Raw genomic sequence first — 230686 nt, 5'->3', positions numbered from 1 at the left:
TTTTAAGCCGTCCTGGAGATAGCCCAAAAGTTTAGCATTTTCCTGCTTAAATTGGTCATTGATCCGATAATAAGTCCATTGCGCTTTTTTAAAGCTGTCGAGAATGCCGCACTGTTTCAACGCCGTGAGATGTCTGGACGCGTTCGACTGCGACAGGTTTAGCACCGCTTCGATCTCACAGACGCACATTTCACCTTCCAAAAGAAGGGATAGGATTCTGAGTCTGTTTTCTTCTGACAGGGCCCTAAAAATTTCAACCATTCATTTCACCTTCTTTGCGTACCTACGATGGTTTCTGTAACCGGCGATTATATTATTGAATGCTCATATACGCATATTATATGTTCTCGTTGACCATTTGTTACAAGAACAAAATAACCGATTTATTTCTCTGAATGTATTTTGCAGTAATGCTTATATCCTCCCGAGAGGTTATATACTTTTTGAAATCCGTCGTTGATCAGGATGTTCTGCGCCGCGTTTCCGGTCACGCCCTTATTGCAGTAGGTAACCGTGATAACGTCCCGATCCAGCGCCTCAGCCGTGGCTCTTACTTGGGCATGGGGGACACTTTTCGCGGTTTCGATATGTCCCTGTTCATATTGCGCGGCAGCTCTGGTGTCGATCAACTTATAGGGTTTCCCGGACTGCATCAGGGTATCGAGCTCCTGCGCCGTGATCAGCGGCCTGCCTCTGTGAATGGCGTTGTCCAGAATCATGCCGGTGTACATAACCGGATCCTTTGTGGTGGAAAACGGCGGGGCATAGGCCAGATCGAGATGGAAAAGGTCTTCCGCCTTCGCCTTGAAGGTAATCGCCGTCACAAACACGTCGATTCTCTTGTCCACGCCCTCATATCCGACAATCTGCGCACCCAGGAGCCTGCCGCTCACGCGGTCGGCGATTCCCTTGATGACCATTTCCCGGCCGCCCATGTATTCCGGCCTGTTGGGCTTGATGTTGTGGCAAACCTGGATTTGATAACCCAAAGCAAGCGCTTCATGTTCGGAAAGGCCGGTCTGCGCTACCGTCATATCAAATATTTTGAAGATTCCGGTGCCGAGGATGCCTCTGAATTCCAGATCACCGCCCGTCATGCTGTCGCCTGCGATTCTGCCGGTCTTGTTTGCCGTAGAACCCAGCGGCCGGTAAACCGGTTTCCCTGTCACCGCGTGAAACTGCTCGATACAGTCGCCGCAGGCATAGATGTCCGGCTGGCTGGTTTGCATCTTCGTGTTCACACGGATCGCACCGGAAACGCCAAGCTCAATCTCCGCCGCTTTGGCCAATGCCGTGTTGGGGCGGACCCCGGCGGAGATCAGAACCAGATCCGCAGGAATCTCTTTGCCGTCCGACAAGATGACACCGCTTTCCGTGATCTCCGTAATAGAAACGCCTGTCAGGACAGGGACGCCGTTCTTTTCGATATGGTCCTGCACATAGACCGCCATGTCGCTGTCGAGCCCCGGTGTTACTTGCGGCAGCTTTTCCAGCAGAGTCACTTCCAAACCGAGTTTTTTCAGATTTTCACAGACTTCCAGCCCAATGAAGCCCGTCCCGATGATCGCCGCACGCTTCGGGCTGTTTCCGTCAATATAAGTTTTGATGCGGTTCATGTCGCCGATATTGCGCAGGGTAAAGACGTGCCGTCCGTCCGCGCCCTTGATCGGCGGAACAAACGCCTGCGCGCCGGTTGCGATCACCAGCTTGTCATACGAATCGGGAAACACCTCTCCTGTGGTAAGGTCTTTTACTTCCAAACCCTTTTTTCCGGGGTCAATCGAGAGCACTTCATGGCGGGTCAAAATGTCCACATTGTATTTGCCTTTGAAAAACGCGGGATCGCGTGGGGTGAGTTCATCTGCGTTTTCGACTTCGCCGCCGATGTAATAGGGCATACCACAGCCGGAATAAGAAATAAAGCTGCCCTTGTCATAGACGACGATTTCGGCGCTTTCGCTGTTCCTTCTTGCTTTTGCCGCCGCGGAAGTTCCGGCAGCAACTGCGCCTATAATGATGATTCGCATTTTCCTGCCTCCTCGACAGTATGACAGATACAATCCGGATGCTCCGATGTGATTTCGTCCCAGAATTTTTTTATGGCGGAAACCTTTTTGACGTTGATCGTATACCTCATCCAGGCTCCTTCGCGCCTGCCGTTCACAAGGCCGCAATCCGTCAGAATCTTCATGTGGTAGGAAAGGGTAGGCTGCGTGATCTTGAAGGATTCCAGTATGTCGCAGGCGCACATTTCGCCGCAGGAAAGCATCTCGACGATCTTCAGCCGCGTTTCGTCGGACAGCGCCTTAAACACCGGGGCATATTCCGCGTGGGAATATCTCATTTTCCGTACGCCTCCCAGTTCTACATTAAGATAGACATGCATCGATTTCATTCAAATTCATCTATATTATATACTCATATCGATGAATGTCAATATGCTGTTCTCTGAAATATCGGAACGGAAAATTTTCAGGCAACCGGTTTTTCTGGGACGATATGGACGATATTTCGAGAATGCCTGTCAATCAAAAACCGTGGAAGTCCGCCGGAGAATCCGGATGACGGGGAGGTGCTGCGGGCAGACGCCCTCGCACTGGCCGCATTGCAGGCAGCTTCCCGCGGTATGGCCGTCTTCCGTCAGTGCCCGGTAAGATTCATGCAGCCTCTGCTGATCCCCGTATCTCAGGAAGTCGTTGTATTCCCGAATGATGTCCGGAATCTTGATGTGCTGCGGGCATCCGTCAACGCAGTAGCGGCAAGCCGTACATCCGACGACCGGTACGCTGCGGAGCCGCTCCGCGACTTCCCGGAGACAGGCCCGTTCTTTCTGAGTAAGCGGTTCCGGATCTTTCATCGTGTGAAGGTTTTCCCGCATCTGGCTTTCGGAGGACATGCCGCTTAGCACAACCATCACGCCGTCCAAGGAGGCGCAGAAGCGCAGCGCCCAAGACGGAATAGACCTGCCGGGGGCGACCGACCTCATTTTTTCTTCCAGCCCGGCGGGCAGGGACGCAAGGGCGCCGCCTTTGACCGGTTCCATGACAATGACCGGCTTGCCGTGTTTCCGCGCCACTTCATAGCATTTTCCGGAATTGGCGGAGACGTTGTCCCAGTCGAAATAATTGAGCTGAAGCTGCACGAATTCGGCTTCCGGATGCGCAGTCAGAATTTGGTCCAGCAACTGAGGCGTATCGTGGAAAGAAAAGCCGAAATGCCGAATCAGGCCGTTCCGCTTCATTTTCTGCGCCCATTGCCAGCAGTTCAGCCGGTTGTAGGTTTTCAGGTGCTTCGCCTCGGCATTGTGCAGCAGATAAAAATCGAAATATCCCGCCCCCGTGCGCTTCAGCTGCTCGTCGAACACTTTCTGCACGTCGCTTTCGGATTTCAGAATCCACCCGGGCAGCTTGTCCGCAATCGTGAAACGGTCCCGCGGGTAACGGTCCACCACGGCCGACCGGAAAGCGGTTTCGGATTTTCCGCCGTGATAGACGTAGGCGGTGTCAAAATAAGTAAATCCGTTTTCCAGAAAAATATCTGCCATTTTATTCAACCGCTCGCCGTCGATCCGCTGTTCTTTTCCGGGAGACGCATCAGCCCGAAACCCAGTTTGGGTATTTTTTTCAGTGCCTCATCGGTAATCATGATATCAGAAATTCCTTCCTCTTTTGAGGTGCCACGCCGCAAACCGCCGGCGTTACCGGTAGGATTTTTGCAGAATGGAGATCACGTCGTCATCCGAAAGTCTGATCGGATCGACGGAATAGAGATGCCCCATATTTTCCCTGGAGTTTTTCAAAAGCTCCGGAAATTCCGCCGGGCGGATCCCGTAGTCGCTCATTTTCAAGCCGTCCACACCGCACCGCTTTTGAAGGCCGGTGAGCGCCGCGACGAAATCCGTCGCCTGCTCTGCCCCGGCGTTTCCAAGTGCCCTGGTCATCCGGACCATACGTTCTCCGCACGCTCCCTTTTGGGTGATCAGCGCGTAGTATTCCCGGCTGATCATGATCAGACCGGCGCCGTGCGGCAGATTGGGGTGGAGGGCGCTCATCGCGTGTTCGATCGCGTGCTCCGAGATGCAGCCGGATGTCGATTCCACCATGCCGGCCAGCGTGTTGGCCAGAGCGACGTCGCTTCTCGCCTCTTTGTCGGAACCATGGTTCACTGCGGTCGGAAGGCTTTTTCCGATCAGCTCGATGCTTTTGAGCGCATACAGGTCGCTGATGGGGAAGGCCGTGGTGTTCAGGTAGCCTTCCGTGCTGTGGAACAGCGCGTCGAACCCCTGATAGGCGGTCAGCTTTGCCGGTACGGACATCATCAGTTCCGGGTCGACAACGGAAAGAACCGGGAACGTTTTTTCATAGCCGAAACCGATTTTCTCCCTGGTATCTTCCTTGGTGGTTACCATCCACGGGTCGGCTTCCGTACCGGTCCCCGCGGTTGTCGTGACGGCGACGACCGGAAGCGGGTCGTTCGGGACCGGCTTCCCCTTCCCGGTGCCGCCGGAGACGTAATCCCAGTAGTCCCCATCGTTGACCGCCATGACGGCGATGGCCTTCGCGGAATCAATGCTGCTTCCGCCGCCGAGGCCGATCACGAAATCGCAGCCTTCTTTTCTGGCAAACCGCGCGCCTTCCATCACGGTGCTTTCCACCGGATTCGGCTGAGCCTTGTCAAACAGCGCGTGAGAAACCCCGGCGAGGTCCAGCTCTTTTTCCAGACGGTTCAAGTACCCGTACCGCCGGACCGAACGGCCGGAAGAAATCACGATCAGCGCCTTTTTCCCCGGCAGCCTCTGATTGTGCAGGTTGGAAAGCTGTCCTTGCCCAAACAGGATCTTCGTTGGAATGTAATAGTTGAACTTCATCATTTCATCCTCCCCAGCTTACAAAACACTTGAAATTTAAGCAGATTTTATTTACAATTTATAATATAAACCTTAAAGTTTACATGAAGTCAAGCGCAAACTCAAAATTTTTTGGGAGATGGTTCCTTTGTATTATTCGATGAAACAGGTTTCGGAGAAAATGAAGATTCCGGAGTACACGCTGCGTTATTATGAAAAAGAGGGCCTTCTGCCGGCTATCCGCCGAAGCCGCGGCGGCGTCCGGCGTTTTTCGGAAGAAGACCTGGAGTGGCTTGGTCTGGTTTTTTGCCTGAAAAACACCGGAATGCCAATCAAAAAGATCAGGGAATTCGTCGATCTGAGCCGCAGGGGGGAGCAGACTCTGCCTCAGCGCTGCGAAATTCTAATGGCACATAAAAAGGATGTGGAAAATCGCATCGCTTCGATGAAAAAACAACTGGTCAAAGTGAATCAGAAAATTCAATGTTTCAGTTCCCAGTCCAAGGCTTTCTGTGTCAGCGGTAAAACCCAAAGGCCGTTGGTTTAAATTCTGCCTCCGCAACCAAACAGAAGGGGCTGTTGCAAAATGGCCCCTTTTCCTATGTCCGGGGCAAAGGCGAAAAATTGCTTTTTGCCCCATACCCGGCAAAAAGCGGCCCTTTTGCGGCGATTCTGCCCCACACGCTGGAGCAGTCCGCGAGGGGCCGTTTATTTTAAAAGCGCTACAGCAGTTGCTTTCTCTCATTGAAGAAGGTCCGGTAAGAGAGAAAGCAGGCCATAAATGAGGAAATCGCCGTCGTAGACAGCAGCATGAAGGTTACCATGATCTGGTACCGGATTGCCATGAGCGGGGATGTGCCGGCAAGGATCAGCCCAGACATCATGCCGGGAAGGGAGACGATTCCCAGCGTCTTCGTGGAGTCGATGGTGGGAACCATCCCCGTGCGGATCGAGTCCCGGAGGATATCCATCGAAGCCGGAAGAAGGTCCGCGCCCAGCGAAAGCTTGATTTCCACTTCGTTCCTCCGGCTTTTGAAATCGCCGGTGAGCTGCCGGTAGCACAGGCCGATGGCGACCATGGCGTTGCTGATGATCATGCCGCTGATCGGAATGATCTGATTCGCCTCGTACCGTACCGCGCCGGAGAGGACCAGGACGGAAAGCGTGGCGCCTGCGCCGACTAAAATGGAAAGGAAAGAAATCAGAATTCCGTTTTTGATCCCTTTTCCCCGCTTGGCCGCGTTAAAGGCCGCGTTAAAGGTCATGAAGAGCACAATCAGCGTCGTGACGGCCGGGTTGCGGAGTCTGAAGATAAATTGAAGGACATATCCCACCGCAAAGAGCTGGATGACCGCCCGTATGACGCTGATGAGGGTCTCTTTTTCCAGCCTGAGTTTCTGAAAATAGGAAAACAGCAGAGAGACGAGAACTAACGAAGACGCCATCAGAAGAGAGACGTCGCTGATATTCGCACCGTTCATTTGATTTCCTCCGATGATTGGATCCGGCCGTTTTCCAGAGTCAGCAGCCGGCTGGCGTATTTCCGGCTCTGCGCGGCGTTGTGGGTGACCCACAGGACCGTGACGCCCTTCCGGTTCAGCCGCAGGATTTCTTTTTCAATCAGTTCCGTGTTCTCGGCGTCGAGCGCGGAAGTCACTTCGTCCAGCAGCAGAATCTCCGGTTCGAAAAGCAGCGTGCGGATCAGGGAGATCCGCTGTTTTTCCCCTCCCGACAGCCCTTTGACCTCATGCGAGAGGTAGCTTTCGTCCAGATTGAAGCGGGCGAGCAGCGAAACGATTTTTTCCCGGTCGATCTTCCGGTCCCTGACGCGATAAGGGAATGCGACGTTGTCTTCCACCGTATTCCCCCAGAGGATCGGTTCCTGAAAGCAATAGCTGATTTTTTTCCGCAGTTCGATCGGGTCTTCCTGAAGCATATTCTTCCCATGGAAGAAGATTTTTCCTTCCGTCGGGCTGATCAGATGGCAGCACAGCCGTAAGAAGGTACTCTTCCCGCTTCCGGAAGGGCCTACGACGGAGACAAAGTCGCCGGCTGAAAACTGTGCCGAAACGCCTCTGAGAATCTCTTTTTCGCCCTGCCGATAGGAAACATCCCGGAATGAGAGCTGTTCCAACGCTTTCACCTCAAAATCAAGACTTTCTGCGGCCGCAGCGGCCTTTTTTCCTGAAAATTCATTTCTGCTCCCACTTCAATCCTAACAACTCATCGCTTTCCGCCTTTTCCCGGAGCGGAGGATGACGGCGATCAGCAGCGCGGAGACGATGCCCAGAACGCCTCCGAACCAGAATGGCGCGTCGGGGCCCCAGACATTCCACATCCCGCCGGCGATCATGGAGGAGAGCAGGAGGCCGAAGCCCTGCAGCATGCCGTAGATGCCGAGCACGGTCCCCTTATAGTCCGCCGGCGACGCTTCCGCGATCAGCGCCCGTTCCGCTCCGCTGATAAAGGCGGTGTAAGCGCCGTAGGCGACGAACAGAATCAGCAGGGAGGCTTTCGACGTCAGCAAGGCGAACCCCAGATAGACCAGGCCGTAGATCAGATAGCCGGGGATCAGGATTCGGCTTCTGCCGAACCGGTCCGACAGCCGGCCGGCCGGGATCGCCAGGATGGACGCGGAAACGTTGAAAATCAGATAGAGCAGCATCACCTCGGAGGTGGAAAACCCGCGCGACTGCGCTTTGAGCAGCAGGAAGGCGTTGGAAGAGTTGCCGAGGCAGAAAAGGAAGAGGACGGCGAAATACCATTTCAGCCTCGCGTCCAGTTTCAGGCCCCGAAAGTCCAGCCTCCGCCGGTTTGGGGCGGCCCCCTTTTCCTCCCGGATCAGCGGGATGATCGTCACGGCGACGACGCCCGGAATGACGGACCAGAGGAACGCCGAGCGATATTTCATCCCAAAGGCGATAAACAAAAAAGCAAAAAGGGCTCCGAGGGAGGACCCCGCCATATCGAGCATCTTATGTAAACCGTAGGAACCGCCCAGTTTCCCCTTTTCGCTCGACTGCGCCACCAGGGCGTCGCGCGGGGCGGTCCGGATCCCCTTGCCGGTGCGGTCGATCACCCGCGCCGCCAGCACGCCGCCCCAGGAACCGGCTATCAGAAGGACGAACTTATAGAGCACCGAGGCGGAATACCCGAGGAAAGCCAACCGTTTTTTATTTTGATATCGATCCCCGATGTAGCCGCTCGCCACTTTCAGAAGGGAGGCGACGCTTTCCGCAACGCCTTCGATTACGCCGACAATGGCCGGCGTCGCCCCGAGAACCGCCGTCAGGTAAAGGGGAATGATCGGGTAGATCATTTCCGTACTCATATCCATAAAAAAGCTGACCAACCCGATCAGAAAAATATTGGAAACGATCATCATCTTTTTTTTCGACAAAACAAACGCCCCCCGTATTCATGCCGTGCCCCTCACGCTCAAAAAGCCGACCGCACCGTCACAATCCGCTGTCATGCCGCCGTGAAAACAAAGAATTACAAATTTATCTTATGATAGCGCAAACATTGAATAAAGTCAACACAGAACGGAATATAATCATATGATAAGCGTACTTAGTGCCAACATCAATTACAATAGTGGAAAATTGAAAGAGCAAAGCCGACTTGTCCGCCGAAGATGCCGGAAAGGCGTTGGAAAAGATTAAAAATACCGCCAGATTACCGTTAAGTTCTTTCATAGTGAATTTATTTTCCGCCAGTATTGCTATTTTAAATTGGAAGTATTATAATATTTCCGCAGACGGTTCGGGAGGAGGAACAACATGGACAACGACATCTTAAATCTGAGTCAGGCATCGGAATTTTTGGGAATCAGCGAAAAGACGCTGATCAAGCTGCTCCGGGAGGAGCATATCCCCGCCCGGAAAATCGGCCGCGAATGGCGCTTCAGCCGGGAAGCGCTGGTCCGCTGGCTCGCCGCCGGGGATTCGACGAACTATATCAACCAAAACGAGCGGTACATGGTTTCCGAGGACACGCCCGGCAGGTCCCCCGACCTGCTCGACGGCATCGGAAGCAGGCTGGACTTTCTGCGAAAAAACGGAAACCGGATCCAGGCGCTGCTGCCGGAGCTCGGCAGGGACGTCACGATCCCGCGGGAAGCCACTCTGCGCGTCAGCTATAAGCAGCAGCGGGAGATCGAAAAGCTGGAGTTCAAAATTTTCTGGAGCCTGCGCGAGGAATGCAAACTGGAAGCAAATCAGAAATTCAAAGCGATTCCTCAAAAGAAAGATTGATAATACACCCGCCCGAGCTGCGCAAATAGCTGTCCTGCCGCGACTGCGCCGGCGCCGGCGCCGCCGTATTCCCGCCGGCCGATTCTCTTTGAAACGGCAGACAAACAAAGAGTAAAAACCCGGATTTTTGAAAAGGGAGTCAAAAATGCAGGAATGGGTCATCAATATCATGAATCAGTATGGATACGTGGGGATAGCACTGCTGATTGCAATCGAGAACCTGTTTCCTCCCATTCCTTCCGAGCTGATCCTGACTTTCGGCGGCTTCATGACCACTTACACCAGCATGAACATCTGGATCGTAGCCTTGTCCGCCACCATCGGGTCGGTGGCCGGGGCAATCGTCCTTTACGGTGTCGGACAGCTGCTTCCGGCCGAGAAAATGGACAGGTTCATCGGGAAATGGGGACATGTCCTCGGGCTGAAAAAAGGGGATGTGGAACGGGCGGATAATTGGTTTAATCGGCGCGGTGCCTCCACCGTCTTTTTTTGCCGGTTTATTCCATTAGTCCGAAGCCTCATCTCCATCCCCGCGGGGATGGCGCGGATGCGCAGAGGCAGGTTCCTTTTGTACACTACCCTCGGCTCCGCAATTTGGAATGTGGTTCTGGTGGTGCTGGGCGCTTTTGCCGGAGCCGGCTGGGAACGCGTCAGCCAATCCATGAATCTCTATACCTACATTGCTCTCGCCGTGATGGCGGTCGGAGGGGTCGGTTTTGTTGTTTGGATTTCTAAAAAAAGGAAAAATCAAAAATAGGTTTTCTCTCAGGATCCGCCATAAAATTTATGATAGGAATCTTATGTTTTTGTTTTTAATCACTTGACGTGAGTAAATGAATATGATAGAATATCTTTCATCTCTTTGCGCTGCATTTGATCTACAGTACAAACTGAGCAGGCGATAAACCCGATATGGGTTTATGGGGCTGGGCCTTACGGCAACAGGGAATCGGAACCTGTGGGACAGTATGTTGTCTCACAGGTATTTTTGTACCCTTTTGAGGCTGCAGCTGTATCTTTGCAATGCCATGGAGCTGTCGCATAAATGCTGAGAAGCATGATGGAGGTAACTTTTATGACAGAACGAAAGAACACCACAAATCCAACCGGCCTGACGACGGCGGAAGCCGTGCAACGTCAAAAGCGATTCGGCAGGAACGAATTGATTCCGAAAAAGAAGAAGAATGTTCTTCAAGAGATTTTGAAAGCCTTGTCGGAACCTATGTTTTTGCTGCTCATCGTGACGGCGGTCATCTATTTTTTGCTGGGTGAGCCGCGCGACGGAGTTGTTATGCTGATCTTTGTATCGGGTATGATCAGTATCGATGTGATTCAGGGCTGGAAAACCGACAAGACCCTGAACGCCTTAAAGGACCTTGCGGCGCCGCGCAGTACGGTGCTGCGGGACGGAGCGGAGCGGCGGATCGACAGCGCCGATCTTGTCCCGGGAGATATCATGCTGATTGCCGAAGGCGACAAGATCCCGGCGGACGGGGAGATCCTTCAGGCGAACGATCTGTGCGTCGACGAATCGTCCATGACGGGCGAAGCGGAAGGCGTTTGGAAGGTCGCGCTCGGGACCGCCGATACAGACGGCGGGCACTGGCGGCGCGACCACTGCTACGCGGGGACTCTTGTGACGCAGGGAAGTGCGCTGGTCCGCGTGGATCAAATCGGCAAAGCCACCGAGTTCGGGAAAATCGGCACGAATGTCGCCGGCGCACCGGAAGCCCCGTCGCCGCTTCAGAGGCAGACCCGCGGGCTCGTGAAGCTTTGCGCGGCCATCGCGGCGGTCCTGTTTGTATTGGTGGGATGCTTCACCTGGCTGAATATCCCGGACCACCAATTTACCGACAGGCTGATCGAAAGCATCCTTTCCGGCGTCACGCTCGCCATGGCCATGATACCGGAAGAGTTCCCGGTTATTTTGACGGTCTTCCTTTCCATGGGCGCGTGGCGGCTTGCGAAAAGGCATTCGCTTATGCGCAGGCTGGCTTCCGTGGAAACGCTCGGCGCCGTGTCGGTTCTTTGCGTGGATAAGACCGGCACCATTACGATGAATCAGATGACCGTATGCGATACGTGGACAGAGGAAAACAAAGAGCGGGACCTCTGCGCGGTCATGGGAATGGCCTGCGAACCGGACGCATATGACCCTATGGAAAAGGCCATGATTTCGTATTGCGAAGGCAGGGGCCTGTCCAGGGAGTTCCTTTTCGGCGGCGAACTGATTCGGGAATATTCGTTTACCCATGAAGCGAAAATGATGGGCCATGTCTGGCGGCGCGGCAACCAAATTCTGATCGCCGCGAAAGGCTCGCCGGAAAAGATCCTCGCTTTATGCGATCTCAATTCGGACGAACGGGACAAAGCGCAGGAAAAAGCCGCCGATATGGCGGCGCGCGGGCTCCGCGTGATCGCGGTGGGCAGAATGGACGTCGGTACGTCGGGCGAAGTTCCCGCTTCTTTGGCCCGGTGCCGCCTTCAGTTCTGCGGATTGGTCGGCCTTGCGGATCCTCCGAGGGAATCCGTAAAAGCGGATATCCTCCGCTGCAGGAAGGCAGGCGTCCGCGTTGTGATGATTACCGGCGACAACGGCATCACGGCAGGCGCGGTCGCAAAGCAGATCGGCATGCCATGCGGGGAATCCGTCACCGGCGACGAGATCGACCGGATGACGGATGAGGAACTTCAGAAACGGGTCCGTTCCGTCAGCATTTTTTCCCGCGTCGTCCCGGAGCATAAGATGCGCATCGTGAAGGCTTTCAAGGCAAACGGCGAGATCGTGGCAATGACGGGCGACGGGGTCAACGACGCCCCCGCGCTCAAATATGCCGATATCGGAATCGCGATGGGAAAGCGCGGTTCGGAGGTGTCCCGCGAAGCCGCCGATCTCATCCTGCTTGACGACAATTTTTCGACGATTGTGGATACCATCAGGGACGGCAGGCGGATTTACGACAACATCAAAAAAGCGGTCGGATATGTGTTCACGATTCACATTCCAATCGCGTTTTCCTGTCTGCTGGCGCCTCTTCTGAAAGTAAATCCGGCGAACCTTATGTTACTGCCCATCCATGTCGTCCTTTTGGAACTGATTATCGACCCGACCTGCTCCATCATTTTTGAACGACAGCCCGCGGAACAGAATGTGATGGAACGCGCCCCCCGTGATCCGAAAGAAAAGCTGATGAGAGCGAAAGGTCTTTTCAGAAGCATTCTGCAGGGGCTGACGGTTTTTGCCTCTTCTTTTGGAACCTATTATACGGTTCTTATGGCAGATCCGGCCGTAAACGCTCCGGTTGCCCGTGCAATGGGCCTTTCCATCATTTTTCTAAGCAATATACTTTTGGTTCTGGTCAACAGTTCCCAAACGGATTTTGCATTCCAGTCATTCCACCGTCTGATTAAAGACAAGGTGATGTGGGCGGCCTTTGCGGGAACCATTTCCATGCTTGTCCTGCTCTTATACACTCCGCTTTCAGCCTTTGTGAAGCTGGCTCCGCTGACCGGACCGGAAGCGGTCGCCGTAATCGTGATGTCAGCGGCGTCGGTACTTTGGGTCGAAATCGTAAAACTTGTAAAACATCTGAGAAAGAATTAACAGTAAAATCAGAACGGCCGTGACATCCCCAATGGATTTCACGGCCGTTCAAGTTTGCCGGTTCCCTGAAATGCCCGGAATCAGACCAATTCATCATACGGATCGACGTCATATTTCAGCAACAGTCTGGTAAGATGCTCCGCGTGGCCTTTTTCGTCGTCAATCACGGCCTGCAAGGTGGTGCGGATATCCCGATATGGATATTTTGGAAGCTGCGCTTCATACAGAATCACGGCCTCGAGTTCTCCCTTGATATCGTCCCGGATATCGTTCAGAATGGCCGCACCGCCGGACTGGGAATGGGAGAGCGACACCGGTGTTTGGGGCCCGGGGTTGTCGCCCTTATGAGCTAAAAACTGTTTGTACTGCTCCGGATCATATTTGCGGAGCAGCTTCAGCACCCAGCCGTAATGCTGCTTTTCGTCGAGCATAATACTGTGCCAGGCATCGTTTATTTCAGAAATGTCCGAGTTGGCGATGTGGGTTTGGTAACCGTTAATCGCGATGATTTCACTGATCAGGATTTCCCTGAGTTTATCCGTAAACTTCTGTGCCGTGCCCTGCGGCTGTCCGTTCGGATGCGTATAGCTCATTAATCCTCCGCCTTTCATATAAATCTGCCTTCAGCCGCTGAGAGCCCTCCCTTTTAGCCTCAAAATTGGACAGGCAGGAATAGCGTACAGTAGGCTGATCCTGCCTTAGTCATCTGTTCAAATCTTTTTCTGCATCATTATTCCAATGGGACTTGGGCCCGAATTCAAATACTCTAAAGCGCTTGATGATACCGTTATTTTATGTCCCTGTTGCTATTGCGTCGTCTTTTGTTTTGTGAACGGTTCCCCAGGGATGTTGGGGAGGTGCATAAATCGAATATACTTTTAAAGGTACGGTGCCTACATTGATGACGTTATGCCATGTCCCGGCTGGTATGACAATGGCATCGCTTGGCCCGACTCGCTTTTGAAAATTCATATTGTCTCTCCGGTTTCCGAACTTCGCAAGCCCTTCGCCCTGCTCGATGCGGATAAACTGGTCAACATCAGGGTGCATTTCCAAGCCGATATCATCGTTCACACGAATGCTCATCAGCGTAAGCTGCAGATGATTCCCTGTCCATAAAGCGGTACGGAAGGTATTGTTTTGCTCCGTAACCGCTTCAATATTCACTACGATTGGTATGGGGCCATAGTCTCTTAATTCTTCATCAGGCATATCTTCCGATCCTCTCCCGTTGATTTTAACCCATCATATGAATTATCTGCCGGAAAAGTGCTTTTCAAAACGATATGGGTTTCGAGCGTTGTTCCATGTTATTGCCGCGCGATTGGCTCAGTTCGCTTCAATGCTGGAATCCACTTGGATTGCAGTAACTTTCCCGCCCGAAACTTCGACCGTCACCGTCGTTGTGCCTCCCCGAAATCCGGCGCCAAGTCCATGATAAGTACCGTCCTTATACCGCCCCGACAACTGAGCGGAAAGTGTATGGACATAAAAGAAAGCACAGCATCCGGCCGGCAAAATATACGGCCAGTTGGGCGTGGATTACGCTCCAGTCCTGCCGCCTGCCGGTCAATTTTTTCGTGATGTCCATCATGGTCAGATACAGCATCTTGAGCAGGCTGTCATCCGTCGGATAGACCGATTTCGCCTTCGTCACCTTTCGGAGCTGCCGGTTGAAGCCTTCAATAACGTTGGTGGTGTAGATCAGCCGGCGCACCCCCGCCTCATTTCAGCTAAACTAATACCTGTATCATTATTTTTTGATATGCGTTATACATAGATCAAACATCATTTTAATGTGTGCATCATTCAGTGAATAATAAGCGATTTTCCCGTCACGCCTGTATTTAATTAAGTGGGTTTGCCGTAATGATTTTAGATGATGCGAAATAGCAGGTTTCGACATATTCAGCAAAGCTGAAATATCACACACGCACATTTCAGAAAGCATAAGCGCATTTATAATTTTTAGACGTGTAGGATCGCTGAGTACTTTAAATATACCAGCCATATTATACAAAGTATCATCATCAGTTATTTCTTTTTTCACTTTATCTAATATATCCTGATGAACAATAGTGATATCACACATTGCATTTTCTTGATCTGTCATGTTTTCCTGGTTTTCAGACATTATAGTCACCCTTTCATATAAACAATATAAGATATAACCATAAAAAGATTCATATTTTTTTCGTATTCAGAGCTCTCATTGCGTTAACAACTGCAATCAGAGCAACCCCCATATCTGCAAACACGGCCGCCCACATGGAAGCTAACCCCAATGCTCCTAATACGAGGAATATGGCTTTAACTCCTAATGCAAACACGATATTCTGAGATACAATGTTTCTCGTTCTTTTCGCAATTTTTATCGCGGATGCTACTTTGTGAGGTTCATCAGTCATAATCACTACATCTGCAGCCTCAATCGCAGCGTCCGAGCCCAAGCCTCCCATAGCGATACCGATGTCGGCTCTTGCAAGTACCGGCGCATCGTTAATTCCATCACCAACAAATACAATCTTTCCCTTGTGAGATTTTTGGGCTTCCAGGGATTCAACTTTTTCAACTTTATCGGCGGGTAACAGTTCAGAATAAACCTCGTCTAAACCTAACTCCTTGCCGATATTGTCCGCTACCTTCTTCAAGTCGCCAGTAAGCATAACTGTTTTTCTAACGCCAAGCGCTTTCAACTCTTTAATTGCTTTTGCAGAGTCTTCTTTCACCTCATCTGAAATTATGATACTGCCCGCATACTTTTTGTCTATGGCCACATGTACTACTGTGCCTAACGTATCCACATCAGTGTATTGGATGTTTTCACTGATCATTAATTTCGTATTTCCAGCGAGTACTTCCTTTCCATTGACATTGACCTTAATGCCATGTCCCGCTATTTCCTGATAATTCTCAATTTTATCTTTATCAATTTCAGCATGATAAGCAGCTATAATTGAAAGTGCAATCGGATGATTTGAATAGCTTTCAGCATATGCCGCATATTTGATCAGTTCATCCTCTGTATAACCGTTTTCAGAAATTGCTTTTGTAACCTTGAATACACCCTTGGTTAAAGTCCCCGTCTTATCAAAAACAACTGCTTCAACATTGTTCAACGCTTCAAGGTAGTTGCCGCCTTTTACTAATATTCCTCTTTTTGAAGATCCCCCAATTCCCCCAAGGAATCCTAACGGTATCGAAAGCACTAACGCACAAGGGCAGGAAACCACCAAGAATACTAACCCTCGGTAAATCCAATCAGAGAAGGATGCCCCCGGAATAAGCAAAGGCGGAATAATTGCTAACGCCAATGCTCCAAATACAACAACCGGAGTATAGTAACGCGCAAATTTTGTTATAAATTTTTCAGTTGGCGCTTTTTTACTGCTGGCATTCTGTACTAAATCCAAGACTTTTGAAACTGTAGATTCTCCGAATTCTTTTGTGACTTCAATAGTCAAAACGCCATTCTTGTTTACAAATCCGCTCAAAGCATCACTCCCGGGTTTTAACTCACGTGGAACGGATTCACCGGTCAACGCCGCTGTATCAACCATTGAGGTTCCTTCTATGACCTTGCCATCAAGAGGAATTTTTTCTCCCGGTTTTACTACGATCTTATTACCGATATTTACTTCTTCAGGAGATACTTTTTTGAGCTCTTCGCCAACCTGTAAATTTGCATAATCAGGTCTTATATCCATTAATTCACTGATTGATTTTCTGGAATTATCTACGGCCATATCCTCGAATAATTCCCCAATCAGATAGAACAGCATAACGGCGACGCCTTCCGGATACTCTCCAACAAAGAAGGCACCGATTGTAGCAACGCTCATCAGGAAGTGCTCACTGAATACCTGACCTCGTACGATCCCTTTTATTGCGCTTAAAACAACTTTTCTGCCAACAATGATATAGCTTATTAAGAATATGGTAAGTTCAAGCCAGTTCTGAAACTTAAAAATCAATCCAACAACAAATAAAGTTCCTCCAATCACCAGTTCGACTATCTCTTTCTTATGATCTTCTTCATCGTCGTCATCGTCGTCATCTTTTTCTTCTATTTTAGGCTTAGAAGTGTTCTCCACTAAAGCAATTTTCACATCCGGTTCTATTTTTTTTACGATGCTTTCTATCTTCTCCACTAACATAGGAACATTGGTATTCGACTCAGCTTCCCAAGTAAGTCTCTTAGAAACAAAATCTACTGAAGCGAACTTAATCCCTTCAATATTTTTAATTTCTGTTTCTATTTTTGCGGCACAGTTGGCGCAGTCCAACCCATTAAGCATAAATACCTTCGTCGACATGGATGAGCCCCCTTAATATAACGATTAAACGATTGCTTAATCATTATATTATCATTGACATAGATTATTGTCAATAGAAAAATAAAAAATATCCCGGATCTGTTGGATGCCATGTTTGAGGTTGAAAATCCTGGCCCACCGTTCGTAGCAGATGCCTTTTCCGGCGCGGAGTTTGGCCCGAATGTACACCAGCAGATTGACTCGTTTTCCCGGCGCGGATCTGATGACTTTATTGCGCGGCTTGTGTACCTTTTCCCGGAGAGTACGGCTCGAAGCACTGCTGGCCTGCAACCAACCGGATGGAGAAATCATCGCCGACCCGCGAGTGGTATTTGCTGAACTGGATCCCCCAAAAGAGGCACCAACCACGGGAGCCGTCGTAACAACCCGCTTCGGGAAGCGGGGGTGGAAATACAGAATATGGCATCGGTTTCCACCATCAGCGATGTTCTGCGCACGCTCAAAAGCAAATATCTTCCACCGGATTTGCCGGACATTCAGGGGCAATGAAAACTTAGCGCGACACCAATTGATTCTGTCAAGGTGACGGCGTTTTGACACTTACTTAAAAACAGTTGTTATCCCCGCTGCAATGAATACTGGTGAACCGCTCCGGCTCCGTTCTGGCGGTTTACAAAGAACAGATGCTCGTTTTTGTGGAATCTGCCGCTCATCTCATTACATATGCCAGAGAAAAGAACAAGGAAATTATTCTGATTGACCCGGATACAGCGGAGGTTACTCCCATACCGGTGAAAGAAAGGAAGAAAGAAAAAAAACCTTTCCGCTTGTCTTTTCTCTGATTTAGATCTGCTTAGAGTAGGAGGTTCGCTTTCATGGTTCAACATGAACCGTTCCACGGTTCACCTGTAGACAGACTTTCTCCCTGGCGGAAGTGATGCCTTTTTCAGCGTTATTTGATGTGATACAGGTTGGAGGATTTTCCGCCGTTTTCGCGCCACCTCGGCTCTTTGCAGAGATGGCCGCTTTTTTCAAGGTCGGAAATTGCCCGCTTGACCGTGCTTTTGGACAGCTTCAGTTCCCGTGCGATGGTACCGATCGCCGGGTAGCATTTGCCGTCCTTATCGGCTCGGTCGCGCAGGTACATATACACGGCAACCGCGCGGTGAGGAAGCTCAGAAGCGTAAAGGGATGTAAAATACCCCATGATATATCACTCCTATTCAATGCGAACGGGATCTTTTCTTCGCGGAAAATTGCGTATCTCCTGCGCAGGCGCATGCTCGATCCCACCGTGTGCACTGGGTTCACCTTCAGCTATGTCCGGGTCAACCGTATAAGCCGCATTCCTGCGGATGAGTTCTTCCTCCAGCTCGAACCGGTCGGCGTACTCCACCTTCCGGGCCGACTTTTCCTCAACCTCATAAGGCTTGCCGAAGGTGATACCCCAATCCTTAAACAGCTTGAGCCGGGTGCGCATTGGATAAGCGCCGGTTTTCGTCACAACGAATCTGCCCTTGGGCATGGATTTGAGTTCGTCCGGCGAAAGGAGCGGACGCTCGATCATTTCGAGGTTCTGCGAGCCGTCGCTTTTGCCTCGATTAACGGTCCCGCTCATCACCGTTCGGGTTCCCAGCGATTTGGACAGGGTTTCCGCCGACTCGCTGTTGGGCGCGAAACCTCCGAAAATCGTGTCCTGGCAGTTATCCACGATGATGGCGGCGCCTTCTTTTCCGTAATTTTTCTCCAACTGAGCAAGGCTCTGGATGATGGCTGTTATAGACACCCGCCGGGAGCGACTGGATGAGAACATCATCTCGGCTGACTCTATTTTTGGAATGGTCCCTATCTCATCAAGGTACATCATGACACGGTTGGGCAGCTTGCCGCCGTGCTCATCAGCTACGGCAAGAATTTCCCGGTAGAGCTGCTGGACAATCAGGCTGATAATGAAGTATTTGGTGGAATCCTCTTCAGGCATCACCAAAAATATCGCGGACTTGGTATTACAGAACTTCTCCGCGTCGATCGCAGTGTCAAAACACAGAACCTGCTCCAGTTCGGAATCCAGGAATGCGTTGAGCCTGGAAAGCGCCGTGGAAAGGACGCTCTGCATCGCCATATCCGCGCTGTTGAGCGCCGCGCCCGCGAACCATTTTGTCTTGTGGTCGTCCGGAAGATGCGCCATCAGCAACTGGAACAGAGTCCTGCCCTTCACGCCGCTCGGTGCGAGCAGGTCCTGAATCAGTTTGAAGACGGAGACGATATGACGCTTCTCCGGAGGGCAGAATTCCGCGAGCAGAAGGATGACCGAGGTCAGCAGACCTTCCGCCGCGTCGTAAAAGAAGGCGTTCTGGCCGGCCGTAGCGATATCGAAACCTCCCGACCCGATGATGGTCTTCGCCGTAATCTTAGCATACTTTTCGGCCTTTGCCTTATATGCCAGATTTGCATAGTCCCGCAGATAGGCGTCCATGTACCGGTTGACCAGATGATTCAGGTTGAACCCGTCGCTCCGGGTCGGGTTGCGCAGATCAATTACGGCCACGTCGTAACCGTAACACTCTTTTGCGATCCCCCCATAATTGCGATACAGATCTCCCTTGGTATCGGTCGTAAGAAAGCTCATGCCGGCCGCACATGCGTATTCGAGGTTGGGATATAAAAAATTTGCGGTTTTCCCGACGCCGGCCGCACCGATCATGAGGCAGTGGATATCGTCGTCATCAATCAGCGCGTAGCCGTGGGGAGCCGTCCGGTCAAACAGCGGCGCTTTATGCCAGCCGATAATCAGGCCCTGTGCGGAGGGAAGGTTTTTGCCCTGCCGCCAGAGTTCCGGCTCAAAAGGGACTTCCGAATAGGTGTGCTTGATTTCGGATTTGGTCGCCCAACGGGCCGTACCGTGCTGGCCGTCGCCCACCGTCCGGGATTTGATTCCGTTGAGGGTATAATAATGCGCCAGCAGGGACAGAAGCCCGATGACGGCGAACATCAGAAATCCGGCGATCAGCAGTGTGACAACCGGAGATATTTGCATAGAAAGACCTCCCTTACATGCTCATTCTAAAATTTGGCGCCGCTTCCTCCGGCGCCTGGAGCGGCTGGGACAGTTCCAGCCGGACAAAAAGCTGCGCCTTCACGCAGTCAAGCGCGAGGCGCCTGTAATCCGAAACCAATGCCAGCCGCTCCTGCAGCGTGCGGATGCCGGGTGCGAATAACTGCCGGTCTATATTCACCGCATCCTCGCGAATATCTTCCGCTTTGGTTCGCATCCAGCCCCGGTCCAGGTGGGGCCTGTAGCTGTCCCGCAGGTTTCCGACCAGCTGCCCGAGCGTTTCCGGTCGTTCCATTTGCCGAAGCTCCCGCTGAGCGACCAGCAACGCGCCCGCCGCCATCTTCTGCAGACAGGCTCCCACGATTTCCGGATTCGCGGCAGCGAGCTTTTCGGAATCGACCAGCGGCGTCAGCCTCCGGTGATATTCCCGAATGACAGCGTTCGGATCCGGAACGGCCGATAGGGTTTCACATGCGGAGAACAGATTCTCGCAGATCTCCGGCAGCAGGACGAGCTTCGGATGCTCCCCGGCAGGGATGGGGGTAATGCCGTGTTTTGCCTTGATATCCTCGTTCCAGTCCTTGTACCGGGATTGCAAAACAGGAATGTCCATATAAGCGGGGGCGTAATAATCGTGTTCCGCAAGGATGTCCTTCAGTCTGCCGGTGGCCTCAATCCCGGCCTCGTCGTGATCAAGGCACAGCACAATCTTTTTCAGGTTCGAATGGCTTTTCAGCTGTTGCAGCATCGCGTGCTCAGACACACCGTCCAGCGTGACATAGCTGTGTTTTTGCCAGTCCTTCAGGTGAAGGGAAATAAAAGAGAGCATATCGATCGGCGCTTCGAACACATAAAGGGTGTCGTCCTCGCCAATGTAGTGAAAGCTGTATTTCGGATCGCTTCCCTCGACATTACCCTTGTAAGGCTCGCCCTTGGTATAGGTGCCGCGCTTGTGCGCATGCCGGGCGGCACCATCCTCATCCAGACCAACGAATACGGCGTTATGGTATTCTTTGTCCTCGTAGATCAGGTGTTCGCGCGCGAAATACGACAGCACGCTCGGGTCGATGAACCGCTGTTTGAGAAGATAGGCAAACACCCGGCGCATGTCCGGATTGGCCTCCGGAAGCGCGAAGTTCTTTTTGGGCGGCGGCGCGCTTTTCGCGGTCTGGTTCCATTCCAGGCCGCCTTCGCCTCCGAGCAGAAAGGTGACCGCTCCGGGGAAATCCATGTCGTAAAACCGTTGGACGAAGTCAATCGCGTGGCCTCCTTCCTTGCGGGAATGCCGAAACCACTCGCTGCCGCGGATCGTCACGCTGTCGTGCCGTTTCCAACGCCACTCATGCCCGGAGCGGACGAGCTGCTCGCCCTGCCTCTGCAAAAAATCCACCAGGTCAACCGAGTTGGCCCTTTGCTTTTCTTCCTCTGTGAACGGGATATAGGACATGAAGGATCCTTCCTTTCAGCGTTTGCGTTTCCCGCACCGGCGAAAAAAGGCCGTCCGCTGATGTACGGACGGCTTTTCCGGCACCATATTGATTTTGGCGGGCGGGATCTCTTTTGCCTGTGGATAATGCTTTTGCATCAGGTGTGCATCTCCTTTTAATAGGTTTGTTCGGGCGCCCGCTCGTCGGGCGCATGGCCCATTGCCATCTTCTTCTGTCGAAGCCGGCGGCGGAGCTTGCTGTCCGTCTCCATGGAGGGGCCTCCGTACAGCCTGCCTTGCTGCTGCCGGAAGATCCGGCTCAGATGGTGCAGGAGCCGGGTAACCGCCAGCATCGGGGACGGATCACGGAACGAGTCCAGATGATTGAGAAAAATTTGGGCGTATGGATTGCCCTGCCCGGCGGAAGCCGTCAGCCATCGGGCGGCGGCCTCGCGGTCGCGGGGAACATCCTGCCCCATCAGATAGAGCTTGCCGAGCATGTACTGGGCATATTGGTTGTTCTGTTCCGCTGCGTCTGTGAGCCACCGGAAGGCGGCATCCATATCTTTGGAAACTTCCTCTCCCAGAAGGTACAGCTTGCCGATCCGGTATTGGGCAAAGGAATTGTTCTGCAGGGCCGCCTTTGTGAGTAAATCCACCGCCTGCGGAACATCCTTTGGCACATCTTCGTCGGCCAGATACAGCTTTGCCAGCGCGTACTGCGCATACGCATTGCCGAGGCCGGCCGAGAATGTCAGCCATCTGGCTGCGGCACCCGTATCCTTTACGACAGCCGTTCCTTCGAGGTACAACTTTCCCAGGGCGTAGGCGGCGTAGGGGTTCTTCTGTTTGGCCGCCGCGGTGAACAGTGCGACGGCTTTTTCCGAGTTCCGCTCCACATACAGGCCGTCCCGGTAGAGCTTTCCTAATAGATACTCTGCGGAGTCATTTCCGGCATCCGCAGCTTTGGTGAGCCAGAAGATGCCACTTTCGGGGTTCGCATAGGAGTTTTCAACCGGATTCAACGGACTTTCAACAGCCAGATAAATTTTTCCAAGCAGACATTGGGCATAGGCATTCCCGAGCTTGGCCGATTTCTCGAGGTATTGCACCGCCGCGCCGATATTCTGTTCCGTTCCGGTGCCCGTATAAAGCATTTGTCCGAGGCGGTACTGGAGCTTATCGTCGCGGCTCTGAGCCTCCAGTTGCTGAAAGCCGAGAAAGGCTTCCCGGAAGCAGGCGGCGGCCGCATCATGATTTTTTGCCGTGCCGATACCGTCGCGGTACATCTTCGCCAGTTCGTAGGACGCATATGGGAAGTGCTGCCGCGCCGCTTTGTCATAGAGAACAAACGCCGTATTGTAGTTCTGTTCCAAGCCCTGGCCACGGTAATACAGGCCGGCGAGGGAATACTGCGCGTACTTGTAATTCTCCGAGGCAGATTTCTCAAACCAGCCCGCCGCTTCTTCATAATCCTGATCGGTGCCGTTGCCAGCCGCATGCATCTTGCCGATGCGGTATTCCACATAGCGGTGGCTTTTCCCCGTTTCAATCTCATAAAAGGCTGTGAGGGCCTTTTCGTACCAGCTGAAAGAAATCCCCGCATCGGCTTCTATCCCCAGTCCGTCTGCGTACATGCGTCCGAGATCATGCATGGCGAGTGCGTTTCCAGCATCGGCTTCTTCTTGAAACAGCCGGAGCGTCTGAGCTAAATCCGGCTCCATATCGTCTTTCCCGTACAAAAATTCACGGGCCTGTTTGTAGCGGTCGCTCCATTCGATATATGGGTGGGGTGTCGCGGGCGGACTTTCAATGGGTTCCGGGCCTTCTGATGTGCTGTCCGGAAAATTCCCGTCTTCTGGGGATTCATCGTCTGGCTCATCCTCCGGCTCATACACCCGATCGGCCTGATCAGCTGCCGTATCCGCCTGAGCCTCAATGCCCTCGTCGCCCTCAAACGTGATCTGCCGTTCATTGATGCGCAGGGCTTCCTCGATCACGATGTTCTTGATGTGCTTGAATTCCTTCTGTTGGGAAAGCGGAAGCGGGCCGGGCAGCTTGTCGGCGTAAGTGTGCAGAACCTCGTTTTGTAGTTCGTACCATGCCTGGTAGGCTTCCGCCACCCGCGCGTCCTTTGACAGCTCATCCACGATCTGATCGACGATGGTCTTGAGCTCGGCCTTGAGGTAACCGTACTGTTTTCTGCCCGAGGTGTATTTCAGGCGTTCGACAAGCCGGGAGATCAGATCTTCAATAACCTTGTTTTCGTAGACACCGGATTCCATCTGCCCGATGATTTCGGAAAGCGCGGCACGGCTCTGTTCGGCGAGCTCGTTGCGGCGTGCGGTCTGCTCCGGATAGATCTGCATCAGGTCCTGCTGGAAGATTTCATGCGCCAGCGTACTCCGCATTTTGTTGATGGCGGGTTTGGTAACGTAACCCTCACGGGGATCGATGGAATAGACGATCATGTGGCAGTGTGGATGATGGCCCTCATCGTGAAAAGCCGCGTACCAGCGCAGGTTTTCCGGGGAGATCTTCATCTGCTCGGAGAACAGGTTGCGCTGTTTGCGCAGAAGCGCCATCCACGCCGCGGCATGGTCATACCCGAGCCGGGCGGCGTCCTCCCGCCGCAGGCTGATAATCGGCGTCCAGACGTTTCCCGTGTGATGGGAGACTTCCTCCGCCACTTCGGACAATACTGGTGGCGCCCCGGCATCTGAAAACAGGCCGTGCGTGCCGGATTTCTCCACATGAGGGCGGGTGGCGATATATTGCACGTACACGTCCTTGTGCCCGAGCTGATCCAGATTTTGTTCCAACGCCGCCGTGATGAATTCCGAGGCGTTCTCAATGGTAGACCGCTTCTGGAAGTCCTCATATTCGAACAGGTCCGCGGTATCGGGAAACTGAGCCAACAGATCACCGATGAGCCGTTGCTGTTTTGCCGTGGAGGGCAGGGCGCGGATATTCGCCGGAAGCTTCTCCACGCCCTCGCGCGTCGCCATGTATTCCACGAGGTTGGCGGCATGGGTTCCGTCCTTGAGATACCGGCACTTAAAGATGATTTTCGGCATGGCCGTTACTCACCCTTCTGGAATTTCACCACATCCTCGAAGGTGACGGAACCGACAGACCTTTTAACGTCGTTCACGCACTTGCCACGCAGCCTGCGCAACATGGCTTCGTCCACATCTACGTTTGCTGCGAGGATGTTCATCATCATGCTCATCTCGACAGCCAGTTTGAAAATAAGGCGAGCCATCCGGCTTTCCAGACTGTCCACCATTCCGGTCATGGCGGACGTGATGGCGGCGGGCAGATAGCGCACGCCGTCCTCCGCCGAAATGTAGCCGCAGTAGAAACGGACGGCCTTTTCGATGAACTCGCTCTGGCTCTGGCAGTTGTCCTGTTTGTACCATTTCTCGATCAGAGTGCGTGTTTCCGGGTACATCCACAGCGGGAATTTCTTCTTGTTTACTCTTTCTTCCGGCATTGTTTTCCTCCATTCTGTTTTATACAAAAAGGGCCATGACTCCTGTCATGACCCCTCTGTAAAGGCGTAAAGATGCGGGTTTACGGTTGTTTTTTCAGCCGCCGACCCCGGAACCGACCCCAGGGGCCGAAATCCGACCCCGGAGCAAATCGTTCCCCGACCCGCATTGCGGGGCGGTGTGAGCCGCAGCGGGGGCGCACCGCGACCCCGCTGCTTTAACCCGCATCGTTTTCGACCCCATGGTTCACTCCCCGAAAGCGGAGCGTTTGGCTGTGCAGATTTCCGCACAAAGCCCCAGCACCGGGCCTTACCGTCTCACGGTGCAGCTGTGTGACCTCTGCGGAGAAAGTGCGACACGGGGCCACACGGGCGGCGACATGGGCGAGGAGCAGGCTTTTCTGTTTTCAAACCAACGTCTACGGCCTTTGATCCTATGTCGACACTTTACATTCGTATCTCGGGCGCCTGGGTCGGCTGGCTCAGGGAGGGATCATCTGTCAGCAGGTTCCAGCTTCGGTCAGCCGGATGGTAAGGGCAACTTTCGACAGTCTGGCCCCTCAATTCCTCCCAAGTGACCGGGATTTCCGTATTGGTCCTGCAACTGACAGAGCTTGAAGGGTACAAGGCCAGACACCTGACAGGGTGCATACAGAAAGTTGAGCAGGCGCGAATTGTTGCTCCAAACACCCAACAGGGCGCATGATACCGATATGCGATGCCTTCTCGTGAGAGTGCTGACGTCCAACAAGGCGTATGAGCGGAGTTATGGGTCATCCATCGCGTGGAGCAGGCTGTCCGGCACATCCGAAAGATTTGCCTCATCCAGTTGCAGAACAGCAGAGAAGGCAGGCGGGTCGGACGGCGCTTGGTAATCGGTGAAATACCGCAGTCCCTCCTGAATGGTCATGCGGACGATCTTTTCCAGTTTCACCGCCTGGTCATATCGCAGGATACAATCCACAATAAATTCCGTGCGCTGCCCGACGGGCTGCTCATCGAGCAGGCGGGCCGCTTCTCTGTGCCGCGCGGCTTGCAAATCGAAGGAGACATTGAAGCGTTTTCTCATCCTGCTCACCCCAACAGCAGACGATAACCGTCCGCATTGGCGAAGCGGTTCAGAACGGCCACTGTATTGACGCTGCTGTCACGCAGCATGCCGCCGAGCAGTTCCGCGCCGCCACCCGCGAACACGGTGGGGAGCTTCAGGTCGAGGCCCCGTTCCCGCAGCGTGTTGAACAATTCCCTGATATACTTCTGCATCTCCTGCTCCACGGTCTGCCGGATGAAATCCTGATCCGCGTGCTGAATTTTACCGCGGATGGCGTCGGTGACAAGCTCGTCGGTCAGCAGGATGTCCCGCCGCCGCAGGATGTCCTGAATGCGGGTATAGAGCGTAATGGTGCCCATCCGGAGGCTTGTGCAGTTTGATCGGTCCAGCTTGGAGCCATGCATGGTTAGAACATCTACCGTATACCCCCCGATGTCCGCCAGAGTGATGCTGCGGTATGCCCGGAGCTGAGGGTAATACCGGCACAGCGCCGCATGCCCCTGGGCGAACACCTTGCAGTCCGCAATGTGGCAGTGGTAATCCGTTCCTTCAAACCGGAAAGTCAGATTTCCGCGCAGAAAATATTGGCGGAAGGCGTCTTTCTGCATTCCGTATGCTTCGATGGGCAACCCTACGCCCAGAATGACATCGGCTTCCCGAACACCCGCCTTTTTCATGGCGGACGCAATGGCCGGCAACGTCAGAAGAAAGGTATCAGGAGCTTTCGTCTTATCCTGCTGAAACCGCACTCGCTTTTCACCGATGGCGTAATATCTGCCGCCATAGCAGAGCTGCATCTCATCCGTGATGAATTCCTTATCGCTTGCCGCGTACCCGGAGGCGTACAGCATCCCCTCTGAGGATTTGGTGTTGTAGTTTCCGTTATCCACACCGAGTTTGATCACCATCTGAATCACACCTCTTTTGAAAAATATAGACAAGTCGCATGGCCTGCCTCCATATGATTGCTTCTCGGATTACATGCCACTGAGGTTCAGCATGCTTTACCTCCTTCGAAGCACAAAAAGGGGCTGTTGCACAACGGTCCGAAAAAAAGTCGGAGCAGCAATCCCGAAAGGGGTTGGCTACTCCGGCTTTTTGCTTTAGAATATTGTTGTGCGACAATTAGAAAAGCTCTTAGAGCATAACAGATTTGAGCGGAAATTTCAACAGTTGACGCTCCCGATGGACATGGAAATTACAATACCGCAGGATGATCCGGTACGGCTTGTCAGCGTCCAGCTTGAGGAACTGGATTACAGGGGACTGTACCGCGCCTATTCTTCCCGAGGAAGAAAATCGGCGGCCGAACCCCGGATCCTCTTTGAAGTATTGGTGTATGGGTATGGATGTGGTATCTATTCGACCCGGAAACTGGAAGAAGCCTGCCGGAAACGGGTGGACTTCATGTGGCTTTTGCAGGGGGAGCCGGTGCCGGACTATAGTACCTTTGCGCGGTTCCGAACCGGGCGTACGAAAGACGCGGTGGAAGACTTGTTCTACCAGTTTGTCCGGCGCCTGGAGGGAATGGGCGAAACGGAACACGACGAAGTGTTCATCGACGGCACCAAGGTGGAAAGCCGGGCAAACCGCTACACGTTCGTCTGGCGCAAAAGCACGGAAAAACATCTTACCAGGGTGCGGGAAGAAGTCCGGCAGGAATTTGAGCGACGCGGGATTTCCGGCAATGTGACTCTGAAAAAGCTCCGTGAACTGGTGCGGTCGGAAAGGACTGCCTGCGAGAAAAAGGGCATCCGGTTTGTCCACGGAACCGGCCGCCGCAAGCCTCCGGAACAGCGTGCCTGTGAGAAGCTCCACACTTTGCTGGAAAAATGGGAGGGCTATGAGAAAAAACTGTTTGTGATGGGGAACAGCCGCAACAGCTATTCCAAAACGGACCCGGACGCCACCTTTATGCACATGAAGGAAGACCACATGCGCAACGGGCAGCTTAAACCGGGCTACAACGTGCAGATTGCGGTGAACAGCGAGTACATCACCGGGGTTGCGGCTTTCCCGAACCGGACGGACAGCGGGACACTGCGCCCTTTTCTGCGCAGACTGGAACAGCAGCACGGGCAGCGATACCGGGATGTGGTGGCGGACGCGGGTTACGAAAGTCTGAACAACTATCTGTACCTGGAGAGAAACGGACAGACCAGCTTCATTAAGCCGATCAACTATGAAGCGCAGAAGAGCCGGAAGTTCAAACAGCAGATCGGCCGCCGGGAGAACATGCGGTATGACGAACAGGAAAACTGCTACTTCTGTGCGGCCGGCAGGAAGCTCGCTTTTCGCCGTGAAAGCACGCAGCGGGACCGACAGGGAAATTTCCTGACGAGAGCGTATTACCGGTGTGAAGACTGCACCGGATGTCCGTGCCGTGGGGCGTGCTGCAGAGCAAAGGACGGCGCTGCGAAAGAATTGTCGGTCAAGACAGACCTGCTTCGGCTCAGCAGTCGTTCACAGCAAAATATTACGGGTGAACAGGGAGTTATGCTTCGGGTCAATCGGTCCATTCAGGTCGAAGGCGCTTTCGGCGTACTGAAAAACGACCGCAGATTCAAGCGTTTTCTCACCCGTGGCCGGACCCATATCTTTACAGAGCTTTTCCTTTTGTGCCTTGGGTACAATCTGAACAAACTGTGGGCGAAGTGCAACGCGGGACGCCTGAAAACACATCTATTCCGCGTCAAAAAAGAGTAGTTTCCAGAAAAACTGAAAACGGAAAGACTTCAGGTGGCGGCTGAACGCCGGTGCCTTGCATTGCTGTGCCTTTCAGTGGATCTCCCCTCGGACTTTTCAACAAAATTTCCGCCGAAAGTCTCTCCTCAGCACTGAAAAAAGGCTGCCGCAAAACTTTCATTTTGCAACAGCCCCTTGCTTTAGAATATTGTTGTGAAACAAATAGAAAAGCTCTTAGAGCATAGCAGATTTGAGCGGAAATTTCAACAATTAACGCTCCCAATGGACATGGAAATTACAATACCGCAAGAGGATCCGGTACGGCTTGTCAGCGCCCAGCTTGAGGAACTGGATTACAGGGGACTGTACCGCGCCTATTCTTCCCGAGGAAGAAAATCGGCGGCCGAACCCCGGATCCTCTTTGAAGTATTGGTGTATGGGTATGGATGTGGCATCTATTCGACCCGGAAGCTGGAGGAAGCCTGCCGGAAACGGGTGGACTTCATGTGGCTTCTGCAGGGGGAGCCGGTGCCGGACTACAGTACCTTTGCGCGGTTCCGAACCGGGCGTACGAAAGACGCGGTGGAAGACTTGTTCTACCAGTTTGTCCGGCGTCTGGAGGGAATGGGCGAAACGGAACACGACGAAGTGTTCATCGACGGCACCAAGGTGGAAAGCCGGGCAAACCGCTACACGTTCGTCTGGCGCAAAAGCACGGAAAAACATCTTGCCAAGGTGCGGGAAGAAGTCCGGCAGGAATTTGAGCGACGCGGGATTTCCGGCAATGTGACTCTGAAAAAGCTCCGTGAACTGGTGCGGTCGGAAAAGACTGCCTGCGAGAAAAAGGGCATCCGGTTTGTCCACGGAACCGGCCGCCGCAAGCCTCCGGAACAGCGTGCCTGGGAGAAGCTCCACACTTTGCTGGAAAAATGGGAGGGCTATGAGAAAAAACTGTTTGTGATGGGGAACAATCGCAACAGCTATTCCAAAACGGACCCGGACGCCACCTTTATGCACATGAAGGAAGACCACATGCGCAACGGGCAGCTAAAACCGGGCTACAACGTGCAGATTGCGGTGAACAGCGAGTACATCACCGGTGTCGCGGCTTTCCCGAACCGGACGGACAGCGGGACGCTGCGCCCCTTCCTGCGCAGGCTGGAACAGCAGCACGGGCAGCGATACCGGGATGTGGTGGCGGACGCGGGTTACGAAAGTCTGAACAACTATCTGTACCTGGAGAGAAACGGACAGACCAGCTTCATTAAGCCGATCAACTATGAAGCGCAGAAGAGCCGGAAGTTCAAACAGCAGATCGGCCGCCGGGAGAACATGCGGTATGACGAACAGGAAAACTGCTACTTCTGTGCGGCCGGCAGGAAGCTCGCTTTTCGCCGTGAAAGCACGCAGCGGGACCGACAGGGAAATTTCCTGACGAGAGCGTATTACCGATGTGAAGACTGCACCGGATGTCCGTGCCGTGGGGCGTGCTGCAGAGCAAAGAACGGCGCTGCTAAAGAATTGTCGGTCAAGACGGACCTGCTTCGGCTCAGCAGTCGTTCACAGCAAAATATTACGGGTGAACAGGGAGTTATGCTTCGGGTCAATCGGTCCATTCAGGTCGAAGGCGCTTTCGGCGTACTGAAAAATGACCGCAGATTCAAGCGCTTTCTCACCCGTGGCCGGACCCATATCTTTACAGAGCTTTTCCTTTTGTGCCTTGGGTACAATCTGAACAAACTGTGGGCGAAGTGCAACGCGGGACGCCTGAAAACACATCTATTCCGCGTCAAAAAAGAGTAGTTTCCAGAAAAACTGAAAACGGAAAGACTTCAGGTGACGGCTGAACGCCGGTGCCTTGCATTGCTGTGCCTTTCAGTGGATCTCCCCTCGGACTTTTCAACAAAATTTCCGCCGAAAGTCTCTCCTCAGCACTGAAAAAAGGCTGCCGCAAAACTTTCATTTTGCAACAGCCCCACGGACCCTCTTGCGGTTAAGCATGGTATAATAAGTGCGATGTTAAATGCACTTTATCAGACATTGTGAAAACGCTGAAACAACTTGGTTTCTAATTTTAGGGTAATGTACTATATATTTCAACGAATGGTACCCCTGAAACGTGGTTTTTCATGTTTTCGGTAAAATGAAAGTATCGCAAAAGGTCTCGAAAAAGTTAGCACCCCAAATGGCATAAAAAGTGAGCCATTGTCAGCACCTGAAATAACAGCTACCCTTAGAATTGTCAAGAGACTAAGGAGGTAGCAGAAAGGTGTTAAGAATGGCTCAAGTAAATAATATCAAGGATCTGTACGAAAATGAAGACCTGAGTTTGCGAGAAATTTCCCGTCAAACAGGTCACAGCTTCAAGACCGTCCAAAAGTACGCCTACCAGCTCGACTGGAGCGAGGACAATCTGCCGGATACCGAGCCAACGAGCTATCCGGTGTTGGGAGATTTCATTCCCGTAATTGATGAATGGCTGGAAGCCGACCATAAGATCCCGCGCAAGCAGAGGCACACCGTTTGGAGGATTTTCTGCCGTTTGCGGGATGAGCACGGTTTCGGTGGCAGCTATTCCAGCGTAAAAAAGTACGTCCGCAAAAAGCGGTTTGTGATGAATTCCAAGAACAGTGGTTATTTGCCTCTGGAGCATACGCTGGGCAGTGGGCAAGTAGATTTCGGAAAGCATCTCTACTACGATGGTGCAGGGCAGGAGCAGGACGGCTATGCACTAACCATTTCCTTCCCGAATTCCAACAAAGGGTACACCCAAACTTTCCCCTCTCAGAACCAGGAATGCCTGCTTACCGGTATGAAACGTATCTTTGAGCATATTGGCGGCGTTCCGCCGGTGCTGCGCTTTGACAATATGTCCACCGCCGTTGTGCAGGTACTCAAGGGTACAGACCGAATTCTCACAGACGGCTTTACCCGCTTCATGATGCATTACCGTTTCCGTGCAGAATTCTGCAATCCAGCATCCGGCAACGAAAAAGGCAACGTGGAAAACAAGGTGGGTTACAGCCGCAGAAATGCCTTTGTGCCGGTTCCGACCATTACGTCCTTTGACGATTTTAATGAGTCCCTGTGGGATTGGTGCGAGAAAGATGCACAGCGCCCGCACTACAAGAAGAAGCTTCTGATTGAAGAGCTTTGGAAAGAGGATGAGGCAAGCCTGCTGCGGCTTCCGGAATACCCGTTCTCGGTGTTTCGCTATGCTTCGCTGACGGTAAACAAAAACGGCTTTGTAACCATTGAGACAAACAAGTACGGCCTTTCTCCCATGCTTTCCGGTGAAACGGTACAGGCAAAGATTTTCTTTGACCATGTGGAGTTTTTCCATGACCACCACCCGGTTGGACACTACCGCAGGAGCTACAAAGCCAATGATGAGGTGTTTGACTGGACGCAGTATGTGTCTGTGCTCTGCAAAAAGCCTGGTGCGATTGAACACACTCGCTTCTTCCGGCAGATGCCCCAGCAGTGGCAGGCTTTCCTGGAACAGACCAGCGGCAGGGAACGCAAGAACGCTCTCCAACTGCTCAGCGAAATTGTCTCCGACGGCAATGCTACTCTGTGCAACGATGCGCTGGAGCTTGCCGGGGAAAATGGCCGCACGGATGCGGACAGCCTCCGGCAGTGCTATTACATGATTGCAAAGAAGGAATACCGTCCTGATCCACTCAAGCTGCTCGGTTCCCCGGCACTGCATTACAATCCCAATCTTTCCGCCTACGACGGGCTGATGGGAGGTGACGCAAATGTATGAGGAAATTGAGCTGATGATGCGACAGGTGAAGTTGGGCGGCATGGCCAAGGAATGGCGCTCCGTCCAGTTTGAAAGTACAGAGCAATATGTGACCGACCTGCTGAAGCTGGAGATGAAAGAGCGTGAAGCCAACAGGATTAACCGCATGGTGAAAACCGCCGGTTTCCGTGTTCTGAAAACGCTGGATGACTTTGTGTGGACTCCCGCCATTGAGCTGCCCAGCGGCTTGACTGCCGAGTACATGGAGGAACTGCAATTTCTTACGCCCAAGGAGAATCTCATTTTTATGGGCACTGTTGGTACCGGCAAAACACATCTTGCCACAGCCATTGCCTTGAAAGCTTGCCAGGAAGGGCGGCGTGTCCGCTTTTATACGGCGGCGTCCCTTGCCAATATCCTGCTGGAGAAAAACAACAAAGGTACGCTGAACAACTATCTCAGCACACTGAAAAAAGTGGAGCTCATTGTGATTGACGAAATTGGTTTCGTGCCGCTGCACAAGGATGCCGCCGAGCTACTGTTTCAGGTAATCTCCGACTGCTACGAGCGAAAGAGCCTCATTATTACATCCAATCTGGAGTTCTCGCAGTGGAACACTGTCTTTGGCGACAACCGCCTGACGGCAGCGCTGGTTGACCGGCTGATCCACCATTCCCACATTGTAATCTTCTCCGGCGAGAGCTACCGGCTGACCCAGTCCATGCAACGCCAGCGTACCCACTGAAAAAGCGCTCCAAAAAGTGAGCATTGGGCCCCGACCTGTTTGGCCCCGTGGGTCTCCAAAATGTGAGCGTTGGGTCTCGCCCTGTTTTGCCCCGAAAAAGGCCTCGATGCTACATGCACGAACAACAAATTAGGTGCTCCAAGGTGCTAACCTTTTTGGGGACCTTTTGCTAACATTTTTACTTGACGAACACAGTTTTTCATGAAGCATAGTGGGGAAACGTAAAATGGGAACTCTGTAATTTCAATCTGCAAACAGATGACTTTTAAAGGAGGAGGCCGGAGAATAAGCATGGAGAACAGGACCTATATCGCAATCGATCTAAAATCCTTCTACGCTTCGGTCGAGTGCGTGGAACGAGGGCTTGATCCGCTGACCACCAACCTCGTTGTCGCTGATGCAAGCCGCACCGAAAAAACCATCTGCCTCGCCGTCTCTCCTTCCCTCAAAGCATACGGCATCCCCGGCAGGGCGAGGCTGTTTGAGGTCGTACAGAAGGTCAAGGAAGTAAATGCAGGACGGCTGCGCAAAGCACCGGGACGAGCCTTTTCCGGTGCCTCCTGTAACGATACCGAACTGAAATCCTCACCGGGTCTTTCGTTGGATTATATTGTCGCAACGCCGAGGATGGCCTATTATATAGAGTACAGCACACAAATTTACAATATCTACCTGAAGTACATCGCGCCCGAGGATATTCATGTCTACTCCATTGACGAGGTATTTATTGATGCCACCGCATATCTGAACACCTACAATCTCTCAGCCCGTGAGCTTGCCAAGGAAATGATTCTGGATGTACTCAAAACAACTGGCATTACAGCAACGGCGGGAATTGGCGCAAACCTGTACCTCAGCAAGATCGCTATGGATATCCAGGCAAAGCACATACCGGCTGATAACAACGGTATGCGGATTGCCGAGTTGGACGAAATGAACTACCGACGCTCCCTATGGTCACATCGGCCCCTAACGGACTTTTGGCGCGTCGGAAAAGGATATGCCAAGAAGCTGGAGGAACACGGCCTCTTTACGATGGGGGATATTGCGAGATGCTCTCTCGGTAAACCTACCGATTACTATAACGACTCATAGGTTTCCAGATAGTCGCTCAGCGCCTCGTCAACATCCTTCATCGTTTTACACGTCCTTAACCGTAAATATGTAATCCAAGGGGACCCCTTTGGATACACAATATCCGAAATTCTGTGTCAAGTCTATTACCAAACCCAACAAGAACTGGCGCCGCTATTCGTCTGGAATCAACCAACGCTCCCCGTCGAAATCCTCAAACTTTTCAGAGGTGACATTCTGTTCGAAGTAAACGGCCAAAAGGCATTTGATGTCCTCTGAATCTGCGCGTTTGGCGGAGAAGCCCTGTTCCCGCAGGGTCTTCTCAATGCGGTTAAGATAGGAATAAATTTCGCCTTGCTTCTCATTCCGCAGGCGCAGCACGACCAGAAATTCCCGCGCCGTCGCCATCTGCATCTGGATACGATCCAGATGGTTCAGGTCGGCCTCCAACAGAGCACGGATAGCCGGATTCTGTTCCTTTTCAAGCCGCGTGCGCAGAAATTGCTTGTTGCCCTCGAAATTTTCGCGGCTGTTTAAGCATATAAACTCCAATTCCGCGATCCCCTTGAGGACGGTCATCAGCGCATAGATCCGGGCGGACAGGCTTTCTTCAGACAGCACGGAGATATTTGTGGGCTGCACGATAAAATAGACCAGTTCGTCGTTCCGATAGGTTTGCAGGCTGTAATCGGTGATGGCTTTTGTGTTGATCAGCTGGCGGGTGGTCTGCCGCTGCCTTGCCTGTTTTTTTGTTTGCCTGCTCATAAGTTTTTGCTCCTTCCACGCGGTCCCATATCAGGCGGATTCGCAGCGTCCGACAGCCCCCATTCAAAATACTGCTGTTTCGTGAGGAAGAAAGCCGCTGCATTTTTGATGAAATTCAAAATGCTGGTGTCGTCGAAGCGGATACTCAAAAAGGCGTAAAGCGCGACGAGGACAATAGGCGGCAGAAATCGCAGCTGAGCCAACGCAAGCACCGCGAGGAGAAGGCCGACGCCGATCACGCCGAGATCCCGCAACTCCCACAGCCAGAGGGTGGGCTTCGCCCGGAGATTGTCCGGATAGATATACATGCAATCAGTCCTTTTCATTTCCGATTTTGAGCAAAAAATAAGCGATCCCCCGGAGCACATGCTCCACACAGGGGATCGCCACGCTGTTTCCGAGGGCCTTGTACCGCGCGCTGTCACATGCGCCGGGGATATCCGTCCAGTGATCGGGAAAGCCCTGGAGCCGTTCGCATTCGAGCGGTGTCAGCCGCCGGATGAGCTTTCCGGTCCGGACCGAATGCTGGGTACTGAGAGAGCCGCCGCCTGGATGAGACTGCGGCGTACCGCACAGGTCGCCCTTTTCCGATCCGGCACGGCAGTTGATTCCCGCGATGTCGGTGTCGCACACGAGATCGGTCGCGTCTTTATACTGGCGGGCACTCTGGGTGCTGACCACGCCGTTCGGCGTGTACTCGTCGCTTCGTTGCTGAGAAAAGACACAATGCCGGTCCGCGGTGTTCAGCGTGTAGCTGATGTTTGGTTGAACGCCGATCCCGTTGCCGCCGTTATGATCCTGCCGGTCGATAATGTTGTCGGCGATGCAGTAACTCTGACCGGTAGGAAGGTCGGAGCCGACCCCTTCGCTCGGCTGGCTGATCAGCGGCACGTTGTTGCCGCCCGTTCCGTACCGCGCGGATATTGTGGGCGCCACGCCGTGCGGCCCGGTGTAGCGGGAATCGATCCCGTGGTTTTCATATAACTCCGGTTCACCCATCACGAGAGGCGTGTGCCCATGCTCCTGCGCCCGGAGCGTACCGGAGAGGTTGCCGCTCAGATCGATGCGGCTCCCGCCCTGATCGTTCAGACACAGAACGCCTGGCACCATGTTGCCGCCTTCGGTCGCTTTAAGGGTCGGCGCGCATTCCTCACGATATCCGATGCCGCCCGCCGCAGCACCGGCCCCCGTGGAAAAGGCGGCGGTCAGGACGCAGGGATACCCCTGGCCTGCCTGCCCACCACCCGATGAAAGAGCCGTATGCTGTTCAGGTGTGAGAAAGCACTCGCCGTTTCCTTTGCTGACTACGCCCGCAGACAGCAGGAGGCCACCGGGGTTTCTGCCGCCGTTTCCATCCACACCGGCAAGCGTCGGAGCGACACTTTTTTCCGTAAAGATCCGCTTCTGCTGGGTGTCCCATGGAGTCAGGCAGTTGGAAGTCTGCGTTTCCTTGGACGGATGAGCGATAAAAGTCTGCTGCTTCATCCCCGGCTGGGCTTGAATGGCGCCGGACACATTATGGAGATTCCGCACCTCGTCCCGCTGGTTGCAGGCAAAGGCAACAAGACTGCTATCCGCGCCTATGTTGACCGGATCCCTGCCTGAATCTCCAGAGCCATTTGCAGCACCGGCGGGAGGTCTTTCCCGCGTTTCCTCGCCCGGCGCAGGATCCCCAAACAGGCGGTCTTGCTCAAATAATATTTCGGGTGCGGTACAGCCTCCAAAATCTGCGACAAGGTACACCCTTTTGCGGCGCTGGGCGAGGCCCCAGTATTGAGCGTCGTATATTCTCCAAGCGAGGGAGAATTGATCTCCCATAATGCACCCAGCAGCGTACCACACCCCGCCCGGAGGTCGAGGAACAGATATGGCGCCGTTGACAATTCGGCAGGTTTCCTCCAGCACGATACGGAAATCCTCTCCATCGGCGCTGGAGAAGGCGCCGGGGACGTTCTCCCAGACCATGTATTGGGGGCGAACAGCGTCAGCTGTCCGTCCGGTTCCTGCGTCATGTGTTCTCATCTCCTTGATCACCCGGATCTGTTCCATAAACAGCCCGGAACGCGCGCCCTGGAGCCCCGCCCGCTTTCCCGCAGTGCTCAGATCCTGGCACGGGCTGCCCCCGCAGACCACGTCCACAGGGGGCAAATCTGCCCCGTTGAGCTGCGTAATGTCGCCTACGTGAATCATATTTGAAAAATGAAGTTTGGTCACCCGGATGGGAAACGGCTCGATTTCGCTGGCCCACAGAGGGGTGAAGCCCTGCCGGCTGCCAGCCAGGGGAAAGCCGCCTATCCCGTCGAATAGACTGCCCATGGTCAGTGAAGTGCTCATAGCCGCATGCTCATGCCGAAGGAGGGCGTTTCTTCCGGCAGGGGACATCTTTCCTGCGGAAAATATTCCACCGTCCGGTTGACGGGCCCTATTCCTTCATTAAGCTGCCCTGCTTCGGCGGCCGCTTCCTCGTAGGTGTCAAATGTTACCGGCTCTCCATCCTGTTTCACCCACGCCTCGGCGGAACCGCAGACCGACAAGGCGCTGCGGCGCGCCAGAATGCCGTACTGCCTGATGGCTTGTTTTTTCTGAATTTGTTCAGCCGATATCCTGCGGACCGGAATGCCGAGCCGCTTTGCTTCAGCAATTTCTTTTTCCATGCCCTCGCTGGTATGATTTCCACACACCCACAGTTCTTCGCAGGAGGCTAAAACCCGCAGCCCCATTCGGATACCGGCTTCTCTTTCCATGGGAACGGCATCGTTCAAAAACTGCGGGTACAGAAGGTGCGGGGCAATGGGTGCGCAGCCCTGCTTCATAGCGTACCGGCACGCGGCTTTGGCAAAGCGGACATTTTCCTCAATGCTCCCCGCGTATGGGGAACAGATATAGACCAGTTTCAAACTTCATCCCTTCTTTTCGTTTACTTCGCCACCGCCTTCGCAATGGTGCGGGTGATAGACACTGCGGTTTGTGCGGCATACGCCGCGCTCATGAGGTTGGCCTTGGTTGACGTATCAAGTCCGAAAGCCCCGGCAATGCGGGGAATCTCGCCGGCCGACAGCATCAGCCCAAGCCCCAGCAGGGCATGGTCTTTGACCACCAGCAGACCGGCGCAGAGGATGGTCGCCTGCAGAAACGTCGTCAGGCACAACCCGACGATCTGTTTGCACCATGATACAAATCCGTCAATGTAGCCGCGCGGGACGCTGAACATATACAGACTTCCCACTGCGATCTGGATCAGCAGGATTCCGCCGCGTTTGAGGTTGCTGAAAAATACTTTAATCACGGCGTACCCCATGAGAATGAGGATAAACAAGATCAGAATGGGGCTGGTAATGGCGCCGAGCCCGCCGAATACATTGGTGCTTGCCGCCTGTTCCAGTGTGCCTGCCGAGTTAAGCCCGGTGATGATTGAGCTTGCAAGGTCGCTGATTCCCGAACCATAACCGGTGATGCCCGCCGTCAGGCTGCTCTGCAGGGATACGGACAGCTTATACAGCTCCACCGGTACGGTCGAAAAAAGCCCGACTGCCATAAACCCTTTGATCGCGTTGAGGGCTGTGTCTTTGATGCTGCCGCGACCGGACTGATACTCAATGGCGCACTCGAAAACCGCCACTACAAGACCCGTGCCGTATAGTGCCCATGCCAGGTAAACGAAAAAGAGAACGATGGACTTCACCCAGTCCATGTCGAACAGCTCGGCGCCCATGTCACCCATCTGCGCGAAAAAGTTTCCAAGGAAACCGACGATCTGACTATAGATCCAGTCGATAATCTGATTGAGCACGGTTCCAGCTACGAAATTCCAGATGAACACAACATTCACTTCCTTTGCGCAAAATAAAAAGCCACCGTATGGTGGCTTTCAGAAAAGCAAAAGAGGCCGGTATCCTGCGCTTTTCGACAGGATGCCAGCCTCTCGTTCTTATGTTTTGGGACAGGTCACTTGGTTTTTATAGCAATCATTCCTCTGTCGGAGCCTTTTCCTTGAGCTTTTTTACAAGCTCCGCGGGAGATACTCCGGCCTCTTTTGCCGCTTCGAGAAGTGTCTGGATATCCTCCTGTTCCTTTTTTTCAAGAAGCTGCTTTTTCTGCTCATTCAGTTCCTTGAGTTTCGAGTCAACCTCAGAAATCTGTTCTTCAATGGTCTTACGGCTGCCGCGAGGCATTTTCATCATCCCTTGTATGTAAATTTTACTATAGTATACCGAATCGCTCTTTACAAAGCAAGAAAATAACAAACAAAATATCGGAAACGCCAAGCGGTCTGCTGGTTAGACCTTATAACACCGGGATTAGGCTGACCGGTCAATTGGCTACATCCCGATGACACCCCAGATATAAAGGGGGGCCGTCAAGGTGAAAACTAAGCACGCAAACAAAATGGCTGGCGCGGCCCACTCAAATTGGCCCTGTTTTCTGTAGTCGAAATAAGCCGTGCCAAGTTTTGCAAAGAAGAAAACAGCGAGAATCAGATCAATAGCGGGGAAAACCACTTTGTTGACAACCGTCTTGATCTGCTGGGAAGCAGTCGACCAGGTACTCTGTACCGCCCCCGCCACGTCGCCGCTGCCGGCTGCGGACGCCGTGATACAAAACACGGAGAGCATCACTAAAGCCATGCAAATGAGAATCACAAATTTCTTCCGCTTTTTCATATATGCTTTCACACCTTTCATTGTAGGATAAAATTCAAGGCCGCAGAGCATGATGCCTACGGCCTTCTTCTTTATCTGCGGATGGTTCAGGGTAATGCCGGGATGGCGCGCCAGTCCGACCACAGGGTTCCCCTAATTGTCACTGAGTCGGTCAGATTCATGCTGAGCATGCCGGTCGGGGTCCAACAATCTTCCAAAAAGGTATAAGGCGTGTAGCTCCCATCCGGCATCCAAAGCGGTGTGAAATGAGTGCGCCGGTTGTAGGTGGAATAGCGGTTGGGGGCAAATTCAAACCGTGCGTTGTACCCGCCGGCTGTCTGATCCAGCAGGCGCCAATACGTCTTATACCCAAATTCTGGGAAGTAGGTGACGGCGGTTTGAGCGCCAGTTACCGCCGAGGACTGATTGGTGCTGACAGACGCCGCAGTGGTCTGATTGATTCCATATCCGCTTTTGATTGTTTCGCCGGATGCGGTCGGATCTTTGCCGTCCGGCGTAACGCTCATAGATGCGGAAAGATTCGCCGTGTAGGTGTCACTGGCAAAGTCCCACCAGCCATGATCGACCCAACTGCCGTCGTCCTCCCAAGAACCGCTTGTGTCGTCGCCGTGCCAGATCCAGTCTGGGACCCACACCCAATCGGCGTGCCATACGGGCCGCCATACATTCCATGAGGCCGAGGTTTTCTGAGGATTGCTTGGCATACTCGCGGGGGAATAGCTGCTGTTCCGGTCGTCGGCGTTGGGATCGGGCGGGTCATGGCCGGAAAGATCCACAATACTCGCGTTGATCGTGCCTTCACTGGTACTTCCGCCGCCCGTTACAGACACGCGGATCGTCATGGTCTGTGGCGTGGATGGTGTTGTCCAGCGCACCCACGCCAGTTGGCTGTCGCCACCGGGATAGTAGACATTCCCGACCGTGTAGTTTCTGCCGCCGATGCTGAACTTTACCGTTACCGGATGATCAGGGTCGGACTGGCCGCCACTGACTGTTACCGGAGTGATGACCTCTGTATTGACCCGGTAGGTGTAATTCTGAGTGTTAACGTTCGGCGGAGGTTCGGCAGCGGAAAAGCGAACGATGCCGAGTCCGAGGGAGGAAATGATCGTGGAGTCGGACACACGGTCATCCCTGGAGCCCGTCCATGCGGGATAGCCAAGGTCCGGCGTATCCAAAAACATTGCCAGCGGAAGATTCTTATGCGTCAGGGACGCCATTTTGGAACGCAGGTCGCCTCCAAGCTTCTGGTCGTACAGCGCGGCCTCCGTAGCGGTCATCGCCACCCGTGCACCATAGAGGGTGAAATAGGCGATTGGTTCCAAAAGAATTTTGTAACTCCCGTTTGTAAGAGTTGCATAGCTAAACCCTGTAAGTTGTGCTATCCGCATCACCATGTATTCCGAACAGAAATATTCTTTGATGACTTCAATGCTGGATTGACCCTGATCGGAACTGATAATCTTGGGGAGCGGCTGTGCCGGATTGACATAGGAATATTGGCCGGTATTCAACGCCAGCGCATGACCGTTGTTGTAGGCGATCTTGCTTACTTTTCCAAAGTTGATGACAATATCATCCGGATGCCTGTTGGTGAAATCCACGGAGGCGGACGCCACAGCGTGGTCGCTTGCCCGGATAACGGTTACCCGGACACCCTCGTCACCGGAGTTCCAGAAGTTTGCGTCGCTGCCGTTTCCAAGCCCGCCACCTCCGTGGTCGATATTTCCATCCCCGTCATCGGCATAAGCGCTGAGTGGGGCAAAGAGCGTCAGAAGCAGCGTCAACATTAGAAGTACGCTCAGGATCCGTTTCATAAACACCTCCGAAAATAAAAAAGAAGCGAGGCGTTGTTTGCCTTGCTTCTTTTTAATGATGTAATGAATTATGAAATTTAATTGCTAATCCATTTGACCGACCTGCTTGTTAATATCACCGCCGCCATCCACCGTTGTTCCAGAACCGCCACCACCATTGTCTGTCACCCATCCAAATCCGGGGACATAGATTTTTCCGCCCTTTTTCTGAAAGTTCTGGCTTCCAGATCCTTCGCTTGGGGCAGTATCCTTCGAGCTATACGTCGGTGCCTTGGAAGGATTGGTGGTGCTGCCCTGTGCGGCAGGCTTGGAGGAAGGTGCCGCGGGTTTCGATACATCGGGCTGGATCGCCTGATCCGCCTTGCTTGAAGCTTCCTGTGCCTGGGAGGATGCCGACGAAGCGAGCGCCGCACTTTTCGTTGTATTATCGTTTGTCCCGACAGCCGGGACGATCACTTCACTGGAAGTAGAAGATGAGGATGTCGCGACATCAGCGTCGTTGGCTCCCTCGGCCTTAAGCTGATAGGAAATCCCGATTATCACAGCCACACACACCACGCCGATGCCGGCGATGGTCAATGATCTTTTGGCTTTATCCGATAATTTCTTCATGGAGTTTGACCTCCCTTTTTCTCTTTTCCGTTTGTTTCCTCTTGTTTCACACACTATCACAGAAAGGGTAAAAAGTCTATTGCTACTGCGATTTTTTTAGAAAACAGGCATATATTTTGCCCGAACTTTCAATGTGGCGTGCATTGGAGAAAGCGTCTTACCGCCGAAGCTCACCGGTACTTCCAGTTGAATCGTCGCGTCGGCCGCAAAGGCCGGACTGTTTGCAGGGTTGGAGGGCGCCAGCGGTGCGTTTTGAATGGTCACCGACAAACCAGATATCTTGAATTTCTCCGCACCGCCTGCTTCCTTTACATGGGCTCCGTTCTCATTTTTCAGGCCGAGGTTCCGATCAAGCCGGCCATAAATATCGCCGGTACTGACGCTTCCGACCCAGGAAGAGCCGCTGGGTCGATATCCACCGGAATATCCCTCACGGACTCCGTAATAAACGTTGCTGTAATTGTCGGTTACGGTAGCGACGATGGCAGACTGCACCGCATCCCGGACGCCCGACGCGATGATGCATAGACGCAGGTATTCGGAGATCCCGCACAGGATGAGCACCAGCGCGAGGGCGACCGCCACAACCAGCGGGAAGGAAAACCCGCGCCGGTCTTTCAGAATATGCTTCAGTTTTTTGCGCACGTTTTCCTTCACCTCATTTCCAGTAAATTTCGCTTTTCCCGTTGGCCTTTCCTTCCAGATTGATCGGAAAACTGCCGAATCCGCCGAACAGCCCGATATTCGCCTGTGCGGACACCGTCACTGTGAATTCCTGATCGAGCGGGATTTTACCTGTCCTTGACCAGTCGACAGACGGGTGCAGCCCGGTCTGTTCCTCCAGTTCCCGCGCCCGTGCGTCCGTTTCCGTACCGACGCGGCCTGAGATCTCCGCTTCCCGGCACAGCTCCGTGGCAAAGGAGTCCAGCTGGTTTTTCTCTATATACACGGGAAACAGTTTGACCGCGAAAGCGATGACCAGCATGGCGCAGAGCACCAGCACCGCGATATCGATATAACCTTCCCCGCGGCGGGAGCGGAGCCGTTTCAGCACAGTTTCACCCCCTGCTGTTCCGGAGGGTGAAAATCCTCGTCAAGTTCATAACTCTGCTCTGCGTCGCCGCGGTCCGCGACCGACCAGAGAACATGCTCCATATCCTCATCGGGCGCATAGGATTCTTCCTCCATCCACTGATCCCGCACAACCTCCAGAGGGTTCCGGAATCGGAGCAGATATTCCATGTCCCTGAAATGGCTGGCCCGGAGCGCCTTGTATACCTTTTTGGTTGCGGCGATTTCCTCCGCTTTTTCGATCAGGGTCGGTGTGTCGAGATTTAACCATCCCTGCACAAAGGCATTGTAATTTTCATCGAGCTTTTCCTGAAGCTCCTGCAGCGTTTTCTGATGGTCCATCTATAAACCTCCCTTCCTCACATACATGGATATATTCAGGATCGCGGGTGCCTTGTTTTCCGCTGGATGCTGTCTGCACCCGCGTCATATTAGCGGCGGTTCGCCGCTAAAACATGGTGCCGAGGGATTTCATGATTGAGATCGCCATGACGGAGAGCCATGTGAACAGGAAACACATCAGCATCACAAAGGAATAGACGCGGATCTTCGGCGGAATTTTAAGCGCCTCGCCGCGCAGCCGCTGGAGCTCCAGCGCCTTGAAGTCGTGATCGAGCATCTGGAAGTATACCGCCCCGTCGTCGCCCCGCAGCACCCCGATCAGGCCGCGCGTCACATCGGATATACGAGGCGAATTGAACCTGGCCTCAAAGCGGGTCAGCGCCGCCTCATAGGAGGAGGAGCGCATGTCGGCGGTCAGGATTCCCAGCTCATTTGCAAAGGCTTCGCCCGCATTCTGCTTGTAATGCTCCAGCATCGCCAGCACGTCGCGGCTGGATTTGAGGGATTGCTCAATGGTCGCCACAAAGCGGGGCAGCTCGCTTTCAATCTGCTCGCGTTTCGCCTTGAGCTGCTCGTCCGCCTTTCGGATTTCTTTGAAATATACAAGGGCGGCAAGCAGCATCAGCACCGGAGCCAGCAGCGGAAATAAGAACAGACAGGGGATCACAAGGACAACGATCACTCCGCCTTTCACAATGGCATACGCGGTGTAGACCTCCGGCGTCATGGGAATCCCCGCCGCTTTGAGGGTGTTCTCCAACCGGCTGCGTTTATATTCGTCCATGCGGATAAGCCTTGCCAGCTTGCCGGCACACGTCATGAGGTAAGCCTCCACGCTTTTGGCGGCTTTTTTCCGGGGCTTCCCGGCGCTCAGCAGAGCCTTGGCCGCGGCCAGCGTCGGAAGCTTCAGCAAATCGGATAGAAGGAAAAACAGCCCCGCCGCAAGCAGGGCTGCAAAAAGAAACAGCAGACCCGTCATCCACGTCACCTCCTGTAGCGGATGGGCTTTGTCAGTTTGATCACGAAGGCACTGCTGATGAAAATTGCCGCGGCACAGGCCGCAAGGACGATCTGGCCCGCGAGGCTGTGCATCAGCGCCGCGTACCAGCTCCGGTTGAGGAAATACATGAGCGGGATGTTGCCGACAACCAACAGCGCCATGATGACGAATTCCTTTCGCGGTTCAAACACCAGGTAGTCCAGCTCGGCGTTGACCACGCGGACGTCGGAGAGCTTGGTAACAATCGGCGTCAGCGTGCTTTTCAGGCTCCGATCGTATTGACACACGGCGACGGCATCGCACCATTCCTGAAACACTTCGTTTTGAATTTTGGGCTTCATCTCCCGGATTGCCGCCTCCACGTCGGGGTCGATGAGCTTGACCCGCGCGGTAAATTCCGCAAAAACATTCTTCACCGGCGGGTTCAGATAGGGCAGGTTTTCCTCTATCGAGGTCATCAGATCCTCATTGCGCAAATAGGCCGATGTGACAATGGAGAGCGCCGTTTCCAGTTCGGTAGCGACGTTCTTTTTGAAGTGCTCCGCCGTTGTCCTGACATAGAGAAACGGCAGAAACGCAAGCCCCACCGCCAGAACCGGCACAAGAAACACATTCTGCATCAGAATGGCAACGCACGCTCCGAAAGCGAAGAACAGGAGCGACGCCGCACAGACCATGGAGAAGCGTTCGCTCCGTCCGGTCATACGGAGGATTTCCTGCGCCTCGCTGATTTCACGGTGCAGGAATGACGGCTTTTTTCGCCTGGTGGTTTCATTGATCTCATCCCGGATGCTCCGGGGCCGTTTCAGCAGAAAGCCGAACAGCCCGTCCGCGAATTCCAGCGGCGAGAGCTTCAGGATCATAAAAGCGCCGGCGATCAGGCCGGCGCAGGCAAACAATTCTATTGCGGTCATGCGGCCTCGCCTCCAATCTGCAGGATCCGTTTGAGGATGTCCTGCGGCATGCCGTTTTCAATGAGCTGCCTCTGCAGGCTCGGAGAGATACCCTGTACCACGCTGTGGCTGCCGCTGATGATGAACCGGCCGTCTTCGATACGGTTTTCATTGATGGCGAACTGGAAGATGGGGCGGAAATTCCTCGCGCCGTCCGGCAGGATTTCGCACTCCATCACTTCCATCACACGGCGCTGCCGGTTTTCGAGCTGTTTACAGAATACAATCAGCGGGAACGCCTCCGTGACATAGCCCATGAGGGTCGCGTCGGGCGTATCGACGGCGCGCTTGCACAGGGATACCATACGGGAATAGGTTGCCTGGCAGGAGTTGGCGTGGATTGTGGTGACGACCGCGATGCCGGTGCGGGCGGCCTCCTGCGCCGCGTCCGCTTCGGGCCCGCGCATTTCGCCAACCACGACATAGTCTGGGTTGAAACGCAGGGCGATATCCAGCAGGTCGGTCTGGTCGATGCGCTGCCGGCCGTTCTCGCTGTCGCGCGTCAGCGTGTGGATGACGCTGTTGCGGATTTTCCCGTTTGCATCCCTTCTCACCAGTGAAAGCTCGCGGCTCCCGGATTCAATGGTGAAAATGCGCTTATTGTCCGGTATAGTGGTCAAGAGCCAGCCCGCAAGTGTGGTCTTGCCGGATCCGGTTGGCCCCGCGACGCAGATGGAAACGCCGTAACGCAGGCACTCGGAGAGAAAATCCAGCATGTCCTCCGTCGCCGTGCCGAGACGGATAAAATCATCACGCCCCATGTTCTGCGGGTTGACAATCCGGATGGACGCGGCCACCGCCACGTCCTCATCCACCAGAGGATCCTTGAGCGTTGCGATGCGGATGTTTTTGCTCAAATGCCCCAGCACGGCCGGGCTGGCATTGTCGAGCACCATGCCCGATATGTGGAGCATGCGGCGGATGACGCTGACGGCGTGCGCCGGGGAATCGAAGCGTTCATCGAGTTTTTTTATGCTGCCGTCGCTGTACTGCACCTCCACGTCGTCCCAGGCGTTGACGTCGATTTCTTCAACGCCGGAGCCGAAAATGTAATGGGTCAGGAAACCGAACTCCGCCATTTCAGTGTGCAGCGCCTCTACGAGCCGGGGCTGATCCATGCCGGCGACGGCGATCCGGTTTTCCCGCACATACTGCGCGATGTACCGCTTGAGCTGCGCCTTGGATTCAAGGCCCGCCCCCGCCGAAAGCAGAGAGGCGTAGTGGGTGGAGATATACCCCTGAACTTCCCGCAGAACCTCTCCGAAGTCTCTGGATTCGTCCGCGGGTGTAAAAAACAGGTTCTGGCTGTCTGTCATATGAATGGGCTTCAAACGTCGAACACCTCCTTGCTGATTTTCTGAATTTCCCTGCGAAAGCCCCGGCTCTCCTTGAGCGACAACTCCCGGAACAGATCTCCGGCGAGCATCTGGCTTTCCAGCTCGTCGGAATGTGGAATTTTGAACGCAACGTTTCCGAGAACCTGTTCCATGTTTTCGCTGGCCTGATTGGGCTTAATGTTGCTTGCCGCCTTATACTGCTTCTCCGCATCCCATTTGTTATCTTTGAGGAGCGGAAGCTGGGAGGACAGGTAGCTGACGGATTTCAGATCGCAACCAACCAGCCGCAGAACGGCGTCGGACTCCATGAGCGCCACCGCTGACAGGATGTCATGGGCGATGGCGCTGCCGCAGTCGATGATTACATAGGGCGCGACCTCCCGCAGACCGGCGATCAGTTCCGCCGCAAGCTCGGAGGTATATGGCGGGTAGGTAAAGACGTTTTCTCCTTTGCGCATTCCGAGAATACTCAAGTGGCTGATGCGCTTATGGGTGATGCAGTTGTGCCGGATCAGGCTTGCGGTGATATGCGAAGCGGCAAGGACACTCCCAAGGGAGCACTCGCACTCAAGGTCCGCGGGCGGGCAGATGCAGGGCAGCATGGGAACCGTGCTGTCACAGAGCAGAAGCAGCACGTTGCGGCGCTGATCCGTCAGGTATTGGGCCAGCTTGACGCTGACCGTGGTTTTTCCGGAGGAGGGGCTTCCCCATACGGCCAGAATTTGTGCGGAAGGCTCCGGCTCGGGATCCGCCTTGGACGCGCCGGAGCTCCGGGAGAAAAGGCTTCCGGTCTGAAAATGGAACATTACTGTCCCCCCTCGCCGGAGAAAGCGGCGGTCTGGGAAGAGCTGCTTTCCTGAGCCGGGCCGGAGGAATCCGTCAGCGCCGTACTGGAGGCGTCCGGGTACAGCTCTTTCAGGGCCTTGTCCTGTGCGTCCAGGAATTTCTGAGCGTTGTCCTTGCTGCCCCGGTAGACAAGGGCAAGGTGCAGTTTCCCGTCCGCGTCCAGCCCCGCGAGGATGGCGCTCTGCTCCGGTGTCGCCAGCAGGGTGACGGTGCTTGGCAGATTCTTCGCATCATTCGTCGTTGTGCCGCCCGACGATGCGTTCTGGCCGATGTTTGCATTGGCATCCGCGCCCTCACTGGTGGTCACGCCGATGACTTCCACATACTGCAGTTCCTTCGGAGTGACGGTGCTGCCCTGGTTCTGGTAGTCCGGGGCGAGGACAGACACAATATCTCCCGGCAGCAGTTTGCCTGAAACCCCTTCCGCAAGGGTTTTAAGCGTCACGGAAATAGCCTGCCTGCTCCCGTTCAGGGCCGACAGATAGGCGTTTGACACGGTAGGAGTTCCGGTGACTTTCATGCTGAGGATATAGTCGCCGGGAACGAGCTCTGCGGCGGCGTATTTTCCGACAACACTGTCCGGGCTTTTCAGTACATTTGAAGGCAGGTTGTAACCGCCGACTTCCAACGTCTGCACCATGTCTTTGGTAATCTGCTGCCCGGCCTGGATGTCCTTCGTGACGCGCACAATGCTTGTCTTATGCGAAACCCCGGCGTTAAAAAGGGGCGTGACCGCAAAGCAAATGAGGAGTGAAAGCAAAATGCAGAGCGCCCCGAGAACGGTGCGGTTTTTGAAAAAGCTCACGAGATAATCCCTCCAATATTCATAGAAAATAGGCCGCGATAAAGCCGAATGAGATAAAAGGCGCAAGGGGGTACGGCTGGTTCAGCACCTTTCCATGCGGCCTGTACTTCCGATAGATCCGACAGCCAACGTAAAAAAAGAGCATGGAGCTGTAGGCGATGATCTGTGCCCACAGCCCATGCTCAAATCCAACGACGGACCCGGCCGCGATTGTCAGCCATACGTCTCCGAAACCCAGCCTGTCCTTACAGATCAGGGCGAGGATAAAAATTGGGGCGCCCGCGAGGGCGCCGAGCAGCCTGATCGGGTTAAAGACGAGGAGCCCGGCCAGGAATATGCCGGGAATGTCGCCCCTCGGGATCTCCCTGTTTTTGAGATCGCCGGCAGCAGCCGCCGACAGCAGAAGAAAAAAAGCGGCGGTTCGTATCCAGACCATGGCCTTTACCCGGCATAATTGAACATATCTTTGATCCGCTGGGTCACGGTCGGCAGAATCGTATTGCCGAACAGGGCATACAGGCCGGCGAGGAGCAGCGCACCGATGACGACGGCAATCAGGATTTTGATGGCGCTGTCAACGAATCCTTCCGCCTTCCGGGAGGATACTCTGGCATAAAACCGGAGCAGCTTGCACGCGAACTCCTTTTTCGCGCTGGATATTTTCTTTTTCATGACATACCTCCGTTATTCTGTTTATACTTTGGGGCGAAAAGATGGCGGGCGTCACACGCCCGCCATCTGCATTCCGGCTTCCTGCTTCGGAGCCTCGGGAAGATGCTGCCTGAGGGCTTCCTTCTGCCCCTGGATCAGCGCCTGGTGATAGGCGTCCAGCACCGCGCCGTTGAGCTGCTCCCGGAATTTCTTGGTGACCGGGAAGCAGATGTCCCGGTACTCGCCGTTCCCGGCCCGGTAGCTCGGCATGCTCACGAACAGCCCCTTGCTGCTTTCGAGCACCTTGACATTACGGATAGCAAAGCAGCCGTTCAGGTTGACTGAAGCGTAGGCTTTGACATTGCCCTCCGGCCGGATGGAGCCGATTTTCACATCCACCTGCATGGGCTGCGCCGAACTTTCGGGGGCGGCGGCCGGTACATTCTGCAGTTCACTCATGACTTGTTCCTCCTGTGTTTTCAAATTTGGGTATAAAAAGACAGCCTTCCGCTGTCAGTGGAAGAAATCCGTTTTCAATCTGTAAGATCGAAAAACAGCGAAAGGCTGTGAACCGAAGTGTAGGCTTTATCCCAGGCAAGACCGTATTTCGCCGTTAACTCCAGTGTTCCCGCGGCGCCGTTGGGGTTCAGGACACCGAGAGGAGTCTTGTCTGTGATATCTGAGGCATAGAGCGGGGCTGTCCGGTCGATCTCCGACCATGTGCCGCTTCCGGCTGCTGTTTCCCTGATCCCAAGCCCGAGGGCAATATTCGATCTGGTCTGCACGGTTGTCAGCTTGCTCCAGTCCGCATACTTGGAGGGCGATACGTCGTTCAGCGTGAGCGAGCCTCCGGTGGATGCGGACAGGCTTTGAACGGAAACCCGAATGGGGATCGTGGAATTGTTGACGATTTGGACATCTGGCGCCGTAAAAGGAGCCGCGCTGTTGGGGTTGATCGCATAGCCGACGCTGACCGGATGTGTGACGGAAACGAGCTCGTCCACATGATAGGTCGAGACTGCTGAAACATTTCCTACGTTGTCGGCAGCGGCAATGTGAACATAAAAACCGCTGCCGGATGGCCGCGCAAAAGTGTAACTTCCTGCTGTGGTGGTGATGGAGCCGTCAGGAACCCCGGATGGGTTATTGTCGACGGCAATGGAGTAACCCTTCATCCCGCTTTCGATGCTGGTACTGATGGTAGGCGAATCGTATTTCATACCATCGTTTTCACCGGTGCTTTCCACATAATACTGATAACCAGTAGCATTGTCCTGCGAGGAGTAGCTGACCGTGTATTGTGTTCGCCCGGAATTATGGGTGATGCCTGAAATGGCTGGCGCATCCGGTGCGTCCAGATCCTGCCCCTTGTGATCAGACCAACTCGTATCGGTGGTGATCTGGCTTAAATAGAAAAGCGTGTTCGCCGTCACCCGCTGCTCATCGGGGGTAGCGTCGCCATTGGAGTGACCTGTCTGGATCATTGCGGCATTGCTCCAACTGGTGAGATAGAAATTGTTGGTGCCCAGACCCGAGGTAACAAGGGTGCTGTTCGGATAGGTAAAAGGCTGCTGGTAGGTCATCCAGATGTCGCCGAAGGCCATCTGGTTGGAGTGAGACATCGGCACGTTCAGCACCGTGCCGATGCCCCCAACCTGCCAGGGGTAGTTGGTCAGCAAGCCTTTTTTGAAAACCTTGATCTGCGTATTACCGAGTATCGTGTAATGGCTGATGGTCTGAATATTGCAGTAATGGGCCAGCTTAAAAAAATTCGGCATGGAGATGGTGTCGTTATTCACCATCGTATCATGTCCGAAAAGAACCCCTCTGCCGGTTTTTATGAAAGCATCGGTAACGGTTTCCGCCGCAGCGGAGAGATCCTCGCTGGCAAAAGCGTCCCACGCCCCGAAATAGAGGGTATCGTACTTATAAGTCCCATCTGAATTTTTCAGGTATGAATTTGGGCTTGCGTTGAAACTGGTGATGGATACAGGGTCGACCGAAATCAAGCCTTTGCCGAAGCCTTTGGGGTCGTATTGGTTCGGAGTTTCCATCCATATTTTCAGCGATGCGGATTTCGGAAGGGTATAGTTCTGCCCCTGCCACGTTGTAAAGGTCACGGTCGGCGTCACGTCGGGGTAGATGTTCAGCACTTTCACGCTGGCCTTTGATGGAATACTTTGGAACGTCGAATCATGGGATGATTTGCTGTACAGCATGTAGCTGTACGGCTGGCTTTTGTCGCTGTTTGTCCAGCTCAAAGCAACATAATTTGCTGCGGGATTCGGCGTTGCAGAAAGTGTCAGGGTGGTTGCCGCGGAGGCCGTGATGCCGGGCAAGGCAGACGAGAACAGCAGGAAGCAGGCAAGGAGCGGGATGCTAAGCAGGCGCTTGAAGCGATGCATGAAGAGTTTGACCTCCTTTCCGGGGACATATAGCGGCCGGAAGCTGTATGCTTCCGACCGCCTGTCCGTTATCGGTTATGTGAGCTGGAATAGGAACACGAGGCTGTGGTTTGCGGTGTAGGCTGCGTCGAAGGCAAGGCCGTAATCCGCCGTAAGCGTCAGGATCCCGGTCGTGGCGGGATTCAGCGATCCGACCAGCAGCGGCGACGGGGTGGTCGCCCAATGGGTGGCGGTGCTGTAACCGGAGTTCCAGCCGGTGGAGTCCTTCGCTTTCACGCCGAGCGCGATGTATTTTTTGGAATCCGCGTTGTTCAGTGTATTCCACGACTTGGACGCGGGGTCGACATCGGTGAAGGTTAGCGTACCGCCGGATGCCGCGGTGAGGGACTGAACAGTGACGTTGACCGCCGTTTTGGTGTTGTTGGTGATCCCGATGTCCGGCGAAGTGAATGTGCCGGTGTCGGGGCTGATGGCGTAGGCGACGTTGATGGGGTGCGTCACGCTGATCGTCAGCGGCGAAATGGAGCCGTTGATGGTTACAGAGCCGGTGACGCTGCCGGTTCCCGAGTCGGTTGTGGTGGTCGCGGCAAACGCCGGAACCGCCGCGAGGGAAAGCATAGCGAGGGTGACGATGCCCGCAAGCAGTTTTTTGATACCCTTTTTCATTATGGGGAATCCTCCTTATAAATCTGATTGTAAGCCGGAAATCCGGCTTTATGAAACGGTGAGCTTGAGGCGGTAATCCGCCTGACCAAGCAGTGACTTGGTATCCGTGCTGTAATATTTGATATTTGCGATGACGTCGTAAGTACCGGAGGCTACTTTCTGGGAGAGGGTGATCTGCTCAATATGCTGGCCGGGATAGATCGGCACCGATTCCGCGACGGTCTGTCCGTTCAGTATGACAGCGCACTGCTCAATCACCTTGTTGGATGCCGGGTTCTCCACCGCCCATGTGCCGACTGTTCCCTTGACGCCGCTTGAAAAAGCGATCTGCTCGCTCACCTTGTCGGTGACTACGACCTCCTTTTTCCGCAGCTCGGACAGGATCTCCTGCCGGGATTTGGGAACGTACCCGCCCGGTAAGGCGTTGCCGTTATCGTCGAGGGAAGAAGAAGGGGCCGATTGGCTGGATGGGGACGGGCCGCCACCATTCGGTGTCCCGGCATGGCAAAAAGAAAAGGTGATGCCGATGATCGCAAGCAAAAGGATGAGCAGGATAATCGGCAGCACCCTTTTGCGCTTTTTATTTTTTTCCTTTTCGTCGTTGTTTTCGTGGTTCATTCCACACCTCCGTATTTTGTTTGAAATTTTGTAGCGCTCTTCAAGGACTCAGGGCGGGTCCCTGGCGCATCTCCTGCCCGGGTGGGCCAAATCCGATCTCTTTAAAGCCGAAATGGTCGATATAGTGGAAGGAGCTGCCCGTTTCGTCGTACAGCTCCACCACGTCCGACATGGAAAGGCTGTGCCCCTCATAGCCGGGCGGATGATCGACGTTGAATTTGGTGTAGAGTTCCTCCAGATCGTTGGTTTCCACCTGCCCGTCGTAGGCAATCTGGTAATTGCCGGGATCCGGCTCGCCGAAGTTCTTCAGCAGCTCGTCGTAGCCGACGAATTTCATGCGGACATCCACGTCCGGCTTCAACTGCCATATCCGGCAGCTTTTCAGCGGCGGGCGGTCGGGGAAACCATGGGCCCGCCCGGCTGCGGGGACCTCCGCGCCTGCCGCTGTGGTTTCTCTCGCGGCAGTGAGCCGGTCGTATACACCGTTGGTCCATAGAGTCTCGAGCTTCTCCTTTGTAAGAAAGTCCGAGAGCTCATCGCTTTGGAAGATGGGGTCGACCACGGCCCTGCCGTTTTCCACATAGCCCGCTTCATTGCCGTAATACAGGACGCGGCCGTTTCGGATTTCAATATTCTTCATTGCCGGATCGCCTCACTTTCTCGGAAATTCACGGTTTCATTTCCATCCCGCCGGATACGGGCGCGTCCGACAGCGTTTGTTCTTCATTCAAGCGCTCGATGTCCTCCTGTGTAGGGAAAATGACCTTACCAGCGGTCATTTCGAATACACAGCTGTCTTCGCTGTCGCAGATCATGACGCGGTGCTGGTATCCGCGCTGCGTGTCGATGTACTCCCGCACCTCCATCTCATCGGAAAGAGGAACACCCGCGGCATAGCGCCCGTCCGGCAGGAAGCAGTAACCGAAAAATTGCGGCGCCTTGGGGACCTCCGAATCCAGAGGCCGGATCTGTGACAGCTGGAGCCGCGCTTGGTCGGGAAGCAGCTCGGTTTTCAGCAACCCAAGGATCTCGCTGCGTTTCCGGCGAACACATTCCCCGTTGGCGAGGGAAACAGCGCGCACGGAAGAACCGTCGGGCTCGTCCGGGCCGCTGCCCCACCCACCTTCGCAGAAGAGAAGCTGACGGATGCCGCGCTGATTTTTTGACAGTGCTTCCGGCTTGAGGACGACCACAGTTCCGGCAATGAACATGCCGGTTCCGGTTTGGACGCAGTCTTCCTCACTATAGACCGGTTTCTCATCCATGGCGGCCTTCCTTTCTCTGTTGGATCAGTTCCAGCAGTCGGACGGCGATGGCGATCTGGCTTTCCTCCGGCATCTCCCGGATGGCGGCGTGCACGAATGCTTCCACCGCCTCTGGGGATTTGTCCCCAACCTCGACGATGTTGATCTTTTTGACCGACACCCGGCCGTTCTGAACATCCAGACGGACAATGTCGCCGTAGTCCATGCCCGCGGCTGAGCGCGCTTCCCGCGGGATCAGCACGCGCCCCTTGGCGTCGAGAATCTTGTAAATCGGCTTATTCACGGAAATAACCTCCTTCCCACATCACATTCCGAACCGTGCCGGGGTTGAATCCGAGATCACCGCACAGCCTGCGCAGATCGTCCGGCAGGCTGTCAAGAGGGTCGAGACGGCCGGGCGCTTCGTCCGAGGCCGTAATGACGATCTTCCGCTCGCCGCAGACGGCGTCAAGCCCGTCGCCGGCGCGGAACCCCGCCTGCGCCAGCATCTCCCCGGGAAGCACAACTTCCTCCAAAGCCTCGTTGTCAGCCGGATCCTGTTCATCCTCCACGCCGTGACGGGAAACGAACTCCCGCCACAGAGCCTGCAGAGTGTGCGAATCGTCGCAGATCAGGGCACGGATTTCATCGCCGGGGGAAAGCTCCAGCTGAATGGAGACTTCCTCGGGAATTCTGAGGCGCCCTTTCTGGTCGACGGCGGCGCTGGTTTCAAGTAATCTCATTGCATTTTCCTCCTTGATTTGGGCCGTTTGGTCATAAAACTTCATGCGCGGATTATCGCGCGCCACGATGGATGCAAACGAGGCGGGAGCGCATGGAGTTTTCGCGCATGTGGCGCGGTTGAATTTATTTTTTGCTATGCTTTTGCATAGCAAAAAAGGCCAGCGTCGGACGAACCGAAGAGGTTCATCTGCACCGGCAGTTCGCGCAGTCTTTCACTGGTGTCATAGTTGGCGATAAGGACTTCGGCGTATTCGCAGCCGCCGTCATACCGCTGGGCAAGGTTGCTCAGGCGGCTGACCGCCTCGATCTGAAAGTCATGGTAGAGCTCACGGATGAATGCGCAATCGTTATAGCTCACCAGCCATTTCCCCTTGCAGGAAGCGAGCGTGTCCCGCAGACGGTAATGGTCCTCGAGACCAAACGCCACGGCGTAATGACCTTCCGTCTGGTAATACGGCGGGTCGCAATAATAGAAGGCGTCATCCCGCTCGTACTGCCGGATGAGGGCCTCAAAGTCTTTGTTCTCTATAACCGTGTCGCGGAGCCTCCGGCTGCCTTCCCACAACAAATGAAAGGTCTTGCGGATATCGAAGGGCTGGCAGCCGTAGCTGGTGCAGCCGCTGCCGTAGCTCAGGCGGACGAGTTTGTAAAAGGCCGCGGCCCGCTTGACGTCATTCATCGTTGCGTTTTCGAGCAGGATCGGCTTGATTTCCTCATACTCCGGAGGAGCCAGGTAACGCTCGGCGATCTCCAGTTCCTCTTTCAGGTAAGGGCTGGTGAATTCCTCTTTTTCGAGGTACCTTTTGAGGACGCCGAATTCGTCCCGCCCGTTAAGGGGCAGAAAGTTCAGTTCCTTCAGAAGCGCGAACGGGCGGTCGCGGACGCAGCGAAAAAGGTTGACAAGATTGGCATTGAAGTCGTTATACACCTCCATAGCGGAGTCGGGCCTTCGTCCGAACAACACCCAGCCGCCCCCGCCGAACACCTCGACATATCGTCCTATCTGAATCGGCATCCGCTGGTAGATCTGGTCGCGCAGGGCTTTCTTCCCGCCGATCCAGCTGATGATGCTGTTCACTTGCGCCGCCTTCTTCCATCGCGGCGGTTCATTTCTTCCTCATCCGTGCGTATGCAGGTCCCGTCCGTGTTCCAGCAGATGAAGCCGATTCCGGGGTACGGGCAGCCTTTGCAGCGGGACAGCTCTTTGGGAAGCGGGAGGGTTACCGGCTTCGGAGGGCCCGCCGATCCTGTTCCGGGATTTTCTTTTGTTTTCTGATCCATGGTTCATCTCCTTATAACGGAAGCGGCGCTGCCTTTTTGCAAAGGCGGCGCCGTTTGTTAACCGTATTCGATTGTCCTGCCAACACTTTTCCTCCTGAAACAAAAAAGTGCCTTTTGATCTTCGTTAAAATCAAAAGGCGACGCAAAGTTTATTCTGTTTACGGTTGCACATCTCTGGATAAAAGTATGATTCATTTACCTCATTTCCATTTGCGGTTCGGGTCGGTTCAGGCACTGTTCCACCGTCTGACCGCCCCGTGCGACGAGAATGCCGTATTCGGTAGAGGAAGCCTTGTCGTGCTCCATGAGCTTTTCACCGTAGTAACAAAGGGCAGCATCGCTGGCAAACAGTTCTTTTTTCAGCGGGATCGTACATTTCGCAAGCTCCGCTTTCGCGTAATCCGCAGGGGTCGCGGTCTCCCGCAGAAGCCTGAATTCGTCAGTCTGATACGCGAGGTCGAGCGCTTCCTCCAGAGAGATGTCCCTGGGCGCCGACATCAGCATCGCCTTGCAAATGGGGACGCCGCCCTCGCGGTCAAGATGCCGTAGCTGTCCTGCCAGCTCATTGACCAGACCGTAGCAGCCGCCGTTCGTGGCTTCCAGCTCGTCGGTGATTTTCTCCGTCAATTGGGGAACGGCGCAGTCCGCGGCGGCGAACGAGCATTCCTCCGGCGACGCCGCGCCCGCCTCTTTCACCGCGTGAAAAAGCTTCTGATCGCCGGCGGGCAGCTTCAGGAGCGCGGAGAGACCGTTGTCAGATTCGGGATCGTTGAAATGCCCTTTGGTCACGCGCAGGAGCACCGTGTAGTCCGGCTTCTCGGCGGGGACGGCCTCTCCGCTCTGATACAGCCGCGCGATCATACCGTTCTGCACCACATAGCCGTGCGGGGTAAAGACGCCGCCTTCGCCCTCGCGCATCTCTTTTCCGATCTTGCCGAAGTCCAGCCATGCGTAGATATTGTCCGGCAGGCTGTCCAGTTGCGGCACGAAGCCGTTTTCCGCATAAAATTTGCCGAGGGATTCGTCGTTGTGTGCTTCGTAGGCGATCTGACAGTGCTCCATACTGACGGTCATGTTGATCAGCCGCTCCACAGGGATCAAAGCATAGCTGTTCTGGATAGCATCCATCATCACCATCCCTTCGAAGCAGTCCAGCTCCCAATCGCTGAGTGAGGCCAGCCGCTGGGAGAGATGGTTCATTTCATACAGGTTGGAGCTGGGGCTGAGAAATTGGGGCAGGTAGTCCAGCTCGCAGCGCAGGATTTCCGTGGAGTAGATAACCCGTTCGTCGGTCACGCGCGCCCTGTCCAGTGCATCCAACAGCTCATAGGGGGTGGCGGGCAACGCAATTGTCGACGAAGTATTCGAGCCGAACGTACCGGGACGGCTGATCTCCAGCTCCATGATTCTTTTATTGTTGATCAAGCCGCATGCCTCCCATCTGCTGGCTCCGCTCCAGCTCATCCTGCGTCATGATGTTCCAGCCTTTCTCGCTGCTCCACAGGCTGACGTAAATCTCACCGTCCGGGGTCTTGATCGGCCGCTGCTCGAAGCCTTCCCCGAACCCATCGGACGCCTGGCCGGAGATGTTCCCCTTGAGCCGTTCCAGTTCCTCAGCTGTCAGTTCGCTCTTGATGCGGCACTCAGCGACTCCCATCAATTGGCCCTGGACACGTTCCACCGTGAAAACATAAGACCGCACCTTGTCGTTTACAGCGTCGTCCGCGCCATAGTATTTCATGAGGCCGCGCTCCGCTTCCTCCAGCGCGCGCTCCTTCAGAATGGCGGCGAGGATATAATCCTCATAGGGAAGGACCGTCCGGCTGTCAAGCTCGACGGGATCGTTGTCCATGTCGCCGTATTCGTCGCGCTCATAGGTGGTGACGGTGAGCGGCATGTAGAGCTTGAGAGTCTGGAGCGGCCGCGGAATGACGGAAAAGTGATCCTCACTGGGGATGAGCGCGAGGGTGCGGCCGTTGTCCCAATTTATCTGGAACTGGCCCGCGTCGTCGATGTACTCGAGCGTCCCCTCGGTGCCGGGCGGCACGGGGGAATAGGGATCGTTCATCTGTGCGAGCCGGATACGTGTGCCCGGCGGGTACTGCTCGCGTAAAAACTCCAGCCATTTCGGATGCTGTCTCATTTCATAAGCCTCCCATCGTGATGCCCTGTTCGGGCGTCTGATCCCCGATTCCATCTTCAAGGCCGCAATCCTGCGCGGGCGTTTTCTGTTTCATATTCATCCTCTGTACCCGCAGATCGAAAGCCGCAAGGTACGCCTGATAATCTCCGGGACCGGGATTACACCGCAGGCAATAGCGGTAATGCTCCGTTTCCACGATGTAGCCATAGTTCTGCCGCCCACCGCGCAATCGGCGAAAGCCCTCCCTGGGAATGGTGATTGGCTCGGCTGTCAGCACCGTACCGGCGTGATTGACGACCACCCGATTTTCCACCGTCGTCGGTTTTCCGGGGTCGCGGTCCGAGCCGCGCAGGTCATAGCAGTGAAAGCCTTCCGGCACGGTGCCGCGGTCAATGCGGGAATTCGTGAAAAGCGCGGGCCGGCCGAACAGCTCCACATGCTCATATTCTTCTTCTCTGGCGTTTACGCTCACCAATATTCATCTCCTTCTTTTGATTTGTCAAGCACACAAGATACCACGAAGAGAACGGAATAGCTACTCCATTTTTATAACGCCCGCGATTATTAGGATTTTCGCGTTTGGATATAAAAACCTGCTAAGGAAAGTCAAGAGTTTTCTCAGCGGGTTTTAAAATAGTGAATATTTGATTTTGGATATAGCAAAGCAGGCCAACGGCAGGGGGCAGTTGGCCAAGAACATACATAGAAAAGCTTCAGCTTCTGTAAACTTCCATTACACGAGCATAATAGATACGCAGGAACTTGTTCAGCGCCGCTATCTTAGCAACTTTTTTCGGTTTGCCCTCAGCCTCCTTTTTCAGCATAAAGAGGTAGACAGCGGCATCTTGTGAAGGCTTTGTGGATTTGAGGCATTTCATCACTTCGTAACCGGTTTTGCGCAGCAACGCCGAGCCTCGCTTGGAAATTCTGCGCTGTGTGCCCATGAAGCCGCCAGACTGGTACGGCGGCGAATCGATGCCGGCGAAGGCGACCAGAGCGCTGCCGCTGTGAAAACGGCGCGCGTCGCCGATCTCCGCAATGAGGCGGGAAGCCAAAACGTCGCCCACGCCTTTCATGGCGTGTACCACCTCGTATTCGGGCAGCGTGGTTGCAAGCTCCTGCATTTGTGTTAAAATAGTTTCCAGAGTTCGATTGATTTCCCGAAGGACTCTGACCGCTTCCAGCGTTAACATTTTGGTCGATGCGGCGCTGGAGGGCAAAGTAGGGATACCGTCGCGGGCCATGGCAAAGATTTTCCTCGCCTTGGTTTCATTTGCGTGGTATCCCTTCTTTTTTGCCCAGCGGCAGTAATCACTGATAAACCGAAGCTCGCTCTTTTTCGTGATGTTGTCATAATGCCAGTATTCTTCGACAAAATCGCAGAGCTTGTCTTTTGTGGGTTCCTCGGACCGTTTTCCGCTGAGAAGCTTTTTGATGCCCGGCATCGTCCGGTCAAGCAAATCCGTCAGGGCAAGCTTGCTTTCAATTTTGATGGTGATGTAATGGGAATACTGCCGCCCGAGCATCCTGAGCTGGGCATAGACTTCTTCCGGCGCTGAGTAATCCGTCAGCTTGAACCAGTTGTCTATGCCAAAGTTGGCAATCCGCACTGCGTCCAGCTTGTCGGTCTTTCCTTTGCGAAGAGTTGCCGAGGCGTATTTTTTCATGACAAGCGGATTGATGACGCTGACGAACACCCCCGCCTGTTTAAGAACAGCCAACAGCGGAAGGTGATACCCGCCGGTCGCCTCCATCACCACTCTTACCTCGCCCTCCAGGGAACAAATACGGTCAGTTAACGATTTCACCTCTGGCGCGGTGTGTGCTACTTCATAAGGCGACGCAACCACCTCGCCGTATGGCCTTAGGATGCAGACAGTGCTCTTTTCTTTTGACACGTCGATACCTACACTGATCATTCCGAACCTCCTGAATAGATGTTTGTAATTGTTGCCCATCTGCGCTTATTGCGATTCAGTTTGGTTCGTTACGCGAAAGCCCCGTAGGGTTTCAACCTGCTTAATCGAACGTTTACAATAAGGGATGGCCGGCAGTTTTTATATCGGAGGCTTCGCTCCAAAAAGCGCCGCGCCGGACCAATTACTCTCTTATTGTAAAAGAATAAGCGCAAATGTGAAACGCCCGTCGGCGTCTTACATCTACGCTTTTATAGTACCAAAAAGAGCTATGTCCTCCAATTGGAAAACATAGCTCTTTCCTCGCTTTTGGTAATGGGATCGCTCTATGAAAATGAGGATATCAGGGATTACCCATCATGAGATGACTGATCTCCGCATTTCCCTGATATTTATCAAGTGTCCGGTCGCCGTAGATAAAACGCAAGCCACAAGGTTTTGGCCTTGTGGCTTATTGTTTTTGGTGGAGATAAGCGGGATCGAACCGCTGACCTCCTGCATGCCATGCAGGCGCTCTCCCAGCTGAGCTATACCCCCAAATATTGGAAAGCCCTTTATTGATGCGGCTTTCCGGGTTATTCGATTTTTCATTTGTTCCTGACTCTGAGGTGTTGCTTACCGGATGCCCTGCGCTCCCAGCTGAGCTAATGCCCCATAAAGCCGCTGCTAAAAACGACTCGTATATAATAGCATAGAAAATCAGAAAATGCAAGCTTTTTTTCTAATTTTTTTGATATTGCATTCAAATCGCTTTCCTGTTAAAATTATATCATAATCTTTGATTGCTCAGCGGAATTGGTTAGGGGATTGGCGCATTTATGAATGATGCTTCGTCTGCACAGATGTTGGTCATTCTCCTTTGTAATCCTTTTGTCAGCTTTCTTTCCCGCATCGGAAACCACGTGCGCATGGGAAAAAAATCCGGCGCTTGGTGATGTGTTTACTTATGAGAGATACCAAATGATTGTGAAAAAACGGCAGTATGCCATGCCATTTCGATTACTTTGCAAAAGCGGATGATTCTTCAGACCCTGCGGCAGAGGAATCCACCTGAGGAGGGGCACAAATGTCTGACATTGCTTTAACCTTGATTTTACCCGTGCGCAATGTCGAACGGGAAATTGACGGGATTCTGCAGTTCCTGTCACCGCAGATTGTGAACATTCCGTCAGAACTGATTATCGTGGATATCGGCTCCACTGACAGTACAGTTTTACAGGCCGTACAGGCACTGCACGCTGCGGAACTGCGCGGCTGTGTGGTACAGAATGGGGATGCGACGATTGCCGCCGCGCTGAACACCGGCTTGGCGCGTGTGCATGGGGCCTATGTGTCGTTCCTTTTTGCACGCAGACTGTATGTCAACTTTTTGAACAATTACTATCAGACCGCGCTGCGGACGAGTGCAGATGTTGTTTTTGGCTGTATGTCGGAAGATGCCAAAAAACGTGCGGCAAAGCGGCTGCCCGGTACCGGGCCGGAAAATGTCGATTTTGTACGTCAGCTTTTAAAGCGCGAACTGCAGATTGACATTTCAGCCATGCTTGTGCGCGCCAGATTTTTAACAGAAAATCATATTCAATTTGCGGAAACCTGCCGCTACGGCTATGCAGAAGAATTCGTTCTGCGGTGTATGCTCCTCTGCAATGTTGCGGCGCAGGCACCGCTGCTTTTACGGCGTGATACCGCGCATGAACTGCACCGGGGGAAAACAGCGCCTTGCGGGCGGGAAATTCTGCAGCGCGTAGACGCGATGGTTCGTATTTTGGATGTTCTGCATACCAGCAAGTGCGGCAGTGCGGAGTTGATTGCCCTGTTTCAGGAGCAGAGAATACCGGAAGTGATTTTTTCCTGTATTGACATTCTGCTGCGGGAAGGCTGCAGCTACGGCACGGTAAATCTGTATTTGCGGCACGGCGGATATGATAAAATGTTGATTACCGGCAAAAACACAGATGCGGCGCTTAAAAAGAAAATCATGCTTTGGAAGACCGTACCTTGGATGTATCGCCCCGGAAGTGGGAAGAAGTTTCCTTGGAATCAGCGGCATTAGCTTGTTGCTTACAGGTGGATGGCAGAAAAGTCATCCGCTTTTTTAAAAAACTTTCCGGGTGGATACAAATTCCGAGCCGGGTTGCTATAAAGAGGAACCCCGCTGCATACACATAGAACAGTGCCCATGAGTCGTAAAACAGGGGAGAGGATTTTATGTGTACGGCGATTACGCTGCAGTCACTTGCTTTGGATCATTTCTTTGGACGAAATATGGACTTTTCCCATGAAATTGAACCAACCATGTTTCTTTCACCGCGAAATGACGTTTGGAAGAATGCGTTGAATCAGAAGAATATGAAAACGGCTTATCGCTTTTTGGCCATTGGGCAGCAGAAGGACGATTTGCTGGGTCTGTTTGACGGTGTCAATGAGCGGGGATTTGCCGCTGCAGCCCTCTATTTTGCCGGATACGCTGCGTATGCGGAAGGTGATACATCGCAGAGTGGAAAACGCAGCCTTGCATCTTTAGAGTTTCTGCGGTACTTATTAGGAAACTGCAGTTCCGTTGATGACCTGAAGAAACAGATTTCTCAGATTCGCGTGGTGGGCTTAAAAGATCCTGTCACACATTCCGTGGCGCCGCTGCACTGGATTGCGGCGGATCGTGGAAACCACTGTGTAGTTCTGGAGCCTGTTAACGGGGAACTTAAATGCTATGAAAATCCGCTTGGCGTTTTGGCGAACAGTCCTGACTTTACATGGCATATGACCAATCTGCGGAACTATCTGGGTGTTTCTCCGCGGCAGCCGCAGGAGACCTGTTGGGGTACGGTACATTTGTCTCCATTTGGGCAGGGTGCGGGAACAACACTATTGCCCGGCGGTTATACCTCGCCGGAACGTTTTGTCCGGGCAGCTTTTATTAAAACGCATATCGCAACCCCACTGAATACGGCTCAAACCGTATCTTCCTGCTTTCATATTGCGGATACGGTCAAGGTGCTGAAAGGGTTGGTTCGAACTTTTCTGAATACCGAAGATTATACAAAGTATACAGCGTTTATAGATTTAAACAAAAATACCTATTATTTTAATACTTATGATCATGCGCAGGTTTGGACAGTCAGCTTGGACAGCCGTCCGGAGACGTCAAAACTGCTTTCCCTGGGAAATCTTGCGGACGCACACGCCTTTGCCACAGCTTACTCGGCTTAGATACTTGCATATAAATACCAGATAATACCGGCTCATAGCGGACAAAAATCGGAAATACTACGGTTGAGGTGATTTCGATGGATAATCCGCTTTATGCCGGACAGTACCCGTTTCTGTACAGCCGCTTTTTTAACAGTACGCCGGATTTGCAGGACTACTTTCTTGCCCTGCCAGAGGACACGCAGCGGGCAATTTTGAGCCGGGATATCCAAAATGAAGACGAGTTCCGTGACTGCATTATGGAGTACAAACTGCGGGAGTGACCGAAGGGCGGGCGGGGAAAAATCCCCTGACCGCCCTTTTTTTGAAAAAGAAACAGAAGTGTAACCTTCTGCGCGAATGCTGTAACTTGATTTGAAACTGCAAATTGTGGTATAATATACTCTATTGAAATCAGACTTTTTATAAATTTGTCATGAAAAGTTTCGCTGTACAAATATATATACCTTTCCGCCGGGTGTCAAACTGGTGGCAAAGGGAAAGAAGCAGGGCCTTGCCAGTCGATTTCCGGGCGGAAAGCTGCCAAGGACCCTGCGTCTGTTTTGTATGGCAATCCAGTTAAAAGGAGCAGGCATCTATGACAGGCTATGAACATCTATGCATGAATTGCATGTCTGACACAGAGGGAAAACCGCAGTGCCCGCACTGTGGCTTTTCTGAGGATGAGCCACAGCACAAGGACGCTTTGCCTTATCGCACAGTTTTGCAGGAACGGTACATGGTCGGTCGGGTGAAACAGACAGACAATGAGAGCTTTACTTATATCGGATTCGATTTGCAGCAGCTTTGCGCCGTACAGATTCATGAGTTCTTTCCCAAAGAAATCTGTGCGCGTATGGACGGCAGTGCGGATATCGCCGTTATTGCCGGAAACGAAGTGTTGTTTGACGAATTCCTGAATGAATTTATCACGTATCAAGAGGCAGTTGCTAAATTTCATGAGCAGCCTGCGGTTACGGATATTTTCGACATTTTTGAAGAAAATTATACAGCTTACGCCATTTCTCCATGGGCAGAGGCATTGGCTCTGCGTGAATTTGTTGAGCGCAGCGGCGGCTCCCTTTCTTGGAATGCTGCTTGGAAATTGGTGATGCCGGTTATCAGTACGGTATCTGCCATGTATGCTTCCGGCGTGGGGCATTACGGTATTTCTCCGGATACGCTGCGCATCATGCCGGATGGCAGTATGCAGCTGAGCAGCTTTTCTTCTTCGGCCGTGCGGGTTGCGGACAGTGGGCTGACACCGGACTTTGTGCGGGGGTGTGCCGCCGTCGAGCAGTATGAGTCTGGCGGTAAACTGGGTGAGTATACGGATGTTTACGGACTGGCAGCTTCGCTGTTCTTCATGCTGACCGGCGTATTGCCCAAAAGTGCACCGGAACGCCTGCGAGATCCGCGTCTGCTGCTGCCGGCCAGTACGTTGCGCAGCATTCCGCCGCATGTGGTTACCGCGCTTGCCAATGCACTGCAGGTGAAGCCGGAGGAACGCACGCAGACGTTCGAACGCTTTCGGGCTGAACTTTCGGCGGCACCGACTGCAACAGCTTCTTTGGAAGAAACACAAAGCCTGCGCCGTATTCCGAGTCCGTATGATGATTCGGTAGACCGCGAAGAGCGCGCGCGCAGGGAAGAGGAGGAGCAGCAGGAAGAGAAAAAATCGATTCCTCGTTTCGTGTGGATTGTTCTTGCTTGCGTTGCCGTTTTGGTTGCCGTGACAATTGGTGCGGTGCTGTATCAGGCTTCGCGTGCGGAAACGTCAGGCAGTCAAAACAGCTCTGCGGTCGGGACGTCATCCTCTGTAGCATCTGCGGTTGATGCCGGAAGCGGTGTGGCCGGAAAAGGAATCCAGTCCGGAGCTGCCGCATCTGATGACGCAGCGACTTCTAAGAATGGTGCTTCCTCCAGTTCTTCGCAGGTGTCTTCGGCATTGTCGAGTACAAATTCTTTAAGTTCTGAGCAGATTGATGTTCCGAATTTAATTGGCAAACGTTTCTCCAGCTTGAGCAACACCAGCGATTACCAGGTCGTACAAACCAGTAAGGAATTCAGCGACAGCATTCAGGAAGGCTGCATTATTTCTCAGACACCGCAACCCGGATCCGGTAAAATGGTAAAAGGCTCCGCGATTTCTGTGACAGTCAGCCGTGGTAAAGCCATGCGTACGTTACCGAATATCACCGGAATGTCTTATGAAGATGCAAAATCCGCTGTGGAAGCCGCCGGTTTTGTACCTGATGGGAAAGAGGAGAAAGCCAGTGACTCCGTAAACACGGGAGAAGTGATTGGTTACGGCGGCGGTTTGACAGCCGGCAGCCAGCAGTATTATCAGTATTCAGTTACCATCGTTGTCAGTTCGGGTCCTGCAAGCACAGATGATAGTGATGAGGATGACGGATAATAAAGGGTATTAATAGGGTGCAGCGTTTAAACGAAAACGCTGTGTCCTTTTTCTTTGCAATGCAACAAAAAAGGAATCCTTTCCATTTGGAAAGGATTCCTTTTTAACATACCTTCTGCAGCATCAGTCGCTGCTAAAGGGAAGCAGTGCAATATGACGTGCACGCTTGATTGCGACGGTCAATTCACGCTGGTGACGGGCGCAGGTGCCTGTTACACGGCGGGGCAGGATTTTTGCACGCTCCGAAATGAAGCGGCGCAGTTTTGCAACGTCCTTGTAGTCGATGCTTTCGACTTTATCTACACAGAAGCTGCAAACCTTGCGACGACCCTTACGTCCGCCGCGACGGTTTTCTCTGTCTCTTTCAGCCATAGTTCTGTAACCTCCTTCAAGAATCGTTCAGAATCATTTTCTGCATTTTTAGAACGGCAAGTCATCGTCATCCGGAAGAGCCTGGAAGTCGCCGGTGTCACCGCTGGAGTAAGCCGGTGCGGCGGGCGCGGGCGCTGCGGGGGCGCTGGGTTGCTGATAAGCGTTTTTCTGCGGGGGATTTCCGTAAGAGGCACCACCGCCGTCGTACGTTCCGGACTCGCGTTTGCTTCCACAGAAGCTTACGTTGTCGGCCTGTACATCATAGCGGGTGCGCTTATTTCCGTCACGGTCTGTATAATTATCTACGTGCAGGGCACCCTGTACGGCAATCATAGAGCCCTTTGTGAAATAGCGGCAGACGAACTCAGCGGTTTGGCGCCAAGCAGTTACATCGATGAAGTCTGTCTGCTTTTCACCGCCAGCCTTTGCATAACTGCGGTCAACAGCAATTCGAATCGTGGTAACAGCCACGTCATTCGGTGTGTGCCGCAATTCCGGATCTGCAACCAAGCGACCCATGAGTACAACAACATTCAGCATTTTTCACACCCCTTTCGCAGCATGACTTAGGCTTCTTTGCGGATAATCAGGGAACGGATAACGCCGTCGGTGATTTTGAAAATACGGTCAAGTTCGGCAGTGAAAGCCGGCACGCTGGTGAAATTAATCAGCACATAATACCCTTCGGTTTCCTTGTTGATTTCATAAGCAAGTCTGCGCTTGCCCCACTCGTCAACACCGTCTACTGTTCCGTTTTCCGCAATCAGATCCTTGAACTTTGTCACCAAAGCGGCAGTGGACTGTTCGTCCAGCTTGCTGGAGAGGATGAATACGGTTTCGTAAGCATTTTTGATTTCTTCCATTGAATAAGCACCTCCTTTTGGACTTATGGCCCCGGATTTGTTCCGGAGCAAGGATGCGTCAGTCCGCAAAGACTAACGCAGTTTATTATAACAGAACAAGCCTGTTTCGTCAAGGAATTTCACACGAAACAGGCTTGTTTTATTTGACGGATTTTCTATTGGTACCTTACAATGTTTTGGAAAGCTCTTTCAGGTATGCACGGAACGCCGTTCCCAGTTCCGGATGCTGCAGACCGACTTCTACCTGCGCCTGCAGGATGCCCAACTTATTGCCCATGTCATAGCGCTTGCCAGAATAATCGACTGCGACCATTCCTTTGGAGCGAGCCAGTGTGCGCATGGCATCCGTCAGCTGGATTTCTCCGCCGGCACCGGGCGGTGTCTGGTCAATGATGTCGAAAATCTCTGGTGGCAGAATGCAGCGACCGAGAATGGAATACAGACTGAGAACCTTGTCAGGAGCCGGCTTTTCCACCATGTCCGTACAGTTAAAGTAATTGTCGTGCAGCGGTTCTACCTTAAGCGAAGAATATTTGGAAATATCCGCGGGAGAAACTTTTTTAACACCAAGAACGCCCTTTCCGAATTCCTCATAAGCACGAATCAGCTGTCCGCACGCTGGGTCTTCGCCAATAATCACATCGTCGCCGTATAAGACAGCAAACGGCTCATTGCCAACAAAAGAACGCGCGCGGCTGATGGCATGTCCTAAACCAAGTGTTTCTTTTTGGCGGACGAAATAGAAATTGGCCAGATGCGCGATTCCTGCAACTTCTTTGAGAATGGCTTCCTTCTGTGCGCCGCCCTTTTCAAGCTTTGCTTCCAGTTCCGGAACACGATCAAAGTGGTCTTCAATCAATCCCTTGCCACGGTTCGTGACGATGAGAATATCAGTAATTCCGGAACGAACGGCCTCTTCAACGATGTACTGAATGGCAGGTTTATCGACAATCGGCAGCATTTCCTTTGGCATGCTTTTCGTGGCAGGCAATACCCGCGTGCCAAGACCGGCTGCGGGGATAACTGCTTTTGTGATTTTCATACGATTCACTCCCAAAAATTGATAAAATAAACGGCGTGAAAAAATCCACGCACTTTTTAAACAAAATTATAACATAAAATATATGGAGTTATTTGCAATTAAATAGCACACAAGGACAATAAAGAGAAGGGCTGTGTTTACACCGCCCTTTTCCTGATAGTGAATCAGCAGGTCGCTGTTGTTTGGCAGTGTGGTTTGAATCTGCCGAATCGTTTTCACGCAGTGCTTCCGGTATAGATTGTTGGCGGTAATGCCGAGCACCAGATGAATGATGAAAATAGCCAGAGAGAGAAGATTGGGAAGCAGAAAAAGGAATTGCTGCGAAGCGGGCAGTAATGTAATCTTTTCGGCAACCCGGTAGAGCTGCGCCATATTTAAGGAACTGGTTCCGGCAATGCCCAAGTCACTCATCATACGCATGAGAATCGGTGAGGAAAACTTTGCCGTGAAAAACTGAACGGCAACTTCCAAAGCCAACGCGATTGTGCTGATGGCAACTCCCAATGCGTAAATTTTCCGATACAGAAGCCAACCACCGCCTAACAGGAGCGCTGCAAAATTGAAGCGCCGCTTGCGGTATTTTTCATGATTCATAAAAACTGGCAAATAATACGTGGTATTACTCTGAATCACTTTTGCAAGGTCGCCTGCCTTTTCGCCGTCAATGGTTGTGTCAGGGTCAATGCCAGCCATGGGGTCAAAAACAAACGGCGCCGAACCGTAAGGCCAGCCGTTGGGCTGCGAGCCGGAACCGAATGGGGAAAACCCACCGGGGAAGGAACTGTCTGACTGACCAACGTTTGGGTTTTGTGCAGAGGAATCTTCTTCTCGGCTGGTCAGGGAAGCACCGCAGTGTTCGCAGAACAACGCATCAGGCGCATTGTCATGTCCACACCGGGGGCAGCGCACGCTTTCCTCAGCTTTAGCTTTCGTTTTAGGGGGCTGCCAGGCTTCAGCTGTACCATGCTTTTCTTCAAATACACAGTGCCCAACTTCTTTATAGCACGCACGGTGGTAAGGCGCACCGCAAACAGGGCAGACGACAATATCGTCCCCTGGGTGAAACGGCTTGTTGCATACAGGACAATTTACTCCGGTAAAATCGGTCATAAATTTTTCCTCCCATACTTTTTGAAACGTTTTGCCGCAGAACGGCATGATATCTTTTTATTGTATAGTCTTTTGTAACAAACTGCAAGTTTTCAAACAGAAGTTTTAATTCTATTCATAAATTGCACAGTTCGTTTGTGCCGGGCAAAGGATATCATCAGTCCGGACGTGCGGGTGACCTCCTTTCTTTACAAGCGGGAGAAAATAGAATATAATACTTACTATATGCAGAATCATTACCGCTGTATGTACGGCCAGTGAAATCTATGTGAAACAGTGCGGCGGGTTTACGGAAAAGATTTTTAGGAAAGTAGGATAAAACAGATATGCTGCAATTTGAGGAGCTGAAGCAGTCTCTGCAGGAGATGCTTCCCGGTTTAAATGATCTTGAAGATGCGCTGGGCATGAAAGCAATGCGCAGCGAAATCGAGGAATTGGACATGAAGGCGAGCGAGCCGGGTTTTTGGGACAACATGGAGAAGTCTCAAAAAATTTTGCAGCGTTCTGCTCACTTGAAAGCTAAAATCGAATCTTATGAAAAGCTGCGCAGTCTTTGGGAGGATGCAAATGCTCTTTGCGAGCTGGGGGACGAGGAAGGTGATCTTTCTTTGCTGCCGGAAGCAGAAGGAGAAGTCAAGAAACTGACAAACAACCTGGAGCGCCAGCGTCTGCAGACCTTGCTGACAGGGGAGTATGACGCGAAAAACGCCATTTTGACCTTTCATGCCGGTGCCGGCGGCACAGAGGCACAGGACTGGGCTGAAATGCTTTATCGGATGTATAACCGCTGGAGCGAACGCCATGACTATACCGTCAAGCTGCTGGACTATTTAGACGGCGAGGAGGCGGGCTTGAAAAGCGCAAGTATTCTGATTGAAGGGGAAAACGCTTACGGGTTCTTAAAAGGGGAAAACGGTGTTCATCGTTTGGTGCGCGTTTCACCGTTTGATGCTTCCGGGCGTCGGCACACTTCGTTTGCATCGCTGGAGGTTATGCCGGAAATTGACGACACAATTGAGGTTGAGATTGATCCGGCGGACATTAAAATGGATGTTTACCGTGCCAGCGGTGCAGGTGGTCAGAAGGTTAACAAAACCAGTTCCGCAGTCCGCCTGACGCATATTCCAACTGGTATTGTTGTGGCATGCCAGGTGGAGCGCAGCCAGTATCAGAACCGCGATGTGGCCATGCGAATGCTGAAAAGCAAGCTGCTCGAAATTAAAGAACGAGAGCATCTTGAAAAGGTTGAAGATATTAAAGGTGTGCAGAAAGAAATTGCATGGGGTTCACAGATCCGTTCTTATGTCTTTATGCCCTACACCATGGTGAAAGACCACCGCACTGGCTATGAAACCGGCAATGTGGACGGCGTGATGGACGGCGACTTAGATGGATTCATTAACGCATACCTGAAAGCATTGAATCAAGGTACGCTCGGCAATTATACAACAGAAGACTAAGTGCAGAAACGTTTCGCTGTTATGGGTGGAACGTTTCTTTTTTTGACACAGCCGGGTGATTGCGTTTCAACTGACGCACATCATTCCCGTAAAACGGCACACGTGTATAGCTGCCGATAATGCGGGAAGAAAAACGTTCTGTGTAGTAATCCAGCATTTCCTGCATGGAAAGATTGGTGCTGATGATGATAGGCTTTCCTTTCAGCTGTCTGGAATTGACCAGATTATAAACAGCAGAAACGGTAAAATTGCTGCGGAATTCTGTTCCTAAATCATCAAAAATCAGTAAGTCGCAGTCCAGCAGACTTTGCATGGTATCCCCGTTGCTGCGTCCGAAATGTTCGTCCTGAATCCGTTCAAGAAGATTTTGTGCAGAGCCGTAGATGACACCGTATCCACGGTCGATAATCCGCCTTGCAATGGCAAGGGAGAGATGGGTTTTTCCAAGTCCGGTTTTGCCGACCATCAGCAGGTTTTCCGTGGTGTGCGCATCAAAATTTTCTGCGTATTTTCTGCAGTATAGAAAGTTGCGCTCCATCAGCTGCCGCACCGTGCGGCCGTTTTTGTCCGGAATGTCCGAATAATAGGAAAGTTCAAACGTTTCAAAACTACTCAGCGAAAGCGGTGTGTCCGCGTTCAGCTGGCGGAGGGCTTCCTCTTTCAGCAGTGCTTTCATACAGCTGCACATCCGTCCGTCCACGCTGCCGCGATCCTGACACAAGGGGCAGGTATAATGCGGCTCTAAGTCATCCGGTGACATTTGCTGACGTGCGAGCAGCGCTTTCAGCTTTGCCTGCAGTGCAAGGTTTTCCGCACGCAGTTGTTCCAGGTTTCGGTGCACATCGCCGCCACGCACAACAGCCTTTGCAGCGGCAGAACCGGCGCGGCTGATTGCTCGCTCGAGTTCCAATGCATGAGGTTCAACACGAAAAAAGTCGGCACGGCGGTGGTCAGCTTCCTGTTCCGCTCGCAGGCGGCGGTCATTCAGCCGCTTATAAACCGCATCGTATACGGCGCGCTCATATCCCATCAGCGGTTTCCTCCCAAGGTATCATATAGGCTGTCCCGTTCGTAAGCGTCCAGGTCAAAGGACGGCCGGCTGGCCTCTTTGCGGGTTTCCTGCCGCTGCTTCTTTTCAGCTTGTGCCTGCTCGCAGGTGAGAATTCCCTCGCGGTGCCAGCGTTCTAAAATTTTGTTGATATAGTTTGCTTTAAAAACGCCGGTAGCATCGACACATCGGTCATACGCAAGTTTGAGCATGGCAGGTGAAAATTTCCATTGCAGCACCCAGCAGACCGCGTAAGTTTTTTCACGCTCGGTTGGGGCACGTTCCGGCAGACCCGCGGCTTTTTGCACGGTGCGCCAGGCGCGCCCCATATCCGTAAGCTGCTGCAGCTTTTCTTCTGCCTGCAGATGGGTGGTGATTCCCTCATCAGCCCAGTTGAGCGCTACCTTCTCTATGTAGCGCATATTTCCCTTGCCGCCGCTCTGCGCATATTGCACCAGCATTAAAAGGACATCGGCCGGAAGACCGTAGTTGTCGTGAATCAGAAGCAGTGTGCTCATATCGGATGGGGAAAGCGGGCGGCACAGAATCTGCTCTGCATCCTGCATCATGCAGCGAACCGTGTCGTCTGTCTCCATACGCTTTACGGTAAAAGCGGCATCTGGACGTTCTGCGCGGGGAAGCGGTGCGTGACGCACAGGCGCGGCTGCCTGCACCTGCGGCTGCATGGGTTCCTGAGCGCTTGGGGAGGGCACCGGCTTCTGCGTTGGTTTTGTGATGGCTTCTGCTGTGTGAAAAGACAGAATGCCGGTTTCTTGCCAGTAAGAGAGGGCGTCCCTTGCATCCGCCGGGCTGCACCCCAGCGCTTCTGCCAACTGTGTATCTGTAAAAGCAGTCCCTTGACGGCGCAGAACCCAAAGAAGTGCCTTCAGCTGTACGCTGCCGGTTAACTTCAGGTGGCGGTCCACCACTGCGGTGGGTACCGCAAACACGCTGTTCCATATTCCGCTGCTTAACTGATATTGCATAAATCCGGTTCCTCCATGGACATCTTTTTGCGTCTTGCAAACGCGTTGATTTGTTAACATTATACCATTCGCCTCCGCTGAATACAACACAGCGCGGTGTGCGGAAGAATTTCAAAAAAAAATGAAAAAGTTGTTGACAAATTCAAAATCATGTAGTATCATATCTCTTGCAGTCAAGTTCGCGAATGTAGCTCATCTGGTAGAGCGCCACCTTGCCAAGGTGGAGGTAGCGAGTTCGAGCCTCGTCGTTCGCTCCAATCTTTTAGCCGTGTATCGCGTTGATACACGGCTTTTTTGTGCGGCATGGCGAATCCTTTCAACAAAATGTGCAAATATTTTTGCAGGCAGTCCTTTGCTTTCGGCTTTCGTTCTGTTTTCATTTGTACGAAACTGTGCTATAATATTAAAGTTTGAGGGAAATCGGCGCGTGTGTTTGCCTGCAGGCGGCACACGAAAGCTTATGGTGCCTGCGCCGTGTTCTACACTTTATTAGAATCTGATACAACAAAGAGGTATGTCAAAATGGATACGAGAAATGAATTACGCAACGTTGCAATTATTGCCCACGTTGACCACGGCAAAACAACATTGGTGGATCAGCTTCTGCGGCAGAGCGGCGTCTTCCGAAGCAATGAAGAAGTTGAGGAGCGCGTAATGGACTCTAATGATCTGGAGAGGGAGCGCGGCATCACCATCCTGTCCAAAAACACGGCAGTCATGTACGATGATGTGAAAATCAATATTGTGGATACGCCCGGCCATGCGGATTTCGGCGGCGAAGTGGAGCGCATTCTGATGATGGTGGACGGCGTCCTGCTGCTGGTAGATGCTTTTGAAGGTTGTATGCCACAAACTCGTTTTGTCCTGAAAAAAGCACTCGGCCTGGGCAAACGTCCGGTGGTTGTCGTGAACAAAATTGACCGCCCCGGTGCTCGCCCTGCGGAAGTTGTGGATGAAGTACTGGATTTGTTTATTGAACTGGGCGCTAATGAAGATCAGCTGGACTTTCCGGTGGTGTATGCTTCCGGCCGTGACGGGTATGCGACCAATGATCCGGATGAAGAGGGAAAGGACATGAAACCGCTGTTTGAGGCGATTTTAAAGTATATTCCCGCTCCGCACGGGGAGATGAATGGTCCGGCACAGGTTTTGTTCAGCAACATTGACTATGATGACTATGTGGGGCGCATCGGAATCGGCCGTGTGGAGCGCGGGCAGATTCATGTGAATGATATGATGACGCTCTGCCACCGCGACGGTACCACACACAATGAGCGCATTACAAAACTGTATCAGTTTGAAGGTCTCAAGCGGGTAGAGGTGGACAGCGCGAAGTTGGGCGATTTGGTTGCAGTTTCCGGTATGCCGGATCTTAATATCGGTGAAACTGCCTGTGACCCGGAGCACGTGGAGCCGCTGCCGTTTGTTAAAATTGATGAGCCGACAGTTTCCATGATGTTCATGGTAAATAATAGCCCATTTGCCGGCCGTGAGGGCAAGTTTGTCACATCCCGCAACCTGCGTGACCGCCTGATGAAAGAAGTGGAAACCAACGTTGCGCTGCGTGTGGAAGAAACAGATTCCGCAGATACCTTTAAAGTTTCTGGCCGCGGGGAGCTGCACCTTTCCATCCTGATTGAGGAAATGCGTCGGCAAGGTTATGAATTTCAGGTTTCCAGTCCGGTTGTCATTTTTAAAGAGATTGACGGAAAGCGCTGTGAGCCGATTGAACTGCTGATGATTGAAGTGCCGGATAATTACGTGGGCGCGGTGATGGAGAAGCTCGGTTCCCGCAAGGCGGAAATCGTCAATATGGGCACCCGTGATACCGGCATGACCCATTTGGAATTCCGAATTCCGGCGCGTGGCTTGATGGGATACCGACAGGAGTTTTTGACCGATACAAACGGTAACGGTATTATGAACAATCTTTTTGATTCTTATGAACCGTACAAGGGTGACCTGACCGTGCGCAATACCGGCAGCCTTATTGCGTATGAAAATGGGGTGTCTACCGGTTACGGCCTGTGGTATGCCCAGGATCGCGGTCGTCTGTTCATTGGACCTGGCACAGAGGTTTACGAGGGCATGGTGGTTGGCGTCAGTCCCAAGAGTGACGATATTGTTGTCAACATCTGCAAGAAAAAGCACGTTACCAATACTCGTGCCGCCGGTTCTGATGAGGCGTTGAAACTGACGCCGCCTAGCATTCCCAGTCTGGAGCAGTGCCTGGAATTTATCAAAGAAGACGAGCTGCTGGAAGTAACGCCGAAATCCCTGCGTATGCGCAAGAAAACTCTGAACAAAGAACAGCGCATGAAACAGACTAGCAGAAAGAAATAATCGTTTGCATAAAGGAATGCCTATGAAACCAATCGTTATTTTGGATTTGGAGTGGAATGGGACTTACAGCAAGCGGCTAAAAGGCTTTATGAACGAGATCATTGAGTTTGGCGCGGTGAAAGTGGACGACAATCTGCGGCTGGTCGACACGTTTTCGCTGTTGGTTCGTCCACAAGTTGGGAAAAAAATCAGCGGAAAGATCGCCACCCTGACGAGCATTACCGATGAAGATTTGGAAAATGGCAGGCAATTTATGCAGGTGGTCAGTCGATTCCGAAAGTGGGCGGGCGATTGCCTTCTTATGACGTGGGGCACTTCTGATATTTTAACGCTGATTGAAAACTGCCGGTATTTCAGCGGGTCAGACCGAATTCCTTTTTTAACGGAATATGTGGATCTGCAGGCTTACTGTGAAAAGCGGATGTCCTATGAACAAGGGAAGCAGGTCGGTCTGTCTACCGCAGCGCAGATGCTGGAAATTGACGAAGCGCCGTTTGACCATCACAGGGCTTTAGATGACAGTATCTTGTCTCTCAAATGCCTGCAGAAGCTGTATTCTCCCGAAACACTGCGAGACTTTACGCTGGATGCAGAAGCACAGGAATTTTATGACCGCATGGAGTTTCGTACCGTGACTTTATGTGATTTGGAAAATCCGCTGCTGCAGAATGCGGATATGTCTTTTTCCTGTCCGGACTGCGGTGCGCCAGCTCGGCAGAGCGCAGAATGGTACTTGCGAAATAAGAGTTTTCGTGCACTGTTTCAATGTCCGGTCTGTGGGAAAAAGTTTATTGGCCGTGTCCAGTTCAAACTAAAATACGAAGGCTTGTCTGTGAAGAAGACAATGCATCCGACGGAAGAGCCGGAAGCAAAGAACACGGAACAGGCGTCTTCTTCTTCCGTGTAAAGCCCTTATGCGGGAAAAGCTGCCGTTTGGCAGCTTTTTTTATGTCTTGCGCGCAAGAATCGGCCGTGTTACACTTAAAGAAACTTTGAATGCGTTCCGATGGAGGATTTTTATGCAGAAATTTGGGAATATGCTTTCCTATGAAAATCAAGGGGTGCCTTTTCTGCACCTGTCTTCTTTTGAGAAACAGGCGTGGCTGAACCATGCCTTCGCAACCAGACTGGGCGGTGTCAGTACTGGTGTTTATGCTGCGATGAATCTGGGATTTGGCAGAGGGGACAGCGAGAAAGCGGTTTTAGAAAACTATCGTCGTTTCTGTTCAGCAGCGGGATTTTCTATTGAAAATTTGGTTGCGACCGCACAAACGCATCAAACCCGGATTCTGCGTGTAGGTGCTTCCGAACGCGGAGCGGGTATTCTGCGGCCCAAACCGTGGCATGATATAGACGGATTGGTTACAAATGAAGCGGAGGTGTCCCTGTGCGTTTATGGGGCGGACTGCGTGCCGCTGCTCTTTGCGGACCCGGTTCAGCGGGCAATTGGCGTAGCGCATGCGGGCTGGCGCGGAACTGCGGCAGGTATTGCGGCAGTGACCGTTTCTGCTATGGAACGGGAATTTGGAACCCGTGCCAATGATTTGCTGGTTGGAATCGGACCGTCTATCGGTCCTTGCTGCTTTGAAGTGGATGAGCCAGTTGTGCAAGCGTTTTTACGAGTATCGGTATTGGCGGATGCACACTGTATCACAGAGCAGGGAAATGGTAAATGGAAAATTGATTTGTGGGAAGCGAATGCGCAGATTCTGCGGTGCGCGGGGGTGCGTCAAATCGAAAAGGGAATGCTCTGTACCCGCTGTCACCCGGATTTGCTTTGGTCACACCGCGCCACAGGCGGAAAACGCGGCGGTATGTGCGGCATCCTTTCAATCAGGGGGTAGAGATATGACAATTACATCCTGTAAGTTGTGTCCCCGACAGTGCGGTGTCACGCGGACGGAGCGGGAGGGAAACGGCTTTTGCAAAATGGGTGCACTGCCTGTGGCGGCTCGTGCGGCACTGCATTTTTGGGAAGAACCCTGCATCAGCGGCACACGGGGAAGCGGCGCGGTCTTTTTTACCGGCTGCTCTCTGCAGTGCGTTTTTTGTCAAAACTACCAGATCAGTGCAGAACGTACTGTGGGAAAAGTTTTAACGCCCAAGCAGCTGTCAGAAGTGTTTTTTCGTTTGGTTGAGCAAGGAGCCCATAATATCAATTTGGTGAGCGCTGCTCACTTCGCACCAGCTGTTGCGGAGGCGCTGTCTCTGCGGCAGCTGCCGATTCCGGTTGTGTACAATTCCGGCGGTTACGAATCATTGGGAACCCTGAAAATGTTGGACGGACTGGTACAGATTTATCTGCCGGACTACAAATATGACGATGCGCAGCTGGCACAGAGCCTTTCGGGAGCGCCGGATTATGTGGAGCGAGCGCGGGAAGCCATTCTGGAAATGGTACGTCAGACTGGCCACTGCCGTTTTGATGAAAACGGAATTTTACAGCAGGGCACCATCGTCCGTCACTTGCTGCTGCCCGGACACACCAAAAATACGCTTGCTTGCTTAGACTGGCTGGCGCAGAACCTACCGGATGGCGTTTTCGTTAGTTTGATGGGGCAGTACACGCCGTGCGGCGCGGTTTCCGCACATCCGGAGCTGAACCGCAGAGTAACAGCCCGTGAGTACAAAAAGGTACGGCAGCATTTATTCGATTTGAATTTGGATGGGTTTGTACAGGAACTTTCCTCTGCCCGAAAAGAGTATATCCCTACCTTTGATTTGACAGGCTTAGAAACTACTGAAAAATAGTAAATGCTGCTATTTAAGAAATGTTCATAATAATTTCATTGACGCGATACATAATATATACTATACTATAATCTAGTAATAAATATTATGTATGGAGCTGGTGAGATGTATGACAGGGGAAATTCAATATAATATGCCGGCAGGTACGCAACCTTGGGCGGTGCGGGAACGGCACCGGTCCCGCAGGCGCAGGGTACTGCGTCTGCCGCGCTATACCGTTGGTGAAGAAGTTTTTAACGGCGTTTCACACGGTATCGGTGCTGTGGCGGCAGTGGGGGCATTGATTTTCCTGCTGCAGGCTGCCTCCTCAGCTACTGCCAAATGGAGTGCTGCAGTTTTTGGCGGCTCCATGTTTTTGCTGTATCTGATTTCGTGCCTGTATCACAGCTTAGGGGTTAACCGCGGAAAAAAGGTTTTTCAGGTGCTGGATCACTGCACGATTTATTTGCTGATTGCCGGTACTTACACACCGATTACCTTATTGGCATTTTCTCAGCCAACCGGACTGATTCTCTGTATCCTTGCCTGGGTGATTGCAGTGCTCGGAATTGTTTTGAATGCTGCGGATATGCGCCGCTTCCGTGTGGTGTCTATGGTTTTTTACATGGTGCTCGGCTGGATGATTATCTTCTTCTGGTGGGATTTGTGGGTCGGTCTGTCGCGGACGGATTTGCTTCTTCTGCTTGCTGGCGGTATTTTTTACACGGTGGGTGCCATCCTGTTTGGAATCGGACGGAAGGTTCCGTATATGCATGGGGTTTTTCACGTGCTTTGCCTGGCGGGAAGTGTCAGCCATTTCTTTCTCATATACCATCTGATGTAAAAAGGACGAACCGAAAAGGTTCGTCCTTTTTACTGTTCTGGCATAAGCAGCGCCTTCCTTTCGTATGGTAGACAGGAAGGGGTGTTTGCTATGATGCAGTTGATTCGTAGAAAGGCACGCAGGGCAGCAGCCACACTTTGCGTATTGCTGCTCGTTCTTACAACTGCATTTGGAATGCAGAAATTCGGAACGCGGGCAGATGCTGTGCCGACTGCTGCAAAGCCAGCCGGTGTTTCACTGCCAATTTTGATGTACCACAGTATGCTGCCGGCTTCCGTCCTGAGGGGAACGTATATTGTTTCTCCTGCACTTTTTGAGCAGGATTTGCAGTACCTGAAAAAAGAAGGCTATACAACAGTTGTGATGCAGGATTTAATCAATTATGTTAACGGAAGGGGGAGCCTGCCTACCAAGCCAATTATGCTTACGTTTGATGACGGGTATTATAATAACTATCAGTATGCTTTCCCGCTGCTGAAAAAGTACAATATGAAAATGGTGTTTTCGCCCATCGGGAGCTGTACGGAAGCGTACAGCCAAACAGACAGCGACCACATCACTTATTCCCATGTTACTTGGAAAGAGCTGAATGAAATGTTGGCAAGCGGCTTAGTTGAGGTGCAGAACCATACGTATGATCTGCACAAAAATAAGGGCGGCCGCCTGGGAGCCAGCAAACGCCGCTCGGAAAGTGTGATGGACTATCAAAAAGTCCTGCGCACGGATTTAAGCCATGAGCAGGACCTTGTTTACGAATATGCCCATGTTCGAATGAGTACGTTTGTCTATCCATTTGGCGCTGTCAGCGAGGCCGCGGCTGATGTCATTCGTCAGTTGGGATTTCAGGCCACTTTGACCTGCAGTGAAAAAATGAATTATATTACCCGGGACGCAGACTGTATTTTTGGCTTGGGGCGGTATTTGCGCTCGCCCAAGCAGACAACTGCGCAGCTTTTTGCACACATTGCAAAAACATCCGGTCAAAAGAAATAAAGCTGTGTTTAGTCAACATGGCGCATCAGAATGCGCTCAATCAGATGCAGGAACATCATAAACATACTCAGGGAAGCGAACATCAGCGGCAGCAATATTAAAATCATTGGGGCGGTTAAGGCGGTCAAGCTGAACATACTGCCGAAGAAAATATAAGCTAGGATAAAACCGATGCACATGGTGACAAACAGAAAAATATGTTTGCCGTTAAATGGCATACAGACACGGAACAAAATCAGGAAAAGGGAGAAGCCGGTCAGCACAACGGCAGCTGTTGAAAGCTGCGTCTGCGGCAGATTCACAAAGAAATTGACTGCTTCCAGCAGCAAAACGCTCAAAACCATCGTTAGGGTGCCGGGAATCGCTTTCTTAATGATGTTGAGCATGAACTGACCATGCAATCGCTCTCGGTTTGGCTCCAGAGAAAGCACCAAAGAAGGAATACCAATGGTGAGCGCGTTCAGCAGGGTAAACTGAATGGGTTCGAATGGATATTGACTTTGAATAAAGATAAAGCAGACAGCAAGAATAGTGCTGAAAAATGCTTTCACAAGATACAGGGAAGAGGAACGTTGCAGATTGTTGATGGAACGCCGGCCTTCGGCAACAATGTGCGGCATAGAGGCGAAGTTGGAGTCCAATAACACGATCTGCGAAACTGTTCGTGCAGCGTCGCTTCCGGAAGCCATGGCAATGCTGCAGTCGCTCTCCTTCAGTGCCAGTACATCATTGACACCGTCGCCGGTCATAGCCACGTTGTGTCCATCTGCTTTCAAAGCTTTTACAATCTTGAGTTTCTGCTGTGGTGTTACACGTCCGAAAACAGCGTAACGCTTGACTGCTTCCTTAATGTCCTCATCTGTTTCCAGCGTGGTTGCGTCTACCCAGTCATCGGCATTTTCCAGTCCTGCTTTTTTGGCAATGTTTGCAACCGTAATGGCATTGTCGCCGGAAATAACTTTTAAGTCGACATTTTGATCCACAAAATACTGCAGGGTTTCCCGGGCGTTTTTACGAATTCGGTCACTTAAAAACAGCATTGCAAGAGGTTTGATATCTTCCGGAAGTGCCATTCCGTCTTCCTGAAAAGGCGCGTCACTGTGGGCAAGGATCAGCACGCGCTGTCCTTTGGACGCTGCTTTGTCTGCCAGAGGGCGCAGGGCTTCAAATCGTTCGCCTAAGATAAATTCACCGGCACCGATGACAAATGTGCCGCGCCCGGCGAAATAAACGCCGCTCCATTTGCGCGCCGACGAAAAGGGAACTTCTGCAGAAGCCTCCCAGCCCGGATTTTCCGGACATTTTTCTTTTAATGCTTCCGCTGTTGGATTGCTGTCCTTTAAGGTGTGGGTTACAGCGGCAATGGCCTCGCAGATTGCATCCTCGGAGAAATCGTCACGCAGGGAATGCAGGTTGTCCACTTGCATGGTTCCCTCTGTAATGGTACCGGTCTTATCCAGACAAATGGTGTCAACCCGCGCGAGCATTTCAATAGAGTACAACTCCTGCACCAATGCATTGCGGAAGGAAAGGCGTACCACGCTGCTGGCTAGTACGACGCTGACCAGCAGAACCAGACCTTCCGGTACCATGCCGACCAATGCGCCGACCGTGCTGACAATCGCCTGCGAATAGGAGGAGCTGGAAGTGACAGCTGCTTTATAGAAAAGCGCTGCTCCCACGGGAACCAGCATGAAACCGATGATTTTAATTATTAAATTGATGCTGTGCAGAATTTCACTCTGCGTTTTTTTCATGTATTTTGCACTGCCGGTGATTTTAGACGCATAGTTGTCTTTTCCAACGTGCTCAACCTGGGCGCGGCAGCTTCCGGAGACAATAAAGCTTCCCGAAAGCAGGTGATCACCGGGGTGTTTCAAAATGGGGTCTGACTCACCCGTAATCAGGGATTCATTAACCTCACAGCTACCAGCTGCTACCACGCAGTCAGAACTCACTTGGTTTCCTGCTGTCAGCTGCAAAATATCATCCATTACAACTTTTGACACGGGAACTTCCCAGAGCTTTCCGTCGCGCAGGACATGAGCTTTTGGGGAAGAAATCAAGGAAAGTTTGTCAATTGTCTGTTTGGCGCGGATTTCCTGAAAACACCCCACCACCGTGTTACAAACCATAACGCCAAGAAAAAGCAAATTTTTCAAAGACCCGGAAGAAATGATGAGTGCACCGAGAATAATGTTCAGAATGTTAAAAGGTGTAACGACATTTTTGCGGACAATCTGCCCGATGCTTTGGGTCTTGACGTCCTCTTCGCCGTTTACAAGCCCCTGCTGTACCCGCGCATGTACTTCTTCACGTGCCAGACCGGTTTCCGGACTGGTCGAGAACTGTTCCATAAACTGCACTCCTTATCCGACAAAAAGATTCTAACAAATATTATACTATATTCTTTGTGTAAAGCCCAGCAAAAGAACGGATTTTAAGGTTTGTTCACATTTTGAAAAAAATTCACAAAATTTTAAGCGCAAATTTGATGGGTTCAGCGGTTCCTGCCTTGTGTTTCCGTGAAAACGTGGTATAATGTTAACGAGATTTTGAAGGAAAGGCTGATTGTTGGATGGTCGGCGTGGTGCGCGGCACCACGGCTGTGTTCATTATTTTCCCTGAAACGAAAGTAATCCCGGCTCGGTATGTGGGGATGAAGGGAGTTGATCTTATTATTACACGTGTAAAAGCATGGTGTGATAACGTGAAAGAAGTTTTATTTCGGATTCGGCGGGATTCTGCGCTGGCAGATCGGTATTTGGCTTATGCGGTGGCTGCGTCCTTGTTTCTGCCCGGCAGTGTGAGCGGTGTAGCCATTGTCTTGGCAGCATTTTATGTGATGGTGGACTACCGACGTCGGGAAATTGTTTTTCAAGCGCCGTTTATGAAGTTGCTTTTTGGCTTTTTTGTCCTGTCTTTCTTCGTGGCGGCAGGTTACAAGAATTATATGGGCATGGTGATGACGCTCATGCTGATGGCCATGTTGGTGTATGGAATGTACTTGCGCTGCACGGTTGAGCGTCGTGTTTTTAATCGGATGCTTGACATTGTCTGTGTGATGAGCATTTTTGCTGTTCTGGTGGCTGTAGTTCAGAAAGCAGCGGTTTTTGCGGTCAATCCCAACTATCGCCCGGTTTCCTTTTTTACAAACGCCAATTACTTTGGTACGATGATTGAGTTTACGGTCATGGTCGTGCTGTACCGTGCTTTTACTAACCGACAGTTCGGCCCGCTGTATGTGGCGGTTCTGGGAATTAACTTGATTGGAATGTACCTGTGCAGTTCCATGTCTGCCTTGGGCGCTATGTCTGTTGGAGTTGTTGCGTTTTTGTTGTACAAGCGGCAGTATAAGTACAGCGGCTTCTATGTGGCCGCTCTATTGCTTTTCTTTTATGCAAACCACTTTTTGCCGGGACTTTTTCCGCGCGTGGAAGCCATTTCCTCAACAACTGACCAGCGGCTGTCCATCTGGCACGGCGCGCTGATTGGCATTTCGCAAACCCCGATTCTGGGGCGCGGGCTGCGTGCATACAGCATGATTTATGATTCGGTGGGCACATACGCGACCTATCACTGCCACAATTTGTATCTGGACTGTCTGCTCAATTTCGGGATAGTCGGCTGTACGGTGTTTGTTCTGTTTGGCCTTTACTATTTGCGCGATGTGGTGCGGCAGATTCGAGTGCGGTCCGCTAGTAATGCGGCACTGCTTTTTCTTGCTGTGCTTACCGTTACACTCGTTCATGGCTTTACAGATGTCACAGTGTCATGGACGCAGACCGGAATGCTGTTCCTGATCGCCTTTTCGGCAACTGGTTTACGCTCTGCACAAAAGGAGCCGACTCATGCAGCACTCCTTTCCAAGTACGGGTATTTTGTTCAGCCGGAGCTTTCGGTCGGCTATTTACTAAAAGAATAAATTTGTTTATAAGACTTGGTTCTGCCTGATTATGGCGAATCAAGTCTTTTCTTATCTGCAGCTTTTTGAGTGGCAGATTTCCTTCAAAGTGGGCAATACTAAATTCAACAAAATGTAAAGGAGCGAAGAAATGAAACTTCAAATTCAAACGGTACATGCACGGGAAATTTTAGACTCGAGGGGCAATCCAACAGTGGAGGCGGAAGTCCTCCTCACTAACGGAATCACAGGCAGCGCGGCTGTGCCGAGCGGTGCGTCTACGGGCGCCTATGAGGCGTTGGAACTTCGCGATGGGGACACAGCCCGCTACAATGGCAAAGGCGTTTTGAAAGCCGTAGAGAACATCAATACGACAATCGCAAAGCGCCTCGCTGGCATGGATGTGACGGACACCGGCGCCATTGATCGGGCGATGTGCGCCTTGGACGGCACGAAGGATAAATCGGAGTTGGGCGCCAATGCAATTCTTGCAGTTTCCCTGGCGTGCGCAAGAACTGCTGCCAGTGCATTGGAGATTCCGCTCTATCGCTTCCTGGGCGGTGCCAATGCCGGAACACTGCCGGTGCCAATGATGAATATTTTAAACGGCGGTGCGCACGCGGCGAATACGGTCGATATCCAGGAGTTTATGATCATGCCTGTTGGTGCACCAAATTTTCATGAGGGACTGCGTATGTGCGCGGAAGTTTTCCATACGCTGGCTGCAATCCTGAAGAAAGAGGGTTTGGCAACTGCTGTGGGGGATGAGGGTGGCTATGCGCCCAATCTGGGCAGTGATGAGGAAGCACTGCAGTATTTGATTCGCGCCATTGAGCAGGCCGGCTACCGGATTTACGATGACTTTGTACTGGCAATTGACGCGGCTGCCAGCGAGTGGCAGAGCGGAAAGGGCTCCTACCTGCTCCCAAAATGCAAAAAAACGTTTACAACTGAAGAACTGATTCAGCATTGGGCAGACCTTGCAGGAAAGTACCCGATTCGTTCCATCGAAGATGCGTTAGGCGAAGAGGATTGGGACGGTTGGCAGAAACTGACGAAAGCGCTGGGCGGGAACGTGCAGCTGGTTGGCGATGATTTATTTGTAACCAATGTGGAGCGCCTGCAGAAAGGGATTGAAAGCGGCTGCGGAAATTCCATTCTTATCAAGCTGAATCAGATCGGCTCTTTGTCGGAAACGATGGCTGCCATTCGTATGGCGAGCAAGGCCGGGTATACGGCAATCGTTTCACATCGTTCCGGAGAAACAGAGGATACAACCATTGCGGATTTGGCGGTTGCGCTGAACGCGGGGCAGATTAAAACAGGAGCTCCAAGCCGGACAGAGCGGGTGGCAAAGTACAACCGGCTTTTGCGAATTGAAGAGATGTTGGGGGGCAGTGCACGCTATTTAGGAAAAGACTGCTTCTGATGATTTTGCAGTATAACTACTTTACGCCAAGCAAAGCCGGAGAAGATGATTTCAAGTTGCTGAATTGTGTAAGCTTGTTTGCTTTACACTTTAAAAAAGTTAGGGAAAACGCGGGATTCTGACGTGCGAATTTGTTAAGGCGAGGTCTTTTCAAGCAGGAGCTATTGCAAAGCAAATGACTTTTCAAAAAGAAAAGGAAAGGAAAACACTTTACAAAAATCTTCTACTGCAACTGCGATAAATGTACACTTCCAAGCATAAGTAATAGGGAACGAAAAAGTCTGGAGGTGTCAATGATGAAGTTTAAAAAAATTGCCGCTGCAGTTCTGGCAGTAGCACTTGCCACGGCGGTGGTGCCCATGCGGGCGTATGCGCTTGATGAAAAGAAGGACATCCGTGTGCCGGCTGCCGTTTTGATGGAGGCATCCACCGGTCAGGTTCTGTATGAGAAAGCATCGCATGAAAAACGTGCCTGCGCTTCTATTACGAAAGTAATGACGCTTCTACTCGTAATGGAAGCACTGGATTCCGGAAAAATCCATCTGAACGATATGGTCAGCACCAGTGCGCACGCGTCCTCCATGGGCGGTTCTGATATTTGGCTCAAAGAGGGCGAGACGATGTCTGTCAATGACATGATCAAGGCAACGGTGGTGGCTAGTGCCAATGATGCTGCAGTAGCTCTGGCGGAATATATTGCCGGCAGTGATGAAGCGTTTGTGGAGAAGATGAATGCGAAGGCGAAAACGCTTGGCATGAAAGATACTGTCTTTAAAAATTGCAATGGCCTCGACGCAGAGGGGCACGTTACCAGCGCTTATGATGTGGCGCTGATGAGCCGGGCACTGATTCAGCATAAAAAAATTTTTGATTACACTTCCATCTGGATGGACACTCTGCGCGGTGGAAAAACACAGATTGTCAACACCAATAAGCTTTTAAAGAGTTACAAGGGAATCACTGGTCTGAAAACCGGAACGACCAGCGGCGCGGGCAGCTGCATTTCTGCGACGGCAGAGCGCAGTGGTCTGTCTCTGATTGCAGTTGCTCTGGGAGCCAGCAATACCAAAGACCGCTTTGCGGCAGCAACAACGCTTCTGAATTACGGCTTTGCCGGGTGGGCAATGACTTCGCTCAGTAAGCCCAGTGGCGAGCTGACGCCAGTGCCGGTGGAAAACGGAATGTCCAGTCAAGTGTCGGTGCAAACAGATTTTTCCGGCCAGCTTTTAGTGCCAAAAGGGAAAGAGAAGGCAGTTGCCGGGAAGATTACACTGCAGCAGTCTGTGCAGGCACCCGTTCAGAAAGGGCAGAAGCTGGGGGAGGTCACTTATACGCTGGACGGAAAGGTGCTTTGCACCCGCCCGGTAACTGCTGTGACATCCGTCAGTCAAATGTCTTTTTCCCGGGTCCTGCGCCTGTTGCTGATGAATCTTTGGTATGTTTAGAGTGCCCGGTTCTGTTCGCGCATTCTCGGAAGGCCGAGGATGCGCGAATGTTTTGCCCGCAGGCGGTGCCTTGTATCGGCAGGATGTCCAATGTGTAAAAGAAATATAAATTCTGGTGGACTCCCTTGCAAAATTAAGACGGATATTGTAAAATATGAACAAACAGAAGGATCTACAATGATCAAGGAGGGAAAAATATGTCCATTCAGTTGGAAACCCAGCATTTAACCGGGTTTATCGCACCCGAAGAATTTGTATCTGCCGCACCTCAGGTGAAGCTTGCACATGAACTGTTGCACACAGGAAGCGGTGTGGGCAATGATTTTATTGGCTGGGTAAATCTTCCCACGGATTATGATAAGGAAGAGTTTGCTCGAATCAAGGCGGCGGCGGCGCGCATCAAGAAAAATACAGACGTGTTTGTGGTGATTGGCATCGGCGGCTCCTATCTGGGCGCCCGCGCTGCAGTCGAATTTCTGAAGTCCAACAATTACAATACCCTGAAAAAGGATACGCCTGATATTTACTTTATCGGAAACAGCATCAGTTCAACCGCATTGGCAGAAGTACTGGAAATGTGCGAGGGAAAAGATGTTTCCATCAATATGATCAGCAAATCCGGTACCACCACGGAGCCGGCCATCGCATTCCGTGTGCTGCGCGAGATGCTGGTCAAAAAGTATGGCAAAGACGGCGCTCGTGAGCGTATTTTCTGTACCACAGATAAAGAGAAGGGAACACTGAAGCATCTGGCAGACGCCGAAGGCTATGAAACCTTTGTCGTGCCGGATGACGTTGGTGGACGCTACAGCGTTTTGACAGCGGTGGGACTGCTGCCAATTGCAGTGTCCGGCGCGGATATTGACGCGCTGATGGCTGGTGCAGCGAAGGCACAGAAAGCGTACAATAACCCGGATTTGCAGTCGAATCCGTGCTATCAGTACGCCGCCGTACGCAATATGCTGTATCGGAAAGGAAAGGCAATTGAAATTCTAGTCAGCTACGAACCCTGTTTTGCACTTATGAATGAATGGTGGAAACAGCTGTTTGGTGAAAGCGAAGGTAAAAACAACAAAGGTCTATTCCCAGCGTCTGTGGTATTTTCAACAGACTTGCACTCTATGGGACAGTACATTCAGCAGGGGCGCCGCACCATGTTTGAAACCACGGTTCTGTTCGATAAACCGAAAAAGGAAATCAACATCGGCCATGACCCGCAGAATACCGATGGCTTAAACTTCCTTGAAGGAAAGAGTATGGCCTACATTAACGAAAAGGCATTTGAAGGTACTGTGCTGGCTCATACAGACGGCGGCGTGCCGAATGCGGTGGTACGCGTTCCTGACTTTTCAGAGGATTCTCTCGGTCAGCTGATTTATTTCTTTGAAAAAGCCTGCGCGGTTTCCGGATACATGATGGGTGTCAATCCATTTGACCAGCCCGGTGTGGAAAGCTACAAAAAGAATATGTTTGCTCTGCTTGGCAAGCCCGGTTATGAAGCTCAGAAGGATGCTCTGGAGGCCAGACTGAAAAAGTGAAGTAACCGCCTGCCTTGCTGAAATATACAAAAATAAGGGGATAATATCATGATTACATTCATTACTGGGAAAAAAGGTTCTGGAAAAACAAAGAAGCTGATTGAACGTGCAAACGCTGCGGTTGCAGCTTCCAAGGGCAACGTTGTTGTCATTGAAAAGGGCTTGAAACTCACATATGATGTAGACCATGCGGCACGCCTGGTGGACATTGAAGCTTATGGCATCAAGGGCGCCGATGCTCTGTTCGGTTTTGTCAGCGGCATTTGCGCAGGCAATTACGATGTTACGGATATTCTGGTGGACTCCACGTTGAAGATTATCGGGCCGGATCTGCAGCAACTGGTTCCGTTTGCTGAAAAGATGAGCGCGCTGGCAGCCATGGCGAATACCAACATCACGTTCCTGATTTCTGCTGACAACTCCGAAATTCCGGAGGAAGTCTGCAAATTTGCAAATGAAGTCTGAGCGGTCGCTTTTGTGAGATCTGTATTAGGAAATGCTGCTGAAGGGAAGGATTTCAGCGGCGTTTTCCTGTTGTCTGCAAGAATTTTTTCGGTTTTTCTTGACAAGAAACCGGTCAGCGTCTATAATTAACAAATGTAGCGCGTGTTGAGGTGTATCATGCTTTTGAATTTGAAAAAAAAGATACAGGAAGAGGGAAGCGTTCTTCCGATTCAGGAAACGTTGGACCTTTCTAAATTGGAGTACAATGCGGCATATCCGTTTGTGGCTCCGGTGCGGGCAGAAGGTACTGTGGAAATGCACGGTGGGTTTGCACAGCTTTCTGTTGCAGTATCCTTTGATTTTTCCATTCCGTGTGACCGCTGCACCTCTCAAATCAATCGGCGCTTTACCTATCGGTTCTCTCACACTTTGGTGGAGGCTCTGTCCAATGAGCAGGACGCGGACGATGACCAGTATGTGGTGCTGGAAGCAGATGGCTCTTTGGATTTGGACCGTCTGCTGACAGAAGACATTCTGCTGGAGCTTCCCACAAAGTTTTTATGCAGGGAAGACTGCAAGGGGCTTTGCCCGACTTGCGGCAAAAACCTGAATGACGGACCGTGCGGATGCAGTCAACATCAGATTGACCCTCGTCTTGAGGTGTTAAAACAGCTGATAGATAAACCAGAGTAATGTAAGGAGGTGCTGACATGGCAGTACCAAAGGCAAAAATTTCTAGTGCACGACAGAACAAACGGCGTTCCAGCGTTTGGAAGATTAGCGCTCCTGCTCTGATGAAATGCCCAAAATGTGGTGAGTACAAGGTTGCACATCAGGTGTGCGGCAACTGCGGTTATTACAACGGCAGGCAGGTAATCAAAAAGGACATCTAAGCGGATGCTCTGCTGATTTTCGGAAAATTCAGGGGTTGTCTCATTTTGCGGAGCTCCGGCTTCGCAGGGGCAACTCCTGTTTTTCTCTGCATGGGGTTCTGCGCGGCTGGGCAATACAGATGTAGAGTCTGAACCGGTGCTTCTCTGTTCCTTAGGAAAGTGCCGTACGAAATTCCTTGAATGGATACTGATACTGTGGAGCCCTAAATTGTCCGGCTGGTGCTCTGCAGTGGATTGGGAGTGAAAAAATGTCGAAACCTGTTGTTGCGGTCGTTGGCCGGCCAAACGTCGGGAAGTCAACGTTGTTTAATAAACTCGTAGGACAGCGGCTGTCGATTGTGGATGACACACCCGGTGTTACGCGAGACCGAATTTACGGAGAATGTGAGTGGTGTGGCCGCAAGTTCACACTGATTGATACCGGCGGAATTGAGCCGAATACCAAAGATGTTTTACTTTCGCAAATGCGGGATCAGGCACAGCTTGCGATGGATTCTGCGGATGTCATTATCATGGTGACGGATTTACGCGTGGGCGTTACAGCGGCAGACGCGGAAGTTGCGTCTATGCTGCTCAAAAGCGGTCGACCGGTTGTTTTGTGCGTGAATAAATGTGACTCCGTTGGGGACCCTCCTGCAGAGTTTTATGAATTTTATAATTTGGGGCTGGGAGATCCCATGGCGATTTCTTCCGTTCACGGACATGGCACGGGGGATCTTTTGGACAAAGTGATTTCTTTTTTGCCGGAAGAAGAAACGGAAGAAGCAGACAGCAGTGTGATCCGCGTGGCTATCATCGGCAAGCCCAATGTGGGAAAATCCTCTTTAGTAAACTGTATTGCCGGTGAAAACCGCTGTATCGTTTCCAATATCGCCGGAACAACGCGGGATGCGATTGATACGGAAGTTGAAAATTCGTTCGGCAGGTTTGTCTTGATTGATACGGCAGGGATTCGCCGTAAAAGCAAAGTCACCGAGCAAATTGAACGTTACAGCGTTCTGCGGGCGCAAATGGCCATTGAGCGGGCAGATGTCTGTGTCATCATGATCGATGCGCTGGAGGGCTTTACCGAGCAGGACTCCAAGGTGGCAGGCCTTGCGCATGAAGCGGGAAAAGGCTGTGTGGTTGCCGTTAATAAATGGGATGCGGTTGAAAAGGAGACTGGCACCATGTCTGCGATGCGGACTAAGCTGGAAGAGGACTTTTCCTTTATGAGTTATGTGCCGATTCTGTTCCTTTCTGCAAAAACGGGGCAGCGCGTTGACGGCTTGTTTGAAACGATTCGTCAGGTCGCCGAGTCTAATCAGCGCAGAATTGCAACCGGTGTGCTCAATGATGTGCTGGCACAGGCAACTGCACGCGTACAGCCGCCTACCGATAAAGGGCGCAGACTGAAAATTTACTATATGACACAGGCGAGCACCCGCCCACCGACGTTTGTCTGTTTTGTTAATTCAGCAGAATTGTTTCACTTTTCTTACCAGAGGTATCTGGAGAACCGTATTCGGGAAACTTTCGGACTGAATGGTACCCCAGTTCGATTCATCGTACGGGAACGAAAACAAGACAAATAAACCGGGTTTTCAGAGGAGGAACCTTCTATGCAATATCCTGCGAATCTCATCGCGGCGATTTTAATCACGGTCCTAGTAAGCTATTTGATTGGCAGCATCAGTTTTTCCATTATTTTCACACGCGTTTTTGATAAAAGAGATATCCGAACCATGGGAAGCGGAAACGCCGGCATGACAAACGTGCTTCGCTCGGCAGGCTTGAAACCCGGTATCCTGACCACAGTTTTTGACTTTCTGAAAGGAATTGTGGCTTGCCTTATCGGAGAGGCAATTTTCTCTGCCTTTTTGGGCACACAGTCGGAACTGTTTCGGTATGGGGTGTATGCAGCCGGCATAGCAGTTGTGCTGGGGCATATGTATCCGGTCTTTTTCGGCTTTCGCGGCGGAAAAGGCGTGCTGACCACGGCGGCTTTTCTGCTGATGATTACCCCGCCGGTGCTTGCGTGCGATTTTTCTTTGTTTTTGATTCTTGCGCTTCTGACGAAATATGTTTCTTTGGGTTCGATTATCGCAGCGGCAACGTTTCCCTTTTGGGGTTGGCTTTTCAATTACCTGTTTTTCTTTCGGACAGGGGAGGTTTCCCTGCAATATATGGTTCTGACGACACTGCTGCTATGCTTTCTGTCGGCGTTTGTTGTTGGACGGCATCATGCGAACATTGGACGCCTGCTGCATGGTACGGAGAAGAAATTTTCTCTGCATCACGAGAAAAACTAAAAAAGCCGTTTCCGTATCAGTAGATTTACTGTACGGAAACGGCTTTTTTATGAAAATAGAGCGCAGAAAAAAGGAACCCTGAAGGGTTCCTGATTTTCGCAGATTTGCTTCTCAGACAGCTCGTTTTACCTTGCCGGAACGCAGGCAACGGGTGCAGGCGTAAATACGCTTGGGAGAACCGTCAACGATTGCTTTTACGCGCCGAATATTGGGCTTCCAGGAACGATTGGAACGCCGGTGAGAGTGGGAGACTTTAATACCGAAAGCAATATCCTTGCCGCAAATTTCGCACTTTGCCATGAGTCTGCACCTCCTTTAAAAGGACTTATGCATATTGCGATAACAGATACATTATACAGGAAGATTCCTGAAAAAGCAAGTATTATTTTGCCTTTTCGCGGGCAGCTTGTATTTTATCCGCAACCGTATTATAATGGACTATACCCCTATGACCTAACTTCGTTTTTGAAGGAGAAATGATATGTTATACACGGTACTCCAGTCTATTACCCGCGGTGAAGGCATCAATATGGCCAGCCTGATTGCACAGATTCTGGCTTCTGTGCTGATTATCTTCCTGATTCTGCCTTTTCACGAACTTGCGCACGGCTGGGTTGCTGGGAAACTTGGAGACCCGACCGCGAAATATTCCGGCAGGCTGACCTTTAATCCGCTGGCAAGCGTGGATTTGTTTGGTACAGTCAGTTTGCTTCTGTTTGGCATCGGTTGGGCAAAACCGGTGCCCGTCAATCCGCGGTATTTTAAAAAGCCCAAGCGAGACATGGCAATCACGGCACTGGCAGGCCCGGTTGCAAATCTGCTTGCCTCTTTCGTCAGCGCGGTGCTGCTGAACCTTGTAGTCGTGCTCAGCGGTGGCAGTGTTTTGGCCGGAACGTATGTGCCGAGTACGGTAGTCACCTTTTTGATTGCCTTTTTTGGTGCCTGCACGACCATCAATATTTCTCTTGCGGCGTTTAATTTGCTGCCAATTCCGCCGTTGGACGGTTCCCGCATTTTAGCAATGTTTTTAAGTGACCGGGCGATGGAAGCTTACTATCGTTATCAAAATATAGTTATGTACGTCTTATTTGCCTTGCTACTGGTGGGCGTATTGGACGTACCACTTGCCATCTTGCAGAATTTATTTACCAGCGGCGTTCAATTCCTTGCAAATTTGCCATTTTATGCGCTTGGCGTGTAATAAACGGAAGCTATATGGAAAAGCTAACCTATAAATTAGATACGTTTGAAGGGCCGCTGGATCTTCTTCTGTATCTGATACGAAAAAACAAACTGAATATCTGTGACATTCCGATTGCGAAAGTGTTGGATCAATATATGGAGCAAATCGATGCTGCCAGAGAGCAGAATCTGGATATTTCCAGCGAGTTCTTGGAAATGGCTGCGCGACTCGTCTATATGAAAACCGTGTATTTGCTGCCAAAGCATGAGGAAGCGGATACACTGCGGGCGGAACTTTCCGGCCAGTTGCTGGAGTATGAAGCGTGCAGGCAGGTGGCAGCGCTTCTGGGTGAGGAGTTCCAAATGGATTCTTTCACTCGAGAACCTGCCGCTTTTCCGCCGGACACGACGTACCGCCGACCCATTTCAGCGCAGCAGCTTCTACAGGCGTATAGCGATGCCGCTGGACGTCGTGCGGTGCCGCCGCCGACCCAAGCTTCTTTTTCCGCGATTATGGCGCACCGGGTCGTTTCGGTTGCCTCGCAGATTATTTATGTCCTGCGCAGACTTTGGACAGACAGACGCATTTCCTACAGAACCTTGTTTGTGCACAAGAAGGATCGTTCGGAAATTGTCGCAACATTCCTGGCGGTGCTGGAGCTGGTCAAGGGAAAACGTGTGCGTGTGGAGGGTGATACAGAAAACCCAACTGTGGAACTTTTAAAGGCAGGTGAGCGCAAATGCAAAAGGAAACATTGATTGGTGCTCTGCAGGCCATGTTGTTTGCCAGCGGAGAGCCGTTGGCTTTGGAGCGCATCGCGGCAGTGTTGGAACTGGAATCTGCGGAAGCGCTGACACTGGCGGAAGAAACAAGAATTGCTTTCAATGCTGCCAACCTGGGGGTTCAGATTGTTCGTGTAGAGGACAGCTATCAGATGTGCAGCGCACCTGCCTTTGCACAGCAGGTGCGTGCACTGTTGGAAATCCGGCGCAACGCACCGCTTTCACAAGCCGCCCTGGAGGTGCTGGCAATTATTGCATATAACCAGCCGGTTACCAAGGCTTTTGTAGAGCAGATTCGTGGCGTGGATTCTTCCGGCGTTGTGGGCAGTCTGTGCCAGAAGGGCTTGGTAGAAGAACGCGGGCGCTTGGAACTGCCCGGCAGGCCACTTCTGTATGGGACAACCGCGAACTTTCTGCGCTGTATGGGGATTTCTTCTTTGGAGGGGTTGCCTTCTTTGAAGCATACGGGACCATCTGGCAGTTATGGTGGGCAGGGGGCTGCCGGCACGGCGGAGGCAGAGGCATGACCTTCTGGAAAATTTTTTTGCTGATAAATGCCGTCGGCTTCTTGCTGACGATGGCTTCCGTTCGTTTTCGTTTGTCCTATGAGCAGGAACTGGGGCTGAAGATTTCTTATCTGTGCTTTTCTTATACAGTTTTTCCAAAAAAAGAAAAGACAAAAAAGCAAAAGTTGCAGCGGCAGGTCCAAAATAAGAAACCGCGTGAAAATATGCTGAAAACTGTGTATCAGGAAAAAGGACTGCGGGGTTTGCTGCATTTGCTGCGTTTCCTGACAGAAATTGCGGCGGGAGCCTTGCAGAATGTGTTTCGTCATATGCGTGTCAAAACCCTTTCACTGCACGTGGCAGTAGCGCAGGCAGATGCGGCGGAAACTGCCGTTGTTTATGGCAACGTTTGCGCGGTGATCTATCCGACGTTTTCTGCACTGACTGGCAAAATGCAATGCAAGCGGTTTGAAGTTGCCGTTGTACCCGATTTTCAGGCGGCGCAGACTAAAATTCAAGGGTATGCAGATGTCAAAGTTCGGGTATCTATTCTGCTGATCACAGCCGTACAGGCGTTGTTCAAATACATGAAAACAGCAAAATCGGCTACAATAAACGAAGAAAATAAAAAGGGAAAAGGCGGTGTAGCAAATGAGCGGCAACCATCCAATTGAGGGCATGATGGACACAACCCTCAGCAACATTAAACAAATGGTGGATATCAACACCATTGTCGGTGACCCAATCACATCTCCGGACGGTACCATCATCATTCCAATTTCTAAAATTAGTTACGGATTTGCATCCGGCGGTTCTGACTTTGCCTGCAAAGTAAGTCCGGATAAGGAGTTCTTCGGCGGCGGCGCCGGTGCGGGCGTTTCTATTAACCCAGTGGCTTTTCTGACGATTTCAAACGGGAATGTGAAGATGCTGCAGATTGACCCATACAATTCCTCGGCAGATCGCATCGTCGGCATGGTGCCGGATATCGTAGACAAGGTCAACGATATGTTAAACAGCAAAAAGAAGAAGAAAGAAAATCAGCCGGAGGGAACAGCAGAAACTTTTCCAACCGAGCCGCAAGTATAATTTTTTGGCAGCCGCCTGCATACAAGTATTCAAGGGCAGGTGGTTGTTTTGTATCAAAATAGAAAATTGAAAAGTTTATTAAAAAGCCTAGTCACACTGCTGCTTGCAGGTGCAGTCGTTATCGGAGCGCGGTGTCCGGTTTCCGCAGCAGAAATTCCTGCGGTGCCAACGGTTTCCGCACAGTCGGCAATTTTAGTCAATGCGGATGATGGCTCGGCTTTGTGGCAGAAAAATGCGCAGCAGAAACGTCCCATGGCCAGCACAACGAAAATCATGACTGCACTCTTGACATTGGAGGCGGCAGCTTGTGAGGACCGCACGGTGGAGATTACAGCGGATATGCTGCGAGTTGAGGGGTCTTCCATGGGGCTGCAGGTGGGCGACCGCATTTCCCTGAAAGGGCTTGCGGCGGGAATGCTCAGTACATCCGGCAATGATGCGGCTATGGCAGCGGCATATGCGCTTGCCGGAGGGCCGGTGCCTTTTGCAAAGAAAATGAACCAGCGTGCACAGGAACTTGGAATGGTCCATACGCATTTTGTCACGCCATCCGGTCTGGATGACGAGGAACATTACTCTACAGCGGAGGATATGGCGAAACTTGCGTGCGCGGCAATGAAAAATGAAGATTTCGCGGCTATTACGGCACGAAAAACAGTCAAAGTTACATTCGCACAGCCAGCAGCTACCAGAGCATATACCAATCATAATAAATTGCTTGCCCAGTATCAGGGCTGTATCGGTGTTAAAACCGGTTTTACCAAGAAAGCGGGACGCTGCTTGGTCAGCTGTGCGCAGCGCAGCGGGGTTCGCCTGATTGCCGTTACGCTGAACGCACCGGATGACTGGAAAGACCACCAGACCATGCTGGATTACGGCTTTTCTCAGCTGCAGTCGGTTCCGCTGGACGACAGCGCTTATACGGCAAATCTGCCGGTTGTGGGGAGCAGCGTTATTAGTGTACAGGTGAAAGGAACGGCTGGGGGCGCTCTCGTGATTCCGAAAGGCGCGAAATTGGTGCGCAGTGTGGAACTGCCACATTTTTTGTACGCACCGCTTGACAAAACACAGCCGGTCGGACAGGTGGTTTACCGACTGAACGGGCGAGAAGTTGGCCACACAGTCTTGACAGCCGGTCCCGCCGTAGTGCAGCAGGCATCCAAACGCAGTTTTGGGCAGATTCTACTGGACTTTTTTCAAAGCGTGTTTCAGTAAATAAGAAAATAGAATTCGAAATAAAGGACGGAAAATATGACAGAAACAATTCGATTACAGAAAATTTTGGCGGACGCTGGCGTGGCGTCCCGGCGCAAGGCGGAGGAAATGATTTCAGCTGGCTTTGTAAAAGTGAATGACCGCCCTGCACAGGTCGGAGATAAAGCAGACCCGAAGCACGATAAGATTACAGTACATGGAAAGTTGCTCAATACACATACGCAGGCCGTTTATCTCATGCTGCACAAACCACGCGGATTCATCACAACCATGTCTGACGAACGCGACCGAAAGTGCGTCGCAGAACTGGTGAAGGAAGTGCCCGCCCGCGTTTATCCGGTCGGCAGGCTGGACCGGGAAAGCGAAGGACTGCTGCTGATGACGAATGACGGGGAGTTTGCCAATGCTATGACGCATCCGTCACGACACGTGCCAAAGACCTATCGCGTTACAGTGCGTCCGGGTGTGACCGAAGAGCAGCTCACACAGCTTACGGTTGGCATTATGATTGAGGGGCGCAAAACAGCTCCGGCACAGGTCAGGGTTCTGCATCAGGAGAGCGGAAGAGTGGTTCTGGAGATTGTCCTGCATGAGGGCAGGAATCGCCAGATTCGAAAGATGTGCGAAGCGGTTGGGCTGGAGGTCGCCCGCTTGAAGCGAACGGCAATTGGCCCACTGCGGCTGAGTATGCTGCAGTCCGGTGAATGGCGGTACCTGACACCGCAGGAAGTCAAGCAGCTGACAGCTGCAGCCAAAGCTGACAAGCGTATGCCGGTGCAGCGGTGAGCCCCGCATAAGATTTCTTTCGACAAAAAGGACAAGAATCACTTGCGAAACACCGGCATTTCGTTTATAATTTAACTGCTATTCTATTTTTAACGGCACTAAAAGCCACATTCTTTCAATCAAAGCAGACGGAGGGGTTCCTTATGAGCAATACCGGTGCGGTTGACTCGCTGCAAAATGCGCGGGAGCGCATGACAAACACCGTGGGTGAAAAACGCCTCAGTGCCCTTTTTGACGAAGGCAGCTTTTTAGAGATTGACCGCTTTGCCCTGTCTGGAAATGCCGGAGTGGAGGCGGCAGCCGGATTTGGCACCGTGGAAGGTTGCCCAGTCTATGCTTTTGCGCAGAACAGCGACCTTTCTGGCGGCGCAATCAGCAGGGCACAGGCACAGAAAATTCAAAAAATATTCACACTGGCCGCACAGAACGGCGCACCGGTGGTCGGAATTTATGATTCTATCGGTGGACGCTTGCAGGAAGGCGGCAGTTTGCTCGAAGATTATGGCGGAATTTTGCAAAAGACCAATGCGCTTTCCGGCGTGGTTCCGCAGATTTCACTGATTTTAGGCCCCTGCATCGGCGCATCCGCAATGATTGCCGCGTGCGCGGACTTTGTTGTAATGTCCCAAAATGCGGAATTAACAATTTCTTCAGGCGGCGAAGATGGTGCCGCCGTGGATGCGGCGAAACGTGGGGAAGCAGCGCTGGTGCTGCCGACAGAAGAAGCAGCGGTTGCCGCGGCGCGCAGTCTGCTTGCGAAGCTTCCTGCCAATAATCTGGATGCCGTCGGTTTTGATGATGAAAATGACGCGACGGGTATCCTGCAGGCGGGCATTTCTGCGAAAGAAGCGGCGCAAGCTGTGTCGAATGCCGGTTCTCTGCAGGAACTGAGTGCTTTATTTGGGGCATCCGCGTTTACGGCGTTGGCGGGAATCGGCGGTATTTCTGCGGGTGTGGTGGCTTATGACGGTGTGCTTGACGCGGATTCCTGCGTCAAGGCTGCGCGATTTATTCGCTTTTGTGATGCGTTTCATATCCCCGTTCTTAGTTTTGTGAACGCAGATAAGTTTATTTCTCTGCGCGCAGCTTCTATGCTCTCGGATGCTTATGCGGAAGCAACGACCGCGAAAATTTCCGTTTTAGTTGGAAAGGCGTATGGCTCGGTATATCTCGCGACTGCCGGTTGCGGTGCCAATGCGGATTATACGATGGCGTGGCCGGATGCGGTGGTTTCTGCTTTGGCACCAGAAACCGGAGCGGCTTTTCTTTGGAATGACAGACTGGCTGACTCTGCCGACCCAATAGGCGATCGCAAAAAATTGATTGCGCAGTATGCGCATGAAGAGGGAAGCCCATTGAAGGCAGCGGGTTACGGCTTGATTGAAACTGTTGTTTTACCACAGGAGACACGGGATAAACTGCTTCACGTACTGGACATGCTTTCGTCTAAACGTGTTTCGACCATGCCGAAAAAACACAACAATATCCAGCTTTAAATTTGGGCGATTACCGTAAACAAGGAGGAACCATTCATGAAACATCTGAAAATTACCGTTAATGGCATTCCCTATGATGTACAGGTAGAGGAACAAGATTCCGCTGCGGTGCAACCACCCAAGCTACAGCCACAGCCGGTTGCGGCTGCGGCTCCCAAAGCAGCCACACCGGCGCCTGTTTCAGCACCTGCAGCCAAACCGGCTGCAGACGCGGAAGTTATCAACAGTCCCATGCCGGGCACAATTGTCAATATTCCTGTTCAGCCGGGACAGAGTGTGCAATCGGGCGATGTGCTTTTAATTCTGGAAGCAATGAAAATGGAAAATGAGATTATGGCTCCGCACGAAGCGGTGGTTGACAGCGTATTGGTTTCCAAAGGGCAGAGCGTGGAGTCCGGAACACCGCTCGTGGCACTCCGTTAAGGGGGCGGCAAAAATATGGCAAGGAAGATTGGAATTACAGAGGTTGCCCTGCGGGACGCACCACAGTCCCTGATTGCCACCCGAATGCCGATTGGCGATATGCTCCCGATTCTCGATAAGTTGGATCAAATCGGGTACTATTCTTTGGAGTGCTGGGGTGGCGCCACCTTTGACAGCTGCCTGCGTTTTTTAAATGAAGATCCTTGGGAGCGACTGCGGCTTCTGCGGAAAAACTGCCCGCATACCAAGCTACAGATGCTTTTCCGTGGGCAGAATATGCTGGGTTACCGGCACTATGCGGATGATGTGCTGGAATATTTCGTGCAGCGCAGTGTTGCAAACGGAATTGACATTATTCGCATTTTCGACGCACTGAATGATATTAAAAATCTGCAGACAGCCATCCGCGCGGCGAAAAAAGAAGGAGCAACGGCGCAGGTTGCCATTTCCTACACGACCGGCCCTGTTTTTACAACGGATTATTATGTCTCCTATGCAAAGCAGATTGAAGAGTCTGGCGCGGATTCGATTTGTATTAAGGATATGGCGGCCTTGCTCACTCCGTATAAAACATTTGAATTGGTTTCTGCACTGAAAAAAGCGGTGCATCTGCCGATTCAGCTGCATACGCATTATACTTCCGGCCTGGCGTCGATGTGCCTGCTGAAAGGAATTGAGGCCGGCGCGGATGTAATCGATACAGCAATTTCTCCATTGGCTTTGGGAACATCCCATGCACCGACAGAATCCATGGTGGCTGCTCTGCAGGGTACGGAATATGACACGGGACTTGATTTGAAAGCTTTCGGAGAAATTCGCGAATACTTTATGAAGCTCCGTAAGAAGTATATAGAAAGCGGACTGCTTGACCAAAGTATGCTGGCAACCAATACGAAAGCGCTGCTATATCAGGTTCCGGGCGGAATGCTTAGCAACCTGCTGTCACAGTTAAAGCAGGCCGGAAAAGCCGACCAGCTGGAGGCTGTTTTGCAGGAAGTTCCGCGTGTGCGTGAGGATGCAGGTTATCCACCATTGGTTACGCCGACCTCGCAGATTGTCGGCACGCAGGCAGTATTCAATGTGATTACCGGCGAGCGCTACAAAATGTGTACCAATGAATTCAAGGATTTAATTGCAGGAAAGTACGGTGCCACGCCAATGCCGATTGAGGAATCCTTTGTCCACAGGATTATCGGTGACCAGCCGCGCATCACCTGCCGTCCAGCCGATTCGTTAAAACCGGAACTGGACACTCTGCGAAAGGAATGCACGCAGTGGGTGGAACAGGAAGAGGACGTACTGTCCTATGCGATGTTCCCGAAAGTGGCAACGGACTTTTTCAAAAAACGTGCTGCGGCAAAGTATGGCGTAGATGCTAAACACGCGGATTCACAGGCACAGATTCATCCGGTATAAGACGACATTAAATGCAAGGCGGTTTTTCTTTTACAGAAACACCGCCTTTTTCAGTGGTTGACAAGCAGGGGACAAACCTGCTACAATAAAAGCGTATGCAATGAATCTGCAGCTGCATTTTGCAGTGGAAAACGAGATGGTTTTTTGATAAAAAGCATGACCGGCTACGGCCGGCAGGAGGAAATACTCGGTACACGGCACATTCAAGTGGAGATTAAGTCCGTAAATCACCGGTATTTCGAGTTCACAACCCGTGTCAGCCGCGGTTACAGTTTTCTGGAAGAAAAAATGAAGACATATATTCGAAACTTTGTCGCGCGCGGCAAGGTTGACCTTTTTATTTCTGTGGAATCCACGGAGGGTGCGGATGTAGAGATTTCTGTAAACCGTAATGTGGCGGCAGGCTATATTTCTGCCATGCGGGAACTTTGCAGTGATTATGAGCTTGAAGATGATATAACCGCGTCCACTTTAGCTCGATTTAGTGATATTTTTACAGTTTCGCGCAAGCCGGAAGATGAAAATGCGGTTTGGAACGATGTCAAAACAGTAGCAGATCAAGCAATTGCTTCGTTTCTGCATATGCGCATTGTAGAAGGCCAAAAACTAAAAGAGGATGTTTCTGCACGCGCGGAGAAAATTCTTTCTCTCGTTAAAGAGGTGGAGCAGCGTTCGCCGGAAACGGTGGAAGCCTACCGCAGGCGTCTGTATGCCCGCTTGCAGGAAGTGCTGCAGGACAAAGCAATTGATGAGCAGCGCGTCGTGACGGAGGCAGCTCTTTTTGCTGATAAAATTGCTGTCGATGAAGAAACCGTGCGGCTGCGCAGCCATCTTGCGCAGTTTCAAAAATTGCTGGAGTCTGCAGAACCAGTGGGTCGTAAGCTGGATTTTCTGGTGCAGGAAATGAACCGGGAGGCCAATACGATCGGTTCCAAATGCTCTGACACGCAGATTGCTTATGCTGTCGTTGACATAAAAGCGGAGATTGAAAAAATCCGAGAGCAAATTCAAAATATTGAGTGACAATCTGCAAATCAGGGGGAAGCACAAATGAAACTGATCAATATCGGTTTTGGCAACATGGTTTCTGCAAACAGGCTGGTCGCAATCGTCAGTCCTGAGTCTGCACCGATCAAGCGCATTATTCAGGATGCAAAGGAACGCGGCACGCTGATTGATGCAACCTATGGCCGCAGGACGCGCGCAGTGATCATTATGGACAGTGAACATGTGATTTTGTCAGCGGTTCAGCCGGAAACGGTCGCAAACCGACTGAATGACAAGGATGACGATTTGGAGGATGAGGAACTGGATGAGGATGACGAATAAAGGACTGCTCGTCGTTCTTTCCGGACCGTCCGGAACCGGAAAGGGCACGGTGCTGAAAGCTTACTTCGCAAAGCATCCGGAGGCGCGGCTGTCGGTTTCCGCAACAACGCGTGCACCCCGACCCGGTGAGCAGGACGGTCGGGAATATTTCTTTGTTTCAAAGGAAGAGTTTCAGCAAATGCAGCAGGAACACGCACTGTTGGAGAGTGCGGAATACTGTGGGAACTGTTACGGCACGCCTCTTGCCCCAATTGAGGCGTGGCTGCAAAAAGGGTATGACGTTTTCCTGGAAATTGAAGTGCAGGGCGGGGCACAGGTGCAGAAGCTGCTTCCCGACAGCGTCGGTATATTTATTCTGCCTCCGTCTGCCGCAGAGCTTGCGAATCGTCTGCGCGGCCGCGGTACAGAAGCGGAGGCGGTTGTGCAGAAACGTCTGCACGCGGCGAAAGAAGAAATTCTGCAGGCGAAGCAGTATGACTATGCGGTCGTCAATGATACGGTGGAGCAGGCGGTAGAGGACATTGCCGCTATTTTATATGCCGAAAAGCACAAAACCAGCCGGAATCCGGCGCTGATAGAAAGGGTGCTGAACAATGATTAAACCAATTGCAGATTTGCTGACAGAACCGGGACAAAGCCGCTACGCACTGTGCGTGGGGGTTTCCAAGCGTGCACGCGAGATTGCTGCCGAAGCAGAGGACAAAGGCGAAATTCTGGACGAAAAGCCCGTGGAGCTGGCAGTGGAAGAACTGAAAAAACATGAGTACCGCATTGTGGAGTCAGACCGCAACGAGGACGAAGAAGCAGACGAAGCCAAGGAAATTAAAATTGAAGAGCAGATCATCGAGGAAGCGGCTCCGAATGTCCAATAAACGCCTTTCAGCGGAGGGGAACAGTGCATGCGGATTGTCAAAGTTGCTGTAGAAAAGACGGTTTATCATTTTGATAAAGACTTTGACTATGCTGTGCCGGATGCGTTGGTTTCGCGCGCCATGCCAGGCTGCCGGGTGCGCATTCCGTTTGGAACAGCCAACCGCGTTTGCCAGGGAATGATACTGTCGGTACGGGATGCGGAAGGCGATGCAAAAATCAAGTTTTTGCAAGCGGTGCTGGATGAAGCACCGCTTCTTTCAGATGAGATGCTTTTTATGGTGCCATGGCTGAAAGAACGTTATTTCTGTACGTTGTTTGATGCGGTCAAGCTGCTGCTTCCGGCCGGTTTAACTTACCGGGTACGGAAATTATACACGCTGGCGGCGGGCGTTACCAAGGAGCAGATCCTTTCACTGCCTGCTGATGAGCGAAACGCGGTCTTGCCGCTTTTGCAAAAACCGCAGCAAGAACGGAATGCCTTGCTGCGGGAAGCCGGACTTCCGCCGGATGCCGAGGTGCTGGAGCGGCTATGCAAAAAAGAAATTTTGCATTGTACGGCCGATACGGTGCGGCGTGTGGGGGATGCATCGCAAAAAATGGTGCGGCTTTGCAGTTCGCTTCCGGAACCGCTCAAACTGACCCCGCGGCAGCGAGAGGTTTTCAAGGTTTTGCAGGATGCTGGCTGTGCTTCTGTCAAAGAGGTGTGTTACTTTACAGGTGTAACACCAGCTGTAATTAAAAATATGACAAAGCACGGTGTCTGTGAAACTTATGAACAGGAAACGTATCGAACGCCATATCTGGATGCGGAAACTTCTGAAACGGGTCTGCAGGAACCCATAAGCCTTTCTTCGGAACAGCACATCGCTTACGAACATCTTTATGAGTCTTATCAAACAGGAAAAGCATCCGTTTCTCTGCTGTATGGTGTGACCGGCAGCGGAAAGACCAACGTGTACCTCTGCCTGATTGACAAAGTTTTGGCAGATGGGCGGAATGTGATTTTGATGGTGCCGGAAATTTCCTTGACACCGCAGTCTGTCCGCATTTTCCAGCGACGGTACGGCAGGCGTGTTGCGGTGTTTCACAGTGGACTATCCGTTGGCGAGCGCATGGATGAATGGAAGCGTGTAAAACGTGGGGAGGCTGCGGTGGTTGTGGGAACCCGTTCCGCTGTGTTTGCTCCACTGCCACATTTAGGGTTGGTTATTGTGGATGAAGAGCAGGAATCTACCTATCAGTCAGAAAGTTCTCCACGGTACCATGCGAAAGAAGTCGCATGGTTTCGCTGCCGGTATCACAAAGCACTGCTGCTGCTTGCTTCTGCAACGCCGTGCGTGGAAACGTACTATGCGGCTCGCACCGGTAAAATTGGTTTGGAAATTCTTGAACACCGTTACGGGGAAGCCAAATTGCCGCAGGTTTGTATCTGCGATATGAATCGGGAACTGCAGGACGGAAATACCACAATGCTCAGCAGGCCTTTGCTGGAAGCTCTGCATGAGAACCTGCGGCAGAAACGGCAGTCTATTCTTTTATTGAACCGGCGCGGATACAACACGTTTGCGTCCTGCCCGGACTGCGGCTATGTCATGACTTGCCCGAACTGCAGCATTTCGCTTACTTATCATGCGGCAAACCATCGCCTGATGTGTCATTACTGTGGTTATTCTGTGCCGTTTACTGCGGAATGTCCATCGTGCCACAGCCGACATATGCGCTATGCCGGTGCCGGAACCCAGCGCGCAGAAGAACAGCTGCAGGAGATGCTGCCGCAGGCTCGCATTCTTCGCTTGGATGCAGATGCCGCTATGCGCCGATATGCGTATGAAGAGAAGTTGCACCAGTTTGCTGAAGGCGCATATGATTTGATAGTGGGTACACAGATGGTGGCGAAGGGGCTGGACTTTGAAAATGTTACCGTCGTAGGTGTCTTGTCGGCAGATCAGTCCCTGTACAGCGATGACTTCCGCAGTACGGAGCGCACCTTTGACTTGCTGACGCAGGTGATTGGCCGTGCGGGCCGGGGACGCTTCTGCGGCCGTGCGTTTTTGCAGACTTTTACTCCCGAAAATCCGGTCTTTGCTTTGGCTGCCCGGCAGGATTATCCTTCTTTTTATGAGCAGGAACTGCCGCTGCGAAAAGTGATGCTGTATCCTCCGTTTTCAGACTTGTGTGTGGTTGGCTTTGTCAGTGCGGAGGAGCGGGCAGCGCGGGAGGGGAGTATTCAATTTTTGCGAAGCCTGCAGGAAGCGGCGCAGAAGATGTATCGGCAGCTTCCGCTGCGCGTCTTGAATCCTTCGCCTGCACGGATTTATCGCGCTGGCGGAAAATATCGCTATAAACTTTTACTAAAATGCCGGAACAGTACACTGTTCCGGCAGATGTTGGCACAACTCCTGTCGGAGTTTGCTAAAAGCCGTATTGGAAAAGCTGTGACTGCATTTGCAGATATCAATCCGGAAAATATACTTTGATTCCGGAAATAGAGAATTACTAATTTTAGGAGGAACTTATGATGGCGCTTCGCAATATTCGCAAAGAAAATGACCCGTGTTTAAAGGTTGTCTGCCGTCCAGTTGAAAAGTTTGATGAAAAGCTGGGGCAGTTGTTGGATGATATGTACGATACCATGAAACAGGCAGATGGTGTGGGTTTAGCAGCGCCTCAGGTGGGCATTCGCCGCCGCGCAGTTGTCATTGATGTCGGTGAGGGGCGGCTGGAACTGGTTAATCCGGAATTCTTGCTGCAGGAAGGGGAGCAGCAGTGCGTTGAGGGCTGCCTGTCCTTTCCGAATCGCTGGGGCGTTACACACCGTCCGCAGCACGTGAAAGTCCGCGCACAGCGCCGGGACGGTACTTTTTTTGAAGTGGACGCAAAGGATTTTCTTGCGCTAGCCTGCTGCCATGAAATTGACCACCTTAATGGCATTGTGTTCCTTTCTCATGTGGAGCATTTCCTGACCAATGAGGAACTGCAGAAAATGCACTGAGGTGCTTCGCATATTTCTTGGCTCTCTGTAATAAACTTCGTAATAGGATGGTGAGTAACCGTGCGTATTGTATTTATGGGAACGCCCGACTTTGCGGTGCCGTGCCTGCGCGCACTGCTGGACGCTGGGCATGAAGTGTGCGGTGTTTATACGCAGCCGGACAAGCCGAAAGGCAGGGGGTATACGCTGACACCGCCGCCGGTTAAGGTGCTGGCTGCAGCTGCCGACGTTCCCGTGCGGCAGCCGAAGACACTGCGCACACCCGAAGCGGCGCAGGAGTTGCGCCGGCTTCATCCGGATGTCATTGTTGTAGTGGCGTATGGTAAAATTCTTCCAAAAGAGATTCTGGAAATTCCGAAACAAGGCTGCGTCAATGTTCATGCATCTCTGCTGCCGGCATACCGTGGGGCGGCGCCGATTCAGCGGGCGGTTTTAAATGGAGATGCCGAAACAGGCGTGACGACCATGTATATGGCGGAAGGTTTGGATACCGGGGATATCTTGTTACAGAAAAAAACACCGATTGGGGAAAATGAAACTTCTGCGCAGTTGCACGACCGACTCTCCGTACTGGGAGCGGAACTTCTGGTTGAAACGCTCGCACAGTTGGAGACTCTGGTGCCGCAGGCGCAGGGAGAGGCATCAACGCCATACGCAGCAATGCTCGACAAATCCATGAGCCCGATTGACTGGAACCAAACGGCGCAGGAAATCCACAACCAGATTCGTGGGCTTAACCCTTGGCCTGCGGCATCCACAGTTTTTGGCGGGAAACTGCTGAAAATTTATGACAGCAGACTGGTACAGACAGAAACGGGTGACTGTCCCGGAACCGTTTCGCCTGGTTTTGTAGTTTGTTGTGGCGGAAAAACCGCCCTGCAGGTTACGCAGGTGCAGCCTGCAGGTAAAAAGAAAATGGCAGCTTCTGACTTCCTGCGCGGACATTCTCTTTCCGGGAAAATCATACTGCCTTTCTGAAAAGGAGAATTGGACAGATGGGTTTTTATGCTTATGACTACCGGGCGTTTCTCTGGATGCTGCCCGCCATTCTGTTTACAGCTTATGCACAGTATCGGGTACAGTCTGTGTTTCGCCGCTACAGCAGCGTGCACTGTTTGGGTGGTTGCACCGGTGCGCAGGCGGCGCAGCGTGTGGCAGCTTTCGGCGGCGTGTTGAATTTGAAGATTCGCCCGATTGATGGCACGCTGACAGATTACTATGACCCGCGTACCAACTGCATCAGCCTTTCACAGGATGTTTACGGCAGCAATTCTGTCAGTGCGGTCGGGGTTGCTGCACATGAAGCGGGACACAGCATCCAGACTGCAAAAGGATACCTGCCCAATCGGATTCGCACGGCGATTGTGCCGGTTACCCAGTTTGCGTCAAAGCTTTCCTTTCCGATGATTTTTGTGGGTTTGTTGTTGCCAACGCAGTATGACTTCGTTGTTGATTTGGGAATTGTTCTTTTCAGTTTTGCCGTGCTATTTCAGCTTGTCACATTACCGGTGGAATTTAATGCCAGTGCACGCGCGCTGCGAGCGCTGGGTGAAACAGAACTCTTAACGGCAGAGGAATTGTCAAGTGCACGGAAGGTGCTGACAGCCGCGGCTATGACTTATCTGGCGGCAAGTTTCAGCGCATTGCTGCAGCTCTTCCGTCTGCTGCTGATTGCGGGCAGCCGCAGAGGAGAAAACCGATGAGCGCGCGGGAAACCGCGCTGGCGGCTCTTTTGCGTGTGGATGAAAATGAAGGGTACTCCAATCTGGTGCTCGACAAAGCACTGCGGGACAGCAGCTTGGATGACCGGGATCGTGCGTTGGTTACGGCACTGTTTTATGGGGTGCTGGAGCGCCGAATCACATTGGATGCGGCGCTGGAACCGTATCTTGCCAGACGCAAGGAAAAACGGGATCCGGTGGTGTGGGAAATCCTGCGCATGGCGGCCTATCAAATTTATTATATGGATAAAATACCGGATTCCGCAGCGGTAAATGAAGCGGTTACCCTTGCAAAAGCCGCCGGAAAAGGAAAGGCTGCCGGTTTTGTTAACGGCTTGCTGCGCAGCTTGCTGCGGCAGAAAGGAACCGCAGTGTTTCCACCGCAGCGCCAAAACCGTCTGCAGCAGCTTTCTGTGCGGAATTCCTGCCCAGTGTGGATGCTGCAAATGTGGGAAAGTACTTATGGTGAACAGGTAACGCGGGAACTGCTGGAAGTGAGTTTTTGCAGACCGCCGCTTTTTGCGCGGGTTAACTCTCTGCGAACGACAAAGGAAGAACTGATACGGCTTCTTGCGGAAGAGGGTGTTCAGGCTGTTTCGGTTCCTTTCCTTCCAAATGCACTGGAACTGACCAACACAGGAGCGGTTGCGCAGGGCACTTGCTTTCAAAACGGCCTGTTTCATATTCAGGACACGTCGAGTCAGCTTTGCAGTCTGCTTCTGGGTGCAAAGCCGGGCGAAACAGTTTATGATGTCTGTGCGGCGCCCGGTGGAAAAGCCTTTACTGTGGCGGAACAAATGCAGGAACTGGGGCACATCCTTGCCTTCGACCTTTATAAGGGAAAAGTGGGGTTGATTCGCAAGGGCGCGGAACGGCTCGGACTTTCGTGTGTAACCGCCGCGGTGCGGGATGCGCTGCGCGATGAAAAACCGCTGCCGCCTGCTGACCGGATTCTGTGTGATGTGCCCTGTTCCGGACTTGGAATCCTCCGCCGAAAGCCGGAAATCCGCTATAAATCCCGGGAAGCTATTGACAGTTTGCCGGATTTGCAGTACCGTATTCTGTGTAGATCTTCTGCATTGCTGCGCCCCGGCGGAACTATGATTTATTCGACTTGCACGTTAAATCCGGCGGAAAATGGAGAAAATGCACGGCGCTTTTTGCGGGAACACAAAGATTTTGCGGCTTTGCCGCTGAATCTGCCGGCCGGTGTGCGGCGGACGGTTTCAGAACCGGATTATCAGCTAACGCTGTTTCCGCAGACAAACCGAACGGACGGCTTTTTTATCAGCGCTTTCAGGAAGGAAGAATAGTTTGGAACTGCAGGATATTCGTTCATTGACGCTGGCAGAGCTTACACAGATTTTCGTACAGTTGGGACAGCCCGCATATCGGGCAAAACAGGTGTTTTCCTGGCTTCAAAAAAGCGGTGTACAGCAGTTTGAGGAGATGACCAACCTCAGCAAGACGCTTCGCCAGACACTTGCGCAACGGTATTACATAGCGAATGCCGAAATTGCGCAGCGCCTGCTTTCGAAGCTGGACAGTACGCGGAAATATCTGTTTTGCATGGCTGACGGTGAGCTGGTGGAGTCTGTGCTGATGGATTATCACCATGGACGCAGCGTCTGCATTTCCACGCAGGTGGGGTGTCGGATGAACTGTGCGTTTTGTGCAACGGGTCGCAGCGGCTTTTCTCGGAATCTGACGGCAGGAGAAATGCTTGCGCAGGTGCAGGCGGCTCAGCGCGACGGTGGCGTGCGAATTTCCAATATTGTCCTGATGGGGATGGGTGAGCCGCTTGACAACTATCAGAATGTTCTGCGCTTTTTGAAACTGGTTTCTGACCCAAACGGCATGAATATCGGGATGCGGCATATTTCTTTATCCACCTGCGGATTGGTGGAGCAGATCTATGCGCTGGCACAGGAAAAGCTGCAGCTGACACTTTCGGTTTCTCTGCACGCGCCAAATGATGAAATCCGCAGAAAGACCATGCCGGTCAGCAGAAAATTTTCCATGGAAGAACTTTTAAAAGCCTGCAGATACTATGCAGAGGAGACAGGCAGAAGAATTTCTTACGAATATGCGATGATTCAAGGTGTCAATGATGATGATGCCTGTGCGCAGGAACTGGCGGGGCGGCTGGGGGGTACGCTTTGCCATGTCAATTTAATTCCTGTAAACAGCGTGGCCGGAGCAGGGTATAAAAAGAGTTCAGTTGAGCGGCAAAATGCGTTTATACAGATTCTGGAACGCCATGGAATCACCGCAACAGTGCGGCGGACTCTGGGTTCCGATATCAATGCTTCCTGCGGTCAGCTGCGCAGAAGAAAGCAAGAAGAGGTGTCCCACCATGTTTAAAGTATGTCATAAAACGGATATTGGGCTTGTTCGAGAAACCAATCAGGATGCTTGCAAAAGCGGGCTGACCTCCAGTGGAATCGCCTGGGCTGTTGTCTGTGACGGGATGGGCGGCGCAAATGGCGGCAATGTGGCCAGCAGCATTGCTGTGGAAACGATGGTGCGTCAGTACCACAGCTTTTTTGTAAGCGGTCAGCCGCACGATGACAATATTGTGCGGGACTTGATGGTAAATGCCATTTCCAATGCAAACCACGCGGTCTTTGAACGTTCCCGTGCAGAGGAAGAACTGCGCGGTATGGGAACGACGGTCGTTTCCGCCATGGTCTGTGATGGTGTGGCGCATATTGCGCATGCAGGCGACAGCCGCGCGTATTTGATTACGCCGGAAGGCGCACGACAGGTGACCACTGACCATTCCATGGTGCAGGAGCTGGTAGACAGTGGAGATCTGACTGAGCAGGAGGCAAAAGTGCATCCGCAGAAAAATATTATTACGCGGGCATTGGGAATTGAACCTTCTGTTTTGGTTGACTACAATGAAGTCTTTTTTGAAGGACGCAGTCTGCTGGTGCTCTGCACAGACGGTTTGTCCAATTATGTTGAGACCGAGGAACTGTTCGCCTTTTCACAACAGTATGCTGGGCAGGAACTTGCGCAGAAACTGATTGAGCGGGCAAAAGACGGTGGCGGCAGTGATAATATCACAGTCGCTATCATTGAAAACTGACGGTCTGGAGGTGCTTCCTTTTCATGGACAAATATACCGGTAAGCGTTTGGACGGAAGATATGAGATCCACGAACTCGTCGGTGTTGGCGGGATGGCCCTGGTTTACCGCGCGTATGATACACTGGATCAGCGGGTTGTCGCGATTAAAATCCTAAAAGATGAGTATCTGCATAACGCCGAATTTATTCGCCGCTTTAAAAATGAGAGCAAAGCAATTGCACTGCTTTCACATCCCAATATCATTAAAGTTTATGATGTCAGTTTTGGAGATCAGATTCAGTATATTGTAGAGGAATTCATTGACGGCATTACGCTCAAGCAGTATTTGGATCAGCAGGCAGGGGTGGATTGGCACAAAGCGCTGCATTTCACAACAGAAATTCTGCAGGCTTTACAGCATGCCCATGAGCGTGGAATTGTGCACCGTGACATTAAGCCGCAGAATATTATGGTTCTGCCAAACGGACATATTAAAGTTACAGATTTTGGTATTGCACGTTTTGCACGCAGCGAAACGCGAACTATGACGGACAAAGCCATCGGTTCTGTGCATTATATTGCACCGGAACAGGCGCGCGGCGATTTGACTGATGAAAAGGCGGATATCTATTCGGTCGGCGTCATGCTTTATGAAATGACCACCGGACAACTTCCGTTTGAGGCAGAGAATGCAGTTTCTGTTGCCATTATGCAGCTGCAGACTGACCCGTGCCCGCCCCGGCAAATTAATCCGGATCTGCCGGTCGGTCTGGAAGAAATTACGCTGAAAGCAATGCAGAAAGACCCTGTGCAGCGGTACCAGTCTGCCGCCGAAATGCTACGGGACATTGGTTTGTTTCAGCAGAATCCGGGTATCCGCTTTCACTATCAGTATTATTCCGGTGACAATTCCACACGTTACGTCGATCCTGAAACCACGGCGGATTTGAATTCGCCGGAAGGTTACAGTGACGATTACGTTTACACAGAAGACGGGGAGGCGGGGAATCAAGCCGGTACAAAGACCAAAGCCCGCAACAAAGCACCGCTGATTGCTGCCGGTATTGCGGCTGCCTTTGCGGTGGTGGCGCTGATTTTGCTGCTGACGGGGGTGTTTCGTTCACAGAAGCAAGTGACACTGGATAATTTTATTGGCAAAACAATTGCTGCTGTAGAAGCGAATAATCCGAACAACTTCCAGTTTGAGATCAAATATGTTACGGACAGTACAAAAGATACCGGCTTGATTACCGCACAGGATCCGGCAGCCGGCACTTCCGTTGCCGCCGGTTCCAAGGTCACCCTGACGGTTGTCAAGAGTGTGGATGCAACCACGGTACCGGACGTTACGAATCAGACGAAAACCGCAGCGGAGCAAACCTTACGGGAAAGCGGACTGGTTGCGGTATTTCAGGAACAGTCCAGCGATACCATTGAAGAAGGCAAGGCAGTTTCTACAGATCCGTCGGCAGGCACTTCTATCGAAAAAGGAAAGAATGTGACGGTATATATCAGTACCGGTCCCGGGGAACTTTCCATTCCGAACGTAACCGGACAGACGCTGGATCAAGCAACGGCAGTGCTGACCAATGCGGGCTTTAAAGTCAACGCAAGCGTGCAGGACAATACGGGAAAAGAAGCCAATTACGTCGTGGGAACCACGCCGGAAGCGGGCTCTTCCGCCAAAAAAGGCGACACGGTTACGATCCTTTACAGTTCCGGAAAAAATGAAAAGGAAATTAAAGTTGTTGTACAGTTGCCCGCGAATGTCAACCACAGTATGGTGCTCTCCTATTACCTCGATGGAGAAAAGAAAGGCGACGCAGTTGTTAATCCGGCAGCCAACAATACTTGGACCGGACAGTTTAAAGATACGGAGGGTGTTAAGGAACTGCTTGTGGAACTGGACGGACAAAATTATGTGAAATACAAGTTGGACTTTACTACCGGAAATTGGGTCGTTTCCTGGCAGGGAACGTACAAAGATGCGCAGGCATCTTCACAGAACAGTACTGCGGCTTCCAGTCAACCGCAGCAGTCTGTTCCTGCCAGTCCGCCGGCAACTTCCTCTACTGCAGAACCTTCGGCATCCACATCAGCCTCTGCGCCCACGGAGGAATCGTGATGGGGCAGTGCACCGGAACAATTTTGAAGAGTTTGAGTGGTTTCTACAATGTGGAGACAGACGGCGGTATCGTGGAATGTCGTGCTTGCGGTCGTTTCCGAAAAACCGGTGAAAAGCCGGTGGTTGGGGATCGGGTCAATCTGCGGCTGGAAGCGGATACGGGATATATTGAAGAATTAAAACCGCGCAGGAATCAACTGGTCAGACCACCGGTGGCAAATATTGATCAGCTGCTCATTGTGGTATCTGTCTGTAATCCGGTGCCCAGCACCTTGATACTGGATAAACTGATTGCTGCAGCAGAGCAGCAACGGATTGAACCGATTATTGTGGTTTCTAAAACAGACTTGGAGGATGGAAGCTGGCTGAGGGAACTTTATGATTCTGCCGGCTTTTCTTGCTTTGCTGTTTCAGTTGTGACAGGCAGCGGCGTAGAAGAAATCCGACCGCTGCTGAAAAACAAGGTGACGGTTTTTACCGGCAATACCGGCGCCGGAAAATCTTCTCTTCTAAATGCACTTTACCCGAACCTTGCACTGCCAACTGGCGAAATCAGCCACAAGTTAGGGCGTGGCAGGCACACCACACGGCAGGTAGATCTGCTGCATCTGCCGGAAGGCGGCTTTGCGGCTGACACGCCGGGCTTTTCTTCCGTGAGTACTGACCGGTATATGCATTTAGAAAAGGAACAGCTGCAGAATTGCTTTCGCGAGTTTGCGCCGTATCTTGGCCAGTGCCAATTTCAAGGCTGCTCGCATACCTGCGAAAAAGGCTGTGCGGTGCTTGCAGCGGTGGAAGCCGGGAAGATTGCACATTCGCGGCACGAAAGCTATTGCACGATGTACCAGGAAATTAAAGGGATAAAGGAATGGGATAAGAAATGAATCAGTGCCTCATCATCGGCTCTGCGCCGGTTGAAGATTTGTCCGTGTTTCGGGATTATGATGTCAGCGAATCCTTTGTCATCTGTGCCGACGGCGGATTGGATACGGCTCTTGCGGCAAAAATCAAGCCGAATCTGGTTATCGGCGATTTCGATTCCGCAAAAGCAAAACCGCCGGCCAATGTGGAAACGGTTCGCCTGATGCGGGAAAAAGATGATACCGATATGTTCTCTGCTGTCAAGGAAGGTATGCACCGCGGGTACAAAAACTTTGTCTTGTTCGGTGCGCTGGGAGGGCGGTTCGACCACTCCTATGCAAACCTCTGTGTTCTGCAGTATATCAGCAAGCTTGGCGGCCATGGTGTGATTGTGACCAAAGACGAAAAGCTGTTTTTTATGCCGGGGGGGCGGCTGCATTTGCGTGATATGAAGGGTGCTACCGCATCCGTCTATCCGTTTGGTGCACCGAATGCGACAGTATCCTATACGGGCATGAAATATCCGCTGACAGAGGAAGTTATGACTTCGGACAATCCAATCGGTACCAGCAATGTGATTGAAAGTGATGATGCAACCATTACGGTGCTTGGCGGAAATGTTGCCATCTATGTTTTGACATCGGAAAAATAATTTATGCACAGAATTTTCCTATTCCGTATATACTGGGGTATCAACCAGTAAAGGCGGTGAGCCAATGCGCGGACGTTTTCAGCAATGTATGCGGGGGCGGGGCGTACCCTGCGCAGTTGCGTTTGGGGTGGGGCTGGCGCTTTCCAGTTTCTGCCCGGTGGGACTGATTCTATTCATTGTCGCGGTTCTGCTGGTGTGTCTGGGCGTGTCGCTCATCCGGCACTGAGCGTAATGGAGGGATTTTCTGTGAAAATTGTAGTGGTACACAGCCCTAAAATCATCGGCTTTTTCCTTCGCAAGTTTTTTCATATTCACAAAGAACCAGTTGAATCTCAGCACTAAGTGTATGCTTGGGACTTGAAAATCAAAAAGGAACAGGGAGCACCCCTTTATGCGTGTGCTCCCTGTTCCTTTTTGTGTATGTGGAAAACCCAAAACAAAGCTGCCGTGCAATCATAATCTGTGATGTGCAGGAATATGATGTCTATGAGAAATAAAAAAAGGAGAGATCATGAATATGCTTAATCGTGAGGTGCTTTCCGCGAATGAGGCCGTTTATGATGGTTGTCAGGAACAGCCGATCGACCTGGACATCAGCCTGCCGGATTACTGCCCGGATATACAGCGTATTTTGAAGTGCCAGGTGCTTCCAAGCATCAGTTCCCGCAGCGTATCCGGGGACCGTCTGGAAGTAGAAGGTACCTGCACTGTCAGAATCTATTATCTGGATGCCGGCGGAACAAACGTGCACTGCTATGAAACCGAGAGTCCCTATCTGGCTGCCGCAACACTGAAGCAGCCAGTGGAGCAGCCGCGCATTTACACCAGTACCCGGGTGGAGTATGTCAACTGCCGCTCAACCAGCCCGCGCAGACTGGATATTCACGGCGCTTTTTCAGTATGCGCGCGTGTCTGTGGAAAAATGGATATGGAGTTTGTATCTTCTGCAGAGGATGATAGTATGGAGCAGCTTCCCAGTGAGTACCGCTGCAACTTTTGCACCGGCTTTTCCCAGCAACCGTTTACAGTGGAAGATACGCTGGAGCTTTCTCCGGGAAAGCTTCCAGCAGAGACAGTGCTACGCACGGATGCCTGTGCCGTTTTGAAAACGGCCGAGCCTATGCAAGGGCAGGTTATGGCAGCAGGTGAGGTGCGGCTGCATATTTTGTATGCTTCCGGTGAAGAAAATGCGGAACCGGAAAGCATGGAGTACGTCATGCCGTTCACCCAACTTCTGGACTGTGATGGAGTGACAGAAGATAGTACCTGCCGCGTGCAGATGGCGGTTTCCAGAATTGAGATTCAAATCCGTGCCGATTATACAGGGGAGTCCTCTGCATTTGAAACCCACATTCATCTGCTTTCTTCTGTGAGCAATTTTCAGCCCAAAGTGCTGTCGGCATTGTCTGATGTCTATTCCCGCACTTGTGAACTGAATGTCACACGGAAGCAGAAAATGCTGGAAAGCCTTTCCGAAATCGTCAGCGATACCTGTTCGCATCGCTTTTCTGTGCAGTGCGATAATGGTTTGACTAAGATTTTAGACTTGTGGAGTGAACCATGCACAGTGACAGCCGCAGTGGACAACGGACAGCTTCAGTTCAGTGGAAAACTCAGCATCTGTGTGTTGGCGCTAAACCAAGAAGGCGTACCATTTTACTTTGAACGAACCTCGGAATTTTCCTGTTCCAAGCCGATTGAAACAAAATACGAAACCCGATGCACCGCAGAGGGAACCATACTGAGCCTCAGCTATCGGCTGACCGGCGGTGAAATTGAGCTGAAAGCGGAAATCATGCTGACGGCAGAAGTTTATGAGTTACAAACAGTGAAGTTCATTACGGATATCGAAGAAGATATTGCCCGCCCGAAGGAAAAGGATACTGCTGCGCTCTGCATTTATTTTGCGGATGCGGGAGAAAAGCTGTGGGACATTGCCTGCCGGTACTGCACGAGTGTCCGCGCTATTCGGGAAGAAAACGGGCTGACCGGCGATGCTGTGGAAAGCCGCGGAATGCTGCTGATTCCGATGTAAATCCATGTCCCGTAGTTTAGAGGCTGAAAAAACGCAAATCCAGAACGCAGGAGGGAACAAAATGGAAGAACACACGATCTATCGGGATATCGCGGAGCGGACGAACGGCGATATTTACATCGGCGTTGTCGGTCCTGTGCGTACCGGTAAATCCACCTTTATCAAAAAATTCATGGACACCATTGTGATTCCGAACATTGACGAGGAATCCAGAAAAGATCGCGCGGTGGATGAGCTGCCGCAATCTGCCGCCGGTCGCACCATTATGACCACCGAACCGAAGTTCATCCCGGAGCAGGCAGTGAAAGTCAATATTGATGACAGTGCCTCCTTTTCGGTTCGCATGATTGACTGTGTCGGCTATATCGTTCCGAGCGCGCTTGGTTATATTGAAGGAGAAAATCCGCGCATGGTGATGACACCGTGGTTTGATGACCCGGTACCCTTTAACATGGCGGCAGAAATCGGCACCAAAAAAGTGATTACAGAACACTCTACGATTGGGTTGGTGGTAACCACCGACGGCACCATCAGCGACATTGCGCGTGAGGAATATGAAGATGCGGAAGAACGCGTCATTGCGGAGCTTAAAGAAATTCACAAGCCGTTTGTGGTGCTGCTGAATTCTGTGGAACCGACTGCAGCATCCGCTGTACAGCTTTCGCAGCAGCTTGAAGCGAAATACGAGGTGCCGGTGCTGCCGGTAAACTGTCTGGAACTGGGTGAAACAGAAATCCGGGGCATTCTCTCCAAAGTCCTGTTTGAGTTCCCAGTGCAGGAAATCAAGGTCGATATGCCGCACTGGGTTTCATCCCTCGAGAAAGAACACTGGCTGCGCGCGGCTATCTATGATTCTATTCAGCAGAATGCGGAAAATATTACCTGCATTCGGGAGATTAACAGCATGATGCAGCAGGTTTCCACCTGTGAATATGTGCGGAATGCTTCTGTTTCCAACATTGAATTGGGAACCGGGAAAGCACGGGTCAAGGTTCATTTGGAGCAGTCCCTGTTTTATAAAGTTCTTGGGGAAAAGACCGGGCTGTCTTTGGAAACAGAAGAAGACTTGCTGGATAGTATGCTGCATTTCGCCTCCATGCAGAAAGAGTATAACAAAATTCAGGAAGCATATCACAATGTGCTGGAAACCGGTTATGGCATTGTCATGCCGGAGATTGACGAATTAACGCTGGAGGAACCGCGGATTGTCAGGCAGGGTGGAAAGTATGGGATTCGCCTCAAGGCAAACGCCCCGTCTATCCATATGATGAAAACGCAGATTACAACGGAAATTACACCGATTGTCGGTTCTGAAGCGCAAAGCGAGGAACTGGTGTCCTATATGCTCAAGGAAATCGAGGAAAGTCCCGCAAAAATCTGGGAGTCCAATATTTTTGGGAAGAGTCTGCATGAACTTGTCAACGAGGGTATGCACAACAAACTTTACCGGATGCCGCAGGACGCCCGGGAAAAGGTGCGGGAAACTATTGAACGGATTATCAATGACGGATGCAATGGTTTGATTTGCATTATTCTTTAAGGAATTTTCGTATTTTTCTGTACATACAGCGGGTGTGTGGCATTTTTTTGCCAAACACCCGATTTTTCTTGCATTTACGGAACAGAATCGATATAATAAAAATACTGTGAAAAGCAGAATCCCTGCATCGGGACACAGATGTATTTTTTAGTGAGGAAGTGTAATCATGTTTCAAATCGTAGAAAAACGCAAGTTAAACGATTCGATGACACTGATGACTGTGAACGCTCCGTTTATTGCGAAAAAAGCAAAAGCAGGGCAGTTCATCATTCTCCGTGTTGACGAGTTCGGCGAGCGTATCCCGCTGACAGTTGCGGATTATGACAGGAATGCGGGTACAGTTACGATTATTTATCAAATCGTTGGTCAGACAACGATGAAGCTTGATCAGCTCAATGTCGGTGACGCTATCCTTGACTTTATTGGGCCGCTCGGAAAAGCCAGCGAACTGGAAGGTCATAAGCGAGCTGCTGTCATTGGCGGAGGTGCAGGCTGCGCCATCGCGTGGCCGCAGGCCAAGGCACTGCATCAGATGGGCGCGAAGGTGGATATGATTGCTGGCTTCCGCAACAAAGACATCATTATCTTGGAAGATGAAATGCGCGCTGACAGTGATAATCTGTATCTGATGACGGATGACGGCAGCAATGGACACAAGGGCTTTGTAACCAGTGCACTGGAGGAGAATATTCAGAACGGCGCCGATTACGACTTGGTAGTTGCTATTGGCCCTCTCGTGATGATGCGTGCGGTTGTCGGTGTGACAAAGCCAAAGAATATTAAAACCATCATCAGCATGAATCCCATCATGATTGACGGTACGGGTATGTGCGGCGGCTGTCGCCTGACTGTTGGCGGCAAAACAAAATTTGCCTGCGTGGATGGCCCGGACTTTGATGGCTTTGAAGTCGATTTCGATGAAGCCATCAAGCGCGGTCGCACCTACTTTGACAAAGAACGTGCTGCTGCCAGAGAGGAAAACTGCAGACTGATGGAGGGTGCAAAAAATGCCTAATATGCAAATGGAAAAGACCCCGATTCCGGAGCAGAAACCGGAAGTGCGGCGTCATAATTTTGAGGAAGTTTCTCAGGGTTACACGGAAGAAATGGCGCGCAACGAGGCACAGCGCTGTTTGAACTGCAAAAACAAGCCCTGCGTTTCCGGCTGTCCGGTCGGCGTGCATATTCCGGACTTTATCGCGCACGTGGTAAAGGGTGAGTATGAAGAGGCGTTTCAGACGATTAAGCTGACGAACTCTTTGCCTGCGGTCTGCGGTCGTGTATGTCCGCAGGAAAGCCAGTGTGAAAGCAAGTGTGTGCGCGGCATCAAGGGCGAGCCGGTCGGCATTGGTCGACTGGAGCGCTTTGTTGCGGACTGGCATATGCAGCACGGCAGTGACAAAGCACAGAAGGTACCGTCTAACGGCCACAAAGTGGCAGTGATCGGCGCTGGCCCGGCTGGTCTGACCTGCGCGGGTGATTTGGCGGCGAAGGGCTATCAGGTGACGGTCTTTGAGGCTCTGCACGTTGCTGGCGGTGTGCTGATGTACGGAATCCCGCAGTTCCGCCTGCCAAAGGAAATCGTTCAGAAAGAAATTGACGCGCTGAAAGAAAAGGGCGTTGAAATCAATACGGATATGGTTATCGGCAAAGTGCTGGAAATCGACGAACTGTTTGACATGGGCTATGAGGCGATGTTTGTCGGCACCGGCGCCGGACTGCCGAACTTTATGAATATTCCCGGTGAGGATTTGGTCGGTACGTATTCTGCCAATGAGTTTTTGACACGCGTGAATTTGATGAAGGCGTACAAGCCTGAGTATGACACGCCGATTCTGGACGTGAAGCGTGTGGCGGTGGTCGGCGGCGGCAACGTTGCAATGGATGCCGCACGCACTGCGCTGCGTTTGGGTGCAGAGGAAGTACACATCATTTACCGCCGTGCGGAAGAGCAGATGCCGGCTCGTAAGGAAGAAGTGCACCATGCAAAAGAAGAGGGTGTCATTTTTGACTTCCTGACCAGCCCGGTGCAGATTCTTGGGGACGAAAACGGCCGCGTAAGTGAAGTTGAGTGTGTGAAGATGGAACTTGGCGAACCAGATGCTTCTGGTCGCCGCCGCCCGGTTGAGATTCCGGACAGCAAGTTCAAAACGTCTGTCGACTGTGTGGTGATGGCAATCGGCAACAGCCCGAATCCACTCATCCGTTCCACCACAAAAGGGTTGGAAGCCAACCGCAAGGGTTGCATCGTGGTGGATGAAGAAACCATGAAGACTACCCGTGAGGGCGTGTATGCCGCCGGTGATGCTGTTTCCGGCGCCGCAACGGTTATTTTGGCGATGGGCGGCGGCAAAGCAGCCGCAAAGTCGATTGACGAATACATTCAGGGCAAAGTAAAGTAAGAAAACTCTAACAGAGCCTGCTGCTTTTGCGGTAGGCTCTGTTTTGTTCTGATTCTTTCTGCCGTTTCATAGAATGCAGTAAGAACAGAGCGGGAGGGACTTTACAATGCATGAAGAAAAAAAGATTCTCTGGACCGCACGGTTGGCCGTCTGCGCGGTGATTCTGGTGGCGGGACTTGTACTCCGTTTCGCGGTGGGCGGGCAGGTGTATGTGGAGGGAAGGAGTTGGTACTTTCAGCAAGTACAGAATTCCGTGCAGCCAAATCTTTCTCTCCAAAACATTCAGAAACAATGCCGCGATTTTCTTTCCTCCGGTGCTTCCTTAGTTTCTCCGCAGATGGGGCAAAACAGTGCGCCATCTGCGGTCAGCGGCGCGCAGTCGGGCAAAAGCAGTTCACAGGCACCGGCATCCATGGTCAGTGGTGCCGCTGCTTTGCAGTCAGCGCCATGATTCTGTCAGTAGGGAGATGCACCGTGCAGGCGACGGTGCCGTTCTTTGCACTGCTTGCTTTTCTGCTTTTAGCAGACAGGTCGGGTGCGGCGGTATGCGGACTGGCCGCCGCTGCTTTTCATGAGGGCGGCCATCTGTTGGCAATGGCAGGGTGTGGGTGCCCGCCAAAGCGCATTCGCTTCACCGCTTTCGGTGCGGAAATTCAAACGGGAAATGGAGCGGATTCTTACGGGCAGGATGCCCTGATTGCAGCAGCCGGGCCGGCTGCAAACTTTGTGTTATGGATTGGCGCAGTCTATTGGGCTGCGTGCTTCGGTGTTTCGCTGCCTGTGCGGCTGTTTGGCTTGTCCAATGCACTGCTTGCCGTTTTTAATTTGCTTCCGGTGGAACCGCTGGACGGCGGACAGGCGCTTTTCAGCCTTTTAAGCGTTTTCCTAAAAAGAGAACAGGCACGCCGAATCATCCGGCTGATTTCTTTTTTTACGTTGGTTCCGGTTGCAGCGCTTGGCTTTTTGATTTTGTTCCGCTCCCGCTGGAATCTTACGCTCTTACTGGCGGCCTTGTATCTGCTGTTTTTGCTTCTTATGAAAAAAGACCGGTATTTATAAAGTACAGTTTAGAACCTGCAAAAAATGCTTGCACCTGTCAAAAGGTTGTGCTATAATGAAAAAGCATTTGAAATCCGCCGCTCCAGGTGGGAATCAATGCCTCTACACGACATTGAACAGGGCAGTCCTCTGTATGTATGAATGCCCGAAAAACAGGAGGAAAAACATGGACGCATTAAAACTCATTGCACAGGATTCCATCAAAGAAGAAAAGCCACAGCTGGAAGTTGGCGATACCGTTAAGGTCAGCGTGAATATCCGCGAAGGTGACCGTGAGAGAATTCAGATGTTCGAGGGCACTGTGATTGCACGTCGCAGCTCCGGCGTTAGCGAAACTTTCACCGTTCGCCGCGTTTCTTATGGCGTTGGCGTGGAGCGTGTTTTCCCGTTCCATTCCCCGAATGTGAAGAAAGTGGAAGTTGTTCGCAAAGGTCATGTACGGCGCGCAAAGCTTTACTTCCTGCGTGATCGTGTTGGTAAGGCGGCAAAACTTCGCGAAGTTATTAAGTGAACTTCGATTTATAAAGATGCGGAAAGGGACATATGATGTGTCCCTTTTTTGCTATTTATATCTGTGAAACAGCAGGGAGACTGTTGCTATGCGTAAGCACAGGGAAGAATGGTATTGCATTGGTGCCAGTGACCGGGTGCGCTCCCTTTATGAGTGGGTCGACGCGCTAATGACTGCTGTAATTGTTTTGACCTTAGCGCTGTCTTTTTTTCTGCGCGTTGTTCGAGTCAGTGGAACCTCCATGCAGCCCAGCCTGTACCCTGGAGATTTGGTGTTGCTGACCGACTTTGCAGAACAGCCGCAGATCGGCGATGTGATCGTTGCTCGGCGGGCAATTGCTGGGGAGCCGCCAATCATCAAGCGGGTGATTGCGGTTTCCGGGCAAACAGTGAATATCAATGCGGCTAATGGTACAGTTTCTGTAAACGGCAGAGTCCTGCAGGAGCGCGCATATCTGGCAGCCGGTGTCAAAACAACGCTGCAAAATGCCAGCGTACAGTTTCCGCTTACGGTGCCATCCGGAAAACTGTTTGTGCTGGGTGATAATCGAACAGTTTCTATGGACAGCCGCAGCAGTGAAATTGGATTTCTTGACACACAGGAGGTGTTGGGTACAGCCCGCGTTCTCCTTCTGCCGTTTTCACATTTTGGAAAGATAAAGGGTGAAGCATGAGCGAAGCACAGTCAATACAATGGTTTCCGGGCCATATGACCCGCACCAAAAGACAGATTGAAAAGTATCTGAAACAAGTCGATGCAGTTGCAGAAATTGTGGATGCCCGCATTCCTGTCAGCAGCAGAAATCCGGACTTAGACCGTCTGATTCAGAACAAGCCACGCGTGATTTTGTTGAATAAAAGCGACATGGCAGATGCGGCAGCAACCAAGGATTGGGTAGTTTCTTATCAGCAGCAGCAGATTTCCGCCATCCCAGTGGACTGTAAAAGTGGAAGAGGGCTTCGTGCGTTTCAGCCTGCCGTTAAGGCGGCTTTAGCACCGCGTATCGAAGCGTGGAAACAGAAAGGAATGGTTGGCCGCACCATTCGCGTTATGATTGTCGGCGTGCCAAACGTTGGAAAGTCTTCGCTTATTAACCGACTGTCGAACGGCAGCCACGCGGCGGTGGAAGACCGCCCCGGCGTCACACGGGCGAATCAGTGGTTTCCCATCGGCAAGGGGTTTGATTTGTTGGACACACCCGGCGTGCTTTGGCCAAAGTTTGAGGACAAGGTGGTCGGTGAGCATCTTGCCTTTACCGGTGCGGTGAAGGATGATGTTGTGGATACGGAAGGGCTCGCGGCACGACTTCTAGAACTGCTTTGCAGGTTGTATCCGGATGCACTCCGTGCACGGTATAAACTGGAGCAGGCTGACTTTTCACAATTGGAAGGCTGGCAGGTTCTGGAACTCATTGGGCAAAAGCGCGGTATGCTGATTGCTGGCGGCGAAATTGATACAGAGCGCGCTTCCATGATGCTGCTCGATGAATTCCGTGGCGGCAAGATTGGGCGGATTACACTGGAACGGGCAGGGAAAGTGCGATGAAGCAGGAGCAGCAGCCGATTGACTGGCTACGCTACGAACGAGAGACGGCACAGGAAGGTTATTCTATAGTTTGCGGGATTGACGAAGCCGGACGCGGGCCTTTAGCCGGCCCGGTGTTTGCCGGTGCGGTGATACTGCCGGAGGGCTGTGTGATTCCCGGCGTAAAGGATTCTAAAAAACTGACAGAAAAAAAGCGGGAAGAACTTTACAGTGTGATTATTGAAAAGGCGGTTGCCTGGGGCGTGGGATTTGCCACAGAGCAGGAAATTGATGAGATCAATATTCTGCAGGCAACATTTTTAGCTATGCGGCGGGCGGCAGCAAAGCTAAACCCGGCGCCGCAGCTTGCCTTGGTTGACGGCAACCGTGCGCCGCTGCTCCCAATGCCGGTGCGAACCATTGTAAAAGGGGACGGTTGCTGTGAAAGCATTGCTGCAGCTTCGATTTTGGCCAAGGTCAGCCGTGATCGCCTGATGCGCAAAGTGGACACGCTGTACCCCATGTATGGGTTTGCCAAACATAAAGGGTACGGCACCGCGCAGCACAGGCAGGCACTGTTGCAGTTCGGCCCCTGCCCGATTCATCGGAAAACTTTTTTAAAAAAGATTTTGGGTTCATCCTATGAAAAATGAATCTGGTGCTTTCGGGGAAGCGTTTGCGGCGGCTTACCTGCAGCAACATCACTGTAAAATTGAGAAGCGCAATTATCATTCTCGCTACGGTGAAATTGATGTGATTGCCTCCAATGAAGCACATTTAATTTTTCTGGAGGTCAAAACCAGAGCACCCGGTGCCATGGTTCGTCCGCTGGAGGCCGTCACGGCGGCAAAGCAGCGCAGAATCCTGAAAACAGCGCAGTGCTATCTGCTGCAGTTTCCAACGCAGCTGCAGCCACGCTTTGATGTGATGGGAATTTTGACCGAACCGGATGGGCACTCTGTGCGGCACTTTACATACATCAAAAACGCCTTTACAGCAGATGGCCGGTAAAATATGAAAGCTGTGAAAAAGAACTTTTGACAAGCGCGCGAAAGTATACTAAAATGGTAACGCAATAAACCGCTGCTTGCATTGCGGTTCGTTGTAAGATGAAAGAGGGGGCTTCCTTTTATGCAGTATCAATCCACTCGGGATTTCGGTAAATCCGTTTCCGCCGCGCAGGCCATTGCACAGGGCATTTGTGAGGATGGCGGTTTGTTTGTGCCACAGTCCATTCCCAAACTGGGCTGGCAAGATCTTGAGAAGATGCGGAAATGCACCTATATGGAGCGAGCAGAAAAGATTCTTTCCATGTTCCTGACGGATTTTTCTGCGGAGGAAATTCGGAGCGCAGTGCAGGCGGCATACGCGGAAGAAAAATTCCCCGGCGGTCCGACACAGCTTTCTATGCTGCAGGAAGGCGCCTGTACGATGTACCTTTTAGAGCTTTGGCACGGTCCAACCTGTGCTTTCAAAGATATGGCTCTGCAGCTGCTGCCGCATCTGCTGACAAAAAGCCTGCAGAAGATTCATTCGGATCAAACGGCGGTTATCTTGGTTGCAACTTCGGGCGACACCGGCAAAGCGGCATTGGAGGGCTTCAAGGATGTGCTGGGTACCAAAATTTTGGTTTTCTATCCGCAAGATGGGGTTAGTCCGATGCAGAAGCGCCAGATGTTGACCCAAGAGGGCGGTAATGTGGCAGTCTGTGCAATCGAAGGCAACTTTGACGATGCGCAGACCGGTGTTAAAAAAATTTTTACTGATACTAGCATTTGCAGCACGCTACAGGCACATGGTATGCTTTTTTCCAGTGCAAATTCCATTAACCTTGGTCGGCTGCTGCCGCAGATTGTTTACTATGTTTCTGCTTACTGCGATCTGATGGAAACCGGAGAAATTGACCGGGAAGGTGAGCAGGTGAACATTGTGGTGCCGACAGGGAATTTCGGCAACATTTTGGCTGCTTATTATGCCAAGCAGATGGGACTGCCGGTTAAGAAACTGATTTGTGCCAGCAACGCCAACAATGTGCTGACGGATTTTCTGCACACGGGAGTTTATGACCGCAACCGCGCGTTTTATACGACCATTTCGCCGTCTATGGACATCCTAATTTCCAGCAATCTGGAGCGCCTGCTCAGTAACCTGACCAGTTCTGATGTGCAGGTACGGGAATGGATGCGCCAGCTGTCCAAACAGGGTCGGTATCAAGTGGATGCGGACACGTTGAAAAAACTGCAGGCACTGTTTTGGGGCGGCTGCAGCAGCGATGTGCAGACAAAAGAGGAAATTCGGGAGCTTTACCAGACCGAAAATTATTTATGCGACCCGCACACGGCGGTTGCGGTTCATGTTTACAAACAGTACGTTAGCGAAACAGGAGATTCTGAAACGCCCGCCATTCTGGCTTCCACTGCCAGCCCTTATAAATTTGCGGACAGCGTTTTGCAGGCGATAACCGGCAGCATTGGCGAAAAAGATGACTTTGCCAAAATCGCAGAACTTTCGGCGATAACCGGCACGCAGATTCCAGCACCAATTGCGGCTCTGGAAAAGAAGACTGTTCGTTTCTCTGACAGCTGCCGTCCAGCGGAAATGGCACAAAAAACTTTGGAATTAACCGGCGCGGATGCTTAACAAAAGCCGGTGTGGAAAGAGTGGATGAATGAAAGGAAAGTCAAAATGGCACTGTACGCAATTGCGGATTTGCATTTGTCTTTCGGTGTGGAGAAGCCCATGGATGTTTTTGCAGGCTGGGAAAACTACACGAAAAGGCTGGAAGATAACTGGAGAGCGTTGGTACAACCGGAAGATACGGTTGTAATCGCTGGAGACATCAGCTGGGCGATGAAGCTGCAGGAGGCGGAAGCGGACTTTCGCTTTCTGGAGCAGCTGCCGGGGCGAAAGCTGATTTTAAAGGGTAATCATGATTTGTGGTGGTCAACCCGTAAAAAATTGGAAACTTTTTTGTCGGACAAGGGCTTTTCTAGCATTTCGATTGTGCATAATTCCGCGGTTCGTGTGGGAGACCAAACCGTTTGCGGCAGCCGGGGGTGGCTGTATAACGCGCAGACCGCAGCGGATCAAAAAATTGTAAACCGCGAAGTTGGTAGATTGGAAACGTCCCTGCGGGAAGGAGAAAAGTTGGGTGGACGCCCAATCGTGTTCCTGCATTATCCGCCGGTTTACGATATGGATTGTTGCGAAGAAATTCTGCAAGTTTTGGAGCACCACCAGATTACAGACTGCTATTTTGGTCATATTCATGGCAATCAGGCAGCCAGGCGTGCCGTACTGGGAGTTTATCACGGGATTCGGATGCATTTGGTCGCTTGTGATTACCTTTCTTTTTGTCCGCTGCTAGTTCGCAATTAAAAAATAATGTTACGCATTTTTAAATTCTTAGAAGTTCTTATGGAAAATCAACCATCAGTATGTTATACTGATTAACGATAATTTGCTATTTTGCAGGAGGAAATCAAAAATGAATTTAAAATCATCCAATAAGGTCGACACCAACCGCTGGCAGTTGGAAGTTGCGGTTGATGCTGCGACTTTTAATAACGCAGTGGACCACGCCTATAAAAAGCAGAAGAACCGTATCAATATTCCGGGCTTCCGCAAGGGCAAAGCTCCCCGCGCTTTTATCGAAAAGTTCTATGGCTCCGAAGTCTTTTATGACGACGCCATCAATGAAGTCTATCCCGATGCATTGGAAGGCGCTGTAAAAGAAGCAAAGCTGGATATGATTCAGGATAAAGTTGACTTTGATCTGGTTTCCGCAAATGCGGATGGTCTTGTCTTTAAGGCAACCATTACAGTGAAGCCGGAAGTTTCTATCGAGAATTATAAGGGAATCAAGGCAACAAAAAAGTCCGCGGAAGTCACAGAGGAAGAGTTGGATTCGGAACTGAAGAAAATTCAGGACCGCAATGCCCGCGTGGTAACGGTTGAGGATCGTCCTGCGGCAAATGACGATATTGTTGATATTGATTTCGAGGGCTTTATTGATGACAAGGCGTTTGATGGCGGCAAAGCGGAAAATTACACCCTGACGCTGGGTGCAGGTCAGTTTATTCCGGGCTTTGAAGAGCAAATCGTCGGTAAAAAGACCGGCGATGAATTTGATGTTCATGTGACTTTCCCCGAAGATTATCAGGCAGAAGATTTGAAAGGTAAGTCAGCTGTCTTCAAAGTAAAACTGCATGAGATTAAAATGAAGGAACTGCCGGAACTGGACGACGATTTCGCAAAGGATGTCAGCGACTTCGACACGATTGATGAATACAAAGCAGACCTGAAAAAGCATCTGCAGGAGCACAAAACAGAAGAAGTACAGGATGATGTGGACAATCAGCTGATTGATACATTGGTTGAATCCCTGCAGGGCGAAATTCCGCAGGCCATGTATAATAACAAAGCCAATGAGGATATCCGCGATTTCAGCTACCGCCTGCAGAACCAGGGGCTGGACATTCAGTCTTACATGAAGTACACTGGCATGGATGCTGCTAAAATGCGTGATGCGTTCCTGCCACAGGCAGAACGCCAGGTAAAGATACGCCTTGCACTGGAGAAAATTGCAGAGATAGAGAAACTGGCGGCGTCCGAAGAGGACATTGCGAACGAATATAAGAAGATGGCCGAAAATTATCAGATGGAAATTGATAAAATCAAGGCTGTCGTAAATCAGGAAGATTTAGCAAAGGACATTGCTGTCGAAAAGGCCATTGAGCTTGTGCGCGACAATGCGGTTGTAACCGAAGAGGCGCCGGAGGCAGCAGACGGCGAAAAGAAAGAAACCAAAAAAGTAGTAGCAAAGAAGCCGGCGGCAAAAAAGACCGCTGCGAAAAAAGCAACAGCTAAAAAAGCCACTGCGAAAAAGGCAGAGGACAAAACTGCAGATGAGGATTCCGCTGAATAATTCTTCTTTTCTTGACCGATAATGCCTTTTGCATGCAGTTGAACTGGAGGTTCATAATGAGCAATTTGGTACCATATGTTATTGAACAGACTAACCGGGGAGAGCGGCAGTATGATATCTTTTCCCGTTTGCTGAATGACCGCATTATCATGCTGAATGATGAAGTCAATGATACGACTGCCAGTTTGGTCGTGGCACAGCTTCTGTTTTTGGAAGGGCAGGATCCGGCGAAGGATATCAATTTATATATCAACAGTCCCGGCGGTTCGGTGACAGCCGGCATGGCCATTTATGATACTATGCAGTATATCAAATGCGATGTGTCCACGATCTGCATGGGGCTTGCTGCGAGCATGGGCTCGTTTTTGCTGGCTGCAGGCACGAAGGGCAAACGTTATTCTCTGCCGCATACCGATATTCTGATTCATCAGCCCAGCGGCGGTGTACAGCAGTCGCAGGTTTCTGACGTGATGATTCACGCGAATTACCTGGCGGAAAAGAAAAAGCTGCTGAATCAGCTTCTGGCAAAAAGCACCGGACAGCCGATTGAGGTGATTGAGCGGGATACCGACCGCGACAACTTTATGTCGCCGGAGGAAGCGTGCGCTTACGGCCTGATCGACAAAGTTATTACTCAAAGATAAGCAGGTGATTGCATGTCCAACAATGGTGACATTACGGAGCGGGAAATTTGCTGCTCCTTTTGCGGCAAACCACAAAGCGAGGTTCGCAGGCTGATTGCAGGTCCCGGCGTTTACATCTGTGATTCCTGTGTGGAACTTTGTATGTCGATTCTGAATGATGAAATGAATCTTTCCAACCACCATGCAGAGTATTCTCAGGAGGCAACAACCGACCTACCGAAACCGCATGAGATTAAGAAGCGCTTGGATGAGTATGTCATTGGGCAGGATGAGGCAAAGGTTGCCCTTTCTGTGGCAGTGTACAATCACTACAAACGGATTTTTTACGGCGAAGATGACCATGTAACTGTTTCCAAGAGCAATGTGTTGCTGTTGGGGCCAACGGGCGTTGGCAAAACCCTCTTGGCGCAGACTTTGGCACGCATTCTGGACGTACCTTTTGCAATTGCGGATGCGACCACGCTGACTGAGGCCGGTTATGTCGGTGAGGATGTGGAGAATATCCTGCTGCGCCTGATTCAAGCAGCAGATTATGATATCGAACGGGCACAGCATGGCATTATCTATATTGATGAAATCGATAAGATTGCTCGGAAGTCCGAAAATCCCTCCATCACGCGCGATGTAAGCGGTGAAGGCGTTCAGCAGGCACTGCTGAAAATTCTGGAAGGTACGGTTTCCAATGTACCGCCGCAGGGCGGTCGTAAACACCCGCAGCAGGAGTTTCTGCAGATTGACACGAAAAATATTCTGTTTATCTGCGGCGGCGCTTTTGATGGGTTGGAGAAAGTAGTGCAGGAGCGCAATTTGTCTTCCACGCTGGGTTTTGGCGGCGAGGTGCACAGCAAGGCGGAACTGGATACGATGAACTGGATGGCGCAGGTTGATCCCCATGATCTGGTGAAATTCGGAATGATTCCAGAACTCGTTGGCCGTCTGCCGGTCATTACATCGCTTAACGGCCTGGATGAAAATGCATTGGTGCGCATCTTGACGGAGCCAAAGAACAGTTTGGTCAGTCAGTATAAGCGCCTGTTCCAACTGGACAAAGTGGACTTGGAGTTTGCCGAGGATGCTTTGCGGGCAATTGCGAAAAGGACAATTGAACGTCACACTGGTGCGCGCGGTTTGCGGTCGGTTATGGAGAGTTTGCTTTCGAAGCTGATGTATGATGTTCCCTCTGATTATACAGTGGAGAAAGTGACAATTACAGCCGACACCGTTGTAAACGGAGCTTCACCGGAGCTTGTTTATAATCCGGATCGTCAGCCTGTTAAAATCAAAATGGCACTCCCGGATACGCCGAAACGCAAAGGACGTCGGGACACCGCGTAATGGTTTCATAATGCTAAGGCTGTTGCAAATGGTAACGTACGGATAAGTTGCCGGCAGCAGCCTTTTTCAATAAGGAGACAAATGATGGTAGTAGAAAAAGTCGATCCGACGCAGCCGGAGAGTGAGCAACTGAAAACTTTGCCAACGTTGATTCTTCGCGGATTGGTGATTTTTCCGGGGATGATGCTGCAGTTTGATGTGGGACGCAAAAAGTCTGTTTTGGCGCTTGGCAAGTCCATGGAAGAAGATCAGCTGATTTTTTTGGTTGCCCAGAAGGATCTTTCTGTAGAGGATCCTGGCGAGGAGGATTTGTATACCATTGGAGTCGTAGCGCGGATTCGCCAGGTTGTGCGCCGTACGGATGACGGTATCCGGCTGTTTGCCGAAGGATTATATCGGGCCAAAATCCGGTCGGTAAAGAAAGTCAATCCTTTCCTTCTAACCGAAGTTGAAGAAATTGAGTCAAAAAAGCGGCGCCCGACACCACACGCGGAGGCTCTAATTCGTTATACGCAGTCTCTCTTTGAGACTTATATCCAGAATTACACCCATGTTCCGCCGGATATTGTTTTGGGAGTGGTTCAAAAGAAGGACTGCGGAGAATTGGCCGATTATATCGCCATGAATATTTCTCTGGATTACGATAAGAAGCAGGAAATACTGGAGGAATTGCATCCATACCGCCGCCTGCAGCGTTTAAGCGTTATGTTGAAGGCGGAACTTGAGATTTTGTCCATTGAGTCTAGAATTTCCGAAAAGGCGAAGGATCAGATTGATGAAAATCAGCGGGACTATTATTTGCGGGAGCAGATGAAAGCCATTGCGGATGAATTGGGCGAAGACGATAATCCCTTGGAAGAGGCCGATCAGCTGCGAGAGCGGATTCAAAAGTCGGGTATGCCACAGGAGCAGCAGGACAAGTTACTCAAAGAATGTGACCGGCTTGCAAAAATGCCGGAAGGCTCGCACGAATCCAGCGTTATTACTACCTATGTCGAAACTTGCTTGTTCCTCCCTTGGGCAAAAGCTTCCAAAGACCGCATTGACTTGCAAAAAGCACGGCGGATTCTTGACCGGGATCATTATGGTTTGACAAAGGTGAAAGACCGCATTGTGGAGTCGCTCGCGGTTAAAAAGCTGAATCCAGATATGAAAGGGCAAATCCTTTGTTTGGTTGGACCGCCCGGTGTCGGCAAAACCAGCATTGCACATTCGGTCGCGGAAGCACTTGGCCGTAAATACGTTCGTGTCAGCTTGGGCGGTGTACGGGATGAATCTGATATTCGCGGACACCGCAGAACCTATATTGGAGCGATGCCCGGCAGGATTATCAACGCGATCAAGCAGGCAGGAACGAGAAATCCGGTTTTGCTGCTCGATGAAATTGATAAATTGGGGAACGACTATCGGGGAGACCCTTCTTCCGCACTTTTAGAGGTGCTCGACAGCGCGCAGAATAACACGTTTGTGGATCACTATATCGATATGCCGTTTGATTTGAGTCAAGTTTTCTTTATTACGACGGCAAATGATGTCAATGGAATTCCGGAACCACTGTATGACCGCATGGATGTCATTACACTCGGCAGTTATACGCATGAAGAAAAGTTCCAGATCGCGACGAAGTATTTGGTGCCTAAGCAGTTAAAGAACAGCGGCATCTTCGCTAAAAGCCTGCGCATTTCGCCGGCTGCTGTGCGGGAAATCATTGATGGCTATACGCGTGAAGCGGGTGTTCGCGGCTTGGAAAGACAGATTTCAATGATTTGCAGAAAGTGCGCTGTGCAGATTGTGGAAACACCGGAAACCGTGGTGCGGGTGACCCCGAAAAATCTGGAAACGTACTTGGGTCCACGCAAGTTTCGCAACGAAGCACACAATCGGAAAGATACGGTTGGGCTTGTTAATGGCTTGGCCTGGACCAGTGTTGGCGGTGAACTGCTACCCATTGAGGTCGCCGTTATGGATGGTACCGGGAAAATTGAGTTGACCGGTTCGCTGGGCGATGTCATGAAGGAATCGGCACGCACGGCAATCAGCTGTATCCGAACACGTGCGGATAAATTGGGTATTTCCAAAGACTTCTACAGCAAATACGATATTCATATTCACGCGCCGGAAGGCGCAGTGCCAAAGGATGGGCCCAGTGCCGGTGCGGCGATGGCCACTGCGATCACCAGCGCACTGACAAAGATTCCAATTCGACACGATGTTGCTATGACGGGAGAAATTACGCTTTTGGGGCGAATCCTGCCGATTGGCGGCCTGCGGGAAAAAACAATGGCTGCTTATCGTGCTGGCATCAAAACGGTTCTGATTCCATCTGAAAATGTCAGTGACTTAGCAGAGGTGGACAGCGTCGTAAAAGATGCCGTCGAGTTCTTGCCGATGGAACAGATTGATCAGGTTCTGGATGCCGCGCTGACCAGAAAACCGAGCCAGGGGATACAGTCATAAGGGGGCAACATGAAGATAGAGTCTGCAGCATTTGAAATGTCCGCCGGAACCAGTCAGCAGTTGCCGAAAGCGGATGTGCCCGAAATCGTTTTTTCCGGGAAGTCCAATGTAGGAAAGTCTTCTTTGATTAACAAACTGCTGAATCGAAAGTCCTTGGCTCGTGTCAGCTCTCAACCGGGCAAAACAGCAACCATCAATTTTTACCGAATGGATATCTGTCGTTTGGTGGATTTGCCTGGATACGGCTATGCGAAGGTTTCCCATGCGGAGAAACTGCGCTGGGCGGAACTGGTGGACGGATATTTTCATGCCGGGCGTCCGGTTGCTCTCTTGATACAAATTCTGGATATGCGTCATGATCCAACAGAAGATGACCGGCAAATGATTCATTTTCTGCTGGAAAGCGGATTTCCATTTTTGATTGCTGCCACCAAAAGTGATAAATTGAATGTGACGCAGCGTAAGGAACGCTTGGCTGCGCTACAACAGCTTTTTACAGGAACTAATATTGAAGTGGTTCCCTTTTCCGCACTGAAAGGCGAAAATGTGGAGGTGCTTCGTGCCCGGATTGATGCGGCCTGTCGGGATACGGCAGAATGATTGGGGGAAAGGAATATGAATATGCTGAATGATAACCTGCAGGTAAATAAGACCGGCCATTTGACCATCGGCGGGGTCGATACCGTGGAACTGGCGGAAGAATTCGGAACGCCCTTGTATGTGATGGACGAATCCAAAATTCGTCAAGTTTGTCAGATGTACAAGCGCTCGATTGACAAATGCTACGGTGGCAACGGCCTGCCGCTGTTTGCCAGCAAAGCTTTCTGCTGTAAAGAAATCTGCCGCATTATGAAAGAAGAGGGTATGGGACTGGATGTGGTTTCCGGCGGGGAACTTTATACAGCCATGCAGGCGGAGTTTCCGGCAGCGCTGATACAGTTTCACGGCAATAATAAAACGCAGGAAGAGATTTCCTATGCACTTACCTGTGGCGTGGGGCACTTTGTTGTTGACAATCTGACGGAACTGAGGCTCCTCAATCAAACGGCGGGAAAGATGCAGCGGAAAGCCAACATTCTGCTGCGTATTAAGCCCGGCATTGATGCGCATACGCATCAGTTTATCCGTACCGGTCAGATTGACTCTAAATTCGGCTTTGCACTGGAAACCGGCGAGGCGATGGAAGCAGTGAAAGCGGCAGTACAGGCGGAAAATCTGCTTTTGACCGGTGTGCACTGCCACATTGGTTCGCAGATTTTTGAAGTGCAGCCGTTTGTGCTGGCGGCAAAAGTAATGCTTGGATTTATGCGCGATGTGAAAGCAGAAACGGGACTTGAGCTGCAGGAACTGAACTTAGGCGGCGGTTTTGGCATTAAATATGTGGAAACAGATCAGCCGGTTCCGTATGACCAGTATATGGAGCAGGTGTCCGAGGCTGTACATACCTGCTGCAGGGAATATGAACTGACGCCGCCGAAAATCTACATGGAGCCGGGTCGCTCCATTGTTGGCGAAGCGGGACTTACGCTTTATAAAGTTGGCGCTGTCAAAACGATACCGGATATTCGGACTTACGTTTCCGTAGACGGCGGCATGACGGACAACCCACGGTATATTTTGTATCAGTCGGCCTATGAAGCGGTGGTGGCCAATAAGGTAGACCAGCCGGCTGATTTTGAAGTGACGATTGCAGGCAGGTGCTGTGAGTCCGGCGATTTGATTCAGGAAGATGCGCGGATTCAGCAATGCACACCGGGAGACATTTTGGCAGTGCTGTCTACTGGCGCATACAACTATTCCATGGCATCTAATTATAATCGTGTGCCGCGTCCGGCTGTGGTGTTCGTGCGGGATGGAAAGGCACGTCTTGCCGTCAGGCGAGAAACTTATGCGGACTTGGTTCACAATGATATTTGACCATTCTGTTAAATTTACATTTCAAAAGAAAAGGGCAGTCACTTGCCCTTTACTTTTTTGCTTTTTTAGAGTAAAATCGTAAAAGATAATGTTTTAAGCATTTCTTAGGAGTGATTGATATTGAATTCAAAAATCAAAGATGAAAGCGTGGACTTCCTATTTCAAGCAGTCCTGTCCTTAAAGACGCCGGAGGACTGCTATGCTTTCTTCGAGGATTTGTGTACAGTTCCTGAAATAAAAGCCATGTCGCAGAGGCTGCTGGTGGCGCATATGTTAAGTACAAAGCAGAACTATCAGCATATTGTTCATGTGACGCACGCTTCCACTGCGACCATCAGCCGTGTAAACCGCTCGCTGAACTATGGCTGTGATGGGTACAAGCTGGTGTTTGACCGCATAGACGGTAAAGCACCGACCGCGGAAGACGAATCGAATTCGTAGAAATCTTGCTTTTGTGTGTTCCTGCGTGACCGCAAAAGCACGCTGAAAGAGCGCACAGAGTTGTTTTACTGTGCGCTCTTTCAAGTTATCTGCCAATAATAATTTGTATAGAATAGAAAAGGAAATTGAAACTATGGATAGAATGATTCGCTGCCTTACAAAAAGCGGAAAACTGATGGCTTGTGCGGTTGACTCAACGTATATGGTTGCAACGGCTCAGCAGATTCATCATACCAGCCCGACTGCAACCGCAGCTCTGGGGCGCCTGTTGACCGGTACCTCGATGATGGGTGCTATGCTGAAAGACAAAGGAGCTAATCTGCAGGTCAAGATGAATGGCGGTGGCTCGCTGGGAGATGCGGTAGCGATTGCGGATAACAATGGAAACTGTCGCGGCTATGTGAGTCATCCGGAGGCTGACCTGCCGATTCGTGCGGACGGAAAATTGGATGTCGGCGGTTTGGTGGGGCATGACGGCATGGTAACGGTCATGCGCGACGACAATGCACATACGCCCTATACCGGACAAGTGAAATTGGTATCGGGAGAAGTTGCGGAAGATCTGGCTACTTATTTTGCAGTCAGTGAGCAGATTCCGACCGTGTGCGCTCTGGGGGTTCTGGAAAACAAAGAAAACGCGCAGCAGCTGCTGGCAGGCGGCCTGTTTGTGCAGGTGATGCCGGGTGCCACGAAAGAGGAACTGGACCAGTTGGAGAAAAACGCGGCGGCACTGCCAGCGGTGACCGAAATGCTGGCGCAGGGACTTACTATTGAGGAGATGTGCGGTAAGATTCTGCAGGGAATGCCCTTTGAGAAATTAGATGAATATAAAGTCTCTTATGCCTGCGATTGTTCTAAAGAACGTGTGGAGCGTGCCTTTTCTTCATTGCGGCCGGCAGATATTCGGACATTGGCAGACGATGAGAGCGGCTTTGCAGAAGCAACGTGCAACTACTGCGGACGAAAATACCGTTTCACTTCTGCGGAACTGCGAGCACTTGCCGATGCGGTAGAAAAAAGTCAAAAAAACTTGTAATTTTTTTTAAAAACCTATTGACATTCCTTTGCTGATGTTGTATTATAATACACGTCGCTGATAAACAACAGCACAGCAAAGATTGGGAGCATAGCTCAGCTGGTTAGAGCACCTGCCTTACAAGCAGGGGGTCATAGGTTCGAGTCCTATTGTTCCCACCATCAGTGGCTCGGTAGTTCAGCTGGTTAGAACGCTAGCCTGTCACGCTAGAGGTCGACGGTTCGATCCCGTTCCGAGTCGCCACTTTTGCCTCTGTAGCTCAGTCGGTAGAGCAGGGGACTGAAAATCCCCGTGTCGGTGGTTCGATTCCGCCCGGAGGCACCATTTGCGAACGTAGCTCATCTGGTAGAGCGCCACCTTGCCAAGGTGGAGGTAGCGAGTTCGAGCCTCGTCGTTCGCTCCAAGTTTGGCGTCATAGCCAAGTGGTAAGGCATGGGTCTGCAAAACCCTGATGCCCCAGTTCGAATCTGGGTGACGCCTCCATGTCGCACTGAAGCAGAGGAAAAATTTCCTCTGCTTCTTTTTTATATCTCTCCCTTTTGAAAGGAGCGAATCCTTTTGTCTGCAGAAACAGTTATTCATCCGTTAGAACCGGTTTTTGCGCAGAATTCACGCGTGCTTGTGCTGGGAACCATGCCATCTCCGCAGTCACGCAAAGTTGGATTTTATTATGGCCATCCGCAAAATCGCTTTTGGAAGGTGCTGGCGGCTGTTTTGCAGGAACCTGTTCCCGAAACGAAGCAGGAAAAAATAACGATGCTGCTACGCAACCGGATTGCCCTGTGGGATGTTCTGCACGCCTGTAGGATTCATGGTGCGGACGATGCCAGTATCCAAAATCCCGAAGTAAATGATGTGGCGGGTTTGCTGCAGCAGACGAGCATTGTTCGGGTTTATACCACAGGGAAAAAGGCTTTTTCACTTTATGAAAAACACCTGTGGCCAGTGACAGGGCTGCACGCCGTTTGTCTGCCTTCTACGAGTCCTGCCAACTGTCGTGTTTCTCTACCGCAGCTGGTACAGGCCTATCAATGCATTTTAGAGGTTCTCTAAGACACGAAGATGATCCGGTATTTCCCGTACCTCTTGGGCATATATTTACCTGAGGTGGTCACGATGAAAGTCATTCGGACAAATATCTGGACGATCCTCACGCTGGTTGCGGCGTGCATGGGCTTTTTGATTTTAATTTATTTGTCTTCTTTCCATGCGGCACAGGATGCAACGGCTGCGACGGTTGTCAAGCCGCTGGTGGTCTTGGACGCAGGACATGGCGGAGAAGACGGCGGCGCGGTCGGCCACTCTCCTGTGCCGGAAAAGACCATCAATCTGGCGATTACCAAAAAGATTGAAAAGGCACTGACAGATGCCGGTTGCCGCATTGTGATGACACGGGATCAAGATGAAATGCTGGGGGATGCTTCTCTGTCTACGCTGCGGGAGCGAAAAGCGTCTGATATTTATAAACGATTTGCAATCTTGCAGAGCAATCCGGGCTGTGTTTTTGTCAGCATCCATCAGAATCATTTTTCCAATGGAATTTATAGCGGCGCACAGGTGTTTTACTCGACCAACAATCCGAAAAGCAAGGATTTGGCTGAGCAAATTCGACAGGCCGTGGTTGCAAGCGTGCAGCCAGAGAACAAACGGCAGAATAAAGCAGCTACCAGTTCGATTTATCTGCTGAAACACGCACAGGATCCTGCGGTTTTAGTTGAATGTGGCTTCTTGTCTAATGATTCAGAGGAAAAGTTGCTGAACGATGAAAAATATCAGCAGAAAATGGCAGATGCGATTGCAAAGGGAATTTTGCAGTATTTAAAAGGAACCGGACGCACTGCTTCCGGAGAATCTTCTACGGCGGCTGGCAGCCAGGGCTTGTATTCTTCCGCATCCTCCAGTATAATAAATAAGAAGAGCAAGACGGTAAAAAAATAAAAGAAAAATGGATATAGGGCTGCCTTGCGGCAGTCTTTTTCAGTGAAATTCAGCGAAATGAGGAGCAAATGGCGGGAAAAGCAAAAAGCATTTATGTATGTTCTGCGTGCGGTTATGAAGCGCCAAAGTGGTACGGCAAGTGCCCCGGTTGCGGCGCATGGAATACGATGACAGAAGAATTGCAGGAGCCGGTTCGACCCTCTAAACGGAGCCGTGAGACTTTTTCTGGAACGTTCGCCGGTGTTCAGCCCATTCGAGAAATCAGTCTGACCGAAGAACCTCGTTACAAAACGGGCGTTTCGGAATTAGACCGTGTGTTGGGTGGCGGCATTGTAAAAGGTTCGTTGATTTTAATTAGCGGCGAACCGGGTATCGGCAAGTCAACCATTCTGCTGCAGATTTGCGCTTATCTGGGAAGTACGCTGAAAATTTTATATGTATCCGGAGAGGAATCCAGCCGACAGATTAAGCTGCGTGCAAACCGCTTACAGGTGGATTCAGAGAATCTGTTTATCCTAACGGAAACCAATGTACAGCGTGTTATGGAGCATGTGCGGGCGGAAAAGCCAGATCTGCTGATGATTGATTCCATCCAGACGATGAACAATACGGAGCTGAATTCCTCTCCGGGCAGCGTAGCACAGGTGCGCGAATGTACGAACGCAATCATGCATGTAGCAAAGGAACTGGAGATTCCGGCAATTTTAGTGGGTCATGTCAATAAAGACGGCGCGATTGCCGGGCCAAAAGTGCTGGAGCATATTGTTGATGCGGTTCTATACTTTGAAGGTGACCGCCAGATGAGTTATCGGATTCTGCGGGCAGTGAAAAACCGCTATGGTTCGACCAATGAAATCGGTGTTTTTGATATGGGCGAAAACGGACTGCACCAGGTAGAGAATCCGTCGGCTTCTATGCTGACCGGGCGTCCGGAGCATGTGTCGGGCACCTGCGTGACTTGTGTGATGGAGGGCAGTCGGCCAATTCTAGCGGAAGTGCAGGCATTGGCGACAACGTCCGGATTCGGTAATCCACGCCGAATGGCAACGGGATTTGATTACAACCGTATGAACTTGCTTCTGGCGGTTTTGGAAAAGCGCGCAGGGTACTATTTTTCCAATTTGGATGCGTATATCAATGTGGTTGGCGGCCTGCGGCTCGATGAACCTGCCTGCGATTTGGCGGTGGCGGTGGCGTTGGTGTCCAGTTTAAAGGATGCTGCGTTGGCGGAGGATGCGGTGATATTCGGCGAAGTCGGACTTACAGGAGAAATTCGCTCGGTTCTGCACGTTGACCAGCGCATTACAGAAGCGGAGCGCCTTGGTTTTCAAAAATGTGTGCTGCCCTGGCACAGCTTAAAGCAGGTCAGCGCAGCACACAAAAGCATGGAACTGATTGGTGTTAAAAATGTACGGGAGGCATTTGCAGCTCTGCAGGCATAGCGGCGTTGCCGGATTCATAGTCGCTTCGGGAAATGGTGTGAATGCACCGCACGCATCCGTTCGGTTCATAATGTGCCTGCGCGGATGGAGGTTCTACGGTACAATATCCGTTTTTCTGATACACACAGTCTTGGTCGCAGTGGACAAGCATATTTATCACCTCATACTTTAGTATGAATCTGCCGGACTGTTTTTATGCGATGAAAAACAATGGGGAGGAAGTGCTTTGCGAAAATGGGTGAGAAGTCCCCACCTTCCAGCGAGAAATGTGTGCATGGCAGCAGTGTCTGCAACCGCCGTGCAGGCGGTTGACGCTCTGCAGCAGCTTGGCGTCTCAGTTGTACAGATTCTGCCTTCCGCACAGTTTGCGGCATCTGTGGCCGCTCATGCAGATTTGCAGTGCTGCTTAATGGGTGCCGGCGAAGGTTTCTGCGCAAATGTGCAGGTGCAAGCTGCTTTTCAGCGGATTGGAATTCATCTGTTTCAAACAAACGTTCATGATTTTTCAACATATCCGCAGGACTGCAGCCTCAATGCAGCCAGAATCGGTCATTTTGTGTTTGCCAATCCGAAGTGCATCTGTACGGAACTGCAGGCGAATATTGCAGAGCGCGGCTTGCAGCTGGTTGCGGTGCGGCAGGGATATGCGAAGTGCAGTATCGCAGTAGTTAGCGAGCAAGCGATCATGACGGCTGACACAGGCATTGCAGAAGCGGCACGCACAGTAGGCTTCGACGTACTTTTGCTGAAGCCAGGACATATTGAACTGGAAGGTTATCCTTACGGCTTTATTGGTGGTGCCTGCGGAAAGCTTTCGGCTACGGTACTCGCGTTTGCAGGAACTATTTCTACACATCCGCAGGCTGTGGAAATTTCGCTTTTTTTAAAAAAACATGGGGTGCAAGCACTGTCCTTATATGATGGCTCACTGCAGGATATTGGCGGGATCTTGCCGCTGGCAGAAACGGAGTAAAAAAACGCGATATATAATTATACAAAATAAATATTTTGTATAATTAAGGGAGGGCGTATGCAGGAAAAATATATGCAGGAAGCGCCGGATATTATCCGACAGTTTGTTGGCTATATGCAGACGATTAAAGGAAAATCTCCGAAAACCGTTGAAGAATATTACTTGGACTTGCGGACATTTTTCCGTTACTTAAAGCAATCCAGACATCCGGAACTTGCGGACAAACCGTTATCGGAAATCTCTATCGACGACATTGACCTAGACTTCATTAAAACCGTAACACTGACGCAGGTGTATGAATTCATGAATTACTTGACTGTGGTGCGTAAGAACGGCCCAGCGGCTCGCTCCAGAAAGTGCTGCAGTCTGCGTGTCTTTTTTAATTATCTGACAACGAAGATTCATTTGTTGGATGAGAATCCAATTAAAGAGTTGGAATCTCCCAAACTAAAAAAAAGCCTGCCGCGGTACTTAACGCTGGATCAGAGTATTGATTTGCTCAAGCAGGTTGACGGCCCTTTTAAAGAACGCGATTATTGCATTTTGATTCTGTTCTTGAACTGTGGAATGCGGCTTTCGGAACTGGTTTCCATCAATATCAATGATATCCGCCGTGGTACAAATACCCTGAGAATCGTAGGCAAAGGAAATAAAGAACGCGTAATCTATTTAAATGAAGCCTGTCTGCACGCGATTGACAATTACTTAAAAGTTCGGCCAGCGGACCACTTAAAAGATAAATATGCACTGTTTATCAGCAAACAGAACAAACGTATCAGCCCTAAAACTGTGCAGTATATTGTAAAAAAATACCTTTCAGGAATTGACCTGGGTGGTCCCGGCTACAGTGTTCATAAGCTTCGCCATACGGCAGCTACGCTGATGTATCAGGAAGGAAAAGTCGATATCCGGGTATTGAAAGAAATTCTCGGCCATGAAAATTTAGGTACTACCGAGATTTACACGCATCTGTCCAGCACACAAATGGAAAAAGCCGTAAATGCGAATCCATTGGCACATATGGAACAGAAACCGAATCCTGAGAAAAAGAAATAAAAACAGGAGCAAGCGTCATTTTAACGCTTGCTCCTGTTTTTATGTTGTGTTTAATCTTCTTCTTCGTCATCGTCGTCTTCATCGTCCGTGTCTTCTCGGATAGAATCCCAGTCTGTAAAGGCAGGGTCAAGATCTTCTTCCGGAACTTCTCCCCTCTCCTCTGCTTCCTTTTTCAGAGTGGGCTGAATCATCATGCGGTCTAAGGTTGGGTACACCAACGAGTTAACGGTGTAGGCCCAGAAACTCCATAGAAGGAAAATGGCGAGCAGCAGGATGATAAACAGAAAAAGCGGTGCATACTGCCCCAGATAAAGGCAGCCATACAACAGCAGCAGGACGAAAGCGGTTACGAAAAATCCAAGGAAATTCCACCCCAACGCTGCGATTGCAAAGATTCCCGCATTACGGTACATTTTGCTCAGTTTCATATCAAACGTCACAATTTCAAGTGGAACGTAAAATTGCATGGATGTAAAAATGAAAAGTGTCGCAAAACTCAGCCCCAGCGCAATGGTGGAAATGACGGAGCCTAATTTCTGCTGATTTTGCGCATAAAACGGGATGGCAATCATCAAAACTTCGTAAACCAGGTAGCAGATAATTCCATTAGCAAGGAACTGCTTCCAGTTTTCTTTGAGCTTTTTCAGGAAGTCATGCAGGACAAATACGTGTTCTTCCCGAATGTAATTGCGGGTTTCATAGGTCAAGCCGGCCACGAATGGGGACAATGCAATGAACGGCAAACCCGCTAACAAAATGTTTCTGGTAGCTGAAGAAATGATAACGCCAGCCACCAACACAACAATGGCCGGTACTGCAAACAGCAGATTGAGTTTCATCAAATCCCAGAAATGTCGTCCGTAAATTTTCCAGTAGTGAATAAAACGATTATCCTTTGGCGCGCCTTTTGAAACACCAGGACCGGGACGGCTGTAATTTGAATTGAACAGACCCATTAGCTTGTCTTCCCTTTCTTGTTTGGAATAAACTGCGTCTTTTTATCATACACCAAACGGACAATTTTCGCAATCGTTTTATCCAAGTTTCGCGCGGGGATGACAATGCTGATAGACTTCTTTTACATGGTTGTTCAGCAGATGAATGTACACCTGCGTGGAGGAGATATCTGCGTGGCCTAGCATATGCTGAATATCGCGCAGGTCTGCCCCGTTTTCCAGCAGATGAATCGCAAAGGAGTGACGCAGCGTGTGCGGCGTAATTTCTTTTGCGATTCCCGCCTGTTCAGTGTAGCCCTTAATGATTTTCCAGAATCCCTGGCGGGTTAGCCGATGCCCATTTAAATTGGTAAAAAGTGCTTGCCCTTCACCCGGATCCGCAATGGTTCGCCGCACACGGAAAATGTAGTCTGAAATAGCGGCAACAGCCTGCGGGTAAATTGGAATCACCCTGTTCCCTTTTTCACTGCGGCAGTACAAAATGCCGGTGTGCAGGTTCACATCTTCCACATTGAGATTGACCAGTTCACTCACCCGAATGCCGGTGGCATACAGCAGCTCCAGCATGGCTTTGTCACGGCAACCCTTCGGCTGTTTGAGATCCGGCTGGGCGAGTAAAAGCTCAATTTCGCTTCCGCTTAGGATTTCCGGCAGCTTCTGCGGCGCCTTTTCAAGTTTGATGCCCTTGGCGGGATTGGCTGAAGCCTCACCGTTTAAAATCAGATATTGGTAGAAGCACCGGATCGAGGCAATGTGCCGGGTGATGGTTGCCACTGATTTGTTTTGCGCATGCAACTGTGCAATGTAGCCTTCAACCGTTTTCTGGTCTGCCGCTACAGGCAAAAGGTTACCGCGGCTCTGCAAAAAGTGTAGGTAATCTGCCGTATCCCGCAGGTAAGAATCCAATGTATTGGGAGAAACCCTTTTTACATCTGAAAGATATGTGCCGAATTCCGAACAATAATCTTTCATACTTTTCCCCTTCCTTGTTAAAGCAAAGTTATTAAAAACCCCGCAAAAGCCCAAGAACAAAAGACATCAAGTCCGGCACCTAAAAAAACAAGCGCCAAGATGCGGACAAATTGCGAAAGGTAATTTACCAGTTTTGGGGCGTCTCCCTTTTCGGACAGACCGCTGCTGGAAAGCTTTCTAGAGAACAAAAGCGCCTCTTTTGCTGCCAAAACGATAGCCAGACAGCAACAGTAAGCGCCCGGCAGAAGAACAATGGCGTAAAACATTCCCCCGTGCAAACCGTAAGTGCTGTACAGATAGCCGGCTGTTATGCCTAAACCAATGCCGCGAACAAACGGGACAACGGGTACCAGAAAAGCGCCCCAGACAGACAGTCCACAAAGGAAGCAGGCAAATGCAAACAGAAATGCCGAAGCAGCACAAGCTGCGAAAACGGAAGCAATCTGTGCGTTACCGTGTGCCGTGTAGTTGCTGTTAAAAAGGAAGTCCAGCTTTTTTAACGTGTCCAGCCCAACACCAGCAGAGAAAAACGAACCGCACGCAACGCCAAGCAGCAGAATCACTGCAAAGGTAACCTGAATCCTGCTTTGTGAAAGGGAACTTTTCAGCTCAGCCTGATTTGGCAGGGATTGCGATAAATGCTGCATGATAATTTTCATAGGGTTAACTGCCTTTCTTTTAAGAAATCCTTCAGATAATCTTATGAAAATAGGAGAGCAGATATGAACGCTGAAATTTTTTTTCAATTTGCGACGTAATTGTCTGACTGGCTCTGTAAAATGCAGGCAGAAGCCTTTGCATTTATTTACTATATACTATTTTTTCGTGTGTTTCAACTGTTTCCTATGCTTTTCTGAAAGTTTATGCATAGTGCACGAAATTATGTATATAGTATTATGTAACCTTAATGTTTATTATGTAAACTAATGCATATTCATAATTGCGCTCGTAATGCATAAAAATACACCCGCATACAGGCAATGTATGCGGGTGTATAATAAAAAGGGACAGGAACGATGTTATTCAGCTAAGGCGGCTTGAATCATAATGGCACACTCCAGCCGCTTCTGCTCCAGTTGGCAGGCAATTTTATGCGGCCTTAAGATGTTCCCTTCATACTTTTGATTGTTGGCGTTGCAACCGCCGCTGCAGTAAAATTTCGCCCAGCAGTTTTTGCAGTCTTCTTTTGTATAAACATTTGCCGCGGCAAATTTGTTTTTCATTTCGCGGTTGAATGTACCATCCAGCACATTGCCCATAATCCATTCGTCATTCCCTACAAACTGATGGCATGGAAAAATTTCGCCCAAAGGCGTAATAGCGATGTATTCATTGCCACAGCTGCAGCCGCGCAAACGCTTGATTGCGCAGGGACCTTGATTCAAGTCCAACATGAAGTGAAAGAAATTGAAACAAGTTCCTTTTTTCTTCTTTTCAATGATGACATTGGCCAGTCGCTCGTATTCCTGAAAAACAGCAGGCAAATCTGCTTCCTTAATCGAATAGTCCAGCTGTGGATCGGAAACAACCGGTTCAATGGAAAGCTGCTCAAACCCCAGCCGCTCCATTTCCAGAACATCGTTTGTAAAGTCCAGGTTGTGCTTCGTGAATGTCCCGCGCACGTAATAGTCCTTGTCCCCTCTTCCGGCCACCAGTTTCTGATACTTCGGAACAATTCGGTCATAAGAGCCGGTTTTGCCGTCCGGACATACGCGCAGGCGGTCATTGACCTCTTTACGGCCGTCCAGAGAAAGGACGCAGTTGTACATTTCGCGGTTGATAAAGTCGATTTTATCATCGTCCAGCAGCAAGCCGTTGGTGGTAATGGTAAAACGGAAGTTTTTATTGTGCGCTTTCTCTAGACTGCGCGCGTAGGCAACGGTTTGCTTGACCACGTCGAAGTTCATGAGAGGCTCACCGCCAAAGAAATCCACTTCCAGATTATGCCGGCCTGCAGACTCCTGAATTAAGAAGTCGATTGCTGCTTTGGCTACGGAAAAAGGCATCAGCATACGCCCCTTGCCAAAGTCGCCCTGTGCAGCAAAACAGTATGCACAGCGCAGATTGCAGTCATGCGCAACGTTCAGGCACATGGACTTCACGGGAGCGTCTTTCATCATACCGGCAAACTGCTCGTAATCATCTGTGGAAAACAACTGTCCCATTTCTTGCAGCTGCAGCAGTTCCCTGTACGCTTCCTCCAAAGTATCTGCACCGTACTTGTCCAGCAAAGCCTCCTTGGCAACAGCAGGCATCTCTTCCGGCACAGAATCCTCCAAAAAGTCTAGAAGTTCATAAGGCGCCGGATCAAACAAATGGACGGCGCCGGAGTTGGTGTCTAGTACGATTCGATATCCGTTCAGTGTGTACTTATGTATCATTGTTTTTTAAAGCTCCATTTTTTACAAAAATGAAGGGACAGACTAAGCTGCCCCTTTGTGTTTTTTGTGTGTGTTTTTACAGCGTACAAGCCTGTGAACCGAATCAGCGGTTTTTATTTTCACACTTCTGGTTTGCGACAGTGCAGGAGACTTTGCAGGCAGACTGACAGGAAGCCTGGCACTCGCCGCAGCCGCCCTTTGCGCAGCTTGCTTTCAAGTTTGCATTGTTCAAAGTTTTAATCTGTTTCATGAGATGTAATCGACCTTTCATCAGAGTTTCCCTTATTATAACACAGGAACACAAGAAAAGGAATACCCTACCGGATTTTTTGGCGCCGGTAAACGGACAGATAACCGCCCAGCGCTCCGGCTGAAACCATGACCAGCATCCGTGTGAGCGATGAGAGGCTTGCAACATCGTGCGTATTTACAACACCGCCGAGCATACACAGCAGAAACAGCAGAAATCCGCAGCCGGCACCGAGCAATAGCCCCCGCTTTCCGCTGATTTTCGCAGAGATTACGCCGGAAAAAAATGCGCTGACACCGCAGATAATCAGAACCAACGGCTGCAGCAAATCCTGCGGAAGTTTTCCGCTCGCCTGGATGACTGCCGCTGAAAGCAGCAGCAAAACGGTGCAGATGGCCGTTCCGCCGACAATGCCGAACAGCGCGGAACGAAGCAGCAGCATACCTGGTTTCATAGGAATCATCCTGACACTTTTCATAAAAATGCCTCCCTCACACTATCTCGTACAGCAAATAGTATGAAGGAGGCGCTGCAAATATACATGGAGCTGTAAAGAAACAGGTGCTTTAAAGCACATCTTCTTCCTTTGTTTTTGAAGATTTTGCGGCGGCATTACCGTCTTTCTTTTTGCCGAACAGTCCTTTCCTCTTCGGCTTTTCTTCGTCAATAGGGTTGTCGTGAATGGTGTCGACGCTGCCGACTGCCCAGCGCTTAATACGCATTTTTGCGCGGTCAGTTCCAGTTTCGATTACCAGTGTGTCGTTGTCTTCTTTAATGCCAACAATTCGACCGCAGATTCCGCCGATGGTGGTAATCTCGTCTCCAATCTGCGCATTTTTGCGCATACTGTCCTCTTCTTTGCGCTTTTTGTTCTGTGGGCGAATCAGAATCAGCCACATAATGACAAAAATCAGAATCAGAGGGACAAACGAAATCAGCATACCGGTCATGCTGTCCGTACCGGATAAGGATGCTGCGCCGGATGTGGTTGCTGCCGACAGGGTTACAGGGTTCATCATATAAGAAAAGCACCTCCAAAGTAATGTATACATTATAACAATATCTCACGGTGCATGCAAGAAAAAATCCTGCACTTCGCCAATTTTTTCCGCCGGTCAAATTCGGCGGCTGACTGTGTCGATGGTGTCGTGGTAAAAGAATGTGAAGTTACCAGCATCCAGTGCTGCACGAATTTTTTCCAAAAAGGTGTTATAGAAATAAAGGTTGTGCAGAACCATCAGACGCATACCGAGCATTTCACCGGATTTCAGCAGGTGATGAATATACGCGCGTGTAAAGTGCTGGCACGCCGGACACTGACACCCGTCTTCCAGCGGATGCTGGTCCAACTCGTATTTTGCGTTCATCAGGTTGCGAACTCCTTCCATGGTGAATGCGTGACCATGGCGCGCGTTGCGCGTTGGCATGACGCAGTCGAAAATATCAACACCGCGGCGCACCCCCTCCAAAAGATTGGCAGGTGTCCCTACCCCCATGAGGTAACGGGGCTTGTCCTTCGGCAGATAAGGGCCAAGCACCTCCAGAATGTGATACATCACATCCGCGCTTTCCCCCACCGCCAAACCGCCGATTGCATAGCCGGGCAGGTTCAATTCTGCAATTTGTTTCATGTGCGCAATACGCAAATCATCATAAACGCTGCCCTGGTTGATGCCCCACAGAAGCTGATGCGGATTTACCGTATCCGGCAGGGCGTTCAGGCGATCCATTTCCTTTTTGCAGCGATACAGCCAGCGTGTGGTTCGAGCGATGGAACGTCTGGCATATTCGTATTCCGCCGGGTTCTGCATACATTCATCGAATGCCATGGCGATGGTGCTGCCAAGATGTGATTGAATCTGCATACTTTCTTCCGGCCCCATGAAAATTTTGTGTCCGTCGATGTGAGAAGCAAACGTAACCCCTTTTTCCGTAATATTGCGCAGCTTTGCCAGCGAAAAAACCTGAAAGCCGCCGCTGTCGGTTAAAATCGGGCCGTTCCACTGCGTAAAGGTGTGCAGTCCACCCAACTGGCGAACCTGCCGGTCACCGGGACGCAGATGCAGATGGTAGGTATTGCAGAGCTGCACCTGACAGTGCACCTCTTTCAGATCTAAGGCTGACACGGCACCTTTGATGGCGCCGGCTGTTGCAACGTTCATAAAAGCGGGCATTTGAATGGTTCCGTGCACGGTTGTGTAAGTGCCGCGCCGCGCCTCGCCTTCCTGCTTTAAAAGTGTATACATAAATGTGTTTATCCTCTTTGCCAATGGTTTTAGTAAATGAACATAGCGTCGCCGAAGGAAAAGAAGCGGTATTTTTCTTGCACGGCAACCCGGTAGGCGTTCATAATATGATCATAGCCGGCCAGTGCGCTGACCAGCATAATCAAGGTGCTTTGCGGCAGGTGAAAATTCGTAATCAGTCCGTCCAGCACTTTGAACGGAAATCCCGGGTAAATGAAGATGTCCGTCCAACCTTCGCTTTCTTTGATGCAGCCTTCTTTGGCTGCCACACTTTCCAGTGTTCGGCAGCTGGTGGTGCCCACTGCAATGATACGACCGCCGTTTTTCTTTGTTTCATTAATCACATCGGCTGTTTCCTGCGGCAGCAGATAATGCTCCGAATGCATTTTGTGGTCTACCACCCGGTCAGCGGTGACCGGGCGGAAAGTGCCCAGCCCGACGTGTAGGGTGACAAACTCAACTTTTACACCCATCTCCCTGACTTTCTGCAGCAGTTCCTTTGTAAAGTGCAGTCCTGCGGTGGGTGCGGCGGCAGAACCGACATCCTTGGAATACACTGTCTGGTACCGCTCCTGGTTTTCCAACTTCTTTTTGATGTAAGGCGGAAGCGGCATTTGACCGATCTGATCCAGAATGGCAAAGAAATTTCCCTTGTAAGAGAACCGAACCAGACGGTTGCCGTCCGCCTGCACAGCGGTTACTTCTGCAGTGAGCAGACCATCGCCAAACGTAAAGCGTGTGCCCACCTTGGCACGCTTGCCGGGTTTGCAGAGGACCTCCCAGATGTCCGCCCCGTGATTTGTGAGCAGCAGAAATTCGACACGCGCGCCCGTGTCTTCCTTAATGCCGTAAATACGTGCGGGCAAAACGCGGGAATCGTTTAGCACCAGACAGTCCCCAGGACGCAGCCAGTCTGTGATGTCATGAAAGTGGCAATGTGCAATTTCGCCGGTTTCTTTATTTAGCGTCAGCAGTCGAGAGGCATCGCGTGGCTCTACGGGTGTTTGCGCAATCAGTTCCTGGGGCAGATCATAGTCAAAATCTTTGGTCTTTAAATTGTTTAGGTCCAGTTCCATAGTTTGTTGTCTCCTAGCTTTTGCACGTTTAAAATTTTCATGCGAAAACGCGCTGCCTTTTATTATAAATAAATTGACATCCAATAGCAAGTCTGGTATGATAAACAGAAGATAGAGGCGCGGGTTTAAAAAGTAACGAACCGTAGGCTGCCAAAGCCGGTGAGGGTTCGCGAAAGGGAAATTCGCCGAAGAGACGGTTGGTTGGCGAGCCGGGCTCTGGTTGTGTCTGTGAAAATCAGTCCGACTGTCGTCATAGAAATTATGATGGAGCGCTATCGGCAGTGTGAACGGTGAGTTGCCGAACCACTCTATTATAAAGAAATGACGACCGGTTTGCAACCGGTCTTTTTTATCTGTTGATATCGAAATTCATTTTTTACAATTCGAGGAGGTCTTTGCAAAATGAAACAGTTTAAAGTGGGCATCATCGGTGCAACCGGCATGGTTGGCCAGCGCTTTACAACCCTGCTGGAAAACCATCCGTGGTTTCATGTGACAGCACTTGCGGCAAGTGCGCGTTCCGCGGGAAAAACCTATGAAGAGGCTGTGGGCAGCCATTGGCTGATGAAAACACCTATGCCGGAATCCATGAAAAAAATGGTTGTTTTCAATGCGCAGACCGATGTGGAAAAGATCACTTCTCTGGTTGATTTTGTATTCTGTGCTGTCAACATGAACAAAGACGAAATCAAAGCCTTGGAAGAAACGTATGCAAAGCATGAGTGCCCGGTCATGTCCAACAACAGTGCAAACCGCGGTACACCGGATGTGCCTATGATTATTCCGGAAATCAATGCGGATCATGCCGCCGTTATTCCTGCACAGCGCAAGCGTCTGGGTACCAAGCGCGGTTTTATTTCGGTAAAATCCAATTGCTCGCTGCAGAGCTACGTTCCTGCCATCAATGCTCTGATGGATTTGCACGTTACAAAAGCGCTTGCCTGCACCTATCAGGCGATTTCTGGTGCCGGAAAAACTTTTGAAACTTTTCCAGAAATCCTGGACAATGTGATTCCTTTTATCGGCGGCGAAGAAGGAAAAAGTGAAAACGAACCCATGAAAATCTGGGGTCATGTTGAAAACGGAAAGATTGTAAATGCAACGGAACCTGCGATTACTTCTCAGTGCCTGCGTGTACCAGTTTCTGACGGCCACACAGCGGCAGTGTTCGTTTCCTTTGAGAAGCCCGCTTCCATGGAAGAAATCATTGCGCGCTGGGAGAGCTTCAAAGGCGAACCACAAAAGCTGCAGCTTCCGAGTGCACCGAAACAGTTCCTGCACTATTTCCGTGAAGAGGATCGTCCGCAGAGCCGCTTAGACCGCAACCTGGAAAATGGTATGGCGGTTTCCATTGGCCGCTTGCGCCCGGACACTCAGTACACCATTAAATTTGTCTGCCTTTCTCACAATACACTGCGCGGTGCGGCCGGCGGTGCGGTTTTGATGGCGGAACTGCTTGCGGCGAAAGGTTACCTTGATTAAACTTTTTGGAGGCATCTCTTCTTATGAAGAATCCCATTTTTACTGGCTCTGCGGTTGCACTGATCACTCCTTTTTCCGCAGACGGAACTGTAAATTATGAAATGCTGGGCCGGTTGTTGGATTTGCACCTTTCCAACAGAACGGACGCTGTTGTCCTGTGTGCTACCAGTGGCGAATCTCCTGTTCTGACAGCAGAAGAATATGAGAAAATTCTTCAGTTTGGTGTTAAGCGGGTTGCCGGTCGGATTCCTGTGATTGCCGGTGCCGGTTGCAATGCGACGGCACACGCACTGGAGCTATGTAAAACGGCGGAGGCAGCAGGCGTCGATGCTCTGCTTTTGGTGACACCCTACTACAACAAGACGTCGCAGAAAGGGCTGGTTGCGCATTATACCTATTTGGCAGACCGCGTAACCAAACCAATCATTATTTATAATGTTCCTTCACGTACCGGCGTGAATGTCAAACCGGAAACATATCAAATTTTATCGCACCATCCGAAGATCAACGGTGTCAAAGAGGCGAACGGCGATATCACTTCTGTGGCTCGTACTATCTCTTTGTGTGGAGATAACCTAAACGTATATTCGGGAAACGACGAGCAGACACTGCCGATGCTTGCTTTGGGCGGCAAAGGTGTCATTTCTGTTTTTGCAAACTGCCTTCCGGCAGAGATGCACGATTTATGTGCGGCATACTTTGCCGGTAAGCAGAAACTGGCGGCGGAAATGGAAGCAAAATTTTTGCCGTTGATGTCGGCACTTTTCATGGACGTGAACCCCATTCCAGTTAAAGAAGCCATGCGTATGCTGGGGTATGACTGCGGCATTTGTCGACTGCCATTGATTGAGATGGAGCCGGAGGCAAAAGAAAAATTGGCGGCTGTCTTGCAAGCATATGGTCTGCTTTCATAAATTTCAATAGAAACGGGATGTATCAAGCAATGATTAAAGTCATAATCAGCGGCTGCAGCGGAAAAATGGGTCATGTTGTGGCACAGGAAATTGCACAGCGGGAACAAATGCAGGCTGTAGCGGGGATTGACCTGCGCCCCTGCGCCTGTGATTTTCCGGTCTTCTCCTCCCCAACCGAGGTCAATGTCAAAGCCGACGTGATGATTGATTTTTCAAATCCGTCCGCGTTGTTTTCTCTGCTTGCCCTTGCAAAACGGGAAAAGCTCCCGGTCATTCTCTGCACAACCGGATATGATGAAAAACAGGTAGCAGCTTTAAAGGAAGCAAGCCGTGAAATTCCTGTGTTTTATTCCCGCAATATGTCCTTGGGCATCAATTTGATGATAGAACTGTGCAAAAAGGCATCGCAGGTTTTGGGCAGTGCATTTGATGTGGAAGTAATTGAGCAGCACCACAATCAGAAAATTGACGCTCCAAGCGGTACGGCTTTAATGATTGCGAATGCGATTTCGCAGACGCGTTCCGGCACAACGCAGTATGTATACGACCGCCATTCGCAGCGCAGAAAGCGGGAGCCGTCTGAGATCGGGATTCATTCTATCCGCGGCGGCACTATTGTTGGCGAACACGAAGTTTTGTTTGCCGGGCATCATGAAACCATTCGAATCGCGCACACGGCACAGTCAAAAGAAGTGTTTGCAGTTGGCGCGGTCAATGCTGCGGCTTATCTGGTTGGTAAGCCGGTCGGACTTTATGATATGTCAGATTTGCTGAAATAAGGAGTGAAATTGAAATGGCTGCAATTCAAAAAATCAATACCAGCAGTGAAATCACTTTAGTTACCCTGCAAAATTGTCCTGCTGATCCCAGCTTTTTAGCGGATACCTTTGTGAAAATCGCAGATTTGGGCATTAATGTTGATATGATTTCCCTTTCGCCGAACCATGGCTGCTGTACGGCAATTTCTTTCACCATCAGTGATGATGACCTGGGAAAGATTTTAAAGTTCACCTCTGCCCTACAGGAAAAGTCGTCAATTAAAACGATTATCAGTAGCGGAAATTGCAAGATTAACGTTTATGATGCCAATATGGTGCATACACCCGGCGTAGCAGCGAAGGTGTTTTCTGCTGTGGCAACTGTCAATACAGATATTCGCATTGTCACTACCTCGGATGTCGATATTTCCATGTTGGTTACAGAAGCAGATTTCGGAACAACATTGGAAGCTGTGCAAAAATCCCTACAGTAAATGGAACCGCATACAAAATAAAGAAAACCCATCCTTCAGCGTTTGTTAAAATCTGAAGAATGGGTTTTCTTTATGCCTTGTCAGAAGTTTTCCCGAGCCTGCTTTTCAAGTAAGCGATTCTGCGCTCATGTGCCCGAATGGCGTTTAGCGCACGTTCTACAGTGTCTGTATCTTCATGGTCTTCGCTGTCTGCTTTTTCTTTTGCCTCTTCGTAAAAGACTTTAATTTTCTTTAGGCGCTTTGTAAATTCTTCCAGTTCAATTTCCAGCGGAACCGGTTTGCCTAACGTATCGCCGTAAATGGCAATTAAAGTACGCTTTGCTTCTTCAAAAGAAACGGTATCATGATCCATCAGTGCAAGTGCATGCACCGCTTTCAGTAAAAGTCTTTCAGCCGGTTCCCCCACCTGTAGACCGAGCATGACCTCGTCTTTCAGCTGGTTGGCTTCATCCAGTTCCGCTTTTCTGTCGGGGGTTTGTTCCTCTGCCATTTTAGCATCCTCCTCTTTACAGGCTTAAAAGCGCTTTTGCGAATTTCTCATGGTTTTTTTTATCATGGAATGAGTTAAACCATAATTGACGCGCGTTCAGGCGCAGGCTGGCGCGCATGGTGTGGCTGGCGTCCCGGTGGGCGCGGATGACTTCAGCGATTTCCTGCGGTTCCGGATTTTTAGAGAGCAAATATCCGGTTCCCGAATTTACCATTTCCGGGATTCCTCCGACTGCTGTGGCGGCAACCGGAACCCCGTAGGAGTATGCTTCCATGATAGATACCGGCAGTCCTTCTGTTTGGGAAGAAGTCAAAAACAAATCCACATGATGCCGCTGATAATACTGCATCACTTCCGTATTGGGAATGGCACCCGGCATTTCCCAAGTGATGTTTCCCATGGGATCGAGCAACCGATGGCATAACGCTGTTATTTCGTCATAGGACTCGCCGCCGCCGGCATGATACCAATGTACCGGAAACTTTAAAAGTTGAATTGCCTGCACCAAAAGCGAAATGCGTTTCAGCGGAATGACATTTGAGCAGGAAAAAAGCTCCATCGGCGCATTTCCCGCAGCTTCTGCTGGGGGATTTAAACCGTTGTCCGGCACGCCCAGATAAAAGACGCGGTAAGCATCCTGATTTTTCTTTTCGGCAAAGTGGCTGAGGTAATAGTCACGACCGGTACGAGAAATAAACGCGATGAGATTCACATAGGGGTCCATATAGGATTTAAATAGCTGCCCGCAGGGCTGACGCTCATCGTAAAGGTCGTATCCATGCGCCCGCGTTGCAATTTTCATCTGCGGATGCCGCAGCTTTTCCAGTACCAGCGCCATAGTTCCGGTGCTGTACCAAAAAGTATAATAAACCGTATTTTCCAAATCTGCGAAGCAGCCTTCTTTTTTCAGCCATTTTCGCAACGTTTCAGCTTGAAAAAGGAAATTACGCACTTCCGATTCTACCGTATCCCGTGGAAAATTCGGATGTTTTTCCTTGACTTCCTGCTGGTACATTGGCTTGGCTTTATAAAGAAGATACCGGGCTGCTTTCAGCGCCTTGCTGGGAATGAGGTCAAAATGTTTAGCGGGGATTCCGTATGGCGGTATATATTCCTGACGGCCCTGCGTTTCCTTTGAGAAAATTTGGATATCAAAGTACTGATGCGTCACAGCCAATTCCGGCAGGACGAAAGGAAGTTCTCCCCGTGTAAAAGGGTAATGATCCGTAATCAGGCAAAGTCTTTTCATAAGCAAAAATTCTTTCTGTGTAAACATCATGAGTTTGAAAGGCATTATTAGGAACGTTCCATGCGGGATTTTACAAATTCTGCGTCGGGAGTTACGTAAAGGGTTTTTTGACGGACGTAAATAACCATGCCGGGCTTAGCGCCCTGTGGTTTGCTGACATAACGTACCAATGTGTAATCGACCGGAACCTGCGCTGAATCTTTTCCACGGCTGTGAAATGCCGCAAGACCGGCTGCTTCTGCCAAGGCAATTTCTGTTGGCTCTCTGCCCTGTGTCACCAGAATCACGTGAGAGCCGGGAATTTTCTGCGTGTGGAACCAGACGTCATTTTTATGTGCCTGTTTTAGAGTCAGCTGGTCGTTTTGGCGGTTGTTGCGACCGACTAATACCGTGAAACCGTCACTTGTTTGAAAGTGCAGGGGCTGCATCAGTTGCTCCTTGCCGTGCTTTCCTTTTTTGCGGCGAATGTATCCTTGCTCTGTCAATTCTGCGCGAATCTCATTCAAGTCGCGTTCCAATTCCGCGCGAGAAAGTTCTTCCTGTACAGAATCCAAGTAGGCAAGTTCCTCCTTTGCCTGCGCAATCTGCACAGTCAGCATTTTCTGAGCGGTGCTGGCTTTTCGGTATGCCTTATAATATTTCTGCGCATTTTGGCTGGGTGACAATGACGGATCCAGTTGAATGTTCAGCGGTGGCTGATTCGGTTCATAAAAGTTTTCCACGGAAACAGAAGCGCTGCCTTTGGGAATGCGATAAAGATTGGCATTCAAAAGGTCTCCACGTGTCCGCATTTCATCACGCTTTTCGCACTGCTGCAATTCCGCGCGCTGATGATTGATTTTCCGGCTTAAACGCTCAGAAGCAGTTGCAAGAATCCGCAGCAGATCCTGACTTTTGACGTGCATTCGCTCTATGCGGTCGCGGTCACCGTAAAAACTGTCCAAAAGTGCCGAGAAAGTTGGCTTTACGTTCCCTTTCGCCGCAGAGCCATACTGTCGAATCGGCAAGAAAGAAAAGTCAAACGGCTTTTCCGGCCCCATGACTATGACCGGCTGTCCGGAAATTTCCAAAATGATTTTGCGCAGTTTAGTCAGTGCCGCCACACAGGCTTTCTGCTGTTCCGCGGACAAATCGTGAATGGTGACAGACTGCTCCCCGCCAATTTGAAACTGCAGTTCCCGGCAGACAACCGGAGAAACTCCCTGCAGCGTACGCAAAAGTGCTTTTTGTAGTTCCATGTCTGCGGGCAGCGAGCGAATTCGGGCGAGAATTTGTTCCGGTTCTGCGTCTAATAGACAGAGCTTTTCCTGCGGCGGTGGCAAATGATAAGTGAGTCCGGGCAAAACCAGCCGCTCTGAGCTCATCTCTGCATCAACACGCTTTAAAGCGTCAATGATTTTGCCATCACCATCTACAAAAATCACATTGCTGTAGCGTCCCATAATTTCCACAGCCAGTGTCAGACGCACCGTGTCCCCCAATTCATTGGTTCCGTCAAAATCCAGCAATAATGCACGTTCCAGACCGAGTTGGCGAATTTGTACCAGCCTGGCGCCAGAAAGACGCTTGCGCAGCAGCATACAGAGCATGGGCGGATATTTTGGGTTTTCCGGTGTTCCCTCCACAAAGTGGATGCGCGCGCTGTTGGCGCGGGCAGAGAGCAAGAGTTTATAGGTTCCGTTGCGCCCGCGCAGGAACAGAAAAAGCTCGTCACGGTTTGGCTGATAAACCTTATCAACTTTTGTGCCAAGTGCGGTAGATTCAATTTCTTTCTTGATATGTCTTAGGAAAGCGCCATCCAGTGCCATGCTTTCCCTCCTTCTTCCGGAAATGTTAGATAAATTGTGCCGGGCTGTGCATTGCTTTGCTTTTGATACAGCAAAGCTCCGGAAATTGTTTTTGTATTTTTTGCAGAAGTGGTTTTATAACCGGATCTTCTGTTGCAAAATGCCCAGCTTCCACCAAAGTAAGCTGCATTTGTTCGGCATCCAGCAGTAGATTATGCTTGCTTTCTCCAGTGACAAACGCTTCACAGCCGGCAGCAGCGGCTTCATAAATCAGATCCGCTCCGCTGCCGCTGCAAAGACCGACTGCTTTGATGGTGCGTTTGCCATCCGTATAGCGTACACCGTCACAGTGCAGCTGCTGTTTGACTTGTTCTGCAAACGCTGCGGGCGCAAGCGGTTCCGACAGTTCCCCGACCAGTGCTTCCGGCAGACTCGGCGCATACTCAACAAGGGTGTGCACGTTGCGCAGCCCAAGGCACTGCGCAAGCGTTGTATTGACTCCGCCGGCAGCCATATCCAGATTTGTATGTGCGCAAACCGCATCAATTTCGTATTGCGCCAGCAGATACGGTGCGGAACCCTTTGCAAGCTGTTTCAGCGGGTCAAAAATAACCGGGTGGTGGCTTACCACCAACTGTGCCTTTAGTGTATGTGCTTCTTTGACCACCTGTGGTGTGATGTCCAGAGAAAAAAGAACCGTTTGCAGCGGTGTCTGCCGTTCTCCGACCAAAAGGCCGGGATTGTCGAAACTCATGGCAGTACGAAAAGGTGCAAAGCTGTCTAAAAAGTCATAAATATCTCCCGTTGTTGTCAAAAGGTTCACCTACTCCTGTATGCATTTTTGTAGCTGCAGAAGGATCGCCTGAAGCCGGTCGGCTTCTTCCTGCTGCTGTGCGTGCAGAAAGCCAGCGATGCGCTTTTGCAAGAAGTCTGCCTGCCGTTTAAGGTAACGCCGTTCCTCCGCTGTTTTTCCGCTGAGCGCTCCAATGTAGCATTGGGTTGCATCAATCGGCGCGTGCAGGGGATCATAGCGATACAGCATTGCCGTGTAAACTCGATTTTCGTCACACACGGCATCTTCCTGTAGCAATGCAAAACCGTTTTTTGCCATAGCCGCACGTAGGTGCTCCGGGCGTGTCATAGGCTGCAGAATCAGTTGCTTCTGCCGGTTTTTCAGCCATGGCGTTTCTGCGACAATCCGCGCAATCAATTCGCCGCCCATGCCGGCGATTACAAAATCCTCAGCTTCCGCTTGCTGCACGGCGGCAAGTCCGTCCGACAGCCGCGTTTGAATGTGATCCTGCAAATGGAACTTTGCAATATTCGTTTTGGCGCTTTCCAGCGGTCCGGAACGGACATCGCAAGCCAAAGCACAGTGAATGCGGCTCTGCTGCTGCAGCCAGATTGGCAGATAAGCATGGTCAGTTCCAACATCACATAATGCGGCCTGCGGCCGTACATATGCGGCACACAGCCGCAGCCTGTTTCCTAAATGAATGGAATGTTCCGAAGTCATGAAAAATACTCCTAAAAGGAAAGCCGCCCGGATGCCAAGGCGCTGCCGGGCGGCTAATCGGTTCAGTGCTGTTTTGCCAGGTGCTGATTTAATACTTCTACCATCTCATCGGCATCCACGCCATGCACGGCGCATGCTTCCTCCAAAGACTCGCCGCGGGAAGCCGGGCATCCCAGGCAGTGCATTCCCATTTGTATGAAGAAAGGTGCCGTGGAACTGTCAGCATCCAGAATTTCACCGATTACCATATTTTTTGTTACGACCATTTTTTGTACCTCCTTTTAAAAAAGCCCCGGGAAAGTTCCCGGGGCAAGCAAACGCAAACTGGAACTAAATTATTCTTCCCGCATTTTTGCAAAGCATTCGCTGCAGTAAACAGGGCGATCATCGCGCGGCTTAAAGGGAACTTTTGCTTCTTTGCCGCAGTTTGCGCACACAGCGGTAAACATCTCGCGTTCTTGCCGACCGCCATTTTTCCGTTTGTCACGGCAGGCCTTGCAGCGCTGCGGCTCATTTACAAAGCCTTTTGCTGCGTAGAATTCCTGCTCTCCAGCGGTGAAAACGAATTCAGCGCCGCACTCTTTGCAAATTAAAGTCTTGTCCTGGTACATTTGATTTACCTCGCTTAGAATAAATAAAAAATTTCTTTGCCCTTTTGCGGAATTGAACCGCAGTTTTCTGTAAAATCCTACCTGCTAAAAAAGCCTACAGGGCATATTAAAACAGCCTTTATGAGGACTGCTTCCTTAACTTTTGCCGCACCCGCTGGAGTGCATTGTCAGCTGCTTTTTGGGAAATCCCAATTTTTTGGGCAACTTCCGAATACTTGCAACCGCTGAGATAAAGCTTCAGTACCCGTTGTTCCATGGGAGTCAAAACTTTTTGTACAGCTTCCTGCACGGTTTCCAACCGTTCCTTGCTCAGCAAGAGAACTTCCGGCTCATCGGCTTCCGGTGCGGAAAGCTCCTCACCCTCGCTGAGTGGAACAAAACCGTTCGGCGGCAGCTGCCGGCCATTTACTGCCTTGCGGTAAGCAGCGACCACACAATTTCGGATGCAGATGCCCGCATAAGTGGAAAAGCGCGCGCCCTTATCCGGCTGATAGGTACAGGCGGCCAGATAAAGCCCCCACAGACCTTCTTGGCAGAGATCATCTGCATCTAAAAACGTACAGTGAAAGGGGGTTGCCTTTGCACGCACAAGATCCAGGTAACGGGCTGTCAGTTCAGCGAACGCGTCAGGAATTCCATTTTGTACAGACTCGGCAAGCTGCCCGTCTGTGCAGGCAGACAGAACGTGCTCTAACGGTTTGTCCACACAAAAACACCTCAGCCTACCCAGTCTTTGACTCAGCATTTATTGTACCGCATACATTCTGGGAAGTCAATAGCGCAAAAAAGATTGTGACCGGTATTGATTCATTAAATTTTAAAATTGGTATCATCTTCCCGAAAAATGTCGTATAATATAAGGAACCGCGATGGCAGATTGCGGAAAACAGAGGATATGCAGGAGGAATTTCATGGTTACGCAGGTGTACAGTATGGGACTGTATGGGATGGAAGCGTTCCCGGTTTTGGTCGAGTCGGATATTACCCGGGCACTGCCCTCTTTTGATATGGTGGGGCTGCCGGATGCGGCAGTAAAAGAATCGAAAGACCGAGTGCGCTCTGCTATGAAAAACTGCGGCTTTTCTTTTCCGGAGGGCAAGGTGACTGTTAATTTTGCACCGGCAGACAAGCGCAAAGAGGGGCCAATTTATGACTTGCCGCTTTTTATTACCATTTTGCGTGCAACCGGTCAGCTGACCGAAGATCCGGGTCGCAGCGTGTTTTTAGGGGAACTTTCGCTGAATGGCGATCTGCGTCCGGTTCGCGGCATTCTGCCGATGACTATTGGGGCGCAGGAGAACGGATTTACCCGTATTTTTGTTCCGGAGCAAAACGCGGCGGAGGCAGCTGCAGTCGAAAATATTCAGGTTTTTCCTGCAAAAAATGTTCGTGATGTTACAGCGTTTTTGTGTGGGAATCAGCAGCTGACAGCGGCAAAACCGGTTTCTGCGCCGCCCGAAGCATTGGATCATACACTGGACTTTGCGGATGTCCGTGGGCAAGTACAGTCCAAGCGCGGCTTGGAAATTGCGGCAGCAGGCGGGCACAACGTACTTTTAATTGGCCCGCCCGGCTCCGGCAAAAGTATGCTTGCCAAGCGTCTCCCCTCTATTTTGCCGGATATGACGCTGCGGGAGCGGATGGAAACGACGAAAATTCATTCCATAGCCGGAGCACTGCCCAGTGACACTTCTCTGGTCAGCGTGCGACCTTTCCGGGCACCACACCACACGATTTCCCCGTCCGGTCTGTCTGGCGGTGGCTCTATGCCGCGCCCCGGTGAATTGTCTTTGGCACATAACGGGGTTCTCTTTCTGGATGAGCTTCCTGAATTCTCAAGGAACACCATGGAAGTGCTGCGTCAGCCGATTGAGGACGGCGTTGTGACCATTTCCCGTGTCAGCGGCACGGTCACATATCCCTGCTCTGTCATGCTTGTGGCTGCGATGAATCCATGCCCTTGTGGTTATTTCGGGCATCCCACACATCCCTGTACTTGCAGACCGGATCAGGTGAGCAGGTACTTAAGCCGCGTCAGCGGTCCCCTGCTGGACCGACTCGATCTGCACATAGAAGTGCCGCCGGTCAATTTTGAATCGCTTTCCGGTGTGCAAAAAGCCGAACCCAGTTCAGAGATCCGCAAACGTGTGAATGCAGCACGCGAAATTCAAAATGAACGTTTTCGGGGTACGCCAATTACCTGCAATGCGCGCATCACGCCGGATCTTCTGAATGATGCCTGCCGTCTTTCTCCCGCAGGCAAAGAATTGCTGAAGGCTGCATTTGAAAAATTGGGACTTTCCGCTCGCGCATATGACCGTGTGCTGAAAGTTGCCAGAACGATTGCAGACTTAGCCGGTTCTACAGATATTGAGGCGGAACACGCCGCCGAATCTGTGCAGTACCGCAGTTTAGACCGAAAATACTGGGAGCGCCGCCGATAGCGGTCGGAATACTAAAAGCAGCAGAACCGCACACCTGATGAAGAGATGCGCAGTTCTGCTGCTTATTACTTTCGGTTAAGAGAGCGAAGGCAATGTGTAACCATACGGATTGCTTTTCGCGTAAGTCAAATCCGTATTATAGTCGTTGTAATTATACATATTGGCTTCCTGGATGCGGCGATACAGCAAGCCGGAAATCGGGCTGCCCCCTGCCATGCACCAACGAGCCATCTGCGAACCGAAAACATCCGCATTGGTGTAAATTAAGTCATGCTTCAAATTGTAACTGTCATCAATATGTACATACGCAGCGCTCATCCAGCCGGTTTTGCCATTTGCCTGCACCTGATACCAAACATTCTTGTGCTGCTGATTGTACTTGGAACCGTCAGAAACACCGATGACCTGTACCACAGTACCGGATGAAACGGTGCCGAGACTGCTCCCGCCGCTGGCTGCGGTGTAAAGGACGGAGTCACCGGTCAGTCTGGCCCGGTATGCCTTGGAAGCTGATGCGTCCGTCGGCGGAACCACCGCGTTCAACATGACGTCCCGGAAAGTGCAGGAGGTGCTCATGTCTGCAAAATAACTGCTGCCGACATTGTATGCAAAGCTGATTAAGGCGTCCGCCTGACTTTGTGACATCCACAAATTATTTTTGCTTCTGAGCGAATTGACTGCGGAAGTGTAGCTGGATTTATTGATATCGTTTACCATGCAGGCCCATGCTTCGGTTTCACTCATATCATTGTAAAAAACATCGCCGTCATATAGAACCATACCGTATCCGGTGGTTGGAATCTGGTCTGTGGTCAGTGTATCCCGGTATGGAGAGGCATAGTATCCTTCCTTCGCGGACAGGAAGTTGAGCATATCTTCGCTTGCACGATGATTTTCCTGTGTTGTTGTTGCGTAGTCCTTCGCGGCAGTCACAAAAATATCCCCGCTGACTCCGGCTGTGGAATAGCTGCCGGTTGTTTTGCTGACAGCGGTATAGGAGAAGGTTCCCTGTGCCAAGCCGGAAACAGTTGCTTTCCAGACTTTTGTAGAAACACCATTTGTACTGTCCGTGCGAATATAGTCCGCAGGATAGGTTTTGCCGTCAAGCTGGAACTGCACACCGGTGCGTGAAGGATCTGTTGTCGCATAGAGTACAACGTCCTGTCCGGCAGTTACAACGTTTGGTGAGGCGTATGTAAAGCGAACCGGATCAGCCGCAGTGACCGTAACCGTACAGGAGGTGCTGATGCCGCCGGATGCAGCTTTGATGGTTGCTGTGCCGGATGATACGCCGAGAATATAGCAGTAATTTCCATCTGCTTTGACTTTTGCAATTTTTTCATCGGATGAAGTCCAGGTTACATAACTGCCGGTCGGTTTTACAGTTGCGGAAATAAACATAGACTTGCCCGCTGCAAAAGTGCCGGATGCTTTGCTGATGGACAACTGCGAGGCGCTGCTGCCCGGCGTGGAGGTGAACTGCAGATACTGCGTGGAAACATAGCCGATTTGGCCGCTGCTGGTGGTCACTTTGGTCCATTCACTGTTGCTGGTGTCCAAAACCTGAAAGACAGCGCCTTTGGCCAAGTTGTCCACAACATCGTAAGAAGTCCCCGGACCGCTGCGCAGATTCACATTGTCACCCGTTAAGACAGCATATTTTTTATCGGTGTTGCTGTCGTCTTTGGCTTTGTCCTGCACGGTGACATCAAAGACGTGTGTGGGCGTTCCGCTGTTTTGAACGACATAAATGCCTGTTTTGCCTGCTTTCAGGGCGGTTATGCGAAACGTGTAAACTTTTTTTCCATTGCTGACGCTCGGCGCTGCGGCGAAGGTGGAAAGGACGCTGCCATTTCCTGCGTTAAAGGTTAGGCTGTCTGCGGTGCTTCCGGCTGTCACCTGAAATGTGTATGTTTCACCAACCGTTTTAGTAACGTCTGTAGAAGGAGAACAGGTAAAGGCCGACTTTTCAGAACTTTCTTTTGCATGGACAATGATATCAAAGGAATAATAAGCAGTGCCGTTTACAGTGACGTAAACGCCGGTTCGGCCTTCCTTGACGGCAGTTAATTTAAAGTAATAGGCTTTTTTTCCGCTTTCTGTGCGGACAGGCAATGCGGCAGTTGCGGCAAGAGAACCGTTGCCAACGTGGAAACTGATGGCATCTGCGCTATTTTCAGCTGTCACTTTAAATGTGTAGTTTTCCCCAATGGTTTTGGTAACCGGCATGGTTGTATCACACACAAACGGCGTGTGCCCGACCTTGATGGAAAAAATCTTTTTGCCATCCAGATACAGCCCACTGGAAGTTCCCAATGCCCCAATGGCCGTTACGTTGTATGTAGATTCTTTGGTGGAAGCATTATAGGCGGTTAAAGTGCCGGTACGTGCTACCGAACCGGTACCGGCGGTGTAATTGACCGCCCGGGTGCTTTTTACGGTAAAGGTCAGGATGCTCAGCCGCGGAAGTTCCAAAACGGTGTTAGGGTCAGTGGTAACATCCAGATCTTTGCCGTTGGAATGCACTTTGACACTGGTAACAGCAGAGGCGGACGTCTGCCGAAGGCTGTCAGCTGTTTCTGAGGTGGTGTAGGAAGCGGTGCTTGTCCCCTCATCCGCAGCAAAGGCAGGTGCTGCCGCGGTACAGCAAACAGAAGCGGCAAGCAAAACCGCCAGAATACAGGTGGTCGATTTGGAAAAGTATTTCATGAAACCCCTCCAGGAAGAATATCGTCAGCACAGCCGAATACGGCGTGCTGGAATCGTCTTTGCCATTTTTTAAACATATTAAATCATAACAGAAATGTAACCGGCTTTCAAGCAAAATTATCCGGCAAATTTTGTTACTTTTTTCGGTATCTCCGTCCCTTGGTTGACAAAAGCGCACGCGGCAGTGTAAAGTGAAAAGAAACAATCAGGTTCGCTGCAAGGAAGGAAACACACGATGAAGCTTTTCGATATATTAGGTCCCGTCATGATTGGACCATCCAGCTCACACACAGCAGGTGCGGTAAAAATCGGGCTGGTCACCCGCCGCCTGCTTGGCATTGCGCCGAAAAAGGCAGACATTAAACTGCACGGCTCTTTCGCAAGCACCGGTGCAGGTCATGGTACGGACCGCGCCATTGTTGCAGGTCTGTTGGGGATGCACCCGGACGACGAACGGATTCCAAACAGTTTTGCGGTTGCAAAAGAGCAGGGACTGACGTTTTCATTTGAAACGGTCAATCTTCGAGGTGCTCATCCCAATACCGCTGTTCTGACCGTTGCGTCCGGCGATGGGCGCACGCTTGAAATCGAGGCAGCTTCTCTGGGCGGCGGACGCATCCGCGTGTGCAGAATTGACGGAATTGATACCAACTTTTCAGGAGACTGCAACACGCTGGTTGTGCATAATCTGGACCAGCCGGGACACGTCGCACAGGTTGCCACCATTTTAGCACAGCGCAATGTCAATATTGCAACCATGCAGCTGTACCGAAACGTGCAGGGCGGCTACGCGGTCATGGTTGTGGAGTGTGACCAGCCCATTCCGTCGGATCTGGTGGATTGGCTGATGACCCTGGACGGAATCATTAAAGTATCCTATATGAATGTGGAGGACGAAACGTAATGGCATATGATTCGGTAAAACAGATGCTGCGGGACGCAAGCGAAAAGAAACTGCCACTTTGGAAATCTATCCTGCTGAATGATGCTTCCGCGCAGCACAGCAGCGAAGAAGCATCTCTGCATGAGATGCAGCACCTGTGGGAGGTTATGAAGGAAACCAGCGCGGCTTACTGTGCGGCTGACCGCTCTCACAGCGGATTAGTCGGCGGAGACAGCGCCAAAGTAGCCGAAGCGATGCATACAGGAAAACTAATTGGTGATACCTTCTTGAACGAAATTGTCGCGGAAGCCCTGAAAATTGGTGAGTGCAACGCCTGCATGAAGCGCATTGTCGCAACGCCGACCGCCGGTTCCTGCGGTGTTTTGCCCGCGGTTTTCATCCCACTGGTGCGCAGGCAGAAGTGCACGGATGACGCAGTCATTCAGTCTCTTTACGTTGCTGCCGGTTTCGGGCAAGTCATTGCGCAACGTGCCTCCATTGCCGGTGCGTCCGGCGGATGCCAGGCAGAAATCGGCACCGCTTCCGCGATGGCTGCGGCAGCGCTGACCGCGCTGTGGGGCGGCACCCCAGAAATGAGCGCAGATGCCTGTGCAATGGCGCTCAGTAACTTGCTTGGCTTGGTATGCGATCCGGTTGCAGGTTTGGTGGAAGTGCCCTGTGTGCAGCGAAACGTGGTGGGCGCACTGAACGCGGTTGGCGCGGCGAATATGGCGCTTGCCGGTGTTGTCTGTCGCATTCCTGTGGATGAGGTGATTGATGCTATGGGCGAAGTCGGTGACCAAATGTCTTCCGATCTACGAGAGACGGGTCGTGGCGGATTGGCAGGCACCCCAACAGGAAAGAAAATCGCCAAAGATTTGGCAAAACGGCGTTTGGCTGCATTTTAGTCGGACTCCCTGCAGGACGGCAGCAGACGCCGCAGGTACTGCCCGGTGTAGGAAGCTTCTACTTCGGCTACCTGCTCCGGTGTTCCCTGTGCCAGAATGGTACCGCCGGCATCGCCGCCCTCCGGGCCAAGATCAATAATCCAGTCGGCTGTTTTAATTAAGTCCAGATTGTGCTCAATGACCACCACGGTGTTTCCGTTGTCTACGAGTTTTTGCAAAACTTCAATGAGTTTGTGCACATCGGCGATGTGCAGACCGGTTGTCGGTTCGTCCAGAATATAAATAGTTCGACCGGTTGGACGCTTACTCAGTTCCGCTGCCAGCTTGACCCGTTGCGCTTCTCCACCGGAAAGCGTTGTGGCAGGCTGGCCAATTTTTACATAACCAAGTCCAACGTCCTGCAGGGTTTGCAGCCGGCGGGCAATGCGTGGAATTGCGCTGAAAAACTCCACGCCTTCCTCTACGGTCATTTCCAGAACATCGTAAATAGATTTCCCTTTGTACTTGATTTCGAGTGTCTCTCGGTTGTATCGCTTTCCATGGCAGACATCGCATGGTACGTAAATATCCGGAAGAAAATGCATTTCGATTTTAATGATGCCGTCACCTTCGCAAGCTTCACACCGCCCGCCCTTGACATTGAAAGAAAAACGGCCGGATGTGTAGCCACGCAGTTTCGCGTCTTGCGTACTGGCATACAGATTGCGAATATCTGTAAAAACACCGGTGTACGTGGCGGGATTGGAACGCGGTGTGCGACCAATCGGACTCTGGTCGATCTGAATCACTTTGTCAAGTTCGGACAGCCCACGGATTTCCTTAAATTTTCCGGGATGCGTTTTGGCTCCGTTCAGCTGTGCCGCCAGATATTTATAAAGGATTTCGTTAATCAGCGAGGATTTTCCGGAACCGGAAACACCGGTGATGCAGACGAATTTCCCCAAAGGAATATTCACATTGATATTTTTCAGATTGTTTTGCGATGCACCGATAATTTTCAGAGACTTTCTGTTGCCGGTTCTGCGCACGGCAGGCACTTCTACGCGGCGTCTGCCGCTTAGATACTGCCCGGTAATGGAAGCCTCGCAGTTTACAATTTCGGCAGGCGTGCCGTTAAACACCACTTCGCCGCCGTGCACACCGGCGCCCGGGCCGATATCTACAATGTGGTCAGCCGCACGCATAGTATCTTCATCGTGCTCCACGACAATTACGGTGTTTCCCTGGTCGCGCAGGTGCTTGAGCGTGGCGAGCAATTTGTCATTGTCACGCTGGTGCAGACCGATGCTCGGTTCGTCCAGAATATACACAACCCCCATCAGCGAAGAACCGATTTGTGTTGCCAGACGGATTCGCTGACTCTCTCCGCCGGAAAGCGTGCCGGCAGAACGCGCAAGCGTCAAATATCCCAGCCCCACGCTTTTCAGAAAGCCCAAGCGGGAACGGATTTCTTTTAAAATCGGCTTTGCAATTACCGCGTTGCGGCCGGTCAGCTCCAACTTATCCAGAAAGTCCAGCGCCTGTACCACGGAAAGGCTGCAGAAATCCGCAATGTTCTTCTCCCCAACTGTGACCGCAAGGCTCATGGGATTCAGCCGCTTCCCATGGCAGGCATCACAGGGAATGGCGCTCATATAGGATTCAATTTCTTCTTTAATCCAATTGCTTGAAGTTTCGTGGAAGCGGCGCTCCAGATTGTTGATGACGCCTTCAAAAATGGTTTGGTAGCGGTTCGTACTGAACCCATTTGAACGCTCAACCTCAATCTTTTCTCCTTTTGTGCCATACAGGATGATGTCGATAATTTCCGGCGGCAGATCCCCAATAGGCGTTTCCAAGGAAAAATGATAGTGCTTTGACAGCCCTTTCATATACATGGCAGCAATCGTGCTGCCCTCCATGGCCCAGCCGCCGCCTTTGACACCGCCTTTTCGGATGCTGAGCGATTTGTCCGGCAGAATCAGATCCGGATCGATTTTCATGAATACGCCTAAGCCCGTGCATTTGGAACACGCGCCCACCGGATTATTAAAGGAAAACATCTGCGGGCTGAGTTCCTCTACGCCCAAGCCGTGTTCTGGGCAAGCGTAGTTCTGGCTGAAGAGGATATCCTCTTGCCCAGCCGGACTGACAACCAATATACCGCCAGTCAGAGAAGCAGCCGTTTCGATGCTGTCTGCCAGACGGGAGCGGATGTCCTCTTTGACAATCAGACGGTCCACGACAATTTCAATGGTGTGTTTTTTGTTTTTCTCCAGTTCAATTTTTTCCGAAAGGTCATACAGAATTCCATCTACCCGTGCACGGACAAATCCGCTTTTTCGTGCTGCCTCAAACTCTTTTGCGTGGGTTCCCTTGCGTGCGCGCACGACTGGCGCCAAAATTTGAATTTTCGTTTTTTGCGGCAGCGTCATAACCTGGTCTACAATCTGGTCAATGGTCTGCTGCTCAATGACACGCCCGCAGACCGGGCAGTGCGGCACGCCGACACGTGCGTACAGCAGCCGCAGGTAGTCGTAGATTTCCGTAACAGTGCCCACTGTGGAACGTGGATTTTTAGAGGTGGTTTTCTGGTCAATAGAAATCGCCGGAGAAAGTCCTTCAATATAATCCACATCCGGCTTTTCCATCTGACCGAGAAACTGGCGCGCATAGGAAGAAAGGGACTCCATGTAGCGGCGCTGCCCTTCCGCATAGATCGTATCAAAAGCAAGGCTGCTTTTCCCTGAACCGGAAAGGCCGGTGAAAACAATCAGCTTATCACGCGGAATTTCCAAATCAATATTTTTCAGGTTGTGTTCTCTGGCACCCTTGATAAAAATATTTTTCGACGGCATCGTTATTTCCCCTTCTTTAAGTCTGCAATGCGGTCACGCAGAGAGGCCGCACGTTCAAATTCCAGCTGCTTGGCAGCTGCCTGCATTTCCTTCGTCAAGCGCTGAATCTCCTGTTCACGTTCAATTGGTGACAGACGCTTTTTCTGCTTACGGCCTTTCTTTTCTTCTTTGTTGGAAGAAATTTCGAGAACATCGGCAACTTTTTTAGTAATGGTTTTGGGCGTAATACCATGCGCGGTGTTGTAAGCCTGCTGCAGGGAGCGGCGGCGGTTGGTTTCGCGGATGGCAGCCTCCATGCTGGGGGTAACCGTGTCTGCGTACATGATGACGTGCCCTTCTGCGTTTCGTGCCGCGCGCCCGATGGTCTGAATCAGGCTGCGTTCGCTGCGCAAAAAGCCCTCTTTGTCTGCATCGAGAATGGCAACCAGACTGACCTCCGGGATATCCAAACCTTCCCGCAACAGGTTGATGCCGACCAGAACATCAAACTCACCCAGTCGCAAATCCCGGATAATTTCCTGCCGCTCCACCGTATCGATGTCATGGTGCATATAACGCACCCGAATACCCATGTTTTCCAGATAAGCAGTCAGGTCTTCCGCCATTTTCTTGGTGAGCGTTGTAACCAGCACGCGCTGCTTTTTTGCAGTGCGCTGGTTAATTTCAGATATCAGGTCGTCAATCTGCCCTTCTGTTGGTTTGACGTCAATTTCCGGATCCAGCAGACCGGTCGGGCGAATGACCTGCTCCACAACCTGCGCCGCTTTTTGCAGTTCCATGTTTCCTGGTGTTGCGCTGACGAAAATGACCTGCCGAATATGGTGGTAAAACTCTTCAAAATTCAAAGGGCGGTTATCGTAAGCGCTCGGCAGACGAAACCCGTAATCAATCAGATTCTTTTTGCGCGCACGGTCACCGCCGTACATACCGCCCACCTGCGGTAGCGTGACGTGAGACTCATCTACAAACAGCAGAAAATCTTCCGGAAAATAGTCCAGTAGTGTAAACGGCGCACTGCCTGCTGGTCTGCCTGACATCACGCGGGAATAGTTCTCGATTCCCTTGCAGAAGCCGATTTCCTGCAGCATTTCCATATCGTAAGTGGTTCGTTCCCGAATGCGCTGTGCTTCAATCAGTTTGCCGCGTTCCTCAAAAAACTTGACGCGTTCCTTCATTTCCGCTTCAATTTCCGTCAAAGCCCGCAGCATTTTGTCACGTGGGACAATATAATGCGAAGCAGGATAAATAGCAATATGCTTTAAATCCGCCTTTAGCTCGCCGGTCAGAGCGTTCAGTTCACTGATGCGGTCAATCTCATCGCCAAAAAATTCAATTCGAATAACTGTGTCATTGGAATAAGACGGGAAAATTTCGACCACATCTCCCCGCGCACGGAATTTGTTTCGGGAAAGTTCCAGGTCGTTGCGCTCATACTGCAGTTCCACCAGCTTTTTAAGAAGCTCGTCTCGTTCTTTTTCCATACCCGGCCGCAGAGAAATGACCATGCTGCGGTAATCGATTGGGTCGCCCAGCGAGTAAATGCAGCTGACGCTTGCCACGATAATCACATCGCGGCGCTCTGACAGCGCAGACGTTGCCGAATGCCGCAATTTGTCAATTTCGTCATTGATGGCAGAATCCTTTTCAATGTAGGTATCTGTCTGCGCAATATAGGCTTCCGGCTGGTAGTAATCGTAATAGGAAACAAAGTACTCCACCGCATTGTTCGGAAAGAATGCGCGAAATTCTGAGCAGAGTTGTGCTGCCAACGTTTTGTTGTGCGCCAAAACCAGTGTTGGCCGGTTGGCTTGGGCAATCACATTGGCCATGGTAAAGGTTTTGCCGGAGCCGGTAACCCCCTTCAAGACCTGCTCCTTGCAGCCGCTTTGCAGCCCGTGTACCAATTGATTGATGGCCTGTGGCTGGTCGCCGGTAGCAGAATATGGCGAAACTAGTTGAAAGTCCATACGCTACTCTTGCCCCTTTCCGGGTTCCGCAACGTTTCGTTCCGAACGCGGCGCAGTGCCAAGTTCAATGGCATAATCAAAGTATTCACTTTGCTTGAGCGAAAGATAATCGCTCTGTGAAACAATGATATGGTCGACGAGTTGTACATCAACGCTTGCCAAAGCATCGTAGATAAGCTTAGTTGCGTGCAAATCTTGAACGGACGGCAGCAGTTCCCCACTTGGATGGTTATGTGCCAGAAAAGCAAAAGTAGCCTCGTATTGGACAGCGAACTGCACGATTTTACGAATGTAAATATTCGCAGTGGTTGCAGTGCCCTCATTGACTGTGTCACAGAACAGCAGCCGATGCCTCGCGTCCAACAACATGAGCAGAACGAACTCATGCGTGCGCCCCACGAACCAATTTTGCAGGTACGCGGCAGCGTCCGCTTCTCCGGCAATGTAAGTTACCGTTCTCTGCAGGCTGATTTGGTACCTACGGTAAAGGGAAGGAATGATTTTTAGTAAAAGGGCAGTATTTTCCCCCACCCCTTTCACTTTGCGCAGTTCCTCTTCCGGAGCATCCAGAACACCAGCAAAGGAACCGAACCGATTTAAAAGCTGGTGTGCCAGCGGATTGGTATCCTGATAAGGAATTGCATAAAACAGCAGCAGTTCCAGCACCTCATGTTCTTCAAAATTATCCAGACCATCCTTGCGGCAGCGCGCACGCAGTCGTTCCCGATGGCCGTTGTGCAAATTTTTATCTTTTACCGCCATAGCAGTCTCCTTAGCGTTTGTTCATTTGCCTCTCTATTATACATGAAAATGATTCTTTTGGAAAGCGTTTTCGAAAAAACGTTCTGATTTTTTGTGACCTAGTCTCCTAAAGAACGGCTGTTGCGGTTTTTCCGGAAAGCGCTTTTGCTTTTGCCTGCTTTATGCTATAATAATACAGATCTTATTTGAAAGAGGTTGTTCATGAAAACTGTCGTGATTGAAAAGAACGATGCAGGCCAGCGGCTGGATAAATTTTTGACCAAAACTTATCCCAATCTGCCGCAGTCTATGCTTTATAAAGCAATTCGAAAAAAGGATATAAAAATTGGTGGCAAGCGTTGCGCGGTCAACACACGCCTGCAGGAAGGAGACATCCTTTCCCTGTACGTCAAAGATGAATTTCTGCAGAAGCAGCCGGAACAATTCGATTTTTTAAAAGCACCGGTCAAGTTAAAGATTCTTTATGAGGATGCCAACCTGCTTTTGCTGGACAAACAGCCGGGTTTAATTGTGCATCCGGATGAGCATTATCACTTTGACTCCCTAATTGCGCGGGTTCAGCATTATCTTTACATGAAAAAGGAATATAATCCGCACGATGAAAACAGCTTCGCGCCGGCATTGGTCAATCGAATTGACCGCAACACAGGCGGCATCGTCATGGCTGCCAAAAACGCTGAGGCACTGCGAATCCTAAACCAAAAAGTGAAAAATCGGGAGCTTTGCAAACTTTACCTCTGCCTTGTCAGCGGTCATCTGCAGAAACGGGAAGCGGTTTTGGAAGGCTACTTGGAAAAAAATGAAGCGCAAAACCGCGTTTATATTCACAAGCATCCGGTGCCGGGCGGGCGGACGATTCGCACCAAATACCGGGTGCTGCAAGAGAAGCAAAGTGCCTCTTTAGTAGAAGTGGATCTTTTAACAGGACGCACCCATCAGATTCGTGCCCATATGGCAAGCATCGGGCATCCTCTGCTTGGTGACGGCAAATACGGAACAAACGCCATGAACAAAGCCTGCGGGCTTCCCTATCAGGCTTTGTATTCCTACAAGCTCAAATTTGCCTTTACCACCGATGCCGGCATCCTTTCTTATTTGGATGGAAGGGAATTTGAAACAAAGGAGATTTGGTTTCTGCCCCTTTTTCAGCAGTGGCCCTGAGGATATTTGATGCTTATGAAAAATTATTATGATTTGCTGGGTCTGAAACCCGGATGTACGAAAAAGGAATTAAAAAAAGCATATCGTGCAGCGCTAGAACAATTGGAAACAGGCGATCTCATTGGCGAAGAAGAATTGACACAGGCCTACCGCTTTATCAACGCTGCCCGCAAGCATCAACGGCCGGAACGAAAAAAATACGGCTTCTGGAAAATGTCAAAGGAATTCCGCGCCCACTTTACAGGACCACGCGGCAGTGAAGCAGCACGAAGCGTTATCAGAAGATTCGGCATTAAGGAATTATTCACCGCAGTCGGCATCATCGTTTTTTCATGGCTTGTGTATCTGCTGCTTTCCGCTGTTATGCCGAATTTGTTTTCCGACAGTCGATACCCGCTTCTCGCATTGGACTTCAGTAAAAAGCTGGTTTCCGCCTCGGCCAAACTCTTGGTTTATGGAATCTGCATTGTAATTTATGTCTGCCGCTCTCTTCGGCGCAGAACAAACGGTCTGCGCAAGCTGAATTTAGGATTTCTTGCCGGCTGCGTTTTGTTGGTGCTCGGTCTGTTTATACCCCAGAACCAACTCAGCAATACGGCGTCTTTGCTGCTGGATATTGGCCCGCTGCAGCAGGAGCAGTTTTCGGTTACCAAAAATATTTTGCTGGAAGATGCGTTTCTGCAGACGAACAACTTGTTTGGGGATTTATATACTTATAAATCTGGAAAGTCTAACCGTGTTTACATTCCCAAAAGTCTGCTGGAAGATGCAGACGGAACCGTGCACCAGGCAGTGGTAACGTTTCTTCCGCACACACACGCAGCGGCAAAGGTGCAGGTGCGCGCGATGGAAAATCATCTGTATGGGAGCATTGGCGACTGCTTCTTTCTGGATCTGCCAAACGAGTCCGATGCGCAGGAAATTTATCTGCGTCGCAGCAGCGCAACACTTGTTATGGAACAAGGTTCCGCGCAAGCACCTGTACAAACAGACCTGCGGACTGTCAAGCTGAAAAATGAAGAGGGACAGCCGCTGGTCGAGACAGTTACTTCTGATAAAATGGCCGCTCTTGCGCTTTCACAGCATCGGCTGTTTTTATGCTTTACTGCGGAGGACTCTGTCGGAACCCATACCTGCGTGGCTGTAATCATCGACAGAGAGAGCGGAAAAATTCTTAAAAGTTGGGAATTGCAGGGGCAGTTTGTGTATCGTGTCTTTTCCTGCGCAAACCGTGATTACGTGTTCACGCAGGCGCTGGTCAAGGATTCTTTTACAGAGCGCACATACTCCATGCAGATCTTTGATCCGGCGGCAGCGGACTTCGTTTACACGGCTCCGGAAAATTACATTCTCGGTTCGGCACCGCACATTGCTTCTTTTGCGGAAAACGGGGTTTGGATTTCTAAGCATACTAACGGAGAAAATCCCATTGGAAAGTTTACTGTACCGGAATCTCTAATGAAATAGCAAAAAGCGCCATGGAACCTTCACTGAACTGCACCCTTTTAGTTAGACAGTATGATATACTGAAATAACTAAAGGGGTGTTTTTATATGCCAAAAGGAATACCAAACAAACGCTATACGCCGGAATTCAAGGTTATGGTAGTAAACGATGCGTAAGGAGAAGTTAAGCTACTGTGAAGCCGCGCGACAATTTGAAGTAAGTGATTCTAAACGAATAGCCTCATGGGAGCGTATCTATCTCACAGAAGGTCCTGAAGGTCTGGCTATAGAACGACGGGGACGTGCCAGTGCCGCCAGCGGCACGCGAAAAGGCCGCATTTCTAAGCTGAATAAGCAGTGGAAGAGGACTTAATTGCAGAGAATCAACGTCTGCATGCGGAGGTGGCATACTTAAAAAACTTGCAAGCCTTGGTTTTGGAAGACGAGCGAAAAGCGCGCAAAAAACGCTGGTAATTCGAGGGCTGAGGCAAAGTTATTCACTGGACATTCTGCTGGAAGTGGCCCATTTCCGATGAAACCAATCTTATTTTACATTCTGACCAGGGCTGGCAATATCAGCACAAACAATACCAACGAATGCTCAAAGAAAAAGGGATTCGACAGAGCATGAGCCGCAAAGGCAATTGTTTGGATAACGCTGTGATAGAAAATTTCTTTGGCTTACTAAAAACAGAATTGCTGTATTCACAGGAATTCGAGTCCGTGGAGCATTTCAAGACCGAGCTCATTGACTATCTTGATTATTACAACAATCGCCGTGCCAAGGCAAAGCTAAAGGGCTTGCCGCCTGCTATTCACAGACTACAAGCCCTTTCGGTTGCTTAATGAAATTATTTGTCTAACTTTTCGGGGTCATTTCAACTGGTTTCCGTGGCGCTTTTTGCGCGTTAATTAGCTGTTGCGATTCACTTGATGAAAGGTTTTCAGATTTCCGGTTTTCTGTGCGCGTTTATCAAGCTCCGCTTTTACATCATTTAAGGAAATTCCTTCATTGACCATCATTACCGTCAGGTGATAGAGCAGATCCGAAATTTCCCCCACCGTGTCTGCTTTCACGCCATTTTTCGCGGCGATAATGGTTTCGCTGCACTCTTCGCCTACTTTCTTCAGGATTTTGTCCAGTCCCTTATCAAACAGATAGCAGGTGTAAGAACCCTCTTCCTTTGCTTCTTTGCGGTGCACAACGGTATTGTACAGTTCTTCAAATGTATCACGCATTTTCATTCGCCTCCAGAATTGTATGAAAAAAGCAACTGTGACGGCCTGTGTGGCAGGCTGCCCCGGTTTGCACAACTTCAATCAGCAGCGTGTCGTCATCGCAATCGCTCGTTATGGAAACTACCTTTTGCAGGTGCCCGGAAGTGGCTCCTTTGTTCCACAATTCCTGGCGAGAACGGGACCAAAACCACGTGTAGCCAGTTTCCAATGTTTTTTGTAGTGATTCCCGGTTCATATAAGCAAGCATCAGCACTTCCTTTGTGCCCGTTTCCTGTACGATAGCGGGAAGCAACTCACTTTTTACGAAATATTTTTCAAAGTCAAAAGTCTGCAAATCAGGTTTCATCTTGCCCTCCCGCAGCAGAAATTGCATCCGATAAATTTAATGTACCTTCATAAAGGGATTTTCCGCAAATCGCTCCATACAGGTTCAGCGCCTTTAACGCGGTAATATCGGCAGAATGACGGATACCGCCGCTTGCCACCACACGGCAGGAAACAGATTGATTCATGCGATCCAGCATTTCCAGATTTGGGCCGGAAAGCATTCCGTCACGCGAAATATCCGTAAAAATTAAGGTTTGTGCCCCGATCTGCTCCATTTGCTTTGCAAAATCCAGGTAATCAACCGTTGAAGTTTTCTGCCAGCCCTCTGCCGCCACTTTTCCCTCTCTGGCGTCAATCCCGATGGCGATTTGCTCTTTCCATTTGCGCACAGCTTCTTTGGCGAAGGCAGGATTACGCAGTGCGGCAGAACCTAAAATGACACGGGAAACGCCATTTTGCAAATAATATGCAACGGTATCCATCTGCCGAATCCCGCCGCCGATTTCAACTTTTAATCCGGTTTTACGGACGACTTGAAAAACCAGGGAAGCATTTACCGGGTGTGCGTCTTTGGCACCGTTTAAATCAACCATGTGCAGCCACGCCGCTCCTTCTGCCTCGAAGCTTCGTGCTGTCTGCAGCGCATCTTCCGCAACTTTTTGTGCGGTTGCATAGTCGCCGCGGCGCAGACGGACACACTCGCCGTCTTTGATATCAATTGCCGGAAAAATCAGCATTGCTTTTCATCCTTTGCTGTCAAACTTTAATTTACAAAATACCTTTGGTGGAAAGGGTACCTTTTTGCACAGAAACAGCCTGGTGCAAAGCATGCCCCAGTGATTTAAAGACCGCCTCAATCTCATGATGTGCATTGGTTCCGTACAAAACCCGGCAATGCAGGGTGATGCCGGAATTCACCGCGAAAGCGCGAAGAAATTCCTCCGTCATACAGGTATCGAATTCACCGACGCGCGCCTGCGAAAAGTTCGCATCAAACACCAGATACGGCCGGCCGCTGATGTCAAGACTGGTAAACGCCAGTGCTTCATCCATCGGGATAAAGAAAGAACCGTAACGCGCGATGCCGCCTTTGTCACCCAATGCTTCTGCAAATGCTTTGCCGAGGACAATTCCGGTATCCTCAACCGTGTGGTGACAGTCGACAAATAAATCTCCCTTTGCAGACAGGTTTAGCCCAAATCCGCCGTGCACGGCAAACGCCGTCAGCATATGGTCAAAAAATCCGATTCCTGTAGAAACCGTGACTGCGCCGCCGTCCAGAGAAAGGTCTGCGGTGATTTCTGTTTCCTTGGTTTTTCGGGTTTGCTTGGATGTACGCATCAGTTTTCCTCCTCCAAATAGGCTTCCAATGTGCTCAAAAAAGCAGCGTTTTCCGTTTCGCTGCCGGCAGTTACACGCAGGAAACCCGGAAACAAACGCACCGAAATGCCATGTGCCATCAAATACGTATGCAGCGCATCCGCACGGGGCAGACGCAAGATTACAAAATTGGTACAACTGCGATACAGCTGAAAGGCGCCGGGATGACGCTGCAGAACGGCTTCAACGCCATTTTGCAGAGCATCACGGGAGATTTGTATGGCTTTTGTACGGCTGCGCAGAACATCCTGTGCCTGTAGGAATAGAGAACCGATTTTCTGCGTTAAGGTATTTACGTTATAAGGCGACTTAACCGCGTGCAAAATGCCGGTTAGTTTCTCATTTGAAACAGCAAATCCTAAGCGGATGGCGGCGGCACCGACTTTCGAGCAGGTTTTCAAGACAATCAGATTGTCGTAGTTTTCTTCTTCCCCCAGAACCGACTGCGACAAATCCCAAAAGTCCATATATGCCTCGTCTACCACAACCAAAGCATCCACATTTTTTACAATTTGCAGAATCTGCTGTTTTGTAAGGCCCAGCGAAGTAGGATTACAGGGATTGCTGAAGAGGAGCATACGGGCATGAAGTTCTTGAACCTTACAAATCAGGTCTTCCGAAGAAATTGAAAAGTTGTTCCCTTTACAGATTTCCACGCAATTTGTTTCTGCTAAAGCTGGATAAAACGTGTACATAGAGAAATCCGGATCTGTTGTAACGACAGTTTCTCCCTTCATGAGGAAGTTGGAGATCAACAGACTAATCAGCTCATCAGAGCCGTTTCCAGCTGTAATGTGATTTTCCTTTACGTGATAATATGCTGCAAAGGCTTTGCACAGTTCTACCGCATAGGGATCTGGATAGCGGTGATAGGAAGTCTGTGCCACCGCTTCCGAAATTTTTTGCCGCAACGTTTCCGGCAGATTTAGGAAGGACTCATTCGCGTCCAAATGGATAATTCCGGCGGTTTCCGCAACTGGTACATAAGGCTGCAGTCTGCTCAGTTTTTCGTTCAGTTGATAAGCCATATCATTGCCTCACTTGAATACTGTTGGCGTGTGCGGTCAGACCTTCTGTTTCCGCTAACTTCATAATGTCTGCGCTGACCGGTTGCAAAGCTTCTTTCGTGTAATAAATGAAACTGGACTTTTTCAGGAAACTGTCTACTGAAAGCGGAGAGAAAAAGCGAGCGGTGCCACTGGTCGGGAGTACGTGGTTAGGACCTGCGAAATAATCACCAAGCGGTTCCGGAGAAAAATTACCGAGGAAAACGCTTCCGGCGTTATCAATTTTGCCGATATACTCCATTGGGTTTTCAGCACAGACTTCCAAGTGTTCCGGCGCCAGTTCATTCGCGAATGAAACAGCTTCCTCCATATTGTCACACAAAATCACGGCGCCAAAGCGGTCGAGTGACTCTTCAATGATTTCTTTTCGGGAGAGAGCTTCTATCTGGCGATACAGTTCCTTAACGGTTTCATCTGCAATTTGCTCACTGGTGGTCAGCAGAATCGCAGATGCCATACGATCGTGTTCTGCCTGGCTCATCAAATCGGCGGCCAGATAAGCCGGCTTTGCGGTTTCATCCGCAAGAACCAGAATCTCGCTCGGGCCTGCGATCATGTCAATATCTACAATTCCGTACAGCTGACGCTTGGCAGTTGCCACATAGATATTGCCCGGGCCGACGATTTTATCTACCTTCGGAATGGTTTCCGTTCCGTAAGCCAGTGCTGCCACGGCCTGTGCACCGCCGACAAGGAAAACCCGGTCAATTCCGGCAGTCAGCGCCGCGGCAAGAATATTAGGATTGGGGCGCCCGTCCTTTCCAGGGGGCGTAACCATCACCAGTTCCTCCACACCGGCAATTTTTGCCGGAATGGCATTCATTAGAACGCTGCTTGGGTACGCCGCCGTACCACCTGGAACATAAAGCCCTACGCGATGCAGTCCGCGGATACGCTGCCCCATAATCACTCCGTCCGCGCGAGGTTCCAGCCAGCTTTGCTGTTTTTGGCGGGCGTGAAAATTCTCGATATTTGCGGCGGCTTTTTGCAATGCGGAAAGGAAAGAGGGGTCACAGCTTTTAGCCAGCTGCTCCATTTGCGGCCGGTCAATTTCAACAGACTCCGGCAGTGCTCCGTCAAATTGCAGGGTGTATGCCCGCACAGCTTCATCGCCATGATGTTTTACAGCTTCCAAAATTTCTGTAACGGCAGCGTCTACTTTTTTACCTGCAGCTTCACTGCGAACCCGAAAACGTTTGACAAAGTCTCGAGCCACTTCCCCGCCCTGACGAACGACTTGAATCATGCCTGTTCCTCCTTTGCCCGCTCCATACGGGAGACTAAGCTTTCTATTTTTGCCTTTTGAAGTTTCAAACTCGCGGAATTGGCAATCAGCCGTGCGGAAACCGGGCAAATACTGTCAATGACCGCCAACCCATTTTCCTTCAGTGTTGTGCCGGTTTCCACAATATCCACAATGGCATCTGACAAACCGAGCAGCGGCGCCAGTTCCACGCTGCCTTCGATTTTGATGATGCGCACATTCATGGACTTTCCCTCAAAATAGCTGCGTGCAACATTCGGGTACTTGCTGGCAATGGTTTTGGTATGATACCCTGCAAAAAAATCACGTCCCACCGGGCCTGCCAGCGCAAAGCGGCACTTTCCAAAGCCCAGATCCAGCAGTTCGTAAAAGCTGCCACCGGCTTCCAAAATCGTGTCTTTTCCAACAACGCCCAAGTCGCAGACACCGTGGTTGACATAGGTAATCACATCTGCGGCTTTAGCAAGCACGACTTCAACAGAGCCGTCTCCAATCGGCAAAATCAGTTTGCGGCCTTTTTGCCGAACTGCATCGCAATTGATTCCCATTCGTTCAAAGAGAGAAATCGTGCTGTCCTCCAGCCGCCCTTTGGTCAATGCAATCTGAAGTGGTCTCATAAAAGCACCTCCGTGATTTTTTCGCCAACAATATCCAGTCTGCGAATTCCGAGCGTACGGGCGTAAGCCTCTGCTTCGGCTTGTGTTTCTGCGACGCTGGTTTCACAGCGCAGCCCTTGCGTAGCAAGCGTGCGTGCGTGAGACAGAGCTTTGATAGAATAACCGTTTTGGCTGTAAACCAGCACCTGCGCCGCCGCAGGCGCCTGAAAATGTCCCTTCGCGAGCGCTATGCGTGTTAGGGCATCCACATTCACACCGAAACCAATGGCCGGCATCGGGCAGTTAAAGCGTGACAGCAGATTGTCATAACGCCCGCCTGTTAAAATGGAATCTCCGTAGCCTTCCGTATATGCTGTAAAAATAATATCCGTGTAGTAATCATTGCGCTGCACAAGGCCTAAGTCCACAATTACACGGTCGCCCAGACCGAGTTCCTGCACAGCATGGTACACTTTATGCAGGTAAGAAAGCGTTGCCTTTGCTTTTTCCGTTGGACAGACGGTCGCTGCCTGTGAAAAGATTTCTTCTCCGCCGAACAGCCTTGGCAGGCGCCGCATACCGCTGACCGCGGCCGTTTGCGGAAGCGCGTCCAGCAAAGTATCCAGTGCTGCGTAGTTTTTGGCCTCGATGGCTCCGCGAATGGCTTCACGCTGCTCTTCTGTAATCGGAAGCTGCCTAGCCAGTTCGCGGAAAAATCCTGCATGCCCCAGTTCCAGACGGAAATCCGGCGAACAAGGGGTTAAAGCTTCTACTGCAGTGGTCAGCACCTCTAAATCGGTCCGGATGCCGGCTGCCCCCATCAGCTCAATGCCGGCCTGTGCGTTTTCGTTCAGGCGACCCGCCAGACCGGGATAATTTCGGTAAATGGGTTGTGTGTAAAACAGGCGGAGCGGCAGCTGATGGTTCTGCAGCCGTGTGGCGACTAGACGTGCAATCGGCATGGTCGAGTCGGCGCGCATCACCAACAGGCGACCGCGGCGGTCGGTCAGCTTGTACATTTCTTCCGGCGGAATTCCAGAGGATTCCGGGTCAAACACATCGTAAAATTCCAGTCCGGAAGTCATAACTTCGTTGTAGCCGCGCATACGAAAGGCAGCGGTCAGCTGATGTTCAACTTCCCGGCGTGCCAGGCATTCTTCAAAAAGCAGATCGCGTGTACCTTCCGGTGTAATCCTGTTGTTTTTTTTCATGCAGTAACCAACCCTTACCTCGATTTCGCTTTAGCGTGTTAATATAATACCACGTTAAATATCCATTGTCAACTATGAATTCCTGAAAGCAAGAATCAGCCAAAAAGCGTCATTTGGCTGCTCTGCGGTAAGTCGTTCAGGGAACCTGCCGCCTGCAGGTTCTCAATTACAGATTTGCTGACCTTGCTGCGGGCCTGCAGGTCATCAACGGAAATGTAAGGACCGCCGTCGCGCGCGGCAGCCAGCGCATTTGCCGCAGACTCCCCAACACCGCTGATGGATGCAAACGGCAGACGAACCTTACCATCTTCCACCAGATATTTGCGTGCATCCGATTTGTACAGGTCAATTGGCAGTACCCCGATGCCGCGCGCCAGCATTTCGTTGACAATCTGCAGGGTGCCGAATGCGGCTTCTTCCTTAGCGCTTGCTTCCTTGCCCTTTTGCTGGATTTCGTGCATCCGCTGCCGCACTGCCGCACGTCCTTTTACAACGGTGGCACCGTCAAAGTCTTCGCCGCGCACTGTAAAGTAAGCAGCGTAATATTCCACTGGCTTGTGCACCTTGTACCAGCCAAGCCGCAACGCCGCAATCATGTAAGCGGCAGCGTGCGCTTTCGGAAACATATATTTAATTTTGAAGCAGGAGTTAATGTACCATTGCGGGACATGGTGTTCTTTCATCGCATTGATATGTTCTTCCGTAAGCAGCTTTGTGGCTTTTCCCTTTCGGGTGATTTCCATGATTTTAAACGCCATCTTTGGCTCCAGATCCTTTTGCAGCAGATAGGTCATGATGGAATCACGTGTTCCGATTACTTCGGAAATTGTGCAGGTACCGTCTTTAATTAAATCCTGTGCATTGCCGAGCCACACATCTGTACCGTGTGACAAGCCGGAAACTTGCAGCAAATCGGTAAAGGTTTTTGGCTGAGAGTCCATCAGCATCTGCCGAACGAACGGGGTGCCCAGTTCCGGCATGGAGAGGGTGCCGGTTTGGCAATCGATGTCTTCTTCCCGAACATCAAGCGCTTCTGGAGAATGGAACAGACTCATCACTTTGGGGTCACTCATAGAAACAGACATAACCGGAATACCGGTGTATTCCTCCAAATACCGGTAAATGGTCGGCACATCGTGCCCAAGCTCGTCCAACTTGCAGATGGTGTCATGAATGGAATGGAAGTCGAAGTGTGTGGTGATGTTGTCATTCTTTTGGTCATTGGCCGGGTGCTGCACCGGACAGAAATCATAAATTTCGTAGCCGCGCGGTACAACAACCATGCCGCCCGGATGCTGACCGGTTGTGCGTTTAATCCCTGTGCAGCCCTGTGCCAAGCGCAGTTCCTCCGCACTGTTCAGGGTGACATTGTTCAGTTCCTGATACTTTTTCACATAACCGTACGCTGTTTTATCTGCCACGGTTGCGATGGTACCGGCCTTAAAAACGTGGTCTTTTCCGAAGAGTGTTTCTGTGTAGCGGTGTGCACCGGATTGATATTCCCCGGAAAAGTTCAGGTCAATGTCCGGTGTTTTGTCGCCGTCAAAGCCGAGGAACGTTTCAAACGGAATGTTGTGCCCATCCTGCCGCAGTGGGGAACCGCAGACAGGGCAGATTTTCGGCGGCAGGTCAAAACCGGAGCCGTAACTGCCGTCTTCGATAAATTTGCTGTACTTACAGTATGGACAGATATAATGGGGCTTTAACGGATTGACTTCTGAAATACCGGACATACTCGCAACAAAGGAAGACCCGACTGAACCACGGGAACCGACCAGATAACCGTGCGCCTCACTGTCTGCCACCAGTTTTTGTGCCGTCATATACAGAACAGAAAATCCGTGTTTGTTAATGGAGCCCAACTCTCGTTCAAGCCGTTCCTTAACGATTTTGGGCAGCGGTTCTCCGTAAATTTGCTTTGCCCGCTTCCAGCAAATTTCGTTCAGCTGCTGTTCCGCGCCATCAATAAACGGCGGAAAAACACCGCTCGGAATTGGCTGAAGCTCTTCACACATATCTGCAATCAGATTCGTGTTTTTCACGACCACTTCATAGGCAAGCTCTTTTCCCAGGTAGGAAAATTCTTTCAACATTTCAGCGGTGGTGCGCAGATAAAGCGGCGCCTGCTCTTCCCCGGCATCAAAGCCCTGTGCTGTCTGCAGAATTTTGCGGTAATCAGCATCTTTGGGGTCCAGAAAATGCACGTCGCAGGTTGCCACAACCGGTTTGTGCAAAGCCTTGCCCAACTTGATAATGGTTTTATTAAATTCCTGCAGCTTCTCCACATTCGGTACGGAGCCATTGCGCACCAGAAACTGGTTGTTGCCGTTCGGCTGAATCTCCAGATAATCGTAAAAGTCCGCAATTTCAAGCAGTTGGTTCCATGGCTTTCCGGCGAAAACCGCGCGGTAGAGTTCCCCGGCTTCGCACGCGCTGCCAATTAGCAGGCCTTCCCTGTATTTTATCAGCTCACTTTTTGGAATACGCGGATTGCGGTAATAATACTTGAGATGCGCCATGGAAACAAGCTTATAAAGATTTTTCAGACCGGTTTGGTTTCTAACCAAAATAATCTGGTGGTAGGAACGAATTTTTTTGGCACTGCCCTGATTGTGGTAAGCTGCCAGCGTGGTGTTGATATCTGAAACGGTTTTGGCTTTGGTATCCTCTTTCAGCCGCTGCAGCAATGTGATGAAAATCTGTCCCAGCATAGCGGCATCATCACAGGCGCGGTGATGATTGAAGTTACCGAGTTTCAGATATTTGGCTACGGTGTCCAGCTTATAGTTTTTGATGTCCACCAGCATGGCGCGGCACATGGGGATGGAATCAATATAAACATAGGGAAAAGTCATTTGATGGCGCTGCGCGGCAACACGGATGAAGGATGTGTCGAAGTCGGCATTGTGCGCAACCAAAACCGCGTCTGCTCCGCAGAAGGCGTAGAACTGGCGGATTGCTTCTTCTTCACTGGGCGCGCCGGCAACCATCTCATCCGTAATGCTGGTCAGCTGCGTAATTTTCGGCGGAATTGGGCGTTCTGGGTCTACAAAGGTGTCAAAGCTTTCAACGATTTCACCATTGCGAATCCGAACGGCGCCAATTTCCGTAATTCTTTCCTGATTGGGAGAAAGCCCGGTTGTTTCAATGTCGAATGAAATAAATTCATCATCCAGAGTGCGGGAGCTTTCTCCGGTAACAGCCGGCACCAAATCATTGACAAAGTATGCTTCTGTTCCGTAAATAATTTTGATAGGCTTTCCGGCTTTCTTCAGGGAAGCGGCTGTGTTCATTGCTTCTGGAAATGCCTGTGTAACTCCATGATCTGTGATAGCGACTGCGGGATGCCCCCACTCTGCTGCCCGTGTAATCAAGTCCGCTGCGGAGTTAACTGCATCCATTTGGGACATATTGGTATGCAGATGCAATTCTACCCGCTTGGCGGGCGCTTTGTCGGTTACTTGCACCTGTTTGACAGTACCCAGTCCGCGCGGCCGCATGACCACTTCATGGTCATACTTATCATATTCTACATCGCCGCGCACAAGCACAGACATCCCATTATGCAGGGTATCCAGCGCTTTGCAGTCCTGTACACTTTCGAAAATCTTCAAGGTGATAGAACTGGTGTAATCTGTGATTTTAATAGAAAAGATTTTGTGCTGCTTGTCACGTGTCAGCCGGGTTTCCATTGCAAAAATTTCACCCCAAACGGTTAGCGAGCCAATGTCCGGCGTGATGGTACTGATGGGTGCCGGTTTGGCTTTTGGCAAAGTTTTGTAAAGGGCTTTGGCGGTTGAAAGCAAAACTGCCGGACGCAGCATTTCTCCTTCCCGAACTTCAATGACACGTGGTTCTGTGGTATGCGCCATGGCAATCTCATAATCTTCCTGTTGGGCGGCGGCTTCTTGACGGCGCACTTTTTCTGTCTGATGTGCCTGCATTTCTTGATAATGTGCGCTTTCCCCGTCAACTTCCAGACGGCCGGTAAAAGCGACGCGGATGTTCAGACCGAATTCTTCACGAATCAGTTGGGACAAAATGCGATCGGCATGGCGTGCTTCCAACAAATGGGCGCCGCCGTGTGTCAGAGTAATCGTCAGCGTGTCATTTTCCAGCACTGCTGTGGAGCCAAGCAGGGTGCCGTTGATGGTTGCTTCTCTCCGCTTAAGTTCCACTACCAGTTCCGGGTAGTAAGACAAGCTGAAAAGCTCGGCATCGTACTTTGGCAGAATTTGTGCGCGGCTCAAGTTGAGCTTTTTGCAGTCTGCAATGCGCTTTTCGGCTTCATAAAGCGTTTTTCGAACCACAATGCCGTTCAGCGCTACCGCCGTAGAAATCACGCGCTCCTTTGCGTTGATTTGCAGTTGCCTTAATTCACCGGAAAGCAGTTGCTCCGGCAAATTCGAACAGTCTATGTACATACCAAAAAAGTTTTGAAAGGTGTTCATGCGTGCATGCCTCAGTTCTGTTTGTTCAGTTTTCTGCTTTCTGTGCGGACAAAGACACCCCACCGAAAAATAAACCGGCAGGGTACCATTTACAATTTATCGATTTCTTCCATCAATGCATCTACCAGCTGTGTTTCGGGAACTTTACGGATAATTTCGCCCTTGCGGAACAAAAGCCCCACACTGTTTCCGCCGGCAATGCCAATGTCGGCTTCCCGCGCTTCGCCAGGCCCATTAACAGCACAGCCCATGACTGCAACCGTAATTGGCTTGCTGCAGCCGCGAAGCCTGTCCTCTACTTCCTGCGCAATGTGGATCAAGTCAATCCGCGTTCTGCCGCACGTTGGGCAAGAAATCAAGGTAGGAGACGGCTTGCCTAGCTTCAGCGCTTTCAGAATATCATATCCGGCATAAATTTCCCGTACCGGATCAGCTGTCAAAGAAACGCGGATGGTGTCCCCAATGCCGCGCTGCAGCAGAGAACCGATTCCAATGGCGGATTTTACCAGACCCATGCGTTCGGTTCCAGCCTCAGTGACGCCCAGATGCAGCGGATATGGGCACTTTTCCGCACACAATTCATAGGCACGGATTGTCGTATCAACGTCTGAGGATTTCATGGAAATCACAATATCGGTAAACCCATGCTTCTCCAATAGCGCCGCGTGCCCTAGTGCACTTTCCACCAGCGCTTCCGGCGTTGGCCCGCCGAATTTGTGCAGCAGTTCCTTTTCCAGAGAGCCGGAATTGACACCAATGCGGATGGGCAGATGCTTTTCTCTGCATTTCTGAACCACTGCCAGAACGCGGTCTTCTCCGCCGATATTTCCGGGGTTAATGCGAATGGCATTGGCGCCCGCATCAGCAGCTGCCAGTGCAAGCCGATAATCAAAGTGGATATCTGCCACAAGTGGTATCGCGACTGCACGGCGAATAGCAGGAATCAGCGCGACAGCATCAAAGCTGGGAATCGCAGCACGCAAAATCTGACAGCCTGCCTTTTCCAATGCCACAGCCTGCTGTACACTGCCGTCAAGGTCAGTGGACGGCACATTCAGCATAGATTGCACCGTAACTGGCGCTCCTTTGCCAACCGGTACGCTGCCGACCAGCACCTGTTTTCTTTCTTTCATGTTACCCTCCGATTCCGTGCCCAGTCGTAATGCGCATCACATCGCTGACTGCAACAATCGCCATAAAACCAAGCAGCAGGGCGAAAAACGCAGATTCCACCATGGCGGCGTACTTCTGATTCAGCGGTTTGCGGCGAACAGCTTCAATCAACAAAAATAAGATTTTACCGCCGTCCAATGCGGGAATCGGCAGCAAATTGACAATGCCCAGGTTGACCGTGATAATCATAATGACGTAAACGATATTTTCTACCGCCGCCCAAAAACTCTGCTGCAAACCCGCGCTGGCGGATTCGCTGATTACCTGCACCAGACCGACAGGACCCGTCATATCATTCAAGCCAAAGCGACCGGTTACCAGCCCTGCAAGGCTTGCCCACACCTGCCGAACAACAGAAATGGTATCCGCACAACTTTTTTGCAGCAGTGACAGCGGTGTTTTGGCAATCGGCTGTACATAAAAATCAAGCTGCGTCGTTTTTTTACCGCCAGAACCTGTGACCGTGTTTAACTTTACGTTTTGAAAGGTTACCAATTTGCCGTTGCGCTTAACTTGAATATTGACAGAGTCTGGGTTCGCCAAAGCCAGAGCAAAGCTCAAATCTTTATCTGTGCGCACCCGGTATCCATTGACCTCCGTAAAGCTGTCCCCTACTTGCAGACCGGCGCTCTGCAAAGCCGAGTGGCTGCTGAACTTGCTGATCATAACCGAGTTAAATGCACTGCTCTGCCCCAGTAAAATTCCCATCAGTATCAAGCCCAGCACGATGTTCATGGCCGCACCCATCACCAGCACAAGAAAGCGCTGCCATTTGGGCTTGTTGCAGAAAGCGCGCGGATCTGTGCAGACGTTTCCGTCTTCGTCCTGACCGTCTTCGCCGGGCATCATACAATAGCCACCAATTGGCAGCAGGCGGAGGGAATACTCCGTTTCCCCTTTCCGAAAATGCGCCAGCCGCGGTCCCATGCCAATTGCAAATTCATCAACGCGAATGCCACAAGCTTTGGCTGTAAAAAAGTGACCGGCTTCATGGATGAGAATCGTCAGGCAGAACAGAAAAATTCCAATGAGAATTAAAAGAATAATTTCGACAGCTCTGATTGTGGTTCACTCCTTTCGATGGGAAAGCACATAGTTGCGGGCCTGTGCATCCGCCTTTAAAATAGTATCCAATGTCAACTCCGTTACATCAGGCTGTGCATGGAGCGCAGCCTGTACTAGTTCTCCAATTTCCAAGAATGAAATCTTCTTTTGCAGGAACAGCTGAACAGCCGCTTCATTTGCACCGTTAACAGCAGCCGGAGCTACACCGCCACGCTGCATGGCATTAAGGCAGGCTGCAAAGCAGGGAAATGTCTGCTGGTCCGGTTCGTAAAAGGTCAGGCGCCCCACTTTGCATAAATCCAGTTCTTCCACTGGCCCCGGCACCCGCTCCGGGTAAGTCAGCGCATACTGAATCGGCAGACGCATATCTGCAGTACCAAGCTGAGCAAGAATCGCGTGGTCTTCAAATTCCACCATGGAATGAATGACGCTTTCCCGGTGAACTACGACCTGAATTTTAGAAAGCGGAACATGGAACAGCCAGCCTGCCTCCATAACTTCCAGCCCTTTGTTCATCAAGGTGGCGGAATCTATGGTAACCTTTGCCCCCATGTTCCAATTCGGATGCTGTAACGCCTGCTCTGGCGTTACAGAGGCAAGCTCTGCGCAGGTTTTCCCAAAAAACGGCCCGCCGGATGCGGTTAAAATCACTTTTTTCAAAGCACGATTCGGCGCTCCCTGCAGGCACTGAAAAACAGCGCTGTGTTCACTGTCGACCGGAATCAAATGCCCTTTGTGCTTTTGCAATGCGTCCATCACCAAAGCACCGCCCGCCACCAGAGTTTCTTTGTTTGCGAGCGCCAGGTCTTTATCCGCTGCAACGGCTGCAAGTGTTGGGCGCAGACCAACCATTCCTACAACCGCATTCAGAACCAAATCGGCCTCGGGGATACACGCCGCGGCTTCCAGTCCCTCTTCCCCTGCCAAAACCTTTGTGGCGGTATCCGCAAGGTTCGCTTTCAGCTGCTGCGCTGCGCGCTCTTCATAAACTACGGCTAACTGCGGATGAAATTCCCGAATCTGCCGTTCCAGAAGCTGAATGTTAGAATGTGCGGTCAGTGCACAAACCTGCAGACCTAAGTTTCGTACCACTTCCAGTGTCTGCGTGCCGATGGACCCGGTGGAACCCAAAAGGGAAATGTTTTTCTTCATGATAACCTTCTTAATCTGTTCATTTACTGTATAAGAAATCATTCATAAACCATTGGCACCATCTTTAACAGCAGGCATACAAAGGGCGCAACAAAAATAACACTGTCAAAGCGGTCCAGAATCCCGCCGTGACCGGGAATCAGCTCACTGAAGTCCTTGATGTGGCAACTGCGCTTGATGATAGAAAAGCTTAAATCTCCTAACATGGAAAGCAGCGCGCCAAAGAAACCGATGGCTCCTAAAATGAAGTAATTGACATGTACCGTACGGTTCCAGTAAATATCTTGAAAAATAACGCCGAACAACAGCATAATGAGTACGTCTACAATCACGCCGCCAATGGCACCTTCCACCGTCTTTTTGGGGCTAATGCTGGGACACAGCTTATGCTTGCCAAACAAACTTCCGAAAATGTATGCACCTGCATCCGCAACCCATGCAGCAAAAATCGCCACGATGACGTGGAACATTCCATGGGTGCCGCCCAACTCTCGCAGCAGAACCAGCGACTGCAGTGCCGTAGGAATCAGCATAGTCATGCTGTAGATGATGGCCACTTCCCGAAAGGTAATGACAGAGTGATAAAGAATCATTGCGCTGAAAAGCACAACGGTATATACAAACAGAACAAACCCCTGCCCGAACAGACCGGATAAAAACGGCAAAACCGCAGCCAGAACCATGCTGGGAACAACCAGCGCAATCTGCCGCGTGAGCTGCAGCGCAGCGGAAATTTCCCAGACGGCCATAACGCTGATGACCGCAATGACAAAATTCAGCGCCAGCGGGAAACGGGCATTGCACAGAACAACTGCAGCCATCAGGATCAAGATGGCAAGCGCGGAAATGAGTCGCTGCTTTATCGAATTCAGTACTTTCACGCTAAATCCCTCCAAATCTGCGGCAGCGGCGCGCAAACTCCAGCAGCGCCCGGTTCAGGTCTTCCGGCGTAAAGTCTGGCCACAAAACATCCATAAATACGAACTCGGCATAAGCAGACTGCCAAAGCAGAAAATTAGACAGGCGCTCTTCTCCGCTTGGACGAATAATTAAATCCACATCCGGCTGTCCGGCTGTGTACAGCTCTCCGGAAAGCACCTTTTCATCAATTTCTGCCGGCTGCAGTGTTCCGGCAGCTACACGCTCCGCGACTTTTTCAGCCGCTTGCACCAGTTCCGCTCTGCCGCCGTAATTCATGGCAATATTCAGTACCATGCCCCTGCGGTTTGCACAAACTTCTTTGGTTTCTGCAATGAGTTCCTGCAGGCTTGCCGGAAATCTGGAAGTGTCTCCGATAAAATTCACCTTGATGTCGTCGCTGCGAAAATCCCGCAGAGACTCCTGCAGATACTGCTTAAACAGAACCATCAGCGCGCCGACTTCCTCCGGCGGCCGCGTCCAGTTTTCAGTTGAAAAAGCGTATACCGTTAAATAACGAATACCGATGGTACTGCAGTACCGGGCAATTTTCTTAAATACGGCGGCGCCGGCAGTATGCCCGGCCGAGCGCGGCAACCCGCGCTTTTTCGCCCAGCGTCCGTTCCCATCCATAATGATGCCCAGATGGTTGGGTAAAAATTCCGGAGATAAAGCAAATTTCTGCGTTGTGTCTTTCATGCAAACCCTCTAATATGATAGTTGCTCCCCTGCCGTTTTTGGAAAGAGAGCAAAATAAAATTCCTGCCGAGCGTGTGAAGCGGGGCAGGTCCCCGCTGCCGGGAATTTTACAATTCCATGATTTCTTTTCTTTTCTCTGTACAGAGGCTGTCTGCTTCTTTGCAGTATTTGTCTGTCAAATCCTGCGTCTGCTTTTCTGCGTTCTTCAGGTCATCCTCTGCGAGTTCACCGTCTTTTTTCATGGCTTTCAGTTTATCCATGGCATCGCGGCGAATGGAGCGAACAGCGACCTTTGCTTCTTCTGCCATTTTGCCAATATCCTTGGCAATGTCCTTGCGGCGGTCTTCTGTCAGTGCGGGAAAAATCATCCGAATGATCTTTCCGTCAGACTGCGGATTGATGCCGATATCAGACGTTTGAATTGCTTTTTCAATCAAACGGCAGACAGACGGATCCCACGGCTGAATCGTCAGCACGCGCGCTTCGGAAACCGCGACTGCCGCCAACTGGTTAATCGGCGTGGGGGCACCGTAGTAATCCACGGTCACTTTATTGAGGACATTCGGATTTGCGCGGCCCGCACGGATTTCGATATATTCCTCATGTAAAACGTTAATGGATTTCTGCATTTTGGTTTCAGCAGCTTTTAATACTTCTTTCATAAACAGGTATCCTCCTTGACAACAGTGCCGATTGACTGACCGCAGATGACGCGTTCAATATTTTCGGGATCTTCCAGACTGAATACGCAAATTGGAATATGGTTATCACGGCACATGGAAGCCGCCGTGCTGTCCATTACCTTCAGATCTTTGCTAAGCACATCCATATAAGACAGGGTATCGAATTTTTTAGCGTTGGCGTTGATTTTGGGGTCTGCGTCATACACACCGTCCACCATGGTAGCTTTCAGAATGATGTCCGCCTCGATTTCAGCAGCGCGCAGAGAGGCGGCCGTGTCCGTGGAAAAGAATGGATTGCCGGTGCCGCATCCGAAAATGACCACGCGCCCCTTTTCCAAATGCCGTACTGCGCGGTTCCGAATATATGGTTCCGCCACTTCCTGCATACTGATTGCGGTCTGTACACGTACCTGCATCCCTAACTGCTCCAGCGCATCCGCAACGCCAAGTGCGTTGATGGCAGTTGCCAGCATCCCCATGTGGTCAGCGCGGGTGCGATCCATCTGCCCATTGGAACGGCCGCGCCAGAAGTTGCCGCCGCCAACAACAATCGCAATCTGCACCCCCATCAGAGAGCAGGTTTTAATTGGTCGGCAAATCTTTAAAACGGTGTCGAAATCAATGCCGTGTCCTTCTTTTCCGGCCAGCGACTCTCCGCTGAGTTTCAATAGAACACGCTTATACTTTGGCTGCATATAAAATACACTCCTAAAATCCAATTCAGAACTCTCTGCAATATGATAGCAGACTTATTTTACAATACTTCAATGAAATTTACAACCCCTGAACCACAGGGGGCAAGCATACGTACACAAAAATTTACAAATAGAGAAGCAGAAAGTTGTGCAGCGGTACTCAGATGTTCTCTTCTCCCCTACCCAGGCGCTTTTGCATCAAAGAACCGTACAAAGCAGCCAGTACCTGCTGAAACAGGGTTCCAATCATAACCGGAAACATGACTTCCGCCGGGAAATAGGCTCCGGCAATGACGGCACCTGCGCTGATGTTGCGCATCCCGCTGTTAAACGCCATGGATACCAAAACATCTCGCGGCTGATGCAACAGCTTTGCCGCACCCCATCCCCACAGATAGCCCGAGGCAGAAATAACCAGAATCAGCAGCGCAACAGCCGTCAGTGTCGGTGTCAAGTGGCGCACAAAGGGTGCGACTTTGCTGGAATTTCCTGAAACGACTAGAATCAGTGCCAGCTTGCCGAAAGGCGCCAGCGCCGGTTTCCATGTTTTATTAGCACGTCCCCGCGTACCCTGATTAACAGCCATACCCAACACCGCCGGTACTGCAATCATCAGCGCCATATCTTTTGTCATGCCCAATGCATCCATTTTTACCGAAGTGCCCAACAGAATCTGCAGGCTGGCCGGAAGCAAAACCGGTGTCAGAATAGTATCAATCAAAATCACGGAAAGAGTCAGTGCACCGTTGCCACGATAAATGTTCACCCACATAAAGCTGACGATGCCGGTCGGCACGACATACTCCAACACAATGCCAGCCACCAGGTTTTTGTCAAATCCGAACAGCATATTCCCAATCAGACAGGCAATGCATGGAATCCAGATGTGCAGCAGAAAAAGGATTATAAGCAGCGGCAGTGGGCGCTTGAAGACCTGCGCAACCTGCTGAAAGTTTGAGCCAAGACTGCCTTGAAACGTCATAAACGCAAAGAGAAACATGACATATGGAAGGAAGCGACCGGTGATTTGCGGGAACAATACGCCCAATACCAGACAGGCAGGTGTAATCAGCGGCATGGCCTTTTCGAGCGAATGGTTTATTCGGTTAAGAAGTTCCAAAATTTCACCTGATTTTTTAAGTACGCGGTTCTCTGCTGTACAGAAAAAAGGACTGCCGCAAGTTTCGCAGCAGCCCTCCTTGGCAGTTCCCGCAATTTTTAATACGTACGAAAGACACGGCCGGATGGGAACTGACCGATATAATCTGCTAAAGTGTAGTTGTCATATCCGGGATCATTGACCAGGAACATGGAAGCATCTAATGCCGTTGGGTTTCCTGCAGAATCCAGCGGCACATTTTTGTAACCCTTGATGATTACCCAATGGGAGGAACGTGAATTTACACCGCCAACGAGCACTGGCTTGTCCGCCTGCAGCTGCTGAAAGACCTTCAAAAGTCTGCTGTCGCTCACGCCGGACATATCATAATAGCCGGATGGAAGATACAAACCGCCGCCGTCGGTAAATTGGCATTGCTTTGCAATGTCATTTGGGGTGACACTGCTGCTGGTGCGATAACTTTCCGACATGGCAATGCTGGTGACCAGACAGCCGATGGTTCCAATTGTTCCGCCGTTTGTCCCGCCGATGTATGTATTGGCCCACGCTGCGTCTTTTTGTTTATAAGCGGGCATCCCACTCAAAGTTTTACTGGCGCCGAGTGTTTCCCCGGAATCGCCGCCGCTGTTTTCCGCAACCAAAAAATCCGAGCTGCAGTAGCCCTTTATGCCTTCACTTGTCTGTATGTATGTCCAATTTCCTTCGGTACCCAGAACCGTCACAGCTTCCCCATTTTCCAGCTGGCCGATCACTGCACTGCCGGAACTGGAGCCTGCACGGAGATTGAGTGCATCTCCGCTGGTTTTTACACGAGCGGTCTGTGGTGTATCCGAAGACGACCCCGTATTCGTCACTTCTGTCGCATGATCCAACTGCACATAATCGCTGCTACAATAGCCGACAAGCCCCGCAGCGGTTTTTACTTGAATCCATCCGCTGGCTGCGTCAGCAAGAACGGTAACAGTTTCCCCATTAGTAAGCTGTCCAATGACACGACCGTTTGTGTTCGGCTGCGCACGCAGATTCAGTGTGTCGTCCACGCACACCGTACCGGTGCGCCCGGCGGATGCCGTACTTCCGGCAGGTGCCGCACTGCCAGTGGATGTCGCGGTAAAAACACGGTAATTCTGCTTGCCAACCGTGACGTAAACACCTGCGGAACCGCTCTTTAAAGCTTTGAACTGAAAATAATAATTGGTTTTGCCATTCGCTGTGCTTTTGCCGGCACTTTTTGTTGAAAAGACAGAACCGTCTGTTGTATAAAATGTCACATAGTCTTTGGCGCTATTGGGCGTGATGCGAAAGGTATAAGAATCGCCGGACTTCAGGCTGACATCCATGGTCGTGTCTGAAGTAAACGGACGGTCTGTAATCTGTACAACAAATAATTTGCTGTCCGTGGCATCTTCTGCGTACACCCCTACTGCTGAGTTAACGCTGCCCTTTGCATAAATCGAATATGTGGCGGCACCGTCGGCAAACGGCTTTCTAGTGGAAACTTCCAACTTCTTTCCGTCTGCGGTGTGAAAATGCAAGGCACTGGCTGACTTTAAGCTGACATCCAGAACCGTGGATTGCTCCATAGAAATTACCTGTGCCGTTTTCTGTAGGGGCAGGGTGATGGTTTTTCCCTGCACCGTGCAGGAAACCCCCGCAGCAGAAGCCGGAAGAACTGCCGAAGCGAAAACCAACGCCGCTGTTACAGCGGCTGCAGCAGCTCTGCAAAGCGAACCGTGCTCTTTCTTCATAAGCCGTACTCCTTTTCTTCATGATTCCGGAAAAAGCAACACAATCTGTTGATTTGCAATGATTACAAAATTGTAAGCTTTGTTATTATAGCATACTCTGCATGAAAAAGCGAGTCTATTTTATAAAAAATGTGCAGAATACAAAGTGGCTATTTTTTGAAACCAGATGTGTATCTGAAAAAATGTTTTTTGCAGGGACTTGCAACACATTTTACTGCCCGTGCATAAACTAAGAATATCTGATAAAAAGGAGTATGCGCTGATGCTGGAATCACTCTTATCGGGAATTTTGTCCGGCCTTCTGTTTTTTATCCTGCATGTAACAGGCTCTGGCTCTTTTCCGCGGGCCCTGACACCGGCTCAGGAAAAGGATTGTCTGCAGCGGCTTGCCAAAGGAGATAAAATTGCCAGAGATACGCTGATTGCCCACAATCTCCGCCTTGTGGCACACATTATCAAAAAGTACGGTACCGGAAATACAGACCAGGAGGATTTAATCTCTATCGGAACTATCGGGCTGATTAAGGCAGTCAATACCTTTGACCAAAGCAAGGGCATCCGCCTGTCCAGCTATGCAGCCAGATGTATTGAAAATGAAATCCTCATGTACTTCCGCAGTACAAAGAAATCTGCCCAGGACGTTTCCATGAACGAGCCCATTGACAGTGACAAAGATGGCAGCGCGCTGACCCTGATGGACGTTTTGGCAACCGACGATAATATCTTTGACAATCTGGACCGCAAAATCAAGTGCGAACAGCTTTATCGGTACATACGGCAGCTTCCGGCTCGTGAGCAGACCATTCTGCGCCTGCGCTATGGTTTGGACGGAAAAGAACCGCAGACACAACGGGAAGTTGCCCAAGTGCTGGGAATCTCCCGCAGCTATGTTTCCCGCATTGAAAAAAAAGCACTGGAAACACTGCACAAGCAGTTTGAGTCTTAAAACAACCCCAGCCGCATTTTGAAAAAGCCAAAGCCTCCTTCATGCGGCGAAAGGGGTTGGCTGCTTTTGCGGACAGGCTTTTCTGCATCTGTCAATTCCTATTTTTAAAAGCCAGCCCTGCCGGCTTGTTTCTGGCACGAAAACAGCGTATACTAATCCTTGGCTGTAAAACAGATGGAAAGAAGGATGAAAGATGAATGCAGCGCAACGCCTTTTAAAGTATATTCGGGTTTACACGACCTCCGACGAAACATCCTCCGCAGTGCCCACTGCAAAGCGGGAGTTTGACCTTGCCAATCAGCTGGCTGAGGAAATGCGTCAGCTTGGTATTGACCACGTGCGGGTAACGGATATGTGCTATGTTTACGGAGAAATTCCGGCAACCGCCGGAAAAGAGCAGGTGCCCACGCTGGGATTGATTGCCCATATGGATACGGCACCGGACTTTAACGGCGAGGGCGTCAATCCGCAGATTATTGAGCAATATGACGGCGGCGACGTTTCTTTGGGCAACAGCGGCCGCGTTCTTTCCCCGCGTGAGTTTCCGCATCTGGAAAAGCTGAAAGGGAAAACTTTGATTACCACAGACGGCGCAACCCTGCTGGGGGCGGACGATAAAGCCGGTATCGCAGAAATTTTGACCGCCTGCGAACGTCTTATACAGGAAAAAAGGCCGCACGGACGCATCTGCATTGGCTTTACCCCCGACGAGGAAGTCGGAAGCGGCGCGGATCATTTTGACATTCAGGGATTTGGTGCTGACTTTGCTTACACGGTTGACGGCGGTGACTCCAGTGAAATCAGCTACGAAAACTTTTACGCTGCCGGAGCGGTCCTGACCATCCATGGCTTTAACGTACATCCGGGCGATGCAAAAAACACCATGCTAAATGCCTCACTGATTGCCATGGAAGCTAATTCTATGCTACCTGCCGCAGAAACGCCCGCGCACACAGACGGCCGTGAGGGATTTTTCCATTTGTGTGAAATGAGTGGCACCGTTGAGCAAGCAAAGCTTTCCTATATTATCCGCGATCACTCCAAAGAACACTTTGAAATCCGCAAAGATATGATGCAAAAGATTGCGGAAATTTTAAATGAAAAGTACGGAGCAGGTACGGTGCAGGCTGAAATAACCGACCAATACGAAAATATGCTCTCTTACATCAAACCGTATCCGCAGTTGGTTGAAAACGCCAGAAAAGCTATGCGCGCGCTGGGTGTGGTTCCCTGTGAGCTGCCGATTCGCGGTGGTACGGACGGTGCCAAACTGAGTGTGAGCGGTCTGCCCTGCCCCAACCTTGGCACCGGCGGTCACGCGTTTCATGGACCGTATGAGCACATTACAGCCGAAGATATGGAACTGAGCACCAAAATCATTCTGGGAATCCTTTCACAATTTGCAGATTCCGCAACGGCATAAACTTTTCTATAAAAAAGAGCACTTCGAATGCGGATTTTCTCCGCATTCGAAGTGCTCTTTTTATTTTAACTTTTTCCGCGGGCACTGACCTGCATCTTATTGACGACATTGTCCCGAAGACGTTCCTGCATATAAAGGTTTGCTTCGTTTTCCACAGTATCGTCCAGCTCCGGAAATGCAAAATCCGAGCCATAACGGCGGGACAAAGCCGTTTTCAGAAGATAATCGCAGACCTGCGGATTTTTGGGAAGCAGCGGGCCGTGCAGATAGGTGCCAATCACATTTTTGTAGTGAACTCCCTCATAACCATCCTGACCGTTGTTTCCATAACCGCCTGCTGAGGTCACTTTTCCAAGCGGCTCACAATCGCCGAGGTATGTCCGCCCGCCGTGGTTTTCATATCCCACAATCGGCATTTCGCAGATAGCACTTTCAATCATGACGTTGCCGATCAGCCGACCTTCCCCACGTTCTGTCTTCAGGTCAATGACACCGACGCCCTCTACCAGCTCGTTTCCAAGCAGATAATTGTGTCCCAGCAACTGATAGCCGCCGCAGACGGCCAGCAGGACACCACCTGCTTCCACATAATCACGAAGCTGCTGTTTCGCTGCCAGCAGCTCCCCGCAAACAATTTTCTGTTCACGGTCTGTTCCGCCGCCGACAAAGATGATGTCTGTATGCGTAAAATCCACTTTGTCACCGCAATGGACAGGATTCACCTGTACCGAAATGTCACGCCATTCACAGCGCTTCTGCATACAGATGATATTACCGCCATCGCCGTACAGGTTCAGCAGTTCCGGAAAGAGATGCGCAATGCACAGTTCCATTTTGTAATCACTCCTGTCCGCTCAAGGCACGCAGTTCCCGCTGCGCAGGGAACAATGCGGAATAATTGGTCAGCACATAAAGTTTGTGCGCCTGCGGCTGCGCGCCAGCAAGCGACGCAGCCTGTGCAACGTTCTGCACAAGCTGCGCGGAAATACCAGCGTACTTCAGCCGCACCTGCAGGTCGTTCATACGCCGACCACCGGCATACACCACCAAATCCTGCTCCTCTGCCAGCCGTTCAAAGTCCACATCCCACAGCCAAGAAATGTCATTGCCGTCGTTGTCATTGTCATTGATGATAAAATAGACAGCTTTCGGGCCGCGGTCCTGCAGAAGCAGCGCCATGTTCTGGTTAAAGCCTGTCGGATTCTTCGCTAGATTCAGCACAACTGTCTGCCCCTGTACTTGAAACTCCTGCAGGCGGCCATTCTGCGGGTGATACTGGTCAATGGTCTTCTGTATGGTTCCCACGCTGCACCCAACCGTTAGCGCCGCCGCAAAAGCCGCAAGCAGGTTGTACACCATATAAACGCCGCGGTAACGGGTTTCGATGCGGTCGCTTCCCACGTTGAACGAAATGCCGTTTTCAAAGGTGATTGCTGTCGCCGCAAAAGCGAGCGGTGCCCGGCCAAACCCACATTTCGGGCAGTGAAAGTCCCCCAACTGGCCGTATTGGTGATAGGCGTATTCCAGCAGCGCACCGCACTGTAAGCAAAACCGTCCCCCTGTCACGCGGTCTTGCGGAAGGTGCAGGTCTTCCCCAATTCCAAAAGGAATCGTTCGCTTTACATGCGAAGCAATGGAGGTACAGAACGGATCATCGGCATTGTAGATTAGCACTGTCTCCGGTGACTGTTCCAACGCGGTGACAATGGCTTGCATCACTGTATCAATTTCGCCGCAGCGATCAAGCTGATCTCGGAAAATATTCAGCAGCACCATATACTTCGGCTTGAGAAATGGCAGCACTTTCGGAGTGGAAAGTTCGTCCACCTCCAGCACACCCCAGTCTGCTTCCTTTCCCGGCAGCAGTGCCGTGACAACTCCGGAATTCATGTTGGCCCCTGCACGGTTGCAAAGTACCGTGCAGCCGCTGTTCTGAATCATTTGGCAGAGAAGATTATTGGTTGTGGTTTTTCCATTGGTTCCGCAGACGACAATCGAGCCTTGCTTGAGTTTCTGCGCCAGTGCCGCAATCAGCATCGGATCAATTTTTAAAGCAATTCGGCCGGGCATCGCGCTGGCACCTGCGTGCAGCAAGTGCTTTTCCACCCAGCAGACTGTGCGGGCAACCCAGACGGCAAATGAACTTTTGAACCGCATGATTTCATCCTTTCAGCCGGCTGCGCCGACATTTTTTGCAAAGTTTCAGCCAGAAAAGCCGCCTCCTTTTGCGGTGTCAGCCCTTGGCAGGCCATGGCAGCTGCTCTTGTTTTTCTGCTTCCGTGTACGTTACAGGCCAGACGGGCTTTGTGCCGCCATGCGACGCATACCAGCAGTCCGGATACAAAGTTTTGCCGGAAGCTGAAATGGCTGCGGCGTTGACCGTGCTTGTTTCACCGGTACGAACCCGACGTGCCGCCAAAACCGTACGGAAGTCCGGAAATTCATAGGAGCACGTCGAAAGCAGAAGAAGCTGGTCAGTTCCTTGCACATTGACCGGAAAACGATAAACCGAACGAATGGCAAGTGCATAGGCAAACTGCAGAACCTCCTGCCCACTTTTCGGAGAAACAGAAGCATATGGAAAAACATTGCCCTGGGAAGCCTGCGTGTTGGTTTTCAGATAGGCAAAAATTTTGTAAGCCTGCAGGCCGCTGCCCGTGTCAAAATATACCACAGGATTTTGCCGCAGCTGCGAGAGAGTTAAATTTGCAAGGCTGTGAAACATTTGTCCATCTTTCATATTATGCCCATAGAGAAGCAGGCTTCTGTCCACTGCTGGTTTGGCGCCTGCTGGCAGAAAAATACTGCCGTGATTGGAGGCTTCTTTCAAATAATTATGGTGCAGATAAAAACCGGAAGATCCGGCAGCTTCTCGAACAACCGGATAGTTGATAACCGTACCCGGGTACCGCACCCAGCCAACGATGTCCGCATTTTTTGCGCGCAGACTTTCTAAGGTATTCGTTCCTTTTTGTACCGCAGAAGAACCGGAGGAAGAAAGTGCCGAATCGGACTGCCTGCTGTAAATCTGCTGCGCTTCCCGTATGACTGATGTATTCTGGCGAGGATAGAGCCAAAGCTGCTGTACCAAGTACACAGCAGCACACACTGCCACCGCAGAAAAAAGCAAAATCAAAACATTCAATATCCCATGGCGATGCTTCCAGCACCGGCTCCGTTTCTGCAACCTGTTCCCTCCAATCAAAAACAGCAGAAGATGCTTACGCATCCGCTGCTGTTCGCATTCAGTAGGATTATAGCAGTTTTTCGTTCATTTGTAAACCTCAATCTAAGCACCAGGAAACTGCCAGTGCCTGTGCGCCAATGTGGATACTGAGCACAGGCCCCAGTTCTCTGTGCAGAATTTCAACTTCCGGGAACTGCCGCTGCAGCATACGCATCAGACTGCTTTCAATCGGTGCATTTCCAAAGCCCTGCACCATAAGTCGTTTGGCATTTTTAGGGACCAAAGCTGAAAGCATACGTACCCGCTCGCCGCGGCCGCGTGCCAAATTTTTGCTGACGATGCTTCCCCCCTCCAGACAGAATACCGGACGGCGGTTCAGGATGGTGTTGACCGACTGGTTAATAAAGCCCAGCCTGCGGCTGCGCCGGAGTGCACCCATGTTTTCAACGGAAAACGCCACTTTCGCAATATTGTCAAAGGACTTGCAGTGGTCCGCCAGTTCATTCAGCGGACAGCCGGAATCCGCCAGTTCTCGTGCCATACGAATCTGGAAATACAGCGCGCCTGCTGTCGCATGAGAATCTACAACCGCAATCTTTGCACTGCCAATTTCCCGTGCCGCGGTCACTGCACTGCTCCAGGCACCGCTGAGCCTGGAGGATATGACGATACACAGCACCTCATATCCCTGCGTCAGCAGTTGGCGAAAAGCGGTTGCAAAGGCCGCCGCCGTACTTTGTCCGGTAGAAGCGCTGGTCCCTGCTGCCAGAAGCCGGCGCGTATAGTTTTCGTTTTTGTCCGTATAGTTTTCCAAATACGCAATTCCGTTGGTCATATAGCTGTGCGGAACCACGCAGATGCCGTACTGCTCGGCTTCTTTTTGCGTGATGGGGGCCGTGCTGTCGGTTACGATGGCAATCATTCTCCGTACACCCCCATTTTTCGAAAGCGCTGGTACCGCGCTTCGCAGAGCTCCTGAACGGAAAGCTTTTTCAGCGCCGCAAATTTTTTGTCCAATTCAACCGGCAGCGTGTGCCAAAGTGCTTCCAAGTCACTTTCCGGCAGAATGCGCTCAATAAGTCCAAGCTGCAAAAGATCCTCCGGGCGCATATGCAGGCTGTCGCTGGCCTCCCGCACTTTACTGGAATCCTTCCAAAGGATGCTGGCGCAACCCTCCGGGCTGATAACGGAGTACACGGCATTTTCCAGCATCCAAACTTCGTTGGCAACGGCAAGTCCCAGTGCGCCGCCACTGCCGCCCTCCCCGATAAACACGGAAAGAATTGGCACCTGCAGTGTCATCATTTCTGAAAGATTTTCCGCAATCGCCTGCCCCTGCCCGCGTTCCTCCGCGCCGGTTCCGCAAAAGGCACCGGATGTGTCTACAAAGCACAAAACCGGTCGACCGAACTTTTCTGCTAGTTTCATCTGGCGCAGTGCTTTCCGGTACCCCTCCGGATGTGCACTGCCAAAGTTGCGAACCGTCCGTTCCCGCATGGTGTGTCCTTTTTCCTGTGCGACAACCGTGACGGGTTTGCCGCACAAACGGCCGACTCCCGCAACAATTGCCGGATCATCTGCAAAGCGGCGGTCACCGTGCATTTCAAAAAAATCTGTAATGGTATGGTGAATAAAATCCAGCCCGGTGGGTCTGCCGGATTTTCGCGCAAGCTGCAATTTTTTGTAAGCTTCCATCTTCCGTCAGTCCTCCTGTTCGTGCAGTTTCAGCAGCTGTGACAGCACCGCTCGCATCTCGGTGCGCGGTACAACACCATCGAGGAATCCTTTTTCCAGCAGGAACTCTGCACTTTGAAATCCTTTCGGCAGTTTCTGACGCATGGTCTGCTCAATAACACGCGGACCAGCAAAAGCAATCAATGCACCCGGCTCCGAAAGCAAAATATCACCTTCCATGGCAAAACTGGCGGTTACACCGCCGGTGGTCGGATTGGTCAGCACAGTAATATAAAGCAGCCCAGCATCACTGTGCCGTTTGACTGCGCCGCTGGTCTTTGCCATCTGCATGAGGGAAACCGTTCCTTCCTGCATTCGTGCACCGCCTGAAAGTGTAAAACCAATAACCGGCAAACGCCGTTCTGTGGCGCGTTCAAACACACGCGTAACTTTTTCCCCCACAACGCTGCCCATGCTTCCCATCATAAAACGGCTGTCCATCGCAAACAGTGCGCAAGGCGATTGTTCGATTTTACCGCAGCCGGATACCACTGCTTCATTTTCGCGGCTGTTAAGACGACTGCTTTTTAGCTTTACAGCATATCCAGGAAAATGCAAAAAATCTTTACTGTATAATGCTGTGTCCCATTCTGTAAAGGAATCTTCATCACACAGAGAAAGTAGTCTGCTTCTGGCAGGAATTTTAAAATGATACCCACACTCCGCACAGACATGGCTGTTTTTCTTGACATCATCCGAAAAAATCATTTTCCCACAGCCCGGGCACTTGACACAGAGTTGATCCGGAACCTGCGGCTGCTCCACAAAGTCACCGCTTGCAGCGACGTCAATATTTTCCAAAGCATTGCGGCTCGGTTTAAAATTTGCTCTTCTCAGCACGGTGATCCCCTCTTTTCCATGAAATCAGTATGGTAGCTTCCATCCAGAAAGCTGGGATCGGACAGGATATCCATCTGCAGCTCTGCAGTGTGATTCACCCCTTCAATCACGAGTTCTGCCAGTGCCGCCTGCATCTTGCGAATGGCTTCCCCACGCGTTGGCGCGTACACAATCAGCTTGCCAAGCAGGGAATCATAAAATGGCGGTACCGAATACTCCTGATAAAGCGCTGTGTCAAAGCGCACCCATGGCCCGCCCGGTATGTGCAAAAGACTGATTTTTCCGCAACTCGGCGTAAAACCGTTTTCCGGGTCTTCTGCATTGATTCGGCACTCGATGGCGTGTCCGGAAAGTTGGATGTCTTCCTGTTGAAAAGGCAGTGCGGTACCCGCCGCCGCCCGAATCTGCCACTTGACCAAATCTAATCCGGTAACCATTTCCGTAACCGGATGCTCCACCTGCAGCCGCGTATTCATTTCCATAAAGTAAAAATGCAGATCCGTATCCACTAGAAATTCAATGGTGCCCAAGCTGCGGTAATGAACTGCCTGTGCCGCCCGCCGTGCCGCTTCGACCATTTCGGCACGCAGTTCCGGTGTTACGCAGACAGCAGGGCTTTCTTCCAGCAGCTTTTGATGCTTGCGCTGCACAGAGCATTCCCGCTCGCCCAGACAAATCACATGGTCATAATTATCGCACAAAATCTGCATTTCAATGTGCTTAACCGGATCCAGATATTTTTCAAGGTAACAGGCACCGTCACCAAAGGCACTGGCGGCCTCCTGAGAGGATGCCTGAAAGGCGGGAAGCAGTTCGTCCTCGTTTTGCACCAGGCGGATTCCACGCCCGCCACCGCCTGCGCGTGCCTTAACTAACAGCGGAAAGCCGATTTCTTTTGCGGCAGTGAGCGCTGCAGCTTCATCCAGCGCCAAATCGCTGCCGGGCACTACCGGAACTCCCGCCGCACGCATGGTGCGTTTGGCTTCGTCTTTATCGCCCAGTTTAGAAATCAGCTGTGCATCCGGGCCAATAAAATGGATATGGCACTCCTCACAAAGATGGGCAAATCTGGCGTTTTCACTCAGCAGACCGTAACCGGGATGAATCGCCTGCGCTCCGCTTTTGACAGCAGCGGAAAGAATTGCCGGCATATTTAAGTAACTGTCCTGCACACGCGCCGGACCGATGCAAACACTTTCATCCGCAAGGCTGACGTGCAGCGCATCTCTGTCCGCTTCACTGAAAACGGCCACGGTTGCAATGCCCATTTCCTTGCAGGCGCGTATGATCCGCACTGCGATTTCGCCGCGGTTTGCAATCAGGATTTTAGAAAACAAAATGGTTCCACCTCTTTTGGGGGATATTCAGCCAACCACCGCAAAGCTGAGTTCACCCACAACCGCGGTTTTTCCGTCGACACTCCCCTTGCATTTTGTAAAGTAAAAGTCTTTAAAGACACGGGAAATCTGACAGGTGATCTGCAGAATATCACCCGGTTTGACCGGGTGATGGAACTTAACCCGGTCGATTCCGGTAAAGTACGGTGTTTTCCCTTTGAGTTTGTCTGCAATCATCACACAGCAGGCCTGCCCCATCATTTCACACAGAATAACACCTGGAACAGTTGGGTTCCCAGGAAAATGCCCTTTTAAAAACCACTCATCGCCGCGCACTGTGTAGCGTCCTTCTGCGGAGCCGTCCGGAAGCAGGTCGGCCTCATCAATCAGCAACATCGGCTCTCTGTGCGGGAGAATCTTTTTTAAATCTTCTCTGTTCAAATGCATTTGTCTCCTTTATGAATAGCTGGCAAGTAATTTGCTTGACGAGTCAGTTTTCTCTTGCGCTTTGGAAAGGAAAACTCCTTGTCAGTAAATTTTGAAAAGGCACTGCCCATATTCAATTAACTGCCCATCTTCTATGCAGATGTCCACAACTTCTCCGTCCTGCGGCGATGGAAATTCATTCATGAGTTTCATGGCTTCAATGACACAGAGAACTTGCCCTTTTTTGACCTTATCACCAACCTGCACAAACGGCTCCGTTCCCGGTGACGGAGCAATATAAACTGTGCCGACCATCGGGGATTTCACTTCTGTAATAGCATTAAAGTCAACCACACCGTTTTTCTCCGCAACCGCAGGAACAGCCGGCGCAACTTCCGGCAGTGTAGAAAGCGCCGGAACCATCTGAACGGAAGCCTGCACTTCTTTTTTCAAACAAATGCGCTGCCCCTCTTCTTCCACTTCCAAAGAGGTCAATCCCTTTTCCTCCATAAGCTGTGCTAATTCTTTCACCGCCTGCAGATCCATGCTTTTTATGCCTCCTCTGCTTTTCCGAAAACAATGCAACCGTTATGACCGCCAAAGCCCATATTTGTGGAAACAGCAGTCCGAACATCCATGTGTACGGCCTTTCCCGACGTATAATTCAAATCACACGCAGGATCCGCTTCCGTAAGACCAATGGTTGGCGGCACGCTGCCGGTTTCCAGTGCCTTCAAGCAAACGATCGCTTCTACCGCACCGGTTGCGCCCAGTAAATGTCCCATCATACTTTTGGTACTGCTGATTTTAATTTCTCGTGCGGTTTCCTCACCGAACGCTTGCTTAAAGGCAAGAGTTTCTGTTTTGTCGTTCAATACGGTGCTGGTTCCATGTGCGTTCACATAGGTGTGCCGATCAATTTTTGCACCGGCCTCCTGTACTGCCAGACGGATGCAGTGCGTAATTCCGTCTGCGTCCGGTGACGGTGCCGTGATATGATAGGCGTCGCTGGTATTGGCATAACCCAGTACTTCCCCGTAGATTTTCGCACCGCGGGCCTTGGCGTGCTCGTATTCTTCCAGAATCACAACGCCGGCGCCCTCGCCCAGCACAAAACCGTCTCGGTTCTTATCAAACGGACGGCAGGCTGTCTGTGGATCTGGGTTTGTGCTAAGCGCCTTGCAGCTGGAAAAGCCGGAAACAGTCAGCACATTGACCGCAGCTTCACTTCCGCCGGCAATGACGGCATCCGCGTATCCGTCGCGAATACAATGAAACGCTTCTCCAATGGTATGCGTGCTGGTAGTGCAGGCTGTCACGATCGGCACGCACGGTCCCTTCGCCTGAAAGCGAATGGAAATGATGCCGGCCGCCATATTGACAATCATACTCGGAATCATATAGGGAGAAACGTGCTTATTTTGCAGCAGTTTTTCGTAGTTTTCCAAGGTAGTAGAAATTCCACCAATGCCGCTGCCCATATAGACGCCCAGGCGCTCTGGCGCGATTCTGCCTCGAATGCCGCTGTCCTGCACCGCCTGCTCTGAAGCAGCAACTGCATACTGCGTAAACAAATCATTTTTCCGGAGTTCACTTTTTTCAAAATACTGCAGAGGATCAAAATTTTTCACTTCTCCGGCAAGATGAACCCGCAGATTGGAAGAATCGAACCGCGTGATGGTGCCAATTCCGTTTTTGCCCTGCAGCAGGTTTGTCCACGTATCTTTAACTGTATTGCCGACGGGGGTAACGGCCCCCATCCCGGTAACAACTACTCTGTGCATCCTATTTCTTCCTTTCTTTACATACCCAATCCGCCGTCAACACGCAAAACCACGCCGGTAATATAAGCGGCATCCTCTCCTGCGAGAAACGCAACAGCCTTTGCCACGTCTTCCGGCAAGCCGGGTCTGCCCATCGGAATCGTTGCAACTGCCGCATCACGTGCTTTTTCTGGCATCGCGTTGGTCATATCCGACTGTATAAAGCCGGGAGCGACCGCATTACAGGTAACACCGCGCCCTGCCAGTTCCTTTGCAACGCTTTTGGTAAAACCGATAATGCCCGCTTTTGCAGCCGCATAGCCAGCCTGCCCCGCGTTGCCGTGCAAGCCGACAATCGAAGAAACATTGATGATGCGTCCGGCACGCTTTTTCATAAAGTGCCGATACAGCGCCTGCGTCATATGAAAAGCGCCTTTTAGGCTGACACCCAGCACCCGATCCCAGTCGGCCTCCTTGGCAGAAAGCAGCAAGCTGTCCCGCGTAACGCCAGCATTGTTTACCAGAACGTCCACGCTGCCGAAGTCTTCCAAAATGCGCTGCGCCGTTGTTTTGACTGCGGTCAAATCTGCGACATCGCATTGATAGGCCTGCGCCTTTGCGCCGATTGTTTTCAGCTGCCGCACGGTTTCTGCGGCAGACTCTGCATTTCCCGCAAAGACGACAGCAACATTCATTCCTCTGGAGGCAAGTTCCAGTGCCGTTGCCCGGCCGATGCCGCGGCTGCCGCCGGTGACCAGCGCTGTTTTCTTTTCCATACCCATTTTACTTTCCTTTCTGCAGTGCATGGTATTCTTGACTGTCGGGCTGTTCAGCAGGTAAAATCTGCATTTCTTTATTGTATCAGGAATTTAACATATCTGCAACCGTCTGTACATCCTCATCCGTTTCCACGCGCAGGATTTTCGCCTGCGGCGCAATACGCTTTACCAAACCGGAGAGCGTTTTTCCGGGGCCGACTTCAATGAATGTGTCAAACCCGTCTGCTGCCATCTGTTCAATGGATTGCTGCCAGCGTACCGGATTTTCCATTTGACGTGCAAGCAGTTCCGGCACAGCTCCTGCATAGGGCTTCGCAGTGGCATTCGCATACACCGGAATCTTCGGCAGCATGGTTTCGGCTTTTTGCAGCAGCGCCTCAAAGGGCAGTGCTGCTTCATGCATTAGCGGCGAGTGAAAGCCGCCGCCGACTGCTAAGGGCTTTGCCCGACCACCGGCGGCAGAAACAGCTTTGCAGAAAGGTACGGTTTCCTCCCGCAGACCAGCGACAACCAACTGCCCCGGACAGTTGTAATTTACCGGATATAAATGCGGAAAATCGGCGCAAATTTGCTCAACTTGCTCATTGGAAAGTTTTAAGACAGCGACCATAGCGCCCGGGTGTTCCTCATTTGCCTTTTGCATCAGGCGTCCGCGCTCTGTGACCAAAGAAAAGCCGACGGCATCGCTCGCGAAAGCGCCTGCAAATGTCAGCGCGGCAACCTCACCGAGAGAAAAGCCCGCGGCGCCTTCGGCACGAACGCCGGCTTCTTCCAAAGCACGGGCCGCAGCGAGATCTACGCAAAAAACACAGGGCTGTGTGTTAGCTGTCTGCAGAAGCTCCTCTTTGGTGCCCGCAAAGCATTGGCGCAGCGTGCCAACACGCTGCGTTTCCGCCGTATCAAAAACGCGTTTGGCAGCAGCACTGCTTTCATACAGAGCCTTTCCCATTCCTGCATACTGCGCGCCTTGACCGGCAAACAGAAAAGCTATTTTACCCATTGCGGCGCTCCTTTCAGCAAATCTTCCGCCTGTATGCAGACCTCGCGGATGATTTCAGCAGCAGGCTGCTCCTTTTTAACCAATCCGGCAATCTGTCCGGCCAGAAAGCAGCCGTTGATTTCGTCCCCTTCAAGTGCAGCGCGACGCAAAGCACCGACACCGCGCTTTTCCAGTTCCTCCACTGTCATTCCTGGTTCCATTTCCGCCTTTGCAAAATCCCGGCTGAAGCGGTTTTTCAGGCTGCGGGTTGCATCGCCCTGACGCCGACCGGTAACAATGGTATCAATATCCTTGGCTTTTAAAACACGTTTCTTATAGTTTTCATGTACATTACACTCTTTTGCAACCAAGAAGCGGGTTCCCATCTGCACGCCGCAGGCGCCCAATAGAACAGCTGCCGCCATACCGCGTCCATCTGCAATGCCGCCAGCCGCGATAACGGGAATAGAAACTGCATCGCTGACCTGTGGAATCAATGCCATCGTGGTAGATTCGCCAATGTGCCCACCACTTTCACAGCCTTCTGCGACAACCGCGGCGGCGCCGCTGCGCTCCATCATGCGAGCAAGGCCAACACTCGCCACAACTGGAATCACCTTGATGCCCGCTTCCCGCCACATAGGCATATATTTTCCCGGATTGCCTGCGCCGGTGGTCAGCACTTGGACACCTTCCTCCACCACTACTTTGGCGACTTCATCCGCAAAAGGGCTCATCAGCATGATATTCACACCAAAAGGTTTGTCCGTCTGGGATTTTGCTTTCCGTATCTGCTCACGCAGCCAGTCTCCGTTCGCATTCATGGCGGAAATGATGCCAAGCCCCCCGCCGTTGCTGACCGCTGCGGCGAGATCTGCATCGGCAATCCATGCCATGCCGCCCTGAAAAACCGGGTATTCTATCCCGAGCAGCTCACAAATTGGAGAATGCAGCATGATTTACGCCTCCGTTTTCTCAAGCAAGTTCAGCAGATCCTGAACCGTTGTCAACTGTGCGTCCTCCGGAATCTGAACACCAAACTCGTCTTCACAGGACATCATCAAATCGACCACATCCAGAGAGTCAAAGTCCAGTTCCTCAAAGGTGGTTTCCGGCTTCAATTCACCGGGCTTCAGGTCGTCTTTATATTCACGAAAGATTTTCTCGAGTTTTTTCAGGATTTCTGTATGATTCATTTTATCAAACTCCTTTGTCTCTATCAGTTGGTTTGTAATTCTGTTCCCAGCGGAGAACCGCTGTGCCGCTGGTTAAACCAGAGCCGAATGCGCAAAGCATCAGGATTTTTCCCGGCTGCAGATGCCCGGCGCGAACTTCTTGATCCAGTAAAATCGGAACACTGGCTGCGGAAGTATTGGCGGTCTGTGCGATGGTGGTCGGAATTTTTTCATGCGGCAGCTCCAGCTTTTTTGCAGCTGCGTCCAAAATCCGCTGATTGGCTTGATGCAGCAGAAAATGGTCAACTTCTGCAAGCGGGATTCCCGTTGCTTTGCTTGCCTGTTCCAAACCGCTGCAAATAGCATGCACCGCGAAGCGGTAAACTTCTTTTCCGTCCATACGCAGTCCGGGGGGTGTTTCCCTTTCCTGCACCCGATAAGGGCTGCTGCCCATCGGGCCGGGCACATGGATAGCCATAGAGCCTTCTGCGGTCAGCTGAATATATTTTAAGGCATCGCCCTCCCCAAGGACAACCGCCCCCGCACCATCACCGAACAAAACGCAGGTAGAGCGATCCTCCCAGTTTAAAAGTCGGCTGATTCCTTCGACCGCGACCACCAGAATCCGCTTTGCCTTCTTTCTGGCAAACCATCCGTCTGCCGCATCCAGTCCGTACAGGAAGCCGCTGCACGCCGCGTTTATATCAAAAGCCGGGCAAGAAGCCCCCAGTTCCTTCTGAATCACGCAGGCCTGGCTGGGTGAAATCCAGTCTCCGACTGCCGTCGGGCAGATAATGCAGTCCAGTTGCTGCGGCTCTGTTTCTGCCATTTCCAATGCTTTTCGCGCTGCCTGTACGGTCAGCTCCGTCACGGTTTCCGAGGTCAGCACGTGGCGGGTATGAATTCCTGTGCGCGTGCGAATCCATTCATCGCTGGTATCCAAAAATTCAGATAAATTCTCATTGCTGACTGTGCGTTTCGGTAAAGCGCTGCCTGTACCCAGTATTGTAAAACTCAAAACTTTCCCTCTTTCCGATGTAATTTGTCTGCAAAAAATTGGTTGAGTTTGCGAACCCCCTTCAACATGGCTTCCTGCTCCTCTGCATTTAGCGCATGGCTGACCGAGCGAACCATGCGCGTATGAAAGTAGCGATGCGCAGTAGTGGCTTTTTGCCCTGCACGTGTCAGGGTAACGTGCACAACCCGCCCATCCTGTGGGGACCTTTCCTTTTCTACATAACCCTTTCGCGCCAATTTGTTTACAGCTGCTGTCACACTGGGCAGACTGACCCGCTGGTTCGCGGAAAGGGAGCTGATGGTGCAGTCCGAGCCGGTGTCTTCCACCGCCTGCAGCAAGTGCATTTCCGAAATGGAAAGATTCAGTCCCTGGCTGCTTTTCAGCATATCTTCTTCAATTTCTTCGACTGAGCGATAAGCCAGCGTCAGCAAATCGTTCAGCTCGGTTTCCAGTGGTGTAATGCATGATCCCTTCTTTCAGTCCGCGACAGACATCAAATACTTAGTTAAGCTAATTAAGTATTATAGCGGCAAAAAGCGGCACTGTCAAGTACCGCCTGCTTTCCATGAAAAGTCCTATGGATTCTGCGCGGCATCAGAAGTCACAGAATCGGCTGATGCCGTTGGAATGATCTGCGACGGTACCGCCGAGGAATCTGCTGATGCCGCAGAAGAAGGGCTGGGAATACTCGCCAAAGCAGTAGACAACATAACAAACTCCTGTGTCTGCGTCTTGCTTCCATCCAACGTAACAGACAACAGACCCGTGCCGTTCGGCGAGAATCGACCGTTAATCTGCGCTTTGCTGCTCAGAAGCGAAATATCCCCCGTTTCCGAGATGGAGCCGGTGACCTGCCGGCTGTCGGTTTTGCCTGCAGGAATGTAATAAGCGTTCATACTGCCCCCGCTGCAGGAAGTGATCACCAGCGTATTGCCGCCTGCATCATTCCAAGTGCCGGTCAGGTTCCAAGTGTCCACACCCCAGGACGTGACAATTGGTTTTTCCTGCTTTGCCGCCGAGGAAACTGCCGCCGACTGCGCTGTGGACGCAACAGAAGACGCCGACGTTTCTTCCGGAAAACGAATCTGCATATGCAGAACCGCCATCGCTTTTTTTACGGTAAACTGCACCAAAGTAGCGTCATCAAAGGTTTGGGAGTCCACCTTAATCTCACTGATTTCCGTTTCGGAAACCGCAAACGCCTGAAATCCACTTTCCTGGACAGCGGAAGCTAAATCTGCCGCAGAATATGTGCGCGTGACACGCTGCGGTTTTAAAGGCGGCAACGAGGAGTTTTCTTCTGCGGACTGCACCGAAGCGGTTCCCGTAAGGAACTGCTGCCATGGCCACTCCCCTTTTTCTTGATACCATGCCAGCGACAATCCGGCAGCCACCGCCAGCAGACTGAGGAAAAGAATCAGGATAACCAAAGGTGCACGGGACTTATGCTCCGGTACATCAGCTTCCTCATCTTCATAAGGTTCGTAAATATCCGGCTCACTCAAATCAATTTTTGTGCCGTCTGGAGAAAACAGTGCCTGACTGTCAACCAGCGGTTCGCCGCATTTCACACAGCAGATTACATCTGTTGGATTGTCGAAGCCACAGTTCGGGCAAATCATGGATGCGCCTCCCTTTTTACCATGAAAATGATAAAAAATATGCAGCAGCAGCAAGGTGAAAAGCGCCCCGAGCAAAGCCCCGACCATATCCAGCAACACATCGCGCAGAGAAGGCGTCCGCTGTGTGGAAAACGACTGGTGAAATTCATCGCCTGCCGCATAAAGCGCACAGAAGCCGACACAGATCGTTACCCATACCGCAGAGGACCACTGAAAGCCGGAAATCCAGCCCCCGAAAAACGCCGCCAGTAAGAAATAAATACCGAAATGTGCTGCCTTACGGACGAAGTGGTTCATCTGTGTGTCAGAAAATGCCAGATGCAGATTTTGCTGCAGCCAATGCGCCACAGGTATACTGATTGCATCGCTTGCTTTCCCACTTTGTGCGGAAAAAGCATAGATACAAACCATACAGCCAACAGCAAGAAAAAAGCAAAGCCATTGGCGCACCCGCAGACCGGTCTGTTTCATGCGCGGCCACCGCCTTTTCGGAACACGGTGCTGCCGAAGCTCGGGTCAAAAGACATCGGTATTCCTACCCCATTTCAAAGTCGACAAGAATGGTCATAGTATACCACATTTCTTCCAAGCTGCAAAGTCTCGCAAACCATAAAACTGGTTTTGCTTGTAAGTACGAGTATTTTGTATTATCATAACATAGGTTCTGTGTATGATTTTGTAATATTCTGGACAAGCAGAGGTATCCGTTATGAAACCAACAAGTCGACGCAAGCAGGATGCAAAAACAGACAACCATTTTCCGTACAGGCATCCTGTCACGGTGATCATTGACCGGCTGCTGGGCAGCACACACCCGGACTTTCCAAAAACAAGATATCCGGTCAACTATGGCTATATTCCCGGCATCCCCGCCTCAGACGGCGAAGAGCAGGATGCATACGTTCTCGGTGTAACCAAACCGGTAAAATACTTTACCGGCGAGCTCATTGCCGTGATTCACCGAAAGAATGATATGGAAGACAAGTGGGTTGTCGTACCGTTTCACACCCATTGGACGCCGGAAACCATTCGGGAACAAACTGCGTTTATAGAGCAGTATTTTGACACAACCGTTTTGATGTTGTAAAAAGCACCGTTCCGCCGGCATTTTTCTGTCGACAGAACGGTGCTCTCATTTTTCTTCGGATTCTTTTCCGCTTTGCTCATCTGTTATCACGCAGTGTGCTGCGCACACCACCGCATGGTGCACCAGACGGACGAACTTTTCCGGCGTGATATCCGCTTGATCAGTCAGCCATCTGCAGATTCCCGTTTTGCAGGCATCGATAAACAGTTGAACATAGAAATCCATATGTTCTTCGTCTTCCGTGAAAATTTCTTCAAAATACGGCTGTACAATTGCGTGCATCACATCTGCAAAGTAGTCCGTAAAGGAGTTTTGACCGGTCACCTGCAGTGCATTCACATAAAAGGACCGGTTGGCATAGAAATAATTGCAAACCTCCAGAAGCAGATTCCAGCCGCTGGTGGGGGCGTGCTCACACAGATGCTCAATCAGCTCTGTATAGAAAATCCAGTTTACCAAGTCGTATTTATCCCGAAAATGGTAGTAAAAACTCTGCCGGTTCATCGAACAGCGTGCACAAATATCGCTGATGCTGATTTTGGAAAAGGGTTTTTCCCTCATAAGCGATTTCATGGCATCTGCAAGGGCCTTTTTGGTGATGTTTGAATCCGCCATTCCGATTTCCCTTCTTTGCTGCTGTGCCGATTTTCAGCTGCTTTCAATTACAGAGAAAGCACAGCACCTTTGCTGCCGGAAGTCACCAGCGCCGCATAGCGGGCAAGGTAGCCGGTTACATTCTGCTTTTTCGGTGTCCAGGCGGCACGGCGCTGTTCCAACTGCTCGTCCGTCAAATCCACACGGATGGAGTGGTCGGGAATATCAATCTCAATCATATCGCCATCCTGCACCAAGGCAATCGGCCCGCCCACTGCCGCTTCCGGAGAAATATGGCCAATGGCTGCACCGCGCGTTGCGCCGCTGAAGCGTCCGTCGGTAATGAGCGCCACACTTTCGCCAAGGCCGCTGCCCATAATGGCGGAGGTCGGGTTCAGCATTTCGCGCATACCGGGGCCACCCTTCGGCCCTTCGTAGCGAATGACAATGACTTCACCGGCCTGAATACCGCCGCCGAGGATTGCCCGCATGGCATCCTCTTCACTGTCAAAGACATGAGCCGGGCCGCGGTGTTTAAGCATATTCGGCGCAACCGCACTACGCTTGACCACGCAGCCGTCCGGTGCCAAATTTCCGTGCAGAACCGCAATGCCGCCGGTTTTGCTGTACGGATTGTCCATGGTACGAATGACCTCTGGATTCTTGTTGATGCTGTCAGCAATATTCTCCGCCACAGATTTGCCCGTGCAGGTCATACAGTCTGTATGCAGCAGGCCGGTGTCTGCCAGTTCCTTCATGACAGCGTAAACGCCGCCGGCTTCGTTCAGGTCTTCAATGTATGTGTGACCGGCCGGTGCCAAGTGGCACAGGTTTGGTGTCTTTTCGCTGATACGGTTTAGAACATCCAGATTCAGTTCCAACCCACATTCGTGTGCGATAGCAGGCAGGTGCAGTGCGCTGTTGGTGCTGCAGCCAAGCGCCATATCCACGGTCAGCGCATTTTCGAAAGCCGCCATGGTCATAATATCCCGTGGGCGGATGTTTTTCTTCAGCAGCTCCATAATCTGCATACCGGCGTGCTTCGCAAGCTGCAGACGCGCAGAATAAACAGCCGGAACCGTTCCGTTTCCTTTCAGACCCATGCCAAGTGCTTCGGTCAGACAGTTCATGCTGTTTGCCGTGTACATACCGGAGCAGGAGCCGCAGGTCGGGCAGGTGTTTGCTTCGTATTCATCCAAAACTTCTTTAGAAATCTTCCCTGCGGCAAACTGCCCCACAGCCTCGCTGGCACTGGAGAAGCTTGTTTTCTTTCCCTGCACCCGACCGGCAAGCATGGGGCCGCCGCTGACAAAGATTGCCGGGACATTCAGCCGGGCGGCAGCCATGAGCAGCCCCGGAACGTTTTTGTCGCAGTTTGGCACCAGAACCAGAGCATCCAGCGCGTGCGCAATTGTCATGGCTTCGGTGGAATCCGCAATCAATTCACGGGTTACCAGGCTGTACTTCATGCCGCGGTGCCCCATGGCGATGCCGTCACATACCGCAATGGCTGGAAAGACAAGCGGTGTGCCACCCGCCATAGAAACGCCGGTCTTCACAGCCTGTACAATTTTGTCAATGTTCATGTGACCCGGAACGATTTCATTGTAAGAACTGACGATGCCGATTAGCGGTCGGTCAATTTCTTCATTTGTAAGACCGAGTGCGTGAAACAACGCGCGTTTCGGTACATCTTTTTTAATTGCGTCACTGTTCATGCCTATTCCCTCCATTTGTAACAAGCCCTGCTCAAATTTTTGTATATTTATTTATTATAAAGAATCTCCGCGAAACTGTCAAATGATTTCAACACATTTTGAAATGAAAAAAGCCCCCCAGCTTGGTTGAACTGCCCCCAGAGTTAATGGACAAAGAATAAAAAGCCCTGTCGTAGAATATTGTAAGATTACGCAACCTGATGCCGCTTTTCAAGTGGTGTCAGGTGCGTTTTTGTTTCGATGCGCTCATTGTTGTAGAAATCTATGTATTCATCGATCAGTTGTCTTGCTTCATCAAAAGAGGAAAGCTTATGGCGGTAAATACATTCAGTTTTAAGAATGGAAAAGAAATTTTCAGCCAATGCATTGTCATAGCAGTTACCACGTCTTGACATAGATGGTGTGATGCCGTACTCTTTGGTTAGGTTGAAATATGCTTGTGAGGTGTATTGAAACCCTTGGTCGCTGTGGAGGTGCAACTCCCCGGCGGCCGCTTCTTTTTCCACAGCAAGTTTGATTGTATTCAAAACAAGATTTACCGTCTGTTCGGTTCCGGTCTTGTAGGCGACAATGCTGTTGTCAAAGAGATCGCGAATCATAGACAGATATAGAACACCTTGGGCCGTGTGTATGTATGAGATGTCTGTTACCCATTTCTGATTAGGTCTGTCGGCAACAAAGTTTCGATTCAACACGTTTTCATATTTGTGAAGTTGCTGTCCCATTTGCTTGTACTTCTTACGACGACGTATTTCAGAGAGCAAACCATATTTATTCATGATGCGGAGAACCGTTTTAGGGTTGAAATGCAAAGATTTCTTACGTTCCAACCAAATTTGAACTCGTCTGTAACCGTAAGTTTTACCACAGCTTTTCTGACACTCCGCTATGAGTCCAGCAAGTTTTGTATTACGTGGCAGTAATTCACGGCGCTTTACATAGTCGTAGTAGCCGCTGCGCGATACCCCAAAGAATTTGCACATGATTCTTACCGGATATTTCTCACTGCGACAATAGATTACTTCATATTTTATGGCAGCTTTCACTTCCTTCCAACAGCGTGAAGAAAATCCCGCAGCAAATCATTCTCCATTTTTAACCGTTTGTTCTCGTATTTGTATTCTTGCAATGTGACGGCAGGCTTACGCCCCCGTCTCTTTGGCGAAAGTCCTGCTTCTTCACGATCTGCTTCTTTGTTGTGTCGGTTAATCCAGTTCTTTATCTGAATTTTGTTTAATCCTAATTCATCTGCAATTTCTTGTCTCGTTTTTCCTGCTGCCCTCATCGCCAGAATTTTCGGCTCAAATGCTTTTATATTCGTCCAACTTCTTTTCATAAAAATTGCCTCCCTTCGTAGTTTAATTATCCTACGATGGGAGGCTTTTTTGCAATGTCCGTTTTTACTGGGGCAGTTCAACCTGAACTGAACCGCTGAAAGAGCCCTCCCAAAAAGGAAACTAACGTTTCGCCATTGAAACAGGATTATTGCAGTCGAACCTGCAAGGGTATGTTTTACGCAAACAACATAAAATTGTTGATATAGCTTTGGTTTGGGTCACAGGAAAACAATTCTTTTATCTCTTTGGTCTTCATGTCATACTCTACCAGGTCACGCGGGTCCTGCCGCAAAAAATAAGCCTTGCTTCCGTCTTGGCTGTAGCAAATCGTATCTGCGGTATCTCCCTTTTTCCCAATTCGTATAGGAGTGGTAGTCTGCTTTGTCTGGATGTTATATTGACGAATGGTTTCGCTTGCAGCGCTTTCCATATCATCTTTTCCTGATACATAGTAAATTTGGTTTCCATGTGCAGCCATTCGATAAATAAGATCTTTTTTTAATGCAAATATCTGACTTGACAATGACCGATCTAAATCCACAGCGCTAATATGAGTATTTGAATGTTCATACATATAATTATTCTTTTTTTTCGTTTCTTCGGCACTCATGTTGAATTTATCCATTAAAATCCATTCTGCATTATCAGACTGACATGCAGCATATACCTTGTGAGCATAAGGGTCATATGCAATTTTTTCAACATGTGGATCTTCAAAACCTGTATGAACCGCCGTTTCTATCTTACTGGTTTTACTGATGAGGATGGGTGCTACGTTATGAGTTTTGCTTTTCATCGCTGACAAATAAATCGTATCTTTGTAAGGGATAATATCATTAATTGCTGACAAATCGTGCGTATACTCCACCGTTTTCTTGGTGCTGAGATTATAGGAAAATAATTGGTCACCTCTATTCCCCTTATCCGTGCTTTGCGCAGAATAATAAACACAATTATCCTCTTTGCTGTATACCGCTAACGGGTATTGGGACGTATACGGCACTTTTGTAACTTCCGTCGCTTTCTGCGCTGTAAAGTCGTAACAGAAAACGTGGATCGTCATCGAGCCGTCCTTGTTATCCGGGTCATCATAACTCGTCATTGCAAAGGAAATGTATCCGTTTTGTGCCGCTTTCGCGGGCTGACTGTTGGCAATACTATTCTCTTTTGTACTGTTGGTCGAAACAGCGGACATCGGTTTCGACACCGCACTGTTCACTGTCTGGCTGTCCCTGCACCCGACAAACCCAATGAATATGAAAACCGTTGTCATCACCGCAAGTGCTTTCTCTTTTTTCATGGTTTTCTCTCCTTTAAAAAACATCATGCACACAAAAATCTGTGCATGATGCTGAATCAAAACGTATTATGCCTTAGGATGGCTGAACGAAGAATGATCGATAGACACATAACTATGCCAGGTTACACCAAAATATTCTGTGCCATACTTCCAAATGTCAAGGCACGCATCTGGGAGACCTCCATTGTCGTTTTTATACATTTTAACGGTCTTCCTATTTGCTGTGCATGTAACGGCAGTCTCACTTGGCGGATTATCATATGCGCCCTTTGTTGCAACGTCACCTTTTTTTAGGTAGTTGTTGTGGTCACCAATCGTATCCGTGAAATTGGTGAATCGACCGGAGCCTGACACAGTAGAGCTAGTTATCTTCATCCTGTTTGAGTGACTTCCCCACGAATAGTTTCCATTTGCTGCATAATGCCCACGGTATGCTGAAAGTGAGACTTTGCTGTCGTTTACCGCATGGTTCTCTGTATCCGGTGTGATCTCTTTTTGATACCCCTCACCGTCATACTTTACTACCATTCCCGCAACAGGCGTTGGACTCTTAATGATCGTCAATGAACCGTCTTGAATCTCTTGCTGATGCTCATTAAGGTACTTCTGCTTCTCTGCCAAAAGGGCATTCAGCTCTTTCTGCGCTGTTTCATCGCAGCTCCCGCCCTGTACAATTATGTATTGTGTCGGAGAAGTGTATCGAATGATTGTATCGGGTTCCATTCTGTCTGGAATTTCCGTCTGAACAGTTGCACTGGATGTGCCTGTATCTGGAGCAATTTGAGTTGCAAATACATTTACAGGGAAAGCAAGCTGAGTGGCAATACAAGCTACAAGAAGCGAAAGTGATACTGTTTTTTTACTTTTTTTCATTTTAATGTTCCTCCTTGATTTTTTCAAAACAATAATGCACAGTTACACTCCCGGCACTTTGCCGGATTTAATCAGCCCATTTGGCCCACCCTTTTAAATAATGTTTAATTTTCTTTATTATATCACATAATACAGGGAAATGTATTTACAATTGATTACAGTTTGTTTCAAATAAGTAACAAAATTGAAAATAGAATGAATCAGAAAAATCTTTGTCTAAAAAAATTCCCATAAAGTCAGGCAGAGGATGCATCTGCCTGACTTTATGGGATGAGTAGACTAAAAAATTAAAACTTTTAATTACAGTGGCTAGCTGTATAAAAACATGGAATTTTGCGGATGCTTCTTACCCTGCGGTCTTCATGTGCAAGCGCAGACGGTCGGAAATCATGGCGATGAACTCCGAATTTGTCGGCTTGCCGCGTGTGTTATGGATGGTATAGCCAAAGTACGAATTTAATATGTCCACATCCCCCCGGTCCCACGCCACTTCAATGGCGTGGCGAATGGCACGTTCCACGCGGGACGGTGTGGTTTCGTACTTTTTAGCCACACCGGGATACAGCTGCTTGGTCACCGCATTGATGATGTCTGGATCTTCAATGGCCATTAAAATGGAATCGCGCAGATAATGATAGCCTTTGATGTGTGCCGGAACGCCAATTTGATGCAGAATTTCTGTTACCTGCACTTCCAGAGTTTCTTGGCAGGGTACCGCCGGATTGTCCATGGTTAGCAGCTGCCGGATGCGTTTGGCCAGCTGTACAGTTTCATAAGGCTGCACAGCAAGGTAGCAGGCGCCGGAAGATAAAACCTCGCGCTCTAAAGTCGGGCTGGTAAAGTTGCTTTCCACCACGAATGCCGGAATTTTGACAATGCGGTGCTCCTGAAGCGCATTGAGGACTCCCACGGCATCCAGACCGGGCATGAAGATGGGTGCCAGTACAGCATCTGGACGCTGCGCTTCAATGGCTTCCAGCAGGGAAGTGCCGTCTTTCGCCGTGTAAACGACCGAAAAGCCGCTTTCCTCGAAGATCTGGTTGTTCTCACGCTGATATTCGGGATTGTCATTTGCAATCATGAGCTTTACGTTCTCCATATTTAGTCCCCCTAAGATTTTTTGCACCATTATATTACCATATATTACCAAAGATAGCAATAGGTTTCTTGAATTTTTTTTTATAAAGAGGCAAAATATTGAGAACACACGTTAAGAAGCCGCTTTTTGTGCCGCTTCCGCCGCTCCTGTCAGCATATGATCTGCTAAAATTCCATATCCTCTAGTCGGGTCATTCACAAAAACATGGGTGACAGCGCCCACCAGTTTTCCATTTTGTAAAATAGGGCTGCCGCTCATCCCCTGCACGATTCCGCCAGTTTTCTGAATCAGCTGCGTATCGGTAACGTGCAAAATCATGTTTTTGCTTTGTGACACCCGCGTATTCAGCAGTTCAATCTCAGCTTGATACGTTTTAGGTGTTTTCCCGTCGATGGTACAAAGGATTTCAGCCGGACCGGTTTTCACCTGTTCCGCCGGGCAAACCGGGACTGCCCGCCCCTGCGGAGCATGGTTGAGCGTTCCAAACACACCTTGCAAGCTGTTGGCATAGAGCGTGCCGGCTGGAATATCCGAGTCGAAGTATCCCTGCAATTCCCCCGGCACACCCTGCACCCCTTTTTGAATTCCAGAAATGGTAACAGGAACAACATCTCCGCATCCAAATGGGATAAGCTCGTTTGTGTCCGGATCTGTAATGCCATGGCCAAGACCCGCGAAAGTTCCGTTCTGCGGGTCATAATACGTTAAAGTGCCGACTCCGGCAGCACTGTCGCGCACCCAAAGACCCGCACGATAACATCCCGTACTCTGCACAGGCGAAAGTTTTGCCAAAAGCTTTTGACCGTTGCGCACCACCCCAAGCGTTAAAGAACGCCCACTGCAGCTCAAAATTGTATGAGAGAGCTGCTCGTTACTGGTTATTGCCTTGCCGTCTACGGACACAATGATGTCCCCAGTGCGGATGTCGGCCTCTCGTGCGGGATTGACGACCCCCGCACCCGTTTCCAAATCTGCAGTGCCGACCACCACTACACCGTTTGTAAAAATTTTAATACCAAAGGGCGTGCCGCAGGGCACAACCATTCGCGCTTCTCCCGTACTGACCGATTTGACAGTCGGCTCTGCCGCACCGGCTGTGACTCCCCCAAGCAAAACCGCAAGTAGAAAAGCCGCAGCTGCCTGCCGTATTTGAAAATGATGTTTCATAAGCGCACCTCCTCGCCGCTTCGTTACCTTTCCACGTGGAGTTGCGTTTTAAATTGGGAATTCTATAGTCTGTCGGCACTATCTGGCGCGGATAAAAACCACAACACACAGAGCGTGCGGCCCGGAAAAATTCCTTAATCTTTTCTCCAAAAACTACATAAAAAAAGTCCTGTCTGCACAGACAGGACTTCCTAAAAATTTGTATAAATTTCTATTTTTATTTCATAATAACGCCCGCCGCCCGGCTGCGCTCGGAACCCAGTGCTACCGGCAGCGTTCCCTGTTTGCTGTGGCGGATTACGAAAAACACAATCGCGCTGGACAGTGCCGCGCTGAGCAGCACAATGGCAAATCCCAACATTCCGGCAGAGGCGCTTCCTGTTTGCTGGGCAGCATCGGCAGCCGCGCAGACCCCTGCTGCCGGCAGCAAGGAAAACGACAGCAGCAGGGATGAAGACAGAGCAGATAGAGCGATTTGGCTTTTTTTCATCGGATGATCATCCCTCCTTTGAAAATTGTGTAGGCGGTTCCACAAATCCGTTTGTTCCAAATGTGTCCCTTCCATTCAGAGTAACAGATTCCTCTGCAATATGCAAGCTATGCCCGGTTCCATTTTCTGTGTGTACCGCTTCAGCAATTCTCTGCCAGCAGCCAGGATACAATTTCCTCTGTATGCATCCCGCGGGATCCTTTGACCAAAACCGTATCTCCCGGGTGCAGCAGCCCTTTGAGCGCCGCGATTGCCTGTGCGTTGGTTTGGCATACTCTTACAGGCAGCTCCGCCCGTTCCTGAGCTGCCCCCTGTGCAAGAGTTGCTGCTTCCGTTCCCACGGTGACCAACACGTCCACACCGGCTCTCGCGGCATACTGCCCACAGTGCCGGTGTGCCTCCTGTGACACACTGCCCAGCTCCAGCATATCCGCAAGGACCGCCACCCGGCGGTGCGGAAAACTGCACAATACGTTCAGCGCGCCGCGCATTGCATCGGGACTTGCATTGTAGGAATCATCGATCACCGTAATATGCCCAGCCTGGTGAATCTGCTGGCGCATGGCAAGCGGTTCATAAGTGGAAAGCGCTTTTGCAGCTGCCGGAACTTCCACATGCAGAACATCCGCAATCGCCAAAGCCGCCAGGGCGTTCGTCACCTGATGTGCCCCCAGCACCGGCAGAGAAACCGGAATCCGACCGCCGTGGTAAGCCATAACAAAGTGCATAGCCCCCTTTTCGCTTCTGACAGCTTCAGCCCGGTAATCGCACCATGGCTGTGTGCCGACAAACACTGTCCGAAACGGCGTCTTTCCGCGCAAACCTGCCAACAACTTGTCATCACCATTTAAAACCAGAATCGACTGTGCAACAAATCCATCTGTGATATGCAGCTTTTCCCGCAAAATGGCTTCCTGTGAATGCAGATTTTCAATATGTGACACTCCGATATTCGTCAAAACCGCAAACTGCGGCGCCGCAATTTTGGCAAGCCGTGCCATTTCGCCGAACTGGCTCATACCCATTTCGACCACGGCAGCTTCTGTCTGCGGTTCCAGCTGAAACATGGTCAGTGGAACGCCCACCTGGCTGTTTTGATTGCCCTGCGTTTTCATAACCTGATAACGTGCAGACAAAGCCAGGGCAACCATTTCTTTCGTTGTCGTTTTTCCAACGCTGCCGGTAATGCCGACAACCGGGCCCGTAAAGCGACGGCGGTAAGCGGCAGCCAGCTTCTGCAAGGCCTCTGCTGTGTCCGGTACAGAAATCAGCGCTCCCGTCGCGGTGGTACCATCCACCGGCTCCTGTGTCAGTGCAGCTGCGGCACCGGCGGTAAAGACCGCCGGAATATAAATATGCGCGTCTGTCCTTTCCCCTTTCAGCGGAACGAACAGCGAACCCGGCTGCGCCTGGCGGCTGTCGACACATACACTGGAAATGATTTTCTGCGGCTCTCCGCACAGCAGCTTTCCACCACACATACGTGCCGTTTCTTTAATTGTAATCTGCATGGCTTTTGGTGTACACACCCTTTCCAATCTCTGCAATTTGCAGATTTAAAAAGGCACGAAAACTCCGTACCTCGGCTTTTCAAATCAAATGCTGTCAAAGACTCTCGGCAGGCAGTTTCCCCTCTGCCATTAAAATTTCGCGAACCACCTCGCGCTCGTCAAAGGGATATTTCACACCTTTGATTTCCTGATAGTCCTCATGCCCTTTACCGGCGAGCACAATCACATCCCCCTCCTGCGCATTGTCCAAACAGAAGCGGATGGCTTCCTTTCGGTCAGGAATCACCACATACTTGCCGACTGTTTTATGCAAACCCACTTCAATATCCGCCAGGATATCCATGACATTTTCGTCACGGGAATTGTCAGCTGTGATGACAGAAAGATCGGCAAGCTTGCCGCTCATTTCCCCCATTTCGTAGCGGCGCAGCTTCGGGCGGTTTCCGCCCGCACCAAAAAGGCAGACCAAGCGGCGCGGATGGTACTCCCGCAAAGTGGACAGAATATTCTGCATACTCACAGCATTGTGGGCATAATCAATCAGCAGTGTATAATTGCCGGGCACCGGAACCGGCTCCACACGGCCCTTCACTTTTACGGTGTCCAGCCCTCTCCGAACATCGGCAAGCGACACGCCGAACTGCTGACAGACTGCAACCGCGCCAAGTGCGTTGTATACATTAAATCTGCCGGAAATGTCCACCTGCACATGACCCCGCATACTGCCGCACAGATCAAACCCAACGCCGAGATATCCCGGCTTAGAAATCAGGCAGTCATTTTCCGCGCGCAGCTGCGCTTCTTTCCGAAAACCATAGGTAGAAAGCGTGCAGGTGTGCCCTGCCGTAATCCCCTGCCAGTTGGCATCATCCACGTTAATAATGCCCAGACGGCATTTTTGAAACAGCAGCGCTTTGCAGGCCATGTATTCCTGCATATCCTTATGCTCCAAACCGCCAATATGGTCTTCGCTGAAATTGGTAAAAAGACCGATATCAAATGAAAAACCATCGACACGGTGGTCACGCAGACCGATGGAACTTGCCTCCAGCACGCAGGCTTTGCAGCCGGCCTCCACCATCATATGCATAAACTTTTGGATATCATACGACTCCGGTGTGGTATTGTTCGTTTTAATAACCTGTGAACCAACCACAGTACCGATGGTGCCGATAATGCCGGTCGGGATGCCCGCCGCTTCCAGAATCGAATGAATCATATACGTAGAAGTGGTTTTGCCTTTTGTTCCGGTTACGCCAATCACTTTCAGTTGCTTTGCCGGATGGCCAAACCACGCTGCAGAAAGCAGTGCAAGTGCTTCTCGGGTGTCCTTCACACGTATTTCCGCACAGGATACCGGCGCGATGTCATGCTGTGTCACAATCGCACAGGCGCCATCTGCCGCTGCCTGTGCGGCGAAAGCATGGCTGTCTGTCCGGCTGCCGACCAAGCAGACGAACACGCTGCCCGCCTTTACTTTGCGCGAATCATAAGTAATTCCTGTTACAGTTTTCTGCAGATCGCCGGATGTCCGGCAGGGCATCTTCTCCAGAAGTTCTTGGATGGTCATCTCTTGCACACCTCAACTTTCATGATTCTGCAGACTGCTGTTCGGCAGGGGTTCCCGCAAGCAGTGCATACAGTTTTTGGATTTCCTCTACATTGGAGGAATCCATCTCGGACAGCGTCTGTTCCAGCTTGCCGCGCAGGGCAGCGTCTGTCAATAGACGTTCCAATCCTTCCGCGATTCCCTGCGGATTCATCGGAACAATCAAACCGGTTTCTCCATCTGTAATCTGGTCTTTTGCCGTTGAAAAGTCTGTCAGCAGAATTGGCTTACACAGCGCCATCGCTTCATCCACTGCGATGCTTTTCCCCTCAAAGCGAGACGGCTGCAAATACACATCACACGCCTTGACAAAGGGATAAGGATTGCCCTGCTCCCCCAGAAAAACAATATCCTCTGTAAGGCCGTACTCCTGAATCTGCGCCTGCAGCGCCTCTTTTTCAGGGCCAATACCTATAATATACCAGCGGAACTGCAGACCCTTTCTGCGCAGTGCCCGAATGGCCGGAATCGCAAGATCCAGTCCTTTCTGTTGGGACAGACGCGCAATGGTCAGCACCCGCAGACCTTGATAGGAATCAGAAACAGCCAAAGGCTCCTCCGCCAGCTTTTGCAGGAACGGCGGGGAAAGCAGATTATACTGTACATGGAATTTTTCAGCAAGGGCAGGAAATGTGCGAACCAATGCGTCCCGACAGGATTCGGAAACGGTGCAGACAGCGTTCAGCTTCGTCAGATACGGTTCGTCAAATGCGCGGTTCAAACCCATCGCCGTGTAATCACCGTGGATAAAGCCGATTTTTCGTTTTGCCTGCACATTTTCCACGCAGTAATAAATCGGCTGCCCTTCCATAAATGCGACCGCCGCATCATACGGCTTGGTGTTTTTCCGAACGAAATGCCGCTCTACCTTCCACATTTTCACAAGCCGCTCGCCCATGGTTCCGCGCAGACCCGCCAGAGTCACGCCGGTGCGGCACAAAGCGGTCAGCGGCTGCTTCTGCTTCAGCAGCAGGGGCAGTGCCTGCCGGATATTCCGCTTGTATGCCTGCGGAAACAGCGGCGGCAGTAAATGGACCTGTTTCGGCACACGCGGCAAAAACAGGCCATCATTTGCAAAAAGCTGTAAATCGACATCATAAGTGCTATAATCAAATAAAGACAGCAGCGTAACCAGACTTTTTTCAATTCCGCCGCTGTGCAGACTGTAATTTATAAAAAGAATTCTTTTTTTCGGCATGAAAATCTCCTACTGATTCTCGATATTTTTTTGAAGATGCTTTGTATAAAGGCTGTAAAATAAATATGCCTGCTCTACAGAGCCACTTTTGATCACCCGGTGAATCAGCCGGTCGGCAAAGGTTCCGTTCTGAAAGTACGAGCTCTGTGCGGCACGCTGCAGAATCGGGTCCGCCAAAATACCGCGGATTTCTTCTTTTTTGCCGGCGCGATCTTTCAGATTGCCCTTACTGAATACATTCACCAGCGCACTGTGCCCGGCATTGCGCAGATACCACGCCAAATGGCGCGGTTCCAAATCCGCGTAAGCGTGCTGCTCTTTCAGAAATTCCGCTGTCATCGTAAAACAACGCGAAAGTTTCTGCATCTTCTCGGCACGGTATCGCGTGCTCAGGGAATTTCCATTGAACCGATAGTGATAAACCGGTACATCCAGAAACAGGGTTTTTGCCGAATAGAAATGTGCCCGAATGCTGACCGGTAAATCCTCCAGCATGACTTCTTCTTCATTGGGGTACAGCAAGCTGTGCGCAAGAAACCATTCCCGGCGGTACAGGCGACGCCATGCACTCCCCAGCATTTCCACGCTTCGCCACGGCGTGCTGCCGGCATCTGGGCCAAGCAGTTCCTCCAGCATTTTTTGGTTGTCTTCCGCACGGTCGGAAGGGCAGTCGATTGGCAGCGTGCTCAGCCGACTGACACCCGCACTTTCATTTTCCCGCACGAAATTAAAAACTGCCAGATCCGCCGTAGCTGCAGCGGTAGGTTCCACAACAGACGCAAGGGTATTTTCCCCCAGCCAGTCGTCCGCGTCGATAAAAAGCAGGTACTCCCCTTGTGCGCGCTGCGCGCCAAAGTTGCGTGTGTCTCCCAAACCGCCGTGCGGCTTGTCATAAACCGTGATTCGCTGGTCCTGACGCTCCAAGGCATGGGCGGCCTCCAAGGATTTATCCGGTGAGGCATCATTGACCAGCAGCAGTTCAAAGTCCTGAAAGGACTGTGACAGAATACTTTCCACACAGGTTTTCAGGTATTCCTCCGCGTTGTACACGGGTACAATAATTGATAGCTTCAAAATCACAGGCTCCTTCTTCACGTTTTCCGGTATCCACATTTCGGTGTCATTTCACTTTTGAAAATTTCTAACCGTATAGGGCCGCCGGACAAAATGATATTTTCTGCAGTTGAGCAGGCTGCAGATCCTCCTGATTTGTCTATTATACCATTGTGTGACCGTCAATACAACGAAAATTTGCCGGGACAAACGCATTCAACTTGTAAATGTTCGGGAAGTATGCTATCCTGTATGCAGAATTCTGTAATTTTATGCTCGACTTTTAGGAGAGTTAGATATAGGAGGGAAACGGATGCAGGATTGTCTCGTACTGCTGACAAAGGTCTATCCGTTTGATAAAGGCGAGGAATTTATTGAGGATGAAATTCCGATTCTGGCGCAGGCGTTCAGCCAGGTTATCGTCATCGCCACCAGCACAGCGGAAAATGCTGTGCAGACACGTACAGTTCCCGAAAATGTGAAGGTACACCGTATTTCAGCCAAAGACATCCGCCGAAAATTACCGGCAGCCGCCGCAAGTCTGCTGCTTTCGCGCAGCTGTCACGGATTCGCGGGCCGTGAAGAAAAAAAAGCTGCCGGTCGCTCCATGAAAGCCCGGCTTTTCCTGCGCTATTTCATCGCAAAAAGTGAACTGGTTTTTCAGGCAAGCCGCCGGATTCTGCTGCCCTACCACTTAGAATCTTGCGACAGCGTTACCTTTTACGCTTACTGGTTTTATGACGTTGCTGTGGCTGCAAGCCAATTAAAAAAATACTGTACCGCGAAGTCCTGCAAAGCAGTTTGCCGCGCACACGGTTACGATCTTTACAAAGAGCGGCAGTCCAGCGGTTTCCTGCCGCTGCGGCCGTACCTTTTAAAAAGTCTGGACGCCGTCTACCCCTGCAGTCAGAATGGAACGAAGTACATACAGAATCATTGGCCCGGATTTGAGGAAAAAGTGCATACGGCATACTTAGGAACACAGGACTACAGTTTAGGCCCTGCCCCACAGACGGATTCATTCCATATTGTCAGCTGCTGCCACATTGTTCCGCTAAAGCGAGTAAACCTACTGGCGCAGGCACTGTCCCAGCTGCAGGACAGTGGTTTGAACCTAAAATGGACACATATCGGCGGCGGGGACGGATTGGAAGACCTGCGCAGCTATGCGGCGGAGAACCTTTCTTTTATGGATGTGGATTTGCACGGGGCACTGCCCAATGAGCAGCTGATGCAGTTTTACCAGTCTACTCCGGTCAACGTGTTTGTCAACACAAGCAGCAGCGAGGGGCTGCCGGTGTCCATCATGGAGGCGGCTTCCTTTGGAATTCCGGCGATTGCCACCGACGTTGGCGGCACGGGGGAATTGGTCAAATCTGACAGAACTGGCTGGCTGCTGTCGGCAGACTTGACACCGGAAGTGCTGGCTTCAACCATTCTGGAGGCTGCAAAACAGCCTGCTGACACAGCCGCCGCAATGCGGAATCGCTGTCGAACGCTTTGGGAGCAGCAGTTTAACGGCGTCAAAAATTTCACCGCTTTTGCGGAAAAGCTAAAGCCGTTTTAAAGAAAAGAATAGATAAAAGCAGGGCCTGCAAATCCGCAGGGCCTGCTTTTTTATGAAAATGTATGTTTTCATTTTTTGTACAAACACTATCTGACGGTGATGCAGTGTGACAATTTCGTTTATTCGCACCCTGTTGCTATATATCCTGATTATAGCGGCGGTCCGTCTGATGGGGAAACGGCAGATCAGCGAACTGCAGACCAGCGAGCTTGTCGTTACCCTGCTGATTTCCGATATTGCGGCCATTCCTATGCAGGACAGCGGTCAGCCGCTTGTAAGCGGCGTGCTGCCGATTGCCGTTTTGGTGTTCTGCGAACTGTTTGCGTCTTGGTTCATGATGAAAAGCGGCAAGTTCCGAAAAATCATCTGCGGCAAGCCCATTATCATTATTCTGGACGGTGTCATTCAGCAGCAGGAAATGAAAAAGCTGCGCCTGACCACAGAGGATCTGTTCGAGGAACTGCGGGAAAAAGATGTCTTTTCCCTGAAAGATGTTGCTTACGCCATTGTGGAAACCAATGGACGCATCAGCATCATTAAAAAGCCCGACCGAGAGCAGCCAACCGCCGGAATGCTCGGCGTTGCGGTTCCCAGCAGCGGCATCGAAGCTGTTGTGATCAGTGACGGGACGGTCAGCAGAACTTCCCTGCAGCTCTGTGGAAAAAGTCAAAAATGGCTGGAGGGAATTCTGCGGCATGAGCAGGTCAATTTGGCGGATATTTTTTTAATGACCGCCAATACTAAAGGCGAATATCAAATTATTCCGCGGGAGGAAACGCTATGAAACGCATGGCAGCGGCGGTGGTTCTGCTGGCCGCTTCTTTAGGGCTCTGCTTCGCTGGCAGCCACGTTACGGCAAGGTTGACAAATCAGCTTGACGGCACACTTTCCGATGCCCGCACAGCGGCGCTGCAAAATGACCGAAAAACCGCTTACCGGCTGAGTCTGCAGGCAAAAAAGGATTGGGAAAATGCCCATGAAACGCTCTGCACCTTTCAGCCGCACAGCAGGTTGGAATCCGTCGACCAGACTCTGGCAACCCTGCCCGACCTGGCAAAGGCTGAGAATCTGGAGCAGTTTGCAAGCGAATGTGCCCGCGGCGAAGTGTTGGCCAAAAACCTGCGCGAAGGGGAGCTGCCGCTTCTGCAGAATATTCTATAAAACAAAACACAGCCGGTACAGCAGAACACGGAAAAATTCTGCTGTACCGGCTGGTTTAGTGTTTCGATGTCTGCTGGTTCTGCCGCGTCTGAATAATCTCATTTAACTCATCCAAAAACGTGTTGATGTCCTGAAACTGACGATAAACGGATGCAAAGCGCACATACGCCACCTCATCAATGGCTTTGAGCTTTTCCATAGCATATTCTCCGATTTTGGAGGACTCCACTTCCCGGTCCAGAGAATTTTGCAGGTTCGTTTCAATTTCATCTACCAGACGTTCCAGTGTTGCCAGGGAAACCGGACGCTTTTCGCAGGCACGCAACAAACCGCGCAGCAGCTTGCTGCGGTCAAAGGCTTCCCTGGATTTATCTTTTTTAATAACGATAACCGGAACTGTTTCAATCACCTCATAAGTCGTGAAGCGCTTTCCACATTTTAAACATTCCCGTCGGCGGCGAATGCGCTCTCCCTCATCCGTTGGCCGGGAATCAATAACCTTGCTTTCTTCGTGCCCGCAAAAAGGACATTTCATAGCATCACACCTCAAAATTCCGTTTCCGTTGAAAATCCTGCTGGCTTTTGTTAATTATTTAATTATATCATGCTTTCGGAATTTTTTGCAACTGTTTTGCCATCTGCCTGTGTTTGTTTCTGAAAAAGGCGCTGATAACATTCCACTACTTCTCTGGCTTCAACCAATTCCGACTCAGCCCCAAAGCTGGAACGGTAAACTTCAATCATACAATCACCGGAAAAGTGCTGTACGGCGAGCTGCCGCATGAGCTTCGCGTAATCCATGGTTCCGCGGCCAGGCAACAGACACGACTGACCCGGCCGGTTGTCATTAATGTGCACGTGTACCAACTGCTCCCCCATGGCAGCGCAGGTTTCAAATGGGCTGAAGCCTGCCCGCACCGACTGCTTGACGTCCAGAACAAAAGCACAGTCATTTTGCAGATAAGCGCGCATATGCCGCAGAAAGTCCGGTTGGCTGCTGCGAAACAGATTTACATTTTCCTGCGCCGTTGTCACGCCAAAAGTCCGCCCTGCTTCTAAAAGGCGGTGGTAATGTGAAAAGTAACTTTCTTCCGTCATATCCGACACTTTCTCAATCCGCTGCCCGTGCAGCACCAGCAGCTGTGCCCCCAGCAGGCTGGCTGCCTCAAAGTAATGTTTGTAAAACTCCACGGTATCTTCAAAGCGGCGTTCATACCCGGAAAAAAGCAGTAGGCTTTCGTAGCCGGATGTAAAGGGATGTACGCTGCGCGCTGTAGCGCCATACTCATTCAGCATCCGTGCAAGTCCCTTTACATACGTCGGTTCCAACTCTCGAAATGTATTGAAGAAAAACTCAAAGTGCCGAA

General features: G+C 51.0%; 227 protein-coding genes, 7 tRNA genes, 4 pseudogenes and 2 riboswitches (2 of these 240 running past the window's edge). Of the genes and pseudogenes, 103 read left to right on the top strand and 135 right to left on the bottom strand.

Annotated elements, in window-relative coordinates:
* From PXC00_RS07845 to PXC00_RS07825, 5 genes are all read right to left on the bottom strand, one after another.
* Positions 1-261: the 5' portion of a metalloregulator ArsR/SmtB family transcription factor gene (locus tag PXC00_RS07845; RefSeq protein WP_086035585.1), read on the bottom strand. It extends 102 nt beyond the left edge of the window; the window shows 261 of its 363 coding nt (coding positions 1-261); the start codon lies at positions 259-261; the stop codon falls past the left edge of the window.
* Positions 262-383: 122 nt separating this feature from the next.
* Entirely contained in the window at positions 384-2027 is a 1644-nt protein-coding gene (locus PXC00_RS07840; protein ID WP_275844051.1) for an FAD-dependent oxidoreductase, read from the bottom strand.
* On the bottom strand, positions 2009-2344 hold the full coding sequence (locus PXC00_RS07835; protein WP_275844052.1) for an ArsR/SmtB family transcription factor: 336 nt from the start codon (positions 2342-2344) through the stop codon (positions 2009-2011). Before PXC00_RS07835 ends, PXC00_RS07840 begins: the two co-directional genes overlap by 19 nt.
* A 180-nt stretch (positions 2345-2524) precedes the next feature.
* Positions 2525-3544, bottom strand: coding sequence for an aldo/keto reductase (locus tag PXC00_RS07830; RefSeq protein WP_316934909.1), 1020 nt, complete (start codon positions 3542-3544; stop codon positions 2525-2527).
* A 153-nt stretch (positions 3545-3697) separates the two neighbouring features.
* Positions 3698-4867, bottom strand: a complete 1170-nt coding sequence (locus tag PXC00_RS07825) for an iron-containing alcohol dehydrogenase (RefSeq protein ID WP_275844068.1) — start codon at positions 4865-4867, stop codon at positions 3698-3700.
* A 127-nt stretch (positions 4868-4994) separates the two neighbouring features.
* Here PXC00_RS07825 and PXC00_RS07820 point away from each other — a divergent pair, with 127 nt between their 5' ends.
* Positions 4995-5393 (top strand): MerR family transcriptional regulator, encoded by a 399-nt coding sequence (locus PXC00_RS07820; RefSeq protein WP_275844053.1) that lies wholly within the window; start codon positions 4995-4997, stop codon positions 5391-5393.
* A 175-nt stretch (positions 5394-5568) separates the two neighbouring features.
* Here PXC00_RS07820 and PXC00_RS07815 read toward each other — a convergent pair whose 3' ends face one another.
* From PXC00_RS07815 to PXC00_RS07805, 3 genes are all read right to left on the bottom strand, one after another.
* Complete coding sequence (locus tag PXC00_RS07815) at positions 5569-6327, bottom strand: ABC transporter permease (RefSeq protein ID WP_275844054.1); 759 nt, start codon at positions 6325-6327, stop codon at positions 5569-5571.
* The gene (locus tag PXC00_RS07810) at positions 6324-6989 is read right to left on the bottom strand and encodes an ABC transporter ATP-binding protein (protein ID WP_316934908.1); all 666 of its coding nucleotides are present in this window, start codon (positions 6987-6989) and stop codon (positions 6324-6326) included. Before PXC00_RS07810 ends, PXC00_RS07815 begins: the two co-directional genes overlap by 4 nt.
* A 72-nt stretch (positions 6990-7061) precedes the next feature.
* Positions 7062-8246 carry an MFS transporter gene (locus PXC00_RS07805; RefSeq protein WP_316934907.1) on the bottom strand — a complete coding sequence of 395 codons (1185 nt, stop codon included), beginning with the start codon at positions 8244-8246 and terminating at the stop codon, positions 7062-7064.
* A gap of 382 nt (positions 8247-8628) precedes the next feature.
* Here PXC00_RS07805 and PXC00_RS07800 point away from each other — a divergent pair, with 382 nt between their 5' ends.
* The 3 genes from PXC00_RS07800 to PXC00_RS07790 all read left to right on the top strand — a co-directional run bounded on the left by PXC00_RS07800 (position 8629) and on the right by PXC00_RS07790 (position 12706).
* Positions 8629-9102, top strand: coding sequence for a helix-turn-helix domain-containing protein (locus PXC00_RS07800; RefSeq protein ID WP_086035595.1), 474 nt, complete (start codon positions 8629-8631; stop codon positions 9100-9102).
* Between the two features lie 145 nt (positions 9103-9247).
* Positions 9248-9859: a DedA family protein gene (locus tag PXC00_RS07795; RefSeq protein WP_275844056.1), complete on the top strand. Its 612-nt coding sequence runs from the start codon at positions 9248-9250 to the stop codon at positions 9857-9859.
* A 123-nt stretch (positions 9860-9982) separates the two neighbouring features.
* Positions 9983-10071, top strand: a riboswitch (NiCo riboswitch).
* A 106-nt stretch (positions 10072-10177) separates the two neighbouring features.
* On the top strand, positions 10178-12706 hold the full coding sequence (locus PXC00_RS07790) for a cation-translocating P-type ATPase (RefSeq protein WP_275844057.1): 2529 nt from the start codon (positions 10178-10180) through the stop codon (positions 12704-12706).
* A gap of 80 nt (positions 12707-12786) precedes the next feature.
* Here PXC00_RS07790 and PXC00_RS07785 read toward each other — a convergent pair whose 3' ends face one another.
* The 12 genes and pseudogenes from PXC00_RS07785 to PXC00_RS07725 all read right to left on the bottom strand — a co-directional run bounded on the left by PXC00_RS07785 (position 12787) and on the right by PXC00_RS07725 (position 26916).
* Entirely contained in the window at positions 12787-13299 is a 513-nt protein-coding gene (locus PXC00_RS07785; RefSeq protein WP_066648681.1) for a ferritin-like domain-containing protein, read from the bottom strand.
* Positions 13300-13498: 199 nt separating this feature from the next.
* Positions 13499-13906 (bottom strand): annotated as a pseudogene (locus tag PXC00_RS07780) (cupin domain-containing protein); the annotation flags it as partial.
* A 250-nt stretch (positions 13907-14156) separates the two neighbouring features.
* Positions 14157-14423 (bottom strand): annotated as a pseudogene (locus PXC00_RS07775) (transposase); the annotation flags it as partial.
* Between the two features lie 36 nt (positions 14424-14459).
* The gene (locus PXC00_RS07770) at positions 14460-14840 is read right to left on the bottom strand and encodes an ArsR/SmtB family transcription factor (RefSeq protein WP_066648661.1); all 381 of its coding nucleotides are present in this window, start codon (positions 14838-14840) and stop codon (positions 14460-14462) included.
* 49 nt (positions 14841-14889) lie between these two features.
* Positions 14890-17022: a heavy metal translocating P-type ATPase gene (locus PXC00_RS07765; protein WP_066648658.1), complete on the bottom strand. Its 2133-nt coding sequence runs from the start codon at positions 17020-17022 to the stop codon at positions 14890-14892.
* Between the two features lie 913 nt (positions 17023-17935).
* Positions 17936-18190 (bottom strand): helix-turn-helix domain-containing protein, encoded by a 255-nt coding sequence (locus PXC00_RS07755; RefSeq protein WP_066648644.1) that lies wholly within the window; start codon positions 18188-18190, stop codon positions 17936-17938.
* Between the two features lie 12 nt (positions 18191-18202).
* Entirely contained in the window at positions 18203-20020 is a 1818-nt protein-coding gene (locus PXC00_RS07750) for a VirD4-like conjugal transfer protein, CD1115 family (protein ID WP_086035600.1), read from the bottom strand.
* Positions 20021-20033: 13 nt separating this feature from the next.
* Positions 20034-21485, bottom strand: coding sequence for a DUF3991 and toprim domain-containing protein (locus tag PXC00_RS07745; protein WP_275844059.1), 1452 nt, complete (start codon positions 21483-21485; stop codon positions 20034-20036).
* Positions 21486-21640: 155 nt separating this feature from the next.
* Entirely contained in the window at positions 21641-24541 is a 2901-nt protein-coding gene (gene mobP3 / locus PXC00_RS07740) for a MobP3 family relaxase (protein ID WP_275844060.1), read from the bottom strand.
* A gap of 5 nt (positions 24542-24546) precedes the next feature.
* The gene (locus PXC00_RS07735; protein WP_086035603.1) at positions 24547-24960 is read right to left on the bottom strand and encodes a hypothetical protein; all 414 of its coding nucleotides are present in this window, start codon (positions 24958-24960) and stop codon (positions 24547-24549) included.
* Positions 24961-25723: 763 nt separating this feature from the next.
* The gene (locus PXC00_RS07730) at positions 25724-26026 is read right to left on the bottom strand and encodes a hypothetical protein (RefSeq protein WP_086035604.1); all 303 of its coding nucleotides are present in this window, start codon (positions 26024-26026) and stop codon (positions 25724-25726) included.
* Positions 26027-26031: 5 nt separating this feature from the next.
* Entirely contained in the window at positions 26032-26916 is an 885-nt protein-coding gene (locus tag PXC00_RS07725) for a ParM/StbA family protein (RefSeq protein WP_236849654.1), read from the bottom strand.
* A gap of 208 nt (positions 26917-27124) precedes the next feature.
* On the opposite strand from PXC00_RS07725, the gene PXC00_RS07720 reads away from it, so the two are divergent.
* The gene (locus PXC00_RS07720; protein WP_316934906.1) at positions 27125-28714 is read left to right on the top strand and encodes an IS1182 family transposase; all 1590 of its coding nucleotides are present in this window, start codon (positions 27125-27127) and stop codon (positions 28712-28714) included.
* Here PXC00_RS07720 and PXC00_RS07715 read toward each other — a convergent pair.
* Positions 28701-28874 (bottom strand): hypothetical protein, encoded by a 174-nt coding sequence (locus PXC00_RS07715; protein ID WP_316934905.1) that lies wholly within the window; start codon positions 28872-28874, stop codon positions 28701-28703. The two genes, PXC00_RS07720 and PXC00_RS07715, sit on opposite strands and share 14 nt — an antisense overlap.
* A gap of 32 nt (positions 28875-28906) precedes the next feature.
* On the opposite strand from PXC00_RS07715, the gene PXC00_RS07710 reads away from it, so the two are divergent.
* From PXC00_RS07710 to PXC00_RS07695, 4 genes and pseudogenes are all read left to right on the top strand, one after another.
* Positions 28907-30496, top strand: a complete 1590-nt coding sequence (locus PXC00_RS07710) for an IS1182 family transposase (protein WP_316934904.1) — start codon at positions 28907-28909, stop codon at positions 30494-30496.
* Positions 30497-30971: 475 nt separating this feature from the next.
* Complete coding sequence (gene istA, locus PXC00_RS07705) at positions 30972-32462, top strand: IS21 family transposase (RefSeq protein ID WP_268058201.1); 1491 nt, start codon at positions 30972-30974, stop codon at positions 32460-32462.
* On the top strand, positions 32455-33186 hold the full coding sequence (gene istB, locus PXC00_RS07700; RefSeq protein WP_268058202.1) for an IS21-like element helper ATPase IstB: 732 nt from the start codon (positions 32455-32457) through the stop codon (positions 33184-33186). Before istA ends, istB begins: the two co-directional genes overlap by 8 nt.
* Before the next feature lie 291 nt (positions 33187-33477).
* Positions 33478-34275, top strand: a pseudogene (locus PXC00_RS07695) (Y-family DNA polymerase); the annotation flags it as partial.
* Positions 34276-34434: 159 nt separating this feature from the next.
* Here the strand turns inward: PXC00_RS07695 and PXC00_RS07690 are convergent.
* The 34 genes from PXC00_RS07690 to PXC00_RS07525 all read right to left on the bottom strand — a co-directional run bounded on the left by PXC00_RS07690 (position 34435) and on the right by PXC00_RS07525 (position 60674).
* Entirely contained in the window at positions 34435-35025 is a 591-nt protein-coding gene (locus PXC00_RS07690; protein WP_212506690.1) for a hypothetical protein, read from the bottom strand.
* Entirely contained in the window at positions 35022-35333 is a 312-nt protein-coding gene (locus PXC00_RS07685) for a hypothetical protein (RefSeq protein ID WP_212506691.1), read from the bottom strand. Before PXC00_RS07685 ends, PXC00_RS07690 begins: the two co-directional genes overlap by 4 nt.
* A 4-nt stretch (positions 35334-35337) precedes the next feature.
* Entirely contained in the window at positions 35338-37359 is a 2022-nt protein-coding gene (locus tag PXC00_RS07680; protein ID WP_275844956.1) for a DNA cytosine methyltransferase, read from the bottom strand.
* Entirely contained in the window at positions 37356-37922 is a 567-nt protein-coding gene (locus PXC00_RS07675; protein ID WP_275844957.1) for a DUF7768 domain-containing protein, read from the bottom strand. Before PXC00_RS07675 ends, PXC00_RS07680 begins: the two co-directional genes overlap by 4 nt.
* 20 nt (positions 37923-37942) lie before the next feature.
* Positions 37943-38845, bottom strand: a complete 903-nt coding sequence (locus PXC00_RS07670; RefSeq protein WP_086035614.1) for a conjugal transfer protein TrbL family protein — start codon at positions 38843-38845, stop codon at positions 37943-37945.
* A gap of 145 nt (positions 38846-38990) precedes the next feature.
* Complete coding sequence (locus tag PXC00_RS07665) at positions 38991-39197, bottom strand: hypothetical protein (protein WP_316934903.1); 207 nt, start codon at positions 39195-39197, stop codon at positions 38991-38993.
* A 147-nt stretch (positions 39198-39344) separates the two neighbouring features.
* On the bottom strand, positions 39345-39686 hold the full coding sequence (locus PXC00_RS07660; RefSeq protein WP_086036838.1) for a DUF3852 domain-containing protein: 342 nt from the start codon (positions 39684-39686) through the stop codon (positions 39345-39347).
* A gap of 86 nt (positions 39687-39772) precedes the next feature.
* The gene (locus PXC00_RS07655) at positions 39773-41503 is read right to left on the bottom strand and encodes a hypothetical protein (RefSeq protein ID WP_275844959.1); all 1731 of its coding nucleotides are present in this window, start codon (positions 41501-41503) and stop codon (positions 39773-39775) included.
* An 84-nt stretch (positions 41504-41587) separates the two neighbouring features.
* On the bottom strand, positions 41588-42115 hold the full coding sequence (locus tag PXC00_RS07650) for a DUF6550 family protein (protein ID WP_275844960.1): 528 nt from the start codon (positions 42113-42115) through the stop codon (positions 41588-41590).
* A gap of 96 nt (positions 42116-42211) precedes the next feature.
* The gene (locus PXC00_RS07645; RefSeq protein WP_316934902.1) at positions 42212-42760 is read right to left on the bottom strand and encodes a hypothetical protein; all 549 of its coding nucleotides are present in this window, start codon (positions 42758-42760) and stop codon (positions 42212-42214) included.
* Between the two features lie 13 nt (positions 42761-42773).
* Positions 42774-43169: a DUF4320 family protein gene (locus PXC00_RS07640; RefSeq protein WP_174193237.1), complete on the bottom strand. Its 396-nt coding sequence runs from the start codon at positions 43167-43169 to the stop codon at positions 42774-42776.
* Positions 43163-43528, bottom strand: coding sequence for a DUF3848 domain-containing protein (locus PXC00_RS07635; RefSeq protein WP_275844962.1), 366 nt, complete (start codon positions 43526-43528; stop codon positions 43163-43165). The genes PXC00_RS07640 and PXC00_RS07635 overlap by 7 nt, the downstream gene beginning before the upstream one ends.
* Positions 43529-43634: 106 nt before the next feature.
* Positions 43635-44507 (bottom strand): secretion protein F, encoded by an 873-nt coding sequence (locus tag PXC00_RS07630; RefSeq protein ID WP_086035620.1) that lies wholly within the window; start codon positions 44505-44507, stop codon positions 43635-43637.
* Positions 44508-44512: 5 nt separating this feature from the next.
* Positions 44513-45442, bottom strand: coding sequence for a type II secretion system F family protein (locus PXC00_RS07625; RefSeq protein WP_174193235.1), 930 nt, complete (start codon positions 45440-45442; stop codon positions 44513-44515).
* The gene (locus tag PXC00_RS07620) at positions 45439-46797 is read right to left on the bottom strand and encodes a type II/IV secretion system ATPase subunit (RefSeq protein ID WP_086036840.1); all 1359 of its coding nucleotides are present in this window, start codon (positions 46795-46797) and stop codon (positions 45439-45441) included. The genes PXC00_RS07625 and PXC00_RS07620 overlap by 4 nt, the downstream gene beginning before the upstream one ends.
* An 11-nt stretch (positions 46798-46808) precedes the next feature.
* A complete protein-coding gene (locus PXC00_RS07615) occupies positions 46809-47624 on the bottom strand; it encodes an AAA family ATPase (protein WP_086035622.1) in 816 nt (271 codons plus the stop codon).
* Positions 47624-48469: a Flp pilus assembly protein CpaB gene (cpaB, locus tag PXC00_RS07610; RefSeq protein WP_086035623.1), complete on the bottom strand. Its 846-nt coding sequence runs from the start codon at positions 48467-48469 to the stop codon at positions 47624-47626. The genes PXC00_RS07615 and cpaB overlap by 1 nt, the downstream gene beginning before the upstream one ends.
* A 19-nt stretch (positions 48470-48488) precedes the next feature.
* Positions 48489-48905 (bottom strand): prepilin peptidase, encoded by a 417-nt coding sequence (locus tag PXC00_RS07605; RefSeq protein WP_086035624.1) that lies wholly within the window; start codon positions 48903-48905, stop codon positions 48489-48491.
* 5 nt (positions 48906-48910) lie between these two features.
* Positions 48911-49141 carry a DUF6133 family protein gene (locus PXC00_RS07600; protein ID WP_086035625.1) on the bottom strand — a complete coding sequence of 77 codons (231 nt, stop codon included), beginning with the start codon at positions 49139-49141 and terminating at the stop codon, positions 48911-48913.
* A 51-nt stretch (positions 49142-49192) separates the two neighbouring features.
* Positions 49193-49579 carry a SpoVG family protein gene (locus tag PXC00_RS07595; protein ID WP_275844963.1) on the bottom strand — a complete coding sequence of 129 codons (387 nt, stop codon included), beginning with the start codon at positions 49577-49579 and terminating at the stop codon, positions 49193-49195.
* A gap of 74 nt (positions 49580-49653) precedes the next feature.
* Positions 49654-51525: a DUF5057 domain-containing protein gene (locus PXC00_RS07590; RefSeq protein ID WP_275844964.1), complete on the bottom strand. Its 1872-nt coding sequence runs from the start codon at positions 51523-51525 to the stop codon at positions 49654-49656.
* A 75-nt stretch (positions 51526-51600) separates the two neighbouring features.
* Positions 51601-52191: a hypothetical protein gene (locus tag PXC00_RS07585; protein WP_174403171.1), complete on the bottom strand. Its 591-nt coding sequence runs from the start codon at positions 52189-52191 to the stop codon at positions 51601-51603.
* Positions 52192-52239: 48 nt separating this feature from the next.
* Entirely contained in the window at positions 52240-52809 is a 570-nt protein-coding gene (locus PXC00_RS07580) for a hypothetical protein (protein ID WP_275844965.1), read from the bottom strand.
* Positions 52810-52849: 40 nt separating this feature from the next.
* On the bottom strand, positions 52850-53449 hold the full coding sequence (locus tag PXC00_RS07575; protein ID WP_275844966.1) for a YodL domain-containing protein: 600 nt from the start codon (positions 53447-53449) through the stop codon (positions 52850-52852).
* A 28-nt stretch (positions 53450-53477) separates the two neighbouring features.
* Positions 53478-54074, bottom strand: a complete 597-nt coding sequence (locus tag PXC00_RS07570; protein ID WP_275844967.1) for a hypothetical protein — start codon at positions 54072-54074, stop codon at positions 53478-53480.
* The gene (locus PXC00_RS07565; protein WP_456064460.1) at positions 54067-54363 is read right to left on the bottom strand and encodes an AbrB family transcriptional regulator; all 297 of its coding nucleotides are present in this window, start codon (positions 54361-54363) and stop codon (positions 54067-54069) included. Before PXC00_RS07565 ends, PXC00_RS07570 begins: the two co-directional genes overlap by 8 nt.
* Positions 54350-54796, bottom strand: a complete 447-nt coding sequence (locus tag PXC00_RS07560) for an AbrB/MazE/SpoVT family DNA-binding domain-containing protein (protein ID WP_275844969.1) — start codon at positions 54794-54796, stop codon at positions 54350-54352. Before PXC00_RS07560 ends, PXC00_RS07565 begins: the two co-directional genes overlap by 14 nt.
* Positions 54797-54930: 134 nt before the next feature.
* The gene (locus tag PXC00_RS07555) at positions 54931-55875 is read right to left on the bottom strand and encodes a DNA adenine methylase (protein WP_275844970.1); all 945 of its coding nucleotides are present in this window, start codon (positions 55873-55875) and stop codon (positions 54931-54933) included.
* Complete coding sequence (locus PXC00_RS07550; RefSeq protein WP_086035635.1) at positions 55872-56078, bottom strand: hypothetical protein; 207 nt, start codon at positions 56076-56078, stop codon at positions 55872-55874. The genes PXC00_RS07555 and PXC00_RS07550 overlap by 4 nt, the downstream gene beginning before the upstream one ends.
* 195 nt (positions 56079-56273) lie before the next feature.
* Positions 56274-57503, bottom strand: a complete 1230-nt coding sequence (locus tag PXC00_RS07545; protein WP_316934901.1) for an antirestriction protein ArdA — start codon at positions 57501-57503, stop codon at positions 56274-56276.
* Positions 57490-58221, bottom strand: coding sequence for a DUF4314 domain-containing protein (locus PXC00_RS07540; protein ID WP_275844971.1), 732 nt, complete (start codon positions 58219-58221; stop codon positions 57490-57492). Before PXC00_RS07540 ends, PXC00_RS07545 begins: the two co-directional genes overlap by 14 nt.
* A gap of 1 nt (position 58222) precedes the next feature.
* Positions 58223-58693, bottom strand: a complete 471-nt coding sequence (locus PXC00_RS07535) for an LPD28 domain-containing protein (protein WP_275845081.1) — start codon at positions 58691-58693, stop codon at positions 58223-58225.
* Between the two features lie 241 nt (positions 58694-58934).
* Positions 58935-60140 carry an IS110 family RNA-guided transposase gene (locus PXC00_RS07530; RefSeq protein ID WP_275844972.1) on the bottom strand — a complete coding sequence of 402 codons (1206 nt, stop codon included), beginning with the start codon at positions 60138-60140 and terminating at the stop codon, positions 58935-58937.
* A gap of 458 nt (positions 60141-60598) precedes the next feature.
* A tRNA-Ala gene (locus PXC00_RS07525) sits at positions 60599-60674 on the bottom strand.
* Positions 60675-61203: 529 nt separating this feature from the next.
* On the opposite strand from PXC00_RS07525, the gene PXC00_RS07520 reads away from it, so the two are divergent.
* The 4 genes from PXC00_RS07520 to PXC00_RS07505 all read left to right on the top strand — a co-directional run bounded on the left by PXC00_RS07520 (position 61204) and on the right by PXC00_RS07505 (position 65745).
* Complete coding sequence (locus PXC00_RS07520) at positions 61204-62190, top strand: glycosyltransferase family 2 protein (protein WP_275844973.1); 987 nt, start codon at positions 61204-61206, stop codon at positions 62188-62190.
* 155 nt (positions 62191-62345) lie between these two features.
* Complete coding sequence (locus PXC00_RS07515) at positions 62346-63347, top strand: choloylglycine hydrolase family protein (protein WP_275844974.1); 1002 nt, start codon at positions 62346-62348, stop codon at positions 63345-63347.
* Positions 63348-63424: 77 nt separating this feature from the next.
* Positions 63425-63610: a hypothetical protein gene (locus PXC00_RS07510; protein WP_275844975.1), complete on the top strand. Its 186-nt coding sequence runs from the start codon at positions 63425-63427 to the stop codon at positions 63608-63610.
* Between the two features lie 314 nt (positions 63611-63924).
* The gene (locus PXC00_RS07505; protein ID WP_316934900.1) at positions 63925-65745 is read left to right on the top strand and encodes a PASTA domain-containing protein; all 1821 of its coding nucleotides are present in this window, start codon (positions 63925-63927) and stop codon (positions 65743-65745) included.
* Positions 65746-65868: 123 nt separating this feature from the next.
* Here PXC00_RS07505 and rpsR read toward each other — a convergent pair whose 3' ends face one another.
* The 5 genes from rpsR to PXC00_RS07480 all read right to left on the bottom strand — a co-directional run bounded on the left by rpsR (position 65869) and on the right by PXC00_RS07480 (position 69132).
* Complete coding sequence (gene rpsR, locus PXC00_RS07500) at positions 65869-66117, bottom strand: 30S ribosomal protein S18 (protein WP_275844977.1); 249 nt, start codon at positions 66115-66117, stop codon at positions 65869-65871.
* Between the two features lie 48 nt (positions 66118-66165).
* Positions 66166-66657 (bottom strand): single-stranded DNA-binding protein, encoded by a 492-nt coding sequence (locus PXC00_RS07495; protein ID WP_275844978.1) that lies wholly within the window; start codon positions 66655-66657, stop codon positions 66166-66168.
* Between the two features lie 26 nt (positions 66658-66683).
* Complete coding sequence (gene rpsF / locus PXC00_RS07490; protein ID WP_275844979.1) at positions 66684-66980, bottom strand: 30S ribosomal protein S6; 297 nt, start codon at positions 66978-66980, stop codon at positions 66684-66686.
* A 166-nt stretch (positions 66981-67146) separates the two neighbouring features.
* Positions 67147-68022, bottom strand: coding sequence for a UTP--glucose-1-phosphate uridylyltransferase (locus PXC00_RS07485; RefSeq protein WP_275844980.1), 876 nt, complete (start codon positions 68020-68022; stop codon positions 67147-67149).
* Between the two features lie 66 nt (positions 68023-68088).
* On the bottom strand, positions 68089-69132 hold the full coding sequence (locus PXC00_RS07480; RefSeq protein ID WP_275844981.1) for an RING finger protein: 1044 nt from the start codon (positions 69130-69132) through the stop codon (positions 68089-68091).
* 326 nt (positions 69133-69458) lie between these two features.
* Here PXC00_RS07480 and prfB point away from each other — a divergent pair, with 326 nt between their 5' ends.
* Positions 69459-70592: a peptide chain release factor 2 gene (gene prfB, locus PXC00_RS07475; RefSeq protein ID WP_275844982.1), complete on the top strand. Its 1134-nt coding sequence runs from the start codon at positions 69459-69461 to the stop codon at positions 70590-70592.
* A 19-nt stretch (positions 70593-70611) separates the two neighbouring features.
* Here prfB and PXC00_RS07470 read toward each other — a convergent pair whose 3' ends face one another.
* Together PXC00_RS07470 and PXC00_RS07465 are read right to left on the bottom strand one after the other, a co-directional pair.
* A complete protein-coding gene (locus PXC00_RS07470) occupies positions 70612-71622 on the bottom strand; it encodes an ATP-binding protein (RefSeq protein WP_275844983.1) in 1011 nt (336 codons plus the stop codon).
* Complete coding sequence (locus PXC00_RS07465) at positions 71622-72626, bottom strand: DnaD domain protein (RefSeq protein ID WP_275844984.1); 1005 nt, start codon at positions 72624-72626, stop codon at positions 71622-71624. The genes PXC00_RS07470 and PXC00_RS07465 overlap by 1 nt, the downstream gene beginning before the upstream one ends.
* Positions 72627-72807: 181 nt before the next feature.
* Between PXC00_RS07465 and PXC00_RS07460 the strand changes: the two genes are divergently transcribed.
* The 7 genes from PXC00_RS07460 to PXC00_RS07430 all read left to right on the top strand — a co-directional run bounded on the left by PXC00_RS07460 (position 72808) and on the right by PXC00_RS07430 (position 79536).
* Positions 72808-72883, top strand: a tRNA-Gly gene (locus tag PXC00_RS07460).
* A 265-nt stretch (positions 72884-73148) separates the two neighbouring features.
* On the top strand, positions 73149-74969 hold the full coding sequence (gene typA / locus PXC00_RS07455) for a translational GTPase TypA (protein WP_275844985.1): 1821 nt from the start codon (positions 73149-73151) through the stop codon (positions 74967-74969).
* A gap of 22 nt (positions 74970-74991) precedes the next feature.
* Complete coding sequence (locus PXC00_RS07450) at positions 74992-75876, top strand: 3'-5' exonuclease (protein ID WP_275844986.1); 885 nt, start codon at positions 74992-74994, stop codon at positions 75874-75876.
* 112 nt (positions 75877-75988) lie between these two features.
* Positions 75989-76813 carry a peptidoglycan editing factor PgeF gene (gene pgeF, locus PXC00_RS07445; protein ID WP_275844987.1) on the top strand — a complete coding sequence of 275 codons (825 nt, stop codon included), beginning with the start codon at positions 75989-75991 and terminating at the stop codon, positions 76811-76813.
* Positions 76814-76817: 4 nt separating this feature from the next.
* Positions 76818-77720 (top strand): radical SAM protein, encoded by a 903-nt coding sequence (locus PXC00_RS07440; RefSeq protein ID WP_275844988.1) that lies wholly within the window; start codon positions 76818-76820, stop codon positions 77718-77720.
* Positions 77721-77829: 109 nt separating this feature from the next.
* Positions 77830-78543: a PAQR family membrane homeostasis protein TrhA gene (trhA, locus tag PXC00_RS07435; RefSeq protein ID WP_275844989.1), complete on the top strand. Its 714-nt coding sequence runs from the start codon at positions 77830-77832 to the stop codon at positions 78541-78543.
* Between the two features lie 90 nt (positions 78544-78633).
* Positions 78634-79536: a polysaccharide deacetylase family protein gene (locus PXC00_RS07430; protein ID WP_275844990.1), complete on the top strand. Its 903-nt coding sequence runs from the start codon at positions 78634-78636 to the stop codon at positions 79534-79536.
* An 8-nt stretch (positions 79537-79544) separates the two neighbouring features.
* On the opposite strand, the gene PXC00_RS07425 is transcribed toward PXC00_RS07430, so the two are convergent.
* The gene (locus PXC00_RS07425; RefSeq protein ID WP_275844991.1) at positions 79545-81893 is read right to left on the bottom strand and encodes an HAD-IC family P-type ATPase; all 2349 of its coding nucleotides are present in this window, start codon (positions 81891-81893) and stop codon (positions 79545-79547) included.
* A 221-nt stretch (positions 81894-82114) separates the two neighbouring features.
* Here PXC00_RS07425 and PXC00_RS07420 point away from each other — a divergent pair, with 221 nt between their 5' ends.
* From PXC00_RS07420 to plsY, 9 genes are all read left to right on the top strand, one after another.
* Entirely contained in the window at positions 82115-83461 is a 1347-nt protein-coding gene (locus PXC00_RS07420; RefSeq protein WP_275844992.1) for an O-antigen ligase family protein, read from the top strand.
* 130 nt (positions 83462-83591) lie between these two features.
* Positions 83592-84869: a phosphopyruvate hydratase gene (eno, locus tag PXC00_RS07415; protein WP_275844993.1), complete on the top strand. Its 1278-nt coding sequence runs from the start codon at positions 83592-83594 to the stop codon at positions 84867-84869.
* 293 nt (positions 84870-85162) lie between these two features.
* Positions 85163-86314: a D-alanyl-D-alanine carboxypeptidase family protein gene (locus PXC00_RS07410; RefSeq protein ID WP_275844994.1), complete on the top strand. Its 1152-nt coding sequence runs from the start codon at positions 85163-85165 to the stop codon at positions 86312-86314.
* Between the two features lie 197 nt (positions 86315-86511).
* Complete coding sequence (locus tag PXC00_RS07405; protein WP_275844995.1) at positions 86512-87852, top strand: glucose-6-phosphate isomerase; 1341 nt, start codon at positions 86512-86514, stop codon at positions 87850-87852.
* A gap of 48 nt (positions 87853-87900) precedes the next feature.
* Entirely contained in the window at positions 87901-88317 is a 417-nt protein-coding gene (locus tag PXC00_RS07400; RefSeq protein ID WP_275844996.1) for a hypothetical protein, read from the top strand.
* 156 nt (positions 88318-88473) lie between these two features.
* The gene (locus PXC00_RS07395) at positions 88474-88989 is read left to right on the top strand and encodes a YceD family protein (RefSeq protein ID WP_275844997.1); all 516 of its coding nucleotides are present in this window, start codon (positions 88474-88476) and stop codon (positions 88987-88989) included.
* Positions 88990-89006: 17 nt separating this feature from the next.
* Entirely contained in the window at positions 89007-89189 is a 183-nt protein-coding gene (rpmF, locus tag PXC00_RS07390) for a 50S ribosomal protein L32 (RefSeq protein ID WP_275844998.1), read from the top strand.
* A gap of 248 nt (positions 89190-89437) precedes the next feature.
* Positions 89438-90763: a ribosome biogenesis GTPase Der gene (gene der, locus PXC00_RS07385; protein ID WP_275844999.1), complete on the top strand. Its 1326-nt coding sequence runs from the start codon at positions 89438-89440 to the stop codon at positions 90761-90763.
* Positions 90764-90790: 27 nt separating this feature from the next.
* On the top strand, positions 90791-91480 hold the full coding sequence (plsY, locus tag PXC00_RS07380) for a glycerol-3-phosphate 1-O-acyltransferase PlsY (protein WP_275845000.1): 690 nt from the start codon (positions 90791-90793) through the stop codon (positions 91478-91480).
* A 111-nt stretch (positions 91481-91591) separates the two neighbouring features.
* On the opposite strand, the gene rpmB is transcribed toward plsY, so the two are convergent.
* Positions 91592-91780: a 50S ribosomal protein L28 gene (gene rpmB, locus PXC00_RS07375; RefSeq protein WP_275845001.1), complete on the bottom strand. Its 189-nt coding sequence runs from the start codon at positions 91778-91780 to the stop codon at positions 91592-91594.
* Positions 91781-91961: 181 nt separating this feature from the next.
* Here rpmB and PXC00_RS07370 point away from each other — a divergent pair, with 181 nt between their 5' ends.
* From PXC00_RS07370 to PXC00_RS07095, 56 genes are all read left to right on the top strand, one after another.
* Positions 91962-92681 (top strand): site-2 protease family protein, encoded by a 720-nt coding sequence (locus PXC00_RS07370; protein WP_275845002.1) that lies wholly within the window; start codon positions 91962-91964, stop codon positions 92679-92681.
* Positions 92682-92695: 14 nt separating this feature from the next.
* A complete protein-coding gene (locus PXC00_RS07365) occupies positions 92696-93421 on the top strand; it encodes a segregation and condensation protein A (protein WP_275845003.1) in 726 nt (241 codons plus the stop codon).
* Positions 93403-93972 (top strand): SMC-Scp complex subunit ScpB, encoded by a 570-nt coding sequence (gene scpB, locus PXC00_RS07360; RefSeq protein ID WP_275845004.1) that lies wholly within the window; start codon positions 93403-93405, stop codon positions 93970-93972. The genes PXC00_RS07365 and scpB overlap by 19 nt, the downstream gene beginning before the upstream one ends.
* Positions 93969-94625 (top strand): DUF2953 domain-containing protein, encoded by a 657-nt coding sequence (locus tag PXC00_RS07355; protein ID WP_316934899.1) that lies wholly within the window; start codon positions 93969-93971, stop codon positions 94623-94625. The genes scpB and PXC00_RS07355 overlap by 4 nt, the downstream gene beginning before the upstream one ends.
* Positions 94603-95040: a GerW family sporulation protein gene (gene ytfJ, locus PXC00_RS07350; protein ID WP_275845007.1), complete on the top strand. Its 438-nt coding sequence runs from the start codon at positions 94603-94605 to the stop codon at positions 95038-95040. The genes PXC00_RS07355 and ytfJ overlap by 23 nt, the downstream gene beginning before the upstream one ends.
* A gap of 48 nt (positions 95041-95088) precedes the next feature.
* Positions 95089-96255 (top strand): D-alanyl-D-alanine carboxypeptidase family protein, encoded by a 1167-nt coding sequence (locus PXC00_RS07345; protein WP_316934898.1) that lies wholly within the window; start codon positions 95089-95091, stop codon positions 96253-96255.
* Positions 96256-96291: 36 nt separating this feature from the next.
* Positions 96292-97041: a pseudouridine synthase gene (locus PXC00_RS07340; protein ID WP_275845009.1), complete on the top strand. Its 750-nt coding sequence runs from the start codon at positions 96292-96294 to the stop codon at positions 97039-97041.
* 143 nt (positions 97042-97184) lie between these two features.
* Positions 97185-98537: a carboxyl transferase domain-containing protein gene (locus tag PXC00_RS07335; RefSeq protein WP_275845010.1), complete on the top strand. Its 1353-nt coding sequence runs from the start codon at positions 97185-97187 to the stop codon at positions 98535-98537.
* A gap of 36 nt (positions 98538-98573) precedes the next feature.
* Positions 98574-98960, top strand: coding sequence for a biotin/lipoyl-containing protein (locus PXC00_RS07330; protein WP_275845011.1), 387 nt, complete (start codon positions 98574-98576; stop codon positions 98958-98960).
* A gap of 15 nt (positions 98961-98975) precedes the next feature.
* On the top strand, positions 98976-100376 hold the full coding sequence (locus PXC00_RS07325; RefSeq protein WP_275845012.1) for an oxaloacetate decarboxylase subunit alpha: 1401 nt from the start codon (positions 98976-98978) through the stop codon (positions 100374-100376).
* 144 nt (positions 100377-100520) lie between these two features.
* Entirely contained in the window at positions 100521-101399 is an 879-nt protein-coding gene (locus PXC00_RS07320; RefSeq protein ID WP_275845013.1) for a YicC/YloC family endoribonuclease, read from the top strand.
* A 27-nt stretch (positions 101400-101426) separates the two neighbouring features.
* Positions 101427-101705: an extracellular matrix/biofilm regulator RemA gene (remA, locus tag PXC00_RS07315; protein WP_275845014.1), complete on the top strand. Its 279-nt coding sequence runs from the start codon at positions 101427-101429 to the stop codon at positions 101703-101705.
* Entirely contained in the window at positions 101695-102306 is a 612-nt protein-coding gene (gene gmk / locus PXC00_RS07310) for a guanylate kinase (protein WP_275845082.1), read from the top strand. Before remA ends, gmk begins: the two co-directional genes overlap by 11 nt.
* Positions 102299-102577, top strand: coding sequence for a DNA-directed RNA polymerase subunit omega (locus tag PXC00_RS07305; protein WP_275845015.1), 279 nt, complete (start codon positions 102299-102301; stop codon positions 102575-102577). The genes gmk and PXC00_RS07305 overlap by 8 nt, the downstream gene beginning before the upstream one ends.
* Positions 102578-102604: 27 nt before the next feature.
* Positions 102605-105055 carry a replication restart helicase PriA gene (priA, locus tag PXC00_RS07300; RefSeq protein ID WP_275845016.1) on the top strand — a complete coding sequence of 817 codons (2451 nt, stop codon included), beginning with the start codon at positions 102605-102607 and terminating at the stop codon, positions 105053-105055.
* A gap of 41 nt (positions 105056-105096) precedes the next feature.
* Positions 105097-105570 (top strand): peptide deformylase, encoded by a 474-nt coding sequence (gene def, locus PXC00_RS07295; RefSeq protein ID WP_275845083.1) that lies wholly within the window; start codon positions 105097-105099, stop codon positions 105568-105570.
* Between the two features lie 60 nt (positions 105571-105630).
* Positions 105631-106548: a methionyl-tRNA formyltransferase gene (gene fmt / locus PXC00_RS07290; protein WP_275845017.1), complete on the top strand. Its 918-nt coding sequence runs from the start codon at positions 105631-105633 to the stop codon at positions 106546-106548.
* 17 nt (positions 106549-106565) lie between these two features.
* Complete coding sequence (locus PXC00_RS07285) at positions 106566-107273, top strand: zinc metallopeptidase (protein ID WP_275845018.1); 708 nt, start codon at positions 106566-106568, stop codon at positions 107271-107273.
* Positions 107270-108604: a 16S rRNA (cytosine(967)-C(5))-methyltransferase RsmB gene (rsmB, locus tag PXC00_RS07280; RefSeq protein WP_275845019.1), complete on the top strand. Its 1335-nt coding sequence runs from the start codon at positions 107270-107272 to the stop codon at positions 108602-108604. The genes PXC00_RS07285 and rsmB overlap by 4 nt, the downstream gene beginning before the upstream one ends.
* A gap of 1 nt (position 108605) precedes the next feature.
* Entirely contained in the window at positions 108606-109655 is a 1050-nt protein-coding gene (rlmN, locus tag PXC00_RS07275; protein WP_275845020.1) for a 23S rRNA (adenine(2503)-C(2))-methyltransferase RlmN, read from the top strand.
* Positions 109648-110385, top strand: a complete 738-nt coding sequence (locus tag PXC00_RS07270) for a Stp1/IreP family PP2C-type Ser/Thr phosphatase (RefSeq protein ID WP_275845021.1) — start codon at positions 109648-109650, stop codon at positions 110383-110385. Before rlmN ends, PXC00_RS07270 begins: the two co-directional genes overlap by 8 nt.
* 23 nt (positions 110386-110408) lie before the next feature.
* Positions 110409-112490, top strand: a complete 2082-nt coding sequence (pknB, locus tag PXC00_RS07265) for a Stk1 family PASTA domain-containing Ser/Thr kinase (RefSeq protein WP_275845022.1) — start codon at positions 110409-110411, stop codon at positions 112488-112490.
* On the top strand, positions 112490-113374 hold the full coding sequence (rsgA, locus tag PXC00_RS07260; protein WP_275845023.1) for a ribosome small subunit-dependent GTPase A: 885 nt from the start codon (positions 112490-112492) through the stop codon (positions 113372-113374). The genes pknB and rsgA overlap by 1 nt, the downstream gene beginning before the upstream one ends.
* Positions 113371-114003 carry a thiamine diphosphokinase gene (locus PXC00_RS07255; RefSeq protein ID WP_275845024.1) on the top strand — a complete coding sequence of 211 codons (633 nt, stop codon included), beginning with the start codon at positions 113371-113373 and terminating at the stop codon, positions 114001-114003. Before rsgA ends, PXC00_RS07255 begins: the two co-directional genes overlap by 4 nt.
* A gap of 64 nt (positions 114004-114067) precedes the next feature.
* Positions 114068-114229, top strand: coding sequence for a hypothetical protein (locus PXC00_RS07250; RefSeq protein WP_275845025.1), 162 nt, complete (start codon positions 114068-114070; stop codon positions 114227-114229).
* Positions 114230-114520: 291 nt separating this feature from the next.
* Positions 114521-116038, top strand: coding sequence for a DUF3794 and LysM peptidoglycan-binding domain-containing protein (locus tag PXC00_RS07245; protein WP_275845026.1), 1518 nt, complete (start codon positions 114521-114523; stop codon positions 116036-116038).
* Positions 116039-116099: 61 nt separating this feature from the next.
* Positions 116100-117578: a stage IV sporulation protein A gene (gene spoIVA / locus PXC00_RS07240; protein WP_275845027.1), complete on the top strand. Its 1479-nt coding sequence runs from the start codon at positions 116100-116102 to the stop codon at positions 117576-117578.
* Positions 117579-117744: 166 nt separating this feature from the next.
* On the top strand, positions 117745-118593 hold the full coding sequence (locus tag PXC00_RS07235) for a sulfide/dihydroorotate dehydrogenase-like FAD/NAD-binding protein (RefSeq protein ID WP_275845028.1): 849 nt from the start codon (positions 117745-117747) through the stop codon (positions 118591-118593).
* Positions 118586-119980 carry an NADPH-dependent glutamate synthase gene (gene gltA, locus PXC00_RS07230; RefSeq protein WP_275845029.1) on the top strand — a complete coding sequence of 465 codons (1395 nt, stop codon included), beginning with the start codon at positions 118586-118588 and terminating at the stop codon, positions 119978-119980. Before PXC00_RS07235 ends, gltA begins: the two co-directional genes overlap by 8 nt.
* Positions 119981-120086: 106 nt before the next feature.
* Positions 120087-120431: a single stranded DNA-binding domain-containing protein gene (locus PXC00_RS07225; RefSeq protein WP_275845030.1), complete on the top strand. Its 345-nt coding sequence runs from the start codon at positions 120087-120089 to the stop codon at positions 120429-120431.
* Positions 120428-121039 (top strand): site-2 protease family protein, encoded by a 612-nt coding sequence (locus tag PXC00_RS07220; RefSeq protein ID WP_275845031.1) that lies wholly within the window; start codon positions 120428-120430, stop codon positions 121037-121039. Before PXC00_RS07225 ends, PXC00_RS07220 begins: the two co-directional genes overlap by 4 nt.
* Positions 121040-121205: 166 nt before the next feature.
* The gene (rplS, locus tag PXC00_RS07215; RefSeq protein WP_275845032.1) at positions 121206-121550 is read left to right on the top strand and encodes a 50S ribosomal protein L19; all 345 of its coding nucleotides are present in this window, start codon (positions 121206-121208) and stop codon (positions 121548-121550) included.
* Positions 121551-121638: 88 nt separating this feature from the next.
* A complete protein-coding gene (lepB, locus tag PXC00_RS07210) occupies positions 121639-122223 on the top strand; it encodes a signal peptidase I (protein ID WP_275845033.1) in 585 nt (194 codons plus the stop codon).
* Positions 122220-123095, top strand: a complete 876-nt coding sequence (gene ylqF / locus PXC00_RS07205) for a ribosome biogenesis GTPase YlqF (RefSeq protein ID WP_275845034.1) — start codon at positions 122220-122222, stop codon at positions 123093-123095. The genes lepB and ylqF overlap by 4 nt, the downstream gene beginning before the upstream one ends.
* Positions 123092-123727 carry a ribonuclease HII gene (locus PXC00_RS07200; RefSeq protein WP_275845035.1) on the top strand — a complete coding sequence of 212 codons (636 nt, stop codon included), beginning with the start codon at positions 123092-123094 and terminating at the stop codon, positions 123725-123727. The genes ylqF and PXC00_RS07200 overlap by 4 nt, the downstream gene beginning before the upstream one ends.
* On the top strand, positions 123717-124085 hold the full coding sequence (locus PXC00_RS07195) for a YraN family protein (RefSeq protein ID WP_275845036.1): 369 nt from the start codon (positions 123717-123719) through the stop codon (positions 124083-124085). Before PXC00_RS07200 ends, PXC00_RS07195 begins: the two co-directional genes overlap by 11 nt.
* A 120-nt stretch (positions 124086-124205) precedes the next feature.
* Positions 124206-125714 (top strand): threonine synthase, encoded by a 1509-nt coding sequence (thrC, locus tag PXC00_RS07190; RefSeq protein WP_275845037.1) that lies wholly within the window; start codon positions 124206-124208, stop codon positions 125712-125714.
* Between the two features lie 45 nt (positions 125715-125759).
* Entirely contained in the window at positions 125760-126452 is a 693-nt protein-coding gene (locus tag PXC00_RS07185) for a metallophosphoesterase (RefSeq protein WP_275845038.1), read from the top strand.
* Between the two features lie 109 nt (positions 126453-126561).
* A complete protein-coding gene (gene tig / locus PXC00_RS07180; RefSeq protein WP_275845039.1) occupies positions 126562-128001 on the top strand; it encodes a trigger factor in 1440 nt (479 codons plus the stop codon).
* A gap of 56 nt (positions 128002-128057) precedes the next feature.
* Positions 128058-128645 (top strand): ATP-dependent Clp protease proteolytic subunit, encoded by a 588-nt coding sequence (locus PXC00_RS07175; RefSeq protein WP_275845040.1) that lies wholly within the window; start codon positions 128058-128060, stop codon positions 128643-128645.
* A gap of 12 nt (positions 128646-128657) precedes the next feature.
* Positions 128658-129980 carry an ATP-dependent Clp protease ATP-binding subunit ClpX gene (gene clpX, locus PXC00_RS07170; protein ID WP_275845041.1) on the top strand — a complete coding sequence of 441 codons (1323 nt, stop codon included), beginning with the start codon at positions 128658-128660 and terminating at the stop codon, positions 129978-129980.
* Between the two features lie 81 nt (positions 129981-130061).
* Positions 130062-132437 (top strand): endopeptidase La, encoded by a 2376-nt coding sequence (gene lon, locus PXC00_RS07165; RefSeq protein WP_275845042.1) that lies wholly within the window; start codon positions 130062-130064, stop codon positions 132435-132437.
* Between the two features lie 9 nt (positions 132438-132446).
* Entirely contained in the window at positions 132447-133037 is a 591-nt protein-coding gene (gene yihA, locus PXC00_RS07160; RefSeq protein ID WP_275845043.1) for a ribosome biogenesis GTP-binding protein YihA/YsxC, read from the top strand.
* Between the two features lie 15 nt (positions 133038-133052).
* The gene (lysA, locus tag PXC00_RS07155; RefSeq protein ID WP_275845044.1) at positions 133053-134354 is read left to right on the top strand and encodes a diaminopimelate decarboxylase; all 1302 of its coding nucleotides are present in this window, start codon (positions 133053-133055) and stop codon (positions 134352-134354) included.
* A gap of 120 nt (positions 134355-134474) precedes the next feature.
* The gene (locus PXC00_RS07150; protein ID WP_275845045.1) at positions 134475-134795 is read left to right on the top strand and encodes a YerC/YecD family TrpR-related protein; all 321 of its coding nucleotides are present in this window, start codon (positions 134475-134477) and stop codon (positions 134793-134795) included.
* Between the two features lie 133 nt (positions 134796-134928).
* The gene (gene hslO, locus PXC00_RS07145) at positions 134929-135831 is read left to right on the top strand and encodes an Hsp33 family molecular chaperone HslO (protein ID WP_275845046.1); all 903 of its coding nucleotides are present in this window, start codon (positions 134929-134931) and stop codon (positions 135829-135831) included.
* 84 nt (positions 135832-135915) lie between these two features.
* Positions 135916-135992 (top strand) — tRNA-Val (locus tag PXC00_RS07140).
* Between the two features lie 5 nt (positions 135993-135997).
* A tRNA-Asp gene (locus tag PXC00_RS07135) sits at positions 135998-136074 on the top strand.
* A 5-nt stretch (positions 136075-136079) separates the two neighbouring features.
* Positions 136080-136155 (top strand) — tRNA-Phe (locus tag PXC00_RS07130).
* 3 nt (positions 136156-136158) lie between these two features.
* Positions 136159-136234, top strand: a tRNA-Gly gene (locus PXC00_RS07125).
* Between the two features lie 5 nt (positions 136235-136239).
* A tRNA-Cys gene (locus PXC00_RS07120) sits at positions 136240-136314 on the top strand.
* A 75-nt stretch (positions 136315-136389) separates the two neighbouring features.
* Positions 136390-136884, top strand: coding sequence for a DNA-deoxyinosine glycosylase (locus tag PXC00_RS07115; RefSeq protein ID WP_275845047.1), 495 nt, complete (start codon positions 136390-136392; stop codon positions 136882-136884).
* A 63-nt stretch (positions 136885-136947) separates the two neighbouring features.
* Positions 136948-137769 (top strand): N-acetylmuramoyl-L-alanine amidase, encoded by an 822-nt coding sequence (locus tag PXC00_RS07110; protein WP_275845048.1) that lies wholly within the window; start codon positions 136948-136950, stop codon positions 137767-137769.
* 68 nt (positions 137770-137837) lie between these two features.
* The gene (gene radA / locus PXC00_RS07105) at positions 137838-139211 is read left to right on the top strand and encodes a DNA repair protein RadA (RefSeq protein WP_275845049.1); all 1374 of its coding nucleotides are present in this window, start codon (positions 137838-137840) and stop codon (positions 139209-139211) included.
* A gap of 274 nt (positions 139212-139485) precedes the next feature.
* Positions 139486-140184: a DUF6873 family GME fold protein gene (locus tag PXC00_RS07100; protein ID WP_275845050.1), complete on the top strand. Its 699-nt coding sequence runs from the start codon at positions 139486-139488 to the stop codon at positions 140182-140184.
* Between the two features lie 57 nt (positions 140185-140241).
* On the top strand, positions 140242-141240 hold the full coding sequence (locus tag PXC00_RS07095; protein WP_275845051.1) for a tyrosine recombinase XerC: 999 nt from the start codon (positions 140242-140244) through the stop codon (positions 141238-141240).
* A gap of 50 nt (positions 141241-141290) precedes the next feature.
* Here PXC00_RS07095 and PXC00_RS07090 read toward each other — a convergent pair whose 3' ends face one another.
* The 9 genes from PXC00_RS07090 to queA all read right to left on the bottom strand — a co-directional run bounded on the left by PXC00_RS07090 (position 141291) and on the right by queA (position 149121).
* Positions 141291-142196 carry a YesL family protein gene (locus tag PXC00_RS07090; RefSeq protein ID WP_316934897.1) on the bottom strand — a complete coding sequence of 302 codons (906 nt, stop codon included), beginning with the start codon at positions 142194-142196 and terminating at the stop codon, positions 141291-141293.
* Positions 142197-142274: 78 nt separating this feature from the next.
* A complete protein-coding gene (locus PXC00_RS07085) occupies positions 142275-143168 on the bottom strand; it encodes a site-specific tyrosine recombinase (RefSeq protein ID WP_275845052.1) in 894 nt (297 codons plus the stop codon).
* A 17-nt stretch (positions 143169-143185) separates the two neighbouring features.
* Positions 143186-143827: a stage II sporulation protein M gene (locus tag PXC00_RS07080; RefSeq protein WP_275845053.1), complete on the bottom strand. Its 642-nt coding sequence runs from the start codon at positions 143825-143827 to the stop codon at positions 143186-143188.
* 360 nt (positions 143828-144187) lie between these two features.
* Entirely contained in the window at positions 144188-145549 is a 1362-nt protein-coding gene (scfB, locus tag PXC00_RS07075) for a thioether cross-link-forming SCIFF peptide maturase (RefSeq protein ID WP_275845054.1), read from the bottom strand.
* A gap of 103 nt (positions 145550-145652) precedes the next feature.
* Complete coding sequence (gene scfA / locus PXC00_RS07070; protein WP_275845055.1) at positions 145653-145799, bottom strand: six-cysteine ranthipeptide SCIFF; 147 nt, start codon at positions 145797-145799, stop codon at positions 145653-145655.
* Positions 145800-145866: 67 nt separating this feature from the next.
* Complete coding sequence (locus PXC00_RS07065) at positions 145867-146277, bottom strand: TIGR04086 family membrane protein (protein ID WP_275845056.1); 411 nt, start codon at positions 146275-146277, stop codon at positions 145867-145869.
* An 88-nt stretch (positions 146278-146365) separates the two neighbouring features.
* A complete protein-coding gene (gene yajC / locus PXC00_RS07060) occupies positions 146366-146818 on the bottom strand; it encodes a preprotein translocase subunit YajC (protein WP_316934896.1) in 453 nt (150 codons plus the stop codon).
* A 96-nt stretch (positions 146819-146914) separates the two neighbouring features.
* Entirely contained in the window at positions 146915-148045 is a 1131-nt protein-coding gene (gene tgt / locus PXC00_RS07055) for a tRNA guanosine(34) transglycosylase Tgt (RefSeq protein WP_275845057.1), read from the bottom strand.
* A gap of 29 nt (positions 148046-148074) precedes the next feature.
* Positions 148075-149121 (bottom strand): tRNA preQ1(34) S-adenosylmethionine ribosyltransferase-isomerase QueA, encoded by a 1047-nt coding sequence (queA, locus tag PXC00_RS07050; protein WP_275845058.1) that lies wholly within the window; start codon positions 149119-149121, stop codon positions 148075-148077.
* 104 nt (positions 149122-149225) lie between these two features.
* Positions 149226-149404, top strand: a riboswitch (Lysine riboswitch).
* A gap of 119 nt (positions 149405-149523) precedes the next feature.
* Between queA and asd the strand changes: the two genes are divergently transcribed.
* The 4 genes from asd to PXC00_RS07030 are packed head-to-tail and all read left to right on the top strand — an operon-like array spanning position 149524 to position 152769.
* Positions 149524-150603, top strand: coding sequence for an aspartate-semialdehyde dehydrogenase (gene asd, locus PXC00_RS07045; protein WP_275845059.1), 1080 nt, complete (start codon positions 149524-149526; stop codon positions 150601-150603).
* 23 nt (positions 150604-150626) lie between these two features.
* Positions 150627-151517, top strand: coding sequence for a 4-hydroxy-tetrahydrodipicolinate synthase (gene dapA / locus PXC00_RS07040; protein ID WP_275845060.1), 891 nt, complete (start codon positions 150627-150629; stop codon positions 151515-151517).
* A gap of 29 nt (positions 151518-151546) precedes the next feature.
* Positions 151547-152296 carry a 4-hydroxy-tetrahydrodipicolinate reductase gene (gene dapB / locus PXC00_RS07035; protein ID WP_275845061.1) on the top strand — a complete coding sequence of 250 codons (750 nt, stop codon included), beginning with the start codon at positions 151547-151549 and terminating at the stop codon, positions 152294-152296.
* A 14-nt stretch (positions 152297-152310) separates the two neighbouring features.
* Positions 152311-152769 (top strand): ACT domain-containing protein, encoded by a 459-nt coding sequence (locus tag PXC00_RS07030; RefSeq protein WP_275845062.1) that lies wholly within the window; start codon positions 152311-152313, stop codon positions 152767-152769.
* Between the two features lie 70 nt (positions 152770-152839).
* On the opposite strand, the gene PXC00_RS07025 is transcribed toward PXC00_RS07030, so the two are convergent.
* From PXC00_RS07025 to PXC00_RS06990, 8 genes are all read right to left on the bottom strand, one after another.
* Positions 152840-153259: a hypothetical protein gene (locus PXC00_RS07025; protein ID WP_275845063.1), complete on the bottom strand. Its 420-nt coding sequence runs from the start codon at positions 153257-153259 to the stop codon at positions 152840-152842.
* A gap of 16 nt (positions 153260-153275) precedes the next feature.
* Entirely contained in the window at positions 153276-154508 is a 1233-nt protein-coding gene (locus PXC00_RS07020) for a glycosyltransferase (protein ID WP_275845064.1), read from the bottom strand.
* Positions 154509-154555: 47 nt separating this feature from the next.
* On the bottom strand, positions 154556-156316 hold the full coding sequence (locus PXC00_RS07015; protein WP_275845065.1) for an Rqc2 family fibronectin-binding protein: 1761 nt from the start codon (positions 156314-156316) through the stop codon (positions 154556-154558).
* Between the two features lie 25 nt (positions 156317-156341).
* The gene (locus PXC00_RS07010; protein ID WP_316935195.1) at positions 156342-157118 is read right to left on the bottom strand and encodes a Nif3-like dinuclear metal center hexameric protein; all 777 of its coding nucleotides are present in this window, start codon (positions 157116-157118) and stop codon (positions 156342-156344) included.
* Positions 157119-157811, bottom strand: coding sequence for a class I SAM-dependent methyltransferase (locus PXC00_RS07005; RefSeq protein ID WP_275845067.1), 693 nt, complete (start codon positions 157809-157811; stop codon positions 157119-157121). It lies immediately after the preceding gene.
* Between the two features lie 62 nt (positions 157812-157873).
* Complete coding sequence (locus tag PXC00_RS07000; RefSeq protein WP_275845068.1) at positions 157874-158077, bottom strand: DUF1858 domain-containing protein; 204 nt, start codon at positions 158075-158077, stop codon at positions 157874-157876.
* Positions 158078-158146: 69 nt separating this feature from the next.
* Positions 158147-158422: a zinc-ribbon domain containing protein gene (locus tag PXC00_RS06995; protein WP_275845069.1), complete on the bottom strand. Its 276-nt coding sequence runs from the start codon at positions 158420-158422 to the stop codon at positions 158147-158149.
* Between the two features lie 118 nt (positions 158423-158540).
* Positions 158541-159128 (bottom strand): sigma-70 family RNA polymerase sigma factor, encoded by a 588-nt coding sequence (locus PXC00_RS06990; RefSeq protein WP_275845070.1) that lies wholly within the window; start codon positions 159126-159128, stop codon positions 158541-158543.
* A 205-nt stretch (positions 159129-159333) separates the two neighbouring features.
* Between PXC00_RS06990 and PXC00_RS06985 the strand changes: the two genes are divergently transcribed.
* Complete coding sequence (locus PXC00_RS06985; RefSeq protein ID WP_275845071.1) at positions 159334-160866, top strand: YifB family Mg chelatase-like AAA ATPase; 1533 nt, start codon at positions 159334-159336, stop codon at positions 160864-160866.
* A 75-nt stretch (positions 160867-160941) separates the two neighbouring features.
* Here the strand turns inward: PXC00_RS06985 and PXC00_RS06980 are convergent, their stop codons facing one another.
* On the bottom strand, positions 160942-163575 hold the full coding sequence (locus tag PXC00_RS06980; protein WP_275845072.1) for an SH3 domain-containing protein: 2634 nt from the start codon (positions 163573-163575) through the stop codon (positions 160942-160944).
* 235 nt (positions 163576-163810) lie between these two features.
* Here PXC00_RS06980 and sdaAB point away from each other — a divergent pair, with 235 nt between their 5' ends.
* Positions 163811-164479: an L-serine ammonia-lyase, iron-sulfur-dependent subunit beta gene (gene sdaAB, locus PXC00_RS06975; RefSeq protein WP_275845073.1), complete on the top strand. Its 669-nt coding sequence runs from the start codon at positions 163811-163813 to the stop codon at positions 164477-164479.
* Complete coding sequence (gene sdaAA / locus PXC00_RS06970; protein WP_275845074.1) at positions 164479-165366, top strand: L-serine ammonia-lyase, iron-sulfur-dependent, subunit alpha; 888 nt, start codon at positions 164479-164481, stop codon at positions 165364-165366. The genes sdaAB and sdaAA overlap by 1 nt, the downstream gene beginning before the upstream one ends.
* Here the strand turns inward: sdaAA and uvrA are convergent.
* The 3 genes from uvrA to PXC00_RS06955 are packed head-to-tail and all read right to left on the bottom strand — an operon-like array spanning position 165363 to position 170932.
* On the bottom strand, positions 165363-168203 hold the full coding sequence (uvrA, locus tag PXC00_RS06965) for an excinuclease ABC subunit UvrA (RefSeq protein ID WP_275845075.1): 2841 nt from the start codon (positions 168201-168203) through the stop codon (positions 165363-165365). The genes sdaAA and uvrA overlap by 4 nt on opposite strands.
* Before the next feature lie 2 nt (positions 168204-168205).
* Positions 168206-170170 carry an excinuclease ABC subunit UvrB gene (uvrB, locus tag PXC00_RS06960; protein WP_275845076.1) on the bottom strand — a complete coding sequence of 655 codons (1965 nt, stop codon included), beginning with the start codon at positions 170168-170170 and terminating at the stop codon, positions 168206-168208.
* A 3-nt stretch (positions 170171-170173) separates the two neighbouring features.
* The gene (locus tag PXC00_RS06955) at positions 170174-170932 is read right to left on the bottom strand and encodes a JAB domain-containing protein (protein WP_275845077.1); all 759 of its coding nucleotides are present in this window, start codon (positions 170930-170932) and stop codon (positions 170174-170176) included.
* 201 nt (positions 170933-171133) lie between these two features.
* Here PXC00_RS06955 and PXC00_RS06950 point away from each other — a divergent pair, with 201 nt between their 5' ends.
* From PXC00_RS06950 to PXC00_RS06935, 4 genes and pseudogenes are all read left to right on the top strand, one after another.
* On the top strand, positions 171134-172093 hold the full coding sequence (locus PXC00_RS06950; RefSeq protein ID WP_275845078.1) for an RluA family pseudouridine synthase: 960 nt from the start codon (positions 171134-171136) through the stop codon (positions 172091-172093).
* A gap of 15 nt (positions 172094-172108) precedes the next feature.
* A complete protein-coding gene (locus PXC00_RS06945; RefSeq protein WP_275845079.1) occupies positions 172109-173560 on the top strand; it encodes a J domain-containing protein in 1452 nt (483 codons plus the stop codon).
* Between the two features lie 147 nt (positions 173561-173707).
* Entirely contained in the window at positions 173708-173911 is a 204-nt protein-coding gene (locus PXC00_RS06940) for a helix-turn-helix domain-containing protein (RefSeq protein WP_316935190.1), read from the top strand.
* Between the two features lie 167 nt (positions 173912-174078).
* Positions 174079-174384: pseudogene (locus PXC00_RS06935) on the top strand (transposase); the annotation flags it as partial.
* A gap of 66 nt (positions 174385-174450) precedes the next feature.
* Here PXC00_RS06935 and hisE read toward each other — a convergent pair.
* From hisE to PXC00_RS06845, 18 genes are all read right to left on the bottom strand, one after another.
* A complete protein-coding gene (gene hisE, locus PXC00_RS06930; protein ID WP_275846311.1) occupies positions 174451-174777 on the bottom strand; it encodes a phosphoribosyl-ATP diphosphatase in 327 nt (108 codons plus the stop codon).
* Positions 174770-175123 carry a phosphoribosyl-AMP cyclohydrolase gene (gene hisI / locus PXC00_RS06925; RefSeq protein WP_275846313.1) on the bottom strand — a complete coding sequence of 118 codons (354 nt, stop codon included), beginning with the start codon at positions 175121-175123 and terminating at the stop codon, positions 174770-174772. Before hisI ends, hisE begins: the two co-directional genes overlap by 8 nt.
* A complete protein-coding gene (gene hisA, locus PXC00_RS06920) occupies positions 175113-175841 on the bottom strand; it encodes a 1-(5-phosphoribosyl)-5-[(5-phosphoribosylamino)methylideneamino]imidazole-4-carboxamide isomerase (protein ID WP_275846315.1) in 729 nt (242 codons plus the stop codon). The genes hisI and hisA overlap by 11 nt, the downstream gene beginning before the upstream one ends.
* Positions 175842-175872: 31 nt before the next feature.
* The gene (hisB, locus tag PXC00_RS06915) at positions 175873-176445 is read right to left on the bottom strand and encodes an imidazoleglycerol-phosphate dehydratase HisB (protein WP_275846317.1); all 573 of its coding nucleotides are present in this window, start codon (positions 176443-176445) and stop codon (positions 175873-175875) included.
* Positions 176445-177512, bottom strand: a complete 1068-nt coding sequence (locus PXC00_RS06910; RefSeq protein ID WP_275846319.1) for a pyridoxal phosphate-dependent aminotransferase — start codon at positions 177510-177512, stop codon at positions 176445-176447. Before PXC00_RS06910 ends, hisB begins: the two co-directional genes overlap by 1 nt.
* 1 nt (position 177513) lies before the next feature.
* The gene (hisD, locus tag PXC00_RS06905; RefSeq protein ID WP_275846321.1) at positions 177514-178797 is read right to left on the bottom strand and encodes a histidinol dehydrogenase; all 1284 of its coding nucleotides are present in this window, start codon (positions 178795-178797) and stop codon (positions 177514-177516) included.
* The gene (gene hisG, locus PXC00_RS06900) at positions 178794-179432 is read right to left on the bottom strand and encodes an ATP phosphoribosyltransferase (RefSeq protein ID WP_275846323.1); all 639 of its coding nucleotides are present in this window, start codon (positions 179430-179432) and stop codon (positions 178794-178796) included. The genes hisD and hisG overlap by 4 nt, the downstream gene beginning before the upstream one ends.
* Positions 179429-180622 (bottom strand): ATP phosphoribosyltransferase regulatory subunit, encoded by a 1194-nt coding sequence (hisZ, locus tag PXC00_RS06895; RefSeq protein ID WP_275846326.1) that lies wholly within the window; start codon positions 180620-180622, stop codon positions 179429-179431. Before hisZ ends, hisG begins: the two co-directional genes overlap by 4 nt.
* A 95-nt stretch (positions 180623-180717) precedes the next feature.
* The gene (locus PXC00_RS06890) at positions 180718-185073 is read right to left on the bottom strand and encodes a PolC-type DNA polymerase III (RefSeq protein WP_275846328.1); all 4356 of its coding nucleotides are present in this window, start codon (positions 185071-185073) and stop codon (positions 180718-180720) included.
* Between the two features lie 89 nt (positions 185074-185162).
* The gene (ispG, locus tag PXC00_RS06885; protein WP_275846330.1) at positions 185163-186206 is read right to left on the bottom strand and encodes a flavodoxin-dependent (E)-4-hydroxy-3-methylbut-2-enyl-diphosphate synthase; all 1044 of its coding nucleotides are present in this window, start codon (positions 186204-186206) and stop codon (positions 185163-185165) included.
* A 1-nt stretch (position 186207) separates the two neighbouring features.
* Positions 186208-187263 (bottom strand): M50 family metallopeptidase, encoded by a 1056-nt coding sequence (locus PXC00_RS06880; RefSeq protein ID WP_316935208.1) that lies wholly within the window; start codon positions 187261-187263, stop codon positions 186208-186210.
* Between the two features lie 51 nt (positions 187264-187314).
* Positions 187315-188463, bottom strand: a complete 1149-nt coding sequence (locus PXC00_RS06875) for a 1-deoxy-D-xylulose-5-phosphate reductoisomerase (RefSeq protein WP_275846332.1) — start codon at positions 188461-188463, stop codon at positions 187315-187317.
* A 38-nt stretch (positions 188464-188501) separates the two neighbouring features.
* Positions 188502-189344, bottom strand: coding sequence for a phosphatidate cytidylyltransferase (locus tag PXC00_RS06870; RefSeq protein WP_275846334.1), 843 nt, complete (start codon positions 189342-189344; stop codon positions 188502-188504).
* Position 189345: 1 nt separating this feature from the next.
* Positions 189346-190080 carry an isoprenyl transferase gene (locus PXC00_RS06865; protein WP_275846336.1) on the bottom strand — a complete coding sequence of 245 codons (735 nt, stop codon included), beginning with the start codon at positions 190078-190080 and terminating at the stop codon, positions 189346-189348.
* A gap of 107 nt (positions 190081-190187) precedes the next feature.
* Positions 190188-190742: a ribosome recycling factor gene (gene frr / locus PXC00_RS06860; RefSeq protein ID WP_275846338.1), complete on the bottom strand. Its 555-nt coding sequence runs from the start codon at positions 190740-190742 to the stop codon at positions 190188-190190.
* Positions 190739-191458: a UMP kinase gene (pyrH, locus tag PXC00_RS06855; RefSeq protein WP_275846341.1), complete on the bottom strand. Its 720-nt coding sequence runs from the start codon at positions 191456-191458 to the stop codon at positions 190739-190741. Before pyrH ends, frr begins: the two co-directional genes overlap by 4 nt.
* 160 nt (positions 191459-191618) lie before the next feature.
* Complete coding sequence (locus PXC00_RS06850; protein WP_275846343.1) at positions 191619-192578, bottom strand: bile acid:sodium symporter family protein; 960 nt, start codon at positions 192576-192578, stop codon at positions 191619-191621.
* A 98-nt stretch (positions 192579-192676) separates the two neighbouring features.
* Positions 192677-194326, bottom strand: a complete 1650-nt coding sequence (locus PXC00_RS06845; RefSeq protein ID WP_275846344.1) for an SH3 domain-containing protein — start codon at positions 194324-194326, stop codon at positions 192677-192679.
* A 262-nt stretch (positions 194327-194588) separates the two neighbouring features.
* Here PXC00_RS06845 and sigK point away from each other — a divergent pair, with 262 nt between their 5' ends.
* Both sigK and pepT read left to right on the top strand, forming a co-directional pair.
* A complete protein-coding gene (sigK, locus tag PXC00_RS06840; protein ID WP_275846345.1) occupies positions 194589-195272 on the top strand; it encodes an RNA polymerase sporulation sigma factor SigK in 684 nt (227 codons plus the stop codon).
* A gap of 193 nt (positions 195273-195465) precedes the next feature.
* Positions 195466-196695 carry a peptidase T gene (pepT, locus tag PXC00_RS06835; protein ID WP_275846347.1) on the top strand — a complete coding sequence of 410 codons (1230 nt, stop codon included), beginning with the start codon at positions 195466-195468 and terminating at the stop codon, positions 196693-196695.
* Positions 196696-196760: 65 nt separating this feature from the next.
* Here the strand turns inward: pepT and PXC00_RS06830 are convergent, their stop codons facing one another.
* The 17 genes from PXC00_RS06830 to PXC00_RS06750 all read right to left on the bottom strand — a co-directional run bounded on the left by PXC00_RS06830 (position 196761) and on the right by PXC00_RS06750 (position 212026).
* Positions 196761-197528 (bottom strand): type 1 glutamine amidotransferase, encoded by a 768-nt coding sequence (locus PXC00_RS06830; protein ID WP_275846349.1) that lies wholly within the window; start codon positions 197526-197528, stop codon positions 196761-196763.
* A 7-nt stretch (positions 197529-197535) separates the two neighbouring features.
* On the bottom strand, positions 197536-198852 hold the full coding sequence (locus PXC00_RS06825) for a MurT ligase domain-containing protein (RefSeq protein ID WP_275846351.1): 1317 nt from the start codon (positions 198850-198852) through the stop codon (positions 197536-197538).
* A gap of 76 nt (positions 198853-198928) precedes the next feature.
* Positions 198929-199882, bottom strand: a complete 954-nt coding sequence (locus tag PXC00_RS06820; protein ID WP_316935188.1) for a class B sortase — start codon at positions 199880-199882, stop codon at positions 198929-198931.
* A gap of 97 nt (positions 199883-199979) precedes the next feature.
* The gene (locus tag PXC00_RS06815; protein WP_275846355.1) at positions 199980-200804 is read right to left on the bottom strand and encodes a DegV family protein; all 825 of its coding nucleotides are present in this window, start codon (positions 200802-200804) and stop codon (positions 199980-199982) included.
* Positions 200801-201577 (bottom strand): acetyl-CoA carboxylase carboxyl transferase subunit alpha, encoded by a 777-nt coding sequence (accA, locus tag PXC00_RS06810; protein ID WP_275846357.1) that lies wholly within the window; start codon positions 201575-201577, stop codon positions 200801-200803. The genes PXC00_RS06815 and accA overlap by 4 nt, the downstream gene beginning before the upstream one ends.
* A gap of 6 nt (positions 201578-201583) precedes the next feature.
* A complete protein-coding gene (accD, locus tag PXC00_RS06805) occupies positions 201584-202456 on the bottom strand; it encodes an acetyl-CoA carboxylase, carboxyltransferase subunit beta (protein WP_316935187.1) in 873 nt (290 codons plus the stop codon).
* Positions 202450-203793: an acetyl-CoA carboxylase biotin carboxylase subunit gene (gene accC, locus PXC00_RS06800; protein WP_275846359.1), complete on the bottom strand. Its 1344-nt coding sequence runs from the start codon at positions 203791-203793 to the stop codon at positions 202450-202452. Before accC ends, accD begins: the two co-directional genes overlap by 7 nt.
* Positions 203794-203820: 27 nt before the next feature.
* Positions 203821-204234, bottom strand: coding sequence for a 3-hydroxyacyl-ACP dehydratase FabZ family protein (locus PXC00_RS06795; protein ID WP_275846361.1), 414 nt, complete (start codon positions 204232-204234; stop codon positions 203821-203823).
* 87 nt (positions 204235-204321) lie between these two features.
* Positions 204322-204765, bottom strand: coding sequence for an acetyl-CoA carboxylase biotin carboxyl carrier protein (accB, locus tag PXC00_RS06790; RefSeq protein WP_275846363.1), 444 nt, complete (start codon positions 204763-204765; stop codon positions 204322-204324).
* 5 nt (positions 204766-204770) lie between these two features.
* Positions 204771-206003: a beta-ketoacyl-ACP synthase II gene (fabF, locus tag PXC00_RS06785; RefSeq protein ID WP_275846365.1), complete on the bottom strand. Its 1233-nt coding sequence runs from the start codon at positions 206001-206003 to the stop codon at positions 204771-204773.
* Between the two features lie 17 nt (positions 206004-206020).
* A complete protein-coding gene (gene fabG, locus PXC00_RS06780) occupies positions 206021-206764 on the bottom strand; it encodes a 3-oxoacyl-[acyl-carrier-protein] reductase (RefSeq protein ID WP_275846367.1) in 744 nt (247 codons plus the stop codon).
* A gap of 79 nt (positions 206765-206843) precedes the next feature.
* Positions 206844-207761 (bottom strand): ACP S-malonyltransferase, encoded by a 918-nt coding sequence (locus PXC00_RS06775; protein WP_275846369.1) that lies wholly within the window; start codon positions 207759-207761, stop codon positions 206844-206846.
* Positions 207749-208696 (bottom strand): enoyl-[acyl-carrier-protein] reductase FabK, encoded by a 948-nt coding sequence (gene fabK, locus PXC00_RS06770; protein WP_275846371.1) that lies wholly within the window; start codon positions 208694-208696, stop codon positions 207749-207751. The genes PXC00_RS06775 and fabK overlap by 13 nt, the downstream gene beginning before the upstream one ends.
* A gap of 3 nt (positions 208697-208699) precedes the next feature.
* A complete protein-coding gene (locus PXC00_RS06765) occupies positions 208700-208936 on the bottom strand; it encodes an acyl carrier protein (protein WP_275846373.1) in 237 nt (78 codons plus the stop codon).
* A 4-nt stretch (positions 208937-208940) separates the two neighbouring features.
* On the bottom strand, positions 208941-209933 hold the full coding sequence (locus PXC00_RS06760; RefSeq protein ID WP_275846375.1) for a beta-ketoacyl-ACP synthase III: 993 nt from the start codon (positions 209931-209933) through the stop codon (positions 208941-208943).
* On the bottom strand, positions 209930-210364 hold the full coding sequence (locus PXC00_RS06755; RefSeq protein ID WP_275846378.1) for a MarR family winged helix-turn-helix transcriptional regulator: 435 nt from the start codon (positions 210362-210364) through the stop codon (positions 209930-209932). The genes PXC00_RS06760 and PXC00_RS06755 overlap by 4 nt, the downstream gene beginning before the upstream one ends.
* Positions 210365-210508: 144 nt before the next feature.
* A complete protein-coding gene (locus PXC00_RS06750) occupies positions 210509-212026 on the bottom strand; it encodes a VanZ family protein (RefSeq protein WP_275846380.1) in 1518 nt (505 codons plus the stop codon).
* Positions 212027-212264: 238 nt separating this feature from the next.
* Here PXC00_RS06750 and PXC00_RS06745 point away from each other — a divergent pair, with 238 nt between their 5' ends.
* Entirely contained in the window at positions 212265-212642 is a 378-nt protein-coding gene (locus PXC00_RS06745; protein ID WP_316935183.1) for an inorganic diphosphatase, read from the top strand.
* Between the two features lie 45 nt (positions 212643-212687).
* On the opposite strand, the gene dhaS is transcribed toward PXC00_RS06745, so the two are convergent.
* The 13 genes from dhaS to PXC00_RS06680 all read right to left on the bottom strand — a co-directional run bounded on the left by dhaS (position 212688) and on the right by PXC00_RS06680 (position 226612).
* Positions 212688-213257, bottom strand: coding sequence for a dihydroxyacetone kinase transcriptional activator DhaS (dhaS, locus tag PXC00_RS06740; RefSeq protein ID WP_275846382.1), 570 nt, complete (start codon positions 213255-213257; stop codon positions 212688-212690).
* Between the two features lie 47 nt (positions 213258-213304).
* Positions 213305-214954: a dihydroxy-acid dehydratase gene (gene ilvD / locus PXC00_RS06735; RefSeq protein WP_275846384.1), complete on the bottom strand. Its 1650-nt coding sequence runs from the start codon at positions 214952-214954 to the stop codon at positions 213305-213307.
* A 188-nt stretch (positions 214955-215142) separates the two neighbouring features.
* The gene (locus tag PXC00_RS06730; protein WP_316935181.1) at positions 215143-216000 is read right to left on the bottom strand and encodes an IS3 family transposase; all 858 of its coding nucleotides are present in this window, start codon (positions 215998-216000) and stop codon (positions 215143-215145) included.
* Positions 215997-216290, bottom strand: coding sequence for a helix-turn-helix domain-containing protein (locus tag PXC00_RS06725; protein ID WP_316935180.1), 294 nt, complete (start codon positions 216288-216290; stop codon positions 215997-215999). Before PXC00_RS06725 ends, PXC00_RS06730 begins: the two co-directional genes overlap by 4 nt.
* Positions 216291-216466: 176 nt before the next feature.
* On the bottom strand, positions 216467-217591 hold the full coding sequence (locus tag PXC00_RS06720) for a hypothetical protein (protein ID WP_275846031.1): 1125 nt from the start codon (positions 217589-217591) through the stop codon (positions 216467-216469).
* Between the two features lie 66 nt (positions 217592-217657).
* Positions 217658-218464: a hypothetical protein gene (locus PXC00_RS06715; protein ID WP_275846032.1), complete on the bottom strand. Its 807-nt coding sequence runs from the start codon at positions 218462-218464 to the stop codon at positions 217658-217660.
* Between the two features lie 346 nt (positions 218465-218810).
* On the bottom strand, positions 218811-219563 hold the full coding sequence (gene spo0A, locus PXC00_RS06710; protein ID WP_275846033.1) for a sporulation transcription factor Spo0A: 753 nt from the start codon (positions 219561-219563) through the stop codon (positions 218811-218813).
* Between the two features lie 111 nt (positions 219564-219674).
* A complete protein-coding gene (gene spoIVB / locus PXC00_RS06705; RefSeq protein WP_275846034.1) occupies positions 219675-220730 on the bottom strand; it encodes a SpoIVB peptidase in 1056 nt (351 codons plus the stop codon).
* Positions 220731-220947: 217 nt separating this feature from the next.
* Complete coding sequence (locus PXC00_RS06700; RefSeq protein ID WP_275846035.1) at positions 220948-221220, bottom strand: hypothetical protein; 273 nt, start codon at positions 221218-221220, stop codon at positions 220948-220950.
* Between the two features lie 140 nt (positions 221221-221360).
* Complete coding sequence (locus PXC00_RS06695) at positions 221361-222749, bottom strand: UDP-N-acetylmuramoyl-tripeptide--D-alanyl-D-alanine ligase (protein WP_316935179.1); 1389 nt, start codon at positions 222747-222749, stop codon at positions 221361-221363.
* Positions 222750-222825: 76 nt separating this feature from the next.
* The gene (locus PXC00_RS06690) at positions 222826-224301 is read right to left on the bottom strand and encodes a UDP-N-acetylmuramoyl-L-alanyl-D-glutamate--2,6-diaminopimelate ligase (protein ID WP_275846037.1); all 1476 of its coding nucleotides are present in this window, start codon (positions 224299-224301) and stop codon (positions 222826-222828) included.
* Positions 224302-224320: 19 nt separating this feature from the next.
* On the bottom strand, positions 224321-225538 hold the full coding sequence (locus PXC00_RS06685; protein ID WP_275846038.1) for a glycosyltransferase: 1218 nt from the start codon (positions 225536-225538) through the stop codon (positions 224321-224323).
* A gap of 9 nt (positions 225539-225547) precedes the next feature.
* The gene (locus PXC00_RS06680) at positions 225548-226612 is read right to left on the bottom strand and encodes a glycosyltransferase family 2 protein (protein WP_275846039.1); all 1065 of its coding nucleotides are present in this window, start codon (positions 226610-226612) and stop codon (positions 225548-225550) included.
* A 292-nt stretch (positions 226613-226904) separates the two neighbouring features.
* Here PXC00_RS06680 and PXC00_RS06675 point away from each other — a divergent pair, with 292 nt between their 5' ends.
* The 3 genes from PXC00_RS06675 (at position 226905) to PXC00_RS06665 (ending at position 229319) form a co-directional block, all read left to right on the top strand.
* Entirely contained in the window at positions 226905-228158 is a 1254-nt protein-coding gene (locus PXC00_RS06675; RefSeq protein ID WP_275846040.1) for a glycosyltransferase, read from the top strand.
* Between the two features lie 169 nt (positions 228159-228327).
* Complete coding sequence (locus tag PXC00_RS06670) at positions 228328-228942, top strand: DUF421 domain-containing protein (RefSeq protein WP_275846041.1); 615 nt, start codon at positions 228328-228330, stop codon at positions 228940-228942.
* Positions 228939-229319 carry a DUF4363 family protein gene (locus tag PXC00_RS06665; RefSeq protein WP_275846042.1) on the top strand — a complete coding sequence of 127 codons (381 nt, stop codon included), beginning with the start codon at positions 228939-228941 and terminating at the stop codon, positions 229317-229319. The genes PXC00_RS06670 and PXC00_RS06665 overlap by 4 nt, the downstream gene beginning before the upstream one ends.
* Positions 229320-229374: 55 nt before the next feature.
* On the opposite strand, the gene nrdR is transcribed toward PXC00_RS06665, so the two are convergent.
* Together nrdR and PXC00_RS06655 are read right to left on the bottom strand one after the other, a co-directional pair.
* Complete coding sequence (nrdR, locus tag PXC00_RS06660; RefSeq protein ID WP_275846043.1) at positions 229375-229854, bottom strand: transcriptional regulator NrdR; 480 nt, start codon at positions 229852-229854, stop codon at positions 229375-229377.
* 62 nt (positions 229855-229916) lie between these two features.
* On the bottom strand, positions 229917-230686 hold the 3' portion of the coding sequence (locus tag PXC00_RS06655) for a sugar phosphate isomerase/epimerase family protein (RefSeq protein ID WP_275846044.1). It continues 79 nt past the right edge of the window; only the last 770 of its 849 coding nucleotides appear in the window; its start codon lies beyond the right edge, outside the window; it ends in the stop codon at positions 229917-229919.

The organism is Caproicibacterium argilliputei, assembly GCF_029211325.2.
GTDB classification, from domain to species: domain Bacteria; phylum Bacillota; class Clostridia; order Oscillospirales; family Acutalibacteraceae; genus Caproicibacterium; species Caproicibacterium argilliputei.
The sequence above is the reverse complement of the archived record's forward strand: the minus strand, read 5'-3'. Positions and strand labels throughout refer to the sequence as shown.

Bases quoted from the DNA above. Each gene is read 5' to 3' on its own strand.
- PXC00_RS07840 (WP_275844051.1), bottom strand. From the start codon at position 2,027: ATGCGAATCATCATTATAGGCGCAGTTGCTGCCGGAACTTCCGCGGCG.
- PXC00_RS07835 (WP_275844052.1), bottom strand. From the start codon at position 2,344: ATGAGATATTCCCACGCGGAATATGCCCCGGTGTTTAAGGCGCTGTCC.
- PXC00_RS07830 (WP_316934909.1), bottom strand. From the start codon at position 3,544: ATGGCAGATATTTTTCTGGAAAACGGATTTACTTATTTTGACACCGCC.
- PXC00_RS07825 (WP_275844068.1), bottom strand. From the start codon at position 4,867: ATGAAGTTCAACTATTACATTCCAACGAAGATCCTGTTTGGGCAAGGA.
- PXC00_RS07815 (WP_275844054.1), bottom strand. From the start codon at position 6,327: ATGAACGGTGCGAATATCAGCGACGTCTCTCTTCTGATGGCGTCTTCG.
- PXC00_RS07800 (WP_086035595.1), top strand. From the start codon at position 8,629: ATGGACAACGACATCTTAAATCTGAGTCAGGCATCGGAATTTTTGGGA.
- PXC00_RS07795 (WP_275844056.1), top strand. From the start codon at position 9,248: ATGCAGGAATGGGTCATCAATATCATGAATCAGTATGGATACGTGGGG.
- PXC00_RS07790 (WP_275844057.1), top strand. From the start codon at position 10,178: ATGACAGAACGAAAGAACACCACAAATCCAACCGGCCTGACGACGGCG.
- PXC00_RS07785 (WP_066648681.1), bottom strand. From the start codon at position 13,299: ATGAGCTATACGCATCCGAACGGACAGCCGCAGGGCACGGCACAGAAG.
- PXC00_RS07770 (WP_066648661.1), bottom strand. From the start codon at position 14,840: ATGTCTGAAAACCAGGAAAACATGACAGATCAAGAAAATGCAATGTGT.
- PXC00_RS07765 (WP_066648658.1), bottom strand. From the start codon at position 17,022: ATGTCGACGAAGGTATTTATGCTTAATGGGTTGGACTGCGCCAACTGT.
- PXC00_RS07755 (WP_066648644.1), bottom strand. From the start codon at position 18,190: ATGGGGTATTTTACATCCCTTTACGCTTCTGAGCTTCCTCACCGCGCG.
- PXC00_RS07750 (WP_086035600.1), bottom strand. From the start codon at position 20,020: ATGCAAATATCTCCGGTTGTCACACTGCTGATCGCCGGATTTCTGATG.
- PXC00_RS07745 (WP_275844059.1), bottom strand. From the start codon at position 21,485: ATGTCCTATATCCCGTTCACAGAGGAAGAAAAGCAAAGGGCCAACTCG.
- mobP3 (WP_275844060.1), bottom strand. From the start codon at position 24,541: ATGCCGAAAATCATCTTTAAGTGCCGGTATCTCAAGGACGGAACCCAT.
- PXC00_RS07735 (WP_086035603.1), bottom strand. From the start codon at position 24,960: ATGCCGGAAGAAAGAGTAAACAAGAAGAAATTCCCGCTGTGGATGTAC.
- PXC00_RS07730 (WP_086035604.1), bottom strand. From the start codon at position 26,026: ATGAGAAAACGCTTCAATGTCTCCTTCGATTTGCAAGCCGCGCGGCAC.
- PXC00_RS07725 (WP_236849654.1), bottom strand. From the start codon at position 26,916: ATGGTGATCAAACTCGGTGTGGATAACGGAAACTACAACACCAAATCC.
- PXC00_RS07715 (WP_316934905.1), bottom strand. From the start codon at position 28,874: ATGAAAGTTTTGCGGCAGCCTTTTTTCAGTGCTGAGGAGAGACTTTCG.
- istA (WP_268058201.1), top strand. From the start codon at position 30,972: ATGGCTCAAGTAAATAATATCAAGGATCTGTACGAAAATGAAGACCTG.
- istB (WP_268058202.1), top strand. From the start codon at position 32,455: ATGTATGAGGAAATTGAGCTGATGATGCGACAGGTGAAGTTGGGCGGC.
- PXC00_RS07690 (WP_212506690.1), bottom strand. From the start codon at position 35,025: ATGAGCAGGCAAACAAAAAAACAGGCAAGGCAGCGGCAGACCACCCGC.
- PXC00_RS07685 (WP_212506691.1), bottom strand. From the start codon at position 35,333: ATGTATATCTATCCGGACAATCTCCGGGCGAAGCCCACCCTCTGGCTG.
- PXC00_RS07680 (WP_275844956.1), bottom strand. From the start codon at position 37,359: ATGAGCACTTCACTGACCATGGGCAGTCTATTCGACGGGATAGGCGGC.
- PXC00_RS07665 (WP_316934903.1), bottom strand. From the start codon at position 39,197: ATGCCTCGCGGCAGCCGTAAGACCATTGAAGAACAGATTTCTGAGGTT.
- PXC00_RS07660 (WP_086036838.1), bottom strand. From the start codon at position 39,686: ATGAAAAAGCGGAAGAAATTTGTGATTCTCATTTGCATGGCTTTAGTG.
- PXC00_RS07655 (WP_275844959.1), bottom strand. From the start codon at position 41,503: ATGAAACGGATCCTGAGCGTACTTCTAATGTTGACGCTGCTTCTGACG.
- PXC00_RS07650 (WP_275844960.1), bottom strand. From the start codon at position 42,115: ATGAAGAAATTATCGGATAAAGCCAAAAGATCATTGACCATCGCCGGC.
- PXC00_RS07635 (WP_275844962.1), bottom strand. From the start codon at position 43,528: ATGGACCATCAGAAAACGCTGCAGGAGCTTCAGGAAAAGCTCGATGAA.
- PXC00_RS07630 (WP_086035620.1), bottom strand. From the start codon at position 44,507: ATGACGGGTCTGCTGTTTCTTTTTGCAGCCCTGCTTGCGGCGGGGCTG.
- PXC00_RS07625 (WP_174193235.1), bottom strand. From the start codon at position 45,442: ATGACCGCAATAGAATTGTTTGCCTGCGCCGGCCTGATCGCCGGCGCT.
- PXC00_RS07620 (WP_086036840.1), bottom strand. From the start codon at position 46,797: ATGACAGACAGCCAGAACCTGTTTTTTACACCCGCGGACGAATCCAGA.
- PXC00_RS07615 (WP_086035622.1), bottom strand. From the start codon at position 47,624: ATGTTCCATTTTCAGACCGGAAGCCTTTTCTCCCGGAGCTCCGGCGCG.
- PXC00_RS07605 (WP_086035624.1), bottom strand. From the start codon at position 48,905: ATGGTCTGGATACGAACCGCCGCTTTTTTTCTTCTGCTGTCGGCGGCT.
- PXC00_RS07600 (WP_086035625.1), bottom strand. From the start codon at position 49,141: ATGAAAAAGAAAATATCCAGCGCGAAAAAGGAGTTCGCGTGCAAGCTG.
- PXC00_RS07595 (WP_275844963.1), bottom strand. From the start codon at position 49,579: ATGAGTGAACTGCAGAATGTACCGGCCGCCGCCCCCGAAAGTTCGGCG.
- PXC00_RS07590 (WP_275844964.1), bottom strand. From the start codon at position 51,525: ATGCATCGCTTCAAGCGCCTGCTTAGCATCCCGCTCCTTGCCTGCTTC.
- PXC00_RS07585 (WP_174403171.1), bottom strand. From the start codon at position 52,191: ATGAAAAAGGGTATCAAAAAACTGCTTGCGGGCATCGTCACCCTCGCT.
- PXC00_RS07580 (WP_275844965.1), bottom strand. From the start codon at position 52,809: ATGAACCACGAAAACAACGACGAAAAGGAAAAAAATAAAAAGCGCAAA.
- PXC00_RS07575 (WP_275844966.1), bottom strand. From the start codon at position 53,449: ATGAAGAATATTGAAATCCGAAACGGCCGCGTCCTGTATTACGGCAAT.
- PXC00_RS07570 (WP_275844967.1), bottom strand. From the start codon at position 54,074: ATGGATGAGAAACCGGTCTATAGTGAGGAAGACTGCGTCCAAACCGGA.
- PXC00_RS07560 (WP_275844969.1), bottom strand. From the start codon at position 54,796: ATGAGATTACTTGAAACCAGCGCCGCCGTCGACCAGAAAGGGCGCCTC.
- PXC00_RS07550 (WP_086035635.1), bottom strand. From the start codon at position 56,078: ATGGATCAGAAAACAAAAGAAAATCCCGGAACAGGATCGGCGGGCCCT.
- PXC00_RS07540 (WP_275844971.1), bottom strand. From the start codon at position 58,221: ATGAGACAGCATCCGAAATGGCTGGAGTTTTTACGCGAGCAGTACCCG.
- PXC00_RS07530 (WP_275844972.1), bottom strand. From the start codon at position 60,140: ATGATCAGTGTAGGTATCGACGTGTCAAAAGAAAAGAGCACTGTCTGC.
- PXC00_RS07520 (WP_275844973.1), top strand. From the start codon at position 61,204: ATGTCTGACATTGCTTTAACCTTGATTTTACCCGTGCGCAATGTCGAA.
- PXC00_RS07515 (WP_275844974.1), top strand. From the start codon at position 62,346: ATGTGTACGGCGATTACGCTGCAGTCACTTGCTTTGGATCATTTCTTT.
- PXC00_RS07510 (WP_275844975.1), top strand. From the start codon at position 63,425: ATGGATAATCCGCTTTATGCCGGACAGTACCCGTTTCTGTACAGCCGC.
- PXC00_RS07505 (WP_316934900.1), top strand. From the start codon at position 63,925: ATGACAGGCTATGAACATCTATGCATGAATTGCATGTCTGACACAGAG.
- rpsR (WP_275844977.1), bottom strand. From the start codon at position 66,117: ATGGCTGAAAGAGACAGAGAAAACCGTCGCGGCGGACGTAAGGGTCGT.
- PXC00_RS07495 (WP_275844978.1), bottom strand. From the start codon at position 66,657: ATGCTGAATGTTGTTGTACTCATGGGTCGCTTGGTTGCAGATCCGGAA.
- rpsF (WP_275844979.1), bottom strand. From the start codon at position 66,980: ATGGAAGAAATCAAAAATGCTTACGAAACCGTATTCATCCTCTCCAGC.
- PXC00_RS07485 (WP_275844980.1), bottom strand. From the start codon at position 68,022: ATGAAAATCACAAAAGCAGTTATCCCCGCAGCCGGTCTTGGCACGCGG.
- PXC00_RS07480 (WP_275844981.1), bottom strand. From the start codon at position 69,132: ATGACCGATTTTACCGGAGTAAATTGTCCTGTATGCAACAAGCCGTTT.
- prfB (WP_275844982.1), top strand. From the start codon at position 69,459: ATGCTGCAATTTGAGGAGCTGAAGCAGTCTCTGCAGGAGATGCTTCCC.
- PXC00_RS07470 (WP_275844983.1), bottom strand. From the start codon at position 71,622: ATGGGATATGAGCGCGCCGTATACGATGCGGTTTATAAGCGGCTGAAT.
- PXC00_RS07465 (WP_275844984.1), bottom strand. From the start codon at position 72,626: ATGCAATATCAGTTAAGCAGCGGAATATGGAACAGCGTGTTTGCGGTA.
- typA (WP_275844985.1), top strand. From the start codon at position 73,149: ATGGATACGAGAAATGAATTACGCAACGTTGCAATTATTGCCCACGTT.
- PXC00_RS07450 (WP_275844986.1), top strand. From the start codon at position 74,992: ATGAAACCAATCGTTATTTTGGATTTGGAGTGGAATGGGACTTACAGC.
- pgeF (WP_275844987.1), top strand. From the start codon at position 75,989: ATGCAGAAATTTGGGAATATGCTTTCCTATGAAAATCAAGGGGTGCCT.
- PXC00_RS07440 (WP_275844988.1), top strand. From the start codon at position 76,818: ATGACAATTACATCCTGTAAGTTGTGTCCCCGACAGTGCGGTGTCACG.
- trhA (WP_275844989.1), top strand. From the start codon at position 77,830: ATGACAGGGGAAATTCAATATAATATGCCGGCAGGTACGCAACCTTGG.
- PXC00_RS07430 (WP_275844990.1), top strand. From the start codon at position 78,634: ATGATGCAGTTGATTCGTAGAAAGGCACGCAGGGCAGCAGCCACACTT.
- PXC00_RS07425 (WP_275844991.1), bottom strand. From the start codon at position 81,893: ATGGAACAGTTCTCGACCAGTCCGGAAACCGGTCTGGCACGTGAAGAA.
- PXC00_RS07420 (WP_275844992.1), top strand. From the start codon at position 82,115: ATGGTCGGCGTGGTGCGCGGCACCACGGCTGTGTTCATTATTTTCCCT.
- eno (WP_275844993.1), top strand. From the start codon at position 83,592: ATGAAACTTCAAATTCAAACGGTACATGCACGGGAAATTTTAGACTCG.
- PXC00_RS07410 (WP_275844994.1), top strand. From the start codon at position 85,163: ATGATGAAGTTTAAAAAAATTGCCGCTGCAGTTCTGGCAGTAGCACTT.
- PXC00_RS07405 (WP_275844995.1), top strand. From the start codon at position 86,512: ATGTCCATTCAGTTGGAAACCCAGCATTTAACCGGGTTTATCGCACCC.
- PXC00_RS07400 (WP_275844996.1), top strand. From the start codon at position 87,901: ATGATTACATTCATTACTGGGAAAAAAGGTTCTGGAAAAACAAAGAAG.
- PXC00_RS07395 (WP_275844997.1), top strand. From the start codon at position 88,474: ATGCTTTTGAATTTGAAAAAAAAGATACAGGAAGAGGGAAGCGTTCTT.
- rpmF (WP_275844998.1), top strand. From the start codon at position 89,007: ATGGCAGTACCAAAGGCAAAAATTTCTAGTGCACGACAGAACAAACGG.
- der (WP_275844999.1), top strand. From the start codon at position 89,438: ATGTCGAAACCTGTTGTTGCGGTCGTTGGCCGGCCAAACGTCGGGAAG.
- plsY (WP_275845000.1), top strand. From the start codon at position 90,791: ATGCAATATCCTGCGAATCTCATCGCGGCGATTTTAATCACGGTCCTA.
- rpmB (WP_275845001.1), bottom strand. From the start codon at position 91,780: ATGGCAAAGTGCGAAATTTGCGGCAAGGATATTGCTTTCGGTATTAAA.
- PXC00_RS07370 (WP_275845002.1), top strand. From the start codon at position 91,962: ATGTTATACACGGTACTCCAGTCTATTACCCGCGGTGAAGGCATCAAT.
- PXC00_RS07365 (WP_275845003.1), top strand. From the start codon at position 92,696: ATGGAAAAGCTAACCTATAAATTAGATACGTTTGAAGGGCCGCTGGAT.
- scpB (WP_275845004.1), top strand. From the start codon at position 93,403: ATGCAAAAGGAAACATTGATTGGTGCTCTGCAGGCCATGTTGTTTGCC.
- PXC00_RS07355 (WP_316934899.1), top strand. From the start codon at position 93,969: ATGACCTTCTGGAAAATTTTTTTGCTGATAAATGCCGTCGGCTTCTTG.
- ytfJ (WP_275845007.1), top strand. From the start codon at position 94,603: ATGAGCGGCAACCATCCAATTGAGGGCATGATGGACACAACCCTCAGC.
- PXC00_RS07340 (WP_275845009.1), top strand. From the start codon at position 96,292: ATGACAGAAACAATTCGATTACAGAAAATTTTGGCGGACGCTGGCGTG.
- PXC00_RS07335 (WP_275845010.1), top strand. From the start codon at position 97,185: ATGAGCAATACCGGTGCGGTTGACTCGCTGCAAAATGCGCGGGAGCGC.
- PXC00_RS07330 (WP_275845011.1), top strand. From the start codon at position 98,574: ATGAAACATCTGAAAATTACCGTTAATGGCATTCCCTATGATGTACAG.
- PXC00_RS07325 (WP_275845012.1), top strand. From the start codon at position 98,976: ATGGCAAGGAAGATTGGAATTACAGAGGTTGCCCTGCGGGACGCACCA.
- remA (WP_275845014.1), top strand. From the start codon at position 101,427: ATGAAACTGATCAATATCGGTTTTGGCAACATGGTTTCTGCAAACAGG.
- gmk (WP_275845082.1), top strand. From the start codon at position 101,695: ATGACGAATAAAGGACTGCTCGTCGTTCTTTCCGGACCGTCCGGAACC.
- PXC00_RS07305 (WP_275845015.1), top strand. From the start codon at position 102,299: ATGATTAAACCAATTGCAGATTTGCTGACAGAACCGGGACAAAGCCGC.
- priA (WP_275845016.1), top strand. From the start codon at position 102,605: ATGCGGATTGTCAAAGTTGCTGTAGAAAAGACGGTTTATCATTTTGAT.
- def (WP_275845083.1), top strand. From the start codon at position 105,097: ATGGCGCTTCGCAATATTCGCAAAGAAAATGACCCGTGTTTAAAGGTT.
- PXC00_RS07285 (WP_275845018.1), top strand. From the start codon at position 106,566: ATGGGTTTTTATGCTTATGACTACCGGGCGTTTCTCTGGATGCTGCCC.
- rsmB (WP_275845019.1), top strand. From the start codon at position 107,270: ATGAGCGCGCGGGAAACCGCGCTGGCGGCTCTTTTGCGTGTGGATGAA.
- PXC00_RS07270 (WP_275845021.1), top strand. From the start codon at position 109,648: ATGTTTAAAGTATGTCATAAAACGGATATTGGGCTTGTTCGAGAAACC.
- pknB (WP_275845022.1), top strand. From the start codon at position 110,409: ATGGACAAATATACCGGTAAGCGTTTGGACGGAAGATATGAGATCCAC.
- rsgA (WP_275845023.1), top strand. From the start codon at position 112,490: ATGGGGCAGTGCACCGGAACAATTTTGAAGAGTTTGAGTGGTTTCTAC.
- PXC00_RS07255 (WP_275845024.1), top strand. From the start codon at position 113,371: ATGAATCAGTGCCTCATCATCGGCTCTGCGCCGGTTGAAGATTTGTCC.
- PXC00_RS07250 (WP_275845025.1), top strand. From the start codon at position 114,068: ATGCGCGGACGTTTTCAGCAATGTATGCGGGGGCGGGGCGTACCCTGC.
- PXC00_RS07245 (WP_275845026.1), top strand. From the start codon at position 114,521: ATGCTTAATCGTGAGGTGCTTTCCGCGAATGAGGCCGTTTATGATGGT.
- spoIVA (WP_275845027.1), top strand. From the start codon at position 116,100: ATGGAAGAACACACGATCTATCGGGATATCGCGGAGCGGACGAACGGC.
- PXC00_RS07235 (WP_275845028.1), top strand. From the start codon at position 117,745: ATGTTTCAAATCGTAGAAAAACGCAAGTTAAACGATTCGATGACACTG.
- gltA (WP_275845029.1), top strand. From the start codon at position 118,586: ATGCCTAATATGCAAATGGAAAAGACCCCGATTCCGGAGCAGAAACCG.
- PXC00_RS07225 (WP_275845030.1), top strand. From the start codon at position 120,087: ATGCATGAAGAAAAAAAGATTCTCTGGACCGCACGGTTGGCCGTCTGC.
- PXC00_RS07220 (WP_275845031.1), top strand. From the start codon at position 120,428: ATGATTCTGTCAGTAGGGAGATGCACCGTGCAGGCGACGGTGCCGTTC.
- rplS (WP_275845032.1), top strand. From the start codon at position 121,206: ATGGACGCATTAAAACTCATTGCACAGGATTCCATCAAAGAAGAAAAG.
- lepB (WP_275845033.1), top strand. From the start codon at position 121,639: ATGCGTAAGCACAGGGAAGAATGGTATTGCATTGGTGCCAGTGACCGG.
- ylqF (WP_275845034.1), top strand. From the start codon at position 122,220: ATGAGCGAAGCACAGTCAATACAATGGTTTCCGGGCCATATGACCCGC.
- PXC00_RS07200 (WP_275845035.1), top strand. From the start codon at position 123,092: ATGAAGCAGGAGCAGCAGCCGATTGACTGGCTACGCTACGAACGAGAG.
- PXC00_RS07195 (WP_275845036.1), top strand. From the start codon at position 123,717: ATGAAAAATGAATCTGGTGCTTTCGGGGAAGCGTTTGCGGCGGCTTAC.
- thrC (WP_275845037.1), top strand. From the start codon at position 124,206: ATGCAGTATCAATCCACTCGGGATTTCGGTAAATCCGTTTCCGCCGCG.
- PXC00_RS07185 (WP_275845038.1), top strand. From the start codon at position 125,760: ATGGCACTGTACGCAATTGCGGATTTGCATTTGTCTTTCGGTGTGGAG.
- tig (WP_275845039.1), top strand. From the start codon at position 126,562: ATGAATTTAAAATCATCCAATAAGGTCGACACCAACCGCTGGCAGTTG.
- PXC00_RS07175 (WP_275845040.1), top strand. From the start codon at position 128,058: ATGAGCAATTTGGTACCATATGTTATTGAACAGACTAACCGGGGAGAG.
- clpX (WP_275845041.1), top strand. From the start codon at position 128,658: ATGTCCAACAATGGTGACATTACGGAGCGGGAAATTTGCTGCTCCTTT.
- lon (WP_275845042.1), top strand. From the start codon at position 130,062: ATGATGGTAGTAGAAAAAGTCGATCCGACGCAGCCGGAGAGTGAGCAA.
- yihA (WP_275845043.1), top strand. From the start codon at position 132,447: ATGAAGATAGAGTCTGCAGCATTTGAAATGTCCGCCGGAACCAGTCAG.
- lysA (WP_275845044.1), top strand. From the start codon at position 133,053: ATGAATATGCTGAATGATAACCTGCAGGTAAATAAGACCGGCCATTTG.
- hslO (WP_275845046.1), top strand. From the start codon at position 134,929: ATGGATAGAATGATTCGCTGCCTTACAAAAAGCGGAAAACTGATGGCT.
- PXC00_RS07110 (WP_275845048.1), top strand. From the start codon at position 136,948: ATGAAAGTCATTCGGACAAATATCTGGACGATCCTCACGCTGGTTGCG.
- radA (WP_275845049.1), top strand. From the start codon at position 137,838: ATGGCGGGAAAAGCAAAAAGCATTTATGTATGTTCTGCGTGCGGTTAT.
- PXC00_RS07100 (WP_275845050.1), top strand. From the start codon at position 139,486: ATGGCAGCAGTGTCTGCAACCGCCGTGCAGGCGGTTGACGCTCTGCAG.
- PXC00_RS07095 (WP_275845051.1), top strand. From the start codon at position 140,242: ATGCAGGAAAAATATATGCAGGAAGCGCCGGATATTATCCGACAGTTT.
- PXC00_RS07090 (WP_316934897.1), bottom strand. From the start codon at position 142,196: ATGGGTCTGTTCAATTCAAATTACAGCCGTCCCGGTCCTGGTGTTTCA.
- PXC00_RS07085 (WP_275845052.1), bottom strand. From the start codon at position 143,168: ATGAAAGATTATTGTTCGGAATTCGGCACATATCTTTCAGATGTAAAA.
- PXC00_RS07080 (WP_275845053.1), bottom strand. From the start codon at position 143,827: ATGAAAATTATCATGCAGCATTTATCGCAATCCCTGCCAAATCAGGCT.
- scfB (WP_275845054.1), bottom strand. From the start codon at position 145,549: ATGATACATAAGTACACACTGAACGGATATCGAATCGTACTAGACACC.
- scfA (WP_275845055.1), bottom strand. From the start codon at position 145,799: ATGAAACAGATTAAAACTTTGAACAATGCAAACTTGAAAGCAAGCTGC.
- PXC00_RS07065 (WP_275845056.1), bottom strand. From the start codon at position 146,277: ATGAAAAGTGTCAGGATGATTCCTATGAAACCAGGTATGCTGCTGCTT.
- yajC (WP_316934896.1), bottom strand. From the start codon at position 146,818: ATGATGAACCCTGTAACCCTGTCGGCAGCAACCACATCCGGCGCAGCA.
- tgt (WP_275845057.1), bottom strand. From the start codon at position 148,045: ATGTATACACTTTTAAAGCAGGAAGGCGAGGCGCGGCGCGGCACTTAC.
- queA (WP_275845058.1), bottom strand. From the start codon at position 149,121: ATGGAACTGGACCTAAACAATTTAAAGACCAAAGATTTTGACTATGAT.
- asd (WP_275845059.1), top strand. From the start codon at position 149,524: ATGAAACAGTTTAAAGTGGGCATCATCGGTGCAACCGGCATGGTTGGC.
- dapA (WP_275845060.1), top strand. From the start codon at position 150,627: ATGAAGAATCCCATTTTTACTGGCTCTGCGGTTGCACTGATCACTCCT.
- dapB (WP_275845061.1), top strand. From the start codon at position 151,547: ATGATTAAAGTCATAATCAGCGGCTGCAGCGGAAAAATGGGTCATGTT.
- PXC00_RS07030 (WP_275845062.1), top strand. From the start codon at position 152,311: ATGGCTGCAATTCAAAAAATCAATACCAGCAGTGAAATCACTTTAGTT.
- PXC00_RS07025 (WP_275845063.1), bottom strand. From the start codon at position 153,259: ATGGCAGAGGAACAAACCCCCGACAGAAAAGCGGAACTGGATGAAGCC.
- PXC00_RS07020 (WP_275845064.1), bottom strand. From the start codon at position 154,508: ATGAAAAGACTTTGCCTGATTACGGATCATTACCCTTTTACACGGGGA.
- PXC00_RS07015 (WP_275845065.1), bottom strand. From the start codon at position 156,316: ATGGCACTGGATGGCGCTTTCCTAAGACATATCAAGAAAGAAATTGAA.
- PXC00_RS07005 (WP_275845067.1), bottom strand. From the start codon at position 157,811: ATGACTTCGGAACATTCCATTCATTTAGGAAACAGGCTGCGGCTGTGT.
- PXC00_RS07000 (WP_275845068.1), bottom strand. From the start codon at position 158,077: ATGGTCGTAACAAAAAATATGGTAATCGGTGAAATTCTGGATGCTGAC.
- PXC00_RS06995 (WP_275845069.1), bottom strand. From the start codon at position 158,422: ATGTACCAGGACAAGACTTTAATTTGCAAAGAGTGCGGCGCTGAATTC.
- PXC00_RS06985 (WP_275845071.1), top strand. From the start codon at position 159,334: ATGGTTACGCAGGTGTACAGTATGGGACTGTATGGGATGGAAGCGTTC.
- PXC00_RS06980 (WP_275845072.1), bottom strand. From the start codon at position 163,575: ATGAAATACTTTTCCAAATCGACCACCTGTATTCTGGCGGTTTTGCTT.
- sdaAB (WP_275845073.1), top strand. From the start codon at position 163,811: ATGAAGCTTTTCGATATATTAGGTCCCGTCATGATTGGACCATCCAGC.
- sdaAA (WP_275845074.1), top strand. From the start codon at position 164,479: ATGGCATATGATTCGGTAAAACAGATGCTGCGGGACGCAAGCGAAAAG.
- uvrA (WP_275845075.1), bottom strand. From the start codon at position 168,203: ATGCCGTCGAAAAATATTTTTATCAAGGGTGCCAGAGAACACAACCTG.
- uvrB (WP_275845076.1), bottom strand. From the start codon at position 170,170: ATGGACTTTCAACTAGTTTCGCCATATTCTGCTACCGGCGACCAGCCA.
- PXC00_RS06955 (WP_275845077.1), bottom strand. From the start codon at position 170,932: ATGGCGGTAAAAGATAAAAATTTGCACAACGGCCATCGGGAACGACTG.
- PXC00_RS06950 (WP_275845078.1), top strand. From the start codon at position 171,134: ATGAAAACTGTCGTGATTGAAAAGAACGATGCAGGCCAGCGGCTGGAT.
- PXC00_RS06945 (WP_275845079.1), top strand. From the start codon at position 172,109: ATGAAAAATTATTATGATTTGCTGGGTCTGAAACCCGGATGTACGAAA.
- PXC00_RS06940 (WP_316935190.1), top strand. From the start codon at position 173,708: ATGCGTAAGGAGAAGTTAAGCTACTGTGAAGCCGCGCGACAATTTGAA.
- hisE (WP_275846311.1), bottom strand. From the start codon at position 174,777: ATGCGTGATACATTTGAAGAACTGTACAATACCGTTGTGCACCGCAAA.
- hisI (WP_275846313.1), bottom strand. From the start codon at position 175,123: ATGAAACCTGATTTGCAGACTTTTGACTTTGAAAAATATTTCGTAAAA.
- hisA (WP_275846315.1), bottom strand. From the start codon at position 175,841: ATGCTGATTTTTCCGGCAATTGATATCAAAGACGGCGAGTGTGTCCGT.
- hisB (WP_275846317.1), bottom strand. From the start codon at position 176,445: ATGCGTACATCCAAGCAAACCCGAAAAACCAAGGAAACAGAAATCACC.
- PXC00_RS06910 (WP_275846319.1), bottom strand. From the start codon at position 177,512: ATGGCTTATCAACTGAACGAAAAACTGAGCAGACTGCAGCCTTATGTA.
- hisD (WP_275846321.1), bottom strand. From the start codon at position 178,797: ATGATTCAAGTCGTTCGTCAGGGCGGGGAAGTGGCTCGAGACTTTGTC.
- hisG (WP_275846323.1), bottom strand. From the start codon at position 179,432: ATGAGACCACTTCAGATTGCATTGACCAAAGGGCGGCTGGAGGACAGC.
- hisZ (WP_275846326.1), bottom strand. From the start codon at position 180,622: ATGAAAAAAAACAACAGGATTACACCGGAAGGTACACGCGATCTGCTT.
- PXC00_RS06890 (WP_275846328.1), bottom strand. From the start codon at position 185,073: ATGAACACCTTTCAAAACTTTTTTGGTATGTACATAGACTGTTCGAAT.
- ispG (WP_275846330.1), bottom strand. From the start codon at position 186,206: ATGAAAGAAAGAAAACAGGTGCTGGTCGGCAGCGTACCGGTTGGCAAA.
- PXC00_RS06875 (WP_275846332.1), bottom strand. From the start codon at position 188,463: ATGAAGAAAAACATTTCCCTTTTGGGTTCCACCGGGTCCATCGGCACG.
- PXC00_RS06865 (WP_275846336.1), bottom strand. From the start codon at position 190,080: ATGAAAGACACAACGCAGAAATTTGCTTTATCTCCGGAATTTTTACCC.
- frr (WP_275846338.1), bottom strand. From the start codon at position 190,742: ATGAAAGAAGTATTAAAAGCTGCTGAAACCAAAATGCAGAAATCCATT.
- pyrH (WP_275846341.1), bottom strand. From the start codon at position 191,458: ATGCAGCCAAAGTATAAGCGTGTTCTATTGAAACTCAGCGGAGAGTCG.
- PXC00_RS06845 (WP_275846344.1), bottom strand. From the start codon at position 194,326: ATGAAGAAAGAGCACGGTTCGCTTTGCAGAGCTGCTGCAGCCGCTGTA.
- sigK (WP_275846345.1), top strand. From the start codon at position 194,589: ATGCTGGAATCACTCTTATCGGGAATTTTGTCCGGCCTTCTGTTTTTT.
- pepT (WP_275846347.1), top strand. From the start codon at position 195,466: ATGAATGCAGCGCAACGCCTTTTAAAGTATATTCGGGTTTACACGACC.
- PXC00_RS06830 (WP_275846349.1), bottom strand. From the start codon at position 197,528: ATGGAACTGTGCATTGCGCATCTCTTTCCGGAACTGCTGAACCTGTAC.
- PXC00_RS06825 (WP_275846351.1), bottom strand. From the start codon at position 198,852: ATGCGGTTCAAAAGTTCATTTGCCGTCTGGGTTGCCCGCACAGTCTGC.
- PXC00_RS06815 (WP_275846355.1), bottom strand. From the start codon at position 200,804: ATGATTGCCATCGTAACCGACAGCACGGCCCCCATCACGCAAAAAGAA.
- accA (WP_275846357.1), bottom strand. From the start codon at position 201,577: ATGGAAGCTTACAAAAAATTGCAGCTTGCGCGAAAATCCGGCAGACCC.
- accB (WP_275846363.1), bottom strand. From the start codon at position 204,765: ATGGATCTGCAGGCGGTGAAAGAATTAGCACAGCTTATGGAGGAAAAG.
- fabF (WP_275846365.1), bottom strand. From the start codon at position 206,003: ATGCACAGAGTAGTTGTTACCGGGATGGGGGCCGTTACCCCCGTCGGC.
- fabG (WP_275846367.1), bottom strand. From the start codon at position 206,764: ATGGGTATGGAAAAGAAAACAGCGCTGGTCACCGGCGGCAGCCGCGGC.
- PXC00_RS06775 (WP_275846369.1), bottom strand. From the start codon at position 207,761: ATGGGTAAAATAGCTTTTCTGTTTGCCGGTCAAGGCGCGCAGTATGCA.
- fabK (WP_275846371.1), bottom strand. From the start codon at position 208,696: ATGCTGCATTCTCCAATTTGTGAGCTGCTCGGGATAGAATACCCGGTT.
- PXC00_RS06765 (WP_275846373.1), bottom strand. From the start codon at position 208,936: ATGAATCATACAGAAATCCTGAAAAAACTCGAGAAAATCTTTCGTGAA.
- PXC00_RS06750 (WP_275846380.1), bottom strand. From the start codon at position 212,026: ATGAAACAGACCGGTCTGCGGGTGCGCCAATGGCTTTGCTTTTTTCTT.
- PXC00_RS06745 (WP_316935183.1), top strand. From the start codon at position 212,265: ATGAAACCAACAAGTCGACGCAAGCAGGATGCAAAAACAGACAACCAT.
- dhaS (WP_275846382.1), bottom strand. From the start codon at position 213,257: ATGGCGGATTCAAACATCACCAAAAAGGCCCTTGCAGATGCCATGAAA.
- ilvD (WP_275846384.1), bottom strand. From the start codon at position 214,954: ATGAACAGTGACGCAATTAAAAAAGATGTACCGAAACGCGCGTTGTTT.
- PXC00_RS06725 (WP_316935180.1), bottom strand. From the start codon at position 216,290: ATGAAAAGAAGTTGGACGAATATAAAAGCATTTGAGCCGAAAATTCTG.
- PXC00_RS06720 (WP_275846031.1), bottom strand. From the start codon at position 217,591: ATGAAAAAAGAGAAAGCACTTGCGGTGATGACAACGGTTTTCATATTC.
- PXC00_RS06715 (WP_275846032.1), bottom strand. From the start codon at position 218,464: ATGAAAAAAAGTAAAAAAACAGTATCACTTTCGCTTCTTGTAGCTTGT.
- spo0A (WP_275846033.1), bottom strand. From the start codon at position 219,563: ATGGAGAACGTAAAGCTCATGATTGCAAATGACAATCCCGAATATCAG.
- spoIVB (WP_275846034.1), bottom strand. From the start codon at position 220,730: ATGAAACATCATTTTCAAATACGGCAGGCAGCTGCGGCTTTTCTACTT.
- PXC00_RS06700 (WP_275846035.1), bottom strand. From the start codon at position 221,220: ATGAAAAAAAGCCAAATCGCTCTATCTGCTCTGTCTTCATCCCTGCTG.
- PXC00_RS06690 (WP_275846037.1), bottom strand. From the start codon at position 224,301: ATGACCATCCAAGAACTTCTGGAGAAGATGCCCTGCCGGACATCCGGC.
- PXC00_RS06685 (WP_275846038.1), bottom strand. From the start codon at position 225,538: ATGCCGAAAAAAAGAATTCTTTTTATAAATTACAGTCTGCACAGCGGC.
- PXC00_RS06675 (WP_275846040.1), top strand. From the start codon at position 226,905: ATGCAGGATTGTCTCGTACTGCTGACAAAGGTCTATCCGTTTGATAAA.
- PXC00_RS06670 (WP_275846041.1), top strand. From the start codon at position 228,328: ATGGGGAAACGGCAGATCAGCGAACTGCAGACCAGCGAGCTTGTCGTT.
- PXC00_RS06665 (WP_275846042.1), top strand. From the start codon at position 228,939: ATGAAACGCATGGCAGCGGCGGTGGTTCTGCTGGCCGCTTCTTTAGGG.
- nrdR (WP_275846043.1), bottom strand. From the start codon at position 229,854: ATGAAATGTCCTTTTTGCGGGCACGAAGAAAGCAAGGTTATTGATTCC.